Origin of the sequence: Neobacillus sp. SM06 (genome assembly GCF_050496765.1) — a bacterium.
GTDB lineage: Bacteria > Bacillota > Bacilli > Bacillales > Cytobacillaceae > JAEVLT01.
On sequence record NZ_JBNWEO010000015.1, the window covers coordinates 400,472 to 631,157 of the forward strand.

A 230,686-nucleotide genomic window follows, 5' to 3' on the forward strand; every position below is an offset into this window, starting at 1 on the left:
TGGGCACCTTTTTTTATAATATCAGAATTTATATGTTGCCCCTTTTTAACGATTGCCTGAAGAGTAAGACATGTATTCCAATATTCTGAAACGAATCTTTTTGACCAAAATCATGAATCTGTGACATGAAAAGTAACATGCAAGGAATTTATTCCATTAGTAGGGTGTTTCATGGTTGACTGTTTGATTTCCGCTCCAGGCGGCTTCGCTTTCCGCGGGCGTGCCGGGGAGCCTCCTCAGCGCTTTTGGCGCCTGCGGGGTCTCCCCTGCCCCGTACTCCCGCTGGACATTGAATAAGCTTCTTGAATCATCAACGCACGAAGGAAATGCGATAGCATTTTCGAGGAGTCTTCGCCGCCTTCCGCTCCAATCCAAAATGTGAGCGGAATCGACCATAAGTAAAATGATAGCGTTTCTTTGTCAAATTTCTACGATAATAAATTTTTTGGTTTGCCAAATAGGCATGTATCAGGTCTTTTCAGGCTATTCACATGCATGGTTTAGGTTAAAAATGTGAGATATACTTGCGTGAATGTCTTAAATGAGGTCTATGTTTTTCAACTTCAACGATTTCAATCTTGCATGCTTCACCATTTTGTAAAACGGTCTTACTTCTTCTGTGAAACACTTTTTTTCAACGGAACCTCCTCAGCCATTAACAGTACTTGACCAACATAAGATATGTAAAAATAGGGGCAAATCCTTCGCAACCTTTGTAAGTACGGTTGACGCCTTCCTTCTTGGTATTACAGTTATCAAGTGACGAGAATCGAAAGAGAAATTGGAGCCAAGGAATAAAGGCTCAGACTGGTAAGAACCCGATGGCCTGGTCAAAGTGCTTATGTTACTGAGAGCACAAGGGATGATTGCTTATTTCATCATTGCCAAAAGCAATTCGAATAAGGAAAAAAGTGTTCCGCAAAGGAGTACAAACGAGCTGATGTTCTCTAGCAAATGATCGCTTCGAATCCAGGGTTCATTCGTTTATGGCACTCTGTTGATTGGAGCGGAAGGCGCCGACTCCTGGGGGATTAGCGTTACAGGCGAGACCCCGCAGGACATTGAATAAGCTTCCTAGAAATAACATCGCACGAAGGAAATGCGGATGCATTTTCGAGGAGCGTTAGCGACGAGGAGGCTCGGCGAACGCCCCCCGGAAAGCGAGTGCCTGGAGCGGAAATCAACAGACCCCGTTTATCCGCCAAACTAAAAAGGACCGGGCGGTTTGTGCCTGGTTTTTCTTAACCATTAGGACTAAAGAAGGAATTCTATTATTTTTTGTTTAATGTAATCGAGTATACAGCGGCAAAAAGCGCACCTATAAATCCCGCAGTTAAGTCTGTCATCGTATCTGTATTTCCGCCTCTTTGCATAGTATGGGTGTAGGTATGGTCTCCAATGAATTCGTAAATTTCCCATATGACGCTTGAAAGAACCGATAGGGAAAGGACAAACAGAAAAATGAACCATTTTGAAATTCTGCTTTTGGCAGATTCAGGCACTAAAAGCCCATATAAAGAAATTGCGGCCAATCCGACCAACATGCCTTTATAAAAATGCAGGGAAGTATCCCACCATTTAACATTTATATAAAAATTGGCAATCGACCCTAAAAAGACAGTGCAAAAAATAAAAATAAAATATCCGATAATCAGAAGCGTTGGGAACAGATTTTTAATTTTTGGAAGGAGTAATAGTAATGGAAGGGCACTTATCAATATACCGCCGCTTGCGACTTGCCAGCGGGAAGAGTCCCCTTTTAAAACATAATAAATGGTTAAAATCGCCATAAAAGCAATAAAACAACTGCTAAGTATGATTATTAACTTACTCTTCATTTCATCACTCCAAAATTGCTGTCTTTATAATTATGTCCATTTTGCTTTCAATAATAAAGAAGACATAAATTTTTTTAAAACTAAAAATATACTAAAAATTAATTGACTCGATTCCTTTCCGGTGGTACCCTTATGTTTATAAATGAACAAACAAACAATCAATCAATGAAGAGAACAGTAGGGAGGTTTTTGTTCTACAGAGAGTCGGCGGGTGCTGAAAGCCGATGAACAAAACTTATCTGAAGATCATCTCTGAGATGCAGGGCCGAAATCAGTAGGCTTTGCCGGAACGTCCCCGTTATCATGGAACACGTATAGAAAACTGTACGGAGATCGAGAGCCGCAGCTGAATTTTGGTTGCGGAAGTAGGGTGGTATCGCGAGTTTACTCGTCCCTATCCATGGGGCGGGTTTTTTATTTTTGATATAGATTTTTCAACATCCATGAGAAAAGAAATTGGGAGGAAACGAACATGAAACAGTCAGTTGATCAAAAAGAAACGTTTTTAAGTGTGGAAGATATTATCATTGCAAGCCATACGATCAAGGACGTCATTTCTCCTACACCGCTACAGTACAATCCGCTATTGTCTGAACGGTATGATTGCCGCGTTTATTTAAAACGCGAGGATTTACAAAGCGTTCGCTCGTTTAAAATTCGCGGTGCTTATAATCGCATAAAAAAACTAACTGAAGAGGAGTTACAAAACGGAATTATTTGTGCAAGTGCCGGGAATCATGCACAGGGGGTTGCCTATTCTTGCCATCTCTTAAATATCCATGGGAAAATTTACATGCCTATTACAACGCCTAAACAAAAAGTGAAACAAGTTGAATTTTGGGGCAGGGAGCATATCGAGATTGTTTTAACTGGCGATACATTTGATGATGCTTATGATGAAGCCATTGCCTGCGGCATTAAAGAGAAAAGAACCTTTATTCATCCGTTTGATGACGCTGATGTCATTGCGGGGCAGGGAACGATTGCGGTTGAAGTCTTAAATGATTGTGATAAAAAAATTGATTATTTATTTGCAGCTATTGGCGGCGGCGGTCTTCTTTCAGGTGTCGGCACGTATATGAAAAGCTTTTCGGCAGATACGAAGCTTATTGGCGTCGAGCCAGAAGGAGCACCTGGAATGAAAAACTCAATTGAAAAAGGCGAGGTCGTTACCTTAACGGATATCGATCCCTTTGTCGATGGTGCGGCTGTTAAAACGGTCGGTACCAACACTTATAACATTTGCAAAGATCTTGTCGATGATATTGTTGTTGTTCCGGAAGGGAAAGTATGTACAACCCTTCTGTCCTTATACAATGAAAATGCCATTGTTGTCGAGCCAACTGGTGCGCTTTCAGTCGCAGCATTGGATGCCTATGCAGACCAAATTAAGGGGAAAACGGTTGTCTGTATTGTAACTGGCGGGAACAATGATATCGGGCGAATGCAGGAAATTAAAGAGCGCTCAATGATCTATGAAGGCCTGCAGCATTATTTCATTATCCAGTTTCCTCAGAGACCTGGGGCTTTACGCGAGTTTCTTGATGATGTGCTTGGGCCAAATGATGATATCAGCCGGTTTGAATATACAAAAAAGAATAACAAAGAAAGTGGCCCTGCATTGGTTGGAATTGAATTAAAAGACAGGGAAGATTATTTTCCATTGATTGAAAGAATAAAGAAAAAAGGATTTTTCTACAAAGAGGTAAATAAAGACAGTACCCTTTTCCAAATGCTGATTTGAAGACTGAACAAAATGCGTGCTCTATCTCTAACTGTTTCACCCGATTTAAATCAACTTTTGTTTAGCATTCTAAAACAAATCAAGAAAAACCGGGCAAAAACCGCCCAATCTTTTTTAGTTTGGTGGATAAACGGGGTCTGTTGATTTCCGCTCCAGGCACTCGCTTTCCGGGGGGGCAGAACGCCTGAGCCTCCTCGGCGTAAACGCCTGCGGGGTCTCGCCTGTAACGCTAATCCCCCAGGAGTCGGCGCCTTCCGCTCCAATCAACAGGGTGCCATAAACGAATGAATACTAGGATTCGAAGCGACCTTTTGCTAGAGAACATCAGATAGTTTGTACTCCTTTGCGGAACACTTTTTTTCTTATTCGCATTGCTTTGGCAATGATGAAATACGCAATTATCCCTTGTACTCTTACAAACATAAGCACTTTGATCTGGCCATCAGGTCTTTACCAGGTTGGTTCTTAATTTCTTAGCTCTAGATTCTCTTTCGAAGCTCGTCATTTGATAACTGTAATACCAAATAGAAAGGCGTCAGCCGTACTTACAAAGGTTGCGACGGATATGCCCCTATTTTGCATATCTTTTGTTGGTCAAGAAACGCTAAAGGCTGAGGAAGCTCCGTTAAAAAAATGTTTCACAGAAGAAGTAAGACCGTTATACAAAATGGTAAAAAATGCCAGATTTAAATCGTTGAAGTGTGGAAAACATAGACCTCATTTAAGACATTCACGCAAGTATATCTCACATTTTTAACCTAAACCATGCAAGTGAATAGCCTGAAAAGACCTGATACATGCCTATTTGACAATCCAAAAAATTTATTATCGTAGAAATTTGACAAAGAATCGCTATCATTTTACTTATGGTTGATTCTGCTCACTTTTTGGAATGGAGCGGAAGGCGGCGAAGACTCCTCGAAAATGCTATCGCATTTCCTTCGTGCGTTGATGATTCAAGAAGCTTATTCAATGTCCAGCGGGAGTACGGGGCAGGGGAGACCCCGCAGGCGCCAAAAGCGCTGAGGAGGCTCCCCGGCACGCCCGCGGAAAGCGAAGCCGCCTGGAGCGGAAATCAAACAGTCAACCACGAAACACCCTACTTATGGAATAAATTCCTTGCATGTATACTTTTCACGTCACGGATTCATGATTTTGGTCAAAAAAGATTCGTTTCAGAATAGTAGACTCAATGCCTTACTCTTTCGGCAATCGTAAAAAAGGGTCAACATATAAATTCTGGTAATATTATAAAAAAATCATTTCCACACGTCTTCTGCAATTTCAACGACATGGCGAAGTTTTGCCCATTGCTGTTCCTCTGTCAATAAATTGCCTTCTTCGGTTGACGCAAATCCGCATTGAGGGCTTAATCCCAACTGTTCAAGCGGAACATAGCGTGATGCTTCATTTATTCGCTGCTTAACCGCTTCTGGATCTTCCAATTCCCCAAATTTGGATGTGATTAAACCGAGAACAATTTGCAAATCGGGGCGTTTCACAAAACGAAGCGGCTCAAATCCTCCAGCCCGTTCGCTATCGTATTCCAAGAAAAAGCTGTCGATGTTCAGTCCTTCGAATAGAGTTTCTGCCACTGGTTCGTAACCCCCTGAGGAGATCCATGTCGATCGGAAATTACCCCGGCAAATATGCATAGTGATTCTCATATCATCTGGACGACCACTTATCGCTTCATTGATTGTACGGGCATATAAACGCTGCAACTCTTCCGGATTTAGGCCGCGTGCCAGCAGCAATTCCTTTTGCTCAGCAGAACAAAGGTAAGCCCAGGAAGTATCATCAAGCTGAAGATAACGGCAGCCAGCATCATAGAAAGCAGCGATCGCTTTTTTATACGTAATCGCTAAGTCGTGGAAAAATTCATCCTGATCAGGGTAAACATTTTTGTCAATTTGGCCGCGGAAATGCAGCATGCTTGGACTTGGAATAGTCATTTTTGCGGTATGGGAACCGGCAATACTTTGAAGAAACTTAAAATCTTCAAGCATTGGATGGTCTACAAAATCCAATTTACTGGTTACTTTTATGGCATGAGACTTGGTTTGCTTTTGATGAAACTGTATGCCTGTTTCCGTATCATAGCCTTCGACACCTGTTAAATTTTCGAGAAAATCAAAATGCCACCATGCTCGGCGAAATTCTCCATCTGTTACAGCCTGCAAACCGACCTCCTTTTGCTTTTCAACAATGCGGGAAATTTCTTCATTTTCAATTTGACGCAATTGTTCATTCGTAATTTCACCAGCGGCTTTTTGTAAGCGTGCTTGTTTAATGGCTTCTGACCGAAGTAAGCTTCCAACTTGATCCGCATGGAAGAAAAATTTGTTAGTTTGATTCAATTTTCACCCTTCTTTCTATCTCCTTATTTTAAAATAATAACAAAAATTTTTGAAAAATAAAACGAAATCTATTAAAGAGGATGACATTTATCACCTATCGAGCATGACACCTGCTACTTATGCCAAGATCATAAATGCTTTATAATTCAAGTTAATCATATCTAGGAAGGGGAAATAGACCCACCATGTCTATCCAAAAAATGAAAGAGTTAAAAAAGCAAATTGCCCCTTATGAAAAATCCACAACAAAAGCCAGCATTTGGCAGCTTATCAATACATTTGTGCCATTTTTCTTGTTATGGTTTCTCGCATATAAAAGTTTAGCTGTTTCTTATGTACTCACACTCCTTCTTACGGTTATTGCAGCGGGATTTTTGGTGCGAATTTTTATCATTTTCCACGATTGCTGCCACCATTCTTTTTTTAAAAATCGTTCGCTCAACCGCGTCCTTGGAACGTTAACAGGGGTATTAACCTTGTTCCCATATGATCAATGGGCACATGACCACTCTGTCCACCACGCAACAAGCAGCAACTTGGACAAGCGTGGAACAGGAGATTTATGGATTTTGACTGTTGAAGAGTATACAACTTCTCCCCTTATTAAAAAAATCGGGTATCGTATGTACCGTAACCCATTTGTGATGTTTGGGTTAGGACCAATTTATCAGTTTTTGATCAAAAATCGTTTCAATCGCAAAGGTGCACGGAAAGAAGAGCGAATGAATACGTACGTAACGAATGGTTTAATCGTTATTTTGTTTGGATCTTTAAGCTGGTTGATTGGCTGGCAAAATTTCTTGCTTATTCAAGGACCCATTTTCTTCATTTCTGGTGCAGCAGGGATTTGGCTATTTTATGTCCAGCATACATTTGAAGACTCATATTTTGAAGAAGATGCCAACTGGGAATATGTAAAAGCCGCTGTAGAAGGCAGCTCTTTTTATAAACTTCCAAAGCTTCTTCAATGGCTGACCGGGAATATCGGATACCATCATGTTCACCATTTAAGTCCAAGAATTCCAAACTATTTACTTGAAACAGCTCATAACCGAACAGCTGACTTGCAAAACGTGCCGACCGTTACTTTGGCAACAAGCTGGAAATCATTACAGTTCCATCTTTGGGACGAGAAAAATAAGAAGTTTGTTGGCTATAAGGATGCGAAACAAAGTGTAAAAAAAAGGATCCCAGTCAAAATTGAAACAGAATTGTAAAAAATTTATCTCCTCTTAAACGGGGAGATTTTTCTAGTTATTTAAAAACTTAGCCAGTCCATGCTTGGCTGTTTGGAAAAAACAGGTTAAAATAAAATAACAGTATTGTAAATGAGGTTTCATTGATGTTTAAAAAAAATTGGCTATTATTAAAAAATACCGGAATTTCTCCCTATATATGGACCGTTCTAGCTATTTTGCCGTTTTATTTTATTTTGCAATCTCCGTCCACTATTAAGATTGTTATCGGAATTACTTTAACATTACTGTTCTTTTTGATTTACCAATTTGCCTTTCGTTCAAAAGGGTGGACGGTGTATTTGTGGACGGTGATCCTGATCGGGTTTTCAGCCGCGGCGACATCGCTTTACAGTTATGTTTACTTTGCTTTTTTTCTAGCATATTTGATTGGCAATATTAAGAACCGAATTCCATTTTTAACGTTGTATTTCATTCATTTAGTTAGTACGGCTGCAGCAATAAATGTGAAAATAATCCTACAAGAAGAATTATTTATGAAACAGCTGCCGTTTGTACTAATTATTTTGATCAGTGTAATCCTTCTTCCGTTTAGCCTGCGTTTCCGCAAAGAGAGGGGACAGCTTGAGGAAAAACTCGAAGACGCCAACAAGCGAATTTCCGAGTTGGTCAAATTGGAAGAGCGGCAGCGAATTGCCCGTGATCTCCATGATACGTTAGGGCAAAAGCTATCCTTGATCGGCCTAAAGAGTGATTTAGCTCGAAAATTGATCTACAAAGATCCCGAAAAAGCAAAAGCGGAGCTAAAAGATGTTCAGCAAACTGCGAGAACCGCTCTAAACGAAGTACGGAAAATGGTGGCGAATATGCGCGGCATTCGTTTAAAAGATGAAATTCCCCGTGTGAAACAAATATTAAAAGCGGCGCAAATTCAATTTGTTGCCAAGGGGGATGGAACTTTGACGGACGTTTCGCCATTGACGGAGAATATTTTAAGCATGTGCTTAAAGGAAGCGGTAAACAATGTCGTAAAACATAGCAGAGCCTCCACTTGCACGATTGCCATTGAGCAATCAGAGAAGGAAAGTGTGTTAATTGTTCATGACAATGGACTTGCTGCGCCAAATACGATCGATTTGACGAAAGGAAGCGGCTTAATGGGGATGAAAGAACGGCTTGAATTTGTCAACGGCCGGCTTGAAATTGCTGTAAAAGATGGAACAACTTTAACGATAACGGTACCAAATACAGCCAAAGTGATAGGGAGGGAGGAAATGAGATGATTCGAATTGTGATTGCCGAAGATCAGCGGATGCTGCTAGGCGCCCTAGGTGCTCTGCTTAATTTGGAAGAAGACATGGAAGTGGTTGGCCAAGCAAGCAATGGGGAAGAGGTATTAGCTCTTGCACGAAACCGTCAACCGGATGTGTGCATCCTGGATATTGAAATGCCTGGTAAAAACGGCCTTGAGGCCGCCGAAGAATTAAAAGAGTTGGGTTGTAAAGTGATTATTTTAACAACATTTGCCCGCTCGGGATACTTTCAGCGCGCAATAAAAGCTGGCGTAAGCGGCTATTTATTGAAAGACAGCCCGAGCGAAGATCTCGCCAATTCGATTCGCAGTGTTATGGCAGGGAAGAGGATTTATGCGCCAGAGTTAATGGATGATGTGTACAATGAGGAAAACCCGTTAACCGAACGGGAGATGGAAGTACTCGAGTTGGTCGCCGATGGAAAAAACACGAAAGAAATTGCGAGCCAAATGAGCATTACGATTGGTACCGTGCGAAATTATATATCTACCATTATGGATAAATTGGGAGTAACGAACCGGATTGAAGCCATTAAGCATTCCAGGCAGAAAGGCTGGTTTAAATAAAGGGAAAGGGCGGCATTTAGTTCTCCAACCCTTGCTGAAATTTTTTCGTGTAGATCAATGAATGGCTTTGCCTATTTGTTTTTAACCGTTGATAAAATAAAAATAGTAGAGAGAATACTGATGGTGCCGATCCATTCAGGTAAGCCGAATGGAACTTGAAGCCAAATAACTGCCAGAAAGGCTGCAGACAATGGTTCTGCCGATCCTAGCAGACTGGTTTCTGCGGCACTTATGTAGTTTAAACTTTCTAAATAACAGTAAAAAGCTATCAGCGTCCCAAATACGATTACGAACAAAACGGCAATGAAAGAAGAAAAAGACCACTGTCCTTGAAATTTCCATACAGGGGTTATAAAGTTCAGGGCGATGCCACCGATAATCATTCCCCAGCCGACGGTTAAAAAAGAACCCCACTTTTTTAGCAAATTGCCTGGCTGTAATGTGTAAAAAGCAAGTGAAAACGCGGATGCAATCCCCCAAAAAAAAGCAGCCTTGGTGATCGAGAGAGAATTAATTCTCCCACCGGTTACTAAAAGGAAAGTACCAGCCAATGCTAAAACGATTGAAGCTAGCTCATATTTAGTGGGTAATTTCTGGTAACGCAGGCAAACAAAGCATGTGATCAATACTGGCGCCAAGTACTGAAGAATCGTCGCAGTTGCGGCATTTCCATGCTGAATGGCGGCAAAATAAGTATATTGTACCCCGAGCATTCCCACGAGTCCGAATAACAGAAGCTGAATGGCATCCTGTTTAACCCGCCAGACACTCCAAATAGTTTGTTTCCTAACAGTCTGCGCTAACGTGAGCAGGATGATTCCTGATGCTAACAGCCTGACCACGACAAGCCAATCTGCCTGAAACCCTTGTTCTTGGAATAAATATTGGGCAACTGTACCCGAAATCCCCCAAAAAATGGCGGCGATCAAAACAAGAACGATTCCTTTCGCTCTCTGAGAAGCCAAGGCCTTTTCTTGCACACTCATACTACCCCTCCGAAAGAATGAAGATTCCAATAATTATTCAATTATAACACTTTATGAATCAATGAAGTGACATATTTTTATTTGCGGTATTTGAAGATTTGGAAAATTTAAATACAGAGAAATGGATTTGTCGAGGGGAAAAAGGGCAGGGAAAAGATCACATAGACTTTTGTTGATATTCTACAAGGTAGACATCCAACCTTTGGCTTAGTTTAATTGTTTTTTCGCTGGAAAGTCCTTCTTTTTGAACAGTCGTAATGAGTTCTTTTCGAAGTGTTTCAATCTCTACAACGATCGCGCTGGAATTTGATTTCATTACATGACTCACTCCTATCCAACCGGTCTTTTTATTTTGTTTACATTTTAATGGAATGAAACATGTTTCACTGTGATAGTTATCACTGTTTAACAAAATTGACATAAAAATCGAAAAAAACTATGACAAATTAGGGAATTTTACCCTTTAAATAATAATGTATATATTTTTTCGATCGTAATGTAAAAATATACATGTGATAGAAACAAATTGATGAATGAATTTTCAAACCTCATAAATTTAATGGTTAAAACTTTTTCGCTGCTCATGATAAAATAAGCAAATAAGGTTACGCTATTATAACTGATTAAAACAAGTGCATGTTGTAACATTTTGGAGGTGAGTGAAATGGATTTAGAATCTATTTTTTCAAAACTATCAAATCATGCTCCAACTGTTTTAGGGATTGAACAGTTTTCGAAATATGCAGTACTGCTGCCGCTTATCAAAAAGGATGGTGAAGTGCATGTTTTATTTGAAGTGCGCTCCCAGCAGTTAAGAAGACAGCCCGGAGAGGTTTGTTACCCTGGAGGAAGAATTGACTCACAGGACCATTCGGAGAAAAAAGCGGCAATTCGAGAAACAATAGAAGAACTGGGATTGAATGAGCACGACATCACCCATGTTTACCCACTGGATTTCTTTATCTCCCCTTTTGGAATGATTATCTACCCATATGTCGGACTTATTGAAAATTTGGATCGAATCAGCCCTAACCCCGCAGAAGTTGGTGAAATATTTACGGTACCGCTGGCATTTTTCCTAAAAAACGCCCCTGAAATCTTTCATGTTCATTTCAAGGCTGAACCGGAGGAAAATTTTCCTTTTGAATCGATTATCGGCGGTCAGAATTACAATTGGCAGACAAGGCAGTTGGATGAATATTTTTATCACTACGAAAACAAGGTGATTTGGGGGCTGACCGCAAGAATTTTATCCCATTTTATCGACTTAATTCGTTAGGAATAATAGAACCTGAGAAATTTTCTTTATAAGTTTCGGATTTTTATAGAATGTATTCATTAGTTGAAAAAAGACTGACGGTAACAGTCAGTCCAAGTTGTTTTTTTGGTTGTCTAAACATTAATGATGAAAACTGCTGTCGTACTTCGTGTCATATGATATTGGTTCCGGTAAGGAATCCAAGAGTGAGACGGCCTGTATAAGGTTCATTATGAAGAATTGAGCCAAATCCATGGAAAATCCATTGCGGATAACGACACGCATGACCGTAACATTTTCCATGCTGGGGGGTAAGGGGTACGCTGGAACTTGCCAGCCAAATGTGCGCAATTGCCGGGACAGGTCGTAAAGATTCCATTTTAATGGGTGATCTTCCTTCAACCGCCATGAAATGACAGGGATATCCGATCCATCGGTAAATAACTCAAAAGGCTCCATATCTCGAATCGCTTTACTAAGGAATTGTGCTACTGCTTGAGAAGCTGTATGCACTTCATGGTACCCCTTTCTGCCCAAATGAAGAAAGTTAAAGTATTGCAGAAGTACTTGGGCGCTGGGGCGGGAAAAATTCAATCCGACTGTCACCATGTTTCCGCCCAAGTAGGATACTCGAAAAATAAGATCTTCTGGGAGATCTTCCGGTTCACGCCAAATGATCCATCCAATTCCCGGGTAAACCAATCCATATTTATGTCCGGAAGTATTGATGGATTTTACCCGGGACAATTGGAAATCCCAGACTAAATTTGGCTGTAGGAACGGTGCAACAAATCCGCCCGAAGCAGCATCAACATGAATTGGAATATCTAGTCCTGTTCTGGATTGCAGCTCGTCCAAGGCTTTCGAAATGGCGGAAACCGGTTCATAAAGACCAGTATACGTTACCCCAAGAGTCGGCACTACCCCAATTGTATTTTCATCTACGGCAGTAAGCACACTAGCGGGATCCATAAATGGTTGCTCCTTGGTAATGTTTACATAACGCGGCTCAACATCCCAATAGTTCGCGAATTTTTTCCAAACCACTTGTACGGCAGAACTAAATACGATGTTTGGCCGATCAATCGTCTTCTTTTGCTTCTTCCGCGTGTTTTGCCAGCGCCGTTTTAAAGCTAAGCCCCCGAGCATACATGCTTCTGAGGATCCTGTTGTCGAAACGCCAATTGTTTTATGCGGATTGGGTGAATGCCAGAGATCGGCTAAGATTCGTACACATTCTTCCTCGATCGCTGTTGTTTGCGGATATTCGTCCTTATCAATCAAGTTTTTATTCGCCGATTCGACGTATAAGCGATTGGCGGAAGGATCCATCCAGGTGGTAACGAATGTTGCAAGATTGAGATGGGCATTGCCATCTTGAGCAACTTTATCGTGAATCAATTGATACGCGCTTTCAGGCAACATGCCTTGATCAGGCATAAGAAAATGTGGAGCAGATTTTTCTTGTTTGCGTGCATCGGGCGGATTTACGGAAAATTCATAAGGGAGCATCATTTGCGCTCGTCCAAGGTGCCATGCCGGGATGCTTTTCTTGGGCGTTCCGCGGTAATTGCAATATGAATCATAGAATGGTTTCCATAAGGTTCCTGATTTTAATGCATCTTCAGGAGCAAATTGCGAAAGGTTTGGCGGCTGGAATCCAATATATAAGTGAGGCGGAACGCAGTATGTTTTGCTTTTAGCATCAAACAAGCTTGAACGGGGTTGATACCTTCTAGTTTGATTACACATAGATGTCCTCCTTATTCAACAGCTCGTTAATAATTATGAAGGATATCCATAATCTAGAAGCAAATCATGTCAAAATCCCTGCTAATGCAGGGATGAATGACCAAATTATTTAAATTGATTCAGCTTTTTGAAAAATTGAATAAGAAATTGATAGAAATTTTTTTCGGATGGTGCAATTTCTCGATGTTTTGGAATAATGACGCCAACTGTCCGCATGACTTTTGGCGATTCAACCGGTATTTTAACAGAGAAGTGGGGAACCGAGTCATAAAAAGTGCTCTCAGGTAACAGACTAACGCCAATTCCCGCGGATACAAGTCCTTTTAAGGCGTCCATATCTTCTCCTTCAGATGTAATATTCGGTTCAAAGCCCGCTTCAAGGCAGGCATCCACTACAATTTTTCGAAGAATATACCCTTTTGGGAATAAGACAAATGGGTCTGTTCGCAAGTCGCTTAAAGACAAACTTTTTCGATCAGCTAATGGGTGCCGGTGTGGAAGCAAGGCGACAATGTCTTCCATAAATAGTATCTTGGATTCCAGATCGGGTTCTTTCATCGGAACAGGACCAAGAAAAGCCAAATCGATTTCACCATTTTTAACCGCATCGATTAAGTACGCATAGGAGCCTTGCCGCAAGTGGAAGGTAACGTTCGGCACATCTTCCTTATAGGCCGAAATAACATTTGGAAGCCAGTATCTGGCAAGGCTAGTCGGGTAACCAATTTTTATCGTTCCTGCCTGCGGATCAAGGTACTCGTCCACTTTTTCCTTTGCTTCTTCAATCGTTTTTAAGGCGTTTTTTACATAATGTAAAAAAATCTTTCCGATCTGTGTTACCTTAATATTTCGGCCAACCCGCTCTAATAGCTTAACTCCCAGCTCCTCTTCCAGCTTTGTAATTTGATAGCTGACTGCAGATTGGGCAACATTCAAAATTTCCGCTGCCTCTGTCACATGCTGGCGTTCTGCAACTTCAATAAAGTACCGTAATTGCCGAAGCTCCATTTCGTTCTCCTTTAATTCATATAAGATTTAGATTGATTTCATATAAATTATATATTGTTTGTATTATTAAGAAAACCTAAAATAAGTTATAGAAAATATTCGACAATAATCAACAGGAGCGATTCGAAATGACATATCATCAACTTCCAAAAGCACAAGGCCTCTACCGTCCTGAATTTGAACATGATGCATGCGGAATCGGTTTGTATGCTCATATAAAAGGGAAACCCACACATGATATTGTGCAAAAAGGGCTGAAAATGCTTTGCCAACTGGATCATCGCGGCGGTCAGGGGAGTGACCCGTTTACAGGCGATGGTGCGGGAATTATGGTTCAGATACCTGATTTGTTTTTTCGGCAAGAATGTTCGGAAATGAACTTGCCTGAGAAAGGGAAATACGGTGTCGGGATGCTGTTTTTCTCAAAGAATGAATCAGAACGGAACAAAATTGAAACGTATATTAATCAATTGGTCGAACAGGAAGGTCAAACAGTGCTTGGCTGGAGAACGGTACCTGTCGATGCCGGAAAAATCGGAGTAACGGCTCAAGAAAGCTGTCCTGTTATTCGCCAATTATTTATTGGTGATGCTGAGAACCATACGGATTCGTTATTCTTTGAACGGAAATTGTACGTGATTCGGAAACAAGCTGAAAAATGGTCAAAGGAATTTGGTTTCCGTTTTTATTTCGCAAGCCTTTCAAGCCGAACGATCGTTTATAAGGGTCTATTGACACCAGAACAAGTCGATGCGTTTTATTTAGATCTCCAAAATAAGCATTTTGTTTCCGCTTTTGCTTTAGTGCATTCCCGCTTTAGCACGAATACATTTCCAAGCTGGGAAAGAGCACATCCAAACCGTTATTTGATTCACAATGGTGAAATAAATACGCTTCAAGGCAATATTCATTGGATGAAAGCGCGGGAAAAACAATTTGTTTCCAAGGCATTCGGCGGAGACTTGGAAAAAGTACTGCCAATCCTTGATACAGATGGAAGTGATTCATCCATTTTGGACAATGCGCTTGAATTCTTAGTGTTAGCCGGAAGGAAGCCAGCACATGCCGCGATGATGCTCGTTCCAGAGCCATGGTCTGATAACCCTCATATAAGTAAGGAAAAAAGAGCTTTTTACGAATATCACAGTTCCTTAATGGAGCCTTGGGACGGACCATCGGCTATTTCGTTTACAGATGGAAAACAAATTGGCGCAATATTGGATCGAAATGGGCTTCGTCCGGCACGTTATTATGTTACTGAGGATGATTATATAATCTTTTCATCAGAGGTTGGCGTTGTGGATGTCGAGCCGGAAAAAGTCTTGTATAAAGAACGACTGCGCCCGGGAAAAATGCTTCTGATTGATTTAGAAGAAGGAAGAATTATATCTGACCAGGAAATTAAATCCGATTTGGCTCAGGAACAACCTTATCAGAAATGGCTTGATGAACAGCTTGTCCTTTTGGAAGGAAACATAGAGACTGAGGGAGAAATTCCAGCAGATTTGCTTGTTCGCCAAAAAGCATTTGGCTATACGTATGAGGATATTCAAAAGTACATTCTTCCGGTTGTAAAAGAAGGCAAAGATCCGCTTGGTGCGATGGGGAATGATATGCCGCTTGCCGTGTTATCTGATCGGCCTCAGGCTTTGTTTAACTACTTTAAGCAATTATTTGCCCAAGTCACCAATCCGCCGATTGATTCCATTCGCGAAGCGATCGTTACATCGACGATTTCCTATTTAGGTGCGGAAGGGAATTTGCTCCATCCCTCCGAAATAAACTGTCGTCGAATTCAGTTGGAAACTCCAATTATTACCAATAGGCAGCTTGAAGAATTAAAGGTGAGCGAATTATTTAAAAGCAAAGTGATCGACAGCTTGTTTGCAGATGATCTGGAAAACAGCCTAAATGAAATTTGCATTCAGGCGGATGAAGCCATTGCAGCTGGTGCTAGTTTGATTATCCTTTCCGACCGCAATATGAATGAAAAAGAAGCGGCCATTCCAATTCTTTTGGCAGTGAGTGCTCTCCATCAGCACTTGATTCGCCAAGGTCAAAGAACGAAGGCAAGCATTATCGTTGAATCAGCTGAAGTAAGGGAAGTTCATCATTTTGCCGTGCTGCTCGGATATGGAGTTGATGCCATCAACCCTTATCTAGTATTCACTATTTATCAACAGGCAGTTGAAGAAGGTACTTTGCCATTCACCTATCAAAATGCAGTTAACAAATATGTGGTCGCTATGACTGTAGGTGTTGTAAAAGTTATGTCGAAAATGGGTATTTCAACTGTGCAAAGCTACCGCGGTGCGCAAATTTTTGAAGCGGTTGGAATTAGCTCTGATGTAATTGACCACTACTTCACTGGTACAGTTTCCCAAATTGGTGGAATTGGATTAGACACGATTGCCGAAGAAGTAAACCTAAGACACAAGGAAGCTTACAATCAATTGAGTGACAATTCATTGGAGTCAGGCAGTAATTTTCAATGGCGGCATGATGGTGAACACCATGCCTTCAACCCGGGTACAATTCATACGCTCCAATGGGCGTGCCGCAACGGTGATTATCAATTATTTAAAAAATATTCACAGCTTGCAAATGAAGAAAGGCTTGGCTTTTTACGAAATTTATTTACCTTCCATGATTCACGTCAACCTGTACCGATCAATGAAGTAGAATCTGTAGATTCTATCGTCCGCCGCTTTAAAACAGGTGCAATGTCATTTGGTTCGATCAGCAAGGAAGCCCATGAAACATTGGCGATTGCGATGAACCGTTTAGGCGGAAAAAGCAATAGCGGTGAAGGTGGCGAAGATCCAAGCCGATATGTTCCTGATGAAAACGGCGACAACAGGGGAAGTGCAATAAAGCAAATTGCATCCGGACGTTTTGGTGTAAAAAGCCATTACCTTGTTAATTCCAAAGAACTGCAAATAAAAATGGCACAAGGCGCAAAGCCTGGTGAAGGCGGGCAATTAATGGGGAAAAAGGTTTACCCATGGGTTGCTGATGTTCGTGGAGCAACTCCGGGTGTTAGCCTTATTTCACCACCTCCGCATCACGATATTTACTCGATCGAGGATTTGGCCCAGCTGATCCATGATCTAAAAAATGCGAATCGTGATGCCCGCATTAGCGTTAAACTTGTTTCAAAGGGCGGTGTTGGCACAATTGCCGCCGGAGTGGCCAAGGCGTCAGCAGATGTGATTGTCATCAGCGGTTACGATGGCGGAACAGGAGCCTCGCCGAAAACAAGTATTCAGCATGCTGGATTGCCATGGGAACTTGGGTTGGCGGAGGCACACCAAACGCTTATGCTAAATGGTCTACGTGATCGAGTAATGCTGGAAACAGACGGGAAATTAATGACGGGGCGCGATGTAGTTATGGCAGCATTGCTGGGTGCGGAAGAATTTGGTTTTGCAACAGCCCCGCTTGTGGTCCTTGGCTGTGTCATGATGCGTGTTTGCCATTTGGATACATGTCCGGTCGGCATTGCCACTCAAAACCCTGAACTGCGTAAAAAATTCACGGGTGAAGCTGATTATATCGTTAACTTTATGCGTTTTGTCGCCCAGGAAGTTCGGGAAATGATGGCGGAGCTTGGCTTTAGAACAATGGAAGAAATGATCGGTCGTACAGATATTTTAACAGTGAGTGAACGGGCAAAAGCACACTGGAAGGCGCGGCATCTAGATTTAACTGCATTGCTTTATCAACCTGAGGGCTGCAGAACGTTCAAGCGTCCGCAAAACCATCGAATCGATGAAACGCTTGATGTTCAAAAAATACTACCAGCTGTTCGGCCGGCATTGGAGCAGGGAGTACCTGTGGATGTAAGTTTCCCAATCACGAACGTTCAACGCGTAGTGGGGACGATTGTTGGAAGTGAAATTTCAAAACGATTTGGTGAAACTGGACTGCCGGAAGATACAATTACATTAAGATTTACTGGTTCTGCAGGACAAAGTTTTGGGGCATTTGTACCAAAAGGAATGACGCTTGATCTGACTGGCGATGTGAACGATTATGTTGGAAAAGGGTTGTCGGGCGGAAAAATCATTGTCAAAGCAGATGCCCATACAAAACTTGCTTCAGGAGAAAATGTGATTGCCGGAAACGTCGCATTTTATGGTGCAACAGGCGGAGAGGCCTATATTAACGGCCGTGCCGGAGAACGTTTTGCAGTTCGAAACAGTGGTGTGAACGTGGTTGTCGAAGGTGTTGGCGATCATGGCTGCGAATATATGACCGGCGGGCGAGTCGTGATTTTGGGGGATGTTGGCAAAAACTTTGCTGCCGGAATGTCAGGCGGAATTGCCTACGTCTTCGCTGATGATCAAGATGAATTTAAACATTTATGCAACCAAGATTTGATTGAATTTGAATCGGTATTTGATCCATCTGATCAAGAAGTGATAAAAACATTGATCCAAAACCATTTCCGTTATACGGAAAGTGTAAAGGCAAGCTGGGTTCTTGAAAACTGGAAAGATGCGATCGTGAAATTTGTAAAAGTGGTTCCAAAAGATTACAAACGAATGATTCAGTTAATTCAGCAGCAAAAAGAAGCGGGTTTATCAGAAGATGATGCCGTTATGAGTGCCTTTTTAGCCAATTCCTCGACGAAACATCAGGAAGCAGCAATCCGCTAAGAAAGGGGAGAGAGAAAATGGGGAAAATAACAGGATTTATGGAATATACTCGCGAAAAAGCCGGAGAACGGCATCCGCTTACACGCCTAAACGATTGGAAAGAGTATACAACGCCTTTTTCCGCTGAAAAGTTACGCGTTCAAGGGGCGCGATGCATGGATTGTGCCACTCCTTTCTGCCATATCGGAATGGAGATTCAAGGAGCAACATCCGGTTGTCCGGTTCATAACCTGATCCCGGAATGGAATGATCTCGTCTATCGCGGCCGTTGGAAAGAGGCTCTCGATCGGCTTTTAAAAACAAATAATTTTCCTGAATTTACTGGAAGAGTTTGTCCGGCACCATGTGAAGGTTCTTGTACACTGGCGATTTCAGACCCAGCTGTCACAATTAAGAATATTGAACAAGCAATTAGCGATAAAGCCTTTGAAAACGGATGGATCACGCCGAGGATTCCGGCAATCCGGACAGGAAAGAAAGTTGCAATTGTCGGTTCCGGTCCTGCCGGTATGGCCGCTGCTGATCAACTGAATCAAGCAGGTCACTCGGTAACCGTTTATGAGCGTGATGATCGTCCTGGCGGGTTGCTGATGTATGGTATACCGAATATGAAGCTGGATAAAGATGTAGTAGAACGTCGCATTCACTTATTGGAGCAGGAAGGTATCGATTTTGTTACGAATACAGAAGTTGGTAAAGATCTAACCGCTGCAGAACTTCAAGCAAAATTCGATGCGGTTATCCTTTGTACAGGGGCTCAAAAGCAGCGTGATTTAGTGATTGATGGCCGAAAGTCAAAAGGGATTCACTTCGCGATGGAATATTTGACGAAAGCGACAAAAAGTTTATTAGATTCGAATTTTGGAGATGGCCAGTTTATCAATGTTGAGGGGAAAGATGTTATCGTGATCGGTGGCGGGGACACAGGCGCCGATTGTGTCGCAACGGCACTTCGCCAAAAATGCCGCAGTGTGATTCAGTTCGGGAAGCATCCGCAATTGCCTATAGAACGCGCTGCTGAGAACAGGTGGCCTGCGTACCCGAACGTCTTTACGATGGATTACGCATATAAGGAAGCAGAAGCTGCGTTTGGAGAGGATCCGCGTCAATATTCCATTCAAACGAAAAAAATCGTTGCAGATGAGAACGGGAATGTGAAAGAACTTCATACTATCCAAATGGAAAAGCTGAAGGACGAAGAAGGCCGATACTATTTTAAGGAAATTCCAGGTACCGAAAAAGTATGGCCTGCTCAGTTTGTATTTATCGCAATCGGCTTTGAGGGAACAGAACAGCCACTTTTAAGCCAATTTGGGGTTAGAAGTGTAAACCAGAAAGTTGAAGCTGCATACGGCGAGTTCAAAACGAATGTGGAAGGTGTCTTTGCGGCAGGAGACGCCAGAAGGGGTCAAAGCCTTATTGTTTGGGCGATTAACGAAGGCCGGGAAGTTGCGCAAGAAGTCGACAAATACTTGATAGGGTAAAAATAAGTTGGGAAAAGCGATTGCCTTTTTATTTCCCACTAAAAAATTTTTTCAAAAGGAAAAAGTTCTCCATTATTAAAGTGGATCTTTCAAATCGAAATGGCAGTCCAACAAGGCTGCTTTTTTCGTTTTCTTGAATAAACCAATGCGGAATGAGATACTATGGGTGAAGTGTTAACAGATTTAATGGATGGTGAAGTTCATGCAGCGCACGCAAATACCTACATATGAACGAATTGCAATCGACCTTGCAAACCGGATTTATGACGGTCATTTTAAGATAGGGGAGAAAATCCACGGCCGGTCAACTTTAGCGAGTGAATACAAAGTGTCTCCGGAAACGATTCGAAGAGCGATCAAAATCTTGGAGGACGTTGAAATTGTTCATTCGGCCCAGGGGAGCGGGATCGTTATTTCGTCCAAAGAAAATGCGTTTAAATATATTAATCGATTTTCTACTATAGAAAGTGTTAAGGATTTGGAAAAGCAAATCAACGCCTTAATTACAGAAAGATCCAAACTGGACGAACAGCTTTCCGATACGTTGAGAAAATTAATGGATTACTCGGGGAAATTGCGGCACACCAATCCATTGGCGCCAATTGAAATTGAAATTTTACCGGGATGCAATCATATTGGGAAAACCATATCGGAAGTAAAGTTTTGGCAAAATACAGGCGGCACGGTCGTCGGAATGAAACGGAAAGGGGAAATTGTGATCTCACCGGGACCCTACGCCCTCATTTGGGAGGGAGACGTCCTGCTAATTATTGGTGACGAGAAAATATATGATCGTGTGGTACATTTTCTGCAAGAATAACAAACAGCCGGTACGAACCTTTACCGGCTGTTTGTTCCTCTTATTGAATCAATCCTTCTTTTTGTAAAAATTCCTTCGCTACTTTTTCTGGCGATTGTTTTAAACTATCAACCTTGTAGTTTAATTCCCGCATTTTTTCATCGGAAAGTTTTCCAGCTAATGAATTGACGACTTTCTTCAACTCCGGGTGCTCCTTTAGGGTTGATTCCTTTATAATTGGTACTGCATAATACGGAGGGAAGAACTGTTTATCATCTTCCAATACTTTCAACTTAAAGGCTTCGAGCAATCCATCAGTGGAAAAGGCATCAATGACGTCACTATTGTGATTGTTAAGGGCTTTATAGCGCAAGCCCCCGTCAACCGCTTTTACCGCTTTAAAGTTTAAATTGTACGCTTTTGACAAACCTGGAAGCCCATCGGGACGGTTCGGAAATTCGATGGTTGGTCCAATCGTCAACTGGTTGCTGACTTTTGCCAAATCGGAAATTGTTTTTAACCCGTATTGTGCCGCTGTGTCTTGGCGGACAGCCAATGCATAGGTATTGTTAAAGCCAAGAGGCTTCAATAGTTCAATTCCGTATTTATCTTTAAACTCTTTTTTTACAAGATCATATACTTTTTGAGGATCATTAATGGCTTTCTGCTTTAAAATATTCACAAGACCTGTACCGGTATATTCTGGATAAAGATCGATATCGCCTTTAGTAAGAGCGCCAAAAGTAACTTGTGAACCACCTAAATTCAACTTTCTTTCAACTTTCAGATCGGTTTTGTTTTCAATCAGATCGGCCAGCATATTTCCCAAAATTAATTGTTCTGAAAAGTTTTTTGAACCGATAACAATTTTATCTTTCGCTTTCGCACTTGGATAAAAAGCGAATATGCCTGCGGCAATTAGCACGATTGTGGCAAATGAAATGATTATTTTTTTACGGGATTTGCTTGCTGTTTTTTTCGGGGATGCAGTAGAGTTCATTTTGCTTGTGTAAGACAGTTTCCTTTCTAGTTTGCCTACGCCAAAATCAATCGCCAATGCCAGAATACACGCTGGGATTGCACCAGCTAAAATCATATTGTTGTCAACTGTTTGAACCCCTGAAAAAACAAGATAGCCTAGCCCGCCGGCGCCAATAAATGCTGCAATGGTCATTAATCCAACTGCTGTGACAGCCGAAATCCGAATCCCAGCCATAATGACCGGGAAGGCCAGCGGCAATTGGATTTTGCGCATCGTTTGGCTTTTCGTTAAACCGATTCCCCTTGCAGCTTCTAAAATATCTGAATCGATATTTGTTAGCCCGGTGTAGGTATTTTTAACGATTGGCAGCAAGGAATAGAGAACAACCATGACAATCGCAGGAGTGCTGCCGATTCCGATAAACGGAATCAAAAATCCGAGCAATGCCAAACTGGGGACGGCTTGAATTACATTTGCAGCCCCGATGATCGGTTTTGATAGCCGTGGTTCCCGCGAGATTAAAATGCCTAGCGGAATTCCAATCATGACGGCAATGACAACGGAAAAAATGCTCAAATAGATGTGTTTGCCAAGAAGACTTATTATTTGCTGGTAATTCAATGTGAGATAATTCCAAAATTCACTCATTAAAAGGCTACCTCCAAATCAATTAGTTGGCTACTTAGGGCGGATAAAATACTGCTTCTTGTGATCAGGCCAATTAATTGGTTAGCGCTGTTCACAACAGGCAAGTAGCCGATTTTGTGTTCGTTCATTGCAGCCAAAACGGCAATTAAATTCGTATCTTGAGAGACAGAAAGAACATTCTTCTCCATGATTTCTTCAAGAACCATGTTTCGGTTGAGCAGTTGAATTCCTTTTAAGGTAACAATCCCCAAAAGCTGCTGGTTGCGATCCGTTACAATTAAACTATCAACCTTTCGCTCTTTCATGATTTCGATGGCCTGCAGCACTGTTCTTTTTGCGGTAATTTTAACAGGCTGGTGGATCATAATATCCTCCGCTTTTAATAATTCCGGATTGTTCCAAACTCTTCTTTTTCCAATGAAATCTTCCACAAAAGGATTCGCGGGGTTTTTTAAAATATTTTCAGGGGTATCGTATTGGAGAATGTGCCCATCTTTTAATATGCAAATTTTGTCAGCAATTTTAATGGCTTCATCCATATCGTGTGTGACAAAGATAATGGTTTTGTTTAATTCTTTTTGCATTTGGTACAGCTCATCCTGAAGGGTGCTTCTTGTTACGGGATCAAGGGCACTAAACGGTTCATCCATTAAAATGATGTCCGAATCGGTTGAAAAGGCTCTTGCAACGCCTACTCGCTGCTGTTGGCCACCGCTTAATTCTTTCGGATAACGATGCAAATATTCTTCTGGATTTAAACCTACCATATTTAGTAAATCCGTAGTTTTCTTTTCAATCGCTTCCGGATTTTCTCCTTTTAGTTTTGGAATCAGTTCAAGATTTTCCTGAATGGTCATATGCGGGAACAGCCCGGTATTTTGGATGACATATCCAATGTTTCGTCTTAACTCAATCGGATTCATTTCGGTGATATCGGTACCATTTACTAAAATTTTTCCTGAAGTTGGTTCAATCAGTTTGTTTACCATTTTCAAAAGAGTTGTCTTGCCACAGCCGCTCGGGCCGATAAATACAATTAATTGACCTGCTTCAATGTCGAGTGTAAATTCTTCAATAACAGTTTTCGTCCGATACTTTTTCACAATGTTTCTGAATTGTATCAATGTCGTATTCCCCCATTCTAAATTCTCTACTTAATGTGACAACTCAATGTTATCATATAAGTTGTCAGTTTGTCGAATAACTTGCTTTGATTAGAGCCTTTAGAGCTTTTTACAAAAACCCAGCGTTACATAAGATATATAATGCAATGACCATAAAAAAGTTATTATAATTATTTATGTTAAATTATGGTTAAGAACTGTTTAGAAGCCTTAACGTAAGGGACGTTCAAACACAAGAAACTTGCTTTCTTTTAGGCTGGAAAATGATAAGATAGTGATAATAGCAAAATATCGAGAATAAAGGAGTCTTTCATTTGAAAGCGATATTTGATAAATTTAGTGTCACGTTTTTTGTTTTTCTGATTCTGGCAATTGTTTTAACAAAGGTTCCAATTGTGGGAAATTACGTACAAATCATTAACACAGTCATTCATGAATCAGGACATGCGCTCATTGCTCTTCTCGGGGGGAAAGTGGAAAAAATATCTTTATTTGTCAATACAGAAGGGGTTACCTATAGTACCCAATCCACTTGGGCAGGAGCCTTTTTTACAAGTTTAGCAGGTTATGTTTTTTCCTCTTTAATGGCTTTTTTGGCTTTTTGGCTTATTGGGAAAAAATATTACCGTATTCTGATTAGCCTATTGTTAATTTTAATTGGTCTAAATCTTGGTTTATGGGTGAGAAATGGTTATGGCGTTTTCTGGCTTACCACCTTCGCTGCAGGATTTATATTGCTGTTATTTAAAGGGAGCCCATCTTTCATCAATACTGTTCTACTGTTAATTGCGTCCATTCTGTTAGTTGTTTCGATTACTAGCTCTTACGATATTATGATCATAAGTTTTATACGACCCGAATCGGCCGGTGATGCCGGGAACTTAGGGAAATTAACAAAATTTCTGCCCGTACAATTCTGGGGGATTTTCTTTTTCTTGCAAGCCATTTGGTTTAGTTGGATGGGGGTAAAAAAAGGTATATTTAAACTTGAGAAATAAGGAAAATTTTTCTTTCTTATCAAAATCGTAAGGAGATAAAAATGGTTAAATTTAGGTTAAAAAAGAAGAAAAACGAATCGAAGGGAAAGAAAATGGCAAAGTCGGTTGTAGAAGAAGCAGGAGGCGAGATTATTGAAACCATTTTGGCTGCAGGAATAAAAGGCATTCTTCGCTTTATTAAACATCTTTTAAATGTGTTGCAGTAAGGGTTAGCTTAAAAAATGGGCTAACCTTTTTCTTTTTGCTAATCAGACAAACATGCCGCGAGCGGCACTATGAAGAATGAAAAAAAGTTTATTTTCAGGGTAGAATTTATCGAAATAATTCTTTCACACTTGAATACATTAAAGGTTTAAACTGTTGAAATATTTTTAATTTATGGTAAAATAAAAATGGTTAAACTTTCAAAGTTTAGACCTCCTAAATGATGGGCTTTGCGCGACAGCTTGGCTCTTTTTGAACCTTTGAACTTGTTTCAAAGGTTTTTTTCGTTTAGGAATATAGGGAATAAGATGTGCCGTTTTATTTCAAAATAAGACTTATGAAAAATTAGAAGGTGATGACGGTGGCCAAGCTTTTTACTGATATTGATTTGGATGGTTTGGGCTGTGGAATTGTGGCAAAATTGGCATTTGGCGACAAGGTGGATGTTTCGTACTGTTCATACCGAAATTTAAATCAAAGAGTGGAAGAGTTTTTAGAAAATCGAGAGTTTGACCAAGAGGAATTGTATATTACTGACCTTGCAGTGAACGAAGAAGTGGAGAAAAAATTAGCAAAACGGTTTCAAGAGGGAAAACACGTTCGCGTGATCGATCACCATGTGACAGCTCTCCATTTTAACCAATATAAATGGGGACTTGTAAAGCCTGAATATTCATCAGGGAAAAAGACATGTGCGACCTCGTTGTTTTACGAGGATTTGCTCGAGCATAAAAAAATTAACCAAAACAAAAGTTTAGAGGAGTTTATTGACCTTGTTCGTCAATATGACACATGGGAATGGGATGAAAACAACAATGTGACGGCCAAACGGTTAAATGATTTATTTTATATTTTATCGAGGGAAAAATTAGAAGAAGAAATATTGCAGCGTATTGCCAGCAATTCGGAATCATTTTCTTTAACCGATACGGAAAACTTTGTTCTTGATTTAGAAGAAAGAAAAATTGACCGCTACATTCATTCGAAAAGCCGCCAGATTGTTCAGGCTTTTATTGATCCTTACTATATCGGAATCATTCATGCAGAGCAGTATTTATCTGAGCTTGGAAATGAATTAAATAAGCTTTATCCCCATTTGGATATGATTGTTTTACTCAATATGTCGTCAAAGAAAATAGGGTTCCGAACGATTCACGATACAGTGGATGTTGCAGCGTTTGCGAAAAAGTATGGAGGCGGAGGCCACCCGAAAGCCTCTGGGTGTGAGATGACCGAGGAAACGTTTAAAAAATTTGTTGCAGACGTTTTTGCCAAGCCGCCGTTGAAACCAGATCCTGAAAAAAACAGTTTAAATCTCAAGGAGGCTGATTATGGAACAGCCTACCAAAACCGGGAAGGGAAGAAATTTTACATCAAACTAACCAGGGAGCAAAAATATTTAATTGTGGCTCAAAATAGGATATTGGGTTTAACCTTTGGCACGTTTGATGAGGCGGAGCGGCTGCTTAAAAGACAATATGGCGTCTGGCTTAGCTATGACGATGAATGTGTAAAGGATTTGGCAATTGCAAAACAGCTTCCGCCGGAGGCAGTTCGGAACCAATATCCGGAATTGATGAGAAAAAAATTAGAAATCAACTAAAACAAGAAAAAAAGGTTAGGGGCCATCAAAAGGAAACCTAACCTTTTTTGCATTTATTTATTGGGATTAAAGATTTCCGCCAGCAATTCATATGAATGCAGTCGCGCCTGATGATCATAAATTTGTGCGTTTACGATTATTTCATCTGCTACATTTTTATCGAGAAATGCCTGAAGCTGTTCTTTTACTGTTTCTTTGGAACCAACTATGTTTGCAGCTTGCCGCTGTTGAAGCAATGCCTTCTCGTACTCAGTTGCCAATTCATCTATGTTATCAACTGGAGGCTGCAACTGACCCGGATTGTTGCGAATCAGACTTAAAAATTGCTGAGCCATTGAAGTTGCCAGCCGCTTTGCTTCCTCATCCGTATCCGCTGCGATCACATTGACTCCAACCATCGCATATGGCTTTTCGAGCACTTCAGATGGCCGAAAGTTTCGGCGATAGAGTTCAAGCGCCTGTAAAGTGTTTTCTGGGGCAAAATGGCTTGCAAATGAGAAGGGCAATCCGAGTTGGCCAGCCAGCTGGGCACTATAACCGCTTGATCCAAGCAGCCATATTGGGATGTCAGCGCCTTCTCCGGGAATTGCACGGACAAACCTTTTTCCTGATGGTTGTGCTTTAAAATACTCGCGCAGTTCGGCCAGCTGTTCAGGAAAATCCGAACCATCACTGCGGCGGTCACGTCTTAGTGCATGTGCTGTAAGCTGATCTGTCCCAGGTGCGCGTCCGAGTCCTAGATCAATTCTTCCTGGAAAAAGAGCGTCAAGCGTACCGAACTGTTCAGCAATCACTAGGGGGGCATGATTCGGGAGCATCACTCCGCCGGAACCAACCCGGATTGTCGATGTATTTGCGGCTACATGTCCGATTGCAACAGCTGTGGCTGAGCTGGCAATTCCCGGCATACTGTGGTGCTCTGCCAGCCAATATCGGTGATAGCCCCACTTTTCAACATGGCGGGCTAAATCGGCTGTGTTTCTTAAGGCGATTGCAGGGGTACCGTCTTTTATAATCGGTGCTAGGTCAAGCACGGAAAAACGGGTATCACTTAATTGCTTTTGTACCATTTGAACATCTTCCTTTGCGAAAAAATCTTTCAAGACTTCCTAAGAAATTCTATCAATAATAGGATGGGTTTCAAAACAATTTGTTTTCATTTGTAATTTTTTCTGAAAATAAAGACGGAAAGTCATATATCCGCTAGGTTAATTTACCTATTTTTAGGAAGTGGGCTTGGCTTAAGTTTAAAGTAAGGAATGTGTGGTAATGTATTTTGGCAGGAGTGTGCGGAAGGCTTGTTATTCGAGTGAAAAACAGCAGTAACCACCCTGTCATAATAAAATTGTACAATTGGTTTTATGTGGGGTGCCAAATTGGTCAAGGGAAAGCAGAATTTGTAAAAAAGTCTTGGGAATTTTTCGTAATTGAGGTGATAGAATGGGTTTAGCTTCAAATAGGAGTCAATATTTTGATAATGCGAAATTTATTTTGATTTTTTTAGTGGTATTTGGCCATGTGATCAGTCCGTTAAAGGGAAAAGACAATTTTCTATTTACGCTTTATACAACGATTTTCTTATTTCATATGCCTGCTTTTATCTTGATTTCCGGGTATTTTGCGAAAGGATATCGGAAGAAAGGATACTTGCTAAAAGTAGCGAAAAAAATATTGCTACCCTATTTAATTTTTCAAGTTATTTATTCGTTATTTTATTATTGGAGCGGTCAGGAGGATTCACTAACCATTAACTTGCTGCGCCCTCACTGGACATTATGGTTCCTCTTAAGTGCATTTTGCTGGAACGTTTTTCTATATCTTTTTGCCAAATTAAAATGGTATGGATTTGCCATCTCTCTATTGATGGGTGTTGGCATCGGTTATTTCGATCAAGTTGGCAGTTTTTTAAGTATTTCAAGGACTTTTGTGTTTTTTCCGTATTTTCTCCTTGGGTTTTTATTAAAGCCGGAACAATTGAAACGGCTAATAAAAGCAAAATTTTCCCTCCCAATTGGAATCGTCATTATGACTGCAACATTTATTTTATTTGGAACAGGTTTTCCGAAAGATTCCGTTTCCTGGCTTCTAGGGGATACATCGTATGCGGGAATGGGGGGCGAAGAGTGGACAGACGGCTTGATACGGGCATTGCAATACGCAGGAACATTGCTTGTTGTATTCAGCTTTTTGGCTTTGATTCCTTCAGCAGAATTTAAATTAACTGTTATTGGTGAACGAACGCTATATGTCTATCTTTTCCATGGATTTATTATACAACTAACAAAGGCATTTCTTTCAGACGATGCTTTGGATGCCATCTCCGGACAGTATTTCGTGCTGATCGTTTTCTCTTTCCTTATATGTTTATTGCTCGGAAGTTATTTGATCAAAAAATATACAAAGCCATTAGTAGAATTACGACTATAAAGAAAGCTCGCCGATTGGCGAGTCTTTGGCGCTTCATGAAGCGTAGTTGCCCTTAATGTGACAAAAAGGTGACAAATACGGATAAATGACGAAAGTCCGTGGATAAAAGAGAAAAGTCTGCGGATAAACGTTAAACATTCGCGGATAAATGTAAAAATTTCGCGGATATCTACAGAAAACGCGCGGATAAAAAGGAACTCGCCAAAGTAAAGATAAACGATAAATATGTTATGTAAACTCGATAAAATAACAAGAGAATCATCCATCCGTATATGGTGATTCTCTTGTTATCTGTGCATATTAAAATCCAAACAAAAAACGGACAATGTTTTTCTTTTTTACCTTTCGAGGTTTTACTGGCTGGTCGAGAACAAGTGGTTTTTCGGATGTAGACTTTACTTTTCTTTCATTCTCCAGCACTTCGATACGGTGACAAAGAAGCTGAATCTGGTTTTGCAATTCCTCAATTTCTTGCCGATGCTGTAATAGTTGATAGGATGCAACGGAATCGGCTTTGGCATTCAATTTAACCTCCAGTTCACCGATCCGGGCGGAAAGTTTTTCGATGCCTTCTTCGGAATGCTGTTTTACAACACCTTTTCGCGGTTTTTTCATATAGAGTGGGGCGATATCTTGGAGAAGAGCACCATTTTGAATCTGCTCCTGAATGGCTTTTAAAAGTTCAACATTTTCCTCGTTAAAAATATAATGCCCCCGCTCATTTTTATCCATTGGCAATTCCAATTGTTTAACCCAGCGCTGTACAGTGCTGATCGATACTCCCAGCATTCTTGCTACTTCACTCGAATTCATCCTGCATTCCTCCATTTATTTTTTAATTTTAATCCACTTTTACCATTCGTTCATAATTACCAGAATTGCCACCATTTTTTCATGCGCGAGGGAGCAGTTTCTCGAAAACTGGAGAGCATGGTTTGAAAAGCCATTTCGCGCTGACGGATTTCATGGCGAAACTGTTCAAGATCTTCTGCATAATTTTCCCGTTCTTTCTCAATCGTTTCAGTTAAAATCTCAATTCCATTATTTGTTGCATCGATATAATGAGCGAGTTCCTCGGATGTTTCCGATAACTGTTTGGATAAAGTATAAATCTCTTCAGATGTCTCAAGTGCTTGACCGGCAATACGATCCGAAATCGTTTGATATGTTTCGGTTGTTTTTTCAGAAATTTTTTCAACCGCATCGGTCAATTCCGCCAATTCTGCTTGAGTGGTTGCACTTGATTTATAAATAGAATTAGACAATGATTTTACGGTGTGAAGCATGCCATTGGAGATTTCTTTCTTCACTTCATCGACTACTTCTTTTCGAACCACATTGCGAATCTCGTCCTTTACTTCGTTTAAGAATGTTTGCTTATACGTATCCATTGCAGCAAAGAATTCTTCTGAATGGCGATCAAGCTCTTCTTTTTCCATCAGTTCTTCAGGAAGAACGGTGATGGAAGTGGTTTCGAGCGGCTGTGGAATGAGTTCGACAACCGTTTCTTGTTTTTTCGCCACTTGTTTTTTTTGCCATAATTCCCGGATGGTGTGTCTTTTCGAATGTATTTGCGAAAGTTCTTTGATTTCGAATAAAAGTTCAAGCTCAGAATCTGTATAAAAACGTGCACCTTGTTTCGTTCGGGGAATTGTCAGCAAGCCTTCTAAATCTTTTTCCCACTGTTTCAGCTTGCTTGGGGGGACAGAAATTTTTTTGGAAACTTCGTTTAAGGTGTAAGCTTTCATTCCTTTTTTCAACCCTCTCTATATAAATCGATCTATTATCTTATTCACCATTGTCCTGCCGGTTTTCCTGCCGGTTGACAAAAGCTATCAAAACAAGTGTCGATTCCCTAAATACCAACAAATTTTCCGGTTAATCAGGGCGTAGATTCGTGTTAAAAAAAGATTGTGAATACTTGTGGAGCGGATTAAAATAAAGTGGGAAACATATCAGGAGAGAAGGAACAGTATGTGGGTTATTGCAGCGCTTATTACAACGTTGAGTTTTGGGGCAAACAATACGATTTTTAAATGGAGTACAGCAAAAGGTTTGTCGAAAGTACATATTCAGTTCTACTTTTATTTTGTCGCATTTTTGCTAACGGGTGGGTATGGCATCATTACTGGTACTTTTCGTTTGAATGGGCTCACCTTGATTTTGGGTACCGTGATCGGGGTTTTAAATGCAACGGGAAATATCCAAATGTCAAAGGCATTTGAAAAAGGGCCGGCCAGTTTAACTTCGCCTCTAATTGGCACAAACGCGATCTTGCCTATTTTAAGTGCAGGACTTATTTTTCACGAGCACATTACGAGTCTTCAATGGGTTGGAATTGTGGTAATGCTTGGATCTGCGGTAATCATTCAATACTCCCCATCAGCAAACCAAAATATCAACTATTTGCCATGGGTTATACGTGTGATCTTTGCTATTTTGGCTTTTGGAATGTTAGGGATCTTAATGAAGACAAGTTCGTATCTTCATATTGATTCCCTAAGCACACTTATTTCGATGTACGGTGGGGGAAGCGTTTATTTAGCTGTTATCAGTTTGCTGAAAAAAGAAAAATGGCGCCAGCACGAAGTTGCGACAGGGGCATTGGTCGGGTTGATCAGCATTCTTGGCTATAGTTTTTATTTTTACGCACTTAAAGTCGGGATCGCTAGCATTGTATTTCCAATTGTGAGCCTAAATTGTCTTGTTGTCGTATTGGCGGGCTATTGGATCTTTAAAGAAAAATTAAAAATGTACCAAATTATCGGTGTCTTTTCCGCATTACTCGGCATTATCTTTACGAAGATTTAAGCTTAAAAACCGTTCCAGCTTTGGAACGGTTTTTTTCTAAAGCTCTACTTTCTTGCTACCATTATCTTTTGGCAGTTTCTCGTAAAAAGCAGCAAGAGAAGCGGTATAGTATGGGATAATCCAGAGAAAAGCGATGCCGATTGTAAAGATTCCAATGATTGCCCAGCCGACAAAACTGAGCAACAGTAGAAAATAGTTTCCTTTATACCCATCCATCAATTTTCGGCTTTTAGTGATGGCTTCGTTTATTCCGATGTTCTGATCATCTTTTAAAATAAAATAAATTTGGGAGTATGCTATCGCTTTGATGATACCAGGGATAAGAAGCAGCAAACTCCATAAAATTGTGTACAATGTCGATAAAAAATAGATCCCCAACACCTTAAAATAGATTGAGGCATCAAAGGCATGAAACAACTTTTTCACTGAAACAGGGTTGCTTCTTTCCATATCAAGAAAGACGGAGTAATAGCCATAAATCACTGGACTTAAGGCAATTGTAAAGATCCAGGAAACCAATTGTGCACCTGCTGGAGGATTGTCGCTATTGCTCCATGCGTTGAATCCCCCGCTAAAGAGAATTTCCATCAATAAGGGTATGAATGAATTAATGGCAAAAGTAAGAATTGAAAAAAGAATGGCCAAGCCCCATTTCCCTTTCAAAGCTTGTTTCGCTTCCCATTTTATTTCACGTATTTTCAATATTTGTTTCCCCCTATTCGTTAACCAAGTAAAGCTAGTTGCTTTAAACCATTGTATATGCCGGAATCTGTAACACTTGTCGTTTTATGTTTTGCAAATTTAAGTAATTCCGGGTGGGCATTGCCCATTGCAAAGCTTTCTCCGACGCTCTGCAGCATTTCTTTGTCATTTAATCCATCGCCAAAAGCGATAGCCGCTTCTTTTTCTATTCCTAGATGCTGTAAAACCTTCTGAATGCCGGCTCCCTTATTGACCGTATCACGAATAACATCAAAGCAATGCTGCATTCCTTCAATGTTGACTTGAGACAAATGGATTCCGTTATTTTTTTCATAAAAAAATTGCTCGTTCTCCTTTAAATTGATCAGCGTCATTCCTAATACGCGGTCACGAATAGCGGGAGAATACAGTTCATTTTGATAAAGGTGGAACTTTTTCATAAACTTTTCGACATCGGGGTTCTCCATGGTTGTAAAAGCATTGGAATTGTTTGTATAAGCAACAATTTCATGATGGTGAACCGCAGCAATTTTAAAAAAGTCATCAACCGTTTCGGCTTGCATTGGTTGTTGAAAAAGATCATCTCCATTATAGATAGCATAAGCGCCATTATAACCAATGTAAGAGGAAATACCAAGTTCATCTGCCAGTTCTTTAATTTCATGGATCGGCCTGCCTGTTGCCAAAAAAACATCCAATCCTATTTTCTGTACCTCATAAACTGCTTTTTTTGTAGATGTTTCAATTTTGTCATCAGGTGTCAGGATTGTACCGTCAATATCTAGAAAAAGTGCTTTAAATTGAGTCATCTGCAATACTCCTATCACGATTATTCTATGTATCCTTCCATAGTCTAACATGTTTTGTCAATTATACCATAGCTGGCGGTTAAAAAAATTTGATGTTTGACTTGAGAATGAAAACCGATCATGAAAAAGAAGCTTTTAGCAAAATATTTATTTTTGTTTAATTTATTTAAAAAGGGTAAAAAGATCAGTAAGATCTTTTTACCCTTTATGGCAGTAAATAGATTTCATGGTAAGGAGGTTTTTCAAGCTTTGAGGAATGTAGCTTTCCGTTTGCTACGAGGTCTTTCAAAGCCTGTTCCACTTCTGACACTTGAAGATCGAGAAGATTCGCGACTTTAACAGTTGAGATCGACATGCATTTCGGGCTTTTTGTTGATGAATGAATCATTCCTTGAATATAGCTGTATAGTTTTTCACGTTCCAAACTGCTTCCCTTCTTTCTTTAAAAATTAGATCAGTTTCGAAGAACTATTAATAAAATTCCCATGGATGTAAATATTATTACAGAACGAATAGGAGGATCCAATATGGCATTTTTAAAACCAGATGAAATTGCAAAATTAACAACAGAAACAGGCACAAAAAAGGCGAATCTTCCGATACCAAGTATTCTTTCCTTGGGTTTTCTTGGCGGTGCATTTATCTCCATTGGTTACTTGTTGGACATTCGAGTGACAGCGAGCCTGCCGAAAGATTGGGGAACATTTGGGTCGTTTTTGGGCGCATCGGTTTTCCCGTTGGGACTCATTTTGATTGTTCTAGCTGGGGGGGAATTGCTCACAGGTAATATGATGGCAGTTTCAATGGCCTTTTTCGCCAAAAAAATTTCGTTTGGAAGGCTAGTCAACAACTGGATTTGGATTACGGTAACAAATTTCATCGGCGCTCTGTTTGTTGCATATGTATTTGGCCAATTAGCGGGCTTAACAAGCGATGGACCGTTTTTAGCGAAAACAGCGGCATTTGCACAAGGCAAAGTTTCGGAACCATTTTGGCCAAGTTTTTTTTCAGCGATCGGCTGTAACTGGCTTGTTGGGTTAGCTTTGTGGCTTTCGTATGGTTCGGAAGAAATGAGCAGTAAGATTTTGTCCATTTGGTTTCCGATAATGGGCTTTGTCGCCATCGGCTTTCAGCACGTCGTTGCGAACATGTTTGTCATACCAGCAGCCATTTTTGCCGGCCAGGCGACGTGGAGCCAATATATACAAAATTTTGTTCCGGTTTTTTTAGGAAATGCTGTTGGCGGTAGTATTTTTGTTTCTCTATTGTATTGGGTTGCCTACAAGCCCTATTTTTTCAAGGAATTGCAGGAGAGCGAATTAAAACATAGAAAACTGTCGGAAAGAAGGAGGAAACAGCTTTGAAAGAAACAACTTTTTCGGTTGAAATTAATGGAAAAGAATATGAAGCGAAACCAGGGCAAACCATACTCGAAGTGGCCAGGGATCACGAAGTGTTTATTCCTTCAATCTGTTATCATCCAAACCTTGGCACAATCCAAACCTGTGATACATGCTATGTAAATGTAGGCGGCGAAATGGTTCGTTCCTGTGCAACGAAAGCAGAGCCGGGTATGAAAGTCGACAGTCTTTCCGAAGTCGTGAAAGACGCACAGTATGAGGCAATATCGCGGATCTTAAAAAACCATGAACTGTACTGCACAGTTTGTGACAACAATAATGGAAACTGTACGATTCACAATACGGTTGAATTAATGGACGTTGAACATCAAAAATATCCATTTAAGGCAAAACCTTATGCCCCAGATAACTCGCATCCTTTCTATCGGTATGAACCGGATCAATGCATACTGTGCGGCAGATGTGTGGAAGCGTGCCAAGATTTGCAGGTAAATGAAACGCTGACGATCGACTGGAGCAGAGAAGTTCCCAGAGTGATTTGGGACAATGATGTTCCGATTGATCAATCCTCTTGCGTTTCCTGCGGGCATTGTGTAAGCGCCTGCCCATGCAATGCCTTAATGGAAAAATCAATGCTTGGAAAAGCCGGATATTTAACTGGAATTCCGCCTAAAATTTTAGGTCCAATGATTGACTTGACAAAAGAAGTAGAACCTGGATACAGGGAAATTTTTGCAATCTCTGAAGTAGAATCTGCCATGAGAAAATCCCGAATTAAGCGGACGAAAACAGTTTGTACATACTGCGGTGTCGGCTGTAGCTTTGAAGTTTGGACAAAAGACAGAGAAATTCTGAAAATTCAAACACATACAGAAGCACCGGTAAATGGAATTTCCACCTGTGTGAAAGGGAAATGGGGTTGGGATTTTGTCAATAGTGAGGAACGTTTGACAAAGCCGCTCATTCGAAAAGGGAAGGAATTTGTCGAAGCAACTTGGGAAGAGGCATTGGATCTTGTTGCTGAAAAACTTGGCGGAATTAAACGGAAATATGGAGCTCAAGCGATCGGTTACATTGCCTCATCCAAATGTTCGAATGAAGAGAATTATCTATTCCAGAAATTTGCTAGGGCAGTGATGGGAACAAACAATGTTGACAACTGTTCGCGCTACTGCCAATCGCCTGCAACTGCAGGATTGATGCGAACTGTTGGGTTTGGCGGAGATTCAGGAACGATTCACGATATTATGAAATCGGAACTTATCATTGTCGTTGGAGCAAACCCGGCTGAATCTCATCCGGTATTGGCAACAAGAATCAAACGGGCACATAAATTGCATGGACAAAAGTTAATTGTCGCTGATATAAGGAAAAATGAACTGGCACAAAGAGCTGATTTTTACCTTCACCCAAAACCAAGTACGGATTTAATTTGGCTGTCTGCTGTAACAAAATATATTCTGGATCAAGGCTGGGAAGACAAAGAATTTCTTAAAACCAGAGTTAACGGTTTTGAAGAATACGCCAAATCATTGGAAAAATATACACTAAGTTTTGCAGTTGAACATACAGGTTTAACTGAAGAAGAATTAATCAAACTGGCTACGATGATCCATGAAGCAAAATCTGCATGCATTTTATGGGCAATGGGCGTTACTCAGCATATGGGTGCTACAGATACAAGTACAGCCATTTCTAATTTGTTGTTAATTACTGGAAACTATGGCCGTCCAGGCACAGGCGCATATCCGTTAAGGGGTCATAACAATGTACAGGGGGCCTGCGACTTCGGGACAATGCCAGCGTGGATGCCAGGATATGAACCGGTTCAAGATCCAGATATTCGGAAGAAGTATGAACAAGCTTGGGGCGTTAAACTGCCGGAAGAGCCCGGTATGGATAATCATCATATGGTTGAAGGCATGGACAAAGGCAAAATTAAAGCACTTTATCTTTTTGGAGAAGATATGTCACTTGTCGATGCCAACTCAAATCATGTGGATGCTGGGTTTGAGCGGTTGGAATTCTTTGTCGTTCAAGATATTTTCTTTAGCAAAACTGCCCAGTTTGCCGATGTTGTTCTACCAGCGGCACCAAGCTTGGAAAAAGATGGAACATTCACAAACACGGAGCGAAGAATTCAGCGTTTTCATAAAGTATTTGAACCACTGGGCGATGCAAAACCGGATTGGGAAATCATCCAAAAAATTGCCAATCGGTTAGGAGCAAACTGGAACTATCGGCATCCAAGTGAAATTATGGCTGAGGCAGCAAGTCTTGCCCAAATGTTTACCGGTGTGAGTTATGAACGGCTTGAAGGCTGGGAAAGCCAAGTTTGGCCGGTTACAAAAGAGGGGAAAAGTACACCCCTATTATACACAAACCGGTTTGCGCTCCCCGATGGAAAAGCACGGGTGGTTCCTGTGGATTGGACTCCGCCATTTGAAGCCGGAAAAGAGTTTGATCTTCATCTCAACAATGGGCGATTATTGGAACACTTTCATGAAGGCAATATGACTTACCGTTCCGAAGGGTTAACCCATAAAGTTCCACATCCATGGCTTGAAGTGTCACTGGAACTAGCAAAAGAACGAAATCTCGAGGATGGCGCGCTGGTTGGTTTAACCTCTCCATATGGCCATGTGGAAGTACGAGTCATTGTCACTGATAGAGTAAAAGGAAATGAACTGTATTTAACAATGAATACAAGAGAAGACATGGAAGCAGTGAATCGATTAACAAGCAGCTATCATGATATTATCACCCATACCCCTGCATACAAGGAAACAGGGGTCAAGTTGGAAGTTATCGAGACGAAAGGTGAGCCGCCATTGCCAAAGCACAACCACAGGTTTGGCAACCGTGTGCCGCAATTAAGCGTAAAGGTTGAAGAAAAATGGAACCGCGCGGATTTCACACCAATACCTGAATTATTTGAAGCCAGGGGGGATGAACATGGCGAAAGCCACAACCTTCATTAGAAAACTGAATGAGAATAAAGCAGAAGAGAACAACCAAGCCATAGCTGAAATGATGGAAGAACTGGCAAACAATCGTCAAGCGATTATGGAAGGAATCCATATTTTAAAAGGCCTGCATGATATAGGAGCGCTTCAGGCGCTCCAGGCATTATTGGAGCAAAGAACTGCAATAGGTGAGATTGCGATTCAGCAAGTCAATCAGCCAAAAATGCACAATGTTATTAAGAATGCAATGACCGCATTTGGTTTTTTAAGTTCTCTGGATCCTCAAAAAATGAATACCCTTTTAGACGGCGTCAGCCAGGGGTTTGATCGGATTCCTGAAACAAATGAAAAACAAAGCCTTTGGGCTCTGCAAAAGCGTTTTTGGACACAAGAAATACGCGCTTCCTTAACCGTTGTTGTCAATTTTCTAGATGGAATGGGAGAAGCATTTTTGCGAAGAGAAAAAGAACGTTAGGAAAGGAAGATCGCAATGGAAACAGAAGTTTTCAATGTGAAAAACATGAACAGTCAAGAGGATGCTGATAAAATTCTGGCTTCCATAGAACATGTCTGGGGATTATCAAAGGCAGAAGTCAGCCTGCTAAAGAAGGAAGCCACTGTAACGTTTGATGAACGGATGGCTTCCACGCAGGACTTTGTTCAAGCAATTGTTGAGACTGGCTTCGATTTAAATTAGAAAAATGAGGTGGTTCGAATGAAGATTTGCGAAGTTTGTGGCGCCAAAGAAGAGGTTGAAGCGAACGAAGAAGAATCCTTTTCTTCCGTTATTTTGCATGTGTGCGAAAACTGCCGTGAAGATCGAAAATTATCGCATTTTGAAGACTTTATTTTTTAAAACAGCAGAAATCTATTGGTTTTTTATCGGTTGTATAGCAAGTGCTATCATTTGTATAGCACTTGCTATTTTTTTTCTTGCTTTATTTTACATGACATTCATTCGAAAACTATGCTATAGTATTGGTAAATTGAACAAAATCCGCCCCGGCGGTAGAGGTTCTAGCTACCCTCTTTAAAAAACTAAGGAAAACAGCCTGCTTTCTTAGTAGTGCTGTTTTTCTATTTAAAGGAGATACATGTATGAAAAACGGAAAAGCAATTGTTGTTTTTAGTGGAGGACAGGACAGTACAACATGTTTGTTCTGGGCGCTTAGCCAATTTGATGAAGTGGAGGCAGTTACGTTTAATTATAACCAACGTCATCGGCTGGAAATAGATTGTGCCAAAAATATCGCAAATGAGCTGGGCATAAAGCATCACATCCTGGATATGTCGCTTTTAAACCAATTGGCTCCAAGTTCATTAACAAGAGATGATATTGAAGTAAAAGATGGGGTGGATGGAGGATTGCCTTCATCGTTTGTTCCCGGAAGAAATCTGGTCTTTATCTCGTTCGCCGGTATTTTAGCCAGTCAGATTGGCGCGAAGCATATCGTAACGGGTGTTTGTGAAACTGATTTTAGCGGCTATCCGGATTGCCGGGACGTTTTTATCAAATCGCTAAACGTATCCTTGAATCTTTCAATGGATGCTGAATTTGTGATCCACACGCCACTTATGTGGCTTAATAAAGCAGAAACATGGAAGTTGGCAGATGACCTGCACGCTTTAGACTTTGTCCGAGAGAAAACATTGACTTGCTATAACGGTATTATTGCAGATGGATGCGGGGAATGCCCTGCTTGTAAATTAAGAAAACGCGGGCTTGAGGACTACTTAAGAGTTCGGAAGGAGTGTTAAGATCATGTATGGATTTCGCATCGTTGATAAGCTCCAAAAAATGAATGAGGACATCCAAAAAAGCCAGTTAAAATACCATTCTAAACGCGTACTCGTCAGTAAGGAATTCACATTCGATGCCGCTCATCATTTACATGAATATGAAGGAAAATGCAAGAATCTTCACGGCCACACGTATAAAGTGGTTTTTGGAATCAGCGGATTTGCCGATGAACGCGGTTTAGTGATTGATTTTGGAGATATAAAAGAAATTTGGAAAAACGAGATCGAGATTTTTTTAGATCATCGGTATTTAAATGAAACACTGCCGCCAATGAACACAACTGCTGAAAATATGGTTGTCTGGATTTATGAACAAATGGCGACCGCGCTGAAAGCTCGTAGTGCCGACTATAATGGTGTGAGAGTTGAATTTGTCCGTCTGTTTGAAACGCCGACGAGCTATGCTGAGGCGCGAAGGGAGTGGATGGACAATGAGTAAAATACCAGTTATGGAGATTTTTGGACCGACGATTCAGGGAGAAGGGATGGTCATCGGCCAGAAGACAATGTTTGTAAGGACGTCGGGTTGCGATTACACGTGTAGCTGGTGTGATTCAGCTTTTACCTGGAACGGAACAGCAAAAGATGAAACAAAAATGCTGACAGCCGAAGAGATTTGGTCAGAGCTAAAAAGAATTGGCGGCAATGGCTTTTCTTTTGTAACCATTTCAGGTGGAAATCCGGCATTAATCAAACACCTAGACAACTTGCTAAAAATTTTAAGGGACCGGAACATAAAAGTGTGCCTCGAAACCCAAGGAAGCAGGTGGCAGGACTGGTTCATGAATATTGATGAGCTAACGATTTCACCAAAGCCGCCAAGCTCCGGTATGAACACTGATTTTGCCATATTGGATCAAATCGTTGCCAAAGTAAAAAACAGAGCGGCCGATCAGCATGTTAGTTTGAAGGTTGTCGTTTTTGATGATCATGATTACGTATATGCAAAAAAAGTGCATCAGCGTTATCCCGGAGTACCTTTTTTCTTGCAAGTCGGAAACGACGATCTGACTGCAGGGGATGACCAAAAACTACTAAATAGCCTCCTAAGAAAATATGAGTGGCTGATTAACAAAACAATGGAGGACGAAGAATTTCAAGCGGTAAGAGTCCTTCCGCAGCTTCATACGTACGTTTGGGGCAATAAACGGGGAGTTTAAAATGCTGTTGCTCGATAGAGGTGTTAAGGAAAGAACGCTAATTAAGAACGATTGATTGAATCTAGACTTTCACCGAAAAATCGCTTAAAATGATTATCAACAGAGGTGAAAGAAAATGGTATACACTGACAAGACCATTAACCGTTTAAAACGTGTAGAAGGACAAATTCGTGGTATTTTACGCATGATGGAAGAAGGCAAAGAGTGCAAAGACGTTATTACCCAATTGTCTGCTGCCCGTTCGGCGATTGATCGGACCATTGCTGTCATTGTCAGCGCTAATCTGGAACATTGTATCCGGGAATCGATTGATTCGGGAAATGATGACTCCTCCAAACTTGTACAGGAAGCCGTAAATATGCTTGTGAAAAGCAGATAAAATCAAAAAGATCGGCTTAAAGATCATACAAAAAAGCGCCTATTCAATATGAATAGGCGTTTTTTTAGCTAATCAGAATTTATATGGATAAATTCTGAACGTATAAGGGCAACTACGCCTCTGTCTTCGCTAAAGGCTCGCCAATCGGCGAGTTTTCTTTAACAGAAGCTTGCTGACATTTGTGAAGATGAACATAGCTGATCAATGCCGGAATATATAATGTTTCCATACCATGGACACTAAAAAGCCCCTTCCGAATCGAACGGAAAGGGCTTTGCCAGCTTATTTATAGAGAACAACAGAACCGACTGAATGGTCTTTCGATTGGCCATTTACGCGAATTTTTAATCCATATGTGCGAATGTCACGGCCTGCATCCGGCATAAACGGATTTAAATACGAATTGTTGTCATTAAACAATGAAACGGGTTTTTGGCTTGGCTCCACTAGTGTCATATAGCCATAATCCAAATTTAAGCCGGAGGTTGGATTTAGGCCAAAAGCGGCGTCCGCAACATGATAGCGCGTCTGGGCTTCTTCACCAGTGCTCCATTTTAAATCCGTTGCCGGATGGGAATCAACGACTCCCAGGAAGCCTCTTCCAGGATGTACCCCCGTCCAGTTGTCTGTGAAGCTGTCATCTACATACCAAACAACCAATCCGCCATCATAGCTCATAATCGAGTTGCCGCGTTTAATATGGGCAAGACCTTGATCGACGCCTTGCGGATTGCGCCATTCAAGCAGGTAATAGTGGTCGCTGTATTTATTTCCATCAAATTTGGTAAATCCATTTAACGTAAAAGGTGATGTGGCATTTTCGGCACCATCTTCGAGAATGGTTTGCCCATCCGCCGTAACAATTATATTGTCAGCAAAGAATCCAGTGTAGGAGGTACCCCAGTCCGTTGCGTAGCGGAGTCGAAGCTGAATTTTTTGACCTGCATAGGGTGTCAGATCAAACGTTTCTTTTTGCCAGCCGTTTGAATTTCCTGTAAATCCAGGCATTGAATCAATAATTGTCGGGTAGCCTTCCGGAACAACATCTGAACGGGTGTTATTGTTTCCTAGCGATTTCCACGTTTGGCCGCCGTCCGTTGATACCTGAACAAATGCAAAATCCCACTGTTCTTCAATATCATACCACGCATCAAATGAAAGGTTCGCAGACGACTTACCGGTTAAATCCACGGTTGCAATCATATTGCTATCCATTTCATCAGCCTGGCCGCCCCAGTATTCATAACTGCCTGTTGGCGTATTAACCGGCGTTTTCTTTTGCGGCAAATTTACCCGGATGGCCTGGTTGTTTTGGCCAAGAGGAGAGTTCGCCTGGTCAATCAAGAATTGGGTTCCTTTCGAAGAAACTTCATTCCAATTGACAACTGTCGGCGCAGTCCATTTTCCGCCAAGGGTGGTTTGGAAAAATTGCTTGGCAAACGGCGAGAAACCTGTTGGCTCGGCACCCGGAATTTTACCTGCCCAAGAACCGCTAGCCATAATAGACCAGTAGCCAATGGCTTCGCCGGCACCGGAATAAATCGTATCATATTCATCAGGAAGACCCAAATCGTGCCCATATTCATGGGCGAACACGCCGGTAGCACCATCCTCAGGCATCATCGTGTAGTCATAGAATCCGGGCAAGCCTTTTCCTAGACCGTCCGGGTCATAGAAGACAGCAGAGCGATGCGACCAGATTGCATTATCACCAAGGGATCCTCCTCCGGCTTCCTGTCCCATGCCAGAATGAATGATTTGCAAATGGTCAACCAAGCCGTCCGGCTCCCAATAATTACCGTCACCATCTAAATCATGCGGATCTTCCAAATCGTAATTTTGAAGAGGAATCCCGGCAGCCTTTGCTGCATCATAAACATCTTTTACAAGCTGTCTGGCTCCTCCGGGCGCTACATTGTCATGCCCGCCGTTTGAGTTGTCTGCACCGTAATAAGCAGCTGTATGCGGTACTTTAAGCCAGCCATATGCTTGCCCGTTTATAGTGTACGTTCCCCCAGACTGTTCCTCATAAAATTGTTTTTGCGAAACTTGATCTTCCCCATTTGGCCCCTTGTATTCGCCTTTATTGCCGAAGATCATTTTTTGATAGTGGTCAATATTGTAGTCGCTGTAATAGTTATCTGTTTCTTCCGGTTTGATGCTATTATGCGGCAAATCAGAAAACTCCACGACCAAGGTTAACAATTTTCCTTGCTTTTGGACACCAGGAGAGGCTCCTTCCTGAATAGGAGAGGGATTTCCTTTTAGCTGACCATTTTTGTTTCCTTTTCCTTTTAAAAGCCCTTTGTTAAAATCCTTAAATTTCTTTTGTTTCTTGGCGTCTGCCGTTTTTACCTTTGGAGCTAAAGGATCATGGGGGAGGTTCTTGTCTTTTTTACCTTTCAATTCTAAATACGTTTGCAAAGCTTTTTGTTTTTCTTTGTCGCTGGCATTTTTGGCAATGATTCCTCTTTTAATGAGGGAATTCAATAATTTTTCGTCATTGACAATTGCTAAATCAAGTGAACTGCTGCTTTGAGATACAGTTGTTTCATATTTATGTAACAAATCTTTGCTGGAAGAATTGCTGTAGTTGCCAGGAAAGCCGGCAAATAAAGTCCCTGCTAGAACAGCTGTTGAAAGGCCTGTTTTTAGAATTTTTTTCAATAAAATTCCTCCTTTGATATTTTTTGTACACAATTACATAATATTTCGAAAATTGATTGAAAGAAAGGGTAAATTTTCCTCTTTTTTTGATTGGATTCTACAAAATTGTAAAAAAAAATCTGCAATACTGTCGGAAAACTGAGTAAATGGTCACGATGTTGATTGTGAAAATACATATTTAGGAATAGTGCAGAACGGGATAAGCCACTATAAATAGGGAAATAGAATAGGGAGCATGATCAAAACAGAAGGAGGAGAGAACATGCCGTATATTAAAGGTGATCTTATATCAGGGCAATTTGACAGCGGGGAAAAAGTTTTTTCTCTCCAAAAAGTAAAAAATTTCCCGATTCAAACCGAGTTAAATGAAAAGTTAACCGATCATTTGTATCGTTATTTAAAAGTAAATGAACAGGATGAAGCAGGGCTGATTTTGACCTTGTACGATCGATGCCAATTATGATTACTAGAAATGAAGTTCAACAGCTATTAAAGGATTTAGAGCGCGTGAAACATCTTTTTCATTAATGGAAACCGATTGGTTGTTCCGCAGGAAGAATCGTGCAAGTCAAAAGGCTGTCCTCGTTCGAATGTGAGGACAGCCTAGATCAGCAGTTATTCAGCTTTTGCTGCTTCGATTTGAAGGTTAATTTTCACTTTGTCTCCCACAAGCACACCACCAGTTTCAAGTGCCGAGTTCCAGGTTAGTCCATACTCTGCACGATTGATCGTTCCTTGTGCGCTAAAACCGGCCTTCTCATTTCCCCAAGGATCTTTCCCTTGGCCTTCAAACACAACGACAAAGATCTCTTGATTGCTAAATCCATGAAGTGATAAATCCCCAGTGACCTCGTATTCTCCTTCATCCAGCTTCTTAATGGAGGTGGAACGGAAGGTCATGGTTGGATAGTTTTCTACATCGAAAAAATCTGCTGAAAGCAAATGGGCATCACGGTCTTTATTTCTTGTATCGATGCTATTGATATTTACGGTAAACTCAATTGAAGCGGTTGTTAAATCTGTTACATCTGCTGCTACTTCTGCTTGAAAATCATGAAAGGTTCCTTTTACGTTTGCAATCATCATGTGGCGAATCGAAAAATCCACACTGCTATGAGCCGGATCAATCGTCCATTTTGTTTTGGTCATTTGAAATTCCTCCTCTGGATTGTTTTGAAGTTAACTATCTTCAATTTGAGATAAATCATTTCGAGATAAATTATATGATGGTTTTTCCTATCTGTCAAATGTTTTTTTAAACCTTCAAAAAATTCATTCTTGTAGTTAAACCGATTTGATAAATTCAGCATTTAAGGAACATACTATAAGAACAGCGCATGACCTAAACGAAATTTGTGATGATGATTTGTAAAAAATGATGCTGTGAAATGAGAGTGCGTCATGAACCGATTAAACAAAAATAGTTTTCCTTTTCTGATTTTGTTTGTGTTTCATTCAGTACTCATGGTTTACTCTTTTTACAAGTCGAAAAATAAGAAAAAACTATTTATTTTGTTGATGTCAAACATCGGTTTGGCCTATGTATTTGAGTATGTTATTTTAAACGTGCTGCATGCTTACAAATACAAACCGAAAGTTTTTAGAGTAAAAGAGCTGGACAATGTTTTCGGCGGTATTTTATCACAGGCTATTTTTGTCCCTTTTACAGCTATATTTTTAACAAGCAATCAATATGGTTGGAAGGCCAAAACTCTTTTTACCGCTTATTTTGCACTGATTGAAAATCTGTTTATCAAATTAGATGTTTATCGACATCAATGGTGGCTAACTATCTATAGTTTTCTTCTTTTTCCATTTTATTTTCAGTTGAGTGATTTTTGGTATAACCAGCTGCAAAAAGGAAAGCCGCTTATTCGCTTTTTGTCATTATTTTTTATGACGTTTGTTTCTGGGATCAATTTATTATTCGCATTATCTGTTAATCGCAAGTTTAAATTTGGGCGGGGAAGGTACTATTCGTGGAGCGAACATTTTGTTATAGCACCGATATACACTTTTCTGCTCTCATTTCTATCAACATTTCTTTTCAGCAGGAAGAATAACTGCGCTTCGTGGCTGTTGATGCTGGCCATTTCAACGAGTATTGAAAAAATCATGATCAAACTTAAAATTCTAAAAAGTAAACTGCAGCGCCGATTTATTAGCCAGATTTTGCATGTCTTGATGATCGTTTTGATTGCCATCTTTCGAAAATGGATTTATGCACAAGAGGAGAAATCGTACTATAACGGAAAAGAGTAGGTTGGATTTCTTGCTTCTAGAGGAAAACGCATGGCAAAATAAACGGTGATTGAATAGTATAACTATCCATTATCCGTTTTAGGTGAAATTAGTTTCATTGTCAAGTTGGGGGAATGACAAAAATGTCTGATGAACAATCTTTTGAATGGAAAAAAGAACAGGAAAGAATAGAGTTTATTGGCGAATCGATTGATGCAAAGGTTAGAAAACTGCTGGGCAGCGCTGGATCCGTCAGTAAAGATGTTTTAAACTTGCGCAGAACGTTTTGGGAAGATGTAACGGTCAATTTTGATGAAGCAGATGACGTTGCGGAAACAGCTGCCAGCATTAAGCAGCAAGCAGAATTACTTTCGGAAAGAGAGCGGACGCATATGCAGCTGGATCAACAGTTGCAAACCCTTGCCCGCTTAAAATTTTCCCCTTATTTCGGAAGAATTGATTTTTCAGAGACAGGAGAGCAAGGGAGCGAAAAAGTTTACATTGGTATTGCTTCGCTTATGGATGAAAAAGACGAAAACTTTTTAATCTATGATTGGCGAGCCCCTATTTCAAGTTTGTATTATGACTACGCACCCGGACCTGCTCACTACATAACTCCAGGCGGGATCATCGAAGGCGAGATGAAATTAAAACGCCAATTCTTGATTAGAGCCGGAGTCTTAAAAGGCATGTTTGAAACAGGAATCACGATTGGCGATGAAATCCTTCAGGAAGCTCTTGGCGAGAATGCAAGCAATCAAATGAAGACAATTGTTGCGACAATCCAGCGAGAACAAAACCAAATCATTCGTAATGAGCGGAGCAATCTTCTTGTTGTCCAAGGAGTTGCTGGAAGCGGTAAAACGTCAGCGGCCCTGCAGCGGGTTGCTTATTTGCTCTATCGCCATCGCGGTACATTAAACGCGGACAATATTTTGTTGTTTTCGCCCAATCCTCTCTTTACTAGTTATGTGGCAACCGTTCTCCCAGAATTAGGGGAAGAAAATATGCAGCAATCAACGTTTCAGGAATTTATTCAGCAAAGAATCGGCCCTGAATTTGAAGTGGAAGACGCCTTTAGCCAAATTGAATTTTTGCTTAATCGGGCAGAAGATAACACGTTAAAAGAAAAAATGGCGGCGATTCGCCTTAAGGGGAGCCTGGCTTTTAAACGGCTGCTGGATGAGTATGCCGAAAGTTTATCCAAAGGCGGTTTGTTGTTTCATGACCTTATTTTCCGGAAAGAAATCGTTGTTTCAAAACAAATGATTGACGATTACTTTTATTCACTTGATCCAGGTATTTCGATTCCAAATCGCCTCCAGTTTGTAAAGGAATGGCTGCTAAAAGAATTAAAGAAAAAAGTCAAGCAGGAGCGCAAAAAAGAGTGGGTAGAAGAAGAATTGCAATACTTGGAAAAAGAAGATTACATGGAGGCTTTTTCCAGGCTTTTATCTAAAAACCATTATTCAGATAAAACCTTCGATGATTTTGACCGTGAGCAAAAATTACTGGCAGAAATGGTCGTAAAGCAAAAGTTCAAACCATTGTTTGCGAAAGTGAAAAAATTAAAATTTGTTGATCTGGCATCAATCTACCGTCATTTTTTTGAAAAAGGGAGCGAAGAGAAAAAAGTAGCAGGCGTTTCGTGGGAAGCAATCTGCCGGCAAACGATCAGCCAATTGGAAAAAATGCAGGTATCCTATGAAGATGCTACGCCGCTCGCTTATTTGCAAGATTTACTTGAGGGTCGGCGTTCATCAACGTCGATTCGTCATGTATTCATTGACGAGGCCCAGGATTATACCCCGTTCCAATTCGCGCTGATTCAACACTTTTTTCCATATAGCAAAATGACCTTGTTAGGCGACTTTCATCAAGCTATTTTCTCCGGCGCAACCGGATCGCCGTCTGTTATAACGGAAATTTTTAACCAGGGTGATGAAGTTGAGAGGATTGAACTGTTAAAAACGTATCGTTCGACAAAACCGATTGTTGAATTTACGAAGCAATTGCTTGACGATGGGGAAAAGATTCAGCCCTTTAATCGTTCGGGTGAAAAGCCAACAGTGACGCTCGTTCGTGCGCCGCAATTAATCCCGAAAATCCTCGAAGAAATTGTTCAGTTGCGTGAAAAGGGTTTGGGTACAATTGCCGTCATTTGCCGGACAGCAAAGGAAAGTCAAGAAGTTTTCAGCTTATTAAAAAAACATATTCCTGTTCATCTTGTTGAAAAAGCGACCATTACATTTGAAAGAGGAGTATCCGTTATTCCTGCCTATCTCGCCAAAGGGATCGAATTTGATGGAGTCTTGTTATACGATATTTCCCAATACAAGCGGGAGCATGAACGAAAGCTGTTTTATACCGCTTGCACAAGGGCGATGCACGAGTTGCATCTGTTTTCTTCCTCCGGGATTAGCCCCTTAATGAAGAACGTTCATCAGGAAAAATATATTTTAGCAGCAGATGAAACAGAAAACCACCTCAGCCGCTGAACGGAGGTGGTTTTTATCCTTGATTATTTATTTTGTCCATTGTTGCTTTACTTGTTCAAGCGCCAGCCTGAAAATTTCCTCTTCACTTGTTTCCCGTGAAGTGATGACATTTGTTAAGTAATTTTTGCCTTCATATTCAACCGTTACATTAATTTGTACCATAATGATCACCTTTCTGTTTCAAAATCTTTTTACTGATTCAGTTGATTTTTTGCCGGTATTGATAATGGCCAATCAACAATGAATTTTTATTTACTTTTTTTCTAAATGAATTCTGTGAGCAATAAGAGGAATAAAGTATGTGTATGCTTTTATTCGTTCTTTTATGTTTGTTATTTTTAGGACGGTGGCCGAACGGTATTTGTTTGGAGCAGCTTATCCTTGGATTGCAGGTGAATTTGAGAGAAGTGAGCGGGTTACTGATCATATAACCAAACTTCAGCAAGAATAAACCGAAAGGACAAAAAAACTTCCAAGCGGAAGTTTTATGCTTCAACCAGCAAATAGGTTTCAGCAAATTTCTGCATTTCATGTTTGTCTAATTGATGCTTTTTTAAAAGGGTTTCCGCAAGTATTAACTGCGGTTGAAGGGCGGGGTTTTTCCTCAGCTCTCGAAGTGAGATATCGCCATTTAATAAGTCCAGCGCCGTTTTTTTACCTTCTTGATTTGAAGCAGACTTGAACAAAATGAAAGCAATACATGTAACCTTGTCCATTAAAATGCCCCCTCTTTTTACAGCGATAGGTTAAAATTCGCCTTTTTTTCTAAAAATTCCTGCTAATTTTCAGAAAAATAAATGATTTTCGCTAAAAATTTTTTCAATTTCGTCCATTACAACGGATTTTTGTTGGAAATTGCGTTAACGCTATGATATTTTATAATAATGAAGGATTGAGGCAGGCTTTAAGGGACAATCGAATTCTGCCTTTCCTCCTGATGGATGGAAGGCTTTTTATTAATACATAGATCATAGGAGGCGTCTAAACAATGAAGCAAACCTTAATCAAGGATTTATACAGAAATTCGGAAAACTATGTGAATCAGCAGGTGCAAATTTCCGGCTGGGTGCGAACGGTTCGCGATTCAAAAACTTTTGGATTTATTGAAGTAAATGATGGCAGCTTTTTTAAAGGGGTGCAAATTGTTTTTGATGAACAATTAGCCAACTTCAAGGAGATTACAAAGCTGACGATCAGCACATCAATTCGGGTTGAAGGCGATTTTATTCTAACACCGCAGGCAAAACAGCCATTTGAAATTAAAGCGACAGCCGTTTCAGTGGAAGGCACATCAAGCGCAGATTATCCGCTGCAAAAGAAAAGGCATAGTTTTGAGTATTTGCGGACGATTGCCCATTTACGTCCTAGAACGAACACGTTTTCCGCTGTGTTTCGTGTGCGTTCATTGGCATCATACGCGATTCATAAATTTTTCCAAGAAAAAGGTTTTGTCTATGTACATACACCCATCATCACTGGCAGTGATACAGAAGGTGCAGGGGAAATGTTCCGCGTTACAAACCTTGACTTGAACAATCTGCCGAAAAATGAAGAAGGAAAAGTGGATTCCACGAAGGATTTCTTTAATAAAGAGACAAATTTAACGGTGAGCGGCCAATTATCTGCTGAAGCTTTTGCTCTTGCTTTCCGGAATGTTTATACATTTGGGCCGACTTTCCGTGCTGAAAATTCAAACACGGCAAGACATGCGGCTGAATTTTGGATGATTGAGCCAGAGGTTGCTTTTGCGGAGCTTCCAGATATAATGGATCTTGCAGAAGATATGGTAAAATACGTTATTCAATATGTTCTGGAAGAGGCGCCGGAAGAAATGGCTTTCTTTAACAGCTTTGTTGATAAAGGATTGCTCGAACGCCTTAAAAATGCCCATTTTGCTGAGTTTGGCCGCGTAACCTACACCGAAGCCATTGAGCTTTTGAAAAACTCAGGTGAAACGTTTGCCTTTCCGGTTGAATGGGGGCTTGATTTGCAGACAGAGCATGAACGCTATTTATGTGAAAAGATTTTTAACAAACCCGTTTTTGTTACAGATTATCCTAAAGAAATCAAAGCCTTCTATATGCGGTTGAACGAAGACCAAAAAACGGTTGCAGCAACGGATCTTTTGGTTCCAGGAATCGGTGAGCTTGTTGGTGGCAGTCAGCGCGAAGAGCGTGAAGAGGTCCTTGCTGCGAAAATCAAGGAACTGGGGATGGACGAAGAGGATTATTGGTGGTACCTTGAGCTTAGAAAATACGGCGGAACGAAGCATTCGGGCTATGGTCTCGGTTTTGAACGGTTAATCATGTATTTAACTGGAATGTCCAATATTCGCGATGTGATTCCATTCCCAAGAACGACAGGTAATGCAGAATTTTAATTATTGAAAAAGGAGCTTAGGCGACACAGGCTCCTTTTCTTTACTAAAATCTTAACTTTATTTAGGTTTTAGCGCGGAAATTCCATACGGTAGAATAAAACCTTTTATAATAATATACTTAAATAATATTGTTTAAAAGACCATACTGAAATGAGACGAAACCGATTTCGAAAATGGAGAAATCGGTTTATTTTTATTCAATAAAACTTTTGCCACACTTTGGTAACAATTTTGACTTAAATCATTGCCTGCCTATTTATATAATAGTAAATGAGAAATAAGCATCCAAAAGTTTTCTATTTTTTTTACAAACTTTTACGTGAAACGCACACTAGAGGCTGAGGTGGAGTATGAAAAATTTGACAGCTATTAAAAGATGGGCAGTATTATTAACCAGTTTTTTTATCATTAGCTACGAATTACTCCGCCATGAATTTATCCTTCAAAAGATTTCCTCCAAAACAGATATGGTAATTTCATCCGTTTTGTTTATTATTGGTGCCTTTGTCTTTTCCGAGTTTTTATTTGGATATATTAAAAAAATTGAAAATCAGCGTATTCAACAGGAACGGGAAGCGAAGGCTTTGTTTGATAATAGTATTGATGGCATTTTTGTTTTTCAAACAAATGGATACTTAGTTGACATGAACCAGGGTGCAGAGGAGATGTCAGGTTGGAGACTAAAAGATGTACAGGGAAAACTAAAGTTTGAATCTATTTTTTATTTGGAATCATCAACACTTAGTTTGCAAGCTTTCTTAAAAGGCAAACAGACAAGCGTTAGGATTGAAAACGGCTTGCTGATTGCAAAAGATGGAGCAGAGCTACCGATTAGTGCTACTTTTTCACAAATTCATAATGATTATATGGGTGATACGAAAATCGCTTTCATTGTAAGAGACTTAACACAGCAAAAGCAAATGGCGGACATTATTAAAGGGTTATATCAGGAAGCAACGCAAAAACAATTCGAAGCTGAGACACAATACTGGATTGCGAACAAATTAGCCTCCATCAGGGAACTTACTGCCGATAACAGGCAGCAGATCTTTCAAAATGTCGCAGAGGAAATAAAAAAACTGCTTAATTGCTGTAATGTAGGCTTATTTTTAAATAATTTTTCCAAAGATCATTTGGATACAGTTGCTGTTACGAATCTACCTCAACAGAAAAATATGATGCGCAGTCTGGAACGGGCAAAATACAAAAAAAATTTTGGTAAAGGGCAGGTGCTTACGGAAGTACAAATGAATGGGCAAAAGTCTTTTACATATCCATTGTGCTGTGAAAATTTGGTACTTGGGTATCTTTGGGTCAGTGATAAAAAAGATCGGGTATGGTCTCTCCACCAACAAGAATTGCTCAAAAGTATTATTAACATTCTTACAATTTCACTGGAAAACTTGACGATGTATCAAAAAATGAAAGATATTGCGACATTGGAAGAACGAGAACGGCTCGCACGTGAAATGCATGATGGTTTAGCACAAAATATAAGTTCCATTCATATGAAAATTGAGCTCATAAAAAAATTGGCAATCTCTAACCAAGGAAATAAAAGGGAAATTTTACAAAATGCAGTATTGGAAGTAAGTCAAATTGTTAATGAAGCATATCAAGAAGTGAGGCAAAATTTATTTAACTTAATGTCTCCTTTTTATTCAGAAGGAGAATTTTTTGAACTTTTGAAGAATTATATCAATCAATTTCAGGAACTAAATCAAATTGATGTTGAATTTAGCAACCAACTACAAGAACAAAATAAATCATTTGAACTTTCAGAATCTAAAAAAATACAAGTCGTTCGGATTTTGCAAGAAGCTTTATCAAACGTTAGAAGACACTCAAAATGCAAAAAAGCATTTATATCTATTTTTCAAAAAGGGGATGGCGCCTACGTGATTACGGTTGAAGACAAAGGAATTGGGTTTTTAGCGGATGATCTTCAGACAACAAATCATTATGGATTAAGAACAATGAAGGATAGGGCAAATCTAATTAAAGGAAACCTTGTAATCCAAACAAAACCAAATGCAGGGACAAAAGTAGAATTAACGATTCCAGCGGGAGGGGATGACTGTGTATAAAATCAGGATTCTTGTTTGCGATGATTATGACATTTTGCTGAAAGGGATCGTCCAGCTATTGAAGCTTGAGCCATCTTTTGAGGTTGTTGGGGAAGCAAGGGACGGAATCGAAGCAATAAAATTAACAGAAGAAATTCATCCCGACGTCATTTTGATGGATGTCAATATGCCAAACTGCAGTGGAATTGATGCGGCAGCTCTGATTCGTGAGCGCAATCAGGAGGTAAAAATCATCATGCTCACCGTTTCCGATGATCAAGATGATCTATTCGAAGCGATTAAAAACGGAGCTAACGGTTATTTGTTAAAAAATATCAATTTCGATGATTTAATTGAACATGTCAGCAACGTATATAAGGGTGAACCAGCTTTTTCCCCTGGACTCGCCAATAAAATTCTTAATCAATTTTCACAAATTGCAAGTCAAATCGAAATGGAAAGCTGTCGACAGTATGAACTAAGTAGTAGGGAAAAGGAAGTACTTGAACTTGTTACCAAAGGGAAAACAAACAAATATATCGCACGTGAATTGTTTATTAGTGAATACACCGTGAAAAAACATTTGCAGAGAATTTTGGAAAAATTGCATGTTAATAATAGGGCTGAGGCCGCCGCTGTTGCTGTTCAAAAGGGACTCATTGAAAGCGATTCGAATCTTTTCGAAAGTGTATAATCAAATTCTGCAAAGGGAGTATGTCCGCATACTCCCTTTTTTTGTTGATATCTGCTACATTTTCTAAATCTGGATTTAGTTGTATACTACTAAATGCTACCATATACTCCTTTTGGATACCCCCATATAATACTCCATTTCTACAGCTAAAAATACCCCCTTTATCTTTTCATATTACTCCAAATGAGGAAATGTGTTCTTATTGCATTCATCTTATACTTTAACTGTAGTAAAAAAGCTTTCCAAAGGAGGAGCAAGCGATGAAAAGAAGATTGGCAATGGTCTTATCACTTGCATTTATGATCGTTTTTGGATGGGGAGGATTTGCATCAGCTCACGTATCAAACGAAAAGCAAATTTACAAAGATGTGGCTGATTCCCAAGCAAAGGAAGAAATTACAAAGTTAAGAGCGATCGGTGTAATTGGATTTGTAGAGGGAGAAGAAAACTTTGAACCAAAATCGGAATTGAACAAAAAAACGCTCGGTTTCTGGTTGGCAAAGGCAGGAAATCTTAAAGGGCATACCGAGAAGCCGACGCCTGATGAATATGCTGAGGAATCGGTTGAAAACAAATATATTGACAATTTGGAAGGCAAAGCAACCTATGGAGATGTTGTAACAGGTATTTTAAAAGTCATCGGTGTAAAGGATGTTGAAAAACCGGCTGAACAAGCAGAAGAACTTGGAATTTTAGAAGGAAAATGGCATGACTTAGTTGATGCCAATGGCATTGCAACAAAGGAAAACACTGCATTGCTTTTTGATATGGCTCTTGATAAAAAGGGCCCATCCGGAAAATCCATCAACGACATTTTAGGAATAAAGCCCGGACCAGTTGGAATTGTTAATGATGTAAAAGAAGAAAAAGTGACGGTTGATGGACAAGAAAAAGAAACATTCAAACTTACAATTGATGGAAAGGAATTTCCGTTTTACGGGGAAGGGAAGATTGCTTTATATGATAATCTTTTGGCCGCTAAAGGAAAGCAAGCTGCAGAATCCTATTTAAAAACAATTGTAGAACCTGGAAAACCTGCAACAGATATGATTGTGTTTGTTATGGGTGAAGGGAATCAAAAAGCTGAGCCAGTGGTTAGTAACGAAAGCAAAAAAGAAGAAGTAAAGACTGCTGCCACAAATGAAAATAGTAAAGAAAAGACAGAAACAGCCGGAAAAAAAGCAGAGAAAGAAGCTGGAGTTTCGGTCGGTACTGTTTGGACAGTCATTATTTTAGTACTTGCTGCTATTAGTATTGGTATATATGTATCCGGTCGGAAAAAAGCTTAAATGGAGGATGCAAAATGACACGTTACTTTAACTCAATCCTAATGGCAGTCATTCTATTACTTGGCGGGGCAATCCCGGCAATGGCTCACGGAGGGGAAGAGACCACTTTTAACGCTGAGAATAATGTTAAACAAGCGATTGTCACTATTGTACAAAAGCAGCCGAACATCGGGGTTATTGAAATGAAGCTGGATGAAGTAATAAAAAATAAAGGAGAAGCCGGGAAAGTCGATATAACGAAAGTAGAAGAAGCGCTAAAATTAGTTAAAGATGGAAAGTATGAAAAAGCAAAATCCTTGATGTTTGCATCCATTGCCGAGAATCCAGATGGCAAAAATCCTAATCTTGGGAGTCCCTTTGTGGAATATGAGAAAGAATTTTCACCTGACAAGGCAGTTTATTTACTGCTTGCATCAGCTATCTTCTTTGTTGGCATTGGCGGCTTAATTCTTAAACAACAAAGGTTAAGGGGGTGAAATAATATGAAACAGGAAGCCAGTAAAGAGATGCCTGTACAAAAGAAGAAACGGTTTGTTGAAGCCTTTTTGGAACGCTTCGGAATTGACGCCTTGAATTATGAAGTCCCGTCCCATGCGAATACTTTGCCGTTTACTTTAGGGGGAATCACTGCAGTCAGTTTAGTATTAACGATTATCTCGGGGATCATCTTGGCGATGTGGTATGCTCCGGTTCCTGAAAATGCAAATGTAAGCATCCGCTCAATAATGGAAACTGTCTTTTTAGGATCTGTCATTCGCGGAATTCACTATTGGTCGGCCTCTTTAACCCTTATCGCAATTGTTCTTCATATTTTGCGCGTATTCCTTTATGGATCGTACAAGAACAAGCGTGAAGGGAACTGGATTGTTGGTGTACTCTTATTCGGTACGATGGTCGGGCTTTTTTTTACCGGTACTACGATAAAGTGGGATCAAGAAGGATTCGAGGCACTGGAGCATGCACAAGCGATAGCAGGGACATTCGGTTTTGGAGGCTTCTTTAGTTCAGAAGTTATTCCTGTGTTATTCCGGTTATTCACACTTCATGCCAGCATTTTACCAATTATCCTAATCATACTTATGTTTATTCATATGCTTCTCGTAAAACGCCATAAGATTTCGCCGCTGCCATGGAAAAAACAAGCGCATGATAATTCATTTACGGAAGTGGCAGCTGCTTCAGTCGATGCAAACAGCGCAATCTCAAAAACGGATGAAGTAAAGACATCCGAGACAAAACATACTTTTCTCGAACATTTTCGAACACTTTTTGGCTATGGATATATTGTTCTCGGGGTTGTAATGATATTATCGATTATGGCACCACCCGCTATCGGACCAGATCCTTTGACCGGAATAGAAGTAACAAAACCTTTATGGCCATTTCTTTGGATTTATTCATTAGAAGAATGGTTTGGTATTAATGGCGCTTTAGTAGGCAGTGCGATTTTGTTCACCGGATTGCTTGCAGTTCCATTCTTTGACCGAGGAAGTAAAATCGCTTTTGGAAAAAGAAAATTAATTCTTTCGATTGGGATATCAATTGTAATCGTTTTAATTATCTTAACGATTTATGCAATGCTTTCCCAGCCAGTTGTACATCTTGATATGTAATTTGCAAAAAAGTTAATGTTTTTCAAACGGTTTCTTCTCCATTGGTTTGACTTCGCTTGAAAGGCAGCTGCTTCAGCTTTTAAACGACGCCCTTCCAATATTGGTTGAGTAATAAAAACTATTTAATCAAAAGTGGTTCTCCTCCTTTAGTTTTTCAGGAGGAGTTTTTTTCTTAGCAAATTTTTATCCATAAATTTATAATGAGCTTATCTTGATTTGTGGAGGAAAACAATTGAAAATTCTGGTTGTTGAAGATGAACAAGCATTGTTAGATGGAATTGAAAAAATTTTAACGGAAGAAAACTATCATGTTGATACTGCTGTTACCGGTTATGACGGCTTGGAACTCGCCATTCAAAATATATATGATGTCCTTTTGCTCGACATCATGCTTCCTGAAGTGGATGGATTTGCGATCGTGAAAACGCTGCGTGAAAAAGGGATTCGAACCCCAATTCTTCTATTAACTGCAAAGGATAGTGTCGAAGATCGTGTGAAAGGCTTGGATCTCGGGGCGGATGATTACTTAATCAAGCCATTTGCCGCTCCAGAGTTGCTAGCCAGAATCCGCGTTTTGCTTCGGGGAAAAGGGGAGCAGGTCGAAAGCATCCTTGCCTATGGTCCGATTCGCGTTAATGAAAACGAGCATGACGGATACATCGGAGAACAGAAACTAAATTTAACGGTTAAAGAGTATTTATTATTGGAATTCTTTATCCGAAACAAAGAGCAAATATTGGTTAAAGAACAGATTTTTAATCGAATCTGGGGCTTTAGCTCTGAAGCGGGATTAAATATTGTTGATGTCTATGTCCATCACTTACGGAAAAAACTTGCAGCCTATCATTTGGATCATTACCTTAAAACAGTTAGAGGGATCGGCTTTATGTTAAAAGGAGACGAAGAAGATGTTTCGACAAACGAAAATTAAACTCGTCTCTTTATATACTCTTGTTTTTTTTCTGCTTTTGAATGCACTTGGAATCAGTACATACTTATACATGGAACGGATCTCATTTCTAACCATTGACGAAAACCTTGATAGCAAAGCGAACCATTTTCTGTTAAACCCTTCAAAAGAAATACCGGAGGAGAGCGGGAGGGAATCAGATCGCCGAATTTCCTATATTACGTGGGATAAAAACAAAAAGGCGATAAAGAGCTATCCAAAAAAAGCTTTTTTTCAAAACGATTATCCCTATTTTTCACCGGCAAAAAACCCCGAAAAGCTGCGAACTGTGAAAATTTCGAATCATTCTTATCGGGTTTTAACAATCAAAACGCCGAATGTGGTGGTTGATCAAAAAATAATTAATACAATCCAACTCATTTATAATATTGATCCGGAAGTGCATATGCTTCGAAACTTGTTGTTGATGATGGGGGTTGGAAGTGGTGCGGGTTTAATCCTCTCTGTTTTGGTTGGGTTCTTTTTAGCCAATAAAGCACTGGTACCAATTCAAAAATCGTGGGAAAAACAAGCTCAGTTTGTTGCCGATGCTTCACATGAACTTCGGACACCCCTCTCCGTCATTCAAACGCATTTGGAATTACTTTTCCGCCATCCGTCAAATACAATTGAACAAGAAAGCGAGGTGATTTTTAAAAGTCTTTCAGAAGTAAAAAGAGTTAATAAATTGGTAGCTGATTTATTGACTCTTGCACGGTCGGACTCGAATGAACAATTGCTCAATCGCCAGGACTTTTCCATCACAGTATTGTTGCATTTGATTGTGGAACAATTTACCCCTATTGCCGAATTGAAGGAAATTCAAATCATCGAAAACATTCGTACGGAGGTCCTGTTTAAGGGGGATCAAGAAAGACTGCACCAACTGTTTGTGATTTTGATGGACAACGCCATTAAATTTACCGGGAAAAAAGGGAAAATACAAATTGGCTGTTGGCGTGAGGGAAATGCTTTGATAATCGTCGTGGAAGATAACGGGATTGGGATATCGAAAGAGGATTTACCCCATATTTTCGATCGCTTTTACCGGAGCGATAAAGTTCGTTCCAGAGCAGAAGGCGGTACAGGGTTGGGTCTATCCATCGCAAAATGGATTGTTGTAGCCCATCATGGCCAGATTAGTGTTGAAAGCAAACAGAACGTTGGGACAAAATTTACCATAAAACTTCCCATTTAAAGACAAAGCACACTAGCTAAAGAACTGGTGTGCTTTGTTTAGGATTATTCAAGTTCACATTTTTCTAGTGGAACCACTTTCGTCTTCATTGCGAATTTGTAGCCAAGCCATAATGCGAGGAAAAGCGGTATGCCAATGTATGAAACTAAAACGCCATTCCAGTCAATATGATCTCCCAAAAAGGCAGAATAGTTTTGCCCCAAAATAACGATACCGCAAACAATAAACGCGAAAATCGGGCCAAATGGATAAAATTTTGATTGATACGGCAGAATGCTGAGATCTTTACCTTGGGCAATGAAAGCTTTACGGAAGCGGTAATGGCTGAGCGCTATCCCAAGCCAGGCGATAAATCCGGACATTCCTGAAGCGTTTAAAAGCCAGACATAGACAGTACCGTCTCCGAATAAGGAGGCGAGAAAAGCAAGGGTACCGACAAGTGATGTGGCGATTAACGCGTTTAGCGGAACACCGCGTTTGTTTAATTTACCAAGAAACTTAGGTGCTTTCCCATCACGCGCTAATTCCCAAAGCATACGAGTCGAGGCGTACATACCGGAATTTCCGGCTGATAATACCGCCGTTAAGATAATCGCATTCATAACCGATGCAGCAAATGCGATACCAGCCCTTTGGAAAACGAGCGTAAAAGGACTGACAGATACATCCCCATTTGCCAAATTTCCGTTTGTATATGGAATTAATAACCCAATCACAAAAATGGCCAGAACATAGAACAAAAGAATCCGCCAAAATACTTGTTTAACAGCCTTTGGTATTGCTTTTTTCGGATCATCGCTTTCACCGGCAGCTACGCCAAGGAGTTCTGTTCCTTGAAAAGAGAAACCTGCAGCCATAAAAATTCCAAGCATCGACAAGAATCCGCCATGGAACGGGGCATCACCAATTGTGAAATTTTTAAATCCAATAAATTCTCCACCCATGAGGCCAAAAATCATTAAGGTTCCTGCAATGATAAAGACGATAACCGTAACGACTTTAATAAGAGAGAACCAATATTCGGCTTCGCCAAAACCTTTAACAGACAAGTAGTTTAATAAAAACATAAGAACCAAAAAAGTGCTGCTCCAAACAAGCGATGGGGTATGAGGAAACCAAAATTTCATGATCATTGTAACGGCTGATAACTCAGCTGCAATGGTAATTGCCCAGTTGTACCAATAGTTCCAGCCAAGCGCAAACCCGAGCGAAGGATCAATAAATTTTGTTGCATACGTACTAAAGCTTCCGGCAACTGGCATATATGCGCCCATTTCTGCAAGACTTGTCATTAAAAAATATACCATGATGCCAATTAATAGATATGAGAGTAAAGCACCTCCTGGTCCAGCCGAATGGATCGCACCTCCGCTAGCTAGAAACAATCCTGTACCAATCGTTCCTCCAAGAGAAATCATGGTCAGATGACGCGTTTTTAAACCGCGCCTCAGTTCTGTAGGATTACTGTTGCTATTGTTTGAAACAAAATTTGCTATTTCTTTTCTTACTGTAGATGATTGCATGTCTTTACGCTCCTTTTCATATTTTTTGGAAGGAGTTTGGAGCATAAAAAATACCACCAAAAGGCTATTGGCGGCATATCATACCCCACATTGCGCCTTCCGAAAGATAGCACAACACGTTTTTGCCGGCAAAGTAAAAACGTGACAGTTCTGTTCCTGTTTGGAAACAGCCCCAGCATGCCTGAACAGAGATCCAAAAGCACACTTCGGCAGCTTTTCCTTTCACCCGGAGTCAGCGATTTCTCTGCATCTCGTCCAAATTACTAATAAAAGCCGCGACCTCTACCTCATCGGTTGGATGAGGAGTTATCTTATTAAATTTATAATTCAAAGTTACCCGCACTTAAAGTAAATGTCAATACGTATCAATGAAGAAACACAATACAGAATATTGCCGCAGTATTCGAATGGAAAGATGGCAAACAAATGCAAATTGTTGCAAAAAACTATTAAATTTACTTTAAAGAAGAGAATCGATATGATTTTTTTATAATTATTGGTTGTTTGCAACAGGGGGTAGTCTGATGCGAATTTTCGGTATTTTTGTTGGATCGATCATTGTCGTCATTGCTTTTAATCTGTTCTTAATTCCTCACGCGGTATTAAGCAGTGGTATGAGTGGGATTTCTATGGTATTAGGGATGATAACGCCCATCAATACCGGTATGGCTAATTTCCTCTTAAATCTCCCGCTTTTAATTATCGGCTACCTAAAACTAGGGAAAAAATTTATGTTGAATTCCATTTTTTTCCGTTTTGATTATCTCTGGCGGACTGTATATAGTTCCTGTTTATGCGATTGCTCATGATTCAATCTTATCGTCTATTTTCGGAGGGGCATTAGCAGGGCTTGGGATCGGGATTGTTTTTCGTCATTCCGGCTCGACTGGCGGATTTGATATTATCGGAATGATCGTCTCAAGGAAAAAGGATTTCCCAATCGGAATTCTGCTTTCAAGTATGAATGCCGTTGTCATTATTATTAGCGGCTTTTTGTTCAATTGGGATTCGGCCTTAAATACGTTGGTATCCATTTTTGTTACTGGGAAGGTAGTAGATGGCATATACACCCACCATGTTAAGCTCACGCTTATGATTGTTACAGAAAAGCGCGAGGAGATGCGCCGGCACTTGATTGAAAATTTGTATCGCGGTTTGACCATTGTTGATGGCGTTGGAGGATATACCAATGATCAAAGAAGTATCCTTTTTGTTGTTCTCTCGCGATATGAGCTTCAAGATGTAAAAAATTTGATTGCTGGTGTTGATCCAAAATCATTCGTCAATATTACCCAAACGATTGAAGTAATGGGATTATTTCATAAAATTAGTCCATAATGAATTACAAAACGGTTCAGCCTCTTTATTTGAGAGGTTTTTTTTGTTAAAAGGATTTTCGCCAAGCCTTAGAGAATATAGTATAGAGTAAATCAACCGCAGGAGGCTGTCCAATGTAAGCTGCCCTTACTTTAAAAGAAATTAAATATAAAGTGAGGGATTTTGCATGGATCGTATTTTTGCGAAAAGGAAGTGCAGCAGATGTTTATTCAATTTACCAAACAACAAAAAGATGCAATGATTCGGGAAATCCAGCGGTATTTTTATGAGGAAAGAAATGAAGAAATCGGCAATTTGGCAGCAGAAAATCTACTTGAATTTTTCAAACAAAATCTGGGACCGCACTTTTACAATGAGGCCATTAAAGATGCACGTCTTTTAGTGGAGCAAAAAATGAATTCGATTGAAGAAGATTTATATGCCTTGGAAAAGAAGACAAAGTAAAGAGGAGGGGAAAGGGTGCGACCCATTGTTTTAGGCATCTTTGCTGCTTTCTTTTTCGCTTCTACCTTTATCTTAAATAGAGCGATGGATTTATCTGGCGGAAGTTGGATTTGGAGTGCTTCCTTGCGCTACTTTTTTATGGTTCCTTTCCTATTGGCCATTGTGTGGGGGAGAGGCAATTTAAGGCCGCTGTTTCTGGAAATGAAGCAGCGGCCGGGTGCCTGGCTGCTTTGGAGTACAATCGGCTTTGGTTTTTTCTATGCCCCTATTACTTTTTCTGCTGCCTATGCACCTGGATGGCTGATTGCAGCAACTTGGCAAATCACAATCATTTCCGGCTCACTACTTGCCCCTTTTTTTAGTGAAACAATTCCCACACGAAACGGCCCGGTGAAGATAAAAGGAAAGATTCCTTTTAAAGGTCTGGGCATGTCCATCATTATTTTATTGGGAATCATCCTCATGCAGCTGGAGCAAGCCGGGCGGCTATCGGTGAAGGAGTTGCTTCTCGGTGTATTGCCAATGATGCTTGCATCGTTTGCGTATCCGTTAGGAAATCGAAAAATGATGGATGTATGTGAAGGCCGCTTGGATTCCTACCAACGAGTGCTAGGGATGACTTTTGCCAGCTTGCCATTTTGGTTTGTTTTATCTTTCTATGGTATGGAAACAGTTGGTCTTCCGAGTATGGGACAGACAATCCAATCTGGCATTGTAGCGATTTCTTCTGGTGTGATTGCAACTGTATTATTTTTCAGGGCAACGGATTTGGTGAGGGGAAATATGCGGAAGCTTGCTGCTGTTGAAGCGACTCAATCGACCGAAGTTCTTTTTGCTTTAATCGGGGAATTGCTATTTTTAAAATCCGCTTTTCCATCCTTCCTTTCATGGATGGGGATCTTCCTAGTAATGGCGGGAATGGTATTGCATAGCTATTTTTCACATAAGCTTGAACGAATAAAAAGGCAAGGTGTAAGCATTTAAAAAGTCAAAAGATCCTAGTCAATTGCGATTGATCAGGATCTTTGTTCTTTATCCATTTAAATAGGGAGTGAGTTTTTCGATTTCCTTTTGCATTTTTTCTGCATTTGATTTATACATTTGTTTTGCTTTTTCATCGTCTGTTCCTAATGAAAATAATTCAAGATCGGCTTGTACTTTTTTTAGCATTGCCAATAACAGCGGACGCTGGGTTGGTGACGGTACCTGAATTTTATCATCATAAATATCAACGGTAAGATCCCCATATGAATCAACTTGACCTAAAAAGACATTTTCAAGTGTTACGCCCAGTTTTTCAAGCTCCAAATGTAGCCATCTTCGGCTTTTTCCGGCTGAACGTAACGCTTCATCCAAAATGCTCCCGTCCATGATGACGGTTTGCGGTTCTTTTTCACTAGGCATCTTCATTTGCAAATCTTTTGGTGTTAATGGACGATTTTCTCTTTTTAGAAGTGCGCTTAAATTTCCTCTTGGCTCTAGGACGGCAAATTCTACGTCTGCAACGCGAAAGATGTCTTTTTGCCGTAATAAAGCGGATAGTTCATCAATTGTATATTTTTCCTTTTTTAGATTTTCTTCAAGAATTTTTCCATCTTTAATAATGACAGTTCCTTTACCTTCGACAAAATCACGAAACTTTTTACTATGCAAGGATAAAAAGTCCACACCTAAGGTAACGGCTCCGAATATGATCATGGCTAATGCACCATGATATATATTGCTTTCAAGCCCTGTTACCACTTCGCCTGCAATGCTTCCTATTGTGATCCCGGCAATGTATTCAAAAAAAGACAGCTCAGATATTTGCTTTTTCCCAAGAATTTTAGTCGTGAAAAACAGCAATAGAATAAAAAGAATCGATCGAAAAAGTATCATCGTCCAGCCATCCATGGTTCCTTCACCTCAAAAAAATTATGACCCTTTGTACTGCGGTTCTAAACGATCCAACTCATCACTTCTTGTTTGGAGATCATTTTGTATATCTTCCATTATCAGCATGGATTCATGAAAAACTCGTTGCGCTTCTTCATCTAGGGAATTCAGCGCAAGTGATGATAATTGCGATTTGATTTCCTTGACAGTGGAAAGTGTTTGCTTAACATTTGAAGCAATTGTCATATGCTCACGTCCATTCGTTACGATTGAAAAATATGTATCAGGGTGATGGTTGGCGAAATCGCCAACCAACTTGCTTTTTACTGATTGTACTGCGGTTCTTCAGCCTGAATTTCTTGTAAGCGAGGTTCAAGACTGTCAAGAACGGCCTTTGTTTGTTGAGCGGCTTGCTGATATAGCTGTTTTGCGTTTTGATTGTCTGTTGCAAGAGCAAATGTCTCAAAGCTGGCTTGAGCGCTTTTTAAGCCTGCGAGTGCTTGCTTCACTTGTGTACCTACTGTCATGGTTTTTAACCCTCTTTCTTTGAAAAATAACTTACGGAACTAGTATGCCTTGGTACACTGTTCTTATGTATTTTGTAGAGGAGTACAAAGATGGCAATAAAAGTAAATAAAGACATATAGTTAATGTGTCAATAGGATAAAACAAACTTTTCAACATGTTGATAGTAATATGTTGACATTGCCTAATGGGGCTGTTTATAATTTTATTTCGTAACCCCTTTATTTCGTATACGAAATATTCTACTAGGTACATTTACACTATATAGGAAGTGAGGAAGCAATGTTTGCACTAAACAATGAAATTCTTGAATCTTTTTTGGAAATTAACAAAGCAATCTACAGGCTCGTTAAAAAAGAAGCCGACCGAATGGGTATTACGGTTGTCCAATTAAAGGCGCTCTATAAAATATCCAACAATCCGGATGTCGGATTGGGAGAGTTGGCAGAGAAATTGCGCCTGACAAACAGCACGGTAAGCGGTGTGATTGACCGTCTTGTACATAGCGGTCTTGTTGAGAGGGTGATCCCGCCAGAAAATCGCCGCTCTGTATCCATTCATTTAACCCAAAAAGGGAAAGCGATGTTAGAAGAACTAACTGTATCCGATACAATTTTAACTAAAAAAATAAAGGGGTTAATGGATCTTCCTGCAGAAGAAATCCAACATTTATTAAGATTGCACAAATTGGTTTTGGAGAAATTAACCATTGAGGAGGAGTAAAGGAATTATGAGTACAAAGCGTTTACTATTTTTGAACGTTATCATTTTAATTATTTTGGTTGGCGGGGGCTTTGCTGCCTATTCTTATTACAATCGTTCGGTAAATTATTTAACGACGGATAATGCTCAAATTTCCGGACAGCAAGTAACAATTGCTTCACCGGCTAATGGAAAGCTAGTAGATTGGAAAGGTGTGGTTGGTGATCATTTTTCTAAAAACGATGAAATAGGAACTGTGGTGGCAACAGGACCAGATGGCAAACCGGTTAACATGAGCATCACGCTTCCAAGCAATGGAACAGTTGTTCAAAGCAATGCCGTTCAAGATTCTTTTGTAGCTGCCGGGACACCACTTGCGCAAGTTTTTGATTTGGATAAACTTTGGGTAACAGCTAATATTGATGAAACAAAGATTGATCAAATTTCAGTTGGTCAAGATGTAGATATTTCTGTAGATGCGTTTCCAAATACCACGTTAAAAGGAAAAGTAGAAAAAATCGGATTAGCAACAGCTGGAACTTTTTCTTTGTTGCCAAACACAAACAGCACGGCTAACTATACAAAGGTAACGCAAGTGATCCCAGTTAAAATATCACTCGAAGATTACAAAGGACTTCAAATTGTACCAGGTATGAACGTTACTGTAAGAATTAAAAAGTAGGTGATATGCGATGTTCATATATACCACAATTTATGTCCTTTTAAGCCTTTTACTCATTCTTTTTATCAACTATGCAATCTTTAAGAAAAAAAAGAGCAACCTGAGGCAAGAACAGTTTCACAAAATGAAGGAAGATTACAACGATAAAGATCACACCTTGACCGAACAGGTGGATGAATTACTTAGACACAATGCCGTTTCAGAGCCGGCTGTTGAGTATGGAGAAGCAGGTGTACAGCCGATGGAAACAGCACAGCGGTCATCTCGGCTAAAAAACATCGAAACGGCAAAGGAAGGCGGCAATGGAAAGATTCTTGCGGCACTAATTCTTGGTGCTTTTGTTGCAATTTTAAATCAAACATTACTAAACGTCGCGATCCCAAGAATTATGAATGATCTGAACATTTCCGCGAATACTGTTCAATGGTTGTCAACAGGATATATGTTAGTAAATGGAATATTTATTCCGGTAACAGCTTTTTTAATTGAAAAGTTTGGAACAAGAAAGTTATTTATTACTTCTGTATTCTTATTCACCGTTGGTTCAATTATTTGTTCGATTTCAGTAAACTTCGGTATGCTTATGGTAGGAAGGGTCATCCAAGCTGCTGGTGCCGGGATCATCATGCCGCTATTAATGACTGTGTTTTTCACCATTTTTCCACCAGAAAAAAGGGGAAAAGCAATGGGGATTCTTGGCATTGTTATGATTTTTGCGCCAGCAGTTGGACCAGCGTTATCAGGGTGGATTGTCGGTCATTATTCATGGCGATTATTATTTGACATTGTCATTCCAATTGGAATTCTGGATCTGATCCTAAGTGCGATGTGGATGAAAGATGTGACGGAAGTAACCAATCCGAAATTTGATTTTCCAGGATTATTATTTTCAACCTTTGGGTTTGGTTTTCTTTTATATGGTTTTAGCGAAGCAGGAAATAATGGCTGGTCAAGTACGATTGTCCTTACATCGCTAATTGTTGGAATCATTTCCCTGACCTTATTCATATGGCGAGAACTAAGCACAGATAAACCGATGCTTGATTTACGCGTCTTTAAGTACGATATTTTTGCGCTGACGACTGTTATTAGTATGGTAATCAATATGGCCATGTTCGGTGCAATGATTTTACTGCCAATCTATTTGCAAAATATTCGCGGCTTTACTCCGCTTCAATCCGGACTATTGCTGCTTCCGGGTGCGATCGTCATGGGGATCATGTCACCAATTGCTGGTGCTCTTTTTGATAAAATTGGCGCAAGGTGGCTTGCTGTTGCTGGTCTAATCATCACAGTGATCACAACTTGGCAATTCACAAAGCTAAGTATGACAACAAGTTATAACCATGTTATGATTCTCTATGTGTTGCGAATGTTCGGAATGTCGTTCTTAATGATGACTGTTATGACAGAAGGACTTAATCAATTGCCGCGTCATCTAGGTGCACACGGAACTGCTGCAGCAAATACTGCCAGACAGGTTGCCGGAAGTATCGGAACTGCTTTCCTTGTTACCGTTATGTCAACAAGACAAGGTGTTCATATGGGTGAATATGGTAATGTTATCGCGAGGACAAATCCATATATTGCAAACACCTTAAGCCAAATCAGCCAAGGGATAGCTGGTCTCACCCATTTGCCATTGGCCGCCGGGCAACAACTTGGAGCTTACTTGATATATGGGCAAACGATGCGGCAAGCAACGATTGACGGTATCAATGATTCGTTTATCGTCGCAACTGGGATCGCTTTCGTTGCCTTGCTGCTTGCTTTCTTTATAAAAAGAGCAAAGCCAAAAGAGCATTAAAAAATGGTGCAACGAGGTTCAAGACTGAACCTCGTTTGTTACAATTCATTTTTTGTAGGAAACGTTTTCATCCAAGGATTCCATTTTCTTTGTCGGGAAAAGCATGGAAAAGAAGACAGAAATCTTTACAAATGAAGCTTCAGTTCCGCTATACTAAAAAGGGAAATGAAAAGGGAAAGGGGAAAGAGAATGCCAGAAACAGACGTAAAAAGTGGTGCAGAACAACAGTATTTGCTGGAGAAAATTCAGCACAAAAAACTCCCGAAAAGAAAAATCTTTCAAAGAATTATTCTCATTACGATCGGAGCTATGCTAGTTGGAGTTGGACTCGAAATCTTTCTAGTTCCAAATAATGTGGTCGACGGCGGCATTACAGGCATTTCAATCATGCTTTCTTATTTAACTGGCTGGAAATTAGGTATCTTTATCTTCCTTCTCAATTCACCCTTCGTTTTTATTGGCTATAAACAGATCGGTAAAACCTTCGCTTTCTCTACGCTGTACGGCATTTTCGTACTTTCTATTTCAACTGCTTTATTGCACCCTGTTCCTGCGTTTACCCAAGATATATTGCTAGCAGCAGTCTTTGGCGGAATTATTCTTGGAATGGGTGTTGGAATTGTAATCCGCGCTGGCGGGTCACTTGACGGTACGGAAATTCTCGCAATCCTGTTTAACAATAAGCTGCCCTTTTCGGTAGGGGAAATCATTATGTTTTTTAATCTCTTCATACTGGGAAGTGCCGGCTTTGTCTTTAGCTGGGATCGCGCGATGTATTCGCTGATTGCGTATTTTGTTGCTTCAAAAACGATCGATACGACGATTACCGGTTTAGATGAATCAAAATCAGTTTGGATTATCAGTGAAAATGCCAGTCAAATTGGCGAAGCGATCATGAACAGGCTAGGTCGTGGCGTTACATATATGGTTGGTGAGGGAGCGTACTCTGGTGAGGATAAAAAAGTCATTTTTTGTGTCATCAACCGCCTTGAGGAAGCAAAATTAAAAGAAATTGTTTCTGATTTTGATGATAATGCCTTTTTGGCGGTCGCCGATATTGCTGAAGTACGCGGTGGCCGATTTAAGAAAAAATATATCCATTAGTTGAAAAGTCTGTGTTTTACACAGGCTTTTTTTAGCTAATCAGAATTTATATCCATAAATTCTGAACGCATAAGGGCAACTACGCCTCTGTCTTCGCTAAAGGCTCGCCAATCGGCGAGTTTTCTTTATAATATCAGAATTTATATGTTGCCCCTTTTTAACGATTGCCTGAAGAGTAAGACATGGATTCCAATATTCTGAAACGAATCTTTTTGACCAAAATCATGAATCTGTGACATGAAAAGTAACATGCAAGGAATTTATTCCATTAGTAGGGTGTTTCATGGTTGACTGTTTGATTTCCGCTCCATGCGGCTTCGCTTTCCGCGGGCGTGCCGGGGAGCCTCCTCAGCGCTTTTGGCGCCTGCGGGGTCTCCCCTGCCCCGTACTCCCGCAGGACATTGAATAAGCTTCTTGAATCATCACCGCACGAAGGAAATGCGATAGCATTTTCGAGGAGTCTTCGCCGCCTTCCGCTCCAATCCAAAAAGTGAGCCGGAATCAACCATAAGTAAAATGATAGCGATTCTTTGTCAAATTTCTACGATACTAAATTTTTTGGATTGCCAAATAGGCATGTATCAGGTCTTTTCAGGCTATTCACATGCATGGTTTAGGTTAAAAATGTGAGATATACTTGCGTGAATGTCTTAAATGAGGTCTATGTTTTTCAACTTCAACGATTTCAATCTTGCATGCTTCACCATTTTGTAAAACGGTCTTACTTCTTCTGTGAAACACTTTTTTTCAACGGAACCTCCTCAGCCTTTAACAGTACTTGACCAACATAAAATATGTAAAAATAGGGGCAAATCCTTCGCAACCTTTGTAAGTACGGTTGACGCCTTCCTTCTTGGTATTACAGTTATCAAGTGACGAGAATCAAAAGAGAAATTGGAGCCAAGGAATAAAGGCTCAGACTGGTAAGAACCCGATGGCCTGGTCAAAGTGCTTATGTTACTGAGAGCACAAGGGATGATTGCTTATTTCATCATTGCCAAAAGCAATTCGAATAAGGAAAAAAGTGTTCCGCAAAGGAGTACAAACGATCTGATGTTCCCTAGCAAATGATCGCTTCGAATCCTAGGGTTCATTCGTTTATGGCACCCTGTTGATTGGAGCGGAAGGCGCCGACTCCTGGGGGATTAGCGTTACAGGCGAGACCCCGCAGGACATTGAATAAGCTTCCTAGAAATAACATCGCACGAAGGAAATGCGGATGCATTTTCGAGGAGCGTTAGCGACGAGGAGGCTCAGGCGTTCTGCCCCCCGGAAAGCGAGTGCCTGGAGCGGAAATCAACAGACCCCGTTTATCCGCCAAACTAAAAACGGACCGGGCGGTTTGTGCCCGGTTTTTCTTATAAAACTTTCACAAAAAAGAAATAGACTTTTTTGATATTAAAGTGATATCATAATTGGTGAATAATGTTATATTTTGTTAAGGGGGGAAATAAGGTGAAGGAAAAAGAAATGGTAAAAATAAATGGTTTTATCGGAGTGATTCTCGTCATTGTCACATTTGCTCTCACCGCGTTTAGTTTCCAGCAAGCTGATGTTAATGGTAGTTCATCTATGGTGGCAATAGGCATTCTGTTTGCATTGATCAGTGTATTGCTTTTGTCCGGCTTTACAATTATTCAGCCCAATCAAGCAAAAGTTTTCACGTTGTTTGGCCAGTTTTTGGGCGTGATTAAACAGGAGGGTTTCTGGCTAAGCTACCCATTAACCTTACGAAAAACGGTTTCATTGCGCGTCATAAATTTTAACAGCGATAAATTAAAGGTGAATGATCTTGAGGGAAATCCAATTGAAATTGCGGCTGTTGTCGTATACAAAGTTGTTGATTCGGCAAAAGCGGTTTTTGATGTTGAGGACTACAAAGTGTTTGTTCATACCCAAAGTGAAACAGGACTTCGGCATATTGCAAGCCAATATCCTTACGACAATTTTAACAATGATTACGAGTTTTCACTTCGACAGCATTCAGATGAGGTTGGGAACGAACTGACAAAAGATTTGCAGAATCGATTGGAAATAGCAGGTGTCGAAATTATTGAAGCGAGAATCATGCATTTAGCCTATTCAAGTGAAATCGCCCATGCCATGCTGCAAAGGCAGCAGGCAAAAGCAGTATTAGCTGCTCGAAAAGTGATTGTCGATGGGGCGGTTGCCATGGTAAAATCGGCCATTGAACAGCTTAATCAAGAAGGTGTTGTTGATTTGGATGAAGAGAAGAAAGCGCAAATGGTTAATAACTTGATGGTCGCACTCGTTTCAGATAAAGGTGCGCAGCCTGTTATCAATGCGGGAACGGTATATTAAAGGTGTGATTGGATTGACTGATAAAAAAAGATTTCTTTTGAGACTTGATCAGCAAATATACGATGCTGTTGAAAAATGGGCTAGCGACGAATTTCGCAGCGTCAATGCTCAAATCGAACTGCTTTTAAAGACAGCTTTAAAAGAATCGGGAAGATTGAAAAAAGAAAGACGTCAGAAATGATTGAGACTTGAGGAAGTTTCGTGTCGTTCTATGCGAAAGAAAAAGCCGAACGAAAGCAAGTATTGTCGAGGTTTGCGCTTGCCTAGGAAATATTCATTCGGGAAATCTCATTCAGAAGATGGTACGAGAAAGGCTCTCGGCCATCTTCATTTTCAGAATAGCAATTCATATACTTTGTTTAACTCTTTTGCCCGTTTTTCATCTTTTTCTTCCTTGGCGTAATTAATTTCGTTTGGAAGAATCTTGTTTAAAAATTCAATTTCCCCGCTGCTTAAATGACGTACAAAGGATTCCTCAGAAGAAAAATCCTTCTCAGATAGTTTGCGGAACAATTGTCGCCCTTTTGAATGTTCTTCCGTATAGTTTGCTAAAGTTTCCCGCAAGTAGCCAAGTGTCTTGTCCATCTCTTTCGTTCTCCTTTAGATTCGTTTCTTTGTTATTATGGAATGTCAATATCCGATCTATACATGGATGATGAATAAAGAAAACTCCCCCTTATGAAGGGAGTTTCACTAATGGTTTTGAACAGGATAAAATGCGATAGCTTAGGACATCTTGAAATTGGAGCATTAGTTGGGCATGCATTTGCATGATCCCAAAAAGCTCTGGATCAACATTTGCGGAAAAATCAAATTCAGGTATTTGAAATTCTCCAGGAAGAGAAGGGATTTTTTCTTCTGTTTTAATATTGGTGAATCCTGCCTTTTGCAAAATTTGCCGCCAATCCTCTTCGAACAGCAAGGAATCCACTCCATAAAAGGTCATAATTTCTGCTTTTTCTTCCGATTTAAGCGGGGAATTAATCGTCATTTCATTGGCAATTAATCTGCCGCCCGTTTTTAACACTCGATAAAACTCACTTAGGGCAAGATCTTTTTTTGTAAAAGCTAAAACCGATTCACAAATAATAAGGTCAAATGTGTTGTCTGAAAAAGGAATTTCTTCTACAGAACCCTCAACTAATTGAATCGGAATTTGATGGGTGGCAAATCTGCTCCTTGCTTTTTCTAACATTGTCGGGTTGATTTCCAAACCAGTAATGTTTGCCCCAAATTGATTGTATAAATAAGCTGCTGTTTGACCTGTGCCGCAGCCGGCGTCCAAAATGACAGAATGGTTTGTAATTTTTTCCGCTTCCACGATTTCTTTTGTTAAGGGAATTCCTCCAGGATGTGCGCCGCCAACTCCAAATGCGGCAAGAAAATCAAAATAATTGTATTTCTTCAATGACTCCACCACCACATCTTTTTTTGCATAGTATGTTGGAAATAGCCTATTGGTTCTTTACTCTAGCGGCAACTTTTCATAAATGCCCGCTTCTCAATCGCAAAATGGCCTATGAATGAATATCTTATGATAAGAAATTGATTTTGTGGGAGTGAGAAGCATGAGCTTTTTATATGTCGCCCTAGGAGATTCGCTTACTGCCGGTGTGGGAACTGGTTTATTTTCACCGGGCTTTGTACAAAGATTTAGACGAATGGCCGAGATGGAGCTTGATGAACATGTCTTCGTTCAAATTTTTGCCCATCCAGGCTTTCAAACAGAAGACATTTTAGCGGAATTGGATAATGAATTTGTTCAAGAACAAATTCAAGAGGCAGACATCATAACGATCACAGGAGGCGGAAACGATCTCATTCAAGCTGCAAGGAAATATCTCCAAGATCAGAATGAGCACGATTTTTCAAGTGCATTAAAACAGTCGATGGAAAATTTTCATAAAATGATGAATAAAATGACGAATTTGAAAAAGAATTCATCCAAACCGTATATTGTTCGCATCATAAATTTGTATAATCCTTTTCCGACGGATCCTCTTGCTGCAAAGTGGATAAAAAAATTTAATCAGCTCATCAAAAGTTTTTCGGTAAAAAACAAAATTGCGATTGTCCAAATTGATAAAGCGTTTAAAGATTATGAAAAAGAGTATTTGTCAATAGATGGTGTTCATCCAAATGACGTTGGCCATGAACGAATTGCAGAAAGTCTTCACCGCCTCGGATACGGCGAAATTATATATGAAGTCGAGGAAGAATAGGTAGGTGATCTCGACAACCATTTTGACCAAATACCCAGTATAAAGTTTGCTGGCATTACTTACGCTAGTAGAAGAGACATCTTTTTGTCTATGCCTTCATCTAAAATACGCAGCTTTGATAAAGGAGCGTTTTCTTTGGAGATACCTGTAATAAGGACAGTACCAAACTGGTTTACAATCGGCAATTTATTATCGGGCGTTTTTTCGATCACCTTTCTTATGAATGGGGTGGGTCGCCTAGCAGCCTTGCTCATTTTTCTAGCGGCTTTTTTTGATTTTCTTGATGGCCGGATAGCCAGAAAGCTGAAGGTAAACAGTGAGTTGGGTGTTGTACTTGATTCCCTGGCAGATATCGTCAGTTTTGGTGTTGCTCCAGCTTTATTGTTTCACACCGTTGCACCCTCTTCCATTGTAACCTCCATTGCCTTTATTTTATTTCCAACGATGGGGGCGTTAAGGCTGGCAAAATTCAGCATTAAACCAACAATCGGATATTTTATTGGCATTCCAATTACTGCAGCTGGTCTTCTTTTAGCAGGAATGGGATTTTTTCTTTATGGAAATGCCTTTATTACCATATTGCTTGCGTTGCTTATGGTAAGCCCGATTAGGATAAAAAAGTTTTAATTCTCCCACATGTAAGCCTTGAGAATTTTTTGCCACTCATAGCACGACCGAAATTGCGGAAAATGAGAGAGAGGGCAATTGAACCCTCATTCCGGAAAAAGGAGTGCAGAAAAATGAGAACAAAATCGCTTTTTAAATTTGCCAGCAGACAACCATTTTTTAAAATGTTTTCAAGAAGAAGAAACAACAAAGGTGCGATGTGGGCATCGCTAATTGGAATTGGCATCAGTGCCGTTGCCATGCTAACGAGAAATAAAGGACAAAAGAAAGTACCTTCAATAAATTTCCAAAATTTAATGAAGAATAATCCTTTAAAAACAAGCTCACCAAACATAAGTGATGCTGCATTAGCAGAATTCTCCGAGGAGCTAATGTCAAAAGCATTGCAAAATAACCAAAACAATCGATAAATAAAAGTCCGCTGAATAGCGGACTTTTTTAAAGCAAGGATGGAACTTTTTTGGGACGATATTGAATCACATCGGATGAATACAATTTAATGATCAAGTAATTACCTAATGTTTTTGCTTGAATCAATATGGGCTGATTGTACGTATTTTTAAACACAAAATCCGGTCCGTACCAGCTGACTGTCGCGTCTCTTCCCGGCGGGATATAGGGAACACGGCGGGTGTGGGAAAACCGCTGAATAATTTTTAACCCAGCATTATCAACTGCATTAAAAAGGGTTGAAGATACTTGACAAATTCCGCCGCCAATATCCTCGGAGAATTCCCCTCTAATGATTACTGGTGCTCGTAAATATCCTTTTTCAGCTGTTCTTTTCCCGACAATTTTATTAAAAGAAAACGACTCACCTGGAAAGACGACAACATTATTAATCGCTTTAGCAGCGAGAGAAATGTTTTTTGATCGCGTTTTATTACTGACATTAAAGGATGTAATATAGCGTCCAATCCGCTTTGAATGAATATGACCAAGTAGCTCAGTATCTACTTTTGGATACAGGGGAAGGATTGGTAACTTCATTTGTGCTGTACCGTTGCTGAAATAGAATCCATATAATTCCTCTGTAAAAGCTTGGCGAGAAAGACGAAAGCCGATTTGTTCAGGGATAATGTTTCCTGACGAATCAAGGGCTGCATTAATAGGCTCTTTATAAACCAATTTATCAAGCCTATCCAGATACTCGTCGAATTTCTTGTGATCTAAAATTGGAAGACCAAAATAGGGGGAGAAGAAATCGGATCGATTCAAAGTAGAAACGATTTTCCCTTGATGAGTAATGATGATTTGATCTGGAACAGTTACTTGTTGGATTAAAAGAAAAACACCAAAAAGAAATGAAAAATTCATACAATGCCGACCTCCTCATTTTAATATGGATGGAAGAATGGATTTTCATGTAAAAAAGGCTTTTAAGAAAGATAAAAGAAACGCTATACTATTGATAGGAAAGTGTAGATATGTGCTATCAACTGCTAGAAAAATTCTATCGTCCAAAAAGGAGAGGGAATCATGTCAAATGAGGAGAGAGTTCAACTAAATGTTCGCGTTTCAAAAGAAACAGCTGCAAAATTCGATGAAATTGTCGAATATTATCAGGCAAATATTAAGCTTGGCCGGGTTTATAAAGGAGATGTTTTATCCGATATTATTGAGAAATCCTTTGAGGTTATGAATAAACAGAAGAAAACCAATAAGAGATTTTAAGAAACGGGTAAGTGCATGAACAAAAAAGGAGAATAATTTGAAAATTAATTGAATATTTCAAATATATACAATATAATTATCTATACATCGCGACATACCAACTGGTCAGTATAATCAAAACAAATGTAAGCGTGTTCAAAGTTGAGGTGGTGATGGAGAGTGAGACTAAGTGGTAAAAGAGAGATTGTTACGGATGATGGCAGTGAGACTTGATAGTATGTTTAATAACAATTTGAAAAGGTTTTTCAAAAAAAGACCCGACTTATCGTAAATAGTATTGATTTTTTGACAAAAAGGAGCGGAACGGAATATGTTATAATTTCTCATAAGACTATAAAACAGATTGAGAGGACATAGGTTGTGAAAGACAAACTAACAGAACAAAGCATCAAATTATTTGTAAAGAAGGGATTTTCTGAAACATCGATTCAAGATATTGTCGATGAACTTGGGGTGACAAAAGGAACTTTTTACTATTACTTCACCAGTAAAGAAGAACTGTTGATGAACATCCACCTAGGCTATATTAATGATATGTTAACCCAGCAGGAACGGATCCTCAACGATGAATCAAAAAACTGTAAACAAAAACTATTTGATATCGTCTTTATGTTGATTAGCAATATAAAAACCCAAGGTCCAGCTGCAAAAATCTTCTTTCGGGAAATGAGAAATTTAAGTGAGGAACGGCTTTCTGTTATTATTCCTAAACGGGATCAGTTCCGGTTCAATATGGAGAAACTTGTTCGTGAAGGAATTGAAAAAGGAGAATTCCGCTCAGATTTGAATCCTTCCATTGTCACCTTCGGAATTCTTGGGATCGCAAATTGGAGCTATCAATGGTTTAATCCAGCGGGAGAAGTTTCAGACTGGGAAGTTACAGAGGTCTTCGTTGAAATGATCCTAAAGGGCGTTCAAATCGATTGAGTAAATAGGAGAAAGGAAGTGATCACGATCCTTTCCCAATGGTGAACCAAACATACTAACTAGTCAGTATAAAACGAAAGGGAGGGCAATATGGAGAAGAGACACGAACTCCAAGTAACTGTCCGCTTTGGTGAAACGGATGCACTGGGTCATATTAATAACACAAGTTATTTTATTTATTTGGAAGAGGCTCGAATCCGCTTCTTTGAGGCTTTAGGTTATGGCTTGGATGCAAAAAGATGGAATTTTATTCTTGCTTCAACAAAATGTGATTTTATCAACCAAGGATATTTTAATCAACTATTAACGATTGGAACCTATGTTTCAAAAATTGGAACGAAAAGTTTCCAATTAGAACATGAACTTATCTGTGCCAATACCGGAAAGCTTATCGCAAAAGGCAGTGCCACGATCGTCTATTTTGACTTTGAAGCACAAAAAAGTATACCGCTGCCTAACTTATTAAGAGAGCAATTAAAAACATATGCGAACGAGAAGCAGTTCACAGCCGAAAAGTGAGATAAATGGTCATCCAACGGCATAATTATCGGAATAGTTTGCATTTTTATTTTCCCGTTTGATTTATTATGTCTATTGAAGAAATTCATAGGCATACATTCCAACGGTCAAATTTAAAGGGGGAAAAGGTATGCGGTTTTCTCAAACAATTGCACTTGTAACAGGGGCAGGGAGCGGAATCGGCAGGGCGACAGCCATTCAGCTTGCAAAAGAAGGAGCCAAGGTAATTTTAGTCGGTCGAACAAAACCAAAGTTGGAAGAAACTGCCCGATTGATCAATTCTGCAGCTAAAATTCCACGCGCAGAAGTTTTTCCGGCAGATGTGACTGATGCGGATGATGTTTCGGAGTTGGCGGATTACGTCGATCAACACTATCATGACTTGCATATTCTTATCAACAATGCTGGAGGCTCGAGAAATTCTCGGCTATTGGAAATGCCGGAAAAGGACTGGGACTATGTCCAAACAACGAATTTAAAAAGTGTTTTTCTCGTTTCAAAAGCATTGGGAAGAATCATGGTGGAAGCAGCCAAAAATGATGATTTTCAAATGCAAAACCGGGCAATTGTAAATGTCGCCTCGCTTTCGGGTCATCAAGCAGGAGCGGAAATTCCCCATTATAGCGCAGCAAAAGCTGCCGTCATTAATTTAACCCGTTCCCTTGCTTTAGAAATGTCAGCTTATGGGATCCGTGTAAATTCCGTTTCACCAGGTTTTGTTGAAACCCCGTTAACAGAAAAGGGTCTTCAAAATGAACGTTTCGCAAAAGCAATTGAACGAAACACAGCGTTAAGAAGAGTCGGCAAGCCTGAAGAGATTGCTCAAGTCATAGCATTTGCCGCCTCAAGCGATGCCTCCTATATGACGGGAAGCGATTTGCTCGTTGACGGGGGCTGGCTGATTAAGTAAACCATCAATCAATATATCAATTAAACTAGAACAAAGGAGATGCCAAATGACAGCAAATGATTTAATCATTGAAAAAAAAGGATCAATATTGCATTTGCTTTTAAACCGCCCTGACCGGTTAAACGCGTTCAGTCCCGAAATGATTTCGGGAATCATAAATGGATTAAAGGAAGCGCGAACCGATGAAGGTATCCGTGTCATTGTTTTGTCGGGTGCTGGTCGCTCTTTTTGTGCCGGCGGAGATGTGAAAACGATGGGGCAGTCGGGATCTATACAAGTGTATGAACATATTGGCAGGCTGAACGAATGTATTTTGTCAATGAAAGCTACAGAAAAACCAATTATCGCTGCCGTTCATGGCTTTGCCGCAGGAGCAGGATTTAACCTTGCCTTGGCATGCGATTTGATCCTAGCTGCAGAGGATAGCAAGTTCGCGATGAGTTTTTCGCAGGTTGGCCTTATCTCAGACGGTGGCGGTTCGTACTTTTTACCAAGATTAATTGGTTCGCACTTAGCAAAAGAGATGTTTTTCAGTGCAACACCTGTTCCGGCGCGCAGGCTTTACGAACTTGGTGTTATCAATCATCTTGTTCCAAGTGAAAACCTTATGGAAGAAACAATGAAACTGGCGACAGGGATCGCAAACGGACCGGGAAAAGCGCTGGGAATGATGAAAAAAATAATTGATCATTCCTTTACTGCCAGTTTGGATGAAATTCTTGAGCAAGAGCGGATAACCCAAACGATGCTTGTCACGACCGAAGACCATAAAGAAGGAATCGCTGCTTTTAAAGAAAAGCGGAAACCCGTGTTTAAAGATAAATAACATATACCAGTATAGAAAAGGGGCTTGAATACAATTCAAGCCCTTTTAACTTTTTACTAAATTATGAACAAACTATTAATTACTATGAAACAATTTCATAGTGAATTGAACTGATGAAAAAATCGTTTAAACTAAAAAGGAAGACCAATCGAAATTGGAGATGAAGAATGTTGAATATACTAGTCATTGAAGATAACAAAAGTGTATGCTCAATGATTGAAATGTTTTTTGCCAAGGAGGGCATCAAGGGTGAATTTATCAATGACGGCATTCAGGGGTATAATCGCTTTAAAGAAGAAAGCTGGGATGCATTGATCATTGATTGGATGCTACCCGGTATGGATGGTGTGACGATCTGCCGCAAGATTCGCGAGGAAAAGCATACGGTTCCAATCATTATGCTTACCGCTAAAGACAGCGAATCAGACCAAGTACTTGGGCTTGAAATGGGGGCAGATGATTATGTCACAAAGCCTTTCAGTCCACTTACATTAATGGCAAGAATCAAGGCAGTAACTCGCCGATTTTCTCAAAACAGCCTTCAAGATGAACGTGAAGCCGGAACCTTGAATTCAAAGCATTTTGAAATCAATAAAAATACCCGTGAAGTTTTTCTGGATGGTGAACCGATTACCAACTTAACACCGAAAGAATTTGATCTTTTAACCTATTTTGTTCAGCACCCAAAACAAGTTTTTACAAGAGAACAATTGCTTGAACGGGTTTGGGGCTACCAATTTTATGGAGATGAGCGTACGGTAGATGTGCACATCAAACGGTTGCGCAAAAAAATCGGTACGAGTTCTGAATCACTTTTTCATACGGTCTGGGGGGTAGGCTATAAGTTTGATGAAACGACTAAAGCAGATGAAATTTAAATATATATATCAGCAATTTTTCAGCCATATGAGTATTATTTTAGTGGCATTTTTGCTTTTAAGTATTTTGTTTGCCCATTATGTTGAAAATTTAGTATATGAAAATAAAGCAAAGGAATTAATTGCTTACGGGAAAGCCATTTTAAAAGATGTGGGGCAGAATCCAGACAGATCGGATCAAATAATAAACGAATACAGTTCCGTTTTAGCAGGCAGGGAAATTAGTTTTAGTATATTTGACCAGGAAGGAAAACTTTATTTGGTTAGCAAGCATGGTCCGACGACCGAACTGTCTGAAACCGAATGGACGGAATTAACAGAAGGGCAGACGGTCATTGTTAATCGTGACTTTAAGCGGTTTGGACAGGAAGGCGTCTCATTTGTAGCCCTTCCATACGTAAGTAACGGACGGTTTGGCGGCGGCATCTTATTGACTTCACCAATCAGTGGATCAAGTGAAATGATCAGTCAAATCAATAAATACTTATTTTTTACGATATTAATTGCTCTAGGTGTTTCGTTTTTGCTTAGCCTGGTGCTATCAAGAATTCATGTGCATCGGATAAAACGGCTTCGGGAAGCAACCTCGCTTGTTTCTTCAGGAGATTATACCGTAAATGTTCCATCGTCTACTTTTGATGAAATTGGTGAACTGGCCAATGATTTTAATCATATGGTTGACAAACTGAAGCGATCAATGGAAGAAATTGAAAGTCTGGAAAATCGCAGAAGACAGTTTATGGCGGATGTTTCACATGAAATGAGAACTCCGCTGACAACGATCAGCGGAGTAATAGAAGGGCTGAAGAACGACATGATTCCCGAAGAGGATAAAGAAAGGGGATTGCAGCTCGTCAGTCAAGAAGCTAAAAGGTTAATCAGGCTTGTAAATGAGAATTTGGATTATGATAAAATTCGGTCGAATCAAATTCAATTATTTAAAGAAGAAATTCAACTCTTGGAAGTGTTGGAAATTATTCAAGAGCAATTGGAGATCCAAGCAGGAGAAAAAAATAATACAATTATAGTTGATGCAGCACCAGAAGTTATGATTATTGCAGACTATGACCGTTTGGTTCAAATTTTAATCAATATTGCAAAAAATAGCATCCAATTTACAACGAATGGGACGATATGGCTACGAGGCTTTATGGATCAGTCAGACACAATCATCGAAATTGAAGACACCGGTATCGGGATTGAAGCACAGGATGTTGAAAATATTTGGCGCCGATTTTACAAGGCGGACATTTCAAGAACAAGTAATCCATACGGAGAATTTGGACTGGGGCTCTCGATTGTCAAACAGCTTGTACTCCTTCACGACGGTGAGATTACTGTCGAAAGTGAAAAAGGGAAAGGGACAAAATTTTTTATTCGGTTCCCATACAAAGAAAGAGCAGAACAAACCAATTAAGAATACAACGTAGAATTAACAAGCCTTTTGTTTCGCCAAAATCCGCCATTTATTTTCAGTTTTTTCCGAAACACTTTAAACTTCGGTAACAGTTTTTTCACATTTTTTCGCTATAGTATAGCTATACAAAAGGAAACGTGAAAAAAGGAGATGTGTTCGATATGGATTTTGAGGAACAATATAAATCTGAAGATTCAGGTCAATCATTTGCAACAGAAAGGGTGCAAGCTGCAGAACCATCGTCAGCGGAACAACGGACAAAACCGAAGAACAAAGGGCCTTTTAAGAGTGTAGTTTCGACAATTGCCGCTGGAGTGGTTGGATCCGTTTTAACCTTAACCGTGCTCCCGTATACGGACTATTTTAAAAATGTGTCCCCTTCCTCCAATAGTACACAGCAAGTAACATCAGCTGCCCCGGCAGTGAAAGAAGTGTCAGCATCGAAAACAGTTGGAGTGAATGGTAATTCCTCAATTGCGGATACTGTGGAAAAAGTTTCAAAAGCCATCGTGGGTATTGTAAATTACCAGCAACAGCAGCAATCCAATAACTTTTTTGGGAATGCGGTTCCGTTTGATCCGTTTGGCAATTCAGGTTCGAGCAATTCCCAGCAACCGCAACAGCCGCAAAATGTTGAAAAAGGTTCTGGTTCTGGGGTAATTTTCCAAAAAACCGGAAATATCGCCTATATTGTTACAAATAACCATGTTGTGGAAGGTGCCTCCAAACTTGAAGTATCTCTTTATAATGGGACGAAAACCACGGCAAAAGTCGTTGGGACGGATGCCTTAACGGATCTCGCAGTTTTGCAAATTGATGGAAAAGGCGTCAATTACACGGCGCAATTTGGCGATTCTTCACAGCTACGCCCGGGGGATCAAGTGTATGCGATTGGAAATCCTCTTGGTCTGGATCTTTCAAGAACCGTTACACAAGGGATTGTAAGTGCAACAAACCGCACTATTTCTGTTCCGACCTCCGCAGGTAACTGGGATACGAACGTCATTCAGACAGATGCAGCAATCAATCCTGGGAATAGCGGCGGGGCATTGATTAATCCAGAAGGCCAAGTAATCGGAATCAATAGTTTAAAGATTTCCGAAAATGGCGTTGAAGGTCTTGGATTTGCGATCCCCAGCAATGATTTTATCCCGATCGTCAATCAATTAATTAAAAACGGGAAAGTGGAACGTCCGCGTCTTGGCGTTGGTTTAGCCGATTTAAATCAGCTGCCTCAAGAGTATTGGCAACAATTTCTCCCGAATAATGGCAAAGGCGTGTTAATTACAAGTGTCGAAAATGGCTCACCTGCAGCAAAAGCTGGATTCCAACAAAAGGATATCATTGTTTCCATGAATGGAACAGCGATCGATAATTCATCGGCATTAAGAAAATATTTATATACAAAAGTGAAGATTGGCGATACCGTAAAATTCGGCATCTATCGCAACGGAAAACAAATGACATTGCAAGCAACTTTAACAAAATAATTGGCTGTTTCTACCCCAAACCTTGTTTGGGGTAATTTATTTTTTGCTTGCAAAAAAATTTTTTGCGTGTCCACGATATATGCACATTTCCATTGAAATATGATAAAGTATAAACAGAAAAATAGTTGTATGCGGTTCCACTTTTATTTACTGTCTTTTTGGGGAGTACAAATGTTTTTGAAAAGAAGGGGGAAGACGAATGTCAAGCAGGCAATTATCAGCATTTTTAGTTAAGAATCTTCAAGATTTAAATGAAAAAGGACTTTATAACGAAATTGACCCGTTAGAAAGTGCAAATGGGCCAATCATTAAGATTCGGGGGAAAGAACTGGTTAATCTATCTTCAAATAATTATCTTGGTTTGGCAACAGATGAACGGTTGAAGAAAGCTGCTGCTGAAGCAATTGCAAAGTATGGTGTCGGAGCAGGAGCAGTAAGAACGATCAATGGCACCTTAAAATTGCATGTGGAGCTGGAAGAAAAACTGGCTGAGTTTAAACATACCGAGGCAGCAATAGCTTATCAATCTGGTTTTAATTGCAATATGGCTGCGATTTCCGCTGTTATGGATCAAAATGATGCCATTTTATCCGACGAATTAAATCACGCTTCGATTATCGACGGCTGCCGTTTATCTAAAGCTAGCATTATCCGCTATAAACACTCCGATATGGAAGATTTGCGTGCAAAAGCAAAAGAAACAAAAGCTTCAAGTAAATATAACAAGATCATGGTGATTACGGATGGAGTGTTTTCGATGGATGGTGATATTGCCCTTTTGCCGGAAATTGTCAAAATAGCTGAGGAATTCGACCTGATTACATATGTCGATGATGCTCACGGTTCTGGTGTATTAGGAAAGGGGGCTGGCACTGTCAAACATTTTGGCTTGTCCGATAAAATTGATTTTCAAATTGGTACTCTGTCAAAAGCAATTGGGGTTGTAGGCGGCTATGTTGCCGGGAAGAGAGATTTAATTGATTGGTTAAAAGTCCGCAGCCGGCCATTTTTATTTTCGACAGCGTTAACGCCTGCCGATGTTGCAGCATGTAAGCGTTCACTTGAAATTTTGATGGAAAGCACGGAATTAAATGAGCGACTCTGGGCAAATGGCAATTATTTAAAAAATGGATTGAAAGCGTTAGGGTTTACGATTGGCAATAGTGAGACGCCAATCACCCCATGTATCATTGGCGATGAAAAATTAACCCAGAAGTTTTCAAAACGTTTACATGAAGAAGGCGTGTACGCTAAAGCAATTGTATTTCCAACCGTTCCAAAAGGCACCGGCCGTGTCCGAAATATGCCAACAGCGGCACATACGAAAGAAATGCTTGATACGGCCCTTGCCACTTATGAAAAAGTCGGTAAAGAATTGGGTGTAATTTAAAGAACAAGGCAGAGGACGGAGAAACAATGAAGAGAATTTTAATAACGGGAGCGTTAGGGCAAATCGGTTCAGAACTGACTTTAAAATTGCGGGGTATTTATGGTCATGCAAATGTCATTGCAACGGATATTCGTAAAAATGACAGCGAAGCGGCAGAAAGCGGTCCTTTTGAACTTGTTGATGTGACCGATTTAAAAACAATGGGGGAAGTAGCTCGAAAGTATAAAGTGGATACCATCCTGCATCTGGCAGCCCTTTTATCGGCGACTGCAGAAGCCAAGCCGATTTTCGCCTGGAATTTGAATATGAGTGGCTTAATGAATGCGCTTGAAACAGCAAAGGAACTGAAAACACAATTTTTTACGCCAAGTTCGATCGGAGCATTTGGACCATCGACGCCAAAGGATCATACACCGCAAGAAACCATCATGCGGCCAGCGACAATGTACGGAATTACTAAAGTCGCTGGCGAGCTGTTGGCGGATTATTATTTTACCAAATTTAACGTTGATACACGCGGACTAAGGTTTCCTGGTTTAATCTCGTATGTTGCACCGCCTGGCGGAGGAACAACTGATTATGCGGTTGAAATTTTCTATGAAGCTATTAAGAGTGGCCATTATACAGCTTATATCGATAAAGGAACGTATATGGATATGATGTATATGCCGGATGCTTTGAATGCCATTATTGATTTGATGGAGGCAGATCCGGCCAAATTGATTTACCGGAATGCTTACAATATAACAGCCATGAGTTTTGCCCCCGAAGAAATAGCAGCTGAAATTAAGAAACACATCCCCGATTTTAAAATGAAGTATGCTGTTGATCCAGTAAGGCAAAAAATTGCGGCCAGCTGGCCGAATTCGATTGACCCAAGCGCAGCAAAAGCAGAGTGGGGCTTTAAGAACGCTTTCGACCTTGAAAGCATGACAAAAGATATGATTGAAAAACTGAAAAAAAGATTGTAAACCTTATGGACCCGGCCAAAATTGGTTCGGGTTTTTTGCTGTTTCAAAGAAATAAATTGTCACAAAAGATTCATTTTCTTATGGCACATTCAACATTAATTTTATTTCTGAAAACTAAACTATATAGACAAGCATTGTTTTAGGAGGATGAATGACTGATGGACAAAAAAAGTCCAAAATCCAAAAAAACCAAATGGACGGCACTAGTATTTGCGATTATTGTAATGGTGACAATCGGCTTTTTGCTTCCGCCATTTCATGGACTACCTGTTGCCGGTCAAAGGGCGCTCGGGATTCTTGCCTTCGCTGTTTTAATCTGGGTAACAGAAGCGGTCACATATCCTGTCAGCGCTGCTTTTATTATCGCTCTTTTGACCGTATTGCTTGGACTAAGCCCTTCATTGTCTGGCGGAGGGGGACTGATCGGCAGCAAAACGGCACTGGAGTGGGCTTTATCTGGTTTTAGCAGTGCGGCCACTGCTCTGATCGCGGGAGCCCTTTTTTTATCTGCTGCAATGCAGGAAACTGGGCTGGATAAACGGGTTGCCCTCATTGTTCTTTCGAAAGTCGGATCAACTGTCAAGGGCATTTTAGTTGGAGTGATTTTAGTTGGAATCTTTTTAGCATTCTTTATTCCAAGTCCAACAGCACGAGTTGGTGCAATGATTCCGATTATTTTAGGAATGGTAACAGCTTTCGGACTGCCGAAAAATAGCCGTTTGTCTGCTTTACTGTTATTAGCAACTGCGCATACAGCAACAATCTGGAGCATCGGGATTAAAACAGCAACGCCGCAAAACATGGTAGGTCTAAATTTTATTGAAAAGGCTTTTCCTTATTCTGTCTCCTGGCTGCAATGGTTCTTGGCGGCTGCACCCTGGTCGTTGGTGATGACGATTCTCTTGTATTTAGTCTTGCTGTTTCTCGTGCCGCAAGAAACGAAAGTGATTGCTTCTGGAAAGGATGTTGTGAAAAAGCAGTTGCAAGAACTCGGAAGAATGCCCTTTGCCCAAATTCGCTTATTTTTTATCGCTTTTTTCGCCCTTGTCTTATGGGCGACAGAAGGCAGCCTGCATCCGTTTGATAGCACGACCATTGTCATCATTCTCGTTTCGCTTCTTTTAGCGCCAGGTATTGGCGTTTTAAGTTGGTCTAACGTCGAAAAGCTTATTCCATGGGGAACGATTATTCTTTTTGCAGCGGGGATTTCATTGGGGACCGTTTTATTAAAAACAAATGGAGCAGCATGGCTGGCAAAAATCGCTTTTCAAACAACGGATATACGATCCTTGCCAATTCTCGTCATTGTTGCAATCCTGGCCGCTTTTGCCATCCTGCTTCATCTTGGCTTTGCCAGTGCCACAAGCCTTGCTGCCACATTGATTCCTGTGGCAATTGCTTTTGTGGAGGGAATGAAGGATCCCGGTACGATACATGGGATGGGAATTGTCCTTATTACCCAATTTGCCATCGGATTTGGCTTCATTCTGCCTGTTAACGCCCCGCAAAATATGCTTGCCTATGGAACAGGAACTTTTGAAACAAAAGATTTTATCAAAACAGGTTTACTGCTTACGATCCTTGGATATGGACTGTTGATCGTATTTTCATTTACCTACTGGAAATGGGTCAACATTTTATAAAATAACAGCGAAGTTTCTACTTCGCTGTTATTTTTTTACATATAGGAGCTTGTCTTTTCGTTCGGTGACATGACCGATTTTCGCTGCATGATGAATGCCGCAATCATGGAGCTCTGCGACATATTGAACTGCGTCGTTTTCGTTCATTGAAACAAGCAAGCCGCCCGAGGTAACGGCGTCACAAAGGACTAGCTGTTCTTCTTCCGAGAGTTCATCGTATTCAACATCTTCAAACAGCCATTTGTGATTGGATTTTGTACCACCTGGAACCACGCCATTTTTGGCCAGTTCAAATGAACCACGAAGGACAGGAATGCTGGATAATGATAATGAAAAACTGACATCACTGCCGCGTGCCATTTCACTGCTATGGCCTAATAAACCAAATCCAGTCACATCTGTAACAGCATGGGGATGGTATTTGCTCAAAATTTGAGCCGCTGTTTTGTTCAATTGCGCCATCGTTTCAGTGACGAGCTGTTCTTGTGCTGGAGAAACAGCCCCTCGCTTAATCCCGGTCGTCATCATACCGACACCGATTGGTTTTGTTAAAACAAGTGCATCACCGGGTTTTGCACCAACATTTTTCCAAAACTTTTCTGGATGAACAATCCCCGTAACAGCGAGACCAAATTTCGGTTCTTGATCATCAATTGAGTGTCCGCCAACAGTAATAGCTCCTGCTTCGCTAACTTTATCGGAAGCTCCCTTTAAAATTTCTGCAAGGGTCTCAACACCAAGTTTTTTTATTGGATAGCCAACAATATTTAAAACTGTTTTTGGTTCGCCTCCCATTGCGTACACATCGCTTAGGGCATTCGCGGCAGCTATTTGGCCAAACATATAGGGATCATCGACAATCGGAGTAAAATAATCCACTGTTTGGATCAATGCAATTGTATCCGAGATTTTGTAAACACCTGCGTCATCAGCCGTTTCATTTCCAACCAACAGTTCGGGAACGGGCTCTTGTTTTGGTAAAAGACGCAAAACTTGCGTCAGGTCTTCAGGACCAATTTTGCAGCCTCAACCAGCTTTTGATGAGAAAGACGTCAGGCGAATTTTTTCTTGATCACTCATGTTGTTCACCTCCATTGATATAGTATACCATTTCCCTTTTTTTCGCACGAATGGTTGTCCGATCTCTTCATGAATTTATCAATATACAATAATATTATTATGTTAACTTTTTGCGAAAAATAATCCCCATATTAGGGTAAAGTGATAAATCGATTTTTTCCAGAGCATTTTTCTTCTTTTGAAATCGTAATTTCAAGAATTCCCGAGTGAAAGGAAGCCGCTATTTTCTGATTTACAATGGGGAAGGGGAAATCAATGATCCGTTCGCGCACTTCTGCCGGATTTTTAGGAAGATGGAGGGCTTTTTGAGCTTTGATGATCAGCTTTTCATTGTCTGCAAATACCGTAATTTCGCTAGCTTCAAATTGGCTTAAAAGAGCTTCCACGATCCAATTTTTATCGGTTTCGTATAAATCAATTCGAAACTGCATTTGATCAAGGTAGGTTGTTAATGGATCGAGAAAGTAGTTTTCAAGCCATTTTTCCATTTGCTGAAGATCATAAGACTGGTCGTCTTCTTTGTTGGACATGTTGTTTCCCTCCTTGCTATGATTCATCGTATTCAATAAGCAGAGCTTTGGTGAAAATGGTATAATGTGCATTGACATTAACATGAAGGAGTTTTTAACTTTGAAACAATGGCTGCGTTCCATTCCGCCTGTTCATGAATTGCAGACGCATGAACAGTTTTTTGCGCTCATGGATAAGAGCAATTTGGATTTTAATGAATTATCTAACCAGCTTAAGGAAGTTGTCGAACAGATTCGCTGCTCCATTTTAGCCGGGGAGTGGAAAGGAGCTGTTCCCGGAACAGATTCATTTACAGCTGAACTTTTTCAACTGTTGGCAAACAAAATCGGAACTCAATTTTCTTATACGCTTGAAAGGGTAATCAACGCAACTGGCACCATATTGCATACGAATTTGGGAAGAGCCAGGCTTAGCGACCATGCAATTGCCCATGTAATTGAGACTGCACAAAATTATTCAAATTTGGAGTACAGGCTTGAAGAAGGAAAACGCGGTTCGAGGCACAGCCATGTTGAATCCTTGATTGAGCATTTGACGGGTGCAGAAGCAGCGATGATCGTAAATAATAATGCTGCGGCAGTATATATTGTCTTACGAGCATTTGCGCAAGGTAAAGAAGTGATTGTCTCCAGGGGGCAGCTTGTTGAAATCGGCGGCTCATTTCGCATTTCTTCGATTATGGAAGAAAGCGGGGCAAAACTTGTTGAGGTCGGCACAACGAATAAAACCCATCTTAAAGATTATGAGCAGGCGTTAAGTGACGAAACAGCGATGATTATGAAAGTACATACAAGCAATTTTAGAGTAATTGGCTTTACGGAAACAGTTGATACCCGAAAGTTGATTTCTTTAAAGAAGAAACGAGACCCGATTATTTTTTATGAAGATCTTGGAAGTGGGGCATTATACGATTTCCGCACGCATGGGATTGGCGAGGAGCCTGTTGTGAGAGAAATTATTGAAATGGGCGCAGATCTTGTTACATTTAGCGGAGACAAGCTATTAGGAGGTCCGCAGGCAGGCATAATTGCAGGCAAAAAGGAGCTGATTGACCGGTTAAAAAAACATCAGTTGGCAAGGGTTGTCCGTGTTGATAAAATGACGCTTGCAGCTTTAGAAGGTACTTTAATTGATTATGCTAAAGGGGAAAAGGGCTTGGAAACAATTCCGGTTGTTCGCGATATCCTAAAGCCTCTAAATCAGCTTGAGAAGCGTGCAAAAAATTTTGCAGCAAGATTTGTTGAGACAACTAGTAGCTTTCATGTAAGAGTCATTCCCGGAACGAGCCAAATTGGCGGCGGTACCATGCCTGAAGTCGAATTACCATCTGTTCTAATCGCCCTCCGCCATAAACAATTTTCAGCAGAACAGCTTTCAAAAAAAATGCGTGTCGAATTAAAACCCGCAATTGTTGCTCGAATTCAAAAAGAGGAGTTAATCCTCGATCTGCGGACAGTATCTGAACAGGAAGAAGAAATCCTGCTAACTACATTAAAGCAGCTTTAACATCAGCCAAAACACCCTCTCTTTGGAGGGTGTTTTGGCTACATATCATGATGGGAATTGTGTTTTGCCCTTGTATGCTGGCGATTTTTTACTTTATGTGATCCGCTGAGCGGCTGCGGTTGTCCTGATTGATTGCCTTTTGGTGCATTTCGGCGCATATCTTTACTATCATTTTTGTTCATCTTCATCCCTCCTTACCGTTAGGATGCTTTCAGCAATTGTTTTTATACGGTATATTATTTATCATTTTGCACATTTTAACCATATACCTACTTTTTCTGGAGGAGTGAAGCAAATGCCATACCATAAAAATAAACAGCAAGCATTCCAAGCTGCACAACAAGGTGTAGAGGATGCCCAAGAGCTTTACTATGAAATCGTTCGGGATAGCGCCAGTTATGGTCACCAGTTAAAACATTTAAAAGAGGAAGTAAACGAGGCGTACCAGCAAATTGAAAATGCATTAGAAGTAGCCTCTGAACATGAGAAGGTTCAGCTTAAACGGTATCAGCAAGATTTGCAAAAAATGGTTGACGAAGTCAATCTATACCAGTAAAAAGCGGGGAAATTCCCGCTTTTTACTGGTTTTTCTTACGCGTTTTATTGTTTAGTTTTTCTTTCGCGGTTAATGGTTCATTCGCGATTTCTTCATTAAATCCGGCACCTTGGCCTTGTCCTTTGGCAGCATTCATTCCCGGGATGACATGATTTGATTTTTTTCGCTGCAAACTCAATCACCTCCTACTATTTTACTATTTCCTAAATCCTCTAAAAAAGACAGATTGTTTTTTTACCATAATAAAAAGGCGATTTAAGTTGTCTGCTTTCGATTGACATGAGACGCCATAACCATCGTTTATCCCGTTCACGCGTGATTATTTCATAAATTAATAAGAAATACTTATCGAATGCAATAACTTTCTTGTTATTTACTTATCTCGAATAGTGTATTAAGATTAGAATTGTGAGAAAAGTAGGGATGGATGGGAAAATTCAAACTTTTCGACTTTTGGATTTATTTGTTTTATTATGACGATTGAAGGGGGTTTTTTGAATGGCAAATAACGATGTTTTTAAGGCGCGCACTTTTTTTGAAAAGAACGGCAAACGCTATCACTACTATCGTTTAGGTGCATTGGAAGATTCTGGAATCGGAAAGGTATCCAAACTTCCTTATTCTGTGAAAGTTTTACTTGAATCGGTATTACGACAATATGATGGTCGGGTTATTACAAAAGAGCATGTTGAAAATTTGGCAAAATGGGGAACTGGCCAATTAAAAGAGGTGGACGTGCCTTTTAAGCCATCCCGGGTCATTCTCCAGGATTTCACTGGTGTACCAGCAGTTGTGGATCTTGCATCACTTCGTAAAGCGATGGCTGATATGGGTGGAGATCCTGACAAAATCAATCCGGAGAAAACAGTTGACCTCGTCATTGACCACTCTGTCCAGGTTGATCTTTACGGAACACCTGATTCATTAAAAGCAAATATGGATCTTGAGTTCCAACGCAATGCTGAACGTTATCAATTCTTAAGCTGGGCACAAAAAGCGTTCAATAATTACCGTGCCGTACCGCCGGCAACGGGTATTGTCCACCAAGTAAACTTGGAATATTTAGCGGATGTTGTCCATGTTTCTGAAAATGAGGATGGAGAATTTGAAGCCTATCCTGATACGCTTGTGGGAACAGATTCCCATACGACGATGATCAATGGTCTCGGTGTCCTTGGCTGGGGTGTTGGCGGAATTGAAGCAGAAGCAGGAATGCTTGGTCAGCCTTCCTATTTCCCTGTTCCTGAAGTAGTCGGTGTTAAATTGGTTGGAGAGCTGCCAAATGGAACGACTGCAACCGACCTTGCTCTGAAAGTAACGCAAGTTCTTCGCAGCAAAGGGGTTGTTGGCAAGTTTGTCGAATTTTTCGGACCGGGCGTTTCGGTTCTGCCGCTTGCTGATCGAGCTACAATTGCCAATATGGCACCTGAATACGGGGCAACTTGTGGATTTTTCCCAATTGATGAAGAATCCCTTGCTTATTTGCGCTTAACAGGGCGCCATGAAGATCATATTCAAATAGTGGAACAATACTGCAAAGAAAACGGTTTGTTCTTCAATCCGAATGAAGAACCTGTATATACAGATGTTGTTGAAATCAACCTTGCCGCCATTGAAGCAAATCTTTCGGGGCCAAAACGTCCTCAAGATTTAATTCCGCTTTCAAAAATGAAGCATGCATTCAATGAGGCCATTTCTGCACCACAAGGCAACCAAGGATTTGGCTTAAAGGCTGATGAGCTTGACAAGGAAGCAACAGTGTCCTTCCATAACGGCGACCAAACGGTAATGAAAACAGGAGCCGTTGCGATTGCTGCGATTACAAGCTGTACAAATACCTCCAATCCTTATGTTCTTGTCGGCGCCGGTCTGGTAGCGAAAAAAGCGGTTGAACTTGGAATGGAAGTTCCGAAATATGTGAAAACGTCTTTAGCTCCAGGATCAAAAGTAGTTACAGGCTACCTTCGTGATTCCGGCCTTTTACCATATCTTGAGCAAATTGGCTTTAACCTCGTCGGATATGGCTGTACGACTTGTATCGGAAACTCCGGTCCATTAAAAGAAGAAATTGAAAAAACAATTGCTGAAAATGATTTGCTTGTTACTTCTGTTCTTTCTGGTAATCGGAACTTTGAAGGGCGAATTCATCCGCTTGTAAAAGCGAACTATTTAGCTTCACCGCCGCTTGTTGTTGCATACGCACTTGCAGGTACTGTGAACATTGATTTTGCAACGGAACCTATCGGCAAAGATAAAGATGGCAATGACGTCTTTTTCAATGACCTCTGGCCGTCAACTGCGGAAGTAAACGATGTCGTGAAAAATACAGTTACACCGGAGTTATTCCGAAAAGAGTACGAAAATGTCTTCAGTGACAATGAGCGTTGGAATGAGATTAAAACGAGCAATGAGCCGTTGTATACATGGGATCCTGAATCGACTTATATTCAAAATCCGCCGTTCTTTGAAGGGCTGCAACCTGATCCCGATGAAGTGAAGCCATTAACAGGCTTGCGTGTCGTCGGCAAGTTTGGCGACTCAGTTACGACTGATCATATTTCACCGGCTGGAGCAATTGGCAAAAATACACCTGCTGGTAAGTATCTACTTGAAAAAGGTGTTGAACCTCGCGACTTTAACTCCTATGGCTCGCGTCGTGGCAACCACGAAGTAATGATGCGCGGAACATTTGCGAATATTCGCATTCGCAACCAAATTGCACCTGGAACAGAAGGCGGCTTTACTACTTATTGGCCTACAGGTGAAGTCACTTCGATTTATGATGCTTGCATGAAATACAAAGAAAACGGTACAGGTCTTGCCGTTCTTGCCGGAAAAGATTACGGCATGGGATCATCCCGTGACTGGGCTGCAAAAGGTACGAACCTTTTAGGAATTAAAACCGTTATTGCGGAAAGCTTTGAAAGAATTCACCGTTCAAATCTCGTCCTAATGGGCGTACTCCCGCTTCAATTTAAAGAGGGAGAAAATGCTGAAACACTTGGATTAACTGGAAAAGAACTCATTGATGTTCAGGTTGACGAATCCGTTAAACCGCGTGATTTCATTCAAGTAACGGCTATCGACGAAAATGGTAACAAAAAGGAATTTGAAGTGCTTGTTCGTTTCGATTCTGAAGTGGAAATCGACTACTACCGCCATGGCGGCATCCTGCCAATGGTTCTTCGTGAAAAGCTAAAAGCCTAATAAATAGTATCTGGCGCCATGTTCCTATGGAACATGGCGATTTTTTGAACTTTCTGGTCGTTTTCCCTATGCGTATGGTGGATTGGTTACATATACTATTCCCAAAGGAGGGATAGAAAATGAATTCACTTGTTTTCTTATTTCTTGCAGCCATTTTTGCCGGGTTTTCTTTGCTCAAGCTGCCAGCAGTGTCATTTGTTCCGGATTTACAGCCATTTTTCCAAATCGTTGGCGTTCTCGCCATTATCATCTTTTCCTTTGTCATTTTATATATGGCGCTAAAAGCTCTTTTTAACAAAGGCTGGCGCTAGAACTTCCACCAGGCTGATGTATGAGAATCAGCCTGTTTTTATAAAAAAAAGCAATAGGAGTGAATTTGAATGAAATTGAATAGGGAAATTTGTAGAGGTACTAGTTGATTCAATGACTATTTTTAATAAGACAATGTTTTTTACATTTAGAATATAGAAACACTGTTAATTTTCAAAAAGTTGTAATAATTGCAAGCGCTATCGGGCATAATAGCTGTTAGAATAGGTAGTAAGGAAGGTGATATTCAGATGAGAAAACCTAGAAAACGCTCGTTTGCAGAATTGGTATCCGAAAATAAACTACAACTTTTGAAGGATCGTGCCGCAATGGAAAAGATTGAGCAGCGCTTGGAAGAAAAACGATTAGGCAAAGCGGAATAATCACATTGTTTACCATTCATGTCCCGCCTTTTTTTGCACAAAATACAGAAAGAGGAGGGATGGGAATGAGCAATCCAAAAAGAGATTCCAAACATTTTGTACCAAGCCATATTGGCACACAACCAAGAGGATTTAGCGGAAACAATGGGAAAAAAATGCAAGATACATCTGGTAAACATGCCCAAGTCATCCAGACTAAAGGAGAATAGCCAGGAAAAAAGACTTACTGCTTTTGCAGTGGGTCTTTTTCTTATGCTACAAGTTTTTGCTTGCTCATTCTTGAAAAACCACTTTTTTCTGTGATATTTTTGCCGGGTCGGTTACAAACTATTTTTGTACCAATTACCGAAGAAAGAAGGGATTTTTGATGGAAAATCGCCATAAGCCAAATCCGGATGATCGAAGTGATAATGTTGAAAAACTTCAAGAAATGATCCACAATACGATTGAAAATATCGAAGAAGCTGAAGAATCGATGCAGTTTACTGACAGCAGCGAACAGCGTCAGCAAATTGAGGCTAAAAATGAGCGCCGCCTGGAAAGCATTAACGCGATGCGATCAGAAGTAAAAGACGAAGCAAACGCGAACAATCAATACGAATAATCGAGGTAAAGACCAGTTTTCCTAAAAAGAATGGAAGGCTGGTCTTTTGAATGAACTATTTCATCATTTGTATGCTTCTATGGTAAGATAGAAGGGGAAATTTTGATGAAGAAGTGATGAACGGTGAACCAACAAAGACAAACACCAAATGAAATGGATCAGCGGCTGGAACATTGGAAAGAAGAACTAGCCAATAATGGAAAAATCAAAGATGAAAGTAGTTTGTTTACATATTTAAGCGGTGTAAAACATGATCCTAAGAAGCAAGCAAAGCTGCTAACAATTGCAGCATTATCAAGAATTGGAAACGGCAAATTAGATTCTCTGACTGTTGCCTGGATGGAAAAAGCTTTTGAATTGGATCCGAACAACCTGAAGGCACTAAGGTTTTTAACGCAATACGAATGGAAAAAGGAAAAAAATCTTTTTAATCTGCTTAGTTTTCCGCCAATTAGAGAATCGGATAATCGAACAGCCAAAAAGAAAATTGCCGAGGAATACATTCAAATTTGCCGTTTATTTCTGGAGGAATCTGAGGATCATTTGATAGCATACAAGAAAAAATTGACAGAAGTTGCTGAATGGGATGACCCCGTCATTTCACGGATCTATGATAAATTGTATCAGCTCGTTTCAGACGCTGTTCAGGAAGCAAGCGAATTGTTAAGCACAACAGAAGCTTATGAACAATCGATATCCGGCGTATTTTATAACACTCAGTATTTCCAAGACATAAAAAATCACCTTGAGCACTTAAATGTGTTAAAAAACCAGTGGCAAAATCTTTTCACTGAAGAGGGAGCAGATGAACCTTCAGAAAAAAAAGCGTTGGATCAACTGAACGAAATGGTTGGAATGGATTTCGTAAAAAAACGTGTAAATGATTTTTACCGGTTTTTAAACTATCAGAAACAGCGAAAAGAGCTTGGATTCCAAGTAAAGGACGAGCTTAGCCTGAACATGGTTTTAACCGGCAACCCGGGCACAGGTAAAACCACATTGGCCCGCCTATTAGCAAAAATCTACCATGAACTGGGTGTATTGCCGCGCGAAGACGTTATCGAGGCTGATCGCTCACAGTTAGTAGGTGCGTTTGTCGGTCAAACAGAGGAAAACGTCCGATCCATTGTCGAGCGGGCCATAGGCGGTGTGTTGTTTATTGATGAGGCATACAGCTTAAAACGCGAAGGCCAATCAGGAAACGATTATGGCCAAACAGCCATTGATACCCTTGTTTCGTTGATGACAAGCAGTGAATATAGCGGCCGTTTTGCTGTTATACTGGCAGGCTATCCAGAAGAAATGCGGCTTTTTTTAAACGCGAATCCAGGGTTGCGAAGCCGTTTTCCTCAATCAAATTTCATTCAACTGCAAGATTATTCAAATGCCGAACTAATTGAAATCGCCGGGAAAATAGCGGCTGAAAATGACTACATTCTTACAGAGGATGCCAAAAAGGAACTTGTCCATCGCTTAGAGCGCGAACGGGTTGACGATACTTTTGGCAATGCCAGAACGGCTAAAAATCTCGTTCTCGAAGCAATTTTTAAAAAAGGATCAGAAAGTAAAAGCGATACCACAGATGTTTTGCAGTTAACCGTGCTGGACAAAGAGAATTTTACCACCGAATTGGCAAACAAAACGGTGTCGCCGGAGGATGAATTGAACCAGCTAGTAGGCCTCGATTCATTGAAAGAAGAAATCCTATCCCTTGTTTCGTTTGTAAAAATGCAGCAGTTTCGAAGAAGTAAGGGACTTCCTGTCGTTCCTATTCAACTTCATTCTGTTTTTACCGGGAATCCAGGAACAGGAAAAACAACGGTGGCAAAAATTTATGCCGAATTATTACAAGAATCTGGAATTTTAAAGCGTGGCCATCTAATTGTTACAAGCAGGGCAGATTTTGTGGCCGGGTATGTTGGACAAACAGCCGGAAAAACGAAAAAAAAGATTCGGGAAGCTTTAGGCGGTGTCTTGTTTATTGATGAGGCCTATTCTTTATTAGGACAAACAAGCGGCGATTTCGGCAAAGAGGTTATTGATACTCTTGTCGATGAGATGACGAAACACAATGAAAATTTAGTTGTCATTCTCGCCGGCTATCCTCATGAAATGGAACGATTGCTAAACAGCAATCCCGGCTTGCATTCAAGATTCAAGAAATTTTTCCATTTTCCCGATTATACTTGTGATGAATTGGTTGCAATCATTGAAAAGTACATCCATCAGTATCAATACATGTTAACAGAACAAGCAAGAAAGCTGTTATATCAATCATTGCTTGAAAGGAAGGATCGTGGAAACGGGCGGTTTGCAACCAATCTGGCAGATGAAATGATTCAATCCCAAGCAATGCGGCTCATGAATGGAACACAGGCGACTGATTTGGTAGAAAGAGCTGTATACTTGGAAGAAGAGGATGTTAATCGAGCATTTATAAAAATAGGAAAAGAGGAGAATGTATGTTAGTTGCGACCACTGAAATTCCAGTTCGTTACGCGGAAACAGACCAAATGGGGGTTGTTTATCATGCTAATTATTTAATTTGGATGGAATTGGGGAGAACAGCCTTCATTGAAGAACTTGGATTTAATTATGCAGAACTGGAAAAGGACGGGATTCTTTCACCGGTAATCGATATACACGTATCTTATAAAAAACCTGTTCGTTATGGTGAAACTGCTACTGTTAAGACATGGGTGGAGGCCTATGATGGTTTCCGCGTTAAATATGGTTATGAAATCATAACAGCTGAAGGTGAACTTGCCGTAACTGGCTTTACAGAACATGTTTGCGTCAAAAAAGATAGCTTTCGTCCTGTTGCTTTTCGGCGAATTCATCCAACCTGGCACGCGGCCTATGAAAAAGTGAAGAAAAACAGCCAAGAGGGGTGAGGCAATTGGCATTTGGCATTAAGCGAAAAGATCTTGTTGAGTGGAAAAAAAGAATTGATAGGGGCGAGATTGCTTTTTTGACCCATTATTGGCTTGATGACCGGTTTCCGTATGCGAACACGGTTACAAAAGTTGGCTGCAGCAACCTTGAAAAACTGGCAGAATGGGGAAGAGGCCATGGGTTAAAACCGGAGTGGATCCACCAACGGGCAGATGGTTACTCCCATTTTGATCTGATTGGAGAACGTCAGGCGGCAATTTTACAGAAAGAAGGACTTTTCGAGACCCTTAACTTAAAAACACGCACTCATTAGACTGTTGTGCGTGTTTTTAATAGAGTAGAATCCATTCCAGCTGATTTTTTTGCAAATGCCCCCAATTTTATCGAAAAATTTTACTCTTTAGCTTTAGCTTTAGGAAAGTGAAAAATGGGTTCATTCCGATCCTCGTTCCACTCAATGGATAGATCATGTCCGTCAAAATACCATAAATCTTTTTCCTCTATGTAAAAAGAAATACCATCTTGCTCAGTTAGCGCGCCAATGTCTACCGGTTCCTCTGTGGAGATTCCCAAGGAGAAGCCGCTTTGAATGGTGCTTGTGCCGCCGTAACGTGCAAAAAAGCGAACAAATTCTCCTTCTGCTAAATTAAGTTCTTTTTTATACCAAACAACTGCTTTACTCTGAATTTGAATGTTCAAATGAATACCCCTTTCATCAATCTTGCTGCGATATGTCCACTTTACTCATAAAGAAATAAAATTGACCCTATATAGTTTACCACAATTGGTTCCATCCATTTCTTTAACGCACTGGATTTCAATCTTTCTTTTTGAATTCCAATAAGAATCACAAGTTCCTTTCACTAAGCGATTTGACTTGGTGCGCAAAGGTTTGAAGCGGAAACATAATCGTAAATGTCGTTCCTTTCTGGATCATACTTTCAACATAAATGGAGCCGCCGTTTTCCTCAATAATTTTTTTGCACATACTAAGCCCAATCCCTGTTCCTTTTTCTTTTGTTGAATAAAAGGGAATAAACAAGTTTTTAAGTACATCGTTTGACATTCCACAGCCGCTATCACTGATGCGAATGATCGCATTTTCTGCATTTACTTCTGTTGAAATCGTAATCATCCGGGAGTGGCTGAAACTTTCGTCGATGGCTTCCATTGCATTTTTTAAAATATTAATTAAAACTTGTTTTAACTGTTTGGGAGAAATTCGGAGCCGAAACATCGAACGAAGAAAATGACGAATGGATTTCAATGTTTCGAAGTATGGCTTCACTCTCGTAAAGAATGACGATGTCATGAACAATTTTATTTAATGAAACTTCTTGGCTTTCATCTGTCTGTGGTTTGGCTGCATTTAAAAATTCAAAAATAATATCGTTTGCCCGATTGATTTCTTCAAGAGCCACTTCAGCGTATTGTTCCTTTCCCAATTCCTTGAGGTATGGACGTAACAGTTGCAAAAAACCTTTTACAGTGGTCAGTGGATTGCGGATCTCATGGGCGATACCTGCCGCCAATTTTTCAACATTATGATGATGATCAACCGCCTTTGCGGCATCTTTCATTTCTTCCACCGTTTTCTCTAAATAATCCCTTTTTTCACTTAAGTCTTGATTAAAACGAAATAATTTCCGTTCAACCCGGCTGATCATTTCTTTCATATTTGAAAGTTCCGTTTTGATTGGAACACAAAATACATGAAGGTTTAAACCTTCATCAGTGGATTTATAAATTTGGTAAAACTGTTTTTGCGTTTTTCCATTCATCGGAATTTCGATAAATTCCAGATTGGTATTATTTTTTAAAAATGAAGTGGTATTTTGCTGATATTGACAATCAATTAATTCTACAAAGCTATCCGCCTCGACAAAATTTCGCTCTGCTACTTGGGACTTCTTCAGCACCTTTAGTTGCTGATCTAAAATAAAGTAAGGAAAAGGGACATTGTTCACGAAAATCTGATCAAAATTCATCTTTGAGATCATCCTTTTTTACAATCTGACAGTCAAGCCGCTTAATATGTAAAGTTTTTTAAAAACACACCGATCGCCGGTCTTATGAATCTAGTAAGTCTAATACTATCCGCAGTTCTATTTATATGCGGGGGAAAGAAAGAAATTTCTACAAATTTCGTAAAAAGTTAAATTTTTTATAGCTCTATCATAGCAAAATGGCAAAATAGCAACAATAACTGTGCTTAAATTAATCTCAGCTGGATAAAGCCTTTAAACTGGTTATACATATGAGCCACAGGACAAAAATCCTGAACCCTTGATAGTATTGACTTTATTTGATTATTAATTGAAAAAGTGTTTCCACGGTCACTGCGTGGAACGAATGCCTTTCGAGTTGTCAAATCTCACTTTAGACGAAATAGGGACCAAATTCGGTCGTTTTATAATTTTTTTACCCTAATTTTTTACAGGGGTTTAATGGAAGATAGAAACTTTGCCTATTTAGACAAAAAGAAAAGCCATAATGAATCTCCATTGGTAAAATAGAAGTACCAACACAACCATTACGAAAGGAATTCATTATGACTGATTCTATTATACCAAAATCATATTCAAATGTAATCTACCTTCAACCCTCATTTTCATTTGCGCAAGACAACTTCTCCTCTTTGCGCCACCTTCCTTATGTAAAATTGGCGCTTGATTTCCCTTGGGAAGAGGTTTTCGCTCCCATTGAACAAGAGTACATTAATGCAAGGTTTCAGCGAAATTGGGACAAGAGGAATCAAAGGAATTCTGATGAATCTCAAGTCGAATTATTTCCACATTTGCCAAGGGACGTGAGTGCGAAGCCAAAAAAATCGTCTAGAGGACGAGAGGGAATTGACTTTTATGTACTGTTAAAATCGTTTCTCTTAGCCCCACTTCTTTATGTGGAAGTCATGGTCACAAGTGTTCATTTCCAAGTGGTGGGGAACTCTGATTTTCGAATGGTTTGCGGTTTTACCAGCACTCCGTGCCTTAGGACCTTTGAACGTTTTGATCAGATTATGATCGAAAACGGATTATGGGAAAAGGCTCGTCAGCTTATGGTGAATTTCAACATCCAACAAGGAATTATAGAGAAAGAAGAACAATTGGCCGTCGATACTACACATGTCGAAGCCGAAGCCACTTTAAATGCAGTTCGCAAATGTGGCCATTCTGAACCATGCGATTGTCCGAAAATCCCTACGGATGACAATGTTGGACTTATGAGAAAAAGCAATACTGTTTCTTACATAGCCCATAAAGTAGCGCTTGTATGCGGTGTTAAATCGGAACTCCCATTATCTAGATGTGTTTTTAAAGGTGGAGAAAGTGATGCCATAACTCTCGAACCGACTTTGGAAAAGGTAAAGCAAGATCTTCCTGAAAAATTTCTGGAAAACGTGCAATACGTAAGCGCAGATGGAATCTATCAAAGTAAAGATAATCAACAATATGCAAAAAACATTCTTCAGACCAAACTATTGGCTCCGATTAATCCACGAAAAATCAAGGATCAAGAACTGGATGCCCGTGGAATGGCAAAACTCGATAAGTATGGTGTTCCACATTGTATTAGTGGACATAAGTTAAAATTGAAAGGGCTGGATGAAACAAAAAAGCAATACGTTTGGACATGTCCCGTATTTGATCCAAAGTATAAACAAGAAGGGCTCACTTGTTCGGAAGCCTGCCATATTCAATGTTGTAGCGGAGCCCAAACAGGCAGAACAATTCGGATTCAACAATCGCAAACGCCGCAAATAGATCCGGAATTTCCGCAACATCTTCAATCATTTAAAACAAAATTTTCGGAAAGAACGGCCATCGAGCGAGTTAACGCACAAGCCAAAGAAGGACTTAGCTTACGTAGAGTCCACAAACGGGGACGTGTAGCAGTAGAGGCCCATGTAGATCGATGCATCATAACCTCACACGTCTTGGCTTATATGTCCGTTCAAGAAACTGGACAGCTCTATCGAGGGTGGACAAAACTATCCGCATAGAAATTTTTAATAACGTAACTACCAGTTATTGTAAGTGCGAAAACTGATGACGGGATAAGTATGCCCTTTTTTAGGTTCCATTTACAAAAAAGATAAATAAGAAGTCGAGAAACTAAGAAAAATCATCTAAGGCCTTCTCCTCCATCCCAAAAATTTCAAGTTGCTTTATCCCAATTTTAATTTAGTCCTGTTGCTCTATGAAAAAAGCTTTAGAAGAACGGAAATGCGTTCTTCTAAAGCCATTTAATTTTTGGTTCAGTTTTGTTGATTATCCGCTTAATATTGGCACGATGCCGATAAAAAACGAACGAGGTTAGCAAAAGAACGACAATAATTAGGGGGATATCCCATCCGCGGATCACGCCTGAGGCAAATGAATAAACAATTGCTGCGATTCCTGCAAGCATAGACGATAATGAAACATATTTTGTTAAATACAAGCTGACAAAAAAAGTAAGCAATACAAATAAAAACAATATCGGGGTATAAAAAAGCAGTACCCCTCCTGAAGTAGCAACCGCTTTGCCACCACGGAATCCGGCAAAAAGAGGATACATATGGCCGATCACGGCAAAAACCCCCGCAAGCAGCGGACTAATATTCGCGTGCAACAAAACAGGGAGCGATGCTGCAAGCGTCCCTTTTAAAATATCTGCAAGCGTTACCGTCATTCCTGCTTTTACCCCAAGAGTTCGAAACGTATTGGTTCCGCCCAAATTCCCGCTGCCATGTTGGCGAATATCCGTTTTATAAAAAAGTTTGCCGACAATGAGGCCGGACGGAATCGACCCAAGCAAATAAGCAAGGATCACTACTGCAATTAGTGCGACCATTAACCATTTCACCCTCAATTCATTGATTCAGTTAATTTATTTTAACATGGATTTGCAAAAACGCCACCACTCATTTACAACCAACCACTATTATCTATTCAAAACTTAAATAGACAAAATATTATGTTTTCTAGTACAATGATAAATAGAGATAGGTTAAAAAATGGAAATAAAGGAGCGTTTAACATGAAAATTGAAAACCCTTCCAAAGAGGAAATCGGTGCGATTTTAAAAAAAGCAAAGCGAATTGCGGTTGTTGGTTTAAGCGATAAACCAGAAAGGGATTCATATGAAGTTGCAGAAGCATTGCAAAGAGCAGGGTATGAAATCATCCCCGTAAACCCTGCAATTCAAGAGGTGCTGGGTGTAAAAGCAGTTCCTTCTTTAAAAGCAATCGAGGGTCACGTTGATATAGTGGATGTATTTCGCCGTTCCGAACACCTACCGGAGATTGCAAAGGAATTCTTAGAGATTGACGCAGATGTTTTTTGGGCGCAGCTTGGCCTGGCGAACGAGGGAGCATATGCCTTGTTAAAAGAAAAAGGATATACAGTCATCATGAATCGCTGCATAAAAGTCGAACATGCTTTAATGAACTAACCGATTCAGTTTTCCTTAGAGCGAATATACTTCTAAATGGCAGTTACATAAACGTTCTGTTTGTGATGAAAATGAGGTCAAATCCGACCTCGTTTTTCTTTTTTCTGCAAATCCTTTTATGTCTAAAACTTGTTGTTTCTCTAAAATGCATTTGCCAAATCAAAATTAAACGCTAAAATAAAGCATAGACGCCGCAATGGATTGTGGTAAAATAAAACAGTGGAACATTCGTTCTAATTTTTATCAAAAAAAGGATTCTTCCGTGTTAAAATCGAATCAATAACTGACTAGAAGATAGCAAATTGAATGTTTTTCTTTTTGAAAGGTATGAAAGGGGTATTTTAGTGGCAAGAAATCAGCAAGTATTTGATTATAACGATGATGCGATCCAGGTGCTGGAAGGGCTCGAAGCGGTTCGGAAACGGCCGGGAATGTACATTGGTTCTACCGATTCACGCGGCCTGCATCATCTTGTTTACGAAATTGTCGATAATTCTGTCGATGAAGCGCTTGCAGGCTTTGGCGACCAAATTATCGTTAAAATTCATAAAGATAATTCCATCAGTGTCATGGATAAAGGACGGGGGATGCCGACCGGAATGCACAAGCTCGGTAAACCAACACCGGAAGTAATCCTCACCGTTTTGCACGCAGGTGGGAAATTTGGCCAGGGCGGCTACAAAACAAGCGGCGGTCTGCATGGTGTTGGTGCTTCTGTCGTTAATGCCTTGTCCGAATGGCTAGTTGTAACAATCAAACGTGATGGCTTTGTATATGAGCAGCGCTTCGAAAATGGCGGAAAGCCGGCAACAACTTTGGAGAAAATCGGTAAAACCAATCAAAGCGGGACAACGATTCATTTTAAACCTGATCCCACTATATTCTCCACAACCACTTTCAACTTTGAAACATTGTGCGAAAGGTTAAGAGAATCTGCTTTCCTTTTAAAAGGATTGAAGATTGAAATCATTGATGATCGCAATGATGTTCACGAAATGTTTTATTATGAAAATGGTGTCGAAGCATTTGTTGAATACTTGAATGAGGAAAAAGATGTATTGCACCCTGTTGTCAGTTTTGAAGGAACGCAAAATGGAATTGAAGTCGAATTTGCATTTCAATTTAATGATGGCTATTCGGAAAATATCCTTTCCTTTGTAAACAATGTTCGGACGAAAGACGGCGGAACCCATGAAGTCGGAGCGAGGACCGCCATGACTCGCGTATTCAACGATTATGCCAGGAAAGTCTCATTGCTGAAGGAAAAAGACAAAAACCTGGAAGGTACAGATATCCGTGAGGGTTTGGCAGCGATCATTTCCGTACGTATTCCGGAGGAACTGTTGCAGTTTGAGGGTCAGACTAAAGGGAAGCTGGGCACCAGTGAAGCAAGATCTGCTGTCGATTCAGTCGTCTCAGAACATTTGTCCTACTTTTTAGAGGAAAACCCCGATATTAGTTCTTTGCTCATCAAAAAAGCAATCAAAGCTTACCAAGCTCGCGAAGCGGCGCGAAAAGCACGGGAAGATGCCCGCAGCGGCAAAAAGCGAAAACGTGCCGAAACGGTTTTATCTGGTAAACTCACGCCCGCTCAATCGCGAAATCCTCAAAAAAATGAGCTCTATTTGGTTGAGGGCGACTCTGCAGGAGGTTCGGCTAAGCAAGGGCGTGACCGCCGCTTTCAAGCAGTTCTTCCGTTAAGAGGAAAAGTTATTAATACAGAAAAAGCAAAACTTGAAGATATTTTTAAAAACGAAGAAATCAACACAATTATCCACGCGATTGGGGCAGGGGTAGGAGCTGATTTCAATATACAAGATGTCAACTATGATAAAGTGATTATTATGACCGATGCCGACACCGACGGCGCCCATATCCAAGTCCTTCTGCTCACTTTCTTTTATCGCTATATGAAGCCCCTTGTTGAAGCGGGTAAAGTCTTTATTGCTCTTCCGCCACTTTATAAAGTCAGCAAAGGGACAGGGAAAAAAGAAATCATTGAATATGCTTGGAGCGATGACGAACTGAAAGGTGCGATCAAAAAAGTCGGAAGAGGCTACATCATCCAGCGGTATAAAGGTCTTGGCGAAATGAATGCCGATCAGTTGTGGGAAACTACGATGGATCCGGAAACACGAACGTTGATTCGTGTTAAAATAGACGATATTGCGAGAGCTGAAAGACGCGTAACGACACTTATGGGCGATAAAGTCGAGCCGCGAAGAAAATGGATTGAATCCCATGTTGCTTTTGGTTTGGAAGAAGAGGATACCATTCTCGAAAACGAAAATCTGACGGTTCCCGAGGAGGCAATTGAGAAATGAGCACAGTAGAAAAGTTTCGTGATCTGCCTCTTGAAGATGTCCTTGGTGACCGTTTTGGCAGATATAGCAAGTATATTATTCAAGAACGTGCGTTACCAGATGCGCGCGATGGCTTAAAGCCTGTACAAAGAAGAATCCTTTTTGCCATGCATGTAGAAGGGAACACCCATGATAAAGGCTTCCGTAAATCGGCGAAAACAGTCGGTAATGTCATCGGTAATTACCACCCGCACGGTGACTCCTCTGTTTATGAAGCGATGGTCAGAATGAGCCAAGAGTGGAAGGTTCGCAATGTTTTGGTCGAAATGCACGGCAATAACGGCAGTGTTGACGGTGATCCGCCGGCAGCGATGCGGTATACTGAAGCGAGGCTGTCAGCAATTGCAGCGGAATTGCTGCGCGACATTGAAAAACAGACTGTTGAATTTATACCGAATTTTGATGATACATCAAAAGAGCCGACGGTTTTGCCGGCAATGTTTCCAAATTTGCTTGTAAATGGCTCCACCGGAATTTCTGCCGGCTATGCAACCGAAATTCCGCCGCACCATCTTGGTGAAGTCATCGATGGTGTGATAATGAAGATGGATCATCCGAATGCCAGCGTCGATGAGTTGATGGCTGTTATAAAAGGGCCAGATTTCCCAACGGGCGGCATTATTCAAGGCATTGACGGGATTAAAAAAGCTTACGAAACCGGTAAAGGGAAGATTATTATTCGCGGCAAAGCGGAAATTGAAGATCTCCGCGGGGGTAGACAGCAAATTGTTATTACGGAAATACCGTTTGAAGTGAATAAAGCAAATCTTGTCAAAAAAATGGACGAATTGCGCCTTGATCGAAAGGTGGAAGGCATTTCCGAGATTCGCGATGAAACAGATCGAACAGGTCTTCGCATCGTCATTGAATTAAAAAAAGAAGCAGATGCTGAAGGTGTTCTTGCTTATTTATACAAAAATACCGATCTGCAAGTTCCTTATAATTTTAATATGGTGGCGATCCATAATAGACGTCCGAAATTAATGGGGCTCAGAGAACTGCTTGATGCGTACATTGAACATCAAAAGGAAGTTGTCACCCGAAGATCGGAATTTGAACTGACTAAAGCAAAAGAACGGCAGCATATCGTAGAAGGCTTAATGAAAGCTTTGTCGATTCTCGATGAAGTAATCGCAACGATTCGCGCTTCTAAAGACAAACGCGATGCAAAGGACAATTTAATTGCCCAGTACCGTTTTACCGAACCCCAGGCAGAGGCCATTGTTTCCTTGCAGCTTTATCGGTTAACCAATACGGATATAACCGCATTGCGAATGGAAGCCGAGGAGCTGGCGAAAAAAATCGATGAATTGACTGCCATTTTGGAAAGTGAAAGAAAGTTATTCTCTGTTATTAAGAAAGAGTTAAAAGATGTGAAAAAGCGCTTTGAGGATGCCCGCCGCTCGAAAATTGAAGCGGAGATTGAAGAATTAAAAATCAACCTTGAAGTGATGGTTCCAAGCGAAGATGTGATTGTGACCGTCACGAAGGAAGGCTATGTCAAGCGGACTAGTCTGCGTTCCTTTGCGGCATCCAATGGGCAGGATTTCGCCATGAAAGACACTGATCGCCTACTGGCACAGTTCGAATTGAACACAAAAGATGTGCTGCTGTTGTTTACAAACAAAGGCAATTATTTATTCTGTCCGGTTCACGAACTCCCGGATATTCGTTGGAAAGATCTTGGCCAGCATATTGCCAACCTTATTCCGATTGAGCGCGATGAAGAGATTATTCAGGCAATCTCCGTTAAAGACTTTGAACAAAAGGCTTATTTACTTTTTGTAACGCGAAACGGCATGGTCAAGAAAACGGAATTAAAACAATACAAAGCACAAAGATATTCCAAACCGCTTGTTGGGATCAATCTCAAAGATGATGATCAAGTGATAGATGTTCATCTCACAAATGGAACAAACGACTTATTTATGGTTACCCATTATGGTTATGCATTATGGTTTGATGAAGACGAAATCAGTCTTGTAGGAGCAAGGGCAGCAGGTGTAAAAGGCATCAATCTTAAAGATGACGATTACGTTATTGGCGGAAAACTCATTGAAGCTCATAACAAGCAGTCGATCGTTATTGCTACTCAGCGCGGCGCTGTTAAAAAGATGAAATTAACAGAATTCGATAAAGCTTCTCGGGCAAAGCGAGGGGTAGTCATTTTACGGGAGTTGAAGGCAAATCCGCATCGTGTGATGGGCTTTGCGGTTTCAACTGAGTCAGCGGAAATTTCGGTGCAAACAGAAAAAGGGAAGATCGAAACAGTTCTAGTAAATGATTTGAAATTTAGTGACCGTTATTCAAATGGTTCGTTTATCCTTGATGAAACGGAAAGCGGAAAAGTCGTTGCCTTATGGCAGGCTGTAGTTGAAGCGGATGATACGGTAAATCAATAAAATTTGGAAAACGGATGCAGTCGGATTGCATCCGTTTTCTTTTTACAATATTCTAACGGGAATGGCAGGTGACAGTTAAAGAAAACCATCTTTTTTGAAAAAATAGGCTGCTGTCACCCCTTTTTTGGCTAATCATATACTACTAGTAGCAAGATGATTGCTTGATGGGAGGGAAGATTTGCGATGAGTATTTTTATTCCTTCAAAATTAACGGTTGAGCTGCAGGCACCTGCTACTGCCTTTCGCCCGGTAGAGGGCAGAAAATACACTTTCATCCATTCAGATGTTTCAGGGGGATTGTTTTTAGCAATTGGCAAGAATTTTGATTATAAAAACATTAATCAAAAGGATCGTGATGAGGTCTTTGCAGAATGGAAGAGGCAGATGGGGGAATTTGTTTTATGGGGGCAGGTACATGTCAGCGGTGGAGAATTTGATGAAAAGTACGCAAAGGTTCGCTATTTGATTTTTAAAAAAGAGCTCGATTTAGCCTTGAAAGCCATGATTTATGGGGATCAAAGTCTTTTTACCAGTTTTCCGTGGCTGTTGGATGCACCTATATATATTCAGTTTGAATCAGAATTCTCACAATATAATCAAATTTTATATTACGGAAGACCACGTGATTATCTTTATATGACAACACAGCAAACTGTTTCATAAACAAGGGATGCCACCAAGCAAACAGGGGGTAATCGTAAAAATTAAAAACGCATTGAGAACAGTCGAACAATCTCAGTGCGTTTTATTGTGGTATCGAGAAATATATTCATAATAAATAATATTATGTAAACTTCAATATAAAAAATGGGAATCAACAGATTGAGCTTGTTGTACAAAATAGAATGAAGACCAAGATGAATACTCAACTTTGTGGGCTATTCAATCAACTTCATTTTCTCCGTCTCACTATCTAAAGTATACTTATTTAATGATACAGATTTTAATCATCCTTAATTGGTTCCTAGAATATATGTTATGTTAACTAAAGAAAAATTGGCTTAATACACTCTTCCTCTATGACTTGCCAAGGAGCTTCTAAATTAGAATATTACCCATTAAAATTATGTTTAAAATTACCTATAGCATAAAAAATACTTGCCCTCAAAAGAAATTGAAGACAAATAAATGGTACTACAATGCAGTTGGAAATGAATCATAAGTATTAGCTACTTTTGGATGAAATCCATTAGATATTGGCAAAATTGCAGCAATGTTTCAGTAAGCAGCATCCTACTCATATATAAAATCCATTGTGAATACCAAATCACCAATACTTTTCAGATATTCCTCATGACCATCTTCCTTGCCTAGATTCCAAGGAATTTGATTAATTTCAAAAAAATAAATGAAATCATTTATATAGCAATCCGCTATTTTGGCGGCTTTATGAAAAGAAATTGAGGCTCTTCGCTATTTAGTATTGAAAAAACAACATAATAGGATCTAGTCTTTTCTATCATTTTTTGGGCACTGCCAGCATTCAATGCTCCGTTAATGGCAAGAGGAAAACCAAAAACCGGACAAGGGAATGTGTTCAATTGCTCGCTCAGTATTCACCACCTGTAACTTGAATAATCACCCAAAATGTGGACATACTTATTCATGGACAAGGGAATGTGTTCGGTTGCGAGCGAGGTATGGCTCCAAACTGTAACGCATTCTTTTTTGCTTATTGGTTATTTTTTACGACTCCTTGACCAAGTCCAGTTTATTAACTGTTGCATAAATCATGGCAATAAAATTATCTGGAGAACGGTATCCACGGGCTTTTCTTTTGGCAGCTTGAACCAAACTGTTTATTCCTTCAAGCAGACCATTGGTCAATTTGGTTTTAAACCATCTCAAAATACCGTCTTTATGCTTTTTTAGCGACTGTGCTAACTTAATCATCGGTTCCAGTTGAGATCGGATTGCCCAGTTATACCACTCATCAAAGTATAATTCAGAGATGCCTGCTGATTTAGTAAACATTTTCTGCAATGACAATTTCATACGATATGCACGACCTGTTGCTAGATCCATGTCCTTAAGTTTGGCATATGTTTTCTGTTGCTTTTCGGTAAGATTTTCTTGGTTTTTAAGCCATACATACCGTGAATTCTTTAGTTCCGGCTGAGTGGCCTGTTCTTGCCTTCGTACGTTGTCCAATGCTTCATTGACCATTTTCATCACATGAAATTTGTCAAATGTAATCGGTGCTTCAGGGAAATGCTCTTCAATACCTGAGATAAACGATGGAGACATGTCACAACAGAAATCTTTAATTTGAGAACGTGGAACACCTTTCCTATCAAGGAATTGGCAGAATTCCTGTAAGACATCTGCTCCTTTTCCAGTCGTGACAAAAATGACCCGTTTGGTGTCCGTATCTACAAATAATGTCACGTATTTGTGGCCTTTTGTACGCGAGGTTTCGTCCATAGCTACACTTTTTACATTGGAAATATCAATGTTTTCAACCGCTTTATCAACGTAGTGTTTAAAGACTCTCCAAAGACGGGTATCATGTTCACCAACTTTACGGGCAACTGCGGCAACTGGCATTTCAACCATCAACGACAACACATGAAATTCGAAAAGTATTGAAAATCCGGCTCCTGGGCGTGCCCAATCAATGATAACAGTAAGTATTTTTCCACATGATTCACATTTAACCCTAGGCATTCTTGCATGAAGTATGGTTTGATATTGCCAAAAGTCAAGATGTCTCCATGTACGGTCTTGATCCTGAATATCATGAACCTTGCATCCCGGTGATCCGCAATTAGGACATGAAAATTCAGCGCCTTTTCTGTACTCAAGATAAATGTGAAGTGTTTTTTCCTCTTTGGCTAATTCATGATGAAAAACATACCATGGTTCAGGTATTTCTAAAGCTGCTTCAAATACATCATAATCTTCTGGGTAATCTTTCATAAAGCTTCTCAACTCCCAGGCGTTCTATTAGTTTTTACCCAGTATTGACAGTTTTATGAGGTTTTAAACTAAACACTAAATAGCGAGGAAGCGAAATGCGAAATTGAATTTGTTACTAATAGCGAAATAGCGATGGAAAAATAGATCGATTTTTTTAGAGAATCTTCCACATTTAAATTGCGAAGCTGAGCCGCTACCTTTTCTGGTAGATTAATTAGCTCATATTCCCATTCTGGATCTTTCTCTTCAAATGATGGCTCTATCTCCTCCCACTCCTCATATGTAATACCATATGGGAATCCGTTTGAAGTGTAACTTGCTATGAAGGCAAAATTTTCGTCTGAGTATTGATTTGTACTTTGTGCCTTGTTTGATTTTTGGCATTTTTTGCATAGATGCTTGCGATGCCCTTTCCCGCTAAATTTTTCATTTGGAAGGTATTCTTCACATCCGATGCAAAAATGGCCTCTCCTCTTCTTTTTTCCCAATTAAAACCTCTCCAATTTTCTTCTCAGTTTAAAAAATTTTTAAATTGTTCTTTTTCCTCTTCGGTCAATAAGTTTAAATCCTTTTTCGCCTGGAATATAAGAAATTCATCATCCCAGCCATTATAGTTAAACATAGACCAATTTTTTTGATTTTGCTTATGAAATTCATGAACGCGTTCCGTTAATTCAAAGTAAGGCATTTTTCCTGCCTTCCATTCCAAAAAATTATTATACAATGGCTCCAATGCTTTCTCAGTTACCATTTTATGATATTGCTCGACAATTTCTCGATCTCTTCTTCTTTCCGCCTTGGACTTTTTGGATTTTGCCATGATTTTCTCCTACGAAATTTGTTTAGTATAATGATAGTATAACTTGCGGTCGATTTAAAGGGAGGAAGGATGAAAAAAGTACACCGACAACTTTCCCGAAAAAAAATAAGGGTCTATTATATAGTTGCAATTACAATCACAATCTTTTTGGGTCTTGCCTCAAGGAAATACGGCTTTTTGCTCTTCACATTTATAGCAGAGAACGCTGGAGACATGCTTTGGGCGACAATGGTTTATTTCGGTTTCCGCTTTCTGTTCGTTCATAATCGTTTTGCCACAGCCATTTGGCTTAGTTTCATATTTAGTTTTGCCATTAAGTTCAGTCAGTTGTACCAAGCGGACTGGATCAACCATATTCGCGGTACGCTACTGGGCGCATTAATACTTGGGAAGGGATTTCTTTTTGCGGATTTGATTCATTATAGTGTGGGGATCGTGTTTGCAGCATTCTTAGATAAACAAATCATCAAAGGAAGATTGCAATAATAAGTTACCTTTCTCCTCTTGTGGGTAATATAAAAATAGAACTCAGAAAATTTTGGTTTGAAACCAGTAAGGGAGGAAGTTGTTTGCTTAGTCTGCTTTTAAAATTGATCGTATCTTTTTTCGCTGTGATGAATCCGATTGGAAATATTCCTATCTTTATTTCCCTTACAAACGGATATTCTCTAGAGGAAAAGAAACGTACTGCCAGGAAAGCTGCGATTGTTTCTTTGTGCATCTTAACTGTTTTTCTAGTACTCGGCAATTTTATTTTTTCCATGTTTGGGATCACGATTCATGCGTTTCGGGTAGCTGGCGGAATCTTGATTTTCGGAATTGCGTATAACTTGCTCCATGCGAAAACATCAAAGGCGCAGAGTCCGCAAGCAAAAGAAAAAAAGGAAGCAACGGAAAAAGAAGATATTTCGATTACCCCTCTTGCCCTGCCGATCATGGCTGGACCAGGTACGATTGCTACCGTCATGACACATTCCAGCTCACATAATCTCAATAATTTGATAATGGTTTTTGTTGCTTTTGTATTAGTACTTGCCCTTTCTTATTTCTTGTTTTACTACTCATCCCCCATTATTGCCAAACTTGGCCAAGGTGGATTGAATGTTGTTACAAGGTTAATGGGTTTAATCCTTGCTGTTATAGCTATTCAAATGATCGCAGAAGGTATACACGGTCTTTTTCCGCGACTATAAACAACAACCGGGCACAACACTAAGTAGTTCGCTATTAGAGTACAAGAATGTATAAAACAGATGGAAGTTTAGTTAAACAGCATTTTATTTTCTGTTGGGTAAATTTGGGTATCTGTCTACTCCTAGGACAACAATTCTTCATAGCATGAAATTGTGACCAATTGGAAGGCAAAACAGAAAGTATATCTGGGGAGGAATTGGAATGGAAATGGAACAGCAAAAACAATACCGGGAAGACTTATTGGAGTGGTGTAATCATATTTATCTGCATTGGGAAAGTATGAAACCACAGTTTATAAATCACTCTGATCCAATCACCTTAGAGGAATGGGAAGAATCTCATAGGGAATTGACAGAAAAATTAGACACAGACGGTGATGTGGAATTTGATGACTATCGGAGTGCGAAAAAACTATATGAAAGTTGGGAGCATCTGTGCAGTGAAAATCAGGCATATCAAGAGAAGGCAGAAGCGGAGTTTGAAAAAAACAGAGAAATGCAACAATATCGTGAACAGTTATTGGAATGGTGCAACAACCTTCATTTTCATTGGGAAAGTATGCGGACAAAGTTTTCAAAAATGTTCGACTTGAGAAGCTTGGAAGAATGGGAAGAAACTTACCGTGAGTTAACAGAAAAATTGCAAACAGAAGATGATGTGCCGTTTGATGCGTATGAAACTGCCCAAAAGCTATATGAAGGATGGAATCAACTTTATTGCGAAGCAAGCATCTACGATGATATCAGCAAAGCTGAAATGGAGATGGTCAATCCTATTTAACGAACTTTTACGATTTGCACAATTCCCCCCTCGCTTCTAATTTATATTTGTTGCTTTAAATTAGAAGCAAGGGTTTTAGGAAAAATTGAAGAATAAATAAAACCCATCATCACGCATTTTTGATATTTTTAAATTGACTCCTGGTTAAAACTGTCCTTTCTAAACGTTGACCGAGGATCCCAGCAAAAATGGCAAGAATTATATCTTTTGGCAGCGGAACAACCATCCACAACCAGGCCATTTTATACGAAAACCCTTCTGGGGCAGCTGCCCATATTTTATAAGCTGCAAACATCCAATTCGTACCAACCGCATAGTTGATAACCATCCCAATTAATGCGGCCACAATGTACATACTAGTTGTTTTGTTCGATTTTTCGATTATGTAACCAATGACCCAGGCTACAAGAATATAGGAAACGATAAATCCAAAAGTAGGGCTGACAATCGACGAAAAACCACCGCTAAATTTCGCAAACACTGGGACCCCGACTAAACCAACGAGTGCATATGCAGTCATTGCAATCGCTCCTAAACGGCTTCCAAGAACCACACCTGCTAAAATCGCAAAAAAGGTTTGCAATGTAATCGGAACTCCCCCAATAACAAAAAACGGTGCAATTGATGTAATGTTCGCGCCAATTCCCATTAACGCCACAAACATTCCAGCAAGAGTGAGATCAATTGTTTTAAGCTTCATCTATGAACCTCCAAAGTAATAGTTGTACAAAATTTAGAATACTTGCTTATTCATTATATGTCAACCTAATTTTAATATAGGTTAACATATAAAACTGATTCGATTTAAAAACCAGAAGGCCGAATCGATTTGCGTGCGATTCGGCCTTCTGGTTAAACATCAATATTATTTTTTAAAAATCGTTGCAATGACTTGGTCGTAAGACATTTCACTATCGACGACAAATGTACCTGGACGTAAATTGTTTTGCAATCCCCGGCTTTCAATATCCTTTGAAAAGTTAAAAGCATTTTGAATGATATTCGCTTTTTGCAACGCGTTACCGACGTCGATACTGGTCATCCCATCTGCAACATTGATCACAGCTTTATAGACAACTTTTTGAGATGAAGGATCAGCAGAAGTGGTGTCTTTCTTGCCGGATTGCGCTGCTTTTTTAAGATTATTGTTATACTCATCCTTTTTTTGCACGATATATCCTGCCACAGCCAGTTTGTCTTTCATCTGACCCTCTGAAAGTTGAACCGCTGCATTTGACTGCTTTGCTGTTGACTTCGGGTCCGCTTTAGCTGCCTTGTCATTTCCAAAAAAATAAACTCCGCCAATTATACTTGTTGAAAGAAAGATTCCTGCTGCAAAGCTGCTCATTTTGTTAAATTTCATTTGCAACTTTTCCCCTTTCTTCCGGCTGAATTTGAAATGGCGCAAGCATTTGGCTAATTTCACTTTCTGAAACTTGTTTTTTCTTGGCAATGCTTTCAATTGAATAGCCGCGTTTATATAAATCTAGCACCTCGCGAAGAGTTTGCAATTCACTTTGGGAAAGCTGGATCCCAGCTTCTTTTAATATTATTTCCATACTCAGTTCAATAGTTCGAATTGAGTCCTGCAAATCATTGATATCTTTTACTAAAGCGATGTGCGCGAGATCCATTCTTTTCTGCTCTTCTTTTGCTGATTTTAAAGATTTTATACTAGATAGAATCAGCAATATAGCTGATATTCCAAACAGCACGGCTAATGTCCAAACCATTCGTTTTTCCTCCTTCTCGAAAAAAAATCTGCTTCCTCGCTATTTAGTGTTTAGTTTAAAACCTCATAAAACTGTCAATACTGGGTAAAAACTAATAGAACGCCTGGGAGTTGAGAGCTTTATGAAAGATTACCCAGAAGATTATGATGTATTTGAAGCAGCTTTAGAAATACCTGAACCATGGTATGTTTTTCATCATGAATTAGCCAAAGAGGAAAAAACACTTCACATTTATCTTGAGTACAGAAAAGGCGCTGAATTTTCATGTCCTAATTGCGGATCACCGGGATGCAAGGTTCATGATATTCAGGATCAAGACCGTACATGGAGACATCTTGACTTTTGGCAATATCAAACCATACTTCATGCAAGAATGCCTAGGGTTAAATGTGAATCATGTGGAAAAATACTTACTGTTATCATTGATTGGGCACGCCCAGGAGCCGGATTTTCAATACTTTTCGAATTTCATGTGTTGTCGTTGATGGTTGAAATGCCAGTTGCCGCAGTTGCCCGTAAAGTTGGTGAACATGATACCCGTCTTTGGAGAGTCTTTAAACACTACGTTGATAAAGCGGTTGAAAACATTGATATTTCCAATGTAAAAAGTGTAGCTATGGACGAAACCTCGCGTACAAAAGGCCACAAATACGTGACATTATTTGTAGATACGGACACCAAACGGGTCATTTTTGTCACGACTGGAAAAGGAGCAGATGTCTTACAGGAATTCTGCCAATTCCTTGATAGGAAAGGTGTTCCACGTTCTCAAATTAAAGATTTCTGTTGTGACATGTCTCCATCGTTTATCTCAGGTATTGAAGAGCATTTCCCTGAAGCACCGATTACATTTGACAAATTTCATGTGATGAAAATGGTCAATGAAGCATTGGACAACGTACGAAGGCAAGAACAGGCCACTCAGCCGGAACTAAAGAATTCACGGTATGTATGGCTTAAAAACCAAGAAAATCTTACCGAAAAGCAACAGAAAACATATGCCAAACTTAAGGACATGGATCTAGCAACAGGTCGTGCATATCGTATGAAATTGTCATTGCAGAAAATGTTTACTAAATCAGCAGGCATCTCTGAATTATACTTTGATGAGTGGTATAACTGGGCAATCCGATCTCAACTGGAACCGATGATTAAGTTAGCACAGTCGCTAAAAAAGCATAAAGACGGTATTTTGAGATGGTTTAAAACCAAATTGACCAATGGTCTGCTTGAAGGAATAAACAGTTTGGTTCAAGCTGCCAAAAGAAAAGCCCGTGGATACCGTTCTCCAGATAATTTTATTGCCATGATTTATGCAACAGTTAATAAACTGGACTTGGTCAAGGAGTCGTAAAAAATAACCAATAAGCAAAAAAGAATGCGTTACAGTTTGGAGCCATACCTCGCTCGCAACCGAACACATTCCCTTGTCCATGAATAAGTATGTCCACATTTTGGGTGATTATTCAAGTTACAGGTGGTGAATACTGAGCGAGCAATTGAACACATTCCCTTGTCCGGTTTTTGGTTTTCCTCTTGCCATTAACGGAGCATTGAATGCTGGCAGTGCCCAAAAAATGATAGAAAAGACTAGATCCTATTATGTTGTTTTTTCAATACTAAATAGCGAAGAGCCAAAAATCTTAACATTGTTATATTATAAAGCGAAAAAGCAATTTTTTCGATCAAATTCTATTAAATACGAAAAAAGTCGTGTAGTTTTGACAAATTGCGGAATGAAAAAAACCGTGAATAGCTGTTATCACAACTGTTCACGGCTGATTTAGAAAAACTTAGTTCAAATTTTTTGCTTCTCCACCATTGATGGAATAGCTTGCGGTTATATTCGAATTTAGTGAATGGGCAACTGAACAATATTTATCCTTTGATAATTGGATCGCTCTGATTACTTTATCTTCAGGAAGATCCCCTTCTAATGCATAATGGATGTTGATATCGGTAAAGCGTCTTGGATGATCATCCGCACGGATTCCTTCAACCTCCATTGAAAAAGCGGTTGGATTCAAGCGCATTTTATGCAGGATAGAAATGATATCAATCCCTGTGCAGCCAGCAACCGCATTTAACAACAATTCCGTTGGCCTTGCCCCGCTGTTTGTTCCGCCAATTTCTTCTGCCGCATCTATACGAATTTCGTGTCCGGATGGTGTTGTACTTTTAAATGCCATCTTTTCTGTCCATTGTATCGTTGTTTTCAACGGTATTCACTCCTATGTATGAAATAGTTGAGATTGTAACGGTTCGAATGATTTAGTAAACAGGCGATCCTTCCTTCTCATTTCTATAGTACAATTTTTTATCGAAACCTTGCAAAAATTATTTACTCTAAAAACCATCCTCAGCTCTATTCGCAGAGGATGGTAATCGGCCATTATTCTTTTTTAACTGGCATTCCTGCTTTTTCCCACGCCGAGAACCCACCTTCTAAGTTCAAAACAGTAAATCCTTTTGCTTGAAGAAGGCTTGCACCAATAGCGGATCTTCCTCCACCTTGGCATTGAGTGATGATCTTTTTATCTTTCGGCAGCGAATCCAAATGATCTGTTAAATTTCCTAACATATAGTGATACGCTTCAGGAATGTGACCGGCATCCCATTCACTTTGATTACGAACATCCACCACAAAATAATCCTTGTCATCGATCAGTTCTTTTGCTTCTCTTACAGAAACATTTTGATACGATTCCAAATCGGTACCGAGTTCTTCTATCGGAATATATCCAGTGATCCGATCAAGTCCAATCGATTGCAGTGCTATTTTAATTTCCGGTACTTCTTCTTTAGGGGCAATTAAAACAATATCTCGGTCATAACGTAACAGCCAGCCTGCCCAATTGACAAATGATTGATTGAATGGAATGTTGATCGAGCCTTTTACGTGTCCTGCGGCAAAATCCTTTGCCGTTCTTGTATCTACAAGATCGGTATGATTTGGTACAGGAAGCGACGTCTGTGGGGTCTCTTCATTTTTTAGGAGATCCGGTCCCAGTTTGTTCAGTTTTTTCATTTGGGCGAAATATTTTGGCGGCTCCGGCTGGCCCTCAAGCAATGCTTTCACAAATTTTTCCTCATCTTTAATTTGGAAAGCCCAATTGAACTGTTTTTCATAGCCAAGTGTTGACATTGGCACGGCACCTAAAGATTTCCCGCAAGCACTTCCAGCGCCATGAGCTGGCCAAACCTGCAAATAATCTGGCAGATCTTCAACTTTCTGAAGGGATGCAAACATTTGCTTAGCTCCTGCTTGCGAGGTACCCATGACACCTGCCGCTTTTTCAAGCAGATCCGGGCGGCCGACATCTCCTACAAACAGGAAATCCCCTGTAAACACCCCCATGGGAGCTTTTGCCCCTCCGCCTTCATCTGTAAGTAAAAAAGAAATACTTTCAGGCGTATGACCTGGTGTATGCACTACCTTAAAATGGATGTTGCCAACCATAAAAGTCGATCCATCCTTTAAAAGTTCATGCGGATAATCTTTTGCATAAACATATTTCCAATCCTTATCTCCTTCATCTGACAAATACAACTTTGCTTCAGTTCGGTGCGCTAGCTCTTTTGCTCCCGACAAATAGTCAGCATGAATATGGGTCTCAGCGGTACCGACAATTTCAAACCCTTCTCTTTGAGCGATCTGAAGATATGGTTCGATATTTCTTGCCGGATCAATTACGATTGCATCCCCTGTTCGCTGACAGCCAACAAAATAGGACATGTGGGCAAGCCTTTCATCAAAAAATGAACGAAAATACATAAAACTTCCTCCCTTGGCAGTCGATATGATTACGGAATAGATAAAGCGAGTAGATGGCATTCCGTATACTGTTTTATATACCCTCCATCGTATTTTTTAAAAGTGAAAAAATCTTGAAACGTTGATTCCCCCTAAATAGTGTGTCTATTGAAACAAACTTCATTCTCTTTAAGAACGGATGACAGTTGCATGATCTACAGAAAATTGACAAAAAACGAGTAATTTCATGAAAATTTAACTTGTAAGACTTCCACTGTCTATGTATGATAAATTCAGTTTTTAATTTTTTTTAAAAAGGAGACATGGCATGGATCTGATTACACGTGATGCCGAATATATGACCCGCTCTAAACGAAAACGGAAGAAAAATCGTTTATGGCGTGTTTTTTTGATCCTATTTCTGATGTTCCTCACTGCCGGCGGGGGATTTCTCTATGGAACAGATCAAGGTTTGCAATACCGAAAATTGCTAGTGGGATCCGTTCTTTCAACACAGCATCCCCAATATGTTAAATATTTACGGTTTTTACTTTCTAAATCGGAATTTGATGCTTTGTACGATGCTTGGAAGAATCCGAAAACGGTGGAATCAAAAATAACAGACCAAAAAAATAATCATATTGCAAAAGCAGCTATGAAGCCCAGCTTATCAGAGTCTATTCAGGTTGACACTGTCAATACTGCTAATTTTACGGCGAAAGTAATGATCATACCAGATCCAACCACCGTTCATGTAGTAACTTCGAAGTACTCTTATAAAGGAGAAGCCCTTTCAGATTTAATAACAGAAAACAATGCCATCGCGGGTATTAATGCAGGTGGATTTGTCGATAAAGGCGGAACTGGTTCGGGTGGACAAATGCTTGGAATTGTCATTAGTAACGGAAGCGTTCTTTCAGGCGGAGATCGCAATGCACCGCAACTGGTCGGTGGATTTCTAAAAGACGGGGAATTTATTACTGGGAATTACTCCGTAAATCAACTTTTGAAATTAGGGGTTCGGGAAGCTGTCAGCTTTGGGCCCCAATTAATCGTAAACGGTGTAAACCGAGTATCAGCGAATCTTGATGGTGCCTGGGGATGGGCTCCACGAACTGCGATTGGTCAAAGACAGGACGGCAGTGTAGTGATGATTATCACCGACGGTCGATTTTATTGGGACAAAACTCACCGCGGCGCATCGATGTCCGATATGGCTCATTTGTTCGAAAAGTACAATGCTGTGAATGCAATTGCCATGGATGGCGGCGGCTCAACGACCATGATAAAAGACGGAGCATTACTGCTTAAGCCAGCTACTAGTACGAGAGTTGGCATGCGCTACTTGCCAAACGCCTGGGTCGTCATTCCTCATTAACTGAAACATCTCCCAGACAAGTCTATTTTTGTAGTGCATGAATGAACGGAAAAGTAAAAGGGCAGGATTATTCCTGTCCTTTCTTTTTTCGTATGTTCGCCACTTTTTCACTTATTCTGATAGTTGGAATTTTATTGGTGATTCATTCAAAAGACCGGTTCCGGTCTTCTTAAGACAGACAGAATTTCGGTACAGTCTGCTTGCGTTGGAATCACTCATTTCTATTGGAGGAGCTTTTTGAGTACTTTTTCATTTACTTCAAAACCGATAAACACTTTTGGTTTTTTAAATATGCCCGCAAAACCGCCGAATTTAATCACGAATGACGGAACGATTTTGGATCCAGTTCGTTCCTTCAATTCAGCTTCTTTTTCAGGTTGTTTGGTCAAATCAATTTCCGTATAAGAAATTTCATTTTTCGAAAGAAACTCTTTCGCCGCCATGCAATCCGTTCAGGTTGGTCTTGTATATAAAATAATTTCCCTCATCGCTGCTGCACCTCTACTTTCTTGATTGCTTCTATTTTACCTTTATTTTTAAAACGTATCCAATATTTAAACCCGGGTATCCTAGTTATTGAAGTCAGGAAGTTTTTTGCAATAATTTGAGTAATTCAGTGAAAAATTGCCAGCCAAATCCGAGCAGAAATATTCCAGCGCTAAAGGTTACTCCTCTTAAAAGATTTTCCTTCACTAATTTTTTCGAAAAATGAACGGCTAAAACCAAGAACAAGTTCCAAAAAAACAAGCCGAGAAGAATTGCTAAACTACAAAGGAATGAGAAGGTTAATGAATAAATAGCCGTTAATTCTTGGAGCGCTGTACCGTATATTCCAAACCAAAAAACAAGGCTGATTGGATTTGCCAAAGAGATCGTCATTCCCGTGAAAAATGGACTTTTCGTTCTTGGAGGTTTGGTATCCGGACTGTCAAGCGGTTTATATAACGCTGTATACATGCTGTTTAAACCAAGATAACTAAGCATCAGAACACCAAATATATACATGAATAGCTGGATGATTTTTATTTGCAAAAATGGATGAATCCCAAAAAGGATGGCCATGAATAATACAATATCGCCAGTTAAACCGCCAAGGCCAACGAACCAGGAAGAACGCATTCCCTCTGTTAAACCCCGCTTTAAAACTTCAATATTCATAGGCCCAATGGGTGCTGCCAAACTAAAGCCCAAAAATAAATAATGAAGCAATACGAAAAGAAGTTCCATTTTTTCCTCTCCCCATCCCGCTTGTCCTTATCTACTATATGCTGGAGAGAGGTTGAAACATGCAAAAACAATGCTGCCTCCAGTTTTATCATCACTGGGGCAGCATTAGTATTTTTTGTAAAATAAATTGTTGAGATTGGTGAATACGGTAGGAATTGAGTGAGTGATTCAACATCTATTGGTTTGCCGTTCTTTGGGTGCTTTCATTCGTGGATGTAAAGAATTTTCAAAATAGCCTTGTTTTTGAGTATATTAACCAATCTGCTCATCCTGAATTTCTTGACTTAACAATGATTTTTTGTTGGTCATTGGTGTTAGTTCGGATCTTTTCAACAAGTATTGAAAATGCTGAATCGGCATCGAACCATAGCCTTTTCCTTCAGCAAGGGTAAATTGAATGGTAATTCCATTGTTTCTTATCACTGTTAATGACTCTGCTGAGTTGTAATAGCCTTTAATTGTACTTGAAATCTGGTATCTCGATCCGGCTTCAATTGACATTGCAATCCCTCCATACATTTTTTTACTAGTATGGTTTCTTGTTCTTTTATTCATACCTATTTCTGTGAAAAAGAAAAACGGCAATGATAAACGGCCGCTGTTAATATGTTCATATAACGATATGGATGGAATGTTGATTGTATGGAGAACCGTTTCTTCGGCAAGGCCATGAAACTGGTATGTTTACCAAAGCTTCATTTTCCATTAAAACAATCTTTACAAAGATCCAATAAATGAGTATAAGTATAATAAGAAATCGGAAAAGGAGATGATTTTACAAGATGACAAAAAGATTGATTGCAGGACTCGTCTTCTTTTTCCTGATTCTTTCGTTAACGGCTCCATGGACGATAGGGACTCACGCGCTAAGCGGGAGCATTTTTGCAGCTAAAAAGCAGCCATCACAGCAGCTGCATCCAATCGCGACCCATGTTGCGACCATTGCCCATCGCGGCGCTTCTGCATACGCTCCTGAACATACATTGGCAAGCTATCGCAAGGCAATACAGATGAAGGCGGATTATGTTGAACTCGATCTGCAAATGACCAAGGACGGCCAATTGATTGCAATGCATGACGAAACCCTTGAGAGAACGACAAATGCAAAAGAAGTTTATCCCGATCGATCACCTTGGCGTGTAAAAGACTTCACTCTTGCTGAAATTAAACAGCTTGATGCCGGTTCCTGGTTTAATGCTGCATATCCTGCTTTGGCGAAAAAGGGGTATATTGGCCAAAAGGTTCCCACTCTAGATGAAGCCATCCAAATCGTAAAACAAGATGGCAAGGGAAAAGCCGGTCTTTATATGGAAACAAAAGCACCTATCGTTTATCCGGGGATGGAGGAAAAATTAATCGAAACCCTTCGTAAAAATAATGTTCTTGATGATAAGAAACTCTTTCTTGAATCATTCAGTGAATCCAGTTTGCGAAAAATAAAAAAACTTGCACCAAATGTAAAGCTAATTCAACTTTATAGTGCTTCAATGATTAAAGGCAAGGACTTAAAGCAGGAATTCGACCGGATTTCCACGTATGCTTCCGGTATTGGTCCGAGTAAAGAACTTGTTGAACCTATATTAATTGAAGCCGCTCACGAAAATCAGCTGTTCGTTCATGCGTGGACAGGAAATTCAAAAGATGTGTTAGCTGCCTTGCTCGCCTTAGGAGTTGACGGCATATTTACAAACACTCCTGACCAATTAACGAAGCTTCGAGAACTAGCTCATTAGACTTAAAAAAGGGGTGAATGTTTCACCCCTTTCATTCTAATCCATTATAATTTTACACACCAGTCGAATGGATCTGGTTTGGTGCCATTTTGGATACCTGTTAATGTGTCATACAATTCTCTTGTCAGTTTGCCTATTTTTCCATCCTGAACGGGCAGTTTCTCATTCTGCCATAAAAACTCCCCGATTGGTGAAATAACTGCCGCTGTCCCCGTTCCAAATGCTTCTTCCAATAGGCCGTCATGGCATGCCTGCTGGATTTCTTCAATCGAAATGCGTCTTTCAATAACAGGTATATTCCAATGCTTCAGCAATTGGATAATTGAATTTCTTGTAACCCCTTCAAGGATGCTGCCGTTTAAGTCTGGAGTTACCACTTCCCCGTTGATTTTAAAGAAAATATTCATGCTGCCCACTTCTTCGATGTATTTGTTTTCTTTCCCATCGAGCCATAAAACTTGTGAGTAGCCAATTTTTTCTGCAATTTCCTGCGCCTTTAAACTGCTTGCATAATTTCCGCCAGTTTTTGCGTTGCCGGTTCCTCCTGCTACCGCGCGAACATATTGACGTTCAACTGCGATTTTTACAGGATTGATGCCTTCTTTATAATAAGAACCAACGGGAGACAAAATGATCATAAACTGATAGCTTTTGGAAGGAGCCACCCCTAGATATGGCTCTGTTGAAATAATAAACGGACGAATATAAAGCGAGGTTCCTTCAGCAGCCGGAATCCAATCACGATCAATGGAAATGAGTTTTTTCAATGCTTCCAAGGCAAACTGTTCATCAATCTCCGGGATACATAATCGGTCATTTGATTGATTTAACCGTTTGAAGTTACGGTCAGGCCGGAATAACAACACTTCTTCCTCTTTTGTCAGGTATGCTTTTAATCCTTCGAACACCGACTGTCCATAGTGGAAAATCATTGCCGCAGGTTCGAGCGAAATTGACTGGTAAGGGACAATGCGCGCGTCATGCCAGCCTTGCCCTTCATGATAGTCCATCATAAACATATGGTCGGTAAAAACATGGCCAAATCCCAGCTTGCTTGGATCGGGTTTTGGTTTTTTCGTTGAAGTTAGTGTAATTTGTATTTGCTCATTTTGCATGAAGACTCAACCCCTTATGTATTTTCAAGAAATTTCATTATCTTAAAAATACTTTACTCCTTTTAAGCATAAAACAAAAGACTTAAAAATCATTTTTTTTAAAAACTTACGTCAAAGCTTCTCGCAAAATAATTCCTAACGGGAAATAGAGAGTGATTTTCTAAATTCGATTATTTAATCAAGCTTTTAACGAGTTCGACAATTTAGTCGAAATTTCTAAAACAATCGTAACAATGAAAGCAAAAACATCTCCCTACGCAGGAGATGCTTCTGCTTTTATTATATACGAATTTGCCCGTTTCCCCGAACAATTGCTTTTGTGGTGGTGATGGCGCGCAGCCCCATCGGTCCGCGGGCATGCAGTTTTTGCGTGCTAATGCCGATTTCTGCTCCATAGCCGAACTGCTCCCCATCTGTGAAGCGGGTAGAGGCATTATGGTACAATACAGCTGCATCAACAGCCTGGAAAAAACGTTCGACATTTTGGTGGTCTTCACTAATAATTGCTTCCGAATGCTTCGTTCCGTATTGGTCAATATGCTCAATCGCTTCTTGGACATTTCCAACCAGTTTAACAGCTAAAATTGGTGCTAAAAATTCTGTTGACCAGTCTTGTTCGGATGCATGAGTGACAAATGAATACTGGGAAAAAAGCGCCTCATCGCCGCGCAGCTCCACACCTTTTTCCGAAAGCGACACCAATAATTCAGAAATGTAAGGCCAGTTTTTATGAATAAGGATCGTTTCTGCCGCATTGCAAACAGAGGGTCGCTGCGTTTTCGCATTGATTGCGATGTTGATCGCCATTTGCCGCTGTGCTGTTTCATCAACAAAAATATGGCAATTGCCCACACCCGTTTCAAGAACAGGAACGGTCGCGTTTTGAATCACGGATTGAATCAAACCAGCACCGCCTCTTGGGATCAGTACATCCAAGTACTGATTTAATTGAAACATCTCCCCAGCTGTTTTCCGGCTTGTGTCCTCCAACAATTGAACCGCATCTGACGGAATGGCGGTTTCTGCTAATGCCCGCTGCATGACCTGCACAAGTGCTTTGTTGGAGTTTAACGCTGACGTGCTGCCGCGAAGCAACACCGCATTTCCAGCCTTCAAACAAAGACCGGCAGCATCAACAGTAACATTTGGCCGAGCTTCATACACCATGCCGATCACACCGAGAGGCACGCGGATCATTTCAATTTGCAAGCCATTTGGGCGCTCCCATAATTCAATCGTTTCACCGATTGGATCATTCAGAAGAATTAATTGGCTAATTCCTTCGGCGATCTGTGTCAATCTCTCGTTTGTCAAAAGCAACCGATCCAATAAAGAGGAAGACAACCCGTTTTCCTTTCCTGTTTGAATATCTTTTGCATTTTCTTGTAAAATCCATTCTTTTTGTTGTAACAGCTCTTCAGCCATTTTTGCAAGGGCATCGTTTTTTTCAGCTGTCGAAAGAATTGCCAGCTTTTTCGCCGCTTTTCCTAGCTTTTTTGCTTTGTCCAACAATTCACTCATTTGCGGTCACTCCTCTCATCGTTACCCAATTGTCGCGGTGTATCACTTCTGCCCGGTGATTCACCGAGTATTCCTTTGCCAAGTTGCTCGGCAGCCCTTTCACCTTCTCAATATCCATAGCAGAATAATAGATTTGACCTTTCCCGATGATCTCGCCTTTTTGATTTTGAACGGCGACAACATCCATTGCATTAAAATTACCTATTACCTTGGTTACCCCGACCGGAAGCAAGCTGCTGCCTTTTTGGACGATTGCTTTTTCCGCACCTTCATCGACCTCTATCGTTCCGCCAACTTGGGAATGATAGGCAATCCATTGCTTTTTCATTTGCATTTGCGATTGGAAAGGTCCGCCAATATAGGTTCCGTCCCCTTTGCCAGCTAAAATATCGGTCAGTTTTTCCCTTCCATTTCCCGTACCGACAAATACACTTACACCAAGGGATAACGCTTTTTGGCTTGCCAACAGCTTCGATCGCATTCCGCCAGTGCCGACCTTTGTGCCGCTATCTCCAGCGATGCCCAACAGTTCATCGGAAACTTCGGGGATAAAATGATATTTTTTCGCATTCTTTGAAACTTTCGGATTACCGTCGTACAATCCGTTGACGTCCGTTAAAATAATCAGCGCATTCGCATGCAAAAAGCCGCTGACAAGAGCGGAAAGCATGTCATTGTCCCCAAACGTCAACTCTTTGATTGAAACAGAGTCATTTTCATTCAAAATCGGCAGGATACCCCGGTGCAATAGTTCTGAAATTGTAGAATACAAATTATGAAAACGTTCACGGCTATAAAAGTCATCTCTGGTAACTAAAATTTGCGCCGGTGTAACCGCTAATTCTTGAAAAAGCTGATGATAATGCTGCATCAACAGCCCCTGACCTACTGCAGCAGCCGCTTGTTTCCCGGCAGTCGTTTTTGGCCGCGAAGAATATCCTAATGCGCTGAATCCCGCCGCAACTGCACCTGATGAAATCAAGATCACGTCATGGTCTTGTTTTTTTAAGTAAGCAAGTGCTTCAATATGATCGCGCATTTTTTGTTCGGACAGTATGCCAGCTTGCGTGGTTAACGAGCTGCTGCCGATTTTTACAACAATTAATTGTTTTTTCATACCACCATGCCTTGCCTTTCTTTGCAAAAATAAAAAAACGACCTTCCCATCCTTTAGAAAAAGGACGGAAAAATCGTTCCGCGGTACCACCTTTATTGGCGCATAAGCACCCGCTCTGATCCGTAACGTGGATAACGGCTTATGTTTTCATAAGCAGCTTCATTAGGGCAGGTTCAATCTTTTTTCCGTGAGAAACCTTCCAGCCTCGGGTTTCACTCTCTGTCACATTCCGAAGATTTACTAATCCCATGCCTTTTACAGTACATGATTTACTAGTTATTATCCTTAGTAATCAGCATTTTGTCAAGTTGGTGTTTTTCCGAAAATTAGCACAATACTATGGTAAATTATGGCCTCTGGATTTTTCAATATGTGTTTCCCTTCCCTTTCAATTTTTCTAAGCCTTGAAGCAATCACACGGCTGTTATATTTCTCTTTTCCATTATCTTCCCATTAGTTGAAGTCATTCACTTTGAAAATTTTTCACAAAGCATAATGTCACATGAAGTTCTTCTGCCCAAGGTGTTTTTTGTACATAAGGACGAGAAAGAATGCAAAAGTTAAAGTGACTGGGAAACTATTCGTAAACCAATTGTTTCGATTCGCGAAGGTTTTAATTGACAAAATGGCAGGTACTATATATATAATATTACTCGCTGAATATCCACAATTAGCAAGGTATCGATAAGGATAAGTGAAATCCCCTTAAAAAATTCAAATGTTCTTGCCTTTTATACCAAGCTTTCAATAAACGATTGGAGGAAATACAATTGAATACAGCTGAAAATCCAGCTATTCGCACTACACCGCTTTTTATTGTGATGATCGCCGGGGCTTTGGTGGCCTTTTTAAATCAAACGGTCATTAATGTAGCGCTGCCGAAAATGATGAACTATTTTGATGTTTCTGCAGCAACAGCCAACTGGCTTGGTACCATCTTTTTGTTGACAAATGGAATTATTATTCCAATTACCGCCTTTTTAATGGAAAGATTTACAACGCGGCAACTGTTCCTTTCTTCAATGGGAATTTTTGCGGTCGGGACTTTTTTATGCGCCATTGCGCCTACTTTTTCAATTGTGTTAGTAGGTCGGGTTGTCCAGGCAATCGGTGCAGGTGTATTGTTTCCGTTAATCACCAATGTCATTTTTACCATTTTCCCGATCAATCGCCGCGGGTTTGCCATGGGGATCTTTGGGATTGCAATGAATTTCGCACCGGCAGTAGGTCCAACTGTTGCAGGTTGGATTATTGAGTCACATTCATGGCGTTTATTGTTCTACATTCTTTCACCGATTGCTTTAATAGATTTTCTTGTTGCCATCTTTCTTGTAAAAAATGTAACGAAAACTGGCCGGCCAAAGCTGGATGTTTTAGGAGTCATTTTATCAACAATTGGTTTTGGCGGCATTCTCTATGGTTTTTCCACAGGCGGGACAAAAGGCTGGACTCATCCGGAAGTAGTGACATTATTTATTATCGGCACCATTAGTGTTGCTTTTTTTGTTTGGCGGGAGCTAACAGTAGGGCACCCGATCTTAGAATTTCGGATTTTTCGTTTTCCGCTATTTACGTTAACGACGATCATTAATATGATTGTCACGATGGCATTATTTGCCGGGATGATTATCATGCCAATCTATCTGCAAAACATACGCGGTTTTTCCCCGCTTGAAGCTGGATTTATGCTGCTGCCTGGCGGGGTTATAATGGGAATCATGTCACCGATAACTGGAAAGTTGTTTGATAAATACGGAGCGAAATGGCTTGCGGTAACGGGCTTAGCCATTATGATCGTCACCACATACGCCTTAGCAAAGCTTACAACTAATACAACATTTACTTATGTGATCACGGTGTATACGATTCGAATGTTTGGTATCTCGTTGTTAATGATGCCGATCTTTACGGCTGGTTTAAATGACCTTACCCAAGATTTAAATCGCCATGGAACGGCAATGGTTAACACGTTAAGAATGGTTGCAGGTGCGGTCGGTATGGCATTTTTCGTATCGATTATGACCAATCAGGGGAAAGCATATGTAAAAAACATTGTTATTCAGCAGCATATTTTACCGACTGATAAGGTGCATATGGCTCAAGCAATAAACCAAGGAACCGTGATGGGAATAAATGATGCATTTCTGATTGCTACCTACATGACCATTACAGCATTTGTACTGTCTTTCTTTATTCGAAAATCACGAGGAAACGCAGCTGCGGAATCAGTAGTGGTAAAAGAAGCAAACCAATAGAATAAAAACCAGTGAATTCCATATAATAAAGATGATCCTTTCGAACACTTCGCTTGTTGCGGGACCTTAACCAGTTCGGATCGAGAGGATCAAGGGTGCCAGATGTTTCGTCTGGCACCCTTTTTATTCCCCCACTTGAAACTGGCGAATGAGATACTCGCATACTTTTTCCGAATCTAGTCGTACTGCAATAGAGGGTGGCTCGATGTCGATCGCTCCTTCTAACGGGAGCCCGAGCCACAAAAGATGATCATCAATCAGAATAAATGGAAATGTAAGGTCTAGACTGATCCGGTTGTTTGGTAGAAGCTCTGACCATGGATTTGTCGAAATCACTGTCAAATTTTGCTGTTTCAGTTTTTCTATCCAATGATCCGGAAGAACGGTTTGTTCCGGCAAAGAAACAATGACCGAACGGGCAGTCGTTAAATCGTAAAAAACACGGTCCAGTTTGAGCGCGTGCATCCACTGCAATCGGGAATGCTGGTTTTGCACCCATGATCCAATGTCCTTCCTCCCGATGACCTGCCATTGTTTTTCCTGATAGTCCACAAGCTGGCGTAATGTTTTGCCACGGTAAACATGTTTTTTTATAAAATTCCGATCGGTTACATGGATAAATTTCCCTTTTGTTCTTGTGATCGCTACATTGATTAATCGTTCACTGTCTCGACCAGTCAAAAGCATTCCTGCCCGCTCCTGAGGGGGACTGTCCACCGTGTCAAAAACCATGACGTCGCGTTCACTCCCTTGAAAACGATGGACAGTTGCTGCAATGATATCAGCAGTTAACCGTTCGTTCTTATATACATCTTGCAGTAATAAATCCATTGCGGCTGCTTGAGCACGGTACGGTGTTACATAACCAATCGAACTTACTCCAGCACAATGTGCTTCATGAAGCAATTGAAACGAAAGCAGCAAATGCCAGAGATTCACCCTAGAATGAGAGGTTCGTTCGTAGAAGCAATAAGCGCCTGCACGGCTAGTATCAACCAGAACAGAGGCGCGTCCTGGAAATGGATTTGACTCCATTATTTTCGTTCTGCTTTTCGCAACGCTCGGATGATCGCCGACGAGTGACTGATAAATAGAATGATTGGTGAATGCTGAAATTTCGGGATGCATTCGCCGTTGTTCTTTAAGCAAAAATAAATGCGGATGAAGCTTTCCAGTATGAACCGACTCCGTAACGCCGGATTTATGAAAAATATCTTCTTTCAGCCATGTTGTTACAAGCGGATCACGGGAAGCAGCGATCGGCGGCAATTGTTTAAAATCGCCGCTTACGATTAAACGCTTTGCAAGGGTAGCCGCAAAAGCAACTTGCGGTACGTATGCCATGCTGGCTTCATCAACCATTACGAGGTCAAACTCTTTTTCGTAAATTGCCGGATCGCTTGCCGCCTTTGCCAAGGTTGTCCCAACGATATAGGCATCTTTTACAAACTCAAACTCTTTTTGTCGGATTTTTTCGAGAACCCGGGCAATTTTAGTCTCCAACTCCAATAGCTTTTCCGAATCCCGCTTGCTAAAAGATCGCCCCAGATCCTGTTTTAGCTGCCGTCTTTCATCGACCAGTTTTGTTCTGTTTTGCGCAAGAAGCGGATCTTCTTTTTCCAAAAGCTGCGAGGTGGTCAGTGCAGCGCGATGACGAAAGGTTTCACCTGAGTTGTTTCCATAACGAAGGACATCCCCTTCCCTGATCCGCCCCTTTTTTTCAATAAACGTGGAAATCTCACTGACAAGGACATCCACTGCTTGATTGCTATGTGATAAAAGAAGAACCCGTTTCTCCTTAAAATACTTGTGTGCGGCTGTCCGTGCCAAGGTGTACGTTTTCCCTGTTCCAGGCGGACCCCATACAAACGTAACAGGATTGTACTTTGAGCGTAACAGCAGTTCGTGAATCGTTCCGGAAATTTTTTCCACTGGATGTTTTGGGGGCATAGAGGGATCCATTAATTTTTTGATTCGCAGCCGTTTTTGCTTTGACTTCTTGGTCTCATCTAACCGTAAAATTAACTGTTCCAATAATTCCCATGGATCATGGTAAAGGTGGGCCTCCCCAATCAAATCTCCGAATGATCTTTCCAGTGAAAGGATGATTCCGCTGCCTTCAGCAGACAACACTCGCCCTTGTTGTCTGCTGCTTCCCCATTCAAGGCGGATTGAGGATCCTGCCGGAATTTTTAGGGGAACAGCCGTATCAAAATAGTAGGTGAATGAACCCTCGGCAGTCACCAATCTTCCGTTTGTTATAACCATTTTATTGCTGCCGAATTTCTTCAAGTGCATGATTTCGTTTTGGAGTGCTTGCTGCCATTCCTTTATGTATTCTACTGATGTTGTCATTTATTTCTACCTTCGTTTCTGTTGAAAAGAGAATAATTTCATTATACATGATACAAACAAAGCTGCACTAGCTGCTTTGTTTGTTTAACAAAGTGCCGTTTATGGCTGTCGATTGGGTGATATCGACAGCCAAACCGCCCTTATACGTCCAGTACGATTAAAACATCGTCTTCATTGACAAAATCTCCTTCGTTCACTTTCACTTCTTTTACGGTGCCACTCATTTCTGCTGTGATTGGAATTTCCATTTTCATTGATTCCAAAATTACAACCTCCTGCCCTTCCCCAATCAGATCTCCCGGCTGAACAAGTATTTTCCATACACTTCCTGCCATGCTTGCGACAACTTTACTCATTTCGAATGTCCTCCTATTTTTTTACTTGCAAATATTTTGCAATAAAATCTGTTGTTGTGTTGCCATTCCGAAATGCTTCGTGTTTGACCACTTGAAGCAACAACGGAATATTCGTCTTAATCCCAGTCACTTTATAATGGCTCAATGCTTCTTGCATCCGCTCGATTGCCTCTACTCGAGTGATTCCTTTAGCAATAAGTTTGGCGATCATGGGATCATAGAATGGAGTCACAACCGACTGTCGACTTACCCCGACCTCATTGCGAATCCCTTCTCCATCCGGTAAAAACAACTCTTTTATCGTTCCAGGGGACGGAAAAAATGTTCTCGGATCTTCAGCGTAAATTCGCACTTCAATTGCATGTCCGTCTCGTTTTACTTCCCTTTGGTGAAAGCCCAGCGGCTCACCCGCAGCGATCCTCAGCTGCTGTTCTACCAGATCAAGCCCGGTAATTTCCTCTGTAACCGGGTGTTCCACTTGAAGTCTTGTGTTCATTTCCAAAAAATAAAAATTTTTCTCCTCATCGACTAAAAATTCCACGGTTCCAGCACTTTGATAGCCAATTGATTTTGCAGCCATTACAGCCGCCTCGCCCATTTTTTGCCGTGTACTTTCGTCTAAAAATGCAGATGGTGCTTCTTCAAGAACCTTTTGATGACGGCGCTGAACCGAGCATTCCCGCTCCCATAAATAAACGGTGTTGCCGAATAAATCTGCTAAAATCTGAATCTCAATATGACGCGGATTTTTCAGATACTTTTCTATAAACAGATCGCCATTGCCAAAAAAGTCGGCGGCGCGTTTTTGATTTCCTTCAAATGTTTTCCGTAATTCGTCAGCATTTTGGACGACTTGCATCCCAATGCCACCGCCGCCTGCCGAAGCTTTCAGTATAACTGGATAGCCAAGCTTTTCAGCAGCATTTATGGCTTCCTCTTCATTTGCAAGTGAACGAGTAATCCCTGGTACAACAGGAACCCCCGCTTTTTCCATTTGCTTGCGCGCTTCAATTTTACTTCCCATCACTGATATTACTTCTGAAGAGGGGCCAATAAAAACAAGACCTGCCTCTTCACAACGGCGGGCAAATTCGGCATTTTCCGATAATAAGCCATAACCGGGATGAATCGCCTCCGTTTTTGAACGTTTGGCAATCTCAATGATCTTTTCGATTTTTAAATAACTTTCTGCTACCCTAGCACCACCAAGCAAATAGCTTTCATCTGCTTCATATACATGCACTGCGTGTTGGTCAGCCTCCGAGTAGACGGCAACCGTTTTAATTCCAAGTATTCGACAAGTTCTGATTATGCGAACGGCAATTTCACCGCGGTTGGCGATTAGGATTTTTTTAAACATAGGACTCCCCCTTGCTTTGTTTGAAAAGCAAACACAGCCAGTTCACAAAGCCGGTATTATTGAATGTTCCTAAAGCTACCATTGGAAAATCATTACGTTAAAGTTTTTCCAGACAACCGATCTCCCTTGCGATAACCATTCGTTGAATTTCCGAGGTACCTTCACCAATTTCAAGCAATTTTGCATCGCGGAAAAAGCGCTCGACCTGATATTCCCTCATATATCCATATCCGCCGTGAATTTGCACAGCTTGGTCACATACCTTCATGCACATTTCCGAGGCAAATAATTTCGCCATAGCTGCTTCCTTTTTAAATTTTCTGCCTTGGTCTTTTAACCAAGCAGCCTTGTAAACAAGCGTCCGTGCCAACTCGATCTGCATTGCCATATCGGCAAGCTTAAATTGAATGGCTTGAAAAGATGAAAGGCTTTGACCGAATTGCTTTCGCTGCTTCGCGTAATGGAGTGATTTTTCAAAGGCTCCTTGAGCAATACCGACAGCCATTGCGCCAATCCCGATTCTGCCGCCATCAAGCGTTGCTAAAAATTGTTTGAAACCATTTCCTTCTTCCCCTAAAAGGTTTTCTTTCGGTACGCTCACATTTTCAAGGATTAATTCGGTAGTATTGGAAGCATGCAGTCCCAATTTTTCATAGTTTGCTAAAACAGTAAACCCGGCGGCATCAGTTGGAACAATGAATGCGCTGATTCCGTCCGTTCCTTTTGTCCGATCTGTAACAGCCGTTAAGGCAATATTTCTTGCGAAGCTACCATTGGTGATAAAACACTTTGAACCGGAGATGATCCACTCACCCCCTTGGAGGATCGCGGTGGTTTGCGTGCCACCCGCGTCAGAACCGGCATTTGGTTCAGTTAAGCCAAATGCCCCCAAGTATTCTCCCGTACATAATGGCGTTAAATAGTTTTTCTTTTGTTCTTCCGTTCCGAATAAATAGATCGGTGCTCCGCCTAATGAAATATGGGCAGAATAGGTAATCCCTGTCGAAGCGCACACACGGCTCAACTCTTCGACTGCGATGACAAAACCAATTGTGTCTCCTCCACCGCCGCCATATTTTTCAGGAAACGGGAGTCCCAAAAGTCCCAATTTGGCCAGCTTTTTGAATACATCTAGAGGAAACTCCTGTTTTCGATCCCGTTCGTCTGCTCCTGGAGCTACTTCTTCTTCCGCAAACTCATGAACCAGTTTCTGAATCATTTGGTGTTCAGCTGATAGTTCAAAATTCATTTTCCAACCGTCCTTTCTTTTTAAAATGTACGCTTTCCTGTTGTAAGGCCGGCTAATCACTAAATTTCGACTGTATCTACTATAACTATAGATATTAATTTTTCTAAAAATTATTTGTTGTTTACGCAAAATTTTCACTGTTCTTTTCAAAGAATGATATGGTTTAATAAAATTATTCATAACAAAATTTTTTGGAATGGTAAGGAGAATGTAAATGAACACGGTTTTTATTGCGGGACATGCAAAACTTCCTTCTGGTATGGCAGCAAAAAGTATTTTTGATACGTTAACAATCACGGTGGAAATTGATCGGAAATATGGAGTCATCATTGAGGCTTCTTGTACGCTCGCAACTGGGCACGGCAGAGAATTTATTTCCAAACTTCTTCGAGGATACAGTTTACAAGATGGGATCGATAAACCGCTTGAACAATTAACTAGCAGCTATCTCGGTAAAGCTAATAATGCACTTGTTGCCGCTTTAAAAGATTTATATAAACAATACGAAGTGTACAAACAGGGATGATCCAACTAAGGAGTCATTCCTGTTTGTTTTTGTTTTCAGTTATACCTTTTTTTCCACCTCCAAAATGGATTTCTTTAAAATGGATACGAGTTCATTCACTTCCTGTTTGTTGATCACAAGCGGCGGTGAAAAGACAATGGTATCCATTCCTTCAAATACAACGGTGCGAACAATTAGCCCCCGTTTGGCCGCTTCGGTGCCGATAAGTGGGGCGATTGGCGTTGGAAAGCGACGGTTTGTTGCTGGATCGATGATCTCAACAGCGCCGATTAAACCGAGACCCCTGACATCTCCAACAATCTTTGTATCCTGTTCGAGCTTCTTTAATCCTTTTAACAATTCTTCACCCATTAATCTTGCATTCTCAATAAGGTTTTCATTTTCGATAATTTCCAAATTTTTGAGTGCTACCGCGCATGATGTTGGATGGCCGCTGTACGTATAGCCGTGCAAAAGCACTCCCTCTGATTTTTCCACTAGTTGTTTGTGAATCGCATCTGTTACAATGACGGCGCCAAGCGGTAGATAGCCGCTTGTTATTCCTTTTGCAACCAACATAATATCAGGGACAACGTTGTAATGGTCACAGCCAAACATTTTGCCCGTCCGGCCAAAACCTGTAATGACTTCGTCGGCGATAAACAGTACATGGAATTCATCGCAAATTTTTCTGATTTCTTGGAAGTAGCCGTCAGGAGCAATATTTACTCCTCCCGCTCCCTGAACGGGCTCTGCAATAAATGCTGCAATTGTATCGGCTCCTTCCCGTTCAATGCATTCTCTTAATGCCCGGACTGAAAAATTGTCAACATGGAGAAAATCAGGTGCCGGCGATTCCGTCATTTGATGGAAAGGAGAGATTCCAGTTGCACTTGTGGCACCAATGTTTACCCCATGGTACGCTTTTTTGCGGGCAATTATTTTTTTCTTTTGCGGCTGTCCATTTATTTTCCAAAAATAGCGTGCTAGTTTGTAGGCGGTATCATTCGCTTCAGAGCCCCCTGAAGTATAGAAAACTGCACTTAAATTTCCCGGCGTAATTTCGGCCAATTTGGCTGCAAGACGGATCGCCGGTTCATTGCTCATTGAGGAAAACGAATTGGTGTAAGCGAGTTTTTCCATTTGCTGGCGCGCCGCTTCCGCCAATTCTTGCCGTCCATAGCCGACATTGACATTCCAGAGTGAGGCCATACCTTCTAACACTTTTTTACCGGTAATATCGGTTAGATAAACACCTTTTCCTTCTGTGAAGATAAACGGCGCACCCGTTTCGTGCTGCTGTTTAAGCGAGGAGGTTGGATGGATGAAATGGTTTTTATCTAGATTCATTAAGGTATTCTTTAAATCTTCTTCCGTCACTTCATGACCACTCCTTTATTGTTGTCCATTGACAATAAGTTCACTGTTGTGTGGTATGTTTGCATTTTAAAAATTCCACTCATCCTAGTTATGCTAATCTTCTGGACAAAAATGATACCGCAGTTCAGGAAATCAAAAACAACAGTGTCTTATACTAAAGAGTAATATCAGAATGGAAGGAATAGTACCTTTTCCAGAATGTAATAATACGGATCGGCCAGGGGATACTATCTCATGACCCGTCAGAAGCAAAATTCCCGCTTTTCGGGCCATGAGAAGAGACCTCATGACCCGTCAGAGACAAAATTCACACTTTTCGGGTCATGAGAAGAGACCTCATGACCCATCAGAGACAAAATTCACACTTTTCGGGCCTTAAGAAATGACCTTATGACCCGTCAGAGACAAAATTCCCGCTTTTCGGGCCTTAAGAAATGACCTTATGACCCGTCAGAGACAAAATTCCCGCTTTTCGGGCCATAAGAAGGGACCTTATGACCCATCAGAGACAAAATTCCCGCTTTTCGGGTCATAAGAAGGGACCTTATGACCCGTCAGAAGCAAAATTCACGCTTTTCGGGTCATAAGAAGGGACCTTATGACCCGTCAGAGACAAAAATCCCGCTTTTCGGGTCATAAGAAGGGACCTTATGACCCGTCAGAGACAAAAATCCCGCTTTTCGGGCCATAAGAAGGGACCTTATGACCCGTCAAAGACAAAAATCCCGCTTTTCGGGCCATAAGAAGAGACCTCATGACCCGTCAGAAGCAAAATTCACGCTTTTCGGGTCATAAGAAGGGACCTTATGACCCGTCAGAGACAAAAATCCCGCTTTTCGGGTCATAAGAAGGGACCTTATGACCCGTCAGAGACAAAAATCCCGCTTTTCGGGCCATAAGAAGGGACCTTATGACCCGTCAGAAGCAAAATTCCCGCTTTTCGGGCCATGAGAAGAGGTATTCTACCTAATATTGGGTTATTACAGTATTTCTAACCATTCGTAACTGTTTCTTTTTCACTCTCAAACGGCCAGGACGGTAATGCCTGGTTCAGCGGTTTATCAACCCGATATCCAAGGACATATTCTGCTTGCATTATTGTGTGGATCTCTCTTGTTCCTTCATAAATAACAGGCGCTTTTGAGTTGCGCAAATAGCGCTCAACCGGGTACTCGCTTGAATAGCCGTAGGCTCCATGAATTTGCACCGCATCATCAGCAGCTTTATTGGCAAAATCACACGCTTGCCATTTTGCCAAAGAAGTCTCCCTTGTATTGCGTTTTCCTTGATTTTTCAGTTCGCCGGCACGGTAAACGAGCAGCCGGCTCATTTGCAGCCCGGCTTCCATATTGGCAATCATCTGCTGAACAAGCTGATGCCTACCGATTTCTTTGCCAAAAGTTTTCCGCTCCTGGCAATACTTCAAACTCGCTTCGAGACTGGCCATAATTAAGCCGACTGCCCCGGCGGCAACGGTAAACCGGCCATTGTCGAGTGCGCTCATCGCAATCTTAAAGCCTTCCCCCTCTTTGCCGAGCAAATTCTCTTTCGGCACACGAACTTGGTCGAAAAACAATTCACCAGTGTTGCCGGAACGGATCCCGAGTTTTCCTTTAATCGCTTTTGACGAAAAGCCCGGCATTGTCCGCTCAACAATGAACGCGGAAATTCCATGATGGCGTTTTTCTTTGTCGGTGTAGGCAAAAACGATAAAGTGATCGGCGACATCACATAAGGAAATCCACGTTTTTGACCCGTTTAAAATATAATGATCCCCGTCTTTAACGGCTGTCGTTGCAAGCGAAGCAACATCCGAGCCTGCACCCGGCTCCGTCAGGCCAAAGGCACCAATTTTTTCTCCCTTCGCCTGGGGAACAAGATACTGTTGCTTCTGCTCTTCGGTTCCCCATTGCAACAGCGTCATACTGTTTAGGCCAATATGAACCGAAACAGCTGTCCGAAAGGCAGTATCGCCCCTTTCCAGCTCTTCGCAAACAATTGCCAATGCGTTATAATCCATACCGCTGCCGCCGTACTGTTCAGGTATACATACTCCCATTAGATTTAATTCTGCAAGCCGTTTATAAATGTTCGGATCAAAATACCCTCGCTCATCCCATTCGCGCATATAGGGCATAATCTCTTTGTCTACAAAACTCCTAACCATTTTTCGAAGCATCACTTGTTCTTCGCTAAATTCAAAATTCATTTTACACAACCTCCTAGATTATTTTTAATTTTTTCAACTCTGCAATTTTTTCAGCTGAATAGCCGGCCTGCTGTAAAATTTGTTCCGTATGCTCTCCGGCTATTGGCGGATGCCGTTCCATTCTCACGTTTGTTCTTGATAGTTTGAGTGGAGAACCGACAAGCTTTATTGGTCCAGCTTGAGGATGCTCCATGGACACAACCATTTTCCTCGCTTGAAGCTGTGGATTTTGAAACACACGATCCATTGAATTGATCGGACCGCACGGAATGTTATGCTGTGAAAACAGCTTAAACCATTCATCCATTGGCCTTTTTGTTAGCTTTTCTTCAAGAACCCGTGTTAGTTGGTGCCGATTCTTTACCCTCGCTTCATTCGTCCGGTAAAGCTCCCTCCTGGAAATTTCGGAGATTTCCAGCAAATCACAAAGTGACGCAAACTGGCGGTCATTCCCGACAGCGATAATCATTTCACCATCAAGGGTGCGAAAGGTTGTATATGGCACAATGTTCGGATGGTCATTGCCGAGGCGCTGTGGCACCTTCCCCGAGATTAAATAATTGCTGGCAACGTTTGCGAGCGAACTAACGGCCGAGTCGAATAGCGACATGTCGATTTTTTGACCCAATCCGGAATGTTCACGTTCGAAAAGCGCAGCCTCAATCGCAATCGCAGAATACAGTCCGGTTAAAATATCCACCATGGCTACGCCAATTTTCATTGGACCGCTTTCGATTGTCCCCGTTATGCTCATTAACCCGCTTAAGCCCTGAATGATGTAATCATAGCCGGGCAAATGCCGATCCGGACCGGTTTCCCCAAACCCGGTTATGGAACAGTAGACGAGCCTTTTGTTCATTTCCTTCAACCTTTCATAATCAAGGCCCCACTTTTCCATTGAACCTGTTTTAAAATTATGAATCAGTACATCTGCCCCTTTTGCCAATGTCCGGACGATCTCTCTGCCTTCTTCAGTTTTCAAATTCACAGCTTTCCCTTCCGCATACAAAAAGCCAGTCCTCTCACTACTCAAGTGGTAAGGACTGGCTTTGAGATCCATGAACAAACATCCGGCAAAAGATGTGCAATGGAATCTTAACAGTCTGTAAGCATTCAGGTACACTCCGCTGCCTTCTGCGGTAAAACAGATAGGGACGAAGAATGATATCTTTTATTTTACACAATTTTCTGGATATTACAATCTGTTTTTTAAAATTTTTCTATATATATGGAACTAAACAATTTGGTTCTGTAACGATTTCCTAGATTAATGACAATATTCTACAAAATTTAAGCACAATATACCTGCAATCATCGGAGTTTGTCGAATATCGTTTTAGGCTATTTATTGCTCAATCCGATCCTGGCAATCTGGCTAAAGGTGTAATTGAGTCAATAGTTAAAGCTTAAGACATAGACGATTAACGATTTTCATAGGGTCTTTATTGATTTGTGTAATGAATGTCTGGACAGCCACTCTAATTTCTTCTACCGTTTTATAAAAAACATTATAAATAATTGATTTTTTTAACCATCCCCACAGTCCTTCAATTAGGTTTAACTCTGGGCTGTATGGTGGGAGAAAAACAAGTTGCAGATGATCTTTATGGGCTTCGAGAAAAGGTTGAATCAGTTTCGAGTGGTGGATTCTAGCATTATCCAGTATCATTACAATCTTCTCACCCTTGTATCTGACTACAACTTTTTCAAGAAAAGATAGGAAAACTTGAGCATCATAGTGTTCTTCTTCTGTGACAAACACTTCGCCTGTTTCGTAATCGAGGGTACCAATTAATTTAACCCCGTGATGTTTTCCATAAGTAGGTATCACTTTTTGTTGCCCTTTAGGAAACCATGTATTGGCTAAAGCTTGGTAGTCCCTGATCATGGATTCATCTTGAAACAGAATTCGATCAATTTCGTCATTCATCATTTTTTTTAATCGTTTCAAATTCTTGTTTGAACGCTTCCTGTTTCTCGGGGTCAGCCTTTGCTAGGGTATACGTTGGTTTTGTGTAACTAAATCCCAAACGAGTCAACAATCTCCTTACACCCCGGTCCGTATAAACAATGTCAAATGTTTGCTTAATCCAATCGCGAACAAGAAATGAAGTCCAATTCATTTCTGCGGGAAATCCAACAGCAGCTGGCTTTTTTTCAACAATTAACTGATAGAGTTCCTTTTCTTGTTCCTCTGTTAGTTGACAAGGGCGTCCGGGAGATTGTCCGGGAACTAATCCCTCCAAACCGTTAGTTTTATAGGCTCGAACATAGTTATATATAGTTTGCTCCGTACATTCTAAAAGGTCAGCGATTTCTACATAAGTCCGTCCTTTTAAATGCATGAGGATAGCCTGATAACGTTTAAACATCCGTAGATCCCTTAAACCATGCATACAAGCTTTAACTTCCTGAATTGAATCCATGTTTTCATTTTGAAGGATTTTCATTATGTGTCCGCCTTCCTAAAGGTTTTATTTACCTATAAGAATTGGACAAATTTTCTTAAAATCCTTTAATTCCATTTATATAGATCAATAGAAAAATTTTTCATAAAGTTTATTGATTATTCTTTAAAAAAAGGCACATCTTGTAGATTCTTTCATTAGACAAGCTGTGCTCCATTTGCATTTATTATAGTAACTCGAATGAATGGAGGTGATTCGTATGTTTACATCCAGCTCCCATGTTTCCATTCCTAGATCTCCGGATGTAGTAACGATCCTCTGGTCAAGAAATCCGCTTCGTCCCCGCTCTTTCCGTACGATTGTGGATGCAACTGTTATCGGCAGCGCAAGCCCTTGTAATCGCTTTTTAAGAAGCGGTCAGCATTATGTTGACGCAAGGGATTGCTTATTGGCAAATGGTTTCCGTCTTGTCTCCCAGCAAAGAGTCGGCAGCGTTTATGGCGTTGCTGTATTTGTACGGCAGCGATAAGGCCAGACATTTTTGCAACTGTAGTATTATTTAAAGGAAAAACCGGTGTCTCCCTTTGGGTCACACCGGTTTTTTTCTTATAAATCGAATACTTCTTTTTCGAAAAATTCAGCAGAAAAGTTAATAAATTCTTTTAAAAATAGGTTCTGTATCTTGCCTTGGGCGGCCATTTTTATTCCTTTTTGCAGCGGGCGGACATATTGGTTTAAAATTTCGCTCCGGATATCCAAAAGCTGCTTCCGTTCATCGTGATTCTGATTTTTTTCAGTAGAGATTTCTTGTTGCAGGATCGCAGCGACAAAGATCGTTAAGCTCCCGATATGATCCGGGTAAAGCTTTCGCTCCAAAGGATAATAAAAACCAACCTTTTCAAAAATTCCAATTAAGCACAGCAACGCCTTGTTCGTTTCTTCTTTGTTCCCGCTCAATTGAGAAGAATACGTTGAAAAATACGGTGAAACAAAGTGGTCTGCAGGTATCGTAAAATGATTTTGATGCCACAGATCTACTTCCTCCCGGTCATAATGGGTGGAAAAGGGCAGCTGCGCCTTAAGCTCATCTGGCATTTTTGCCATAATCGATTCATATTGATCCCAATCACCCAACCACACAGTTGACAATATATTGATTAATGTGGCTGTTCCTTGCTTTACATCAAGCAACTCATTCACAAACACCAACTCCTTTCTATGCTTTCTTGATGTCGACAAACACATCTTGTTGTGCAGGGCCGCCGACAAGCGGATCAGCAAGAAACCCTTCAAAATAGCTGCTGTCCTTTTCCGTTAAGGCATTAACAGAGAATCCCTTGCCGCGTCCTCCGGCATACCCTGTTTCTTCATGAAGCGGTTGATTCATATCAAATGGAAGATGGCTGTATTTCTTCGGCGGTGCGATCGTTTTGTTGTCAATTTTGACATTTTCTGAACCGTATGCTTGATGGCCGAAGCTGAAATTGGCGCCAACCACACCCGGTTTGATGCCTGGTGTAACAAGTACTTTTGCTTTTACTTTTGCAGAGCTTGATTCGATATACACTTCATCCCCGGTTTTGACTCCTTTTTTGCGGGCGTCAGCGGGATTTACCCACAAATAATTTTCGTCGCGAATTTCCCTCAGCCATGCATTGCCAATTGTCCGGTGGGTTCCAATATTGCGCGATTTCCAGTTAATGAATTGAAAAGGTGCTTTTGTTTGATAGACCTCACCATTGTATTGAAGAATTTCCTCCACTTTTGGCAATCCTTCAAAAAATTTGCCTGTATACGCACTCTTAAAGCCAGCAGCTTTTTCATCGTAAAAATAAACTTGGTTCGCCAATTGATACTTCTGCATGTTGCCGATATATTCATCCCCTTGTGGCTCAAACCGGCCGCCGCGGTTTAACACATAGACTACTTTCTTCCACTCTTCCGGCTTTACAGCACTTTTTAAAACATTGATATCAAAGTATTTCCCCAACGCTTTTTTCCGTGCTTTTTCAAAAATAGCCAGTTCCTCATTGTTCGCATCCTGTACCGGCTTTTTGCCGTCAAACGCAATATTGGCAACCCGCTTGAGATAATAATCTTCAGGATGGTTCAGCGCCGAACCGTCAGGGAAGGCATGATCACCGACACCAGGTAGACCCATTCCTTTTAAAAGGTCGATATAAACTTGCTCAGTAGGTCTAGCATCTGGAACGATTCTTGTTACTGGCTGCACAACCCCGGCAAATTTATACTTAATCAGCGGAAAAATATCGTCATTGTTCCAGCTCTCCAAATAGGACAAATCAGGAAGCACGTAATCAGCATATTTGGTTGAGTCACCGATAACAATATCGGAGGAAACAACTAGTTCAACAACATCTGGATCTTTTAAAAACTTTTCCTGCATTTCAGAACGCGGACTATTTGTAACTGGAGAAGTTCTGCTAATCAACAATGCCCGGATTTTATACGGATAGCCTTCGGCTGCACTCGGCAGCACATCCTGAATTAATTTGCTTCCAAATGGATACCATGGTCTTCTTGCAGGATATCCGTCTTTGGCAAATAAACTCGTTTTTTCGTACGGAATGCCGTGGCGAGTGACTGGAATGCCCCATGCTTTATTCGCATTCGGAACCGTTAGCAAATCATAGCGTCCTTCTGTTGTCTTGAATTTCGCATTTAAGGTTGTATTGCCGCCCTTCCAATCATGGTTTCCCACGAGATGGTTTAACATATTGATCGCCCGGACGCTGTAGTAGCCATTGCCATGCATGGCTGGACCCCGATATGAATGAATGCCGACTTTTTTTCCGTGGGAAGTAAATTCACGGGCGATTTGCGTAATTTGCTCAAGCGGTACATCGCAAATGTTTGCATATTCCTGCATCGATTTTTCCATTACTTTTTCTTTAAAAAGAGTAAAGACAGATTTTACTTTTATACCGTTTATTTCCGTATTCACTTCAAGATCGCCGTTCACTGCCTTTGTATTTAGAGCTGGTGTACCATTTTGCATGACAACAAATTCGTCTGCACCCATTCCTACATCTTTGGCGCGCAAGAACGGTCGTTTCGGATCACCGATATTTACGAGAAAGGTTGCATCGCTCCAAGTTGTTTCACCGTCCCCAGCCGCTGCATCTTTATTTGGGTTACGCAAATACATGTCATCATATCGATTGTTTTCAATAATCCAACGGCACATCGCAAGGGCCAGGGCACCATCCCCGCCAGGTTTGACCGGCACCCACATATGGGCTTTCTCAGCTGTTTTACTGAAGCGCGGATCAATTACGACCATTTTCATGCCACGTTCAAGCGCGTTTGTCATTTGCGGGGCAAACGTTGTCGGTCCGCGATTGGCGGTCATTGGATTCGTTCCCCAGACAAGGACATATTCAGCATTATCATAATCCGGTATCATCCGTTTTTTAGGCTTAGTTGTATCGAATGAGCGAACCGTTCCGATCGCGCCGGTTACCCCGCATACACCACCATGATCATAGGCATTGATCGTCCCAAGGCTTCCATCTGTCAGCCGATTTATAAAGTCACGGCGATGGCCAGCCATTGTCACAATTTGATTGGATTTTGGACCGAGATCAGGATGGTTTGAATCAATTAACACATCCTTGTATTTTTGCGCAAAAGCCGCTTTATCCAACGTACCGGCTTTCACCTTTTCCCAATCACCCATAACTTGTTCTTTTGGTGCATACGCCCAAATTTGTTTTAAGCCAGGTGTCCCGAGATCTTTACTTCCTTCAAGAATTTCTTGATATGCTTGTTCCCAAGTGATCGTTTTCCAAACTCCGCTGCCCCGCTTGCCGACACGTTTTAAAGGTTTTTGGACGCGGTAGGCATCATAGGCCGTTTGGATGCCTGCCTGCCCTTTTAAACACGTCCGCCCGCCGCGGAAGCCGCGACCCAGTTTTGCCACGTCACCAGTGCCTTGAACAGCGGCTTTAACTGGAGTATCGTAGCTGATATGCCCGAATGGTACCATATTTAACGGACTGTATTGATTCCCGGCAATTTTTCGAACCAATGAGGAATAAGGACTTCCGGCACTTCCCGGCATTATATAGGTCTTGATTGTACATGCCGCATTGCATTGCTGGCATGAAGTAAAAATGACGTTTTCAGCCGTATAGTCTTGATAGTCTGTACCAATACCATGCGGTGTATCTGTCCACACTCCGCCGAACACTTGTTTGACAGGGCCGATGAATGCTGGCCCAATAACTGCAACTGCCCCAAAGGTTCCAAGGGCTTTTAAAAATCCTCTCCGGTTCATTTCCTTACTCATAGCTGTTCACATCACTTTCACTAGTTTCACTTTCCTCAATTGGAAAAAGTTTTTCACCCAGGGTGTAGATGATTAAACACATGGCAATCAGACCCAAGGTAGTGATCCATTCAGAAAGGTTTGGATAATAGTTCCCGTATGGAAGTCCATCAATGGTTGGAATTATAAGGCTTGGCACAACCATATTAAAGCGAACACCGACGATCCCAATGATTGTCATAATGGCAGCTGCCAAAATCCAGTAAATTGATGTTCTTGTCTTTTTGATAAATAAAATAATGAGCGGGAAAACCATGGCCAATCCCATTTGAAAGAGCCAAAAACTCCACCACCATGGTCCGGACATCATCAATTTAATGGTAGTAATTTCTTCATGCTGAAGACCGTAGAAACCAATTAAAAATTCATACCACTCCATCCCTAGCTCAATTGCCAAAAATAGGGCAAGCATGCTGCCAAGCGAGCGAACCATCGGCTTGTCGACCGGCCGGTTTTGCGCTTTGCTTTTTACTACATAAATAGCAATGGCAAGTGCTGTTCCTGAAACAAGTGCTGAAAGAACGAAAATGATGGGAAACAGTCCAGAGTTTAAAAATGGCCTTGCTTTTAAGACGGCAAAGATCGAACCAGTACCTCCGTGGACGCCAAAGATCGCTAGCGGAATGCCAATAATACCTAGAACTTTTAACACTTTTCGATCTCGCGTCAAATCCTCATTTGTAAAATCTGTTTTGTTCAAAACGAGCAGGCGGTAGAGCTTCGCTTTAAATCCATTGCCCTTGGAAATGTCAACCAAATCTTTTCTCATTGTTAAATACAGTTCCGACACAAGCAGCAGAATGTACACGATATAGAAGTGGATTTCCCATGACATCGTACTTGTCACGTTCCAATAAATAACCGAATTGAAAACATGGTCTGGCCGCCCGATGTCCAAAAAGATAAACGTAATCGCGGTAATCATGCTGACAATTGCCGATAATAGAGCAGAACGGCCAATTTTTTCGTATTGGGTCATTCCAAATCCGTACACGAGAGTGGAAAGCAAAAACGATCCTGCGCTCATCCCGATAAAGTAAATATAAAATGCAACCCATCCGCCCCATGGAACGGTATTTGATAGATTCGTAGACGACATTCCTTCTAAAAAATAGCCTTTTATAATGGAGTAGATTCCAATCGCAAAAATGACTAGCAATGATACCCACCAAATCTTTTCCAGTTGTTTATTCATACCAGCTGGCTTGATTTCAGTTTGCAGCCGGGCTGTTGAAATTTTGCTGTTCATGTTCTCACGCTCCTCTTTTGTTATCTTAAGTAAACGACTCGCGGCTGGGTTCCGAGTTCTTCTTTTAAACGAAATGCACGAGGGCTGGCCGCCAGTTTCGAAACCGTGCTGTTTGGATCATTAAAATCGCCGAAAAAGCGGGCATCGCCGATACAAGTTTCCACGCATGCCGGCTCTTCTCCGCGTTGCAGGCGATGATAACAGAAACTGCATTTGCGAACGGTTCCCTCTGGAATTTTGCCTTTTTTCCTTTCACCGCGGTCCATGCCGTATTCCGGGCTTGTGACATCATTGGCTCCCATCATTTCTTGTTCGTAGCTGTTGCCAAAATCATATGAGCGGGCGCCATATGGACAAGCAACCATACAATAACGGCAGCCAATGCAGCGGTCGTTGTCAATCGCAACAATGCCGTTCTCCATTTTGTAAGTCGCCCTTGTCGGACAAACTTGCGCGCACGGTGGTTTATCACATTGCATACACGGTCTTGGCAAATTTACAACTGAAATATTTGGGTAATCTCCGAGAACTTGTTCAAGGACAACATTATAGGACATCCCCGGCGGTGTTTTATTTTCCGCCTTGCATGAGACGGTACACGTATCACAGCCAACGCATTTGCGCAAGTCGATAACCATTCCCCATTTTGGTCCAGTCTCTTTTTTGCCTGATGTTGCCGGCGCTCCTGCATAGTCATTGCCAAACTCTTTAATTAGCGAGGAAGAATAGATTTTGTGGAAATCTTCAATTTTTAATTTACCATTGATTACTTTTCTGGCATCTCTCGCCATATTTAAACCTAACTGGGTGTCGTATGGCGATTGATCCAATTCCACTTTTCCATCTGGAAGAAGATCGTCAATCATATTTCCTAAACGGTTGATGTCGATGCCTGTGCCTGTTAAAAACCCCATTTTTATCATCCTTTCCTTACTTTTCTTTTTCTATTTTGACTGTTTCCTTTACCTCTTTGATTTCATCTGTAAAGTCCGCCGTCAATTCTTTTGTTGATTTTTTGAATTCTTTTAATGTTTGCCCGAATGCTCTGCCGATTTCCGGTAATTTCTTTGGTCCAAAGATAATCAATGCCAATGTAAGAATTAAAATCAATCCTGGGACTCCGATGTTTGATAACATAATTTACACTCCCTATTAAAAATTGTTTTGTCATTTATCTTATAATGCAAGAAGCGTGCCAACTTTGTATCATTTTTTCAAAACCCCTTTGATTCCCTGACATAACTTTTTTTCAGGAAAAAAAAAACGATAAAAAGGAAATAATTATTCCCTCTTTATCGTTTAGTTGTGCCATTTTGTCATGGGCATGCATTTGTTGGCATGTCATTTTGTCATATTAGCCACAGATGTCATATTGATTTATTTTCCGATATAAATTTCGGACGCTAATGCCCAAAACTTCAGCAGCTTTTGTTTTATTCCATTCTACTTGATTCAATACCCTTTCAATATGGAGTCTTTCCAATTCGTCCAGGCTGCAGAGACAGGGGACATCCGCAAATTCTGAACTTCGGGAATGGTTTGGCAGCAGCAGATCAGCTGCTTCAATTGTCTGCCCTTTTGACAGCAAGAGGCCTCTCTCTACGATATGATGCAGTTCACGGACATTGCCGGGAAATTCATACGACTGCAATTCTGCCATGGCATCAGCTGACATTGTTTTAGCAATGTCAGGCATGCTTTTTTTAATAAAAAAGTCAATCAGGAGTGGCAGATCATCCTTTCGCTCCCTAAGTGGCGGTATGGTTAATTTGACAACATTTAGCCGATAGTAAAGATCTTGGCGAAAATGGCCTGCTGCGACCTCCTTTTCCAAATCGCGGTTTGTGGCCGCCACTACTCTTACAGCAACTCTTCGCTCCCTGACATCGCCCACCCGGCGAAACTCGCCTGTTTCCAAAAATCGCAGCAATTTTACTTGAAGAACAAGCGGCATTTCCCCCAACTCATCTAAAAATAATGTACCTCCATTGGCCGCTTCAACAAGTCCTTTCTTATCCTGCGCCGCTCCTGTAAATGCCCCTTTCACATGGCCGAACAATTCACTCTCAAGCAGGTGTTCCGGAAGAGCACCCGAGTTAATTGCGACAAATGGTTCTTCGGCTCGGCTGCTCCAGTAATGGAGCGCTTTGGCAAACAGCTCTTTGCCCGTACCGCTCTCCCCTTCAATTAATACGGGAACATCGCTATCGGCAACACGTTCAGTCAGATGAAGAATTTCTTGAAAACGGCGATTTTGACCGACCATTTCAAAGTCGTTTTGCTTCTTAATAATTTTTCGCATGCTTTCATTTTTCTCTTTCAGCATTTTATTTTCGAGGGCTTTTGTAATGGTTAATTCCAATTCTGATAGATTATAAGGCTTTGCCAAATAATCAAAGGCGCCAACCTTCATTGCCTCGATCGCCGTCTCAATCGTGCCATGGCCGGTAAGGATTAATACTTGAACGTCTGGCTGAATCGATTTCGTTTCTTTTAATAACGTGATGCCATCCATTTTCGGAAGGCGGATGTCATAAATCGCGACATCATAGTAGTGTTTTTTTAATAAAGGAAGTGCATCCTCTGCTGTTAAAGAATAATCGACATTATAGCCCTTTCTTTTCAATCGGTGAACAAGTAGCTCTAGAAGATCTTCCTCATCGTCCACGACCAATAATCTCGCTGCCATTTAGTTTGCCTCCTTCAATGCAACTTTCTGGATTGGGATTCGAATTTCAACGAAAGTGCCGGCCCCTTGTTCACTTGTAATCTGAATCGTGCCGCCAAATTGCTGAACAATCCCGTAACATACTGAAAGCCCAAGCCCTGTACCTTTGCCGACGGGCTTTGTTGTAAAAAACGGATCAAAGATCTTTGACCTGATTTTCTCGGGAATTCCTTCCCCGGTATCACCAACAGATAGAACAAGATTGGTATTTTCCATGATTGCTTTTATCGTAATCGTACCTTCTTTTTTAAATGAGTCGATCGCATTATTCAGCAGGTTTACAAGCACCTGCATCAGCTTTAAACTATCACCGCTAAATGCGGGGATGGCCGGGTCGAACTCCACCTTAAGCGTCAAATTTTTCTTCTTAATCGTATGCTCTACAAGGCTGATAGCATCCTGAACGGTTTCTTTTAAATGAATCGAAGATTGGGACCAGCTTGTTTTCCGTGAAAAATTCAGCAGATTGCCCGTGATTTTCTTGCAGCGTGTTGTGTTATCCTTAATCTTCTTCATATAGTGGGCCATTTCGTCTTGATCCAGGCTTTTATCGCCACTTATCACCCTATCTAAAAGATCCTCTGCATAAACATTGATCGTTGTTAGCGGGTTATTGACTTCATGGGCAAAACTTGAGGCCATTAAACCAAGTGCCGCCAATTTATCTGTCTGAACAATCTTTTCCTCGATCTCTTTTTGCTCGGTAATATCTTCAATGAATAGTAGGTATTCGCCTTCGCCTTCGATTTTATTGTTTAATGGAAAGACGCGATGCCGATATATCCGCTTCCTTCCTCCAGCTCCTTCAAACGTGATCAGTTTATCTGCATTCCCGGAAATTCCCGGACAAGTGATCATGCAATCCTCGCAGGGACCGTTTGACGCACCAACAAGCGTATAGCAAGGCAGCTGCAATTGCTTTTCTTGAAGTAGTTCTTTAAGGAGCGGATTCATCCATGTGATCTTATAGTCATTTCTCACTAGTCCAAGCCCCGCTCCAATGCCGCTTAGGACAAGATTGAGCCGCTCTTTTTCCTGGTTGAGCCGAAGTGATTTTTCCTGAAGCTCCTTGCTCATATTATTAAAAGAATGAACAAGCATACCCAATTCATCGGTTTGCTCGAGTTTCAACGGTTCGAATTTCTCACCAAATTTCAGCTTTCGCATCGCCTTGTCAAGCTGAATGATCGGTTTTGTAAAATAAAGTCCAGCGTAAATGCTGATTAGACTGACCATTAGAGTTGCAATCGCAACAACGGTTAATCCATTTTGCATCATCTTATCAATCGGCTCGTAAGCAGATGATTTCGGCTGTTCCATCACAAGTGTCCAATCAAGGCCTTGGATTTTTTCTTTTACGCCTATTACCGAATTGTCGATCAAATCCGAATGTTTTTGCCATAGTTTGCTGTAATCTTGATGAGCAATTACTTTCCCGCGGTTATCCATCAAATAAAGATAGGAAGAATGATCTTGGCGAAGCGACGAAATTTTACCGATGATTTTTTGCAACTGAACAACAACGCCAAGTCCTTTCCGTTGGCCGTTTTCAAAAAAAGGGATCGCTAGCTTCATCACAGGCTGTCCAAACGAATTGAATTCCACATTGCCATATGTTCTTTCCTTTGTTTGGAAACGATACCACATATCGTCGGTATACCATCTCTCGTCTTTTTTCGCCAAGTTCAAGCTGTACCTCGAAATCCTTTTTTCAACAAGACCTTGGTGATTGGTGATGACAATCTCTTCAATTGAATCGCTTTGCTGCAATAATTCATAAAAAGCTCTGTTGTTTCGCTCTGTTTGGTTCATGATTGTAAACATTTGCATTTTCTGAAAGGTTTGATCCATTTCCAGTTTGATTTCAGCCGATAAATTATTTAAAATGAGAATTTGTTTTTCATTAATCCGTTTTTCCAAATCTCCTTTTGCATGGATAAAGTAATAATAGCTTAGGAGGATTAAGGGTAGTGACGACATTAGAATTCCGAATACAAGTACTTTATTGCGGATAGGCTGGGAGTAAATCCAGTTGGTTACAATTTTCATGGTTGTTCTACACCCGCTTTTTTGTCTGTCGTAACAAATTCGGCGATATACAGCAAATCTTTATTTAAAGGCAGCCCAAGAGAATTTTCCGTCATTTTGTTGACGATAAAGCGGTAACGATCCGGGAGTTCAACCGGGATATCACCTGGCTCGTTTCCTTTCATAATCAGGCTGACAAAGCGAGCCGCTTGATAGCCTTGATCCGAGAAACTTGCCCCGTAGCTGGCTAAGTATCCATGCCTTGCTTCATGTTCGTAAATTCCCATTGCCGGAAGATGGTATTGCTTTGTCAACTTCACAATCTTCCCGTTCATCATTTCAATCTTATAACCAGGTAGCAACAGTAGAGCATCGTTTTGCTTAAGGTCTTTTTGAAACTGATCCATAAACCCTTTTGCACTGACATTCCATTCCTTGATCGGGATGGATAACTGCCGGGATGCCACTTCCGCTGCTTTCAAACTTAACTTGCTAATATCAATGTTTGCATCATAAAGAATATGGACACGAGAAATGGAAGGTACGAGATCATGCAAAAGTTCAAGCCGTTTACCGGAGATGCTTGCCTGGTCATTGTTAATGCCGGTAAACGCACTCCCAGGCTTTTTATAGTTTTGAATCAGGCCGATTTCCTGCGGGGAAGCAACCCCTGCAAAAACCACAGGTACTCTTACCTTTTCTTTGTCCATCCATTTTTTTATTTCCATTGATTCAATTCCGCCAAGGGTAACAATAAGATCCGGGTGCAAATTGAGCAATTTCTTGGTTTGAGTCGTTAATTTTTTTGGGTCGTCTTTGGCATTTTTGACAATAAACTGAAATTCATTTGCTTTATATCCCAAATCGTTTAAACCTGCTTTTAACCCGGAAAGCTTTTCATATCGGCTGTTTCCGATCATTAAAATGCCAATTTTTGTTGGAGACTGTTTGGATGAATCGAAAAAACTGTATATGAAAAAAGAGATGGTGATAATACTTAATAAAAATAAATACCATTTTACTTTCATTCGATAGTGCACCTTTCCGTTTGGTTTACACTATAACTATATAAAATAAATTGCTATACCGACCGGGGAAAATAAGATAATTTCATGAACGTTTTGCTTTGAAAGTACCTTCTTTACCGGGCAAAAACCGCCCGGTCCTTTTTAGTTTGGCGGATAAACGGGGTCTGTTGATTTCCGCTCCAGGCACTCGCTTTCCGGGGGGCGTTCGCCGAGCCTCCTCGTCGCTAACGCTCCTCGAAAATGCATCCGCATTTCCTTCGTGCGATGTTATTTCTGGGAAGCTTATTCAAAGTCCTGCGGGGTCTCGCCTGTAACGCTAATCCCCCAGGAGTCGGCGCCTTCCGCTCCAATCAACAGAGTTCTTTTTCTTAGGCTGAATTTTTAAAAGGTATAATTTCTCATTAACTTAGAGGCTTATGCCTTTTTTTCTGTATAATTATAGTATCAATTTTTAACGGGTGGGTTCCATGATACAAAACCAACAATCAATCATTTTCAGTCCGTATTTGGATATTTAAGAATTAGTTGTTCCTAAGGATAATCTTTTGCGTAAAATTAACGATTTGGTCGATTTTTCTTTTGTTTATGACGAACTAAAAGATAACTATTGCCATATTAATGGTCGAAATGCTATCGACCCTATTCGTATGTTTAAATATTTATTACTCAAATTTCGCAAATACGATTTTTACAGATGTCCCGTTTGCCATTTCGGTATGAATGGAACGGAGAATTCCTTTCTTTGATTTTACGGGCTGAGCGAGACGATAAAGCTGCTTTAATGAAACTAACTGCTCTCCTACGGAGTAACACTGTTTGGTCTCTTTTACCATCCCTATAACAACTAATCCATGTTCTACAATCGCTTGAACAAGCGGAGGTAAGGTAAACCAAGAATCCATAAGGACATAACTTGCGTCAATCCCATTTGCCAGTGCACGTTTGATCATCGCTGGAATCTGTGATGGAGGACACATTATTTTCAAATTAAACTTTTTAACTAAAATAGGAATTTTTAACGTACGTTTGTCCAATGAAATAAAACCGATGGTTCCTTAACTTAGGAAAAATCAGCTTTTATCATTTCAAAATTAGCTTAGCGTACGTTTTCCGCGTTTTGTTGGTGGGATCCCTATCTTAGCTATGGCTACTGGGCACGCAAACAAAAAAAGCCGTCTTGGGGACGACTTTCGTTAGTAATCATTGAAGGATTTCAACGTTGGCTTCCGAAACTAATTTTTCCTGTTGTTGCTCCCACGCCTTATTTAAATCAGCATCAGAGATACTATCATTTTTCGCTTTTTCTTCCATATAGAAATTTTGCTTTAACTTCCCTATTTTTAACGCCTTTTGATATGCCGGGGTTGCATATTGACTCCAATACTCATCTTCTGTTATTCCTAAAGAAGACGTATAATCCTTGAGGAATTGTTGAGTTTGTGGATCTTTTGCTTCAGCTACAGCTTGTTTCATCTTATCAGCAAAAGCTTTTGCTTCATCTGAACTCACATTAAAATTTTGTTTATCTGCTTCTTGTTCTAAAACTGATTCTTTAATAAATTCACCTTTGATTTCCTCATCACTTAAAACTGGTTGACTATTATTTCTTTGAATCACATTTTTACTTTCCTTATAAGCAAGGAAATCCGTATTTTCATATGTCTTATTATTAATCTTTACAAAAGGTTTCTTGTCTTTCGATTTTGTAATTTGGTGTTCTTGAACTAGATTTGAAAAGGCATTTTGACTAGCTGTCTGATCGGCTTTTGTGGTTGAAGAAGCATAAAATACAGCAGAAATACCAAGTCCTGCAACCAAAGCAGCTGTAATTATTATTTTTTTTGATTTTATCATTCTTAATCCACCACCCCTTCTGTTAAATCACCTGTATAAGCCCCTGGTGTTGTGCTACCGCTAATATATGAAGCATAACCAATAGCTTTGTATGTACTTGAATCAACCAAGTCGGTATTAGGCTTATTGGCATTAAAATCGGTTAGATCAGATGGGTTTTTAATATAACTTGGACTTAAAGGCAGTGAATGTGTAAATACATAAGAACCATTCTTATAATATTTGATCGAACCAGCATTTACCGAAGCTCTAAATGGTAATTGTGCTCCTCCAGGAATAGTTGTATAAATATCTTCATAGGTAACAATTTTGCCAGGATAACTGACTGTAATGTTCATGTCCATAGTTATAGATAGTGCAAAAGGAACCAATACACCTCCGACGCAGCATATACAACAAATCCTTCTGTATCATGAGTTACATTGGTGTGAGTTGAAGCAGAGGCAAAGGCTGGTAGTGAGAAAGAAAATACGGCTGCCAAAATTAGACTTAAAACCTTGGACGTAAATTTCAAAGAATATCCCTCCCTTATTTTATAATTTAAATATGTCATAAAAGTCTGGAAAGGTAATGATACAAATTTCCTAGTTTTATGTTGGAATTACCAAATATTGAATAAATGTCAATAAATATTCACATTTCTTATTTATCCCTAATTTTTACACAACATTGGGGAGTATATGTTAAAATAAAAGTAAACGGGGTGATGATATGGGAGATGAAAAGCAACCCAATAATGATGTCATAGACCATTTCAATAGGATTGAGGGGAATGCCACTGATCCTGCAAATACAAAACTAAAAAATTCACCAAAGCCTATTAAGTATTTTGGTTATTTTGCTATTTCTTTCTTTGTAATAACATTTTTAGTAATATTTATTTTAAATATAATGAAGTGAAAATCGGAAAATAAGAACTATCAGCAGAAAATAAAATGATATCACGAGGTAATGAACAGACAAATCTTTATTACAATCTATATTAAACAAATAAAACATGGCTGCAATCATGCGCCATGCTTTTTTATTAATTGATATTTGAAGTTAATTGGATCATTGTGTCTTTGTTCATCGGACCAACGATTTTTTCGCGAATGACTCCTTTTGTGTCAATAATATAACTGGTTGGGATGGTGAAGGCTTGGTAAAGATTTCCCACTTCTCCCTTTTTATCCAACAGAACCGGGAACGTTAAACCATAATCAGCAATAAATTTGCTGACATCGCTTGGATTTTTTTCACTTGTTGTTAAGTTGACAGCTAAAACTGTAACCCCTTTTGAATGGTATTCCTTATAAAATGCCTCCATATGCGGCATTTCTGCTTTACAGGGCGGACACCATGTAGCCCAGAAATTCAAGATCACTTTCTTTCCGCGGTAATCGGACAGCTTAGCCGTTTTTCCATCCGCCGTCTCAAGACTAAAATCAGGAGCAAGATTTCTTTTTTCAATTCCCGTTTTCACGTTTGCTGCAGCGCTCGTTTGCTGCGATTGCCTGATTGTTTTTTCTGTTTCCTGTTTCTTTGCTTGATTGGTGTAAATCCCCCACCCAAGCAACCCTGCTAAAATAACAATAATTGCGACATTTTTCCACATACGGTTCAACTCCTCTACATCATTGGCGAAAAGATTTTTTCAAAAAAAGCAGTAGCACAATTAAAATAGCATAGAAGCTATATTCATAGCTCGAATTCTTTCCAGGTTGTTGAAACAGGTTTAGAAGAATGAGCTGATAGAGGGCAAATCCGATCGCAAAAGAATAAAAAGGTGTTCCTTTTTTTAAAACAAAAAACCAAACCAACACGACTGCTGAAAATACAAGGCTGAAAATGGATTCCCATTCGGGACGAAAGAACAAGGAAGTTAGATGAAAAATGGAATATGAATACAAAACATAATAGAAAAAAGCCGCTATCCTTTCACGGATCAGAACTCGCTTTCGTTTTGTTTCCCAAAAAAAGTATCCACTAGCACAAGCAATCGCAAGCCAATAACCAAAATCGCCACCAGTAAAATACAGCAATGACAATGGGTGTTCGATGACTAGACTCGGTTCAATGAGGAACAGGCTCAGCTTCAAAACAGCCACACCAACCAATAAACCATTAGAAATGCTGTCATAGACAATCGATGAAAAAGGCGGTTTTTTATGTAATTTTAAAATCAAGAAACTAAGCAGCAAAGCAGCTATCAAGCTTAACCATTTGACTGGAATGGTGATGGTGCCAAACGAAACATAATCCATGGTATCCCCCATAAGACGAGAAAAATATGTATGTAAATTATTGTATCCCCCTAGAGGTATTTCGTAAAGATAAAAACGTTTAATTTTTTTGAAAAACAAGCAAGAGGCTCAACTCCTTGGTTAGCCTCTTACTTTTTTCATTTGCTTAGTCTGCACTTAAAAGCAATGCATATACTTGCTCATTGATTTGGTGAACATCCCCATGTAGTCCATTCGCTTCAAATACCTTTTTTAATTCCGCAGAAGGAATTCGTTCATGAAGAGGCGGGCCACTTTCCGACTCGACGACATCCCATTCTAAAATTAAAATTTTTCCGGAAGGTTTCATTATTCGTTTCAGTTCCTCAATCATTTTGTCCAGATGCGGAACTTCGTGAGTAACAAATGCAATTAACGCTTTGTCTGAAGATTGGTTTTCGAGTGGAATTTCCTCGAGGTTTCCTTCTAAATAGACAATATTCGTGGCGTTTTCGTTTGCAGCATGCTCTTTTAAAAGAGCCAGCATTTTTGGTTCAATGTCAACGGCAAATACTTGTTTTTCTGTCCTATGCGCCATCGGTACCGTAAAATAACCATTGCCAGCGCCCAAGTCAGCAATCGTATCAGACGATTTGATCTCAAGCAGATTGATGACAGTATCAGGTGTAATAAGCTCCCGTCTCTTCGGATCGAGTAATTTTCCTGCTTTGTCAGGATTAAAGCGATGTCCCACGTGAATGCTCCCCCATTTCAATAAATTTTAACAAGCGAAACGAATTTAATGCTTAAAAAATTATTATTCATCCTTATTTAGGGTTAGAGATCCTTTATTAGAACGACAATGTAATGTCTGCGTCGCTTGCAAAATGCAAGAAAGATGCTGCGCCGCCCACTTCAATTCCGTCAACAAAATGATCTTTTTCAAGGTTCATGACGTCCATTGTCATCTGGCAGGCAATCATTTTTACACCCAAATCTTGCGCCATTTCAACTAATTCTTCTATGGAAGGAACATTTGCCTGTTTGAAGCCTTCCTGGAAATGCTCTTTACCTGTTGGCAGCGGCAGCTGTTTGTATGCTTCTTTATGGATTAAATTCAGTCCTTCAAAGGTAAAAAAGATTCCTACCTCCGCATCGGTTGCAGCAGCTGCAGTTGCAATGTTAAACACTTTATAGGCATCAAATAATTCGCCGTTTGCGGCAATAATCGCTACTTTCATTTTGTTCATTCCTCCTGATTATTCGTTCGTTGTTTCAATTGGCCCTGTCCAATCCTTCATGCCAGGGATAACGTTTTTGATGGTAGTAAATCCTTTTTCTGAAAGTTTTTTCGCTGCAAGGTCACTTCTTGAACCCGAACGGCAAATAATGTGCAGTTCTGCGTCTTTGTTCAGTTCCTCAAAACGCTCTTCCAATTCTCCAAGCGGAATCGAAATGGCTCCTGGAATGTGACCAAAAGCGAATTCCGCTGGCTCACGGACATCAAGAATCGTTATTTTTTCGTCGCCATTCAGCTTGTTTAGCACTTCTTCTAATGTAGCAACATGTGGATAAGAAGCTTCTTCAGATGTTTCGCTTTCTGAAGCTTTACGAACATAATGCTTTAGGACGCCATCTTCTTCGATTGTACCCAAATATTGATGTCCGGTTGTTTCAGCCCAAGCTTTTAAATCTGCCTTTGATCCCTTATCTGTTGCCTGGATTTCCATCACTTGTCCTGGTTCTAGTTCGTTCATTGCTTTTTTTGTTTTGACAATTGGCATGGGGCAAGCAAGACCCTTTGCATCTAAAACTTTGTTTGTTGTTAGATTCATCCAATTATCCCTCCTTCTTTGTTAGTATTTATGGAATGTGAAAAACCATACTAGGGATTTTTCACTTAGTTTCTAATATACCCCTAGTGGTAATCTGCTGTCTATAAAAACGCTTGTGATAATTGTCACAGACCAAAAATTTTTTTCATGATACTATACCCCCATAGGTATTTAATTTTAGGGAGGTACAGACAAATGACAAAGAAAATTTTGATTGTCGGCGGAGTCGCCGGGGGTGCTACCGCAGCTGCAAGATTAAGAAGATTGGATGAAACATCAACGATTGTTCTTTTTGAAAGAGGCGAATATATCTCTTTTGCCAACTGCGGACTTCCCTATTATATTGGGGAAACGATTAAAGAACGGCAAAAATTATTGGTTCAAACGGTTGAAGGCATGAGTGCCCGTTTTAAGCTTGATATTCGAAATTTATCAGAAGTAATAAAAATCAATCGTGACCGAAAAACAGTCACAGTAAGAAATAGTAGAAATAATGAGGAATACGAAGAAAGCTATGACACGTTGATACTTTCTCCGGGAGCAAAGCCAATTTTTCCACCTATTGAAGGGGTTTCAGAGGCAAACAATGTATTCACGCTCCGCAATATTCCTGATACTGACCGAATTAAAGGTTATGTTGACAATGAACAGCCAAAAAGAGCCGTTGTGGTCGGCGGCGGTTTTATTGGCTTGGAAATGGCGGAAAACCTTGCTGAACGCGGTGTTGAGGTAACAGTCGTCGAAATGGCGAACCAGGTAATGGCACCTCTAGATTATGAAATGGCCGCAATTGTCCACGCTCACTTGCGGGCAAAAGGCGTGAAATTAATTTTGGAAGACGGCGTAAAAGCGTTTCGCGATCAGGGAAACATCATTGAACTCTCAAGCGGCACTTTGCTGAATACGGATATGACGATTTTATCCATCGGCGTTCGTCCAGAAAACCAATTGGCTGTTGAAGCCGGGTTAAAGGTCGGTGAGCGCGGTGGTATTCAAGTCAATGAGTATTTGCAAACAAACGATGAATCGATTTATGCGATTGGCGATGCAATTGAAGTAACCGATTATATTAACGGCAGCCCAGCAATGATTCCTCTTGCAGGTCCTGCTAATCGCCAAGGGCGGATTGTTGCCAATAATATTTACGGGAAAGCAGAAAAATACAAAGGGACACTCGGAACTTCTGTTGCGAAAGTATTTGACCTTACCGTTGCCGCGACAGGAAACAATGAAAAACGTTTGAAGCAGTTAAACATGGAATACAAAGCTATCCATCTGCACCCGGGTTCCCATGCCGGCTATTATCCCGGGTCTGCCCCGATTGCCTTAAAATTATTGTTTGCCCCGGATACAGGCCGGATATTGGGCGCGCAGGCGGTTGGAGCTGATGGTGCAGATAAGCGGATTGATGTCATTGCCACAGCAATTAAAGGTGAATTGACGGTATTCGACTTGACTGAAGTTGAACTTGCATATGCACCACCCTATTCTTCAGCAAAAGATCCAGTCAATATGGCCGGATATGTAGCATCGAATATTCTTACCGGTGAAGTGGACACGGTACAATGGCATGAAATTGATGAAATTGTTGCCCAAGGCGGCTTTTTAATCGATGTTCGAGAGCCGGTAGAAAGGAAGATGGGCTTTATTAATGGTTCTATTAACATTCCTTTAAATGATTTGCGCGATCGCCTAAATGAGCTGCCAAAAGATAAAACCATCCATATTACATGCCAAGTGGGACTGCGCGGTTACCTGGCATCAAGAATTCTTGCGGAAAACGGCTTTGCAGTCAAGAATCTCGACGGCGGCTGGAAAACGTACTCGGCTGTTTTTAAACAGGATAGTACTGCTGGAAAAGCTTCTGATCAAGAATTTGATGCTGCTGTAGAGGTGGCGGTTACGGGTCTTACATGTCCGGCCCCAAGCCAGGAAGTTGCCTCCAATATGGAAAAATTAAAAGAGAATGAGATCCTGTTAGTTTCATCCACGGACTATTCGTTTATTAAAGATGTCGGCAACTGGGCGGACAACAACCATCACACTGTTCTTAAAACGGTCAACGAAGGACAATTAAACAAAATGTTCATTCGGAAATAAGCAAAAAACTCGCCAAATTGGCGAGTTTTTTATTTTTATTTAGCTTTTTCAATGCTTGCAATCAGACGTTGCTCAATGTCTTTTGCAACACTTGTCAGTTCTTCATCTGCAACCATGCTAATCAATTGTGTTGGTTTTGGCATGCCGATTTTTGTTTTGTTTTGATCTTCATAAACCACGATTTTACATGGTAAAAAATAGCCGACAAGGCTGTTGGCAGTCAATACTTTTTTAGCCTCGTTTGGGTTGCACACTTCTAGAACAACAAACTCTTTATCAAGTTCAACACCTTTTTCATGAAGCTTGTCCTTAATATTAAACTGCCATTGAACACCAAATTTTTCTTCCTTCAAAGCCTCTGTAATCGAAGAAATAGCTTCCTCAATTGACTTGCTTGTTTCGACTGTGTAATGGAACATCCTCAATCAACTCCTTCAATTTTTAAACTATTGCTGTTTAGATAATTATAGCCAAGTTAAAACAATAAGGTGACACTGATATTATCCTACAGCCAATAAGAAACACCAAATGATCTGCTCGAAAAAAGAGAGCCGAGGCCCTCTTCTTCCATCCATTACTATCTGACAAATTGCATGATTCTATCCGGATCATAGCCGAGAACCCATTGGCCATTGACTTCGATTTGCGGAACGCCTAATTGGCCTGTTGTTTGAACAAGGCGGTTTGCAGCAGCCTGATCAAGGCCAACATTTACTTCTTTAAACGGCAGCCCTTGTGTATTTAAGAAGTTTTTCACCATCGTACAATACGGGCAAGTGCTTGTTGTATAAACCGTAATTTGATTCATGCTTAACGCTCTCCTTTAAATTAGATTATAAAATACCCCCACAGGTATATTCTATGTATTAAAGATAAAATTGTCAACAAAAGTCTAGGATAAAAAAGCGGAACCAGTTACAAAACTGGTTCCTTTTTAAAAAAAGATATGAATGCCTTTATAAATAAGGTAAATGACTCCTGCCAGGAGCCAGACAAATGTACCGGGTCATATCGGAATTTTTGGTTTAACACGATTCCCATCATTCACGGCCGCATTTGTCCTACCGATCCCTCAGGAACCTGTTGAACATTCAGCCGCTTGTTTTTTTTCTTCTTCCATTTTAAAAGGCCTCCTCCATGTAGGATTGATCTATTTATCTTTCCTTAAAACCATGTTTGAAAAATATTTACCCAAATTTTAATCGCGGTTGCTCCAATTAATACAGCAAGAATCGCTTGCAGGATTTTTGTGTTCATCTGCTTACCGGTTTTTGCACCAATCGGCGACGCGATTAAACTTGCGATTACAACAATAATCGAAGGCAAAATTTCAACCTGCCCTGTCGTTACCTTTCCGACTGTAACACCTATGGAAGAAATAAGCGTAATCGCAAGGGAAGAAGCAATGGTAATCCGAATTGGAATTTTTAGCACTGTCAACATAATAGGCACAAGCAAGAAAGCCCCGCCTGCTCCAACGATCCCCGCGGCAATTCCGACAAGAAACGCCAGCCCCCCGGCAAGCCCTTTATTTATTTTTAGCTGTTCTGCCGGTTGCTCTTCAACGCTTTTTCGGGGAATGAACATTAGAATAACCGCAATGACTGCAAGAATTCCATATACGAGATTAATTCCTTGTTCAGACAATAAATGGGAGCCATAGCCGCCTACGAAGCTGCCAATTAGTACACTTATTCCCATTGTCAAAATGACCGTCTTATTTAAATAGCCGCTTTTTCGATAAATAAGTACGCCGCCGATTGTTGCAAAGAACACCTGGACGGCACTGATTCCCGAGACTGCATGGGATGTAAACGCCGCAAAACCCAACAGCGGCGGAACATACAGCAACATTGGAAAATTGATAATCGCTCCACCAATCCCAACCATCCCGGAAATGAACGAACCGATAAAGCCGATGAGAAACAATACAAGAATATAGGTCCATTCCATGGCAAGACCTCCCAAAACACAGAAAGGCACTTAGAGTGCCGGTTCTGTGCAATTTATTTTCATTTATGCTTTTTTAATCCAAAATTTGAAAACATCATTTTCATCTTCTGTTTTAACTAATTCGTGTCCAGTTGAATTAGTCCATGCAGCCAAATCCTTTTTTGCCCCTTTATCGGTGGCGTGGATTTCTAACACTTGACCTGATTCAAGTGTGTCAATCGCTTTTTTTGTTTTTACGATTGGCATTGGGCATGCTAATCCCTTTGCATCTACAATTTTATCAGAATTCATTTATAGTATCCCCTTTGCTGTTTGATTAATGAGTGTGATGAAGGGCGCAACGGTTTGGCCCGATTTCAAGTTCTTGTTTCTTTTCTTCATCTGCAGTCATATTACCGCGGTTAATCGCAACGATTTCTTCAAAATTTGGCGGGGTTTCGCTGTTTGCATTCGCAACAACTTGTTCAATAAACTCAGCCTTCACTTTTGTTTGCATCATTTCATTACGGGCGCGAATGTTTCCAAGTGTATCCCCAACAAAACCATGCTCATTCATTTCATCGTCAAGACTCGCGTAATGTCCAGGAAGAACAATGACATCATCAGCGATTTTTGCCACTTTTTCAAAAACAGTATCATATAGGTCTTCTGCCCACTCAGCTGCTTTTCCACCTAAGTCCGGACGACCCAAGCCGCCGACAAAAATGGTGTCTCCAGCGAACAAAAGCTTGTTGTTAACGAAGAACGAAACACTGCCTGGCGTATGGCCCGGTGTTTTCACAGCAAGCACTTCAAGACTCACTTTTTCAAATTCAATGTTGGTGAAATTTTCAAGCGGGTTGAAATCAAATACTGCGCCCTCGCTCTTCATTAAGTAATACTCGGCACCAACCCGGTCTGCAAGTTCTTTACCACCTGAAATATGGTCTGCGTGCAAATGAGAGTCAACAATATGAGTAATTTTTACTCCCTCATTTGCTGCGACTATTTCGTAAACATCTAGGAAGCGAGATGCATCAACAACAAGCGCTTCTTCTCCGGAGATCACCATGTACGAAAGACAACCTTTTCCAACACGGATAAATTGATACACTTTTACGTTCTCATCTTTGTATACTTCTGCTTTATATAAATACTCACTCCAGGACTTCATTCCGCCTGATAAATAAGCAAGATTTTCAACTCCAGCTTCTTCTAAGCTTTCAGCAACAAACTTTGACGAACCTTCCTTTGCACAGACAACAAGAATTTGTTCATCTTTTGGCAGCTGATCAAGGATATGATCGACTCCATCAATCAAATCAAAATAAGGAATATTAATCGATTGTACTGCTTCGCCTTCAATTTTCCAATCTTTATAATCACTTTCATTGCGAACATCCAAAATAAATAAAGGCTTTTTATTCACAACCAAATTGGCTACTTCTTCTGCAAGCATTGCTTTTAATGTCAAATTATTTACCCCCTGTGGTATTAATACTGTTATAAAATCCCCATCCGAATCGTTAATGAATGAACAATCGTTATTTGCTTAACTGTGTTTTCAATTAACGCCAACCAAGCTGGCAGTCATCCGCCCCATCCCCCAATGGGACGGATGATTAATCTTTTCAATTATGCTTCAACTTCGCCTTCCCAAGACATCATGCCGCCTGTCATGTTGGTTACATTGAAACCATAACTTTCTAAGAAACGGCAAGCTTGAGAGCTTCTTGCACCAGAACGGCATACCATAATGTATTCCTTCGATTTATCTAAGTCTTGCATACGGAACTCGATTAGTCCAAGTGGAATGTTTACCGCTGATGGAATTTTTCCAAAAGCAACTTCATGGGTTTCGCGAACATCAATAATATTTAACTGTTCACCTTTGTTTAATTTTTCTTCTACTTGTTTTGCTGATATAGTTTTCATTTTACCTTTCTCCTCCTATCGCCAAGCACTCATGCCGCCCTTGACGTTTGTTATATTTTTAAAACCTAAATTTTTTAGGATTTTTGCAGCTCTTGCACTTCGCATTCCGCTTTGACAAATGACAACTACTTCCCTATCCTTAGATAAGGTAGAGGCTTTGTTTGGCAGCTGATCAAGCGGAATGTTTTTAAAACCTTTAATCGAGTTGCCTTTAAATTCTCCAGGCGTACGAACATCGACAAATTGCTTATTTTTATCAGCGAGTTCACCCTTCAACTGGGCGGTTGTAATCGTGCGAACGCCTTTTACGGGACGAAGACGCCAAACAAGAAGTCCAATCAGTAGTACGATCATTATGATAGTTCCTGTATTCATATTACTCATCATCTCCATAGGGTTTATAGTTCGTTGTTAAGTACATTTTGATTGCAATGAAATTGGCTATCTTCTTTGTGTATTTACCTTGTCGTCACTTACTGATTTCAAACCTCCTTATACCACATAGGGTATTTGTTCACTTAAAAATTTTTAATGGTCTTTCGTAATACCCATAGGGGTATATTAACTGACAAAAAAAAATCTGTCAACCATTTTTTATCGACTTTTTACTAAAAGCTTGATCGCTTCTTTCACCAATTCATCCGTATCGCTATTTGTTTCATTTTGAGTTTGCAGGCACATTTTTAAATTTTCTGTTACAATGACTCCGATTGTATGGTTTACTGCGGAGCATACTGCAGATAGCTGGTTTATCACCTTTTCGCAGTCCTGCTTTTCTTCCATCATTCTTAAAATCCCGCGAACTTGTCCTTCTACACGTTTTAAACGATTTTTTGTTTGCTTATCATATTCCAATGTTTTTCACCCCTTTTTTCGTTGATGACCATAAAACCTTCAATCTGGAATTTCTTTTTTAACAAAAAGCGAATCGCTAAATTTTTTTCCACAGTGTCTGAAGCAAGGACAATAACTTTTTTATTCGGTATTTCTCGATAATACCGTTTTAAATAAGCAAAAGGGATATTGACCGAATGACAAATAGGACATTTGTAGGTAGTTTGGTAATCCCTTAAGTCTAAAAGAACGGCGCTATCGTGAATTCTTTCCTCTGTTAAATCGGAAATACCGGTAACAGGTACATACCTTTTGAATAAATCTATACTAATTAAAATGACCAATATAAGACATAGAAGCAGCATTCAGCCTTAACCTCCATTGTGAAGTACAAGTTTTATTCTATACCTATAGGGGTATTTTGTAAAGTGTTTTGTTGACTTTTTTTGACGTCCTTATTTGGATATACCGTTTTGTATATTCCGCCTTAGTTTACATAATATAGTTATAGTTCATTTTGAAAATCCTTCCCCTTTACTGCTGCATACACTATTTAATCAAAAAAAATAAAGGAGATAGATTTTTATGCCCCTTTTTATGAATCAAAATGAACATCCAACCGTTTATAAAAATACCGTGCAGCTTCAGGAACAAAACCAAACGATTTGTAAAAACGACCCGCTGGCTGAATTTTTCAAAGTACAGCAAAATGAAATTCAACAGCAATACGAAAAATACCGCGAATGGCAAAATAAATGCTGGAACGAGATTAATGGCCAGCTCGATTCCCTGCAATCGAACAGCATTAAGCATACAGAGGTCGAAGCGCAAATATTGGAAACATTAAACGTTTTAGATCAGAAAGGTAAACAGCTTCATGAAGTGCTGCAAAAAGATGGTTTACAATATCAAGAGGTTAGCGAACAAATACGCCAGCAATACGAAAAAATGAATGAAATCATCTCCAGACTGGAACAGTTTGAAGAAACAGATCGATTTCTTTTTAAACAGCTTGAGAGCCAAACGCAAGTTTCCGATCAATTTCAAACAGATGTACTGATCAGATTGGAAAAGCAAGAAGCGTTATCAGAAAAAATTTTACGTCAAGTTAATCATATCCGATCCATTTTGTTTGAGCGAACAAACTATCTTGCCGGAAAAATTGAAGAAGGTTATAAACTAACCTCCTCCTATGTATACAAATTGATGACCGGATCTGATCAGCCGCTCACGTTTGTAATGCTCAATCAAAAAAAGTATGAAAGGGATCAAAAATCCAAACAATAACAGCGAAAATCTTCCTTCTTTCGTTTATTTGTTTTCAAAATCGCTTTCGAGTTGGCTTCCATCAGCAACATATGGTACCATCGTTGAAGAATAGGAAGTGATGAGCATGATAAAAATCGAAATACCGAACCCAGATGTTGTCTTAACAAAACAAAAACAGTCAGATGAAAATGTGGAAGAAGGAATCAGCAAATACGGCTTTACCGATTATCACCGCGTTCCTCGTGACAAGGGTGGAGTCCTCTTATTTTTTAACGAGGATGATGAACTTCTATTTGTCGGAAAGGCACGAAAATTGCGGCAACGACTCAAAAAACATTTTGAAGATACTGTTTCACCATTGAAAACACATCGGGATGAAGTGTTTAAAATTTCAATTTCGATTGTCGAAGATCCGATGGAGCGGGAAATATACGAAACGTACATCCTCAACAAATGGAAAGCAAAATACAATATCGACAAAGTGTTTTACAAATAACTTTGCAAAAAGCTTATTCATCAAATGAATAGGCTTTTTCTCTGTCTGTTTTTGTTTTTCGAAAATGCAGGATATTCGAATTATTCTCCGAAAATATACTATATAAATCTTTTAAACGGAGGTGAGTGAAATGTTAAAGCAAGAGAAAAGCTGGGTTTTATACGATTGGGCGAATTCAGCCTATTCATTGCTCATCACGACAGCTGTTTTTCCGCTATATTTCAAGGCTGCAGCAGCCGAAGCGGCGATCCCTGGAAATGCTTCAACCGCATATTGGGGGTACGCGAATTCGCTCGCAACCCTTTTTATTTCGCTTTGTGCGCCCATTCTTGGAACAATTGCCGACTATCGTGGTTTTAAGAAAAAGTTTTTCACTTTTTTTGTCGCCATAGGCGTCATTTTTACGCTTTTACTTTCTATCGTACCAAGCGATCAGTGGATCCTTCTTCTGTTTTTTTATGTTCTGACGATTATCGGTTTTGCGGGCGCCAATATTTTTTACGATGCATTTTTAGTCGATGTGACCACAAAAGAGCGGATGAATCAAGTCTCATCCCGCGGGTTTGCAATGGGATATGTTGGCAGTACCATTCCTTTTATCCTTAGTATTGCGCTCATCCTTTTATCGCAAAAAAAAGCGATTCCGCTTACGGTTGCTGCGGCAAGTCAGGTATCTTTTGCAATTACCGCAGTATGGTGGGGATTCTTTACGGTTCCAATGTTCAAAAACGTACAGCAACTTTATTTTATTGACCGCGAGGCAAACTTGATTGCCAACAGTTTTAAACGAATGCTTCGAACTCTAAAGCACATCAAAGACGAGTACCGTTCCCTTTTTCTTTTTTTGCTTGCATATTTTTTCTATATAGATGGCGTTAATACGATTATAACAATGTCAACAGCCTATGGTTCTGATTTGGGCATCAGTTCAACCAGCCTTCTGATTATCTTGTTTGTAACACAAATCGTTGCTGCCCCGTTTTCCCTTCTGTATGGTCGCCTTGCTGAAAAATGGAATGAAAAAAGCATGCTGCTTATCGGCATTGCCGTTTATATCATTATCTGTACCTATGCCTATTTTTTAAAAACAGCTTTGGATTTTTGGATTTTGGCAATGCTTGTGGCTTCTTCCCAAGGCGGGATTCAAGCATTAAGCCGCTCCTATTTTGCCAAACTTGCACCAAAAGAATCCGCCAATGAGTTTTTTGGTTTTTACAATATTTTTTATAAATTTGCCGCGATCCTTGGCCCATTTCTAGTTGGGCTCACCGCTCAAATAAGCAATAAAACAAACACAGGGGTATTCAGCCTAATCTTTCTGTTTATCATCGGCGGAATTTTGCTTTGGAAAGTACCGATTGTCAAAAAAATTAGCGCAAGAAAGGAATAACAGCACGTTTTGAGGAATATAGATTTAAGGATGAGCCAGAAGCTTCACAAATAAATCGACGCGATAAACGGTCACAAAAAATCCCTATTCACTTTTTCGAATAGGGATTTTATCCATTATTTTAAGAAATTTTCTTTAACTCCTCTGTTAAGCGGAGAAATTGCTCCTTATTTCTGGTTTTTAGTGACTGGTCGATTTCCTTCAGAATTTCATTCCTTCGAAAATCAAGCAGGGCATTCTTTAACACCATTTCAGCAAGCAGAGAATCCTGGTTTTCTTCCGGATGTTGTGTTGAATTCACTAAATTCTTTTCCAATGGAAATCAACTCCTTGAGCTTTTTTCTATTATACAAACAATTTTTTTATTTTTCAAATACTTTTATTTGAAAATTTATTACTTTTTTTATCATAAAAAATAATACAACTGGAATAACCCGTAAAAAATAGTTTTATTTTTGTTTTGGGCGGTATAAGCACTTTTTTTCGCTGGTCACATATTACTAAATTAGAATGAACCATCAAGATGGAGGGGACAAAAATATGACGTATATGTGGATTGCAGTCATAATCGTTGTCATTCTCTATACATTGTATTTAATCTGGTTTAATAAAAAATGGTGTTTGCTCGCCACTGTTTTTAGTGATGAAGAATACTTTAAAATTGCGGAAATACTAAGGGTAAACGATATTAAATATTTTACAAAAATGGCTATTGACTGGGGACGACCTCCCGGACAAAGAACAGTGATCGATCATAAGCAAGTTGATTTCTATGTTCACAGGCAAGATCAACACATTGCAAAACAAGCATTGAGCAGACAGAAAGAAACAAAACGATAGCGGGTTGCTCGAATGCAAACACCCGCTTTTTGTTTTTGCCAGCTTATAAGCGATAAAATTTCATCGTGTTTTGATGCAACATGCGTGCTGTCTTTTCTTCGGAAAGCATTTTTATTTCGGCGATCGATTTGACCGCCTGCTGCATCATTCCGGGTTGAGTTCTTTTGCCTTTAAACGGCCCTTCAAACGGCCATGGCCCATCTGTTTCCACCATTATTTGTTCGATTGGATACATTTTTGTGATGGTCTGAATTTTGCTTTTATATACGACTTCAGGCGTCACTGAAATAAAATAACCATTTTCGATCATTCTCTCTGTTGTTTTCGCGTCCCCTTTATACCAATGAAAATGTGCATTTACAAAGGAATATTTTTCAAGAAGATCACAGACTACGGAGGCATCCTCGTAAACTGCGTGAAGTGCAATCGGCGTTTTCCACTTTTTCGCCAATTGGATAAAAACGGACAGCCATTCCCGATATTCCTCATATTGCCTAACTGAAACTTTCCCTTCCTTTTTTAAATAATACGGTAAGCCCACTTCCCCGACCGCTGTCATATTTTCCAAATGGTTCTCAATCCAATCGATTAGATCCTGTTTTTCGGTATCGGATGGCAATGGCTGCTCCGGGTGATAGCCGAACGATGGTTTTACTTTTTGAAAAATCTTTGATAGTTGAAGATTCCGTCTGCACGAATTCAGGTCAGTTGAAACGGTGATTAAAAAATCAATCCCCAACGAATCGTTTAAAATCGACTGAATTTCGTCGTCATGATATTGATCTAAGTGGATATGGGCATCAATCAGGTTAAACAACTTATTTCACCTTCCCTAATTTCACATTATTACGCTTAAACGTCCCTCTTTCTGGGTAAAGGTTGCAATATCGGTTATGATCGGGAGCATTTTGCCTGTATTTTAAGAATCTAAGAGTTATATTGGCCACTCGGCAATATAACTGGGAATATACTTGAATTTTCAGTTTCCTCCGGTTTGTGGCAAAATAACATACATGTTACGATGTTAACCGTGCAACATACTAATTTGAAGGGATGGATTTGTTATCAGTTATTTACAACTAAGTTATACGAGCGAAATGGAAAAAGCAATGCATAGTGCTCATAGTGTTGGGTATGAGGTGTATAGCAGGAGCCACGCAGCAAGAATGAAGGTCGAACAGCGGCGGGAGCAGGATTATATACAAAGCCAGCGGATCTTACTGGACATTTACCGAAAAGCACAACAAAGCTTTTACTACTAACAAACCATCGGAAAACCATCATTGAATGTTGCAGGGAGATGCTTTTAAAACAAAGCTTATCCCTGTTTTTTTAGTTTCTCTATCCCCCCTAAATTATCCTCTTTTGACTAAAAAAATTTTTTTGGGGCAAATTACATTCATATCTTTTGTAAGGGGGAAACGAAAGTGTTACAGCCTGGATCATTTGGCTTTCAAGCGATCAATGAGGCAAATGTTTATTATGAATTCTATCCAAACACTTCATCGAAAAAAACAATTGTTCTGCTTCATGGATTTCTTTCTTCTACCTTTACGTTTCGCCATTTGATTCCATTATTGCATCAAGACTATCAAGTTTTGACGATTGACCTTCCTCCATTTGGAAAGAGTGAAAAATCTCGCCGTTTTGTCTATTCATATAAAAATATGGCACAAACCGTCATTAAACTTGTTGAATTTTTTAAACTAAAAAACATCACGCTTATTGGCCACTCAATGGGTGGGCAAATCGTGCTAAATATCCTTCATTTGTTGCCGCAGTTCTCAAATGAAGCCATTTTATTGTGCAGTTCTGCTTATTTAAAACGGGCAGCACGAACGTTGATTTTTACAAGCTACCTTCCCTTTTTTCCGTTTTTTGTGAAATATTGGCTTGAGCGGACAGGGGTAAAGAAAAATCTGCAGGATTCCTTATTTAATCATGACTTAATTAATGAGGAAATGATTCAAGGATACTTAGAACCTTTTTTATCAAAAGAAATTTTCACTGCTCTCGCTCGTATGGTCCGCCATCGAGAAGGCGACTTGCCGGCAGAAAAACTCCAACAAATTCAGACTCCCTGCCTGTTGATATGGGGCGAACAAGATCGATCCGTCCCGCTTGAGATCGGCAAGCGTTTGAAAAACGATCTGACAAATGCTGAACTCGTTGTTTTAAAAGATACTGGCCATGCCATTCCAGAAGAACGCCCAACGGAAATTTATCAGTATATTCATACATTTTTGCAACCCGTTAAAGCGAAATAGTTCAACCTATTGATATGCGTGGCAGCAGTCCCAAAAAGGGGGCTTGCTCATCCTGTTGTACGAGCAGTTTTCAGTTTTCAGCCATTTTTTTAGCCATTCTTTTTGCAGAGAACCGTGTAAAAAAACAAATCATTTAAAGAAAACTCGCCGATTGGCGAAGACAGAGGCGTAGTTGATTTTATCACGCTCAAAACGGCACATCCTGTGCCTTTCGCCTGACTAGGGCATCCTTGCCCGTCGTGCGTTCAGAATTTATGGATATAAATTCTGGCGATATTATAAAAAAAGATGGCCTAGGCCATCTTTTTTATGCAATAATTTCATCTGTTTCTGTATTGGACGAATTGATGGATCGTGTGACAAGGCTGACGCCAAAGGTTACAACCAAGTTGATTACAAGGGCAATAATTCCTACGTTTAGATCTTTAATTGATTGCGGAAGACTTGGGAAAAGGGTGCCAATCGTCGTCTGGGTAATCGTTGTATATGCGACTGTAAATACTCCGGCCGCAATCCCGAGAAATGCTCCTTGTTTTGTAACAAAATTATTTTTAAACAAGCTTGAAACAAGAGCAGGAAATAACTGGGTTACCAAGCTATACCCCATCAGAAGCAATGTTACAATCGTGTTCCCGCCTTTAAAGGTAAAGTAAAGGGCAATGAGAGCAACAACCGGAACAAGGTTTTTCGCTAACCGGGAAACTTGCTGTTCGCTTGCCTGCGGCCGAAAAACTTTGTAAACATTTTTCGCCAAAAGTGTAGGGGCCGCCATTAAAATCATCGAACCGGGAACAATCGCTGTCAGCAAGCCGGCAGCACCAATAATGCCCACTATCCACGGATCGAAAGTTTTGATCGATAACCTTAATAGGGACAAATCAGCAGCCGGACCTTCCAAACCTTTTACTTGAAGAATTGCTGCAAAACCAACAAAGAAAACAAAAAGCAAAACTAACTGATATAACGGCATGATAATTGCATTTTTGCGGAACACTTTTTCATTTTGCGCAGAATAGATTGACCCGAATGTATGCGGCCAGGCATAAAAGCCAAGTGCTGTTAACAGTACAGTTGAAACAAACCATGAGCTGCTTAAACCGCTTTGCGGCAAGGTAATGAAACCTGGCTTTGCTTGATCAATTGCCTCAAACATCGGCTGAATGCCGCCATAGTAATGGAAAGGGAGATAAATTCCTAAGAACAAGACAATCGCGAGAATCATCGTATCTTTGATCACTGCTGTCCAGGCTGAGCCATGTATACCAGAGATCATAACATATACAGTTACCGAAAGCACGCCAATCCAAATTGCGATCGTTGGAGATATTGTTCCATAAGAAGCTTCTGAAACGATAATCCCCAATCCTTTTAATTGCAATACAAGATAAGGAATCAAAGCTACGACCCCAACAAGCGCGACAAACACACCTAGATAAGGGCTTTTGTATTTGCTGACAAAAAAGTCGGACTGGGATAACAATTTATTTTCTTTCGCATATTTCCAGATTGCCGGAAGCATCCAATAGGACATGATATAGGCCAAGCAGCCATAACCGAGAATATAGAAAGTAGGTCCGCCCTTACCGTATGCCCAGCCGCTGCCACCAAGGAATGTAAAGGTTGTATAAATCTCCCCTGCCATCAGCAAAAAGACAAAGATTGAACCAAAACCGCGTCCGCCAACCGTCCATTGTTCAAGGTTCATATCCTTTCCTTTTTTAGCTTGGATCCCGAGAAACATGGTTAACAATAAAAAGCCAAAAATGATAAATAGTGCTGAATTCATTTATACTCCCTCCTTATTTTTCGGATCCAATTGATAAATAATTGCCATAATTGCTGAAGTCATCACAACCCAAAAAACAATCCAGAATAAAATAAATGGCATGCCGAGGATGTACGGCGTCACGCGATTCGTAAAGAAGATACCACCTAAGATTCCAATGAACGGGAGCAGCGCCAATAAGTGATAGAGTTTCATCGAAGACCTCCTGATATTTTTGTTTGAATTTTCCAAAAATTATAGCTATACTGCTATGCGGCCGCACTAGATGGCGGCCCCTTCAACGCGGCAAGGCATAGCATGAGTTGAAATCCTTTGACAAGAGCTTTAATTCAAAAATTTAAAGGTGGCATGAAGGAACATTTTAACACCGATTTCCAGTGCATCTTCGTCAATGGTAAACCTGGCGTGATGATGCGGATAGGTAATTCCCATTTCTCTATTTCCTGCTCCCACATAGAAGAAGGCTCCAGGCGCTTTTTGCTGGAAGGCTGAAAAATCTTCTCCCCCCATATTTGGCCGCATAAGATCAAGCGCCTCTTCTCCAAACACTTCCAGAACGGTTTCTTCTAGCACCTTTGTCACTTGTTCATCATTGATAACCGGACGGTAGCCATTTACATACTTAAAGTCATAGCTGGCACCATGTGCGGACGTAATACCTTTTACTATTTGCTCCATTTTTCCCGGAACCGCTTCGCGCAATTTTGCGTCAAAACTGCGAACTGTACCGCACAGTTCAACAGAACCAGGAATGACGTTATGCGTCGTTCCGCCAATAAACTGTGTAACCGAAACGACCAAGTTATCTAATGGATCCGTATTTCGGGAAACAATATGCTGCAGGTTGGTAACGACTTGGGCAGCGATTGCAATCGAATCAATCGTATCGTGCGGAAGAGCGGCGTGTCCTCCTTTTCCCTTAACTGTTATATGAAAAGTATCCGGTGCTGCCATCATTGGCCCATAGCTGATGCCAACTTTTCCTTTTTCAATCGGCGACCACAAATGGGTGCCAATCACAAGATCGACTCCATCCATGACGCCAGCTTGAACCATTTCTTCTGCACCGCCTGGAAACAACTCCTCCGCATGTTGGAAAAAGAAACGCACTTCCCCTTTAATTTCGGATGCTAGCTGTGACAGCACTTTTGCCGTTCCCAACAGCATTGCTGTATGCCCGTCATGGCCGCACGCATGCATAACGCCCGGATTTTTACTGGCAAATTCAAACGTATTTTCCTCCTGAATTGGCAGCGCGTCCATATCGGCGCGAATCGCTAAAACTTTCCCCGGTTGATTTCCGATTAATCTGGCCATCACACTTGTTTTGGTTGGTCTTGAAAGTTCCAGATTGCCGAAGGAAGCAAGGGTATCATAAATAAATTGCGCTGTTTTTTCTTCTTGAAAAGACAATTCCGGATTTTCATGCAAATGTCTCCTCCAGCGGATGACATCTTCCTTAACCTCATCGGCCAAGTCCTTTACATTTAACATTGCATCTGCACTCATCTTCATTCACTCCTTAATTTTTTTGAATCGCCAAATTCACAATAGTCTTGTAAAGAGCGATTGCACCATGCCCGCAATCTTCTTTTGAACTCCATTCTTCCGGATTGTGGCTGATGCCGTTCTTTGAACGGACAAACAACATGCCGATTGGACATAGATCTTTCATTTGCATGCCATCATGACCAGCGCCGCTAGGAAGGGTGAAAATTTCATAACCCAATTCTTCAAATGCTGCTTTAGCTGCAGATTGAACCAATTCGGAACACGGTACTGGCGGTACTCGCTGCAGGAGTTCAACGTTTAAGTTTACGCCTTGAATTTGGCAAATCTCCCGAGCTTGCTGTAAAATTCTTTCTTCGACGCCATCGCGGACTTTCTCATCGATATCGCGCAAATCAAGGGTAAATTCCACGCGGTTAGGGATAACGTTGATCCCGCCTGGAAAAACTTGAAGCTGACCAACGGTCCCAACGGTCGTACCCGTTTTGGCTGCTTCTGTTTCGATTGTCAGCATCATTTTTGCTGCGGCCGTAAGGGCATCATGTCTTAAATTCATCGGCGTTGTTCCGGCATGGCCAGCCTCTCCCTCAATGATTAATTTAAGCCACAGAGGACCAGCAATCCCTGTAACAATTCCTACAGGAAGGTTTCGCTGTTCAAGTACCCGCCCCTGCTCAATATGAAGCTCAACATATGCCTTTACATCCCCCGGTTTTCGTGCCGCTTTTGAAACTTCGTCCGGATTGAGGCCGGCTGAGGCCATTGCCTCGGCAATCGTAATCCCGTCCTTGTCTTGATAGTGCAAATCTTCAGCGGTTAGCGTACCGGCGATCCCTCTGCTGCCGATCATGCCAAAACTAAACCGAGCCCCTTCTTCGTCCGTAAAAGCTATGACCTCAATCGGATGTTCTGTTTCAATGTTTTGCTCCTTCATTGCCTGCAATGCTTCCACTGCAGCAATCACTCCAAGTGGGCCATCAAAATTCCCTCCATTATAAACCGAATCAAGATGCGATCCGACCATAACTACAGGAGCGTTCGCATTCTTTCCTTCTTTTCGGCCAATCAAATTGCCTGCTTCATCGATTCGGACGGATAAACCGGCTTCCTTCATATATGTAGCAACAAGATCTTTTGCCTGCTGTTCTTCTTTTGTAAACGATAACCTGATTATTCCGCCTGCTTCTGTATGGCCGATGGTGCTTAAAGACTGCAACCTTTGCCAAATTCGATCCTCATTAATCACCAAAAGGTCCCCTTCCCATTTTGATAGAATATTTGTTTTATTTTAAAAAATTTTGATAACTTTTTCTTTGTTTAAATACACAAAGTTTTCACAATTTTTTTGTGCATAATTTACAATATACAATTAAAAGAAAGATTTTATCCAAAATAATCAGCTAATTGATTCTTTTTTTGTTAAAATAAACAAAAGAAATTTAATTTTTTGTATTTTAAACAATATTCGCCAGGAGGATTTTTAATGAATGAACCATTAAGCCATCGACAATTGCAATCATTGATCCAAGTTTCAAACGTTTTAAATTCTTCGCTGGATATTGATACAATTATGAATGCGATCATGGTGCAGACCGTTTCCGTTATCGATGCGGCAGACGGAGGTGCACTGTTCATTTTTGATAGAGAAAACGGCTTTTTGACAGCCAAAGCAGATAGCCGTTTCAAGTCCGATATTCTCAAAAGCATCAAGCTCAGGCCCGGGGAATCAATGACAGGTATGGCTTTTTCCGCTAGGCAATGTTTGATATTCCCTAACAGGGAAGAGGTGGAAAAAGCAAATGAAACCTTGTCAGAGACGAATCGGAAATTAATGGTTGACTCGATTCCGACCATTCCGTATTCAACGATATGCGCGCCTATTTTTTTAAAAGAGGAATGCATCGGTGTGATTGTACTCGATTCGTTTGATCCATCCCTTCACTTTATTAATGAAGATATTAATCTCTTAAAAGCCATTGCCCATCAGGCAGCCGTTGCACTTGAAAAGGCCAGCCTTTATCTTGAACAGGAAAAGACGGTGAAGCAATTAAAATTGTTGAACGATACGATCTCAAAGCAAAATGAGTGGCTTTCACGCTCTGTTGAAATTCATAACAGTTTAGCAACCCTTGTTTTGAACGGTGAAGGTCTTGACTCGATTATCCGCTATTTGCGCAAAAAAATCGGTCGTCCCATTATACTGGTCGATGATCTTGGGGAATTGATTTTCTATACAGATCAATCGATGCTTTCAAGCGAAATTTTGTCGGCTATTAAAACGAAAGCTGTTGAATCGATGGGGATAGTAAAGCTCCCGCGGCAAGTGTTTGAACTGTCGTTCGATCAAAAGCCGCTAAAGATAACCATTTTGCCAATCGGCACAAAACCAAATTTGTTTGGTTCATTGGTCATTGCTGAAAGTATTGAAATGAATGATGTCGACATTACAGCCTTGGAGCATGCCTGCACTGTCATTTCATTGGAAATGATGAAAGAACAGGCGGTTTTCGAAGCAGAGGAACGAATGAATGGCGAGTTAATTGAAGCGCTTTCCGCTGGAAAAATCGATAGCAAGCTCCTACAGCGGGGCAAGCAGCTGCAGTTTGAGCAAGAGGCGCTATATATGGCGATGATTCTCCAGCTTGATGAACAAGAACAGTCGCAAAAACAAACAAGCATGGTCCGCCACTTGGTAAATATGGCAAACCGTGTTTTTTTGAAAAACTTTGCAAAAGGCCTTGCCGTCCGCCACCACGATCAAGTGATTATTCTACTTTCATTTCAGCAAAAGGTTTCGACCACTTATGTCAATTTACAAATAAAAGAGCTTATTGGACGGTTTCAGCATGAAATCGCCTTAAAAAACTGGGGAACAACCGTTTCCTTTGGTATTGGCCGGATTCATTCAGGACTCGCCAAAGTCACAAAAAGCTTGCAGGAAGCAAGCAAATGTTTGCAGTTTATTCGCAGCTACAATCAATCGAAAGCCGTGATACATTATCAAGAATTAGGCGTTCAGCGCCTGCTTCTGCAAAATTCGGAAGAAGAATTGATCGACTTTATTTTTGAAATTTTGGGACCTGCTATCGAATATGATCAAAACCGTAAAGGTGAGCTCCTCACCACTTTATTCACCTATTTGCACCATAATCAAAATAGCAAGGCAGCAGCAGAATCAATCCCAATCCATTTCAATACGTTGACCTACAGACTGAAAAAAATTGAACAGCTGCTCGGAATTGATTTGGCGGACAATCAGCAATTTTTAAATGTCCAACTTGCCGCCAACCTGTTTCCGTTTTTCAAGGACAAGCTTCCAGTTTTATAAATTCGGCTAAACAGAATCCTCCCATTTCCAGTGATTTCTTGGAAACTGGGAGGATTGGTTTAAATTATTTCACCTTGATCGGAACAATTTTCCCGTTTTCAACTGCAGCAACGATCAGTTCTGAATCAAAGCCGCCATCTGCCCCAATCTTTTGAATGTTATACACCTTTTTATCGTTAGGCAGTTTATCAATTCCATCCTGCATATGTGCACGGATTTTTTCCGGATCATCAACTGATCCTGCTGCTTGCATGGCGCCGACAAAAATATTCATCGCAATATAGTTCAAGCCTGCTTCAGAGCCCGGATCTTCTTTGTATTTTTCGCGATACTTCTTAACAAACTCTGGAACTGCCGGAGCATCTGAATCAACCAGTGGCATGACCCCAATGGAGCCGTTCAAAACATCGTATGTCCCGGTAACCTTTTTCATTTCATCAAGCTTCGCCTGATCCATAATGACAAAACCGCCCTTGAAACCAAGTTCGCGCGCCTGCTTCGCCACTTTTGCCGTCGGCTCGGATGCACCGCCGATGAATAAAACATCAGGATTTTCCTTTAAAGCATTCGTCACAATTGTAAAGAAATCCGTGTCTTTTGTAAAATCAATCGACGAATTGTAGACAATTGATCCGCCCCGCTTTTCCCAATACGTTTTAAGTTTTGCTGACCAGTCTTTGCCATATTGAGAGGAAGTCGGCAAGAAAGCAATCTTTTTCCCAAACTTACTCATTGCATAATCGGTAAACGGTTTTAAGTATCCGTCATACCGCGGCGGAATCCGAACGGTCAGCTTATTGCCAACCTCGGTCACTTTCGGTTCACTTGTGTATGCGCCAATAATAAATTTTTGCTGTTGGTTAAAAACTTGCATCGCAAATACTCCGCCGCTGTGCGGTGTAAAAATGATCGGTGTTTTGTTTTCTTGAAGAAGCCTTTTGGCATTGGCTCCCGTTTCGTTCGGTAAGTATTTATCATCTAGTGAGACGATATTTAATTTGTATTTTTTCCCATTCACTTCAAAACCGCCGCTGTTATTGATTTCCTCAGCAGCCATTTTAACCCCGTTCAATGTACGCTCTCCGTAGAAAGCAGCTGGTCCGCTTAACGGTCCGCTGTAGCCGATGTTGACAACCCCTTCTCCGCCTTTCGTTTCATTGCTGCCTGAGGAACTTGTTGTTTTCGATGTTCCACTGCAGGCAGCCAAACCTAAAAATAAAACAAAGATTACTCCCATTAGAAACGTTTTTTTCATTCAAAGTCCCCCTTTGTTATTTCAATATTCTGAATGTTATATAGAAAAATTTCCTTGCAATCACCCCCTTTACCGACTAAACTTCTAAGCACCAATATAAGCTTTGCGGACATCATCGTTTGCAAATAATTGTTCAGAAGTTCCCTCCAGAACGACAGAGCCATTTTCAAATACATAGCCTTTATTGGCAATTTTTAGCGCGGCATTCGCATTTTGTTCCGCAAGAAGGATCGTTGTCCCCTCTTGGTTGATTCGCTGGATAACTTCAAACATTTGTTCAACAATCAAAGGTGCAAGCCCAATTGAAGGTTCATCAAGCATTACTAGCTCCGGTTTCGACATCAATGCCCGGCCGATCGCAAGCATTTGCTGCTGACCGCCGCTCAACGAACCAGCGGCATCATGCCGCTTTTCTTTTAATATCGGAAACAATTCATACACGTGTTCAATTGATTGCCTGATTTCTTCCTTTTTCCGTCTGTGGATGTATGCGCCCATTTTCAAGTTTTCCTGAACGGACATTGCTGAAAAAAGCTTCCGGCCTTCTGGGCATTGAACAATTCCCAGCTGAACAATCCGGTCGGCTGTCCGCTTTTTCAACGACTCGCCATTAAACAAAATATCTCCGTTTGTCAGTTTGCTAAGACCGCTGATTGCCCGGAAAGTAGTGCTTTTTCCCGCACCATTCGAACCGAGCAGCACAACAATTTCCCCCTTTTCCACTTCGATATTGACGTTTTTGATTGCGGTAAAACTGCCATAGTTCACTGAGACATCCGATAGTTTAAGCAATCGCGCTCCCTCCTAAGTAAGCTTTAATCACTGCTGGATTGTTGCGGATTTCTTCCGGCGTTCCTTCTGCAATTTTTTCGCCATAATTTAAGACCATGATTTTATCAGCCAGCTTCATAATCATCTGCATTTTGTGCTCAATCAAGCAAACGGTAATTCCTTTTTTCACCATTTTCTGCATCAATGCTGCGAGGCCTTCCGTTTCATCGGGATTGACCCCTGCTGCCGGTTCATCGAGGAAAACAATTTCCGGGTCGGTCGCAAGCGCGAGTGCAAATGCCGTTCGTTTTTTCTCCTCCTGCGTTAGACTAGCGACTTCTTTGTCAGCGACCTTTTGCAAATCGACAAATTCAATCATTTCAAATGCCTTCTCACGGCATTGCTTTTCTTCACGTTTGTGTCTTGCGGTTCGAAAAACGGCATCCAGTAAATTCGATTTCGTTCGCAGGCGGTGTCCGATCATGACATTGTCAAGTACGGTTGATTGTTCGAATAGATTCGTTGTCTGAAACGTTCGCGCAATTCCGAGCTCAGCAATTTTATTTGCCGGCATTTTCGCAATATCGACCCCTTTAAAAAGAACTTCTCCGGAAGTAGGCCGATGAAAGCCGCTGATCAAATTGAAAAAGGTAGATTTTCCTGCCCCATTTGGACCAATAATTGCATTGACTTTTCCTTTTTCGATTGAAAAATCAACGTGATTCACCGCGGTCAAACCGCCAAAACGTTTTGTCAGTTGTTTCGTTTGCAGAATCATCCTACCCCTCCTCAATTTGCTTTTCAGCAGTTGGAAACCGCTCGGTAATCGCATTTGTTTTTGCTATCTTGTACAAATGTTGTTTTTTCTCATGTCGCTTTGCTTTCCAGCTTGATAGCGCACCAACAATTCCTTTTGGATAAAATATAACAAGCAATGTTAAAACCGGGCCAAAGATCATCATGCGATAGTCCTGAAGAAATTGAAGCTGTTGGGAAATCCAGACGATTAATAAGGTGCCGACAATCGGTCCGGTCAGAGTGCCGATACCGCCGACTAGTAAGTAGGTTAATAAATCAAACGTAATCGTAATATAGCCGATATCCGGACCAATAAAGCGGATAAATGCGGCGTAAAGCGCACCGGATAATCCGGCAAAAAAGGTTGATAACACAAAAACGGTTAATTTATTTTTCATTGTTGAAATGCCAATCGTCAGTGCTAAATCTTCACTATTGCGAATCGCGATGTAAGTACGTCCAGTAAGTGAATGAATGATGCGGTACATAACAAATACAACGAGAAGCAAGAAAAACAAGATGAGGTAGTATTGAGAAAAGGGACTATCAAATGAAATAGGACCAATTGCCTCCGGTGCAGGAATTCCGATCAAGCCGCGAACACCTTCTGTTAAACTGTCCCATTTGTCAATCACAAGATAAAGAATGTAGCCGACACATAATGTATAGATGGCGAAGAAATGTTCTTTTGTTCGTAAAGCAATCAAACCGATGAGGAAACCGAGAAAACTTGTAATGACTAGTGATAACAAGAACGCGAGCCAAAAATTCAGCTGTGCTTTAACCGTTAAAATCCCTAGAGCATACGCGCCAACAGCGAAAAAACTTGCATGGGCCAATGATAAATACCCAGTGTAACCAGCCAGGAGATTTAAACCATAAACACCAATCATCCAAATAAACGAAAGGGTCATCACATGGATCAAGTATTCGTTTTGACTAAAAAACGGAAAAGCAACGGCTAATAAGATAAACAGTGTAATCGTATTTCTTTGCTTAAATATTTTTGCCACTATTGTCCCCCCTTTGAAAACAGACCCGTCGGCTTAACTGACAAAATAATGACAAGGAGAACGAAAGCGATAATGTCTTTGTAATCATTCGAAATATACGTGGCACCTAAACTTTCACTAAAGCCTAAAATATAGCCGCCGATGATCGCACCCGGTATGCTCCCCATTCCGCCAAGTATGATGATGACAAATGCTTTTAGGATCACAAGTTGACCCATTCCCGGAAAAACAAGATTTATCGGTGCAGCTAGCGAAGAAGCAATCGCTGCAAGTCCCCCTGAAATCATAAACGTCAGCATTGCCACTTTATCGGTATTGATGCCAACCAAATTGGCACCTTCACGATTTTGCGACATCGCAATAATCGTTGCGCCAATAAAGGTCTTTTTTAAGAAAAGATAAAGCAAAATCATCACAACAATCGCGGAAATAACAATTAATAATCGCTGCATCGTCAAAGTCAGGCCAAAAAGTTTTACCACATTACCATAGGGTGTCGGCATTGATTGATAATCCGCCCCCCAGACAAATTGGGCAAATGCTTCGAGAAACAGCAAGATCCCGATTGCAGCAATTTTATCATGGATTGGCGGTGCTTCCCGCAATGGGTGGAAGACAAGCCGTTCCATTAACACGCCAATCAGGCCAACAACAAGAATGGAGACAAACATTGCCAGCCAATACTCCATTCCAGCTTTTGTAATCATGGTTAGCGTAATATACCCGCCCATCATATAAAGAGCACCATGGGCAAAGTTAGGAATATGGAGGATGCCATAGACGAGTGTTAATCCAAGAGCGACCAAACTGTACACACTTCCAATGGTTAAGCCGTTGAATAGCTGTTGGATGAAAATTTCCATTGTTTACCCCCTTGTCATCTTTCTCGTTTCCGCAAAAATAAACAGAGCTTTTTGCGGAAACGGTCATTCACCTGTTATTCAACTTTTGTTTCCGCTTTTTCCCACTCTTCCTCCTGAAGCTTGCGCCAAAGAATTTTTCCACTGCTCGTAACCGGAAATTGCTTCTTAAACTCGACATAGCGCGGATATTTATAAGCCGCCATATGCTCTTTCGCCCAGTGAATAATTTCTTGTTCGGTCACTTTCCCTTCCGCCTCTTCATTTAAAATCACAAATGCTTTCACCGTTTCGCCGCGCCTTGGATCCGGCACACCAACAACACATGCCTGCTGAATCGCCGGATGCTTGTATAAATAGGATTCTACTTCTGTCGGCCACACTTTAAAGCCAGAAGCATTAATCATTCGTTTTACCCGATCAACAATAAAGAAATACCCTTCTTCATCATAACGGCCAATATCACCCGTTCTGAAAAATTTCTTTCCGTCATGTTCAATAAACGCACTGCGGTTTTCATCATCACGGTTGTAGTAGCCGATCATCACCTGTGGTCCGTTGACGATAATTTCGCCAATTTCACCAACGCCAAGCTCCTTCCCGGTTGCCGGGTCAATAATCCGTGCATCGACATCAAATGATGGAATTCCAAGGCATTGCATTTTAGGCCGATCAGCCGGATTGAAATGCGTTTGGGCGATCGTTTCCGAAAGACCATATCCTTCAACATACCGCAATCCTGTCATTTTGAATAGCTTTTCACCAACAGCTTCCGGCAATGAGGCACCGCCGCCGGAAATCGAAGTTAGCGTTGCTAAATCTTCTGCTTTTAATTTTGGATTTGCCAGAAAATCAACAATCATCGTGGCAATTGCAACCCAATGGGTACACCCTTCATTTTTTATTAATTCAATAGCTGCTTCACGATTCCATCTCGTCATAATGACCATTGTGCTACCGCTAAAAATCGGCATATGCATACTGTGAACCATGCCGGTCACATGAAAGAGCGGCAAAGTTGTCAAATGAACGGAGTCTGTTGTAGTCCGCGACCAATAATAGGCACCAACCGTGTTTGCCTGTACGGTGCGATTCGTATGCATGCAGCCCTTTGGCAGGCCGGTCGTTCCGGAAGTGTACGGCAACACAGCCAGATCATCTGCTTTTGCCGTATGCTCGCCCGGGATGTAGCCTGCTCGAACGGCTTCGCTCCAAAGATAATGATTTCCTTCACTGTAAACTCGCCTTGGAGCTACCGCTTCTTTTGGAACAACGTCAGAAAAATCGGCTCCAGTATAATCGGAATAGGCGGCGATGATTAGGTTGCTTAGCGTCGTTTTCCCAAGCAATGGCGCAACTTGATCATACAATTCCTGACTGATAATCGCTGTTTTAATTTCACAATCCCGTACGTAAAATTCCAGTTCATTCGCTGTCAGCATTGGATTGATCGGAACAACCGCAGCATTCGCCCGCAAAATCGCATAATAACCGATTACAAATTGCGGTGAATTTTGCATAAACAGCAGCACTTTTTCCCCCGTTGCAACAGCAAGCTTCTGCTGCATAAAGCCAGCAAGTTCAATTACCTCTTCATCGAGTTGTTTATAGGAAATGGTATTCCCGTAATAAATAATGGCCGTATGATTAGGATAGCGCGCCGCACTTACTTTTAAGTTGTCATACAGAGAGGTTTCCGGAACCTTTAAAGACTTTGAGATATTGGGCCAATAAGGAAAATGAAGAGTTTGCATGTGATCTTCGCTCCTTTTTTTAAATTTGCCTTACTCAAGCAATCAGTGCTACTTTAGCGACAGCTTGCGGCAAAGTGGTCTTTCAGCGCTTTGGCTGCATCGGCAATCGCTTTTTTTCCATCGTCAAGGGCTTCTGTCATATTTAAAAATCCATGGATCATGCCTGGATAGCAGAAATACTGCGTTTCGACACCCGCTTTTTTAAGTTTTTCGGCATATTCGAACCCGCCATCCCTTAATGGGTCGTATTCCGCGGTTAAAATATAGGCAGGCGGCAGCAACGGTGTAGCTTCTTTAGGGATTAATAGCGGTGCTGCCATTGGATTTTTCGTATCGGCATACTCTGTGAGGTATTGTTGCCTAAACCATTTCATCGTTGCTTTTGTTAAATGATAGCCTTCACCATATTCTTCATAGGAAGGCGTATAGTGAAAACCGGTGGAAGGATAAAAGAGCATTTGATACAAAATCGCGGCACCTTTTCGTATTTGCGTTAAATAGCAGACGACGGCTGCCAAATTCCCGCCCGCACTGTCACCGGCTACTGCAAGACGTGTCGGGTCGCCACCAAGTCCAACTGCTTGTGCAGCAGCCCACTGAAGGGCCATATAGGCATCCTCGACGGCGACAGGAAACTTACTTTCCGGGGCAAGGCTGTAATCGACCGCAACAACCATGCATTCCGCTTGATTCGCAAGGGCACGGCAAAGAGGATCATGGGTGTCAAGGTCACCGATCACCCACCCTCCGCCATGAAAATAAACAAGGACTGGAAGTGATTTTAGTTGTCCCGGTGTATAGATGCGAACCTTTATATCGTTTTGAAAACCGGGAATTTTCCGTTCCTCCACTTTGGCGATCGGTTCTGGCTTGGATAACATCCGGCACATTTTCGCAAAGGCCGCTCTCGCCTCGCTCACGGTTTGTTCAGACATTGGGGGTGCTCCCCTAGCGTTCAGTTTTTCCAATAAGATTTGTACTTGTGGGTTTAAAGCCATGTTTTCACTCCTTTCATATGTAAACGCTATCAAAAACTTTATTAATTATTTTCGAATGAATTGATTGCGAACCCGTTACTTGCTAACAGGCTCGCATTCTTCTATTTCCGCATTTATTATGGTTTTCCCTTTTAAAATAGGAACAACGGAAAATATATTTTCATTCGAGACAAAGTCAAGTTCCTTTTCATATCCATACCCCGCTAGCATCTTGCCCACCCGCGATTCTCTTAAAAGCCTTGCACCGTTCTGGCTGTTTCCTTTGTAAAATTGATAGGCGCCAAGGGCAGGATCCGTTAACTCCCATTGGAACACATCGCTTGCCAGCAGACATGCAATAAAGTGTCCGGCACCGTAAAAATCCTCGACATTAAACTCCCCTGATGATCCGGAACAGACGAGTAACAATGTTTCTCCATCAAGACGTTTTCCTACATGATTGGCCACTGCTTGATTGTTTACGAGTGTTGAAGCATAAACGGCCTTGGCTTTTGACGCCCCCTTTAGTGCAACTGTTCCGTTGGTTGTCGAAAGAATAACCGTTTTACCAAAAATTTTTTCCTGCAAATCAAGCGGATTCGGCGATAAAAAACCATCTAATGTTTTCCCTTCATATTCGCCAACTAAAACATAACTTCCCTCTTTACGGCCGTTGACTTCGATTTGGGCTTCCATGCCGTTTAAGACTGGAACCACTTCCTTTGCTCCGAATTGCAAAGCGGAAGTGATGGTCGAGGTAGCAAGCAACACATCGAAGACAACAACGATTTTATTGTCTTTTACTTTTTGCTGGTCCAATTCTTCTTTTTTTAAAAGAAGATGTATTTTCCTCATCTGTTTGCACCTCAGGTCTTTCTTTCAGTTAGTTCAAGTGCGTATTGAATTAAATTGCGGACAAACGCATCGAGATGGGCAAACCGTTCATCCTTTGTTTGACCATTTTTCCAGCGATAGAAAATTTGCTGGCAAATTACGGCCAGTTTAAAATAGGCAAACGTTAAATAAAAATTCATTGCGGTAAGATCTCGGCCACTTTTTTTCGCATAACTCTCCATAAATTCCGTTCTTGTCATAAATCCCGGGGTCGCCGTGATTGGTACTTCACCCATCCCTTTTTTTAATAAATCGGAATCATTCGGTTCAGTCCAATAGCTCATCGCAACACCAAGGTCGGCCAGTGGATCTCCAATTGTTGTCATTTCCCAATCAAATAACCCGATCAATTTTCGAAAGTCTTTGTCAAACATTGCGTTATTGAGTTTGAAATCGTAATGTATGATTGCTGGTGCCTGTGAGACCGGTATATGGGTAACCATCCATTTTTTCAGATGGTCAATTCCCTTAATTTCCTCAAGCTCTACACGTTCGTAACGGTGGATCCAGCCATGCACTTGCCTTTCTAAAAAACCCGCTGGTCTCGTCATTTCTATGAGCTTTGTTTTTGCAAAATCAATGCTGTGAAGCAAAACAAGATTGTCGACCATGGTTTCCGAAATTCGCCGGCAAATTTCTTTCGTTGGCGTACTATCTGGCGGAAACTCTGTGTCTAGCACGATACCTTTTTTTCTTTCCATGATAAAAAAGGGGCAGCCAATGACGCTTTCATCTGCAAAGAGATACGGCTTTGGCGCTGCCGGAAAGTGGGGGTGAATTTCCGTGAGTATCCGGAATTCCCGTGCCATGTCATGCGCTTTCGGGGCAACCGGCCCCAATGGCGGCCTCCTTAAAACAGCCTCCCACTCTCCGATATTCAACTGATACGTTAAGTTGGAGCGGCCGGCGCTAAATTGGACAATTGCAAGCGGATCATCTGGCAAGTGTTTAATATAGCGGCGAATAAATGCCTCGATCGCTGCCGCATCCAGTTCTTCTCCTTTTCGAATCGGAATCGTATCCGCAGCCATGATCGCCACTCCTTTCATTAAGCTTTTTCAATTATGGTTGCAATGCCCTGACCGCCGCCGATGCAAGCAGTAATCAGTGCAAATTTTCCGCCGGATCTATGCAATTCATAGACTGCTTTTGTCATTAAAATGGCTCCTGTTGCCCCAAGCGGGTGCCCGTGGGCGATGGCGCCGCCGTTGACATTCACCTTTTCCAAATCCATTTGCAATTCGCGATTGCAGGCAAGTACCTGTGCTGCAAAGGCTTCATTTATTTCGATGAGATCCATGTCTTCAAGTGATAACCCGGACTTTTCCATAACTTTTTGAACGGCTGGAACCGGTCCGATTCCCATGATGTTTGGATCAACCCCTGCTACTGAATAATCGCGAATGACCGCAAGTGGCTGTATGCCAAGTTCCTCGGCTTTTTCCCTTGACATTATGACAAGGGCTGCTGCCGCATCATTTAACCCAGAGCTGTTACCGGCTGTTACGGTTCCTCCCTCGAGGAACGCTGGCTTTAGTTTTGCCAATCCCTCCATGGTCGATTGCGGTCTTGGGTGTTCGTCTTTTTTAAAAACAATCGGTTCACCCTTCTTGACAGGAATGGTAATCGGTACAATTTGTTCATCAAACCTGCCTTCCTCCATTGCAGCTGCCATTCTTTGCTGGCTTCTTAATGCAAATTCATCTTGTTCCTCACGGGGTATTTGGTATTTTTTTACTAAATTTTCCGCAGTGATTCCCATAGGCGGATCACCGATCTCTTTTGGAGACAGCTGTGATTTTCGGAAACTAGGCGGTGTGGAGCTATACGGTTTTTCCGGCCGATCCATCAAGTATGGCGCGCGGCTCATGCTTTCTGTTCCACCCGCAATATAAATATCACCGTCGCCAGCCCGGATCGCCTGAGCTGCCAAATTGACAGCATTGATTCCTGAACCGCATTGACGATCAACAGTCAGTCCAGGCAAATCTATTGATAAACCAGTCTGTAAAGCTGTTAACCTCGCAATATTGCCGCCTCCGCTTAAAACATTGCCGAAAATGACATCATCAACTTGCTGTGGATCAAGATGGACTCTTTTTACCGCTTCTTTTATGACTTCAGCCCCAAGCACATGTGCCGGTACGCTGGCAAGCGCTCCCCCTTGGCGGCCGATTGCCGTCCGTACGGCTGAAACAATCACTGCATCCCGTTTCATTTTTACTGCACCCCTATTCGAAAAATTTGTTATGACGACTTTTCTCATTGACCTTTCGCGGCGATTTTTCCCTCTGACAGGTCTCGAACAAAAACCCCATAACATTAACCAAATTTCCCTTACATTGCATTTGCGCCGCCGTCGACAACAACAACTTCCCCGGTAATAAAGTCAGAAGCTTTGGAAGCCAAGAAAAGGGCAACCCCTTTCAAATCATTGTCACTACCGAATTTTCGAAGTGGTGTCCCTTCAAGAATCGCGTCCCTTCCCTGTTCAATCAATGCCCTTGACATTTTTGTCGGGAAAAATCCTGGAGCGATCGCATTTACATAAATTCCTTTCGGCCCCCATTTCACTGCCAAATCTTTAGTGAATGTAATTACAGCACCTTTGCTGGAATTATAACCGATTGCATCCATGTACTTCGGGTTCGAACCCTTTAAACCCGCAACCGAAGCGATATTAATGATTTTGCCAGCTTGCTGCTCAAGCATAACTTTTCCAACTGCCTGTGACATCAAAAAAGTCCCTGTCACATTTGTGTTGATAACCTTCTGCCATGCTTCGAGCGGCATTTCTTCAACAGGTGCTCCCCACGAAGCGCCGCTGTTGTTGACTAAAATATCGATGCGGCCAAATTTCGCAATTATTTGTTCAACCACCTGTTTCACGTCTTCCGGATTGCTGACATCGCATTTAAGGGCGAGCGAATCAACGCCCAATTTTTTCAGGCTTTCACTAACTTGTTCACACGCCTCTACTCTTCGCGAACAAACCACGACATTTGCGCCTGCTTCCGCAAAGCCTTCGGCAATTTGCTTCCCTAATCCGCGGCCGCCTCCGGTTACGACGGCTACTTTTCCTTTTAGGTCAAAAAGCTCCTTTACATGCATGTTCCTACCCCCATCCGCCTCTTTTCATAAAATAATGAGTTGAATCCGTTTGCATATTTGCACGTCATTTCTTCATTTATGAACCGACAGTTTCCCTTAGTTATCTGTATTTTTTCAATTCATAGCGAGCAATCGCTCTGCGATGCACTTCATCCGGTCCGTCCGCCAGCCTTAAAGTTCGAATATTTGCCCAGCTTGCAGCAAGCGGGAAATCATCACTGACCCCGGCTCCTCCGAGTGCTTGAATCGCGCGGTCGATCACCTTTAAGGCCATGTTTGGAGCCACGACCTTAATCATCGCAATTTCGCCTTTTGCCTCTTTATTACCAACCGTATCCATCATGTACGCTGCTTTAAGGGTCAACAGTCTTGCTTGCTCAATTTCAATTCTGGAATCAGCAATCCATTGTTGAATTACACCTTGTTCAGCAAGTTTTTTACCAAAAGCGGTACGACTTTGAACACGTTTACACATTTCTTCTAATGCTCTTTCCGCAGCGCCGATCGAGCGCATACAATGGTGAATCCGTCCCGGCCCTAGCCTTCCTTGAGCAATCGCGAACCCTTTCCCTTCACCCCATAACATGTTCGTTGCTGGCACGCGGACATTGTTGTATTCAATTTCTGCATGGCCGTGCGGGGCATGATCATAGCCGAATACCGGTAAAACGCGTTTAATCGTAACTCCTGGCGTATCAAGTGGTACCAAAATCATTGATTGCTGTTCATAGGTTGGGGCATTCGGATCATTTTTGCCCATTACAATCGCAATTTTACAGCGGGGATCGCCAGCTCCGGAAGACCACCATTTCGTTCCGTTGATGACATATTCATCGCCATCGCGAACAATGCTGGCCTGAATATTGGTCGCATCTGATGAAGCAACCTCCGGCTCAGTCATCGAAAAACAAGAACGAATCTCGCCCTTTAGCAGAGGCTTTAACCATTGTTCTTTTTGCTCCTCTGTCCCATAGCGGACAAGTACTTCCATATTGCCAGTATCGGGAGCTGCGCAATTGAAAACTTCTGGGGCTATGCTCGAACGTCCCATAATCTCACAAAGCGGAGCATACTCTAAATTCGTCAGGCCGGCGCCATATTCGCTTTCCGGCAAAAATAAATTCCATAACCCAGCTTTCTTGGCCTTTTCCTTTAATTCTTCCATAATGGGCGGAATTTTGGAAAAACGATCTTTTTTGTCAATTTGTTCAGCATACACTTTTTCATTCGGGTAAATGTATTCATCCATAAAAGCCGTTAATTTGTTTTGCAGCTCTTTCACTTTATCCGAGTAGTCAAAATTCATCATTGCACCTCCAACCGACATACTTACCAGTCGGTATGTTAATGATTATATTATACATAATTTTTAGAATTTTCAAGTTAATATTTTATGAATCTCGTAAAATTTTATAAACTCCTGTTCCGGTTGCGATTAACTGTTGTTTTTCGCCAATGATTTTCGCCTCTGCCATCGCAACCTTATATCCTTTCTGGATAATTTTTGCGGTTGCCATGATTTCTCCCGTACTAACAGGTGCAAGATAATGGACGTTTAAATTCATCACTGAAGTTTTTGTTTTGTAAATGGATTGAATGACCATGGTTTGTATACTTTCCAGCATCGCTGCATGAACACCACCGTGCAACGTCTGGTTCAAATTGTGGTGATCGGGTTGCACCAACAGCTTTAGAGCAACACTGTCCACATCCAGCTGTACCATTTCAAATCCAAGATGGTTTAGGAACGAATTTTGTGTTAAATTTTGTAAAAATTCAGCCAATGTTTCGCCTCCTCTCTTGATCAACGTTTTAATCCTAGAGAATCCAGTGAGAGTATATCCATCGGCTTGATTTTAAACGTACCAATTGCTTTAGCAATTAGCGTATCGCTGTCGTCAATTACCACGCCTTCAGCAGTAACATAATTTTCCTGGTGATCGAGAATGATTGTTTTGGCAAAATAGTTTTCTTTTGCGCTTAGATCGAAGAAGGTTAAATTTAATTGAATCGTTGTTGCGAATGCTTGAAATTGTTTCGAAACTTGTGCACCCATGACTGTGTCCAACATTGTTGAAAGGGCGCCAGAGTGAACAATACCATCTTCCTGTAACAAATGCTTCTGTAAGGGTAGTTTTAAACGAAATCCCAGTTCCGCAGACTCCTCGCTTACAAAACCAAGTTTTTCAAAAAATGTTGAATTAAGTTTCAATGATTTACCCCCTTTCCATTAGACAAGCTCAACCATCAGCGCCATTCCTTGACCGCCGCCGATACAAAGAGTGGCAATACCCCGTTTTTCCTGACGGCGAACCATTTCATGAATTAACGTTGTAAGAATTTTTGCCCCCGTTGCCCCAAGCGGATGGCCAAGTGCAATCGCTCCCCCGTTTACATTCACTTTTTCCGAATCTAACCCCAGCTCGCGAATAACAGCAAGCGCTTGTGAGGCAAAAGCTTCATTCAGTTCAATTAAGCCGATGTCATCCAAGCTATAACCTGTGCGTGCCAATAGTTTTTTTACAGCAGGGACGGGACCAATTCCCATCACTTCAGGGGAAACACCTACAGCCGCCCAATCGACAATTTTGGCAATTGGATGCAGCCCAAGTTCAGCCGCTTTCTCACTGGAGGTTAATACGAGTGCTGCCGCACCATCATTCCTGCCGCATGCATTTCCCGCAGTTACGGTACCATTGGGTTTGAAAGCTGGTTTTAGTTTCTCGAGCGCTTCCATTGTTGTTTCGGGTCTGGGATGTTCGTCTGTTGCAAAAAGAAATTGACGCTTGCGCTCTGTCACTTCAACCGGAACAATTTCGCCAGCAAATTTCCCAGCTTCAATGGCGGCAGCCGCCCGTCGCTGACTTTCAAGGGCAAAAGCATCCTGGTCTTTGCGCGAAACCTTGAATCGTTCCGCGACATTTTCTGCGGTTATCCCCATTCCAAGCTGATTTCCATATATTTCGTTTGGCTGCTGCCCTGCTTCAGTATTTGAATCAATGAGTCTGGCATTGTCACCGCCAAACCGGGAGTTTCTAAGATAAATAGGTGCATTGCTCATGCTTTCTGTTCCGCCAGCAATGACGATCTCTGCCTGGCCACAAGCAATTTGCTGAGCCGCAGAGGCTACGGCCTGGAGCCCTGAAGCGCACAAGCGGTTTATTGTAAAAGCAGGTGTTGTTTCCGGTACACCGACTCTTAGTGCCGCTACCCTTGCCACATTGGATGATTCTGTTGATTGTCTGACCTCACCTAAAATGACTTCATCCACTTGATTTGCCTCAATCCCGGCCCGCTTGATCGCTTCTTTGATAGCGATTGCGGCTAATTGTCCGGAATTCAGTGATTTTAATGAGCCGCCATATCTTCCAACCGGCGTACGAACCGCACTGACAATCACAATCTCCTTCATATAGATGCTCCTCTCAAAGCAATTTAGCTATATTCTTTTTCCAGTTGGGCAGCAATAATATTTTTCTGAATCTCGGACGTTCCTTCGTATATTCTTGTAATTCGCGCATCCCGATAGAACCTTTCAATCGGATAATCAGCAATATAACCTAGTCCACCATGGATTTGAACCGCTTTGTCAGCCACGCGGTTATAAACCTCGGAACCATACAATTTTAACATTGCGGCTTCCTTGATAACCTTCATGCCCTGATCGACCATCCAGGCAACGCGATACGTAAACGACCGTAATGTTTCAATCTCAACTGCCATCTCTGCAAGCATGTGGCTGATTGCTTGATTTTTAATAATCGGCTTGCCAAACTGGATACGCTCTTTTGCATATCGAGTCGACATCTCCAACAATTTTTGACATGAGCCAAGGTTCCTTGCTGCAAGGCCCGCACGTCCATTAGCTAAAATTTTTAACGCATTTACATACCCTTGCCCTTCTGCGCCGAGAACATTTTCCGCTGGAACCTCGCAATCTTCAAAAATTAATTCAGCCGAATGCGATCCTCTTAATCCCATTTTCCGTTCGACAGCGCCAACCTTGAATCCAGGAAAATCTTTTTCAACAATGAACGATGTGATCCCTTTTGCCCCCTTATCTGGATCGGTTGCAGCCATGACCGTAAAAACGCTGGCTTCGGTGGCATTTGTAATATAATGCTTTAAACCATTTAAAATATATTTATCCCCTTTTTTGACTGCCGTTGTTTTTAGGTTGGCCGCATTTGACCCAGCATCCGGCTCTGTCAAAGCAAAGGCACCCAGCTTTTCCCCGCTCGCCATCTCCGGCAAATACTTTCGCTTCTGTTCTTCATTCCCCATTTCAACAATGCCAACAGTGCCAATCCCTGTATGGGATCCGATCAGCGTCGTATAGCCATTGTGCGTTTGACCGATTTCCTCAAAAAGAGCGCATTTCCCAACCATGCCAATCCCAAGACCGCCATATTCTTCTGGAATGCTTAAACCAAATAAACCCATTTCTTTTGATAAAGCGAGAATGCGCTCAGGGATCTGGTTTTCCTCTTCAATTTGCATGGCAACAGCTTCAACTTCTGTTTGAATAAAATCGCGGACATTTCTTTTTAAAAATACTATGTCTTCCTCAAATTCAAAATTCATCATGTACACCTCCTATTTTTCTACCAGCATTCGTTTTAATAGTTTACCAACCGTATTTCGCGGCAATGAATCTCTAATTTCATATACTTTCGGAACTTTGTAGCGGGTTAATTGCTGATAACAAAATTCCTTCAGTTCGTTTAAGTCAATGTTTCTCCCTTGCTTTGGTACGACAAATGCTTTCACCATTTCGCCAAATTCCGGATCCGGCACCCCGACGACCGCTGCTTCCTGTATATCCGGGTGCTCATATAAAACTCCTTCGATTTCCTGCGGGTATACATTAAAACCGCCGATTAGGATCATTTCTTTTTTCCGGCCGACAATGTAAAAATAACCATCTTCATCCACCGTTGCCAAATCCCCCGTGTAGAGCCAGCCGTCTCTTAATGCCTCCCTCGTTTCTTCTGGCTTATTCCAATAGCCAAGCATCACTTGTGGTCCTCTGATTAACAATTCACCAACGGTTTTAATGGGAAGATCTTCACCGTTTTCATTTACTATCCGGCATTCGGTTCCAGGCAGCGGGATGCCGATGCTGCCAACTTTTCGCAGCCCATCCGGCGGATTTCGATGCGTGGACGGCGATGTTTCCGATAGGCCGTACCCTTCGCCGATTGATGCGCCTGTGAGCCTTTCGAATTTTTTTAACACTTCTACAGGAAGCGGTGCCGAGCCGCTTGAGCAAAATTTGAAACAATTTAATTCGTATTGTTCAATTTCGGGATGGTTGACGAATGCGTTGTACATTTTTGGTACACCTGGAAAGAAAGTCGGCCGATGTTTTGCGATGTTCGCAAGTGCCTCGTCAACTTGAAATTTTTTCATTAAAATATTTGACGCACCGATGTAAATTCCAAGATTCATGCCGGCGGTCATCCCATACACATGATAAAGGGGCGTAGCTGTTAACACGGTTTCTTTGCCAAACAACATTTTTTCTCCGTAAAGGGCTTTGCTTTGCATAACATTTGCCACTAAATTATAATGCGTCAGCATGGCGCCTTTCTTTTTCCCGGTTGTTCCGCCGGTATATTGAATCACCGCAACATCTGTTTTTGCCGAAACCGGGCAAGTGGACTCAAGCGGTTTGCTGGCAGCTTCGATCAGTTCGTCAATGGATAGGCAATTTCCGATCGTGTCCGACGCTTCGCTCAGAAAAACATTTTTAAAAATGAATGATGGCAGTTCCGCGATTTTTGCATAATTTTCCGGTTCGACCACAAGGTGCTCGACACCGGCATCCTGAAAAATTTCAAGCAATTCTCTTGGTGTATACATTGGATTGACCTGGACGATGATCAATCCAAGCTTTAATGCGGCATAATAGGCGGTCACATAGGATGGATGATTAGAGATCATCAAACCAATCCGTTCGCCTTTCCTGCATCCAACTTGAAGTAGGGCACATGCGAGCCGGTCGACTTTTTCTTTTAATACTTGGTAGCTGATTAGTTGATTTTTGTAAATGATCGCCGTCTGTGTCGGAAATTTCAAAGTTGTTCGATCGAGTAAGGCATATAGATTTATTTCAGGAATTTCTCCGCTTTGCACTTGCTGTTTCACCTCGCTTAAACAAATTTGGTTTTGCGCAAACCCGGTTTAACCGCGTAATTATGCGTTTTATCGGTGGATTTAATTTTATCCGCGGAATTTTGAAATTTATCCGCGAGATCGATCCTTTTATCCGTGAAATTTGATCATTTATCCGTAGACTTTTCCCTTTTATCCGCGTGTTTTTGCGATTTATCCGGATTTAAGACAACGATTCCAGGTGCATCAATTTCTCTGCTTTTCCCTTTCTCCCGGAATCTTCTAAGTTTTCCTCTCGATTTTTGACTGATAACTTAATAGATTGTAAACTGTCTCTAGTACTGGTGTTGCGACGCCCAGTTCCTTTCCTTTCCTGATCACATAGCCGCAAATTGATTCCAATTCGAGCGGCTTCCCCTTCAATTTATCCTGCAGCATTGACGTTTGATGGTTTACAGCCAATTTCCCCTGCTCAATAATTTTTTCATAAAAATTTTCTTCAATCGGAATGCCGATTTTCCTGGCGACAACAATTGCTTCTTTGCAAGTTTTCACTGCTATCGTATACAGTTCCTCTGACTCGTAAATTGCGCCTACCTTTGTTTCTGTTAACGCTGTCAGCGGATTGAATGTAATATTCCAAAATAGTTTTTTCCATTTTGTTTCTAACACATTGTTTGAAAAAATAGTCTGGATGCCGGCATCATTGAAAAGGTTTGCTAGTTTCTTGGCATTTTCAGATGTCTTATTTTCCAGTGCACCGATCACCAATCGAGGATGTAAACCAATTTGTCTTATGACTCCAGGCTCCGTTACTTCAGCTTGAATGTACGTTGCAGCTGCAAATACTCGCTGTTGGCCAAATAGTTCAGCAAGAATCTCCTCATTATCCACACCATTTTGTAACGTTAGAATCAAACAATCTTTTTTTAGGAATGGAATAAATTGTTCGGCAACTTCTTTTGTGGCATTTGCTTTTACACAAAACAGAAGAAGATCGACATCGGAAAAATCTTCATATCTTCCAGTGAAATCACCATCAATATGGAAACTTGCCGCGTCGCCATTTACCGTTAGCCCGTTTTCCTTCAATTTTTCAAGCGTTCTATTCCTTGCCAAAAAAAGCACTTTGTGGCCAGCTCTTTGTAATTGTCCGCCAAAATATCCGCCAACTGCACCGGTTCCAGCTACGCCAATTTTCAATTAAGATCCACCCTTTACAGTAAGACTATGTAACGCAATATGGGTGAAAAGAGAAAAAGGAATTCACTTTTCACCCAATTGTTTTACTCGAGCAGGTCTGGCTGTTCTTTTACAATTCTTTGCCAAAGAGGTTGGAACTGGAACCAGCCGGCTTCGCTCGTGCCCACTTGACCATAGGTGATTTTAGCATAGTCATCGTCGATCAAAATGGGTGTTCCCGCCGCTTCGGCAAGTAATTGGGCTTGACAGGAGCGATCCATCGTAATAAACCACCATACAGCTTCATCGACTGATTTTCCAACGGTCAACAAACCATGATTTCGCAAAATACAAGCTTTTTTCTTCCCGAGTGCTTTGCCAATTCGCTTTCCTTCCTCTGTATCCAAAACAACCCCTGTGTAATCATCAAAGATCGAATGATCATTGTACAATGCGCATGCATCTTGGGTAATCGGATCGAGCAGCCGTCCAAGTGTCGACCATGATTTCCCATAGACCGAATGCGAATGAGCGGCGGCAATCACATCTGGACGAGCAGCGTGAACCTGGGAATGGATCGCAAATGCGGCACGATTCACAACTCGATGTTTCCCTTCCACAACATCGCCGGTATGATTGCAAAGAATAAGATCGGATGCTTTAATTTGGCTAAAATGCATGCCAAACGGATTTACCCAGAAGTGATCTTTTTTCTCAGGGTCACGAGCCGTGATGTGTCCGGCAACCCCTTCGTCAAAACCAAATTTTGAAAACAACCGGAAGGAGGCTGCGAGCTTTTGTTTCAAGTACAGTCGTTCTTCTTCAATCGTCGCAAACACTGGCGGCTTATAACTAAGTTCCATTTTGACCGTCATATGTCAAATCCTTTCCTTTGCAAAAATACGTTGCTTAAACAGAATACAGTTTATAGAAGACCTCGCCTTTGATTGCTTCTTTTCCATGCTGGTTTTCTGCTTTTACTGTAAATTTCAGGCCTAATTCGTTTTTTTCCTGCAAAGCCGCTTTTAACGTAATGACATCATCCAAAAACACCATTCCTTTAAAGCGAATTGAATAATCCTGTATGAATCCTTCCTCATAAAAAGGGGTAAATAATTTTGCTAAGTTGCCCATCGTCCACATTCCATGTGCAATAATTCCGGGAAGACCGGCGTTTTTTGCTTCCTCGTCAATTGTATGGATGGGATTGTAGTCGCCTGAGGCACCTGCATACTTGATTAAATCAATCCTTGAAACAGGCTCAAGCCTGATATCTTCTAAGGATTCACCAATTTCCAAGTTTTTGAGCCTGCTCATCGAGTTGCCACCTTCCTTACCGCTTCACTAATTATGACCGTTTGTTTCGACGTGAAAATGGTGTTCCCTTCCAGATCTTCGCCAATTGCTTCAATGACAAGAAAACCCATTTCACCAAAGTTTCCTTTTTTCTCAAAATAGTCTTTTACTACCGAGAAGCAGCGAATTTCCTCCCCGACAACGAGCGGGCGTTCATAATGATAGGTTTGCTCCCCATGGATAAGCCCTTTTTTTGGCAGGTTCAGTCCTTCGATCACTCCATAATCAAAAACGCGCGGGAAGGTCGGCGGTGCGATATTTTTCCCAAAACGAGATTTTTTTCCGGTTTCTTCATCAAAATAAATCGGATGCAGGTCGCCGATTGCTTCAGCAAATTTTTTAACCGCACCGCGTTCGACGATGTTTTTCACCTTCTCCGATTGTTTGCCAATTTGATCTTTAAACACTGGAAAATCCCTCCTGTTAATTTTTTGGCCCGCCGGCAACGTAGATAACTTGCCCATTTACGAATGACGATTTTTCATCGGCAAAAAAGGCTACAGCATTGGCGATGTCTTCTGGTTTTCCGCTTCTTCCCACAGGGATCTTCGCTATACTTGCATGAATCAATTCGTCAAAAGAGATTCCGATTCTCGCAGCTGTTGCTTTTGTCATATCGGTTTCAATGAAACCCGGAGCAACCGCGTTTGCCGTTATTCCGTATTTTCCAAGTTCGATCGCAAGCGTTTTGGTAAAGCCCTGCAAGCCAGCTTTAGCTGTTGCATAATTTGCCTGCCCTCGATTCCCCAATGCAGAAGTGGAAGAAATGTTGATAATCCGCCCATATTTTCGCTCAACCATGTATTTTTGAACCGCGCGTGTTGCATTAAAGGAGCCTTTTAAATGGACGTCCATAACTGTTTGCCAATCGGAGTCCGTCATTTTAAAAAGAAGATTATCGCGAATCACACCTGCGTTATTGACTAAAATATCGACAGAGCCAAAAGCATCGACAACTTCTTTAACAGCAGTTTCGACTTCCTCGGCATTGACGACATTGGCAACCTTTGAATAGACTTCATATCCTTTCTCTTTTAACTCACTTGTCGTTTCACTTAAGGCTTCCTCATTCAGATCGATAAATGCAACCTTCGCACCACCCTTAGCGAACTCCTCAACAATCCCCTTGCCAATTCCGCGGCTTCCGCCCGTTACAAACGCAACCCTACCAGCAAATCTTCCAGCCATTCTTCATTCCTCCTAAAGTTTTTAGATAACGCTTTCAAAATTATTGCTAGCTAATCAAAATTTATTTCTTAACTTTGTTAACTGTCTAGCTCCGACAATCTGCCCTTTTCTTATAAACCTTGCCCAATTTTCACATGACCTTTGATTAAGTTTCGGGCAATGATCATGCGTTGGATTTCATCAGTGCCATCGTAAATTCTCCATAGCCTTGCCTCGCGATACCATCGCTCAATCGGCAGTTCTCTCGTATAGCCCATACCGCCATGGATTTGCAGAACCCTGTCGACAACACGGTTGCCCATATTCGCTCCATAAAGCTTTGCCATTGATGCAAAATGGCGGTTGTCTTCTCCCTGATCAAGGGTGAAAGCGGCATTTAGCACAAGCCACCTTGCAGCCTCAATCTCGACAGCTGAATCGGCAATTTGCCATTGAATGGCCTGCCGTTCAGCGATTGGCTTGCCAAAAGTTACCCGCTCTTTCGCATAATCAATTGCCATTTGCAGCAAACGTTCTGCAGCACCAACTGCACGGGCACCAACAATCCATCTTGCAAAACCGATCCACTCAAGACCAAGATTGTAGCCTTTATGAAGTTCACCAAGAATATTTTCTTCAGGGACACGAACATTTTCAAACACAAGACCGGCTGGACCCCATTCCCCCATCGTATGTATATACTCGGATTTCCAGCCCATTTCCCGGTCAACGATGAAACAAGTGACGCCTTCACGCCCTCTGCTCGTTTTATGCCGTTCTTTATCCGTGATCGCAATCGCCATCACAAAGTCGGCTTCATTTCCCCCAGTAATAAACGTTTTTTCACCATTTAGCACCCATTCACTTCCATCTTTTACTGCAGTCATTTTGATGTTCTGTGTATCGGACCCGGCTCCAGGCTCGGTCATCGCAAAACACGATTTCTTCTCACCGTTAATCGTTGGGATTAAGTATTTTTTCTTTTGCTCCTCGTTTCCGTAATAAAGGATGTTGTCAGCTGAACCGCCGAATTGGAACGGAACAAACGTTTTGGAAACCTCCATTAAAACAAGCGCCATCATCATCTGTCCAAGGTTGGCTCCACCGTACTCTTCAGGGGTGTTAATTCCCCAGAAACCAGCTTCTTTAGCCTTTAATTGGAGTTCCTTTAATTTTCCCGGCTCCAAGCTCGGGCGCCCTTCCCGTTCGTTGCGGAGAACTTCGTTTTCCAACGGCATTAACTCTTTTTCTACAAATCTGCGAATGGTTTTTTGCACCATTCGTTGTTCATCTGTCAAACGTAAATGCATATCCTTCACTCCTATCGTATACTTTAAAAATGTGACAATCCTGCTACAAACTATATGCTAAATTCCAGATGAACATACCTACCGGTTGGTATGTACCATTATTCTATTCTGATTTTTCAGATAAAACAAGTATTTTTAAAAAAATTTTTAGCCTTTTTAAAAATTAATTGCAATTAAATGTGAGAAAAGCTAACATGATAGATAAATAGGATGAATTACAGGGGCTGAATTGACATGCAAACAGAGTATACGGTTCGAGATGCAACGATAAATGATTTACCTGCGATTGTTGAAATCTATAACTCTACAATCGCAAGCCGGATGGTTACGGCAGATACAGAACCTGTAACGGTGGAAAGCAGGAAAAAGTGGTTTTTTGATCATTCTCCTGAAGCACGGCCTTTGTGGGTGATCGAAAAGGATGGGCAAATTGCCGGCTGGGTCAGCTTTCAATCGTTTTATGGGCGGCCAGCCTATAACGGGACAGTGGAGATCAGCATTTATATCCATTCAGATTATCGCGGTAGAAAATTGGGGAAGTTTCTAATGGAGTACGCGATTGGCGAGTGTCCAAATTTGAACATCAAAACATTGCTTGCGTTCATTTTTGGCCACAATAAGCGAAGTTTGAAATTATTTGATTCCTTTGGGTTTGAGAAATGGGCGCATCTGCCAAATATTGCGGAATTGGATGGAATCGAGCGAGACTTAATCATTCTCGGAAAACGAATCGAGCAGAACAAGCGGCGTGAACTAAATTAAGCGAACAACTTCTGGATTATTAAAAACGAGCAAAAGATTTTTGCTCGTTTTTAAATGCTAGTTTACCGAAGTTAAATAATCCTTAAGTGCCAGTTGCAAAGTTCCTTTCATTTCTGCCTTGTTTTTGAACGTAAGCCCCAAATGAATCATTTTTCGCACGATTTCCGGACGCAAGCCGGTATGGTGCTACAAGAAGTCAAGACAGTTTTTTTGAAAAATTAAGGTGTATACAAGATTAAATTACTTAGATATTTCTATAATACAAGGGTCTTGATCTCCTCTTCCTGTATGGAAATTGAGGGGAATAGCGCCAATTAGATATTGTCCACAGGTGGAGGACATAGTATAAGCGAAGGCGTGGGAGAAATGGTTTCCTCCTACACCCAAGATCACCCCAAAGCGCTGAAATGTTGGTAAAATTTCATCCTCTTCATAAAAGATTGGTTCGTTAGAACGAATCTTTTATGAAGAGGGCAGCAAGCGAAGCGCGGTAGGATTTTTTAAGTTTAGATATAAATATAAGACAACTTTCTTGACGAACACCGCTACTGTTATTCACATGTGGATAACAGTACAACATCCCGGTTATACACAGCAGCTGGTGTATGGTTATCCAATGACTGGTGTGGTAAGTAGTGGTTGTGTAGATGGATATAGCGTTCCACACCTTGCCTCGTTTCTCGCGGGCTAGTATAGTCGTTGATATAAATCTCATTGTACTTCAGGCTACGCCAGAACCGTTCTATAACGATGTTGTCCTTTGCACGGCCTTTGCCATCCATGCTGATGCGGATTTCGTTCTCCTTTAGCAAATCTGTGTACTGTGGGCTGGTAAAGTGGCTCCCTTGATCACTGTTAATAATGGCGGGTTTGCATTTGGCTAGCGCCCTTCTCATAGTCTCTAATACGAACCCGATTTCAAGGCTTTGATCCAATTGCCAATCCACAATGAAGCGAGAATACCAATCCATGATGGCGTAGAGGTACATCCAGCCTTGCTTCATCCGGATATACGTGATATCCACACTCCAAACCTGGTCGGGCTGAGTAATGTTTAGCCCTCGAAGTAGGTAGGGGTAGATCCGGTGCTGGAGATCCCGTTTGCTAAGGTTCGGACCGGGATAGATAGCCATAATACCCATCTCTCGCATGTACTTTCTTACTGTATTTTCGTGAATAAGATCCCCTTCTCGATTCATAATGGCAGCTATCTTTCGATAGCCCAGAAAAGAATGCTTTGTGTATAGCTCATCAATCCGGTGCTTGAGGCGAATTTCCTCCGGAGAGGGAGGGACCGGCTTATAGTAAAGACTGGTGCGGTTTAGATTAAGTAAATCCGCTTGTACGAGGATGGAGTGTTCGGAGCAATCCCATTCTATGAGATCAATACGCTCTTCACGAGTAAAGTTAGAGGCCAGATTTTTTTTTAAGCCACGACAATTGGGTGGTTAACTTACCAACCTCGGCGTAGAGTTCATTGATTTGTTGTTCATATTCTTTTTTCATTTTGGTGATACCTTTACGATCATCAACAAACAGCTGTGAGAGGTTTTGTACCACCTCGGATTTCCACCGGTTGAGGACATTGGTATGGATCCCATGCTCAGAAGCGAGCTGTGAAACTGACTTTTCTTCCTTTAGGATTTCCAGTACAATTTGCGCTTTTTCTTCTGGGTTAAACTTTCTTCGAGTGGTTGACATACAACTAAGAAACTCCTTTTTTATTGTCTAGTTTATATGTAGCATTATACGGTGATAACGGCTTTACAGCCCATCATCGCAGTCCCGTCAATGATGTTTACAAGTTGATCGATGACATCGGCCTCCATTTCCGAGATGCCGGAAAAGTCGATAATCAAGGTTTGAATATATATTCGATTTATTTCAAGCAATACTTTTTCTTCAAGTACCTTCGTTCGGTACGTATCGATCGAACCAATTAGCGGCAAAATGCTGACCGTGGAGGTAACCGGAATAATCGGAACCGATAGATTTTCTACTAATCTTTTTTGGGCTTCAAGCAATTGATCTTTAAAATCCGAATAGCTCAGGAAAAACTTATTTAAGAATTGATCTATTCGATCGTTAATTCTTTTTTCTAAAATAAAAAAGTTCTTCAAATCCAGTGGCGTCTCTTTTGTTTGGAAGTATTCTTCTAAAAACTTCCACAGTGTCCTTCGAATGGCTTGTACCCATTCCAATTTGAATGCCAAAGTCAGCGAGTGGGTTGCCCAGGCAATGCCCTCTTGTTTGGCAAACTGATCTAATTCTTCTTCTTGCTCTTCGATCACAAATAAAACGAGCTTGTAAGCATTCGTTAACAAATCAATATTTCCGATAATAAGAATTTCATCAATTTTATCCCTTACATTCACTGCTTCATTAAGCAAATTTTCTTCAAATTGTTTTCGGTATTTTCCAATAAAATCTTTTAAAGCATTTCGGTCTTCGAAAAACGTTTCCACCACAACTCCTCCATTTCAACTTACATGATTGAACGGATATATCATATTGGAAATGTAACGTAAAACATCATTTTAGGCAACTATTTTGGCTTTCCTTGCGGATCATAAGGCTGATTTGGCTGTTGATCCAAAAAGCGACTGCGGTTTTCCGCAGATGGCAGCATACAGCTGATTTTTTTGCCAAACCAGCGGTAGCGATTTGTGGCAATCACATCATATACAAAATCGCGGAGCGGTTTCGGAATGATCTGGAAAATCACCACCAGTTTCCAAAGGCCTGTTAATCGTGAGCAGATTTTAAGAACGGCAGCTGATTTCTCAAATGCCATCCCATCATCAAGTAAAATCACACTGTTTTGGTTTTCAGGCAAACGATACTTTTTTAAAAGCATCATTCCTGTTTTGCTTTGCAGCGAGCCAAATCGAAAATAGCCATTCGGATCTCGTTTGATAATAAATTGCATTGTCCCGCTGCATAGATTGCATTCACCATCAAATAAAACAATCCCTACCATATTGTGTCACCAACCTTTTGTCAAATCTGTTCCATGCTGTCGCCTCTGTTCGTCTTTTTGGGCAAAAAGAAGCAACGGGAAGCCAATTAACAATAAAATAGTAATTAAAGAGACAACGCCCGGCCATTTGAAGGACGTCCAGAAATAGCCGCCAAATGCTCCGATGAAGCTCGAACCTAAATAATAAAACAGCAAGTATAGCGACGACGCTTGGGCTTTGAAGCGGCCGGAGCGTTCCCCTACCCAAGCGCTTGCGATGGAATGGCTCGCAAAAAATCCAAAAGTAAAGACCGAAATCCCGGCGATTTTTCCGATTAGCGAAGGAAGCAATGAGAACAAGCCACCGGCAATCATGATTCCAAGTGAAATTTTCAGCACAAGCGGATTGCCGTATGCATCTGCTTTTCGCCCCATATAAACTGAGCTGAAGGTGCCGAAAAGATAGACAACAAAGATAAAACCAATCACTGTCTGGCTTAATCGATATGGCGGTTCGACAAGCTGAAAGCCGATGTAATTATAGAGTGTCACAAAGCTGCCCATCAGGAGGAAAGCGAGCAGAATCAAAGCCATTAAGGATTTATTAATCAAATGCGCCCGATAACCGCGGACAGCCGTTTTCCAGTTGAACATTTTTTTCGCTGTTTTCCGTGGTGATGGGAGAATGTAATAAAATAGGCAGCTAAGCAGGAACGCCAGTAACCCGGTTACAGCCAGAGCAGTCCGCCAAGAAAAAAGATCAGTCAAAAAACCTGTCAGCATTCTTCCAGCCATCCCGCCAATGCTCGTTCCGCCTACATATAACCCCATAATCTCCCCAATGGAGCGTGGATGAAATTCTTCGGCTACATAAGCCATTGCAATTGAAGGAACCCCGGCAACAAAAATGCCAAGAAGTGCCCGAAATGCAAGTAGCGTTATAAAGTTCGGGCTGAATGCCGTCAAGAATCCAAGACAAGAAGTTAACATCATCGATAGCACCATGATTTTTTTCTTTCCGAACGAATCGGCGATGACCGCGGCAAACATCATGGCAACTGCAAGCATACCCGTTGAAAGCGAAAGCGACAAGCTTGCAAGCGATGCAGACACATGAAATTCCTTTGCCAATGCTGGTAAAAGCGGCTGGGTTGTATAAAGAATCGAAAAGCTAACAAACCCGCCGATAAATAAAGCAAATCTCGCTTTGAGAAACTCTTTTGTCCCCTTTTGGATGTACGTCAAAGCTCTTCTCCTCTTTCCTTTCATTTTCTATCTTTGAGCAGCAAAATTTTCTTGCGCGTTGGGAACTTTTCCATAAACTAAGAAATTTCCAGATTCATCGTTTCAAAAATCAAACATTTCATGTACTATAAGGAGTGGGTATCTTATATGCTTAACTTATTAACCCAACTACCTAAAAAAGCAGGGGAAATGTATGAACAAGAAAAAGTTGATTTTCATTTATTTTATCATAAGTCTTATTTGGATTTTTGGGACAAACACTCTTTTACATATGCAAAAGCCCTCGTTATTCATTTCCTTTCTTGAGAGAGCGAAAGAAGTACTCTATGTTTTAGCGACTGGCTGGCTGTTTTATAATTTTACTAAAAAAACGGAAGAACTCAGCCGGGTGAAGGAAATTGAAAACCGCCTTACCACCCTCATCCATTCAATGGTGGACTTTGTCAATTTTAAAGACGGTGAGGGGCGCTGGATTGAAGCAAATGAGTTTGGGCTCAAATTATTTCAGTTAGAAAACGTTGATTTTCGCGGTAAAAAGGATTCTGAGTTAGCGAAATACACCGACTTCTATGCTGATGCCCTCCGTTACTGCGAAGTTTCCGATGAAGAAACTTGGCAAAATAGAAAAATCACCCGTGTTGAAGAAATCATTCCACTACCAAATGGCGAAACGAAAACATTTGATACGATTAAAGTACCGCTTTTCCATGAAGATGGAAGCCGGAACGGATTGGTGATTATCGGGCGGGACATTACTGAGAAGAAAAACGTTGAAAAACTTTTAGTGGAAAGCCAACAACAGTACAAGTCGCTGTTTGAATACAACCCTGATATGGTATTTATGCTTGATTTGGACTTAACTGTTACCAATTTAAATCCGCAGTTTGAAACAATGACTGGTTATTCCAAGGAACGACTGATTGGAAAAAGTCTTCCTGATCTCCTGCCCGCGGGTTTAAAGGAAGAAGTGTACACACATTGCTCCTATGTATTAACTAGCCATGAGCCGGTTACGTATGAGATTTCCGTAAAACGGAAAAACGGTTCGAACATTACACTGCAATGCACGGCCCTCCCAATGATGATTCATGGCAAAATTGCTGGAATTATCGGTTATGGGAAGGACGTGACTACCTTAAGGCAGGCAGAGGAACAGCTGCGAAGAGCGGAAAAGCTTTCAGTTGTCGGGGAATTATCCGCAAGTGTTGCTCACGAAATCCGCAATCCGCTTACTTCTTTAAAGGGATTCGTGCAAATCTTGCAGCTCGAAGATCAAACCCATCAAATGTATTATCAGATTATGATGGACGAATTGACAAGAATTAACCATATTGTTGGTGAACTATTGCTTTTGGCAAAGCCGCAGCACGTTCAGTTTACAAAGGCAAATTTATATAAAATAGTAAGTGATGTCTTGTCATTGCTTCATACAGAGGCCAATTTGCATAACGTCCAATTTACGTTTGAATCACCATCTAAAGAAATGTGGCTGGATTGCGAACCGAATCAGCTTAAACAGCTGTTTATCAATTTAATTAAAAATGCAATCGATGCCTCTTTAAGCGGCGGAACAGTCTCAGTCGTTCTTGAAAAAGCGCGGCATGGAAAAACGGCTGTAATCATTCAGGACGAAGGAGAAGGAATGTCCAAAGAGCGATTATCGCGGATCGGTGAGCCATTTTATTCATCAAAAGAAAAAGGGACAGGCCTTGGACTTACGGTTAGCTTCAAGATCGTTCAATCCCATCATGGAACAATTGATTTTGAAAGTGAAAAAGGAAAAGGGACAACGGTTCGAATCAAACTGCCGCTAAAATCCTCTGCCGTTCAAACGAATGGAGAAAAGAAAACATTAATGGCTTAAAAAATGGCAGGCGCAAATGTCATGATGTTTGCGCCTTTTTTTTGCGGTTACGAAAATAAGCAATCACAAGAAGAATAGTGGGAAAAATGATTTGAAATGGCCAATGCAAGAAAATCGGGACAATGGTCAAACCTTCCTTGATGTGTTCGGCATAATTGGATGCAATCATCATCGAAGTAAACAAAATAATCAGCCCAATTGGAAACACCAGTTTGCGTTGATCTTGGAATTGAAACACATCCGCGGTCGCTGCGACCGCAGCATAATAAAAAATCGTAATTTTAAAAAATCCGCCGACAACCAGGTATAGCATAAACAAAACATCAAGGCGTTCAATAAAGCCGCCTACTTCAATTTTGCTAACTGTGCTTAAGAGCGGAAATGGCGATCGTGTATACAAATCAACCCCAAGAGCCGCAATGTTGATGATAATCGTAATCGTGATGTTGATCCCACTTAGAATCATGCCACCGATGCACACTTTTTTGACTTTTTCTTGCTCATTAACAAATGGGAGCACCATTGTAAAAACAACCATTTCGCCAAACGGAAAGAGCAGCGTTTGGCTTATGGTCGCCTGCAAGATCGGACGCCAGCCGTTTTCCAGCATTGGCTGCAAGTTTTCAAAATGAAATAATCCTGACACCATGACAAGCACGATTCCCGTAATTGCCAACAAATAGACAAGGGCGAAATATAACTCGCCCACCCTTGCCAGCACTTCAAAGCCTTTGCGAATCCCATAAATGATTGCCAAGATCATAAGGGTATTAACGATAAACAGCGGTGTATTGGAGTAAATCGTGGTTGTTAACAACTCGCCAAAGTCGCGCAAAACCCTTGAAGCTAGATAAATAAAATAGACAATATAAAAAAAAGCAAGAATGCGACCAACCCATTTTCCCGTGATTTTTTGGACGTAGGTTGTTGGTGGAACATCGGGATAGTAGCGATATAAAAAATAGTAGATATGAAAAAGGGCGATTCCGCCAATCATGCCAAGGAGGATCGTGATCCAGGCATCCTGCTTGGCACTCGCTCCTACTCCAACTAAAATGGAACTTCCCATTTCAAATAGAACAACTAAGACAAATAGCTGTGTCGCATTAATCTTCGCCTTTTCCATTCTTCACATTCCTCTTTGTTAGCGATTATTTTTTCATATCAGACCAAAATGGCAAGCTGCGGACACCTTCACGGCGGATATATGCATGGACTTCTACCGTAACCGGAAGATCGACAAATCGTTCATCCCAATTCTGTTTTGCTTTTTTCCAGTAAACTGGATTGGCACGATGAATTTTTTCACCAAATCCGAAAATATCGCTTTTTAGTTGTTTGGCGTCAGCAATTGCCGCCAACACTTCTTTTTTGATTTTTTGGGACAATTTATTTTCAATTTTTTCAATGATCTCTGGATTATTCAAATCGATCGGCACATCTGCCTCTTCCAGAACGCCTTCTTCTTTTACGGTTATATAAATATGCGGCTGCCCATTCTTCACCTTTGCAGAAACCTTTGTCTTTGCTCTCGTTGGTGAAACGCCGATCGCATCTTTTTTCTGATCCCAATCAACACTAATTGCTGTGCTTTTCACTTTATCCATGATTCGCAATACGCCTCTTGCGTGTTGTTTGCGGATCCAGCCGACCAATTTACCCTTTTTAAAAACCGCCAATCCGTCCGACTGAATAATCACAGGCGGTATTGCTGAACTTAGGTTTTTATCTGTACTTCGTTCACTTAAGTTACCGCTTAAAGTAAAAACAGAGACAATAGGCTCTTTGCCATCACTTACAAGACTCGCTATAAAATCATCAATGGTCACAATCATATTTTCACCGAGCATTTCTTCTGTTACTATTAATGTTTTTGAAATTTTATCAACCGGCAGTTTGTCAATATTCGTTAACGTTGATAGCATTTCCTCTGCCGTAGCATTTTTGGCAATGATCATCTTAGTGGTCGTCCGGAATTCCGGATAACGATCAAGTACATCTAACATATCGAGAATTCCAGCTTTTGCTTGTTCTTCACCAATCACTAATAGATTGGTATGTCCATAATATAAGCGGCGTGGAATTTTTCTTGTCGCGATTCTCGCTGTTTCCAGTAAATTTTTCCCGGATGATTGAAAAACAACAACTGGAAGCCCTTGACCACCGCCATTTTGACCTGTTGAGACGTTCCCGGGTATTACGATTTGATAGCTGCTCGTGAACTTTTCACCGTTTTTTCCTTTATCGACGCCAACTCCCATTACAAATGCCAGATCGGTCAGTTCTTTCTGGTTCCAACAGCCGCTAAGAAGCGGAATCATGAAAACAATGGCCAACAAACAGATAAACCTTCGCTTCATTTTTGATCACCTTGCTGCTTCGAGTTTGCCGCATCGTTTTTTTGCGGCGGCTGTGGTTTCTGATTTTTCCCTGTTCTTGCCAGATTATTTTTACTAATCAGTTGCGGCCGATCTTTCATGGCCCAAATCGGGAAACGGATTAACACGTCCTGCTGACCTTTCCAGCTAAATGGAGCAATTGGTGCCATATACGGGACACCAAAAGACCTTAAGGAACACAAATGGATCGTCATCACCATCACCGCTAACGATACACCGTAAAAACCTAGAAACGTTGCTACTCCCATAATGATAAAGCGGAGTAAACGAGTTGAAATCGCCATCGCAAACGTTGGTGTCGAAAAGTTGGCAATAGCTGTAATTGAAACAACAATGACCATCACGGGTGAGACAAATCCAGCTTGAACGGCTGCCTGGCCAATTACAAGGGCGCCGACAATTGAAACTGCTTGACCAACCGCCCGCGGCAGGCGCAATCCGGCCTCTCGCAAAATCTCAAAGGTAATTTCCATAATCAATGCCTCCACAAATGCAGGAAATGGAACGTTTTCCCTTTGGGCAGCAATCGCAATCGCCATCGTTGTTGGGATCATTTCCTGATGGAAAGTGGTGGCAGCAATATATATGGCCGGTCCTATCAGTGAAATGAAAAATGCGGTAATCCGGAGCAACCGGATTCCAGTCGAGATATCAAATCGTGAATAGTAATCATCTGCTGCTTGAAAAAACTCAATAAAAACAGCGGGTGCCGTCAGAACAAATGGAGTCCCGTCAATGAAGATCGCAACCCTGCCTTCCAATAGCTGCGAACAGACAACATCTGGCCGTTCTGTATGGTAGACAGTCGGGAACGTTGTCCACGTCTGGTCTTCAATCAGTTGTTCAATATAGCCTGACTCTAAAATTGAATCAATTTGAATTCGTTTTAACCGCTCTTTTGCTTCGGTAATGATTTTTTCATTGGCAATCCCTTTAATATACATCAGGCCGACATCTGTTTGCGTAACCGTACCAATTTTCATTGTCTCAAGCCAAAGGTTCGGACTTTTGATCCGCCTGCGAATTAAAGAAGTATTTGTTCGAAAAGATTCCGTGAAAGCATCCTTTGGTCCACGAATTGTTAATTGCGTTGTCGGTTCCGTGATTGCGCGTTTTTCACCACCACGTGTGCTTCCGCCGATTGCAACTTCATAGCCATTCAGAAAAATGATTGTATCCCCTGAAAGCAGTGATTCATATAGTTTGTCCCAATCGCGAATTTGACTGATGCTACCTAAAGACACTGCTTTTTCCAACATGAGCTGAAACGGATCTTTTCCTGCTTCAGAATCGGTACTTTTTTTCATCAATGTTTCGATAATAAATTCGCTAATCACTTTGCTGTCAGATATACCGTCAATATAAACGATCGCACCTGTTATATGCTGAAACTGAAACTCACGAATAACGATATCTGTGCTGTTGCCAAGTTCTTCTTTAATTCGCTGCAAATTGTCTTGACAATTTTTTAGGATAGGCAGTTGTTCAGGCGACTGCGGATCTGCTTGTTGCCGCAAATTGTCTTGTTGCCGAATTTTGGACCGCTTTTTTAAAATGGAAGAAAGAAGCGACATCCTGCCTGCCTCCTTTAATGAAGTTTGTTATGTTGCCTCAACTGTCAATTCATTCAGCATTTTTCTCATTAGTGGTTATCGTATCCAGCTAAACTGTTTTTATCCACTTTAAAGGGATTTTTTCCCGTTAACCAAATCCCTTTCTGTCGTATAGAACAATGTCAGCATCCTTAAACTATAGATACCGATTCTAACATGAGTGAAGGTGGTTCACTTGAAGCTCTTTTTTGTGATGCTTTTATTGTGTTTTTGCTTAGGATTTATCATTCTATTGATGGATTTTATCGCAGGAGAACCATTTCAATATGATCTATTACAAGCTCTAAATCCCTTTTCGGTCATGGAAGCACCGGAATATGTCGTGATATCGATCTTTTTCTTTTTTATTTTTCTTCAAATGTTTCAAGGTTATTTGAAAAAGAAGCAGCAAAAGAATTCACAAACACAAAAGTGAATTCTGGAGAAGCTATCTCTGGACACAATCCTTTGGATGTAGTATTTTTAGTTTGAGTAACGAAATACTTTATTTTGGGAGGGAATACTGTGGAATATCGCCGTTTAGGAAAGACTGGGGTAAAGGTTAGCGAAATTAGTCTCGGCAGTTGGCTTACATACGGGGGATATGTTGAAGAAGAAAAGGCAACATCCTCCATCGACAAAGCCTATGATCTTGGAATCAACTTCTTTGATACAGCAAATGTTTATATGCGCGGTGAAGCAGAAGTCGTCGTTGGCAAGGCGTTGAAAAAGTATCCTCGTGATTCTTATGTCCTTGCGACAAAAGTGTTTTGGCCAATGGGTGACGGCCCGAATGACCGAGGGCTTTCGCGCAAACACGTTATTGAGCAATGCCACGCAAGCCTGAAGCGTCTTGGAACCGATTATGTTGACCTTTATTATTGCCATCGCTTCGATCCGGAAACGCCCGTCGAAGAAACATTAAGGGCACTTGATGACTTGGTTCGCCAAGGAAAAGTTCTGTATGTCGGTGTTAGCGAATGGACTGCCGAGCAAATTACAGAAGCTGTACATATTGCTGATAAAAAACTGCTCGACCGTATCGTGGTTAACCAGCCTCAGTACAGCATGCTCGAGCGCTATATCGAAAAAGAAGTCCTTCCTGTGAGTGAAAAATACGGGATCGGCCAAGTCGTCTGGTCTCCACTAGCCCAAGGCGTGCTGACAGGCAAATACAAAAAAGGTGCCGCAGTGCCGCAAGGAAGCCGCGCTGCCCAGGAAAACTACGGTTCATTGTTTGGGCTTTTAACAGATGAGAACCTTGATAAAGTTGAACGATTAAAAGAAGTAGCGGCTGACAATGAACTGACAATGGCTCAGCTTGCCCTCGCCTGGATTTTGCGCCAAAAAGGCGTTTCAAGCGCGATCGTCGGTGCAAGCAGACCGGAACAGCTTGAAGAAAATGTTAAAGCGTCCGGCATAAAATTAAGCGCAGAAACCCTGCAAACAATTGAAGAAATCTTAAACTAAAAAATAGTAAAAAGCCTGCGTATTAAAGCAGGCTTTTTGTTCTAACGAGCCGTATGCTGTTTTGGTTCGCGTTTGCGGTATACGACATAGCTCCTTGATAAATAACGCAGCGGCATGCTAAAGACGTGAACGAGCCGGGTAAATGGCCAAACGGCAAAAATCCCCATTGCCGCAACCATATGAATTTTAAACCACAGCGGCACATTCACAAGATAGCTTGCATCTGCACGGAAGAGGAGAACGCTCCGCAGCCAGGGGCCGATCGTTGTTCGGTAATCAAATCCTTTTGGATTGATATTCAAAAGAGTGGCTGATAATCCCGACAATGCAACAACTGTTAAAAGAAGAAGTGCTACGTAATCTCCTTTCGTGCTCGTTGCAATGATCCGGCGCACCGTGATGCGGCGATAGCTTAAAATAATCAAGCCTGCGACCGCAGCAATCCCTGCCGGAATCCCGCCAATCAACGCGACCGCATGATAGACTTCTTCACTTATTCCAAATGATTCATACACCTCGACCGGAATGATTAACCCGGCAACATGGCCGAAAAATACAAAGATAATTCCAAAATGGAATAAATTCGAGCCGACACGCAGCAGTTTTTTTTCTAAAAGCTCACTTGACTTTGAAGTCCAGCCAAATTGATCATGATTGTACCGATATATATGGCCAAAAATAAATATGGTTAGGACGATGTAAGGAAAAATTACCCAAATAAATTGGTTGACCATGCTTCTTCACCCCTCCGCTTTGTTTCGGTTATTCCTGCTTCTTTCACCGCTTCTACAACGGCCTCAAGGACATGGCGGTACAGGTTGTTTTGTTCAGTTAAGCGATCGCGTATCTCGACCATATTCTCAAAATACCGTTCAAAAACAGGCTGAAGTGTCTCCTTATCCACTTGCCCGGCAAATTCAAGCATCATTGGCAAATAGTCGGGCAGCTCAAGCTCGGTCGCTTCAAAACCATGAAGTTTGTAATAATTTTTCAAAAACAGAAGATCAATTCCTCGTTCTCTCTGTTCACCAGATGTCATATAGGTTACATACAAGTTTGTTTTCTTGCCAAAATCAAAGGTGTAAACATAGGTATGAATGAACTCGTCAACTGTTAGCTTCTTTGCTGCAGAAATAAATTGCCCAAGCTCTTGTTTTATTTTACCTGGCGAAAGTTCCTTTACTTCAGCCTCCTCCAGATCAGATAACGTCTCGTGAAAGACCTGATCCGGGTAAGCTAATAAATACGAACATATTTGAAAAACGCTTTGAATTTCATCATAAAGCAAATTCGTTCACCTTCTTTTTTTAGGAGGGGAAAGCTACCTTTCTCCTCCATGCGTTAAATTTAAGACAATGTTCCGCACGCACCTGGTCCACCAGCGAAAGCCAAGCCGCAAGTACCTTGCTCATCATAGAGATCAGCTACTTCCTCGCGGTGTGACGGCGGAATGACAAACCGGTCTTCATACTTAGCAATTGCAAGCAGTCGGTACATATCCTTGATGTCCTGTTCACTTAAGCCAAGCTCTTCAGCAACCTTACCATTTGGCTGTTTGTTCGTTTGGACGCTCCGCATATAGCTTCTCATTACCGCCATTTTTTTCAGTGTTGACCGGATATGGGTTTCATCACCTGCGGTTAAAAGATTCGCCAGGTATTCAATCGGAATCCGCATTTCGTCAATTGCCGGGAAAATATCTTCTGCGTTTGAAGAAGAACCGACACCTTCAAACATATTCATAATCGGACTAAGCGGTGGAATATACCAAACCATTGGCAGTGTGCGATATTCCGGATGGAGCGGAAGTGCAATTTTCCATTCCTTAATCATCCGGTAAATTGGCGATTTTTGCGCAGCCTCAATCCACTCCATCGGGATCCCTTCTTCACGGGCTTTCGCCACAATTTCGGGATCATTCGGATCCAAAAATACTTCCAGCTGTGCATGATAAAGGTCTTTCTCGTCAGCCATTGCCGCTTCCTGCACTTTATCGGCATCATACAGCATTACGCCGAGATAACGAATCCGTCCAACGCATGTTTCCGAACAAATGGTTGGTAGTCCCGCTTCAATTCGCGGGAAGCAAAGCGTACATTTTTCCGCTTTATTTGTTTGCCAGTTAAAATAAACTTTTTTATACGGACAGGAAGACACACAATGTCTCCAAGCGCGGCAAGCGTTTTGGTCAACGAGTACAATTCCGTCTTCCTCCCGTTTGTACATCGCTCCGGACGGACAGGCGCTGACACACGATGGGTTGATGCAATGCTCGCAAATCCGTGGCAGATACATCATGAAAACATCTTCAAATTCGGTGCGAATTTGGTTTTCCATTTTTTCAACGTTTGGATCTTGTAAACCCGTTACATGGGCGCCAGCCAAATCATCTTCCCAGTTCGGTCCCCAGAGAATATCCATATATTCGCCAGTCAGCGCCGATTTTGGGCGGGCAACTGGCTGCGTTTTTCGCTGTGGACTGTTTGTCAAATTCTCGTAATCATAATTCCATGGCTCATAATAGTCATCGATTGTTGGCAAGTTGGGGTTATAAAAAAGATTCAGCAGGCGGTTCGTTTTCGTGCCGGATTTTAACTGCAGCTTGCCATTTTTCACTTCCCAGCCGCCCTTATATTTTTCCTGGTCTTCCCAACGTTTCGGGTAACCAAGCCCTGGTTTCGTTTCGACATTATTAAAATACATATATTCCGCACCTGGACGATTTGTCCAGGTGTTTTTGCATGTAACACTGCATGTATGGCAGCCGATGCATTTATCCAAGTTCATGACCATCCCGATTTGTGCTTTAATCTTCAAGCCAATCAACCTCCTTCAGTTTGCGGATGACCACATTCAAGTCGCGCTGATTTCCGGTAGGGCCATAATAGTTGTAGCCGTAGCTAAGCTGGCCGTATCCGCCAATCATATGAGTTGGTTTCACATGGATCCGCGTTGGGCTGTTATGGGTGCCGCCGCGATTATTTGTTAATTTTGATCCAGGAACATTGATATGCCGATCCTGGGCATGGTGCATGAATGCCATTCCTCTTGGCATCCGGTGGGAAACAACAGCTCTTGCAACAACGACACCATTGCGGTTAAAGCACTCGATCCAGTCGTTATCGGCCACGCCAACTTCTGCGGCATCATCCTTGTTCATCCAGACGGTTGGGCCGCCACGGAACAGTGTCAGCATTGGCTGGGAATCAAAATACATGCTGTGAACCGACCATTTATTATGCGGTGTTAAATAATTTAAAACAATCTCTTTTCCTTCGATTTCCGGCCGATTGTTTTTAAACGGTTTATGGTTCAAAATCGGTTTGAACGTTGCCATTGCTTCGCCAAATTCCTGCATCATTTCATGATCAAGATAGAACGATTGCCGTCCGGTGACCGTGCGCCACGGAATGAGCCGTTCCACATTTGTCGTAAATGGCGAGTAACGGCGGCCGCCTTTTTCGGAACCGCTGAATGCCGGCGATGTAATCACGGTTTTTGGCTGTGCGGTAATTTGCGCAAAGGTGAAGCATTCTTCCTCACGCTCTTCGGCAAGATCAGCAAGCTGCAGATCGGTATTCTTTTCAAGTGCTTTCCACGCCTTCACCGCCATATGGCCATTCGATGTGGATGATAATGTTAAAATTGCTTCAGAAACACTTTTCGCCGATTCGATATTTGGACAGCCTTCCCCGATACCATTCCGGACAGTTCCAAGGTCTTTTTTCAATTTTTCATATTCATCGCTTGCCGACCAGGAAATTCCTTTAATGCCATATGGCAGGTTTTTAATATTCGGACCAAGTGCGGTCATTTTTTCCGAAATCAGCTTGTAATCACGTTCGACAACATGAATTTGCGGCATGGTTTTACCAGGAATCGGGTCACATTCACCTTTGCTCCAGTCTTTGATAGCCCCAAGCGGCTGGGCCATCTCCTGTGGTGTATCGTGGTGCAGCGGGGTTGCGACAACTTCTTTCACCGGATCAAGCTGCAGTTCGGCTGCAAGCTCGGAAACCGACTTTGCCAATGCTTTAAAAATCTCCCAGTCCGATTTTGCTTCCCAAGGTGATGAAATCGCAGGATTAAATGGATGAATAAACGGATGCATGTCGGTACTGCTTAAATCATGTTTTTCATACCAGGTTGCTGCTGGTAAAATCACATCGGAATACAGCGGCGTACCAGCCATCCTGAAATCAAGGCTGATCAACAGGTCCAGCTTTCCTTCGGGTGCTTCATCGCGCCAGTTAATTTCCTGCGGCCGCAGCATGTCTTCATCCTCATTTAATAAGCCATTCGTTGTTCCAAGAAGATGCTTCAAGAAATACTCATGACCTTTTCCAGAACTGGAGATCAAGTTCGCGCGCCAGACAAATAAATTGCGCGGGAAGTTGGCCGGATTGTCGGGATCTTCGATTGCAAACTGCAATTTCTTCTCCTTTAATTGCCGGGCAATATACTGGCCGACTTCTGCCGGTGAAGACGCTCCAGCGCTTTCCGCTTCATTATATAGATCGATTGTATTTTTATTAAAAGTTGGATAACTTGGCAGCCAACCAAGTCGTGCTGCCAGTACATTGTAGTCTGCATAATGTTCATAACGTGCTTTGCCAACTACCGGCGACACATGCTCACTAACAGGCTGTTCCTCGTAGCGGTACTGGTCGGTTGCAAAATAGAAGAACGATGTTCCGTTTTGCAGTTTTGCCGGCATTACCCAATCGCGGGCAGTGGCGATATTTTGCCAGCCTTCTGCCGGTCGCAGTTTTTCCTGGCCGACATAGTGAGCCCAGCCGCCACCGTTTACCCCTTGAGCGCCAACGAATAAAACAAGGTTTAAAACAGCACGGTAAATCGTATCAGCGTTAAACCAGTGATTGATTCCAGCACCGACAATAATCATGGAACGCCCGTTTGTTTCAAGTGCATTTTCAGCAAATTCACGGGCAATTTGAATCACAAGTTCCTTTTTTACGCCGGTTATCCTTTCCTGCCATGCAGGCGTGAACGCGATCATATCATCAAAGGTTTTTGCCGCTTCTCCGCCAAGGCCGCGATCAACCCCGTAGTTTGCCAGCGTCAAATCGTATACCGTTGTCGTATAGAAGGTCTGTCCACTTGCCTCTACTTTTTTCATTGGTACAGAGCGGTAGAGAATGCTGTTGCCAGCATGTGAAAAATAAGGAAGTTTTACGGTTGCAATTTCATCTTCAGCGTCCTTGAAGGTCATGCGCGGCTCAATTGCAGTGCCAGTTTCTTCATCTTGCATCCGCAAGTTCCATTTTGCTTTATCTTCCCAGCGTGCTCCCATCGTCCCATTTGGGATCGCAAAATCGTTTGTATTCTCATTGAATAGCACCGGTTTAAAGTCCCCGTTGCCGGTTGTTTTTCCAAGGTCGTTTGCGTTTAAGAAGCGATCCGGAATGTAGTGGTTCCCGTCTTTTTTCAATGTAACAATAAACGGAAAATCAGTGTATTGCTTGGCGTAATTGATAAAATAGTCATGCTTGTTGTCAACATAGAATTCTTTTAAAATGACATGACCCATTGCCATTGCCAAGGCTCCGTCAGCACCTTGTTTCACTTTCATCCAGTCATCGGCAAATTTCGTCGATTCAGCATAATCTGGGCTGACCGATACAACTTTTGTGCCGCGGTAGCGAACCTCTGCAAGAAAGTGGGCATCAGGAGTCCGTGTTAATGGTACGTTTGAACCCCATGTCATAATGTAGCCAGCATTGAACCAGTCCGAGCTCTCCGGCACATCCGTCTGGTCGCCCCAAATTTGCGGAGATGCTGGCGGCAGGTCGGCATACCAATCATAAAAGCTGAGCATCGGTCCGCCCATTAACGACATAAAGCGTGAACCAGCGGCATAAGATACCATTGACATGGCAGGAATCGGCGAGAAGCCGATGTTACGATCCGGACCATATTTCATAACGGTATATAAGAGTGATGCAGATACGAGCTTTAACACTTCGCTCCATTCGGCACGGATAAGACCGCCTTTTCCGCGAGCCTGCTTGTACCTTTTCGCTTTTTCCGGATTCTCGACAATGCTTTTCCAAGCATCAAGCGGATGGCTGTTTGCTTTCAAGGCCTCACGCCACATCGTTAAAAGTACATCACGGACATACGGATACTTCACGCGAAGCGGACTGTAAATATACCAAGAAAAACTTGCTCCCCTTGGACAGCCGCGCGGTTCAAAGTCCGGCATATCTGGACCTGTTGAAGGGTAGTCAGTCTGCTGTCCTTCCCATGTAACAATGCCGTCTTTTACAAAAATATTCCAGCTGCAAGACCCGGTACAGTTAACACCGTGAGTGGAGCGAACAACTTTGTCGTGCTGCCATCTGTGGCGGTAGACATTTTCCCAATCGCGATTTTCATAGGTTGTTTGACTATGATTTTCTGAATGTTTTTCAATTGGAGATAAGTATTTCAAACGATTTACGAGCGGTGAACGTTTCTTTTTCAAATTCGATCTCTCCTTTATACTCAAACCTTTCACCCAGCGGCCGAGAGGTTCATTCGATGCTCTCTATGTAGGTTCACTATACAACTTGAATATTTGTCTAAACTGTGAAGTAGTTCACATCTCGAATCCTTGTCATAAAGTTGTCACAATCTGTCTTATTTCTGAATGAGGTCAGATAAAAACAAAAATAGCCACATAGATGGTTTCTATGTGACTATTTTTGTTTGCTAGAGAATTTATGAAATTGGAAAAATACGACGCAGCACCCATCAACCGATTAACTGTTGACAAGAGCAGGAAAGAGTATTGGAATAGAAAATCAGTGTATGAGAAAGAGGCCACCGAAGGATTAACCGATTAGCAAGCGGACATTTTCAATTTCAATTTCCATATTTTCATATTGAAATTCCAAGGATTTAGCCTTCAAGTCAACGGATAAATCGTGATGCGGGTCTTGGACAAAATGAAGCTTCGTTTCCCCCATGTTTAACGTTTTCTTATTCTTTGTTCCAGCCAACTTTGGAAAAAGATTCTTTATGTATGCCCATTCCTCATGGGAAAAATCTTTCATTATAAAAGCTTCACTGATCGAGACGATACCAACATCCTCTGCATTTGGTTTCATAAAATACTTTCGAATAAATTCAAATTTTCCTAAACTGTCCATTTGCAAAAACATGATTTGCAAATCGCTGTTTGGGATTGGCTTTGTGTAAATAATTTGTAACGGCAGTTTTAGTTTTAACAGCCCTCCAAACAATTTAAAAGGGATTCTTTCTGGTCCGTGAAAAGGGATACCACGCTCTTCCAATCCATGTTTAATATCGTCCAAGGAATCGGTTGCCAAACATAGACCGAAAATGCCGCGCTTCCCGCCATTATATTTGGAGACCCACTCTTTTTTCCAGCTGCCGCCATCTGGTTTTTTTAAATAAGGCAGCACAAGGTATTGATCCCCAATCCACAGATTTGCTACATGTATTGCTTTCGTGACTTGTCCCTTTTCTGGGTCAAAAGGAATTCCATAATCATCAAAGCTTTTTTTTAGTTGAAACAACTTTTTTTCATCATGGTCAATATGGATAACAAAGTGGTCTAATCTCAGCAACCAGCACACTTCCTTTAATGAATATTCTTACTTTTTCTATTATAAACTTTTTTCCAGACAATTGAAATGATTCTACAAAAAAACCATCCTACAAATTTACTAGGATGGTAGTTTGTACCTATAATACTTGATTTTTCAATTGTTTTGCAGCTTCATGAATGTTTGTTGCAAGGCTGATCGCCGTAATCACACTCACGCCATCTGCCCCTGCTTCCATTACAACGGATGCATTTTCTGAGTTGATTCCACCAATGCCAACAAGCGGAATGTCTATTCCTTTTCTCCTGAGTTCACGAATGAACGTTGTCCCTTGAACGGGTTTGACATCCTCTTTTGTTGATGTTGGAAAAATCGGTCCGATTCCTAAGTAATCGGCGCCTTGTTCGATTGCAGCATGTACTTCTTCAAGCGTGTGTGCAGACACACCAAGAATTTTATCGCCAATTTTGCTGCGTACGGTTTCGACTGGCTCATCTTCCTGTCCAATATGAACACCATCAGCATCGAGCCTAAGCGCAAGTTCAACATCGTCATTTACAATAAAAGGGACACCATGATTACGGCAAATTTGCTGCAGCTCATTAGCCAACATGAATTTAGCCTCTCCAGTCAGCGCTCCCTTTCCCTTCTCACGAAACTGAAACAAGGTGATTCCGCCTGCAATTGCTTCTTGCAATACCTCTTTAGGATTTTTTGTACAATTTGGACTTCCAGCAATAAAATATACTTTCAGTATGCTCCGCAACCGTTCTTGATCATATGTTGACATGACTTCATCCTCTTTTCAATTCTCCCGATAAGAAAGTTATCGAATTTTGTTATAAGCCCAGTGGTTGGTTGGGCCATGGCCGCCACCGATTTTGAGATCATGTTGGATCGCAGCTTGAATAAAGTTTTTGGCCGTTGCGGCCGCATCTGCCACATTTGCTCCTTTTGCAAGCTCAGCGGTTAACGCAGCAGAGAACGTACAGCCTGTCCCATGCGTGTTTTTCGTTGCAATACGGGTACTTTTGAAGTAATGAAATTCCTGCCCGTCGTATAATACGTCTAACGCCACATCGCTGTGCTCATCATGACCGCCCTTTATAATCACATTTTGAACGCCCAAGCTGGTTAATTTCATTGCTGCTTCCTTTTTGTCCTCAAGCGTTTCAATTGTCATCCCGGTTAGTTCCTCTGCTTCCGGAATGTTTGGCGTAATCATCAACGAAACCGGCAGCAAAACGTTTTTCAGTGCTTCGACCGCTTCTTTTTGCAGCAAGGAAGCCCCGCCTTTTGCGATCATCACCGGATCGACAACGACTTTTTTCCAATTATACTGCTTGATTTTCTTTGCAACAGTCTCAATGATTTCGGCGTTAAACAGCATCCCTGTTTTTAATGCGTCAGTTCCCATGTCTGTACCAATGGAATCAATTTGAGCTGCTACCGCTTCAGCAGTCATCGGATAGACCCCTTGAACGCCAAGGGTGTTTTGCGCGGTGACCGCAGTAATCGCCGACATGCCAAATACTCCTAATTCTTGGAACGTTTTTAAATCAGCCTGAATACCGGCACCCCCGCCGCTATCCGATCCAGCGATTGTGAAAGCTTTATACACTGACATGACAGTCACTCCTTTATTTGTGAAAAATTCCCTAGTTGCTCGATTTCTTTTGCCGTAACAGTTGAAAGCTGATTTAAAAATTCAATTTGAAAGCTGCCGGGTCCATCCGTTTTTTTGGCTGCAATCTCTGCTGCCACGCCGTAATATGTAAGGGCAGCGACAGATGCCTTGATCCGGTCGGATTCCACCGCGGTAAATGCGCCAATAACTGACGTTAGTAAGCAGCCTGTACCAGTCACTTTTGTTAATGTAGCATCGCCGTTTTGTATAATGAAGGTTTTTTCGCCATCGGTGACGATATCTTCTTTCCCAGTTAAAACAACAACAGTATTGAGCTTTTTCGCGGCTGTTTTTGCCAAATGGACTGGATCTGTTTGTGATTCACCAGCGTCAACACCTTTAATATTCCATTGCTGCCCAGCTGTGTTGGCAATTTCGGCTGCATTGCCCCGCAAAATCGATACCTCTACTTGTTCCAGGATTTTTTGTGCGGTTTCTGTGCGGTATGCCGTTGCCCCAGCACCAACTGGATCAAGAACAACCGGAACACCGTTTGCATTTGCCGACTTTCCGGCAATCAGCATCGACTCCACGACAATGGTATTTAGTGTGCCGATATTTAACACGAGTGCACCAGCAATCTTTGCCATATCCGCCACTTCTTCAGCAGCATAGGCCATCACGGGTGATGCTCCTAATGCTAAAAGGCCGTTTGCAGTAAAATTCGTGACAACTACATTTGTAATATTATGGATGAGGGGATTTTCCTCCCTAACCTTTTGCAGCAGTTCTCCTACATAACTTGTATCCATTAAAATCCCTTCCTTTATGTATAATAAAAAGCCGGAGTCCCCATGAGCCTGGCAATCGAATGAAAAAAAGCCAGATTCAATTGAACTGGCTGCCGAAATAAGTATTAGAAAAAACCATTTCTGCTACTTTCCTACGCTGGCATCATCCAGATCAGGTTAAAAGGGTTGAAAAAAAGCTTTTCTCTCAGCCCAATTCGGGCACCCCTAGTAGTTCAATAGCTTGCTAAAAACATCATAGCGCTATTCGGCTGATTCGTAAAGCAAAACCTTATTTAGGTTCCTCGTATTTCATTGCATGATCACTGTCCGCATACCCTTTTGTCGTTGGGTCTTGAACCAATCCAAGCATTGAGAGCAAAACAAACACCGCATTGGCAAAGGTCAATACATAATCCTTAATAGCTTGTGTGATTTGAAAATCGGTAATCCCCAATGTATTTAAACCAGTCAAGATAATTTGCGCAACAAGCATGATTTGCGAGATAAATGCAACGACCCAGCTCCAGTTTTTAAACCGCACTTTCCAGTTCACCATAATAGTCTCCCCCCTATCGACTTTCGCATTCCATTTTTTAACGAAATCCATCAGGACTGCGTTTTTATAAGCTCGGCTACTATAGCATATGCAGCAGAGCTATTTGGTTGTCCACGATTTCATTAGTCAAACAGTTGATTTTCCGGCACATGGATGATCCGGGTTTTTCCATTTATTTTTCCTCAACCATACTCTCATTTTTGAAAAAGTTTCGATGAATCATTATAATGAATGAAGCAGAAATATTGGTGAAAGTAAGGAGATTGATATGAACCGCTTAGCACCCTTTTGGGAAATGATAGTGCGATTTTGGAAACGGAAGCACTTAACACAAGTTTTGTTATTATCTGTTCTTCTTATTATTTTGGTCACGATCTCCTATTTCGGTTGGCTGGCAAGCCGGGCGAATGTTCAATCCCTTAAGGAAGGATTAAGCCAAGCGACGGTTATTTACGATAAGGATGGCGATGTCGCGACAAATGTTGCCACAAACCGGACAATTGGTGTATCAATTAAAGACATTCCAAGATATATTCCAAACGCTGTTGTCGCAATCGAGGACGAGCGTTTTTATGAACATGGCGGCTTCGATATTCGGGGGATCATACGGGCATTTTTTAGCAATTTGTTTGCAGGGAGAATTACGGCTGGTGGCAGCACCTTGACCCAACAACTGGCAAAAAACGCGCTACTTTCGCCGGAAAGGACATATAAACGGAAGGCAGAAGAGCTTTTTTTAGCGGTAAAACTCGAGAATGTCTATACAGAAGACGAAATTCTGCAAATGTATCTGAACCAAGTTTATTTTGGCAGCGGTGCTTGGGGGATCGGCAATGCTGCAAAAAAATATTTTAATAAAAATAGTAAGGATATCTCGATCAGTGAAGCCGCCATGCTTGCCGGGCTTTTGCATGCGCCGAATTACCTCGATCCGTATAACAACTACGACCTCGCGATGCAGCGGCGCAACGTTGTTTTGGCAAAGATGAAAGAGCTTGGCATGATCACAAATGCCCAGTATACGGCAGCAAAAAAAGAAAAAATCCAGCTTCATGATGGCGGCGGCAGCTATGTGGATCGAAAATATCCTTATTATGTAGATGCAGTATTAAACGAAGCGATTTCAAAATATGGCTTGACACAGGATGAAATTCTAACAAGAGGCTACCGGATTTATACGGAAATGGATCAAAATATTCAAGCTGGCCTTGAGAATGTTTATAACCAAAATCGTTTGTTTCCAAGTGGAAGAGGTGGGAAGCTTGTTCAAAGCGGCGCGGTTTTATTGGATCCTGCTTCCGGCGGAGTTCGCGGACTTGTCGGCGGCCGCGGTGAGCATACTTTCCGCGGTTTTAACCGGGCAACACAATTGCAGGCCCAACCGGGATCGACGATGAAGCCCCTTGCTGTTTATACACCAGCGCTTGAAGAAGGCTATAATTATAATTCGAAGCTAAAGGATGAACCGCTGACAATTGGAAATTACAAACCGGAGAATTTTTCGAAAACGTATCAAGGGGAAGTTCCAATGTATAAAGCAGTTGAGGAATCGCTGAACGTTCCGGCGGTTTGGCTGTTGAATGAAATTGGGCTGAAAAAAGGGCTTGACTCTCTCAAACGTTTTGGCATCCCCTATGGGAAGGAAGATGAAAACCTGGCCATTGCGCTTGGCGGCATGAGTAAAGGAGTGTCCCCTCTTCAGATGGCAGATGCATTCTCTGTTTTTCCTAACGGGGGAAAACGGAATGACGCCCATCTGATCACAAAAATTGTCGGTCCAACTGGAAATATTATTGCTGAACATAAAGAAAAGACAACAAACGTAACATCCAAATCAGTTGCCAATGATATGACCGCCATGCTGCTAAATGTTGTAGAATCGGGAACTGGCAGAAATGCGCAAATCAAGGGGGTACAAATTGCTGCGAAAACTGGGTCAACACAGCTTCCATTTCCGGATATTAACGGGACAAAAGATCAATGGATGGTGGGGTATACGCCGAACCTTGTCGGAGCCGTATGGATTGGCTATGATCAGACGGACCGGGAACATTTTCTTCCGAGTAACAGCTCAAAAAATGTCGTGCCGATTTTTCGTGAAATCATGAGTGCAGCGATGCCGAGTGTTAAACCTGCCAAGTTTGAAGTCGATTCAATCAATACACAACTGGCCAATAGCGGGCAAACTCAACAGGCGATAAGGGATCAGGCGAAGAAAATCAGCGAGGAATTAAACGCAAACGCACAAAAATTAGGCGAAAAAATCAAGGAACAGGCGCCCGCGTGGAAAAAAGGGCTCGATCAAGCGATCAATTCGATCGGTCAGGCAGTAACCCAAATGGTTGATCAGCTACAGAGATTAAAGGGTCAATAACGAAAATAGCCGTTTCTCTTTATGAGAAACGGCTTAGTTGATGTTATTTCATGACCAATCCTCCGTCAACATTCAAACATTGTCCGGTTATGAAAGATGCCCAGTTGGATGCAAGGAAAACGACAGCGCCGGCAATATCATCTGGAGTAGCCAGCCGGTGCAGCGGTGTCAATTGAATAATCGCTTCGCGGACATCTTCTTTTGTTTCAGAACTTGAGTCCGTTGGATAGGTGAGACCCGGTGAAACAGCATTGACTGTAATCCCAAACGAACCAAGGTCGGCAGCAAGTGTACGAGTAAAACCAAGCAAAGCCATCTTTGCTGTTGTATAGTCATGGTACGGGATCACCGGAAAATCGATTAAATTGCTGACAATATTAATGATTCTCCCTGACATTTGTTCTTTCATAAACGGAATCGCAGCCTTACAAACATTATAGGCGCCTTGGACATTGCCATCTAATTGAGTCTGATAATCCTGCCAGTCTATTTCCCAGGCCGTTTTCCTTGTTTTTGGATTAAACGTATAATGGCTTAACGCATTGTTGACGACAATATCAATCCCGCCAAAAGAATCTCCTAGTTGAGTGATCATTGTTTGCACTTGATCCTGGCTGCGGACATCTGCCTGAAACGCAGCTGCCTGTCCGCCAAATGCTTCAATTTCGGCAACTACTTTTTCAGCAAGCGCTTGATTTTTCAAATAATTGACGCCGACAAATGCCCCTTCCGCCGCAAACTTTTTCGCAATCGCAGCTCCGATTCCCCTGCTTGCTCCGGTGACTAACACAATTTTGTCTTTTACGTTCATCGGTGAGCCTCCTTTCTTTTTTTAATTTGCTATACTAGCTTTTTGGGCTTTTAGGTGGGATTTATAAACCGGGCTTATTGACCATGAACACTCTTTTTTCCTTCGAAATAGCGTTATGAACCATTCTTATCGACCGTGAACACTCTTTTTTCCCTCGAAAAGGCGTTATGAACGGTTCTTATTGACCATGAATCCACTTTTTTCCCTCGAAAGGGCGTTATGAACCGTTCTTATTGACCATGAACACTCTTTTTTCCCTCGATAGGGCGTTATGAACCGTTCTTATTGACCATGAACATTCTTTTTTCCCTCGAAAGGGCGTTATGAACCGGGCTTATTGACCGTGAACACTCTTTTTTCCCTCGAAAGGGCGTTATGAACGGTTCTTATTGACCATGAATCCACTTTTTTTCCTCGAAAGGGCGTTATGAACCGCGCTTATTGACCATGAACACTCTTTTTTCCCTCGAAAGGGCGTTATGAACGGTTCTTATTGACCATGAATCCACTTTTTTCCCTCGAAAGGGCGTTATAAACCGGGCTTATTGACCATGAACACTCTTTTTTCCTTCGAAATAGCGTTATGAACCGGGCTTATTGACCATGAACATTCTTTTTTCCCTCGAAAGGGCGTTATGAACGGTTCTTATTGACCATGAACACTCTTTTTTCCCTCGAAAGGGCGTTATGAACCGGGCTTATTGACCATGAATCCACTTTTTTCCCCCGAAAGGGCGTTATGAACTGTTCTTATTGACCATGAATCCACTTTTTTTCCTCGAAAGGGCGTTATGAACCGGGCTTATTGACCGTGAATACTCTTTTTTCCTTCGAAAGGGCGTTATGAACCGGGCTTATTGACCATGAACATTCTTTTTTCCCTCGAAAGGGCGTTATGAACCGGGCTTATTGACCGTGAATACTCTTTTTTCCTTCGAAAGGGCGTTATGAACCGCGCTTATTGACCATTCGCATCCTTATTTTGCTCACGAGGGACTTATGAATCACCCTTATGAAGCGCTATCGAATGCGATTGATTTTTCCATCCTGCCTACTCCACATCCGGATCGTACCATTCAAGTCCTTCCTCAAGTCCCCGTTCAATATCCGTAAAACGCAAGAGGTCGATCAAATTAAACCGACCATCATGATGCCACCCCGGCTTTGCACTGTTCATTTGTCCAATCGGCGATAGGCGGTTGACGCCAAGCGAACCAAGAAAGTCAGCAAGGAAAAAAAGACGATCGGGTGAAACGGCAAGACCGCACGATTGAAGGTATTTTTCAAATTGCTGCATTTTCGAAAGATCGGATTCCAGTTTCTCGGATGCAAACACATGAACAAACCGATTCAGCGGCGATCCGGCAAAACCGGGTTCATCATGATATACAACCGTCCAGGACGTATCCTCTTGGCTGGCATACAAACTGATTTTCGGATTTTCCAACGATTCCAGCTCGGCTTGATTCCGCAAATTGCGAATCGACATTGCTTCCTCATCCGTTATCGATGCTCTTGGTCTTTTTTTAGCATAACGATCAAGTTCGGCAGCCAGCAATTGTGCAAACTGTTGGGGACTGATCGCACCGCCGGCTTCAACGAGCACAGACTGCGGTGACAGACAGCTTTGCTGATCATAGATGGAAACATCTTCGGCAAGCTTATGAACCGTTTCATAGAAATGATCAGGCGTAAGCGCTTCTTTGCCGATGACAGCAAGACTGATTTTATGCCCATAGGTTAAAAACTTTTTTGACAGTGGCACCAATTGCCGAACTGCTTTTACTGCTTTATCCGAACCATAAACGATCACTGCTTCGGAACTGTCAACTGCGGCTTTCTCCAGTTCCGTCATTCCGCCTTTCCAGGGGAGAATCGCAACCGTTTCAGCCAATTGCGGATCCACCTCGGCAAGCGACTGACTAAACAGTACCGGTAGCAGCGGTTCCGCTGTCGATGTTTTGCCAAGATTGGCTGATTTTAATAAAAGCCCCATGATCAAACTCCAAATTTGCACGCCAGGTACATTTCCGGAAAAAACATGAAAAATCGATCGCGGTCCATATGCCCGGCTCATCCCGCCAGTTTTTCGGGGACGAAACTCGTCCAGCATCGCCGGTTGATCAAATTCTTCATCTAAAAAGCGCAGCAATTCTTTTTTTCGAAATGTCCGCATATATTTTTTCAATTCGAGCCGCACCATTTCGGGATCGTATCCAGTGATTTTTGGAATCAGTGTTTCCGCCTGCTTCCGAAACGGATAATTAGGATCAAGCCATTTTTGAACGGTCTGATCAATTTTTTTGACGATATCTTCTGTTGTAAGCTGCGCCAAATAATCGAGGCGGTTTTGTTGTATCTGCAAAGCAATCTCCTGAATTTTTTCATTCGTTAAGACTGGAAAAACCAATTTACAGGATGAATCGACCAACTGTTCACGAACATCAGGTAGATCAACTGATTTTGGGATCCAATACGCTTTGATAACTTCCATTATTTTTGCCTCACTTCCATCTTACCCTCGGTTCGACTGCAGCAGCTGATCAACGGCGATGGAACAGCCTCTTGCTTCAGAGCCTTGTACCCTTCCGAGCAAAACAAAACCATGTTCCGTGCGGTAGCCGATATCTTCTGTTAAAATGGCCAAACATGAATTCCAATTGGCCAGGTCATAATGGGCAATCACACCCACCTTGCCATCCGAAACAGGCTCAAGAGTGTCTGTATCTAAGATTACCGTTTTCACCCAAGCTGGTCCGGCTTTAGCAAAAATGGTCTGCCCGTTTTCATAAGTGGAAAGGATGGTCTGGTCATAGATTTGCGAGCTTAATTCGGTCATCCCGTACATATTGATGACCATGTTCCGCTCCACATCAAAAAATTCCGCAAACATTTTGTATAATTGTTCCATTTCGACTTCGCGAGCCTGCCCTTTAAATCCGCCCGTATCAAAAATTCTGCTGCCTTTTGCCAGCCGAAAGCGACATTTTTGTTCATGAAAATAATCGAGCAGATGCACATAGGCAAACGTCGCACCCATCAGCAAGACCGCCTCGCCGCGAGCCTCGCACTCTTTTAGTGCAGCAGCGACTGCTCCCATATCCAACCCCGCTTCCGAAAAAAAGAAACGGCTATTAGCTGTCCCAAAATAGGTAACAGCATTTGATAAATAACGGGAAAGGGACGAATTTTGATTCAAATCAGCAGCGGGCGACAATACAAAAATCGTCATTTTTTCAACATCCGGCAACACAAACTTTTTAAACGGACCTTTCATTGATGCGTCCCAAACAGCTAGCGTCGGATGATAGTTTTTCCCTTTCGCGTTCGGATTTGTAGTCCCGCTTGTCATAAACACCGCTTCCGCTTCTTCAGGCGGTTCACAGGCAAGTGTTAATTCCTTGAAGCCTTGAATCGGAATCGGCGGAATTTGCTGCCAGTTTTTTATGGTTAAAGGTGTTTTTCGCTTCGTCTGACAAAACTTTTTATAAGGAAGATTGTATTGAAATTGAAAGCGAAACAACTTTAAGGCTGTTTCATTAAACAATGGATCATCATTTCCCTCAATAAATGAAAGGAGATCACTTATGATATTGATCGAATCCGGCCTCATTTACTTTCCTCTTTTCTTAAAATCTTCGGCAAATGAACTAGAATGAGCTGCATGACGATTGATGCAAAAGCTGCGATGAAAATACTGTTGGATAAAAATGTTACCAATGTACCTTTTGCGTCTTTAAAATATGTTGGCAAGCTGATCGCTAACAGCAGCGATAATCCGGCAATCATAAAATTCGTTTCTGTTTTTTCAATTTTTCCAAGCAACGAAAGCCCGGTAAAGACTAAGCTTGCAGCAGCAGGCAAGAAAATCCCGCCAACAACAGCATCAGGTGTCAGCGCAAGCAATGCACCCGCTTTTGGCACAAAGCCTAAAATTAAAAAGATGATTCCGGCGATCAACACGGGCTGCCTCGAGCCAACACCTGTTAAACGCAATAAGCCGACGTTTTGTCCGAACGCGGTTGTTGGAAAGCCCCCGATTAGCGAAGAAACGAAAGAGCCGGCTGCTTCCCCGGCAAACCCGTTGCGGATCCGCCTTGAATCAAGCTTGATATTCAACATTTCAGCGCTGGCCTCATAGACA

219 protein-coding genes, 3 pseudogenes, 3 riboswitches and 2 other annotated features (1 of these 227 only partly in view) are annotated in these 230,686 nt (G+C 41.2%); of the genes and pseudogenes, 93 read left to right on the top strand and 129 right to left on the bottom strand.

The features are described 5' to 3' along the window. Nucleotides 1–1,271: 1,271 nt before the first annotated feature. Nucleotides 1,272–1,838, bottom strand: a complete 567-nt coding sequence (locus ACQYAD_RS11545; protein WP_430238298.1) for a membrane-spanning protein — start codon at nt 1,836–1,838, stop codon at nt 1,272–1,274. Between the two features lie 156 nt (nt 1,839–1,994). After that, nucleotides 1,995–2,237: a binding site (T-box leader), on the top strand. A 73-nt stretch (nt 2,238–2,310) separates the two neighbouring features. On the opposite strand from ACQYAD_RS11545, the gene ilvA reads away from it, so the two are divergent. Continuing rightward, entirely contained in the window at nt 2,311–3,582 is a 1,272-nt protein-coding gene (gene ilvA / locus ACQYAD_RS11550; RefSeq protein ID WP_430238300.1) for a threonine ammonia-lyase IlvA, read from the top strand. A 1,259-nt stretch (nt 3,583–4,841) separates the two neighbouring features. Here ilvA and ACQYAD_RS11555 read toward each other — a convergent pair. Next, nucleotides 4,842–5,942, bottom strand: a complete 1,101-nt coding sequence (locus tag ACQYAD_RS11555; protein ID WP_430238302.1) for a 5-methyltetrahydropteroyltriglutamate--homocysteine S-methyltransferase — start codon at nt 5,940–5,942, stop codon at nt 4,842–4,844. 185 nt (nt 5,943–6,127) lie between these two features. Between ACQYAD_RS11555 and ACQYAD_RS11560 the strand changes: the two genes are divergently transcribed. From ACQYAD_RS11560 to ACQYAD_RS11570, 3 genes are all read left to right on the top strand, one after another. Next, nucleotides 6,128–7,159, top strand: a complete 1,032-nt coding sequence (locus ACQYAD_RS11560; protein ID WP_430238304.1) for a fatty acid desaturase — start codon at nt 6,128–6,130, stop codon at nt 7,157–7,159. A gap of 125 nt (nt 7,160–7,284) precedes the next feature. Beyond that, nucleotides 7,285–8,421 carry a sensor histidine kinase gene (locus ACQYAD_RS11565; RefSeq protein WP_430238306.1) on the top strand — a complete coding sequence of 379 codons (1,137 nt, stop codon included), beginning with the start codon at nt 7,285–7,287 and terminating at the stop codon, nt 8,419–8,421. Beyond that, nucleotides 8,418–9,017: a response regulator gene (locus ACQYAD_RS11570; RefSeq protein ID WP_430238308.1), complete on the top strand. Its 600-nt coding sequence runs from the start codon at nt 8,418–8,420 to the stop codon at nt 9,015–9,017. Before ACQYAD_RS11565 ends, ACQYAD_RS11570 begins: the two co-directional genes overlap by 4 nt. 71 nt (nt 9,018–9,088) lie before the next feature. Here ACQYAD_RS11570 and ACQYAD_RS11575 read toward each other — a convergent pair whose 3' ends face one another. After that, a complete protein-coding gene (locus ACQYAD_RS11575) occupies nt 9,089–10,003 on the bottom strand; it encodes a DMT family transporter (protein ID WP_430238310.1) in 915 nt (304 codons plus the stop codon). A gap of 157 nt (nt 10,004–10,160) precedes the next feature. Then, on the bottom strand, nt 10,161–10,319 hold the full coding sequence (locus ACQYAD_RS11580; protein ID WP_430238312.1) for a Spo0E family sporulation regulatory protein-aspartic acid phosphatase: 159 nt from the start codon (nt 10,317–10,319) through the stop codon (nt 10,161–10,163). A 348-nt stretch (nt 10,320–10,667) separates the two neighbouring features. Between ACQYAD_RS11580 and ACQYAD_RS11585 the strand changes: the two genes are divergently transcribed. Continuing rightward, nucleotides 10,668–11,282: an NUDIX hydrolase gene (locus tag ACQYAD_RS11585; protein WP_430238313.1), complete on the top strand. Its 615-nt coding sequence runs from the start codon at nt 10,668–10,670 to the stop codon at nt 11,280–11,282. A 120-nt stretch (nt 11,283–11,402) separates the two neighbouring features. Here ACQYAD_RS11585 and ACQYAD_RS11590 read toward each other — a convergent pair whose 3' ends face one another. Next, nucleotides 11,403–13,013: a glutamate decarboxylase gene (locus tag ACQYAD_RS11590; RefSeq protein ID WP_430238315.1), complete on the bottom strand. Its 1,611-nt coding sequence runs from the start codon at nt 13,011–13,013 to the stop codon at nt 11,403–11,405. Nucleotides 13,014–13,118: 105 nt separating this feature from the next. Continuing rightward, on the bottom strand, nt 13,119–14,021 hold the full coding sequence (locus ACQYAD_RS11595; RefSeq protein WP_430238317.1) for a LysR family transcriptional regulator: 903 nt from the start codon (nt 14,019–14,021) through the stop codon (nt 13,119–13,121). A 128-nt stretch (nt 14,022–14,149) separates the two neighbouring features. Between ACQYAD_RS11595 and gltB the strand changes: the two genes are divergently transcribed. From gltB to ACQYAD_RS11610, 3 genes are all read left to right on the top strand, one after another. Then, nucleotides 14,150–18,682, top strand: a complete 4,533-nt coding sequence (gltB, locus tag ACQYAD_RS11600; protein WP_430238319.1) for a glutamate synthase large subunit — start codon at nt 14,150–14,152, stop codon at nt 18,680–18,682. A 17-nt stretch (nt 18,683–18,699) separates the two neighbouring features. Then, entirely contained in the window at nt 18,700–20,166 is a 1,467-nt protein-coding gene (gene gltD / locus ACQYAD_RS11605; RefSeq protein ID WP_430238321.1) for a glutamate synthase small subunit, read from the top strand. A gap of 202 nt (nt 20,167–20,368) precedes the next feature. Next, nucleotides 20,369–20,986, top strand: a complete 618-nt coding sequence (locus ACQYAD_RS11610) for a GntR family transcriptional regulator (protein ID WP_430238323.1) — start codon at nt 20,369–20,371, stop codon at nt 20,984–20,986. A gap of 40 nt (nt 20,987–21,026) precedes the next feature. On the opposite strand, the gene ACQYAD_RS11615 is transcribed toward ACQYAD_RS11610, so the two are convergent. Beyond that, nucleotides 21,027–22,595 carry a glycine betaine ABC transporter substrate-binding protein gene (locus tag ACQYAD_RS11615; protein ID WP_430238325.1) on the bottom strand — a complete coding sequence of 523 codons (1,569 nt, stop codon included), beginning with the start codon at nt 22,593–22,595 and terminating at the stop codon, nt 21,027–21,029. Then, nucleotides 22,595–23,719: an ABC transporter ATP-binding protein gene (locus ACQYAD_RS11620; RefSeq protein ID WP_430238327.1), complete on the bottom strand. Its 1,125-nt coding sequence runs from the start codon at nt 23,717–23,719 to the stop codon at nt 22,595–22,597. The genes ACQYAD_RS11615 and ACQYAD_RS11620 overlap by 1 nt, the downstream gene beginning before the upstream one ends. A 314-nt stretch (nt 23,720–24,033) precedes the next feature. On the opposite strand from ACQYAD_RS11620, the gene ACQYAD_RS11625 reads away from it, so the two are divergent. The 3 genes from ACQYAD_RS11625 to ACQYAD_RS11635 all read left to right on the top strand — a co-directional run bounded on the left by ACQYAD_RS11625 (nt 24,034) and on the right by ACQYAD_RS11635 (nt 26,524). Then, nucleotides 24,034–24,717 (top strand): M50 family metallopeptidase, encoded by a 684-nt coding sequence (locus ACQYAD_RS11625; RefSeq protein ID WP_430238329.1) that lies wholly within the window; start codon nt 24,034–24,036, stop codon nt 24,715–24,717. A gap of 41 nt (nt 24,718–24,758) precedes the next feature. Next, the gene (locus ACQYAD_RS11630; protein ID WP_430238331.1) at nt 24,759–24,923 is read left to right on the top strand and encodes a hypothetical protein; all 165 of its coding nucleotides are present in this window, start codon (nt 24,759–24,761) and stop codon (nt 24,921–24,923) included. Nucleotides 24,924–25,282: 359 nt separating this feature from the next. Then, the gene (locus ACQYAD_RS11635; protein WP_430238332.1) at nt 25,283–26,524 is read left to right on the top strand and encodes a DHH family phosphoesterase; all 1,242 of its coding nucleotides are present in this window, start codon (nt 25,283–25,285) and stop codon (nt 26,522–26,524) included. A 53-nt stretch (nt 26,525–26,577) separates the two neighbouring features. Here the strand turns inward: ACQYAD_RS11635 and ACQYAD_RS11640 are convergent, their stop codons facing one another. After that, on the bottom strand, nt 26,578–27,594 hold the full coding sequence (locus ACQYAD_RS11640) for an LLM class flavin-dependent oxidoreductase (protein ID WP_430238333.1): 1,017 nt from the start codon (nt 27,592–27,594) through the stop codon (nt 26,578–26,580). A 370-nt stretch (nt 27,595–27,964) separates the two neighbouring features. On the opposite strand from ACQYAD_RS11640, the gene ACQYAD_RS11645 reads away from it, so the two are divergent. Next, on the top strand, nt 27,965–28,951 hold the full coding sequence (locus ACQYAD_RS11645) for an acyltransferase family protein (protein ID WP_430238334.1): 987 nt from the start codon (nt 27,965–27,967) through the stop codon (nt 28,949–28,951). Between the two features lie 300 nt (nt 28,952–29,251). On the opposite strand, the gene ACQYAD_RS11650 is transcribed toward ACQYAD_RS11645, so the two are convergent. After that, nucleotides 29,252–29,764 (bottom strand): MerR family transcriptional regulator, encoded by a 513-nt coding sequence (locus ACQYAD_RS11650; protein ID WP_430238336.1) that lies wholly within the window; start codon nt 29,762–29,764, stop codon nt 29,252–29,254. A gap of 56 nt (nt 29,765–29,820) precedes the next feature. Next, nucleotides 29,821–30,699, bottom strand: a complete 879-nt coding sequence (locus ACQYAD_RS11655) for a MerR family transcriptional regulator (protein ID WP_430238338.1) — start codon at nt 30,697–30,699, stop codon at nt 29,821–29,823. Nucleotides 30,700–30,925: 226 nt separating this feature from the next. On the opposite strand from ACQYAD_RS11655, the gene ACQYAD_RS11660 reads away from it, so the two are divergent. Beyond that, the gene (locus tag ACQYAD_RS11660) at nt 30,926–31,762 is read left to right on the top strand and encodes a DMT family transporter (protein WP_430238339.1); all 837 of its coding nucleotides are present in this window, start codon (nt 30,926–30,928) and stop codon (nt 31,760–31,762) included. Nucleotides 31,763–31,798: 36 nt separating this feature from the next. Here ACQYAD_RS11660 and ACQYAD_RS11665 read toward each other — a convergent pair whose 3' ends face one another. The 3 genes from ACQYAD_RS11665 to ACQYAD_RS11675 all read right to left on the bottom strand — a co-directional run bounded on the left by ACQYAD_RS11665 (nt 31,799) and on the right by ACQYAD_RS11675 (nt 33,697). After that, entirely contained in the window at nt 31,799–32,464 is a 666-nt protein-coding gene (locus ACQYAD_RS11665; protein WP_430238341.1) for a DUF975 family protein, read from the bottom strand. Between the two features lie 20 nt (nt 32,465–32,484). Continuing rightward, nucleotides 32,485–33,273 carry a Cof-type HAD-IIB family hydrolase gene (locus ACQYAD_RS11670; RefSeq protein WP_430238342.1) on the bottom strand — a complete coding sequence of 263 codons (789 nt, stop codon included), beginning with the start codon at nt 33,271–33,273 and terminating at the stop codon, nt 32,485–32,487. A gap of 205 nt (nt 33,274–33,478) precedes the next feature. Next, a complete protein-coding gene (locus ACQYAD_RS11675) occupies nt 33,479–33,697 on the bottom strand; it encodes a hypothetical protein (protein ID WP_430238344.1) in 219 nt (72 codons plus the stop codon). A gap of 103 nt (nt 33,698–33,800) precedes the next feature. Between ACQYAD_RS11675 and ACQYAD_RS11680 the strand changes: the two genes are divergently transcribed. The 9 genes from ACQYAD_RS11680 (at nt 33,801) to ACQYAD_RS11720 (ending at nt 40,939) form a co-directional block, all read left to right on the top strand. After that, nucleotides 33,801–34,637, top strand: coding sequence for a formate/nitrite transporter family protein (locus tag ACQYAD_RS11680; RefSeq protein ID WP_430238346.1), 837 nt, complete (start codon nt 33,801–33,803; stop codon nt 34,635–34,637). After that, nucleotides 34,634–37,615, top strand: coding sequence for a formate dehydrogenase subunit alpha (gene fdhF / locus ACQYAD_RS11685; protein WP_430238348.1), 2,982 nt, complete (start codon nt 34,634–34,636; stop codon nt 37,613–37,615). The genes ACQYAD_RS11680 and fdhF overlap by 4 nt, the downstream gene beginning before the upstream one ends. Beyond that, nucleotides 37,590–38,075, top strand: coding sequence for a DUF1641 domain-containing protein (locus ACQYAD_RS11690; protein WP_430238349.1), 486 nt, complete (start codon nt 37,590–37,592; stop codon nt 38,073–38,075). Before fdhF ends, ACQYAD_RS11690 begins: the two co-directional genes overlap by 26 nt. A 15-nt stretch (nt 38,076–38,090) precedes the next feature. Continuing rightward, nucleotides 38,091–38,297 carry a heavy-metal-associated domain-containing protein gene (locus ACQYAD_RS11695; protein WP_430238351.1) on the top strand — a complete coding sequence of 69 codons (207 nt, stop codon included), beginning with the start codon at nt 38,091–38,093 and terminating at the stop codon, nt 38,295–38,297. 18 nt (nt 38,298–38,315) lie between these two features. Next, nucleotides 38,316–38,456: a hypothetical protein gene (locus ACQYAD_RS11700; protein ID WP_430238353.1), complete on the top strand. Its 141-nt coding sequence runs from the start codon at nt 38,316–38,318 to the stop codon at nt 38,454–38,456. 149 nt (nt 38,457–38,605) lie between these two features. Continuing rightward, nucleotides 38,606–38,648, top strand: a riboswitch (PreQ1 riboswitch). A 50-nt stretch (nt 38,649–38,698) separates the two neighbouring features. Continuing rightward, on the top strand, nt 38,699–39,358 hold the full coding sequence (gene queC, locus ACQYAD_RS11705; RefSeq protein WP_430238354.1) for a 7-cyano-7-deazaguanine synthase QueC: 660 nt from the start codon (nt 38,699–38,701) through the stop codon (nt 39,356–39,358). Nucleotides 39,359–39,362: 4 nt separating this feature from the next. Further along, nucleotides 39,363–39,839: a 6-carboxytetrahydropterin synthase QueD gene (gene queD / locus ACQYAD_RS11710; RefSeq protein WP_430238356.1), complete on the top strand. Its 477-nt coding sequence runs from the start codon at nt 39,363–39,365 to the stop codon at nt 39,837–39,839. Continuing rightward, entirely contained in the window at nt 39,832–40,560 is a 729-nt protein-coding gene (gene queE, locus ACQYAD_RS11715) for a 7-carboxy-7-deazaguanine synthase QueE (RefSeq protein ID WP_430238358.1), read from the top strand. The genes queD and queE overlap by 8 nt, the downstream gene beginning before the upstream one ends. 115 nt (nt 40,561–40,675) lie before the next feature. After that, nucleotides 40,676–40,939, top strand: coding sequence for a metal-sensitive transcriptional regulator (locus ACQYAD_RS11720; RefSeq protein WP_430238359.1), 264 nt, complete (start codon nt 40,676–40,678; stop codon nt 40,937–40,939). A 282-nt stretch (nt 40,940–41,221) separates the two neighbouring features. Here the strand turns inward: ACQYAD_RS11720 and ACQYAD_RS11725 are convergent, their stop codons facing one another. Next, complete coding sequence (locus ACQYAD_RS11725; protein ID WP_430238360.1) at nt 41,222–43,606, bottom strand: immune inhibitor A domain-containing protein; 2,385 nt, start codon at nt 43,604–43,606, stop codon at nt 41,222–41,224. A gap of 262 nt (nt 43,607–43,868) precedes the next feature. Here ACQYAD_RS11725 and ACQYAD_RS11730 point away from each other — a divergent pair, with 262 nt between their 5' ends. Next, a complete protein-coding gene (locus ACQYAD_RS11730; protein ID WP_430238362.1) occupies nt 43,869–44,069 on the top strand; it encodes a hypothetical protein in 201 nt (66 codons plus the stop codon). Nucleotides 44,070–44,221: 152 nt separating this feature from the next. On the opposite strand, the gene ACQYAD_RS11735 is transcribed toward ACQYAD_RS11730, so the two are convergent. Further along, entirely contained in the window at nt 44,222–44,755 is a 534-nt protein-coding gene (locus ACQYAD_RS11735) for a YceI family protein (protein WP_430238364.1), read from the bottom strand. A 252-nt stretch (nt 44,756–45,007) separates the two neighbouring features. On the opposite strand from ACQYAD_RS11735, the gene ACQYAD_RS11740 reads away from it, so the two are divergent. Then, the gene (locus ACQYAD_RS11740) at nt 45,008–45,868 is read left to right on the top strand and encodes a hypothetical protein (protein ID WP_430238366.1); all 861 of its coding nucleotides are present in this window, start codon (nt 45,008–45,010) and stop codon (nt 45,866–45,868) included. A 122-nt stretch (nt 45,869–45,990) separates the two neighbouring features. Next, complete coding sequence (helD, locus tag ACQYAD_RS11745; RefSeq protein WP_430238367.1) at nt 45,991–48,345, top strand: RNA polymerase recycling motor HelD; 2,355 nt, start codon at nt 45,991–45,993, stop codon at nt 48,343–48,345. 27 nt (nt 48,346–48,372) lie between these two features. Here helD and ACQYAD_RS11750 read toward each other — a convergent pair whose 3' ends face one another. Beyond that, a complete protein-coding gene (locus ACQYAD_RS11750) occupies nt 48,373–48,507 on the bottom strand; it encodes a BA3454 family stress response protein (RefSeq protein ID WP_430238368.1) in 135 nt (44 codons plus the stop codon). A 323-nt stretch (nt 48,508–48,830) separates the two neighbouring features. After that, nucleotides 48,831–49,061: a hypothetical protein gene (locus tag ACQYAD_RS11755; RefSeq protein ID WP_430238369.1), complete on the bottom strand. Its 231-nt coding sequence runs from the start codon at nt 49,059–49,061 to the stop codon at nt 48,831–48,833. A 272-nt stretch (nt 49,062–49,333) separates the two neighbouring features. Here ACQYAD_RS11755 and asnS point away from each other — a divergent pair, with 272 nt between their 5' ends. The 8 genes from asnS (at nt 49,334) to ACQYAD_RS11795 (ending at nt 58,534) form a co-directional block, all read left to right on the top strand. Next, the gene (asnS, locus tag ACQYAD_RS11760) at nt 49,334–50,725 is read left to right on the top strand and encodes an asparagine--tRNA ligase (RefSeq protein ID WP_430238370.1); all 1,392 of its coding nucleotides are present in this window, start codon (nt 49,334–49,336) and stop codon (nt 50,723–50,725) included. Nucleotides 50,726–51,084: 359 nt separating this feature from the next. Then, entirely contained in the window at nt 51,085–52,812 is a 1,728-nt protein-coding gene (locus ACQYAD_RS11765) for a PAS domain S-box protein (protein ID WP_430238371.1), read from the top strand. Continuing rightward, nucleotides 52,805–53,485, top strand: a complete 681-nt coding sequence (locus ACQYAD_RS11770) for a response regulator (protein ID WP_430238373.1) — start codon at nt 52,805–52,807, stop codon at nt 53,483–53,485. The genes ACQYAD_RS11765 and ACQYAD_RS11770 overlap by 8 nt, the downstream gene beginning before the upstream one ends. Before the next feature lie 260 nt (nt 53,486–53,745). Further along, nucleotides 53,746–54,774, top strand: a complete 1,029-nt coding sequence (locus tag ACQYAD_RS11775) for a hypothetical protein (protein WP_430238374.1) — start codon at nt 53,746–53,748, stop codon at nt 54,772–54,774. Between the two features lie 14 nt (nt 54,775–54,788). Beyond that, the gene (locus tag ACQYAD_RS11780; protein ID WP_430238376.1) at nt 54,789–55,250 is read left to right on the top strand and encodes a hypothetical protein; all 462 of its coding nucleotides are present in this window, start codon (nt 54,789–54,791) and stop codon (nt 55,248–55,250) included. A 6-nt stretch (nt 55,251–55,256) separates the two neighbouring features. Then, entirely contained in the window at nt 55,257–56,387 is a 1,131-nt protein-coding gene (locus ACQYAD_RS11785; RefSeq protein WP_430238377.1) for a cytochrome b N-terminal domain-containing protein, read from the top strand. Nucleotides 56,388–56,619: 232 nt separating this feature from the next. Beyond that, nucleotides 56,620–57,318: a response regulator transcription factor gene (locus tag ACQYAD_RS11790; protein ID WP_430238379.1), complete on the top strand. Its 699-nt coding sequence runs from the start codon at nt 56,620–56,622 to the stop codon at nt 57,316–57,318. After that, entirely contained in the window at nt 57,296–58,534 is a 1,239-nt protein-coding gene (locus ACQYAD_RS11795; protein WP_430238381.1) for a sensor histidine kinase, read from the top strand. Before ACQYAD_RS11790 ends, ACQYAD_RS11795 begins: the two co-directional genes overlap by 23 nt. A gap of 44 nt (nt 58,535–58,578) precedes the next feature. Here the strand turns inward: ACQYAD_RS11795 and ACQYAD_RS11800 are convergent, their stop codons facing one another. Beyond that, complete coding sequence (locus ACQYAD_RS11800; protein WP_430238383.1) at nt 58,579–60,057, bottom strand: amino acid permease; 1,479 nt, start codon at nt 60,055–60,057, stop codon at nt 58,579–58,581. Between the two features lie 99 nt (nt 60,058–60,156). Continuing rightward, nucleotides 60,157–60,350, bottom strand: a riboswitch (Lysine riboswitch). 228 nt (nt 60,351–60,578) lie between these two features. Between ACQYAD_RS11800 and ACQYAD_RS11805 the strand changes: the two are divergent. From ACQYAD_RS11805 to ACQYAD_RS11815, 3 genes and pseudogenes are all read left to right on the top strand, one after another. Next, a pseudogene (locus tag ACQYAD_RS11805) lies at nt 60,579–61,395 on the top strand (YitT family protein). A gap of 201 nt (nt 61,396–61,596) precedes the next feature. Beyond that, nucleotides 61,597–61,839: a DUF2164 domain-containing protein gene (locus ACQYAD_RS11810; protein ID WP_430238385.1), complete on the top strand. Its 243-nt coding sequence runs from the start codon at nt 61,597–61,599 to the stop codon at nt 61,837–61,839. Between the two features lie 15 nt (nt 61,840–61,854). Further along, a complete protein-coding gene (locus ACQYAD_RS11815) occupies nt 61,855–62,823 on the top strand; it encodes a DMT family transporter (protein WP_430238386.1) in 969 nt (322 codons plus the stop codon). Nucleotides 62,824–62,871: 48 nt separating this feature from the next. Here ACQYAD_RS11815 and ACQYAD_RS11820 read toward each other — a convergent pair whose 3' ends face one another. From ACQYAD_RS11820 to ACQYAD_RS11830, 3 genes are all read right to left on the bottom strand, one after another. Continuing rightward, a complete protein-coding gene (locus ACQYAD_RS11820) occupies nt 62,872–63,732 on the bottom strand; it encodes a DUF421 domain-containing protein (protein ID WP_430238388.1) in 861 nt (286 codons plus the stop codon). Between the two features lie 21 nt (nt 63,733–63,753). Continuing rightward, nucleotides 63,754–63,960 (bottom strand): DUF1657 domain-containing protein, encoded by a 207-nt coding sequence (locus ACQYAD_RS11825; protein WP_430238390.1) that lies wholly within the window; start codon nt 63,958–63,960, stop codon nt 63,754–63,756. 77 nt (nt 63,961–64,037) lie between these two features. Beyond that, nucleotides 64,038–64,241, bottom strand: a complete 204-nt coding sequence (locus ACQYAD_RS11830; protein WP_430238392.1) for a DUF1657 domain-containing protein — start codon at nt 64,239–64,241, stop codon at nt 64,038–64,040. A gap of 280 nt (nt 64,242–64,521) precedes the next feature. On the opposite strand from ACQYAD_RS11830, the gene ACQYAD_RS11835 reads away from it, so the two are divergent. The 6 genes from ACQYAD_RS11835 (at nt 64,522) to ACQYAD_RS11860 (ending at nt 71,037) form a co-directional block, all read left to right on the top strand. Continuing rightward, nucleotides 64,522–64,962 carry a MarR family winged helix-turn-helix transcriptional regulator gene (locus tag ACQYAD_RS11835; protein ID WP_430238394.1) on the top strand — a complete coding sequence of 147 codons (441 nt, stop codon included), beginning with the start codon at nt 64,522–64,524 and terminating at the stop codon, nt 64,960–64,962. 4 nt (nt 64,963–64,966) lie between these two features. Next, nucleotides 64,967–65,623 carry an HlyD family secretion protein gene (locus tag ACQYAD_RS11840; protein WP_430238805.1) on the top strand — a complete coding sequence of 219 codons (657 nt, stop codon included), beginning with the start codon at nt 64,967–64,969 and terminating at the stop codon, nt 65,621–65,623. 10 nt (nt 65,624–65,633) lie between these two features. Beyond that, on the top strand, nt 65,634–67,430 hold the full coding sequence (locus ACQYAD_RS11845) for a DHA2 family efflux MFS transporter permease subunit (protein WP_430238395.1): 1,797 nt from the start codon (nt 65,634–65,636) through the stop codon (nt 67,428–67,430). 189 nt (nt 67,431–67,619) lie between these two features. Beyond that, a complete protein-coding gene (locus tag ACQYAD_RS11850; protein ID WP_430238396.1) occupies nt 67,620–68,534 on the top strand; it encodes a YitT family protein in 915 nt (304 codons plus the stop codon). Nucleotides 68,535–69,989: 1,455 nt separating this feature from the next. After that, nucleotides 69,990–70,856, top strand: coding sequence for an SPFH domain-containing protein (locus tag ACQYAD_RS11855; RefSeq protein ID WP_430238397.1), 867 nt, complete (start codon nt 69,990–69,992; stop codon nt 70,854–70,856). A gap of 13 nt (nt 70,857–70,869) precedes the next feature. Further along, a complete protein-coding gene (locus ACQYAD_RS11860; protein WP_430238398.1) occupies nt 70,870–71,037 on the top strand; it encodes an Arc family DNA-binding protein in 168 nt (55 codons plus the stop codon). A 152-nt stretch (nt 71,038–71,189) separates the two neighbouring features. Here ACQYAD_RS11860 and ACQYAD_RS11865 read toward each other — a convergent pair whose 3' ends face one another. After that, nucleotides 71,190–71,441, bottom strand: coding sequence for a sigma-G-dependent sporulation-specific acid-soluble spore protein CsgA (locus ACQYAD_RS11865; RefSeq protein WP_430238399.1), 252 nt, complete (start codon nt 71,439–71,441; stop codon nt 71,190–71,192). Between the two features lie 91 nt (nt 71,442–71,532). Then, entirely contained in the window at nt 71,533–72,264 is a 732-nt protein-coding gene (locus ACQYAD_RS11870; protein ID WP_430238400.1) for a class I SAM-dependent methyltransferase, read from the bottom strand. A 160-nt stretch (nt 72,265–72,424) separates the two neighbouring features. Between ACQYAD_RS11870 and ACQYAD_RS11875 the strand changes: the two genes are divergently transcribed. From ACQYAD_RS11875 to ACQYAD_RS11885, 3 genes are all read left to right on the top strand, one after another. Continuing rightward, nucleotides 72,425–73,078, top strand: coding sequence for a GDSL-type esterase/lipase family protein (locus tag ACQYAD_RS11875; protein WP_430238402.1), 654 nt, complete (start codon nt 72,425–72,427; stop codon nt 73,076–73,078). Between the two features lie 90 nt (nt 73,079–73,168). Then, nucleotides 73,169–73,705 carry a CDP-diacylglycerol--serine O-phosphatidyltransferase gene (gene pssA / locus ACQYAD_RS11880; protein WP_430238806.1) on the top strand — a complete coding sequence of 179 codons (537 nt, stop codon included), beginning with the start codon at nt 73,169–73,171 and terminating at the stop codon, nt 73,703–73,705. Between the two features lie 113 nt (nt 73,706–73,818). Beyond that, entirely contained in the window at nt 73,819–74,115 is a 297-nt protein-coding gene (locus ACQYAD_RS11885; RefSeq protein ID WP_430238403.1) for a hypothetical protein, read from the top strand. A 28-nt stretch (nt 74,116–74,143) separates the two neighbouring features. Here ACQYAD_RS11885 and ACQYAD_RS11890 read toward each other — a convergent pair whose 3' ends face one another. Beyond that, nucleotides 74,144–75,022, bottom strand: a complete 879-nt coding sequence (locus ACQYAD_RS11890) for a VanW family protein (RefSeq protein ID WP_430238405.1) — start codon at nt 75,020–75,022, stop codon at nt 74,144–74,146. Between the two features lie 162 nt (nt 75,023–75,184). On the opposite strand from ACQYAD_RS11890, the gene ACQYAD_RS11895 reads away from it, so the two are divergent. From ACQYAD_RS11895 to ACQYAD_RS11945, 11 genes are all read left to right on the top strand, one after another. Next, the gene (locus tag ACQYAD_RS11895) at nt 75,185–75,379 is read left to right on the top strand and encodes a hypothetical protein (RefSeq protein WP_430238407.1); all 195 of its coding nucleotides are present in this window, start codon (nt 75,185–75,187) and stop codon (nt 75,377–75,379) included. A gap of 360 nt (nt 75,380–75,739) precedes the next feature. Then, nucleotides 75,740–76,306 (top strand): TetR/AcrR family transcriptional regulator, encoded by a 567-nt coding sequence (locus tag ACQYAD_RS11900; protein ID WP_430238408.1) that lies wholly within the window; start codon nt 75,740–75,742, stop codon nt 76,304–76,306. 90 nt (nt 76,307–76,396) lie between these two features. Beyond that, on the top strand, nt 76,397–76,825 hold the full coding sequence (locus ACQYAD_RS11905; RefSeq protein ID WP_430238410.1) for an acyl-CoA thioesterase: 429 nt from the start codon (nt 76,397–76,399) through the stop codon (nt 76,823–76,825). Between the two features lie 130 nt (nt 76,826–76,955). After that, nucleotides 76,956–77,735, top strand: a complete 780-nt coding sequence (locus tag ACQYAD_RS11910; RefSeq protein ID WP_430238411.1) for an SDR family NAD(P)-dependent oxidoreductase — start codon at nt 76,956–76,958, stop codon at nt 77,733–77,735. A 46-nt stretch (nt 77,736–77,781) separates the two neighbouring features. After that, nucleotides 77,782–78,561 carry an enoyl-CoA hydratase/isomerase family protein gene (locus ACQYAD_RS11915; RefSeq protein WP_430238413.1) on the top strand — a complete coding sequence of 260 codons (780 nt, stop codon included), beginning with the start codon at nt 77,782–77,784 and terminating at the stop codon, nt 78,559–78,561. Between the two features lie 170 nt (nt 78,562–78,731). After that, nucleotides 78,732–79,439 (top strand): winged helix-turn-helix domain-containing protein, encoded by a 708-nt coding sequence (locus tag ACQYAD_RS11920; protein WP_430238807.1) that lies wholly within the window; start codon nt 78,732–78,734, stop codon nt 79,437–79,439. Then, nucleotides 79,429–80,856, top strand: coding sequence for an ATP-binding protein (locus ACQYAD_RS11925; RefSeq protein ID WP_430238808.1), 1,428 nt, complete (start codon nt 79,429–79,431; stop codon nt 80,854–80,856). The genes ACQYAD_RS11920 and ACQYAD_RS11925 overlap by 11 nt, the downstream gene beginning before the upstream one ends. Nucleotides 80,857–81,017: 161 nt before the next feature. Beyond that, the gene (locus ACQYAD_RS11930; protein WP_430238415.1) at nt 81,018–82,346 is read left to right on the top strand and encodes a S1C family serine protease; all 1,329 of its coding nucleotides are present in this window, start codon (nt 81,018–81,020) and stop codon (nt 82,344–82,346) included. A gap of 199 nt (nt 82,347–82,545) precedes the next feature. Then, complete coding sequence (locus ACQYAD_RS11935; protein WP_430238417.1) at nt 82,546–83,736, top strand: glycine C-acetyltransferase; 1,191 nt, start codon at nt 82,546–82,548, stop codon at nt 83,734–83,736. A 26-nt stretch (nt 83,737–83,762) separates the two neighbouring features. Beyond that, nucleotides 83,763–84,707 carry an L-threonine 3-dehydrogenase gene (locus ACQYAD_RS11940; RefSeq protein WP_430238419.1) on the top strand — a complete coding sequence of 315 codons (945 nt, stop codon included), beginning with the start codon at nt 83,763–83,765 and terminating at the stop codon, nt 84,705–84,707. 158 nt (nt 84,708–84,865) lie between these two features. Beyond that, entirely contained in the window at nt 84,866–86,350 is a 1,485-nt protein-coding gene (locus ACQYAD_RS11945; protein WP_430238421.1) for an SLC13 family permease, read from the top strand. Nucleotides 86,351–86,377: 27 nt separating this feature from the next. On the opposite strand, the gene selD is transcribed toward ACQYAD_RS11945, so the two are convergent. After that, nucleotides 86,378–87,430, bottom strand: coding sequence for a selenide, water dikinase SelD (gene selD, locus ACQYAD_RS11950; RefSeq protein ID WP_430238422.1), 1,053 nt, complete (start codon nt 87,428–87,430; stop codon nt 86,378–86,380). Nucleotides 87,431–87,561: 131 nt separating this feature from the next. Next, entirely contained in the window at nt 87,562–87,960 is a 399-nt protein-coding gene (locus ACQYAD_RS11955) for an Hsp20/alpha crystallin family protein (protein ID WP_430238423.1), read from the bottom strand. Nucleotides 87,961–88,060: 100 nt separating this feature from the next. Here ACQYAD_RS11955 and selA point away from each other — a divergent pair, with 100 nt between their 5' ends. Further along, nucleotides 88,061–89,467 (top strand): L-seryl-tRNA(Sec) selenium transferase, encoded by a 1,407-nt coding sequence (gene selA / locus ACQYAD_RS11960; protein WP_430238424.1) that lies wholly within the window; start codon nt 88,061–88,063, stop codon nt 89,465–89,467. Between the two features lie 38 nt (nt 89,468–89,505). Here the strand turns inward: selA and ACQYAD_RS11965 are convergent, their stop codons facing one another. Then, nucleotides 89,506–89,649: a small acid-soluble spore protein P gene (locus tag ACQYAD_RS11965; RefSeq protein WP_430238425.1), complete on the bottom strand. Its 144-nt coding sequence runs from the start codon at nt 89,647–89,649 to the stop codon at nt 89,506–89,508. A 113-nt stretch (nt 89,650–89,762) separates the two neighbouring features. Between ACQYAD_RS11965 and ACQYAD_RS11970 the strand changes: the two genes are divergently transcribed. After that, on the top strand, nt 89,763–90,023 hold the full coding sequence (locus ACQYAD_RS11970) for a hypothetical protein (RefSeq protein WP_430238426.1): 261 nt from the start codon (nt 89,763–89,765) through the stop codon (nt 90,021–90,023). Nucleotides 90,024–90,045: 22 nt separating this feature from the next. On the opposite strand, the gene sspO is transcribed toward ACQYAD_RS11970, so the two are convergent. Next, nucleotides 90,046–90,195 (bottom strand): small acid-soluble spore protein O, encoded by a 150-nt coding sequence (sspO, locus tag ACQYAD_RS11975; protein ID WP_430238427.1) that lies wholly within the window; start codon nt 90,193–90,195, stop codon nt 90,046–90,048. Nucleotides 90,196–90,521: 326 nt separating this feature from the next. Between sspO and acnA the strand changes: the two genes are divergently transcribed. The 8 genes from acnA (at nt 90,522) to ACQYAD_RS12015 (ending at nt 97,734) form a co-directional block, all read left to right on the top strand. Continuing rightward, nucleotides 90,522–93,230: an aconitate hydratase AcnA gene (gene acnA / locus ACQYAD_RS11980; protein WP_430238429.1), complete on the top strand. Its 2,709-nt coding sequence runs from the start codon at nt 90,522–90,524 to the stop codon at nt 93,228–93,230. A gap of 119 nt (nt 93,231–93,349) precedes the next feature. Next, nucleotides 93,350–93,541 (top strand): hypothetical protein, encoded by a 192-nt coding sequence (locus ACQYAD_RS11985; RefSeq protein ID WP_430238431.1) that lies wholly within the window; start codon nt 93,350–93,352, stop codon nt 93,539–93,541. A 249-nt stretch (nt 93,542–93,790) separates the two neighbouring features. Then, nucleotides 93,791–93,922 (top strand): FbpB family small basic protein, encoded by a 132-nt coding sequence (locus ACQYAD_RS11990; RefSeq protein WP_430238432.1) that lies wholly within the window; start codon nt 93,791–93,793, stop codon nt 93,920–93,922. A gap of 65 nt (nt 93,923–93,987) precedes the next feature. Beyond that, entirely contained in the window at nt 93,988–94,131 is a 144-nt protein-coding gene (locus ACQYAD_RS11995) for an acid-soluble spore protein N (protein ID WP_430238433.1), read from the top strand. Between the two features lie 158 nt (nt 94,132–94,289). Next, a complete protein-coding gene (gene tlp / locus ACQYAD_RS12000; RefSeq protein WP_430238434.1) occupies nt 94,290–94,526 on the top strand; it encodes a small acid-soluble spore protein Tlp in 237 nt (78 codons plus the stop codon). 123 nt (nt 94,527–94,649) lie between these two features. Beyond that, nucleotides 94,650–96,995 carry an AAA family ATPase gene (locus ACQYAD_RS12005; protein ID WP_430238435.1) on the top strand — a complete coding sequence of 782 codons (2,346 nt, stop codon included), beginning with the start codon at nt 94,650–94,652 and terminating at the stop codon, nt 96,993–96,995. Further along, nucleotides 96,989–97,420, top strand: coding sequence for an acyl-CoA thioesterase (locus tag ACQYAD_RS12010; RefSeq protein WP_430238437.1), 432 nt, complete (start codon nt 96,989–96,991; stop codon nt 97,418–97,420). The genes ACQYAD_RS12005 and ACQYAD_RS12010 overlap by 7 nt, the downstream gene beginning before the upstream one ends. A 5-nt stretch (nt 97,421–97,425) precedes the next feature. Beyond that, nucleotides 97,426–97,734: a hypothetical protein gene (locus tag ACQYAD_RS12015; RefSeq protein WP_430238439.1), complete on the top strand. Its 309-nt coding sequence runs from the start codon at nt 97,426–97,428 to the stop codon at nt 97,732–97,734. An 80-nt stretch (nt 97,735–97,814) separates the two neighbouring features. On the opposite strand, the gene ACQYAD_RS12020 is transcribed toward ACQYAD_RS12015, so the two are convergent. The 3 genes from ACQYAD_RS12020 to ACQYAD_RS12030 form a co-directional block, all read right to left on the bottom strand. Beyond that, the gene (locus ACQYAD_RS12020; RefSeq protein ID WP_430238441.1) at nt 97,815–98,120 is read right to left on the bottom strand and encodes a HesB/YadR/YfhF family protein; all 306 of its coding nucleotides are present in this window, start codon (nt 98,118–98,120) and stop codon (nt 97,815–97,817) included. Between the two features lie 148 nt (nt 98,121–98,268). Further along, entirely contained in the window at nt 98,269–98,592 is a 324-nt protein-coding gene (locus ACQYAD_RS12025) for an ATP-binding protein (RefSeq protein ID WP_430238443.1), read from the bottom strand. A gap of 16 nt (nt 98,593–98,608) precedes the next feature. Further along, nucleotides 98,609–99,409, bottom strand: coding sequence for a histidine kinase dimerization/phospho-acceptor domain-containing protein (locus tag ACQYAD_RS12030; RefSeq protein WP_430238445.1), 801 nt, complete (start codon nt 99,407–99,409; stop codon nt 98,609–98,611). Nucleotides 99,410–99,972: 563 nt separating this feature from the next. On the opposite strand from ACQYAD_RS12030, the gene ACQYAD_RS12035 reads away from it, so the two are divergent. Further along, entirely contained in the window at nt 99,973–101,424 is a 1,452-nt protein-coding gene (locus ACQYAD_RS12035) for a transposase (protein WP_430235218.1), read from the top strand. Between the two features lie 233 nt (nt 101,425–101,657). On the opposite strand, the gene plsY is transcribed toward ACQYAD_RS12035, so the two are convergent. Beyond that, the gene (gene plsY, locus ACQYAD_RS12040) at nt 101,658–102,257 is read right to left on the bottom strand and encodes a glycerol-3-phosphate 1-O-acyltransferase PlsY (RefSeq protein WP_430238447.1); all 600 of its coding nucleotides are present in this window, start codon (nt 102,255–102,257) and stop codon (nt 101,658–101,660) included. Nucleotides 102,258–102,443: 186 nt separating this feature from the next. Here plsY and ACQYAD_RS12045 point away from each other — a divergent pair, with 186 nt between their 5' ends. The 4 genes from ACQYAD_RS12045 (at nt 102,444) to ACQYAD_RS12060 (ending at nt 108,285) form a co-directional block, all read left to right on the top strand. Continuing rightward, on the top strand, nt 102,444–102,857 hold the full coding sequence (locus tag ACQYAD_RS12045; protein ID WP_430238449.1) for a CoA-binding protein: 414 nt from the start codon (nt 102,444–102,446) through the stop codon (nt 102,855–102,857). 344 nt (nt 102,858–103,201) lie between these two features. After that, nucleotides 103,202–105,181 carry a DNA topoisomerase IV subunit B gene (gene parE / locus ACQYAD_RS12050; protein ID WP_430238451.1) on the top strand — a complete coding sequence of 660 codons (1,980 nt, stop codon included), beginning with the start codon at nt 103,202–103,204 and terminating at the stop codon, nt 105,179–105,181. After that, nucleotides 105,178–107,622, top strand: a complete 2,445-nt coding sequence (gene parC, locus ACQYAD_RS12055; RefSeq protein ID WP_430238453.1) for a DNA topoisomerase IV subunit A — start codon at nt 105,178–105,180, stop codon at nt 107,620–107,622. The genes parE and parC overlap by 4 nt, the downstream gene beginning before the upstream one ends. A 183-nt stretch (nt 107,623–107,805) precedes the next feature. Continuing rightward, nucleotides 107,806–108,285, top strand: coding sequence for a staygreen family protein (locus ACQYAD_RS12060; RefSeq protein WP_430238455.1), 480 nt, complete (start codon nt 107,806–107,808; stop codon nt 108,283–108,285). A 1,023-nt stretch (nt 108,286–109,308) separates the two neighbouring features. Here ACQYAD_RS12060 and ACQYAD_RS12065 read toward each other — a convergent pair. From ACQYAD_RS12065 to ACQYAD_RS12075, 3 genes are all read right to left on the bottom strand, one after another. Then, nucleotides 109,309–110,541 carry an ISL3 family transposase gene (locus tag ACQYAD_RS12065; protein WP_430238457.1) on the bottom strand — a complete coding sequence of 411 codons (1,233 nt, stop codon included), beginning with the start codon at nt 110,539–110,541 and terminating at the stop codon, nt 109,309–109,311. Between the two features lie 68 nt (nt 110,542–110,609). Continuing rightward, on the bottom strand, nt 110,610–111,029 hold the full coding sequence (locus ACQYAD_RS12070; RefSeq protein ID WP_430238459.1) for a hypothetical protein: 420 nt from the start codon (nt 111,027–111,029) through the stop codon (nt 110,610–110,612). A 23-nt stretch (nt 111,030–111,052) separates the two neighbouring features. Then, nucleotides 111,053–111,361 carry a hypothetical protein gene (locus ACQYAD_RS12075; RefSeq protein ID WP_430238460.1) on the bottom strand — a complete coding sequence of 103 codons (309 nt, stop codon included), beginning with the start codon at nt 111,359–111,361 and terminating at the stop codon, nt 111,053–111,055. Between the two features lie 69 nt (nt 111,362–111,430). Here ACQYAD_RS12075 and ACQYAD_RS12080 point away from each other — a divergent pair, with 69 nt between their 5' ends. The 3 genes from ACQYAD_RS12080 to ACQYAD_RS12090 all read left to right on the top strand — a co-directional run bounded on the left by ACQYAD_RS12080 (nt 111,431) and on the right by ACQYAD_RS12090 (nt 113,335). Further along, the gene (locus ACQYAD_RS12080) at nt 111,431–111,847 is read left to right on the top strand and encodes a DUF2809 domain-containing protein (RefSeq protein ID WP_430238462.1); all 417 of its coding nucleotides are present in this window, start codon (nt 111,431–111,433) and stop codon (nt 111,845–111,847) included. Between the two features lie 83 nt (nt 111,848–111,930). Further along, nucleotides 111,931–112,554, top strand: coding sequence for a MarC family protein (locus tag ACQYAD_RS12085; protein ID WP_430238464.1), 624 nt, complete (start codon nt 111,931–111,933; stop codon nt 112,552–112,554). Between the two features lie 202 nt (nt 112,555–112,756). Then, complete coding sequence (locus ACQYAD_RS12090) at nt 112,757–113,335, top strand: hypothetical protein (RefSeq protein WP_430238465.1); 579 nt, start codon at nt 112,757–112,759, stop codon at nt 113,333–113,335. A 109-nt stretch (nt 113,336–113,444) separates the two neighbouring features. Here the strand turns inward: ACQYAD_RS12090 and ACQYAD_RS12095 are convergent, their stop codons facing one another. The 3 genes from ACQYAD_RS12095 to ACQYAD_RS12105 form a co-directional block, all read right to left on the bottom strand. Continuing rightward, nucleotides 113,445–114,035 carry a biotin transporter BioY gene (locus tag ACQYAD_RS12095; RefSeq protein WP_430238467.1) on the bottom strand — a complete coding sequence of 197 codons (591 nt, stop codon included), beginning with the start codon at nt 114,033–114,035 and terminating at the stop codon, nt 113,445–113,447. A 165-nt stretch (nt 114,036–114,200) separates the two neighbouring features. Continuing rightward, complete coding sequence (locus tag ACQYAD_RS12100; protein ID WP_430238469.1) at nt 114,201–114,698, bottom strand: aminodeoxychorismate lyase; 498 nt, start codon at nt 114,696–114,698, stop codon at nt 114,201–114,203. Beyond that, complete coding sequence (locus ACQYAD_RS12105) at nt 114,688–115,068, bottom strand: hypothetical protein (protein WP_430238471.1); 381 nt, start codon at nt 115,066–115,068, stop codon at nt 114,688–114,690. Before ACQYAD_RS12105 ends, ACQYAD_RS12100 begins: the two co-directional genes overlap by 11 nt. A gap of 121 nt (nt 115,069–115,189) precedes the next feature. On the opposite strand from ACQYAD_RS12105, the gene ACQYAD_RS12110 reads away from it, so the two are divergent. Beyond that, complete coding sequence (locus ACQYAD_RS12110) at nt 115,190–116,422, top strand: ISL3 family transposase (RefSeq protein ID WP_430238457.1); 1,233 nt, start codon at nt 115,190–115,192, stop codon at nt 116,420–116,422. Nucleotides 116,423–116,861: 439 nt separating this feature from the next. On the opposite strand, the gene ACQYAD_RS12115 is transcribed toward ACQYAD_RS12110, so the two are convergent. Both ACQYAD_RS12115 and ACQYAD_RS12120 read right to left on the bottom strand, forming a co-directional pair. Then, entirely contained in the window at nt 116,862–117,287 is a 426-nt protein-coding gene (locus ACQYAD_RS12115) for an OsmC family protein (RefSeq protein ID WP_430238473.1), read from the bottom strand. A gap of 173 nt (nt 117,288–117,460) precedes the next feature. Next, nucleotides 117,461–118,843: an MBL fold metallo-hydrolase gene (locus tag ACQYAD_RS12120; protein ID WP_430238474.1), complete on the bottom strand. Its 1,383-nt coding sequence runs from the start codon at nt 118,841–118,843 to the stop codon at nt 117,461–117,463. A 307-nt stretch (nt 118,844–119,150) separates the two neighbouring features. Between ACQYAD_RS12120 and ACQYAD_RS12125 the strand changes: the two genes are divergently transcribed. Beyond that, the gene (locus ACQYAD_RS12125) at nt 119,151–120,200 is read left to right on the top strand and encodes a phosphodiester glycosidase family protein (protein ID WP_430238476.1); all 1,050 of its coding nucleotides are present in this window, start codon (nt 119,151–119,153) and stop codon (nt 120,198–120,200) included. Nucleotides 120,201–120,421: 221 nt separating this feature from the next. Here the strand turns inward: ACQYAD_RS12125 and ACQYAD_RS12130 are convergent, their stop codons facing one another. The 3 genes from ACQYAD_RS12130 to ACQYAD_RS12140 all read right to left on the bottom strand — a co-directional run bounded on the left by ACQYAD_RS12130 (nt 120,422) and on the right by ACQYAD_RS12140 (nt 121,928). After that, nucleotides 120,422–120,643 (bottom strand): glutaredoxin family protein, encoded by a 222-nt coding sequence (locus ACQYAD_RS12130; protein ID WP_430238478.1) that lies wholly within the window; start codon nt 120,641–120,643, stop codon nt 120,422–120,424. Between the two features lie 139 nt (nt 120,644–120,782). Beyond that, nucleotides 120,783–121,427, bottom strand: a complete 645-nt coding sequence (locus tag ACQYAD_RS12135; RefSeq protein WP_430238480.1) for a LysE family transporter — start codon at nt 121,425–121,427, stop codon at nt 120,783–120,785. Nucleotides 121,428–121,679: 252 nt separating this feature from the next. Then, a complete protein-coding gene (locus ACQYAD_RS12140) occupies nt 121,680–121,928 on the bottom strand; it encodes a hypothetical protein (RefSeq protein ID WP_430238482.1) in 249 nt (82 codons plus the stop codon). A 281-nt stretch (nt 121,929–122,209) separates the two neighbouring features. On the opposite strand from ACQYAD_RS12140, the gene ACQYAD_RS12145 reads away from it, so the two are divergent. Beyond that, complete coding sequence (locus ACQYAD_RS12145) at nt 122,210–123,160, top strand: glycerophosphodiester phosphodiesterase (RefSeq protein WP_430238484.1); 951 nt, start codon at nt 122,210–122,212, stop codon at nt 123,158–123,160. A gap of 44 nt (nt 123,161–123,204) precedes the next feature. Here the strand turns inward: ACQYAD_RS12145 and ACQYAD_RS12150 are convergent, their stop codons facing one another. The 3 genes from ACQYAD_RS12150 to proB form a co-directional block, all read right to left on the bottom strand. After that, a complete protein-coding gene (locus ACQYAD_RS12150; RefSeq protein ID WP_430238486.1) occupies nt 123,205–124,275 on the bottom strand; it encodes a branched-chain amino acid aminotransferase in 1,071 nt (356 codons plus the stop codon). A gap of 279 nt (nt 124,276–124,554) precedes the next feature. After that, the gene (locus tag ACQYAD_RS12155; RefSeq protein ID WP_430238487.1) at nt 124,555–125,796 is read right to left on the bottom strand and encodes a glutamate-5-semialdehyde dehydrogenase; all 1,242 of its coding nucleotides are present in this window, start codon (nt 125,794–125,796) and stop codon (nt 124,555–124,557) included. Then, on the bottom strand, nt 125,789–126,913 hold the full coding sequence (proB, locus tag ACQYAD_RS12160) for a glutamate 5-kinase (RefSeq protein ID WP_430238489.1): 1,125 nt from the start codon (nt 126,911–126,913) through the stop codon (nt 125,789–125,791). Before proB ends, ACQYAD_RS12155 begins: the two co-directional genes overlap by 8 nt. A 57-nt stretch (nt 126,914–126,970) precedes the next feature. Then, nucleotides 126,971–127,171 (bottom strand) — a binding site (T-box leader). 563 nt (nt 127,172–127,734) lie between these two features. Here proB and ACQYAD_RS12165 point away from each other — a divergent pair. After that, nucleotides 127,735–129,168: a DHA2 family efflux MFS transporter permease subunit gene (locus tag ACQYAD_RS12165; RefSeq protein ID WP_430238810.1), complete on the top strand. Its 1,434-nt coding sequence runs from the start codon at nt 127,735–127,737 to the stop codon at nt 129,166–129,168. A gap of 123 nt (nt 129,169–129,291) precedes the next feature. On the opposite strand, the gene ACQYAD_RS12170 is transcribed toward ACQYAD_RS12165, so the two are convergent. The 4 genes from ACQYAD_RS12170 to ACQYAD_RS12185 form a co-directional block, all read right to left on the bottom strand. Beyond that, nucleotides 129,292–131,523 carry an AAA domain-containing protein gene (locus tag ACQYAD_RS12170; RefSeq protein WP_430238490.1) on the bottom strand — a complete coding sequence of 744 codons (2,232 nt, stop codon included), beginning with the start codon at nt 131,521–131,523 and terminating at the stop codon, nt 129,292–129,294. Between the two features lie 140 nt (nt 131,524–131,663). Continuing rightward, nucleotides 131,664–131,879: an acetyl-CoA carboxylase biotin carboxyl carrier protein subunit gene (locus tag ACQYAD_RS12175; protein WP_430238491.1), complete on the bottom strand. Its 216-nt coding sequence runs from the start codon at nt 131,877–131,879 to the stop codon at nt 131,664–131,666. Between the two features lie 13 nt (nt 131,880–131,892). Next, nucleotides 131,893–133,239, bottom strand: coding sequence for an acetyl-CoA carboxylase biotin carboxylase subunit (locus ACQYAD_RS12180; RefSeq protein WP_430238493.1), 1,347 nt, complete (start codon nt 133,237–133,239; stop codon nt 131,893–131,895). 97 nt (nt 133,240–133,336) lie between these two features. Next, entirely contained in the window at nt 133,337–134,488 is a 1,152-nt protein-coding gene (locus tag ACQYAD_RS12185; protein ID WP_430238495.1) for an acyl-CoA dehydrogenase family protein, read from the bottom strand. Nucleotides 134,489–134,702: 214 nt separating this feature from the next. Between ACQYAD_RS12185 and ACQYAD_RS12190 the strand changes: the two genes are divergently transcribed. Then, nucleotides 134,703–135,014 (top strand): DUF3870 domain-containing protein, encoded by a 312-nt coding sequence (locus tag ACQYAD_RS12190; protein WP_430238497.1) that lies wholly within the window; start codon nt 134,703–134,705, stop codon nt 135,012–135,014. 39 nt (nt 135,015–135,053) lie between these two features. Here the strand turns inward: ACQYAD_RS12190 and ACQYAD_RS12195 are convergent, their stop codons facing one another. The 4 genes from ACQYAD_RS12195 to ACQYAD_RS12210 form a co-directional block, all read right to left on the bottom strand. Beyond that, complete coding sequence (locus ACQYAD_RS12195) at nt 135,054–136,343, bottom strand: aspartate aminotransferase family protein (protein WP_430238811.1); 1,290 nt, start codon at nt 136,341–136,343, stop codon at nt 135,054–135,056. A 1,021-nt stretch (nt 136,344–137,364) separates the two neighbouring features. Beyond that, nucleotides 137,365–138,582 (bottom strand): acyl-CoA dehydrogenase family protein, encoded by a 1,218-nt coding sequence (locus ACQYAD_RS12200; protein ID WP_430238498.1) that lies wholly within the window; start codon nt 138,580–138,582, stop codon nt 137,365–137,367. Between the two features lie 13 nt (nt 138,583–138,595). Then, a complete protein-coding gene (locus tag ACQYAD_RS12205) occupies nt 138,596–139,570 on the bottom strand; it encodes a CaiB/BaiF CoA transferase family protein (protein WP_430238500.1) in 975 nt (324 codons plus the stop codon). A 411-nt stretch (nt 139,571–139,981) separates the two neighbouring features. Further along, nucleotides 139,982–141,008 (bottom strand): IS630 family transposase gene (locus ACQYAD_RS12210; protein ID WP_430235185.1). Its coding sequence is split into 2 segments (ribosomal slippage): nt 139,982–140,537 and nt 140,536–141,008, totalling 1,029 coding nucleotides; the frame shifts between segments, so codons are not numbered across the junction. Nucleotides 141,009–141,249: 241 nt separating this feature from the next. Here ACQYAD_RS12210 and ACQYAD_RS12215 point away from each other — a divergent pair. Continuing rightward, nucleotides 141,250–141,519 carry a hypothetical protein gene (locus ACQYAD_RS12215; RefSeq protein WP_430238502.1) on the top strand — a complete coding sequence of 90 codons (270 nt, stop codon included), beginning with the start codon at nt 141,250–141,252 and terminating at the stop codon, nt 141,517–141,519. A 77-nt stretch (nt 141,520–141,596) separates the two neighbouring features. Here the strand turns inward: ACQYAD_RS12215 and ACQYAD_RS12220 are convergent, their stop codons facing one another. The 8 genes from ACQYAD_RS12220 to ACQYAD_RS12255 form a co-directional block, all read right to left on the bottom strand. Then, entirely contained in the window at nt 141,597–142,190 is a 594-nt protein-coding gene (locus ACQYAD_RS12220; RefSeq protein WP_430238503.1) for a molecular chaperone TorD family protein, read from the bottom strand. Between the two features lie 16 nt (nt 142,191–142,206). Further along, complete coding sequence (locus ACQYAD_RS12225; RefSeq protein ID WP_430238505.1) at nt 142,207–145,290, bottom strand: molybdopterin-dependent oxidoreductase; 3,084 nt, start codon at nt 145,288–145,290, stop codon at nt 142,207–142,209. 4 nt (nt 145,291–145,294) lie between these two features. Further along, nucleotides 145,295–146,590 (bottom strand): NrfD/PsrC family molybdoenzyme membrane anchor subunit, encoded by a 1,296-nt coding sequence (gene nrfD / locus ACQYAD_RS12230; protein ID WP_430238507.1) that lies wholly within the window; start codon nt 146,588–146,590, stop codon nt 145,295–145,297. Nucleotides 146,591–146,610: 20 nt separating this feature from the next. Beyond that, the gene (locus ACQYAD_RS12235; protein WP_430238509.1) at nt 146,611–147,504 is read right to left on the bottom strand and encodes a 4Fe-4S dicluster domain-containing protein; all 894 of its coding nucleotides are present in this window, start codon (nt 147,502–147,504) and stop codon (nt 146,611–146,613) included. A 16-nt stretch (nt 147,505–147,520) separates the two neighbouring features. Continuing rightward, a complete protein-coding gene (gene tatA, locus ACQYAD_RS12240; protein WP_430238511.1) occupies nt 147,521–147,727 on the bottom strand; it encodes a twin-arginine translocase TatA/TatE family subunit in 207 nt (68 codons plus the stop codon). 217 nt (nt 147,728–147,944) lie between these two features. Then, nucleotides 147,945–149,279 (bottom strand): sigma-54-dependent transcriptional regulator, encoded by a 1,335-nt coding sequence (locus ACQYAD_RS12245; protein WP_430238513.1) that lies wholly within the window; start codon nt 149,277–149,279, stop codon nt 147,945–147,947. Next, nucleotides 149,280–151,367 carry an ATP-binding protein gene (locus ACQYAD_RS12250; RefSeq protein ID WP_430238514.1) on the bottom strand — a complete coding sequence of 696 codons (2,088 nt, stop codon included), beginning with the start codon at nt 151,365–151,367 and terminating at the stop codon, nt 149,280–149,282. It abuts the gene before it with no gap. After that, nucleotides 151,364–152,374: an ABC transporter substrate-binding protein gene (locus ACQYAD_RS12255; protein WP_430238516.1), complete on the bottom strand. Its 1,011-nt coding sequence runs from the start codon at nt 152,372–152,374 to the stop codon at nt 151,364–151,366. Before ACQYAD_RS12255 ends, ACQYAD_RS12250 begins: the two co-directional genes overlap by 4 nt. A gap of 467 nt (nt 152,375–152,841) precedes the next feature. Between ACQYAD_RS12255 and ACQYAD_RS12260 the strand changes: the two are divergent. Further along, nucleotides 152,842–153,045: pseudogene (locus tag ACQYAD_RS12260) on the top strand (IS5/IS1182 family transposase); the annotation flags it as partial. Here ACQYAD_RS12260 and ACQYAD_RS12265 read toward each other — a convergent pair. The 3 genes and pseudogenes from ACQYAD_RS12265 to ACQYAD_RS12275 all read right to left on the bottom strand — a co-directional run. Beyond that, a pseudogene (locus ACQYAD_RS12265) lies at nt 153,046–153,342 on the bottom strand (transposase); the annotation flags it as partial. A 232-nt stretch (nt 153,343–153,574) separates the two neighbouring features. After that, entirely contained in the window at nt 153,575–154,228 is a 654-nt protein-coding gene (locus ACQYAD_RS12270; protein ID WP_430238517.1) for a hypothetical protein, read from the bottom strand. A 2-nt stretch (nt 154,229–154,230) separates the two neighbouring features. Then, nucleotides 154,231–154,599, bottom strand: a complete 369-nt coding sequence (locus tag ACQYAD_RS12275) for a hypothetical protein (RefSeq protein ID WP_430238519.1) — start codon at nt 154,597–154,599, stop codon at nt 154,231–154,233. Between the two features lie 340 nt (nt 154,600–154,939). Here ACQYAD_RS12275 and ACQYAD_RS12280 point away from each other — a divergent pair, with 340 nt between their 5' ends. Beyond that, nucleotides 154,940–155,128, top strand: coding sequence for a hypothetical protein (locus ACQYAD_RS12280; RefSeq protein ID WP_430238521.1), 189 nt, complete (start codon nt 154,940–154,942; stop codon nt 155,126–155,128). A gap of 127 nt (nt 155,129–155,255) precedes the next feature. On the opposite strand, the gene ACQYAD_RS12285 is transcribed toward ACQYAD_RS12280, so the two are convergent. The 5 genes from ACQYAD_RS12285 to ACQYAD_RS12305 form a co-directional block, all read right to left on the bottom strand. Continuing rightward, nucleotides 155,256–155,825 carry a peroxiredoxin family protein gene (locus ACQYAD_RS12285; RefSeq protein ID WP_430238523.1) on the bottom strand — a complete coding sequence of 190 codons (570 nt, stop codon included), beginning with the start codon at nt 155,823–155,825 and terminating at the stop codon, nt 155,256–155,258. Between the two features lie 19 nt (nt 155,826–155,844). Beyond that, entirely contained in the window at nt 155,845–156,474 is a 630-nt protein-coding gene (locus ACQYAD_RS12290) for a hypothetical protein (RefSeq protein ID WP_430238524.1), read from the bottom strand. A gap of 145 nt (nt 156,475–156,619) precedes the next feature. Next, nucleotides 156,620–157,186 (bottom strand): class I SAM-dependent methyltransferase, encoded by a 567-nt coding sequence (locus ACQYAD_RS12295; RefSeq protein ID WP_430238526.1) that lies wholly within the window; start codon nt 157,184–157,186, stop codon nt 156,620–156,622. A 97-nt stretch (nt 157,187–157,283) separates the two neighbouring features. Then, nucleotides 157,284–157,673 carry a DsrE/DsrF/DrsH-like family protein gene (locus ACQYAD_RS12300; RefSeq protein WP_430238528.1) on the bottom strand — a complete coding sequence of 130 codons (390 nt, stop codon included), beginning with the start codon at nt 157,671–157,673 and terminating at the stop codon, nt 157,284–157,286. Nucleotides 157,674–157,691: 18 nt separating this feature from the next. Then, nucleotides 157,692–158,267, bottom strand: coding sequence for a sulfurtransferase TusA family protein (locus tag ACQYAD_RS12305; RefSeq protein WP_430238530.1), 576 nt, complete (start codon nt 158,265–158,267; stop codon nt 157,692–157,694). A 195-nt stretch (nt 158,268–158,462) separates the two neighbouring features. On the opposite strand from ACQYAD_RS12305, the gene ACQYAD_RS12310 reads away from it, so the two are divergent. Then, nucleotides 158,463–160,367 (top strand): CoA-disulfide reductase, encoded by a 1,905-nt coding sequence (locus tag ACQYAD_RS12310; protein WP_430238531.1) that lies wholly within the window; start codon nt 158,463–158,465, stop codon nt 160,365–160,367. 35 nt (nt 160,368–160,402) lie between these two features. Here the strand turns inward: ACQYAD_RS12310 and ACQYAD_RS12315 are convergent, their stop codons facing one another. The 9 genes from ACQYAD_RS12315 to ACQYAD_RS12355 all read right to left on the bottom strand — a co-directional run bounded on the left by ACQYAD_RS12315 (nt 160,403) and on the right by ACQYAD_RS12355 (nt 165,433). After that, on the bottom strand, nt 160,403–160,786 hold the full coding sequence (locus tag ACQYAD_RS12315; RefSeq protein WP_430238533.1) for a DUF302 domain-containing protein: 384 nt from the start codon (nt 160,784–160,786) through the stop codon (nt 160,403–160,405). A gap of 158 nt (nt 160,787–160,944) precedes the next feature. Then, nucleotides 160,945–161,175: a glutaredoxin family protein gene (locus ACQYAD_RS12320; RefSeq protein ID WP_430238535.1), complete on the bottom strand. Its 231-nt coding sequence runs from the start codon at nt 161,173–161,175 to the stop codon at nt 160,945–160,947. A gap of 356 nt (nt 161,176–161,531) precedes the next feature. Beyond that, on the bottom strand, nt 161,532–162,320 hold the full coding sequence (locus ACQYAD_RS12325) for a sulfite exporter TauE/SafE family protein (RefSeq protein WP_430238537.1): 789 nt from the start codon (nt 162,318–162,320) through the stop codon (nt 161,532–161,534). A gap of 63 nt (nt 162,321–162,383) precedes the next feature. Further along, a complete protein-coding gene (locus ACQYAD_RS12330; RefSeq protein WP_430238538.1) occupies nt 162,384–162,611 on the bottom strand; it encodes a sulfurtransferase TusA family protein in 228 nt (75 codons plus the stop codon). Between the two features lie 25 nt (nt 162,612–162,636). Further along, nucleotides 162,637–163,758 carry an MBL fold metallo-hydrolase gene (locus ACQYAD_RS12335; protein ID WP_430238812.1) on the bottom strand — a complete coding sequence of 374 codons (1,122 nt, stop codon included), beginning with the start codon at nt 163,756–163,758 and terminating at the stop codon, nt 162,637–162,639. 176 nt (nt 163,759–163,934) lie between these two features. Continuing rightward, nucleotides 163,935–164,234 carry a rhodanese-like domain-containing protein gene (locus ACQYAD_RS12340; RefSeq protein WP_430238540.1) on the bottom strand — a complete coding sequence of 100 codons (300 nt, stop codon included), beginning with the start codon at nt 164,232–164,234 and terminating at the stop codon, nt 163,935–163,937. 15 nt (nt 164,235–164,249) lie between these two features. Continuing rightward, nucleotides 164,250–164,609, bottom strand: coding sequence for a rhodanese-like domain-containing protein (locus ACQYAD_RS12345; RefSeq protein WP_430238542.1), 360 nt, complete (start codon nt 164,607–164,609; stop codon nt 164,250–164,252). Between the two features lie 219 nt (nt 164,610–164,828). After that, complete coding sequence (locus tag ACQYAD_RS12350) at nt 164,829–165,089, bottom strand: metal-sensitive transcriptional regulator (RefSeq protein ID WP_430238544.1); 261 nt, start codon at nt 165,087–165,089, stop codon at nt 164,829–164,831. After that, nucleotides 165,056–165,433, bottom strand: coding sequence for a sulfurtransferase (locus tag ACQYAD_RS12355; protein ID WP_430238546.1), 378 nt, complete (start codon nt 165,431–165,433; stop codon nt 165,056–165,058). Before ACQYAD_RS12355 ends, ACQYAD_RS12350 begins: the two co-directional genes overlap by 34 nt. 220 nt (nt 165,434–165,653) lie before the next feature. On the opposite strand from ACQYAD_RS12355, the gene ACQYAD_RS12360 reads away from it, so the two are divergent. From ACQYAD_RS12360 to ACQYAD_RS12370, 3 genes are all read left to right on the top strand, one after another. Then, on the top strand, nt 165,654–166,355 hold the full coding sequence (locus ACQYAD_RS12360; RefSeq protein ID WP_430238547.1) for a hypothetical protein: 702 nt from the start codon (nt 165,654–165,656) through the stop codon (nt 166,353–166,355). Between the two features lie 106 nt (nt 166,356–166,461). After that, nucleotides 166,462–166,833: a nucleotide excision repair endonuclease gene (locus ACQYAD_RS12365; RefSeq protein ID WP_430238549.1), complete on the top strand. Its 372-nt coding sequence runs from the start codon at nt 166,462–166,464 to the stop codon at nt 166,831–166,833. Between the two features lie 130 nt (nt 166,834–166,963). Then, a complete protein-coding gene (locus ACQYAD_RS12370; protein ID WP_430238551.1) occupies nt 166,964–168,223 on the top strand; it encodes an MFS transporter in 1,260 nt (419 codons plus the stop codon). Nucleotides 168,224–168,344: 121 nt separating this feature from the next. Here the strand turns inward: ACQYAD_RS12370 and ACQYAD_RS12375 are convergent, their stop codons facing one another. Continuing rightward, entirely contained in the window at nt 168,345–168,539 is a 195-nt protein-coding gene (locus ACQYAD_RS12375) for an IDEAL domain-containing protein (protein ID WP_430238552.1), read from the bottom strand. A gap of 224 nt (nt 168,540–168,763) precedes the next feature. Here ACQYAD_RS12375 and ACQYAD_RS12380 point away from each other — a divergent pair, with 224 nt between their 5' ends. Then, entirely contained in the window at nt 168,764–169,063 is a 300-nt protein-coding gene (locus ACQYAD_RS12380) for a hypothetical protein (protein ID WP_430238554.1), read from the top strand. 43 nt (nt 169,064–169,106) lie between these two features. Here ACQYAD_RS12380 and ACQYAD_RS12385 read toward each other — a convergent pair whose 3' ends face one another. After that, on the bottom strand, nt 169,107–169,880 hold the full coding sequence (locus tag ACQYAD_RS12385; RefSeq protein ID WP_430238555.1) for a TatD family hydrolase: 774 nt from the start codon (nt 169,878–169,880) through the stop codon (nt 169,107–169,109). 610 nt (nt 169,881–170,490) lie between these two features. On the opposite strand from ACQYAD_RS12385, the gene ACQYAD_RS12390 reads away from it, so the two are divergent. After that, nucleotides 170,491–171,330, top strand: coding sequence for an alpha/beta fold hydrolase (locus tag ACQYAD_RS12390; RefSeq protein WP_430238557.1), 840 nt, complete (start codon nt 170,491–170,493; stop codon nt 171,328–171,330). 307 nt (nt 171,331–171,637) lie between these two features. Here ACQYAD_RS12390 and ACQYAD_RS12395 read toward each other — a convergent pair whose 3' ends face one another. The 4 genes from ACQYAD_RS12395 to ACQYAD_RS12410 form a co-directional block, all read right to left on the bottom strand. Then, on the bottom strand, nt 171,638–173,116 hold the full coding sequence (locus ACQYAD_RS12395) for a sodium:solute symporter family protein (RefSeq protein ID WP_430238559.1): 1,479 nt from the start codon (nt 173,114–173,116) through the stop codon (nt 171,638–171,640). Beyond that, a complete protein-coding gene (locus ACQYAD_RS12400) occupies nt 173,117–173,311 on the bottom strand; it encodes a DUF3311 domain-containing protein (protein ID WP_430238561.1) in 195 nt (64 codons plus the stop codon). It lies immediately after the preceding gene. A gap of 129 nt (nt 173,312–173,440) precedes the next feature. Then, nucleotides 173,441–174,625, bottom strand: coding sequence for a M20 family metallopeptidase (locus ACQYAD_RS12405; protein ID WP_430238563.1), 1,185 nt, complete (start codon nt 174,623–174,625; stop codon nt 173,441–173,443). A gap of 13 nt (nt 174,626–174,638) precedes the next feature. Further along, the gene (locus ACQYAD_RS12410) at nt 174,639–175,871 is read right to left on the bottom strand and encodes a Zn-dependent hydrolase (protein ID WP_430238565.1); all 1,233 of its coding nucleotides are present in this window, start codon (nt 175,869–175,871) and stop codon (nt 174,639–174,641) included. A 237-nt stretch (nt 175,872–176,108) separates the two neighbouring features. On the opposite strand from ACQYAD_RS12410, the gene ACQYAD_RS12415 reads away from it, so the two are divergent. After that, a complete protein-coding gene (locus ACQYAD_RS12415) occupies nt 176,109–177,953 on the top strand; it encodes a helix-turn-helix domain-containing protein (protein ID WP_430238566.1) in 1,845 nt (614 codons plus the stop codon). A gap of 64 nt (nt 177,954–178,017) precedes the next feature. On the opposite strand, the gene ACQYAD_RS12420 is transcribed toward ACQYAD_RS12415, so the two are convergent. The 23 genes from ACQYAD_RS12420 to ACQYAD_RS12530 form a co-directional block, all read right to left on the bottom strand. Further along, on the bottom strand, nt 178,018–179,208 hold the full coding sequence (locus ACQYAD_RS12420) for an ABC transporter substrate-binding protein (protein ID WP_430238567.1): 1,191 nt from the start codon (nt 179,206–179,208) through the stop codon (nt 178,018–178,020). An 84-nt stretch (nt 179,209–179,292) separates the two neighbouring features. Next, entirely contained in the window at nt 179,293–180,000 is a 708-nt protein-coding gene (locus ACQYAD_RS12425) for an ABC transporter ATP-binding protein (protein ID WP_430238569.1), read from the bottom strand. Continuing rightward, nucleotides 179,993–180,757, bottom strand: a complete 765-nt coding sequence (locus ACQYAD_RS12430) for an ABC transporter ATP-binding protein (RefSeq protein WP_430238571.1) — start codon at nt 180,755–180,757, stop codon at nt 179,993–179,995. The genes ACQYAD_RS12425 and ACQYAD_RS12430 overlap by 8 nt, the downstream gene beginning before the upstream one ends. Before the next feature lies 1 nt (nt 180,758). After that, nucleotides 180,759–181,790 (bottom strand): branched-chain amino acid ABC transporter permease, encoded by a 1,032-nt coding sequence (locus ACQYAD_RS12435; RefSeq protein ID WP_430238572.1) that lies wholly within the window; start codon nt 181,788–181,790, stop codon nt 180,759–180,761. After that, nucleotides 181,790–182,653: a branched-chain amino acid ABC transporter permease gene (locus tag ACQYAD_RS12440; protein WP_430238574.1), complete on the bottom strand. Its 864-nt coding sequence runs from the start codon at nt 182,651–182,653 to the stop codon at nt 181,790–181,792. Before ACQYAD_RS12440 ends, ACQYAD_RS12435 begins: the two co-directional genes overlap by 1 nt. Before the next feature lie 74 nt (nt 182,654–182,727). Further along, nucleotides 182,728–184,404 carry a long-chain fatty acid--CoA ligase gene (locus ACQYAD_RS12445; RefSeq protein WP_430238576.1) on the bottom strand — a complete coding sequence of 559 codons (1,677 nt, stop codon included), beginning with the start codon at nt 184,402–184,404 and terminating at the stop codon, nt 182,728–182,730. 53 nt (nt 184,405–184,457) lie between these two features. Continuing rightward, nucleotides 184,458–185,339 (bottom strand): alpha/beta hydrolase, encoded by an 882-nt coding sequence (locus ACQYAD_RS12450; RefSeq protein ID WP_430238578.1) that lies wholly within the window; start codon nt 185,337–185,339, stop codon nt 184,458–184,460. 138 nt (nt 185,340–185,477) lie between these two features. Then, a complete protein-coding gene (locus ACQYAD_RS12455; protein ID WP_430238580.1) occupies nt 185,478–186,236 on the bottom strand; it encodes a 2-phosphosulfolactate phosphatase in 759 nt (252 codons plus the stop codon). 11 nt (nt 186,237–186,247) lie between these two features. Next, a complete protein-coding gene (locus tag ACQYAD_RS12460; protein ID WP_430238582.1) occupies nt 186,248–187,306 on the bottom strand; it encodes a phosphotransferase family protein in 1,059 nt (352 codons plus the stop codon). A gap of 17 nt (nt 187,307–187,323) precedes the next feature. Further along, nucleotides 187,324–188,493 (bottom strand): thiolase family protein, encoded by a 1,170-nt coding sequence (locus tag ACQYAD_RS12465; RefSeq protein ID WP_430238584.1) that lies wholly within the window; start codon nt 188,491–188,493, stop codon nt 187,324–187,326. 119 nt (nt 188,494–188,612) lie between these two features. Further along, the gene (locus ACQYAD_RS12470; RefSeq protein WP_430238586.1) at nt 188,613–189,386 is read right to left on the bottom strand and encodes an SDR family oxidoreductase; all 774 of its coding nucleotides are present in this window, start codon (nt 189,384–189,386) and stop codon (nt 188,613–188,615) included. Nucleotides 189,387–189,486: 100 nt separating this feature from the next. Next, nucleotides 189,487–190,692 (bottom strand): acyl-CoA dehydrogenase, encoded by a 1,206-nt coding sequence (locus ACQYAD_RS12475; protein WP_430238588.1) that lies wholly within the window; start codon nt 190,690–190,692, stop codon nt 189,487–189,489. An 85-nt stretch (nt 190,693–190,777) separates the two neighbouring features. Next, nucleotides 190,778–191,170, bottom strand: a complete 393-nt coding sequence (locus tag ACQYAD_RS12480; protein WP_430238589.1) for a PaaI family thioesterase — start codon at nt 191,168–191,170, stop codon at nt 190,778–190,780. A 20-nt stretch (nt 191,171–191,190) separates the two neighbouring features. Beyond that, nucleotides 191,191–191,598, bottom strand: coding sequence for a PaaI family thioesterase (locus tag ACQYAD_RS12485; RefSeq protein WP_430238591.1), 408 nt, complete (start codon nt 191,596–191,598; stop codon nt 191,191–191,193). Between the two features lie 18 nt (nt 191,599–191,616). Beyond that, a complete protein-coding gene (locus tag ACQYAD_RS12490) occupies nt 191,617–192,798 on the bottom strand; it encodes a thiolase family protein (protein WP_430238592.1) in 1,182 nt (393 codons plus the stop codon). Nucleotides 192,799–192,821: 23 nt separating this feature from the next. Continuing rightward, nucleotides 192,822–193,970 carry an acyl-CoA dehydrogenase family protein gene (locus ACQYAD_RS12495; RefSeq protein WP_430238593.1) on the bottom strand — a complete coding sequence of 383 codons (1,149 nt, stop codon included), beginning with the start codon at nt 193,968–193,970 and terminating at the stop codon, nt 192,822–192,824. Nucleotides 193,971–193,982: 12 nt separating this feature from the next. Beyond that, nucleotides 193,983–195,524 (bottom strand): long-chain-fatty-acid--CoA ligase, encoded by a 1,542-nt coding sequence (locus tag ACQYAD_RS12500; RefSeq protein ID WP_430238594.1) that lies wholly within the window; start codon nt 195,522–195,524, stop codon nt 193,983–193,985. 261 nt (nt 195,525–195,785) lie between these two features. Beyond that, on the bottom strand, nt 195,786–196,706 hold the full coding sequence (locus ACQYAD_RS12505; RefSeq protein WP_430238596.1) for a ketopantoate reductase family protein: 921 nt from the start codon (nt 196,704–196,706) through the stop codon (nt 195,786–195,788). An 83-nt stretch (nt 196,707–196,789) separates the two neighbouring features. Next, on the bottom strand, nt 196,790–197,560 hold the full coding sequence (locus ACQYAD_RS12510; RefSeq protein WP_430238597.1) for a class II aldolase/adducin family protein: 771 nt from the start codon (nt 197,558–197,560) through the stop codon (nt 196,790–196,792). Between the two features lie 34 nt (nt 197,561–197,594). Continuing rightward, nucleotides 197,595–198,002, bottom strand: a complete 408-nt coding sequence (locus ACQYAD_RS12515) for a MaoC/PaaZ C-terminal domain-containing protein (RefSeq protein ID WP_430238599.1) — start codon at nt 198,000–198,002, stop codon at nt 197,595–197,597. Continuing rightward, nucleotides 197,999–198,448, bottom strand: coding sequence for a MaoC family dehydratase N-terminal domain-containing protein (locus ACQYAD_RS12520; protein ID WP_430238601.1), 450 nt, complete (start codon nt 198,446–198,448; stop codon nt 197,999–198,001). Before ACQYAD_RS12520 ends, ACQYAD_RS12515 begins: the two co-directional genes overlap by 4 nt. A 16-nt stretch (nt 198,449–198,464) precedes the next feature. Further along, the gene (gene fabG / locus ACQYAD_RS12525) at nt 198,465–199,229 is read right to left on the bottom strand and encodes a 3-oxoacyl-ACP reductase FabG (RefSeq protein WP_430238603.1); all 765 of its coding nucleotides are present in this window, start codon (nt 199,227–199,229) and stop codon (nt 198,465–198,467) included. Nucleotides 199,230–199,339: 110 nt separating this feature from the next. Continuing rightward, nucleotides 199,340–200,518: an acyl-CoA dehydrogenase family protein gene (locus ACQYAD_RS12530; RefSeq protein WP_430238605.1), complete on the bottom strand. Its 1,179-nt coding sequence runs from the start codon at nt 200,516–200,518 to the stop codon at nt 199,340–199,342. Between the two features lie 234 nt (nt 200,519–200,752). On the opposite strand from ACQYAD_RS12530, the gene ACQYAD_RS12535 reads away from it, so the two are divergent. Then, nucleotides 200,753–201,280: an N-acetyltransferase family protein gene (locus ACQYAD_RS12535; protein ID WP_430238607.1), complete on the top strand. Its 528-nt coding sequence runs from the start codon at nt 200,753–200,755 to the stop codon at nt 201,278–201,280. A 551-nt stretch (nt 201,281–201,831) separates the two neighbouring features. Here the strand turns inward: ACQYAD_RS12535 and ACQYAD_RS12540 are convergent. The 4 genes from ACQYAD_RS12540 to ACQYAD_RS12555 form a co-directional block, all read right to left on the bottom strand. Further along, a protein-coding gene (locus ACQYAD_RS12540) for an IS3 family transposase (protein WP_430238609.1) occupies nt 201,832–202,981 on the bottom strand; the annotation gives its coding sequence in 2 pieces (ribosomal slippage) (nt 201,832–202,708 and nt 202,707–202,981; 1,152 coding nt in all). A gap of 44 nt (nt 202,982–203,025) precedes the next feature. Further along, nucleotides 203,026–203,745 (bottom strand): STAS domain-containing protein, encoded by a 720-nt coding sequence (locus ACQYAD_RS12545; protein WP_430238611.1) that lies wholly within the window; start codon nt 203,743–203,745, stop codon nt 203,026–203,028. An 80-nt stretch (nt 203,746–203,825) separates the two neighbouring features. Continuing rightward, a complete protein-coding gene (locus ACQYAD_RS12550) occupies nt 203,826–204,260 on the bottom strand; it encodes a thiol-disulfide oxidoreductase DCC family protein (RefSeq protein WP_430238613.1) in 435 nt (144 codons plus the stop codon). A gap of 6 nt (nt 204,261–204,266) precedes the next feature. Continuing rightward, a complete protein-coding gene (locus ACQYAD_RS12555) occupies nt 204,267–205,484 on the bottom strand; it encodes an MFS transporter (RefSeq protein WP_430238615.1) in 1,218 nt (405 codons plus the stop codon). Nucleotides 205,485–205,677: 193 nt separating this feature from the next. Here ACQYAD_RS12555 and ACQYAD_RS12560 point away from each other — a divergent pair, with 193 nt between their 5' ends. Beyond that, nucleotides 205,678–207,348: a PAS domain S-box protein gene (locus ACQYAD_RS12560; RefSeq protein WP_430238617.1), complete on the top strand. Its 1,671-nt coding sequence runs from the start codon at nt 205,678–205,680 to the stop codon at nt 207,346–207,348. Nucleotides 207,349–207,367: 19 nt separating this feature from the next. Here ACQYAD_RS12560 and ACQYAD_RS12565 read toward each other — a convergent pair whose 3' ends face one another. Genes ACQYAD_RS12565 through ACQYAD_RS12575 form a run of 3 tightly spaced genes read right to left on the bottom strand, consistent with a single transcriptional unit; the run spans nt 207,368 to nt 211,321 of the window. After that, nucleotides 207,368–208,474 carry a GerAB/ArcD/ProY family transporter gene (locus ACQYAD_RS12565; protein WP_430238619.1) on the bottom strand — a complete coding sequence of 369 codons (1,107 nt, stop codon included), beginning with the start codon at nt 208,472–208,474 and terminating at the stop codon, nt 207,368–207,370. 25 nt (nt 208,475–208,499) lie between these two features. Then, the gene (locus ACQYAD_RS12570) at nt 208,500–209,708 is read right to left on the bottom strand and encodes a Ger(x)C family spore germination protein (RefSeq protein ID WP_430238621.1); all 1,209 of its coding nucleotides are present in this window, start codon (nt 209,706–209,708) and stop codon (nt 208,500–208,502) included. Further along, nucleotides 209,705–211,321 carry a spore germination protein gene (locus ACQYAD_RS12575; protein WP_430238623.1) on the bottom strand — a complete coding sequence of 539 codons (1,617 nt, stop codon included), beginning with the start codon at nt 211,319–211,321 and terminating at the stop codon, nt 209,705–209,707. Before ACQYAD_RS12575 ends, ACQYAD_RS12570 begins: the two co-directional genes overlap by 4 nt. A gap of 543 nt (nt 211,322–211,864) precedes the next feature. Between ACQYAD_RS12575 and ACQYAD_RS12580 the strand changes: the two genes are divergently transcribed. After that, a complete protein-coding gene (locus ACQYAD_RS12580) occupies nt 211,865–212,809 on the top strand; it encodes an aldo/keto reductase family protein (RefSeq protein ID WP_430238625.1) in 945 nt (314 codons plus the stop codon). Nucleotides 212,810–212,850: 41 nt separating this feature from the next. Here the strand turns inward: ACQYAD_RS12580 and narI are convergent, their stop codons facing one another. From narI to ACQYAD_RS12625, 9 genes are all read right to left on the bottom strand, one after another. Next, the gene (gene narI / locus ACQYAD_RS12585; protein WP_430238626.1) at nt 212,851–213,543 is read right to left on the bottom strand and encodes a respiratory nitrate reductase subunit gamma; all 693 of its coding nucleotides are present in this window, start codon (nt 213,541–213,543) and stop codon (nt 212,851–212,853) included. Continuing rightward, nucleotides 213,519–214,097, bottom strand: coding sequence for a nitrate reductase molybdenum cofactor assembly chaperone (narJ, locus tag ACQYAD_RS12590; RefSeq protein WP_430238628.1), 579 nt, complete (start codon nt 214,095–214,097; stop codon nt 213,519–213,521). Before narJ ends, narI begins: the two co-directional genes overlap by 25 nt. Nucleotides 214,098–214,156: 59 nt before the next feature. Next, a complete protein-coding gene (gene narH, locus ACQYAD_RS12595) occupies nt 214,157–215,626 on the bottom strand; it encodes a nitrate reductase subunit beta (RefSeq protein WP_430238629.1) in 1,470 nt (489 codons plus the stop codon). Continuing rightward, nucleotides 215,616–219,296: a nitrate reductase subunit alpha gene (locus tag ACQYAD_RS12600; RefSeq protein WP_430238630.1), complete on the bottom strand. Its 3,681-nt coding sequence runs from the start codon at nt 219,294–219,296 to the stop codon at nt 215,616–215,618. The genes narH and ACQYAD_RS12600 overlap by 11 nt, the downstream gene beginning before the upstream one ends. A 349-nt stretch (nt 219,297–219,645) precedes the next feature. Beyond that, entirely contained in the window at nt 219,646–220,404 is a 759-nt protein-coding gene (locus ACQYAD_RS12605) for a hypothetical protein (protein ID WP_430238631.1), read from the bottom strand. Between the two features lie 118 nt (nt 220,405–220,522). Continuing rightward, entirely contained in the window at nt 220,523–221,173 is a 651-nt protein-coding gene (thiE, locus tag ACQYAD_RS12610; protein ID WP_430238632.1) for a thiamine phosphate synthase, read from the bottom strand. A gap of 36 nt (nt 221,174–221,209) precedes the next feature. Next, nucleotides 221,210–222,010, bottom strand: a complete 801-nt coding sequence (gene thiD / locus ACQYAD_RS12615) for a bifunctional hydroxymethylpyrimidine kinase/phosphomethylpyrimidine kinase (RefSeq protein WP_430238634.1) — start codon at nt 222,008–222,010, stop codon at nt 221,210–221,212. Nucleotides 222,011–222,015: 5 nt separating this feature from the next. After that, nucleotides 222,016–222,822 carry a hydroxyethylthiazole kinase gene (thiM, locus tag ACQYAD_RS12620; protein WP_430238635.1) on the bottom strand — a complete coding sequence of 269 codons (807 nt, stop codon included), beginning with the start codon at nt 222,820–222,822 and terminating at the stop codon, nt 222,016–222,018. A 111-nt stretch (nt 222,823–222,933) separates the two neighbouring features. Continuing rightward, nucleotides 222,934–223,038, bottom strand: a riboswitch (TPP riboswitch). Between the two features lie 52 nt (nt 223,039–223,090). Further along, nucleotides 223,091–223,357 carry a phage holin gene (locus ACQYAD_RS12625; protein ID WP_430238636.1) on the bottom strand — a complete coding sequence of 89 codons (267 nt, stop codon included), beginning with the start codon at nt 223,355–223,357 and terminating at the stop codon, nt 223,091–223,093. A gap of 268 nt (nt 223,358–223,625) precedes the next feature. On the opposite strand from ACQYAD_RS12625, the gene ACQYAD_RS12630 reads away from it, so the two are divergent. Next, nucleotides 223,626–225,731: a PBP1A family penicillin-binding protein gene (locus tag ACQYAD_RS12630; RefSeq protein WP_430238638.1), complete on the top strand. Its 2,106-nt coding sequence runs from the start codon at nt 223,626–223,628 to the stop codon at nt 225,729–225,731. A 43-nt stretch (nt 225,732–225,774) separates the two neighbouring features. Here ACQYAD_RS12630 and ACQYAD_RS12635 read toward each other — a convergent pair whose 3' ends face one another. The 4 genes from ACQYAD_RS12635 to ACQYAD_RS12650 form a co-directional block, all read right to left on the bottom strand. After that, nucleotides 225,775–226,542: a 3-oxoacyl-ACP reductase gene (locus ACQYAD_RS12635; RefSeq protein WP_430238640.1), complete on the bottom strand. Its 768-nt coding sequence runs from the start codon at nt 226,540–226,542 to the stop codon at nt 225,775–225,777. 1,051 nt (nt 226,543–227,593) lie between these two features. Next, entirely contained in the window at nt 227,594–229,036 is a 1,443-nt protein-coding gene (locus tag ACQYAD_RS12640; protein ID WP_430238641.1) for an acyl-CoA reductase, read from the bottom strand. A 21-nt stretch (nt 229,037–229,057) separates the two neighbouring features. Continuing rightward, complete coding sequence (locus tag ACQYAD_RS12645; protein ID WP_430238643.1) at nt 229,058–230,155, bottom strand: CoF synthetase; 1,098 nt, start codon at nt 230,153–230,155, stop codon at nt 229,058–229,060. Continuing rightward, on the bottom strand, nt 230,152–230,686 hold the end of the coding sequence (locus ACQYAD_RS12650) for a solute carrier family 23 protein (RefSeq protein ID WP_430238645.1). 767 nt of this gene lie beyond the right edge of the window; the window shows 535 of its 1,302 coding nt (coding positions 768–1,302); its start codon lies beyond the right edge, outside the window; the stop codon is at nt 230,152–230,154. Before ACQYAD_RS12650 ends, ACQYAD_RS12645 begins: the two co-directional genes overlap by 4 nt.

What these genes read in the sequence shown, in the direction of transcription:
- ACQYAD_RS11545 (WP_430238298.1), bottom strand. Translation starts at nt 1,838, where the DNA reads ATGAAGAGTAAGTTAATAATCATACTTAGCAGTTGTTTTATTGCTTTT.
- ilvA (WP_430238300.1), top strand. Translation starts at nt 2,311, where the DNA reads ATGAAACAGTCAGTTGATCAAAAAGAAACGTTTTTAAGTGTGGAAGAT.
- ACQYAD_RS11560 (WP_430238304.1), top strand. Translation starts at nt 6,128, where the DNA reads ATGTCTATCCAAAAAATGAAAGAGTTAAAAAAGCAAATTGCCCCTTAT.
- ACQYAD_RS11565 (WP_430238306.1), top strand. Translation starts at nt 7,285, where the DNA reads ATGTTTAAAAAAAATTGGCTATTATTAAAAAATACCGGAATTTCTCCC.
- ACQYAD_RS11570 (WP_430238308.1), top strand. Translation starts at nt 8,418, where the DNA reads ATGATTCGAATTGTGATTGCCGAAGATCAGCGGATGCTGCTAGGCGCC.
- ACQYAD_RS11575 (WP_430238310.1), bottom strand. Translation starts at nt 10,003, where the DNA reads ATGAGTGTGCAAGAAAAGGCCTTGGCTTCTCAGAGAGCGAAAGGAATC.
- ACQYAD_RS11580 (WP_430238312.1), bottom strand. Translation starts at nt 10,319, where the DNA reads ATGAAATCAAATTCCAGCGCGATCGTTGTAGAGATTGAAACACTTCGA.
- ACQYAD_RS11585 (WP_430238313.1), top strand. Translation starts at nt 10,668, where the DNA reads ATGGATTTAGAATCTATTTTTTCAAAACTATCAAATCATGCTCCAACT.
- ACQYAD_RS11590 (WP_430238315.1), bottom strand. Translation starts at nt 13,013, where the DNA reads ATGTGTAATCAAACTAGAAGGTATCAACCCCGTTCAAGCTTGTTTGAT.
- ACQYAD_RS11595 (WP_430238317.1), bottom strand. Translation starts at nt 14,021, where the DNA reads ATGGAGCTTCGGCAATTACGGTACTTTATTGAAGTTGCAGAACGCCAG.
- gltB (WP_430238319.1), top strand. Translation starts at nt 14,150, where the DNA reads ATGACATATCATCAACTTCCAAAAGCACAAGGCCTCTACCGTCCTGAA.
- gltD (WP_430238321.1), top strand. Translation starts at nt 18,700, where the DNA reads ATGGGGAAAATAACAGGATTTATGGAATATACTCGCGAAAAAGCCGGA.
- ACQYAD_RS11610 (WP_430238323.1), top strand. Translation starts at nt 20,369, where the DNA reads ATGCAGCGCACGCAAATACCTACATATGAACGAATTGCAATCGACCTT.
- ACQYAD_RS11615 (WP_430238325.1), bottom strand. Translation starts at nt 22,595, where the DNA reads ATGAGTGAATTTTGGAATTATCTCACATTGAATTACCAGCAAATAATA.
- ACQYAD_RS11630 (WP_430238331.1), top strand. Translation starts at nt 24,759, where the DNA reads ATGGTTAAATTTAGGTTAAAAAAGAAGAAAAACGAATCGAAGGGAAAG.
- ACQYAD_RS11640 (WP_430238333.1), bottom strand. Translation starts at nt 27,594, where the DNA reads ATGGTACAAAAGCAATTAAGTGATACCCGTTTTTCCGTGCTTGACCTA.
- ACQYAD_RS11645 (WP_430238334.1), top strand. Translation starts at nt 27,965, where the DNA reads ATGGGTTTAGCTTCAAATAGGAGTCAATATTTTGATAATGCGAAATTT.
- ACQYAD_RS11650 (WP_430238336.1), bottom strand. Translation starts at nt 29,764, where the DNA reads ATGAATTCGAGTGAAGTAGCAAGAATGCTGGGAGTATCGATCAGCACT.
- ACQYAD_RS11655 (WP_430238338.1), bottom strand. Translation starts at nt 30,699, where the DNA reads ATGAAAGCTTACACCTTAAACGAAGTTTCCAAAAAAATTTCTGTCCCC.
- ACQYAD_RS11660 (WP_430238339.1), top strand. Translation starts at nt 30,926, where the DNA reads ATGTGGGTTATTGCAGCGCTTATTACAACGTTGAGTTTTGGGGCAAAC.
- ACQYAD_RS11670 (WP_430238342.1), bottom strand. Translation starts at nt 33,273, where the DNA reads ATGACTCAATTTAAAGCACTTTTTCTAGATATTGACGGTACAATCCTG.
- ACQYAD_RS11680 (WP_430238346.1), top strand. Translation starts at nt 33,801, where the DNA reads ATGGCATTTTTAAAACCAGATGAAATTGCAAAATTAACAACAGAAACA.
- ACQYAD_RS11690 (WP_430238349.1), top strand. Translation starts at nt 37,590, where the DNA reads ATGGCGAAAGCCACAACCTTCATTAGAAAACTGAATGAGAATAAAGCA.
- ACQYAD_RS11695 (WP_430238351.1), top strand. Translation starts at nt 38,091, where the DNA reads ATGGAAACAGAAGTTTTCAATGTGAAAAACATGAACAGTCAAGAGGAT.
- ACQYAD_RS11700 (WP_430238353.1), top strand. Translation starts at nt 38,316, where the DNA reads ATGAAGATTTGCGAAGTTTGTGGCGCCAAAGAAGAGGTTGAAGCGAAC.
- queC (WP_430238354.1), top strand. Translation starts at nt 38,699, where the DNA reads ATGAAAAACGGAAAAGCAATTGTTGTTTTTAGTGGAGGACAGGACAGT.
- queD (WP_430238356.1), top strand. Translation starts at nt 39,363, where the DNA reads ATGTATGGATTTCGCATCGTTGATAAGCTCCAAAAAATGAATGAGGAC.
- queE (WP_430238358.1), top strand. Translation starts at nt 39,832, where the DNA reads ATGAGTAAAATACCAGTTATGGAGATTTTTGGACCGACGATTCAGGGA.
- ACQYAD_RS11720 (WP_430238359.1), top strand. Translation starts at nt 40,676, where the DNA reads ATGGTATACACTGACAAGACCATTAACCGTTTAAAACGTGTAGAAGGA.
- ACQYAD_RS11730 (WP_430238362.1), top strand. Translation starts at nt 43,869, where the DNA reads ATGCCGTATATTAAAGGTGATCTTATATCAGGGCAATTTGACAGCGGG.
- ACQYAD_RS11735 (WP_430238364.1), bottom strand. Translation starts at nt 44,755, where the DNA reads ATGACCAAAACAAAATGGACGATTGATCCGGCTCATAGCAGTGTGGAT.
- ACQYAD_RS11740 (WP_430238366.1), top strand. Translation starts at nt 45,008, where the DNA reads ATGAACCGATTAAACAAAAATAGTTTTCCTTTTCTGATTTTGTTTGTG.
- helD (WP_430238367.1), top strand. Translation starts at nt 45,991, where the DNA reads ATGTCTGATGAACAATCTTTTGAATGGAAAAAAGAACAGGAAAGAATA.
- ACQYAD_RS11750 (WP_430238368.1), bottom strand. Translation starts at nt 48,507, where the DNA reads ATGGTACAAATTAATGTAACGGTTGAATATGAAGGCAAAAATTACTTA.
- ACQYAD_RS11755 (WP_430238369.1), bottom strand. Translation starts at nt 49,061, where the DNA reads ATGGACAAGGTTACATGTATTGCTTTCATTTTGTTCAAGTCTGCTTCA.
- asnS (WP_430238370.1), top strand. Translation starts at nt 49,334, where the DNA reads ATGAAGCAAACCTTAATCAAGGATTTATACAGAAATTCGGAAAACTAT.
- ACQYAD_RS11775 (WP_430238374.1), top strand. Translation starts at nt 53,746, where the DNA reads ATGAAAAGAAGATTGGCAATGGTCTTATCACTTGCATTTATGATCGTT.
- ACQYAD_RS11780 (WP_430238376.1), top strand. Translation starts at nt 54,789, where the DNA reads ATGACACGTTACTTTAACTCAATCCTAATGGCAGTCATTCTATTACTT.
- ACQYAD_RS11785 (WP_430238377.1), top strand. Translation starts at nt 55,257, where the DNA reads ATGAAACAGGAAGCCAGTAAAGAGATGCCTGTACAAAAGAAGAAACGG.
- ACQYAD_RS11795 (WP_430238381.1), top strand. Translation starts at nt 57,296, where the DNA reads ATGTTTCGACAAACGAAAATTAAACTCGTCTCTTTATATACTCTTGTT.
- ACQYAD_RS11800 (WP_430238383.1), bottom strand. Translation starts at nt 60,057, where the DNA reads ATGCAATCATCTACAGTAAGAAAAGAAATAGCAAATTTTGTTTCAAAC.
- ACQYAD_RS11810 (WP_430238385.1), top strand. Translation starts at nt 61,597, where the DNA reads ATGTTTATTCAATTTACCAAACAACAAAAAGATGCAATGATTCGGGAA.
- ACQYAD_RS11820 (WP_430238388.1), bottom strand. Translation starts at nt 63,732, where the DNA reads ATGGATGGCTGGACGATGATACTTTTTCGATCGATTCTTTTTATTCTA.
- ACQYAD_RS11825 (WP_430238390.1), bottom strand. Translation starts at nt 63,960, where the DNA reads ATGACAATTGCTTCAAATGTTAAGCAAACACTTTCCACTGTCAAGGAA.
- ACQYAD_RS11830 (WP_430238392.1), bottom strand. Translation starts at nt 64,241, where the DNA reads ATGACAGTAGGTACACAAGTGAAGCAAGCACTCGCAGGCTTAAAAAGC.
- ACQYAD_RS11835 (WP_430238394.1), top strand. Translation starts at nt 64,522, where the DNA reads ATGTTTGCACTAAACAATGAAATTCTTGAATCTTTTTTGGAAATTAAC.
- ACQYAD_RS11845 (WP_430238395.1), top strand. Translation starts at nt 65,634, where the DNA reads ATGTTCATATATACCACAATTTATGTCCTTTTAAGCCTTTTACTCATT.
- ACQYAD_RS11850 (WP_430238396.1), top strand. Translation starts at nt 67,620, where the DNA reads ATGCCAGAAACAGACGTAAAAAGTGGTGCAGAACAACAGTATTTGCTG.
- ACQYAD_RS11865 (WP_430238399.1), bottom strand. Translation starts at nt 71,441, where the DNA reads ATGGACAAGACACTTGGCTACTTGCGGGAAACTTTAGCAAACTATACG.
- ACQYAD_RS11875 (WP_430238402.1), top strand. Translation starts at nt 72,425, where the DNA reads ATGAGCTTTTTATATGTCGCCCTAGGAGATTCGCTTACTGCCGGTGTG.
- pssA (WP_430238806.1), top strand. Translation starts at nt 73,169, where the DNA reads ATGCCTTCATCTAAAATACGCAGCTTTGATAAAGGAGCGTTTTCTTTG.
- ACQYAD_RS11885 (WP_430238403.1), top strand. Translation starts at nt 73,819, where the DNA reads ATGAGAACAAAATCGCTTTTTAAATTTGCCAGCAGACAACCATTTTTT.
- ACQYAD_RS11890 (WP_430238405.1), bottom strand. Translation starts at nt 75,022, where the DNA reads ATGAATTTTTCATTTCTTTTTGGTGTTTTTCTTTTAATCCAACAAGTA.
- ACQYAD_RS11895 (WP_430238407.1), top strand. Translation starts at nt 75,185, where the DNA reads ATGTCAAATGAGGAGAGAGTTCAACTAAATGTTCGCGTTTCAAAAGAA.
- ACQYAD_RS11905 (WP_430238410.1), top strand. Translation starts at nt 76,397, where the DNA reads ATGGAGAAGAGACACGAACTCCAAGTAACTGTCCGCTTTGGTGAAACG.
- ACQYAD_RS11910 (WP_430238411.1), top strand. Translation starts at nt 76,956, where the DNA reads ATGCGGTTTTCTCAAACAATTGCACTTGTAACAGGGGCAGGGAGCGGA.
- ACQYAD_RS11915 (WP_430238413.1), top strand. Translation starts at nt 77,782, where the DNA reads ATGACAGCAAATGATTTAATCATTGAAAAAAAAGGATCAATATTGCAT.
- ACQYAD_RS11925 (WP_430238808.1), top strand. Translation starts at nt 79,429, where the DNA reads ATGAAATTTAAATATATATATCAGCAATTTTTCAGCCATATGAGTATT.
- ACQYAD_RS11930 (WP_430238415.1), top strand. Translation starts at nt 81,018, where the DNA reads ATGGATTTTGAGGAACAATATAAATCTGAAGATTCAGGTCAATCATTT.
- ACQYAD_RS11935 (WP_430238417.1), top strand. Translation starts at nt 82,546, where the DNA reads ATGTCAAGCAGGCAATTATCAGCATTTTTAGTTAAGAATCTTCAAGAT.
- ACQYAD_RS11940 (WP_430238419.1), top strand. Translation starts at nt 83,763, where the DNA reads ATGAAGAGAATTTTAATAACGGGAGCGTTAGGGCAAATCGGTTCAGAA.
- ACQYAD_RS11945 (WP_430238421.1), top strand. Translation starts at nt 84,866, where the DNA reads ATGGACAAAAAAAGTCCAAAATCCAAAAAAACCAAATGGACGGCACTA.
- ACQYAD_RS11955 (WP_430238423.1), bottom strand. Translation starts at nt 87,960, where the DNA reads ATGTCCAACAAAGAAGACGACCAGTCTTATGATCTTCAGCAAATGGAA.
- ACQYAD_RS11965 (WP_430238425.1), bottom strand. Translation starts at nt 89,649, where the DNA reads ATGAACAAAAATGATAGTAAAGATATGCGCCGAAATGCACCAAAAGGC.
- ACQYAD_RS11970 (WP_430238426.1), top strand. Translation starts at nt 89,763, where the DNA reads ATGCCATACCATAAAAATAAACAGCAAGCATTCCAAGCTGCACAACAA.
- acnA (WP_430238429.1), top strand. Translation starts at nt 90,522, where the DNA reads ATGGCAAATAACGATGTTTTTAAGGCGCGCACTTTTTTTGAAAAGAAC.
- ACQYAD_RS11985 (WP_430238431.1), top strand. Translation starts at nt 93,350, where the DNA reads ATGAATTCACTTGTTTTCTTATTTCTTGCAGCCATTTTTGCCGGGTTT.
- ACQYAD_RS11990 (WP_430238432.1), top strand. Translation starts at nt 93,791, where the DNA reads ATGAGAAAACCTAGAAAACGCTCGTTTGCAGAATTGGTATCCGAAAAT.
- ACQYAD_RS11995 (WP_430238433.1), top strand. Translation starts at nt 93,988, where the DNA reads ATGAGCAATCCAAAAAGAGATTCCAAACATTTTGTACCAAGCCATATT.
- tlp (WP_430238434.1), top strand. Translation starts at nt 94,290, where the DNA reads ATGGAAAATCGCCATAAGCCAAATCCGGATGATCGAAGTGATAATGTT.
- ACQYAD_RS12010 (WP_430238437.1), top strand. Translation starts at nt 96,989, where the DNA reads ATGTTAGTTGCGACCACTGAAATTCCAGTTCGTTACGCGGAAACAGAC.
- ACQYAD_RS12025 (WP_430238443.1), bottom strand. Translation starts at nt 98,592, where the DNA reads ATGGAAGCCATCGACGAAAGTTTCAGCCACTCCCGGATGATTACGATT.
- ACQYAD_RS12030 (WP_430238445.1), bottom strand. Translation starts at nt 99,409, where the DNA reads ATGAATTTTGATCAGATTTTCGTGAACAATGTCCCTTTTCCTTACTTT.
- ACQYAD_RS12035 (WP_430235218.1), top strand. Translation starts at nt 99,973, where the DNA reads ATGACTGATTCTATTATACCAAAATCATATTCAAATGTAATCTACCTT.
- plsY (WP_430238447.1), bottom strand. Translation starts at nt 102,257, where the DNA reads ATGGTCGCACTAATTGCAGTAGTGATCCTTGCTTATTTGCTTGGGTCG.
- ACQYAD_RS12045 (WP_430238449.1), top strand. Translation starts at nt 102,444, where the DNA reads ATGAAAATTGAAAACCCTTCCAAAGAGGAAATCGGTGCGATTTTAAAA.
- parC (WP_430238453.1), top strand. Translation starts at nt 105,178, where the DNA reads ATGAGCACAGTAGAAAAGTTTCGTGATCTGCCTCTTGAAGATGTCCTT.
- ACQYAD_RS12060 (WP_430238455.1), top strand. Translation starts at nt 107,806, where the DNA reads ATGAGTATTTTTATTCCTTCAAAATTAACGGTTGAGCTGCAGGCACCT.
- ACQYAD_RS12065 (WP_430238457.1), bottom strand. Translation starts at nt 110,541, where the DNA reads ATGAAAGATTACCCAGAAGATTATGATGTATTTGAAGCAGCTTTAGAA.
- ACQYAD_RS12075 (WP_430238460.1), bottom strand. Translation starts at nt 111,361, where the DNA reads ATGGCAAAATCCAAAAAGTCCAAGGCGGAAAGAAGAAGAGATCGAGAA.
- ACQYAD_RS12080 (WP_430238462.1), top strand. Translation starts at nt 111,431, where the DNA reads ATGAAAAAAGTACACCGACAACTTTCCCGAAAAAAAATAAGGGTCTAT.
- ACQYAD_RS12090 (WP_430238465.1), top strand. Translation starts at nt 112,757, where the DNA reads ATGGAAATGGAACAGCAAAAACAATACCGGGAAGACTTATTGGAGTGG.
- ACQYAD_RS12095 (WP_430238467.1), bottom strand. Translation starts at nt 114,035, where the DNA reads ATGAAGCTTAAAACAATTGATCTCACTCTTGCTGGAATGTTTGTGGCG.
- ACQYAD_RS12100 (WP_430238469.1), bottom strand. Translation starts at nt 114,698, where the DNA reads ATGAAATTTAACAAAATGAGCAGCTTTGCAGCAGGAATCTTTCTTTCA.
- ACQYAD_RS12105 (WP_430238471.1), bottom strand. Translation starts at nt 115,068, where the DNA reads ATGGTTTGGACATTAGCCGTGCTGTTTGGAATATCAGCTATATTGCTG.
- ACQYAD_RS12110 (WP_430238457.1), top strand. Translation starts at nt 115,190, where the DNA reads ATGAAAGATTACCCAGAAGATTATGATGTATTTGAAGCAGCTTTAGAA.
- ACQYAD_RS12120 (WP_430238474.1), bottom strand. Translation starts at nt 118,843, where the DNA reads ATGTATTTTCGTTCATTTTTTGATGAAAGGCTTGCCCACATGTCCTAT.
- ACQYAD_RS12125 (WP_430238476.1), top strand. Translation starts at nt 119,151, where the DNA reads ATGGATCTGATTACACGTGATGCCGAATATATGACCCGCTCTAAACGA.
- ACQYAD_RS12130 (WP_430238478.1), bottom strand. Translation starts at nt 120,643, where the DNA reads ATGGCGGCGAAAGAGTTTCTTTCGAAAAATGAAATTTCTTATACGGAA.
- ACQYAD_RS12135 (WP_430238480.1), bottom strand. Translation starts at nt 121,427, where the DNA reads ATGGAACTTCTTTTCGTATTGCTTCATTATTTATTTTTGGGCTTTAGT.
- ACQYAD_RS12140 (WP_430238482.1), bottom strand. Translation starts at nt 121,928, where the DNA reads ATGTCAATTGAAGCCGGATCGAGATACCAGATTTCAAGTACAATTAAA.
- ACQYAD_RS12145 (WP_430238484.1), top strand. Translation starts at nt 122,210, where the DNA reads ATGACAAAAAGATTGATTGCAGGACTCGTCTTCTTTTTCCTGATTCTT.
- ACQYAD_RS12150 (WP_430238486.1), bottom strand. Translation starts at nt 124,275, where the DNA reads ATGCAAAATGAGCAAATACAAATTACACTAACTTCAACGAAAAAACCA.
- ACQYAD_RS12155 (WP_430238487.1), bottom strand. Translation starts at nt 125,796, where the DNA reads ATGAGTGAATTGTTGGACAAAGCAAAAAAGCTAGGAAAAGCGGCGAAA.
- proB (WP_430238489.1), bottom strand. Translation starts at nt 126,913, where the DNA reads ATGAAAAAACAATTAATTGTTGTAAAAATCGGCAGCAGCTCGTTAACC.
- ACQYAD_RS12165 (WP_430238810.1), top strand. Translation starts at nt 127,735, where the DNA reads ATGATCGCCGGGGCTTTGGTGGCCTTTTTAAATCAAACGGTCATTAAT.
- ACQYAD_RS12170 (WP_430238490.1), bottom strand. Translation starts at nt 131,523, where the DNA reads ATGACAACATCAGTAGAATACATAAAGGAATGGCAGCAAGCACTCCAA.
- ACQYAD_RS12175 (WP_430238491.1), bottom strand. Translation starts at nt 131,879, where the DNA reads ATGAGTAAAGTTGTCGCAAGCATGGCAGGAAGTGTATGGAAAATACTT.
- ACQYAD_RS12180 (WP_430238493.1), bottom strand. Translation starts at nt 133,239, where the DNA reads ATGTTTAAAAAAATCCTAATCGCCAACCGCGGTGAAATTGCCGTTCGC.
- ACQYAD_RS12185 (WP_430238495.1), bottom strand. Translation starts at nt 134,488, where the DNA reads ATGAATTTTGAACTATCAGCTGAACACCAAATGATTCAGAAACTGGTT.
- ACQYAD_RS12190 (WP_430238497.1), top strand. Translation starts at nt 134,703, where the DNA reads ATGAACACGGTTTTTATTGCGGGACATGCAAAACTTCCTTCTGGTATG.
- ACQYAD_RS12195 (WP_430238811.1), bottom strand. Translation starts at nt 136,343, where the DNA reads ATGAATCTAGATAAAAACCATTTCATCCATCCAACCTCCTCGCTTAAA.
- ACQYAD_RS12200 (WP_430238498.1), bottom strand. Translation starts at nt 138,582, where the DNA reads ATGAATTTTGAATTTAGCGAAGAACAAGTGATGCTTCGAAAAATGGTT.
- ACQYAD_RS12215 (WP_430238502.1), top strand. Translation starts at nt 141,250, where the DNA reads ATGTTTACATCCAGCTCCCATGTTTCCATTCCTAGATCTCCGGATGTA.
- ACQYAD_RS12225 (WP_430238505.1), bottom strand. Translation starts at nt 145,290, where the DNA reads ATGAACCGGAGAGGATTTTTAAAAGCCCTTGGAACCTTTGGGGCAGTT.
- nrfD (WP_430238507.1), bottom strand. Translation starts at nt 146,590, where the DNA reads ATGAACAGCAAAATTTCAACAGCCCGGCTGCAAACTGAAATCAAGCCA.
- ACQYAD_RS12235 (WP_430238509.1), bottom strand. Translation starts at nt 147,504, where the DNA reads ATGGGGTTTTTAACAGGCACAGGCATCGACATCAACCGTTTAGGAAAT.
- tatA (WP_430238511.1), bottom strand. Translation starts at nt 147,727, where the DNA reads ATGTTATCAAACATCGGAGTCCCAGGATTGATTTTAATTCTTACATTG.
- ACQYAD_RS12245 (WP_430238513.1), bottom strand. Translation starts at nt 149,279, where the DNA reads ATGGCAGCGAGATTATTGGTCGTGGACGATGAGGAAGATCTTCTAGAG.
- ACQYAD_RS12250 (WP_430238514.1), bottom strand. Translation starts at nt 151,367, where the DNA reads ATGAAAATTGTAACCAACTGGATTTACTCCCAGCCTATCCGCAATAAA.
- ACQYAD_RS12255 (WP_430238516.1), bottom strand. Translation starts at nt 152,374, where the DNA reads ATGAAAGTAAAATGGTATTTATTTTTATTAAGTATTATCACCATCTCT.
- ACQYAD_RS12270 (WP_430238517.1), bottom strand. Translation starts at nt 154,228, where the DNA reads ATGATAAAATCAAAAAAAATAATAATTACAGCTGCTTTGGTTGCAGGA.
- ACQYAD_RS12280 (WP_430238521.1), top strand. Translation starts at nt 154,940, where the DNA reads ATGGGAGATGAAAAGCAACCCAATAATGATGTCATAGACCATTTCAAT.
- ACQYAD_RS12285 (WP_430238523.1), bottom strand. Translation starts at nt 155,825, where the DNA reads ATGTGGAAAAATGTCGCAATTATTGTTATTTTAGCAGGGTTGCTTGGG.
- ACQYAD_RS12290 (WP_430238524.1), bottom strand. Translation starts at nt 156,474, where the DNA reads ATGGATTATGTTTCGTTTGGCACCATCACCATTCCAGTCAAATGGTTA.
- ACQYAD_RS12300 (WP_430238528.1), bottom strand. Translation starts at nt 157,673, where the DNA reads ATGAAAGTAGCGATTATTGCCGCAAACGGCGAATTATTTGATGCCTAT.
- ACQYAD_RS12305 (WP_430238530.1), bottom strand. Translation starts at nt 158,267, where the DNA reads ATGAATCTAACAACAAACAAAGTTTTAGATGCAAAGGGTCTTGCTTGC.
- ACQYAD_RS12310 (WP_430238531.1), top strand. Translation starts at nt 158,463, where the DNA reads ATGACAAAGAAAATTTTGATTGTCGGCGGAGTCGCCGGGGGTGCTACC.
- ACQYAD_RS12315 (WP_430238533.1), bottom strand. Translation starts at nt 160,786, where the DNA reads ATGTTCCATTACACAGTCGAAACAAGCAAGTCAATTGAGGAAGCTATT.
- ACQYAD_RS12320 (WP_430238535.1), bottom strand. Translation starts at nt 161,175, where the DNA reads ATGAATCAAATTACGGTTTATACAACAAGCACTTGCCCGTATTGTACG.
- ACQYAD_RS12325 (WP_430238537.1), bottom strand. Translation starts at nt 162,320, where the DNA reads ATGGAATGGACCTATATTCTTGTATTGTTTCTCATCGGCTTTATCGGT.
- ACQYAD_RS12330 (WP_430238538.1), bottom strand. Translation starts at nt 162,611, where the DNA reads ATGAATTCTGATAAAATTGTAGATGCAAAGGGATTAGCATGCCCAATG.
- ACQYAD_RS12335 (WP_430238812.1), bottom strand. Translation starts at nt 163,758, where the DNA reads ATGCTTGCAGAAGAAGTAGCCAATTTGGTTGTGAATAAAAAGCCTTTA.
- ACQYAD_RS12340 (WP_430238540.1), bottom strand. Translation starts at nt 164,234, where the DNA reads ATGAAAACTATATCAGCAAAACAAGTAGAAGAAAAATTAAACAAAGGT.
- ACQYAD_RS12345 (WP_430238542.1), bottom strand. Translation starts at nt 164,609, where the DNA reads ATGAATACAGGAACTATCATAATGATCGTACTACTGATTGGACTTCTT.
- ACQYAD_RS12355 (WP_430238546.1), bottom strand. Translation starts at nt 165,433, where the DNA reads ATGCTGCTTCTATGTCTTATATTGGTCATTTTAATTAGTATAGATTTA.
- ACQYAD_RS12360 (WP_430238547.1), top strand. Translation starts at nt 165,654, where the DNA reads ATGCCCCTTTTTATGAATCAAAATGAACATCCAACCGTTTATAAAAAT.
- ACQYAD_RS12365 (WP_430238549.1), top strand. Translation starts at nt 166,462, where the DNA reads ATGATAAAAATCGAAATACCGAACCCAGATGTTGTCTTAACAAAACAA.
- ACQYAD_RS12370 (WP_430238551.1), top strand. Translation starts at nt 166,964, where the DNA reads ATGTTAAAGCAAGAGAAAAGCTGGGTTTTATACGATTGGGCGAATTCA.
- ACQYAD_RS12380 (WP_430238554.1), top strand. Translation starts at nt 168,764, where the DNA reads ATGACGTATATGTGGATTGCAGTCATAATCGTTGTCATTCTCTATACA.
- ACQYAD_RS12395 (WP_430238559.1), bottom strand. Translation starts at nt 173,116, where the DNA reads ATGAATTCAGCACTATTTATCATTTTTGGCTTTTTATTGTTAACCATG.
- ACQYAD_RS12400 (WP_430238561.1), bottom strand. Translation starts at nt 173,311, where the DNA reads ATGAAACTCTATCACTTATTGGCGCTGCTCCCGTTCATTGGAATCTTA.
- ACQYAD_RS12405 (WP_430238563.1), bottom strand. Translation starts at nt 174,625, where the DNA reads ATGAGTGCAGATGCAATGTTAAATGTAAAGGACTTGGCCGATGAGGTT.
- ACQYAD_RS12415 (WP_430238566.1), top strand. Translation starts at nt 176,109, where the DNA reads ATGAATGAACCATTAAGCCATCGACAATTGCAATCATTGATCCAAGTT.
- ACQYAD_RS12420 (WP_430238567.1), bottom strand. Translation starts at nt 179,208, where the DNA reads ATGAAAAAAACGTTTCTAATGGGAGTAATCTTTGTTTTATTTTTAGGT.
- ACQYAD_RS12430 (WP_430238571.1), bottom strand. Translation starts at nt 180,757, where the DNA reads ATGATTCTGCAAACGAAACAACTGACAAAACGTTTTGGCGGTTTGACC.
- ACQYAD_RS12440 (WP_430238574.1), bottom strand. Translation starts at nt 182,653, where the DNA reads ATGGAAATTTTCATCCAACAGCTATTCAACGGCTTAACCATTGGAAGT.
- ACQYAD_RS12445 (WP_430238576.1), bottom strand. Translation starts at nt 184,404, where the DNA reads ATGCAAACTCTTCATTTTCCTTATTGGCCCAATATCTCAAAGTCTTTA.
- ACQYAD_RS12450 (WP_430238578.1), bottom strand. Translation starts at nt 185,339, where the DNA reads ATGTCTGAACAAACCGTGAGCGAGGCGAGAGCGGCCTTTGCGAAAATG.
- ACQYAD_RS12455 (WP_430238580.1), bottom strand. Translation starts at nt 186,236, where the DNA reads ATGAGGAAAATACATCTTCTTTTAAAAAAAGAAGAATTGGACCAGCAA.
- ACQYAD_RS12460 (WP_430238582.1), bottom strand. Translation starts at nt 187,306, where the DNA reads ATGGCTGCGGATACGATTCCGATTCGAAAAGGAGAAGAACTGGATGCG.
- ACQYAD_RS12465 (WP_430238584.1), bottom strand. Translation starts at nt 188,493, where the DNA reads ATGAAACGGGATGCAGTGATTGTTTCAGCCGTACGGACGGCAATCGGC.
- ACQYAD_RS12470 (WP_430238586.1), bottom strand. Translation starts at nt 189,386, where the DNA reads ATGCATGTAAAGGAGCTTTTTGACCTAAAAGGAAAAGTAGCCGTCGTA.
- ACQYAD_RS12475 (WP_430238588.1), bottom strand. Translation starts at nt 190,692, where the DNA reads ATGAATTTTGACTACTCGGATAAAGTGAAAGAGCTGCAAAACAAATTA.
- ACQYAD_RS12490 (WP_430238592.1), bottom strand. Translation starts at nt 192,798, where the DNA reads ATGAAGGAGATTGTGATTGTCAGTGCGGTTCGTACGCCGGTTGGAAGA.
- ACQYAD_RS12495 (WP_430238593.1), bottom strand. Translation starts at nt 193,970, where the DNA reads ATGAATTTTGAATTTGAGGAAGACATAGTATTTTTAAAAAGAAATGTC.
- ACQYAD_RS12510 (WP_430238597.1), bottom strand. Translation starts at nt 197,560, where the DNA reads ATGACGGTCAAAATGGAACTTAGTTATAAGCCGCCAGTGTTTGCGACG.
- ACQYAD_RS12515 (WP_430238599.1), bottom strand. Translation starts at nt 198,002, where the DNA reads ATGAGCAGGCTCAAAAACTTGGAAATTGGTGAATCCTTAGAAGATATC.
- fabG (WP_430238603.1), bottom strand. Translation starts at nt 199,229, where the DNA reads ATGGCTGGAAGATTTGCTGGTAGGGTTGCGTTTGTAACGGGCGGAAGC.
- ACQYAD_RS12530 (WP_430238605.1), bottom strand. Translation starts at nt 200,518, where the DNA reads ATGCATTTACGTTTGACAGATGAACAACGAATGGTGCAAAAAACCATT.
- ACQYAD_RS12535 (WP_430238607.1), top strand. Translation starts at nt 200,753, where the DNA reads ATGCAAACAGAGTATACGGTTCGAGATGCAACGATAAATGATTTACCT.
- ACQYAD_RS12550 (WP_430238613.1), bottom strand. Translation starts at nt 204,260, where the DNA reads ATGGTAGGGATTGTTTTATTTGATGGTGAATGCAATCTATGCAGCGGG.
- ACQYAD_RS12560 (WP_430238617.1), top strand. Translation starts at nt 205,678, where the DNA reads ATGAACAAGAAAAAGTTGATTTTCATTTATTTTATCATAAGTCTTATT.
- ACQYAD_RS12565 (WP_430238619.1), bottom strand. Translation starts at nt 208,474, where the DNA reads ATGGAAAAGGCGAAGATTAATGCGACACAGCTATTTGTCTTAGTTGTT.
- ACQYAD_RS12570 (WP_430238621.1), bottom strand. Translation starts at nt 209,708, where the DNA reads ATGAAGCGAAGGTTTATCTGTTTGTTGGCCATTGTTTTCATGATTCCG.
- ACQYAD_RS12575 (WP_430238623.1), bottom strand. Translation starts at nt 211,321, where the DNA reads ATGTCGCTTCTTTCTTCCATTTTAAAAAAGCGGTCCAAAATTCGGCAA.
- narI (WP_430238626.1), bottom strand. Translation starts at nt 213,543, where the DNA reads ATGGTCAACCAATTTATTTGGGTAATTTTTCCTTACATCGTCCTAACC.
- thiE (WP_430238632.1), bottom strand. Translation starts at nt 221,173, where the DNA reads ATGTCAACATATGATCAAGAACGGTTGCGGAGCATACTGAAAGTATAT.
- thiD (WP_430238634.1), bottom strand. Translation starts at nt 222,010, where the DNA reads ATGTCAGTGTATAAAGCTTTCACAATCGCTGGATCGGATAGCGGCGGG.
- thiM (WP_430238635.1), bottom strand. Translation starts at nt 222,822, where the DNA reads ATGGATACAAGTTATGTAGGAGAACTGCTGCAAAAGGTTAGGGAGGAA.
- ACQYAD_RS12625 (WP_430238636.1), bottom strand. Translation starts at nt 223,357, where the DNA reads ATGGTGAACTGGAAAGTGCGGTTTAAAAACTGGAGCTGGGTCGTTGCA.
- ACQYAD_RS12630 (WP_430238638.1), top strand. Translation starts at nt 223,626, where the DNA reads ATGAACCGCTTAGCACCCTTTTGGGAAATGATAGTGCGATTTTGGAAA.
- ACQYAD_RS12635 (WP_430238640.1), bottom strand. Translation starts at nt 226,542, where the DNA reads ATGAACGTAAAAGACAAAATTGTGTTAGTCACCGGAGCAAGCAGGGGA.
- ACQYAD_RS12640 (WP_430238641.1), bottom strand. Translation starts at nt 229,036, where the DNA reads ATGGAAGTTATCAAAGCGTATTGGATCCCAAAATCAGTTGATCTACCT.
- ACQYAD_RS12645 (WP_430238643.1), bottom strand. Translation starts at nt 230,155, where the DNA reads ATGAGGCCGGATTCGATCAATATCATAAGTGATCTCCTTTCATTTATT.